Below are 215,943 nucleotides of genomic sequence, written 5' to 3' on the forward strand. Positions count from 1 at the left end.
TCGTGTGTCATCCGCTCTTTCGCGGCCAGGACCTCGATCCAGCCACTCATCGCTACCTCCTCGGGGCTTTTCCTGATCGTCCCGGATAGGCGGAGCCATCCGCTTGTGCCAGTCGCCTTTTCAGCCTTCGGCCCAATGCCCGTACCGCACAGGGCCTTTGGACCCAAGCGGGAAACCGGGCCGAGCAAACAGGATTGCGGCAGATTCACTGAAAGGAAGGTCTTCATGTCCGTTCACGACACCCTGATCAAGACCTTTGAGGTCTCCCCGCGCCAGGCCGCGACCACAGCGGCGGCCACACACGGCGCCGTGATGACCACGACCGCAGGCAAGTGGACAGCCGTGCTGCGAATCGCCACCGGGCTGCTGTTCCTGTGGGCGTTCGCGGACAAGCTCTTCGGCTTCGGGTACGCCACCGGTTCCGCGAACGCGTGGATCAACGGCGGCTCGCCCACCAAGGGCGTCCTCAGCCGCGTCGACGTCGGACCGTACTCCGAGACGCTGCGCGGGTGGGCCGGCGGCTGGCTGACCGACTGGCTGTTCATGCTCGGCCTGTTCGGCATCGGCGTGGCCGTCACCCTCGGCATCGGCCTGCGCATCTCCGCGATCGCGGGCACCATCATGATGCTGATGATGTGGGTCGCCGAGTGGCCGCTCGACCGCTTCAACGAGGCAGGCCAACCGACCATGTCCACGAACCCGATCATCGACTACCACATCATCTACGCCATCGCGCTGATCGTCCTCGCGGTGACGTACGCGGGCAACACGTGGGGTTTCGGCCGCAAATGGGCCGACCTCGGCTTCGTCCGCGGCAACCACTGGCTGATCTGATCCAAGACCAGCACCTGGCGCCCTGCCCGCGGGCAGGGCGCCAATTAACGGACCAGGGTGAAGTAGTCCTCTTCTTCCTGCGCGAAATGCAGCGTCAGGATGGCGTCCAGTCCGTAGAGCGTCGCTCGCAGATCGTCGACCTGGTCGGGGTCGAGCCGGTCGGCAGCTGACAGATGACGGCCGAGGCGGCGGACGTGCCGTTCGATCTCGGCGTGCCCACGGCTCATGGTCTGTGTGGCTTCGGGACCGCCCAGCAGCTTCGCGACAAAGGGATACAGATCCCGGTCTTCCGCTCGTTCGTGGGGCAGCAGAACGTCGGACATCAGTCGATACGCCCGCCGCACGGATTGCTCCGCCTGAGGCGTCAAGCCTGCCGACAGGTCGTCGGCGGCCCGCCGGACCGCTTGGCGAGCCGGGAGCAGATGTTCATGTTCGCCCGCGAACCGGTGCAGGACCTCCGCCACCGCCTTGGATTGACGTCCACGTGCCGGCAACAACGCTCTGAGGGCGTTGAGAATGACGGCGACGTCGATGCCTTCCTGAACGAGCGCGCCCGCGGCGGGCGCGAGCCGGCCGAACGCCGCGACTGCCATGGCTACAAAGGACAATGCGATGCCAATACCGGCGCTCTGCACCGCGATGCGATGTGCCCGAGCGGCCGCTTCAACGGCATCGGCCAGGCGTGCGATCCGCCCGTCCGTGATCACCGCGTCCGCGGCCCGCGCGGCCGCTGTGGCGTCCCGCCCCGCCAGTCCGATACCGACATCGGCGGCAGCCAGGGCCGGAGCGTCGTTGATGCCGTCACCGACCATCAAGGTCACCGCACGCGACCGTTCCTCGCGCACTCGCGAGACCTTGTCCACCGGGCTGCACTGTGCCCGCAGTTCGTCAAGGCCGAGCATGGTTCCGACGTCTTGGGCATTGTCCAGCCGATCTCCGGTCAGCAGCACGATTCGCTCGATCCCAGCCATGCGCAGCCTGCGCAGAGTCCGTGCGGCGTCCGGCCGGATCTCGTCACGGGCCAGCAGAACACCGATCGGCTCGCCGTCCAGGCTGACCCAGATCATGCTGGCCATGTCGAGCTCCGCGCGCCTGACCGCCGCCCGTGCCCACTCTGGGAGCACCTCCGCGGAGGGCTTGCCGACCGTCACCTGTCTGCCGTCGACGAGACCGGCGGCACCCACACCCGGCTGCTCCTCCACTTGTTCAGCAGGAGGCACCGACCCCGCCGCGCGCACCACCGCCGCCGCGAGCACATGCGGTGACAACTGCTCGACCGCAGCGGCCAACTCCAGCACCCGCTGAGTGGTGAAACCCGGCGCGGTCAGCACATCCGTGACTGCCGGCTGGCCAATGGTCACCGTCCCGGTCTTGTCCAGGACCGCCGTTCGCGCTCGCCCCAAGGCCTCCAACGCTCCGCCGTGCTTGACAACGACACCAAGCCTCGAAGCCCGCGACATTCCTGCCGTGATCGCGATAGGCGCTGCCAGCAACAGAGGGCATGGCGTCGCGGTGACCAGCACGGCGACCGCCCGGACCGGATCATCGGTCAACACCCAAGCCGCGGCCGCGATCACGACCGCCACAGGCAGGAACACCGCCGCTGCCCGATCAGCCAACCTGACCACGGGCGCACTTTCCGCGGCCGCTTGCTCGGCCAGCCGAACCACGCCGGCGTAGGCGCTTTCGTCCGCCGGGGCGGTCGCAGTCAGCTCGGTCGCCCTGCCTGCGTTGACCACGCCACTGCATACTGGCTCACCACGCGCTCGTCTGACCGGCAGCGCTTCACCGGTCAACGCCGATTCGTCGAACTCTCCGTCACCGAGCAATCGGCCGTCCACGGGAACGACCTCGCCCGAGGCGACGATGACCGTCTGTCCCACGGTGATCTCGGCGACGGGTACCGTGCACGTCTCGTGTCCAATTCGGACACGGGCCTGCTTCGGAGCACGTTCCAGCAACGCACTCAGGTCGCGCCGGGCACGCCGCTTGGCGTAGTCGTCAAGCACCTGGCCGGTACCCAGCATCACGCCGATCACGACGCCCGCGAGGTACTCCCCGACCAACAGCGTGCCCGCGAGGGCGAACACGGCAAGGAGATCAGCTCCGAACCGTTTATGCAACAGGTCTTTACCTGCCCACACCATCGCGGGCACAAGCGAGACGACAGTTCCGGCCAGCCACAACGCGTCCGCGGCCGCGGGAATCAGCGCACCGGCGGCCAGCGCCACGACAGCGGCGATCAGCAACAGCCTGGACATGTCAGCAATCCGGTCCTACCACCGCCACGGCGCAGGGTGCGTGGTGCAACAGAGCCTGGCTGGTGGAGCCCAGCAGCATGCCGGTCACTCCGCCACGCCCTCGGGTGCCGACCACCACCAGCTGGGCGGTGCGGGCGGCGTCGAGCAGGCTTGCCGCAGGCCGGTCGGGAGTCACCACCGCTTCGACTGCGACGTCCGGGCACTTGTCCCGCCACACCGCCAACCGCTCGTCGAGAAGACGCTTCTGCTCCTCCTCGACACGCAACCACTGCACGCGATAGGGCGGCAATGAGAACTTGATGTACAAGGACATGTCGTTCCACGCGTGCACAGCGACAAGCGGTACGTCCAATCTGGACGCCTCGGCGAACGCGAAACCGACGGCGGCCTCGCTCGACGGGGAACCGTCCACTCCCACCACCACCGGCCCGCTCTGCTTGTCCTGCTCTGCGCGAACGACCACGATCGGGCAATGTCCATGCGCGGCAAGCGCCACAGCGACGGAACCGACCACCAGGCCGGTGAAACCGCCGAGGCCGCGAGAGCCCAGAACGATCAGCTCCGCGTTCTTGGACTCCTCGATCAGCAGCGCCACCGCGGAATCCCGGCACAAGTGCGTCGACACATCGACCCCGGGTTCCGCGTCCCGCACAGCCTGAAGGGCTTCGGCAAGCCAGTCCTGGCCTTCGCGCTCCAGCTCACCGGACACCGGAGCCGACGACAGCACCGGTGGATAGACGGCCAGAATCGTGCAGGCATGGACCAGCCGAAGTGGCAGACCACGATCAACCGCCTCCTGCGCGGCCCATAGCGCCGCGCGCACTGCGGACCTCGAACCGTCGACTCCTACGACAATGGGCTTGTTCATCATGACTCCCTGACGACATCGGCGAACTGCCGACGTGGACTCGGCTTCGGGACACGCGTCGCGCGGCCGAACCGCATCAACGCGTGCGGGAAGCCAGGCAGCTGCAGCTTCTCGCTGAGTCCGGCGCGGACTTCGGGCACCTGTAGCGACTGGGTGATCAGCGAAGCGGCGAGCCCCAGGCGGGTCGCGGTCAGCCACGCCAGCTGGATCACCTTTCCGGCAGCCACGTGATCCCGGCTGGTGTCGTCAACGGTCTCCACGACAAAGACACATTCCCTGGCGATCAAGGACGTCAGTGTCTCGTGTTCGGGTACCGGATCGCCGCTGTGCACAAGCCCGCCGAACAGACCGTGCGCGATCCGGTCGGCCGGTAGACCCAGCCGTGCCTTCCCGCGGTCGATCGTCAACGCCTGCAGTTCGTGTAGGTAACGGTGATCGTGCCGGAGGACTTGGGCGGAGTGCTCGGACAGTGTGGCCACTGCCTCGGCTTCCTGCCGGCCGGTGACGCGGTGATAGCTGACTCGTTCGCCGGCAAGAGAATGCCTGACTGCCCGGATCTCGTCCGCCGACAATGGTTCACCGTCGAACTTGAACCGTTGGCTACGCCGGTACGGGATGGCCAGGTACCGGTCCCGCTCTGTGCTGGTCGGTGTGCGTGGACGGACCGCGGACACACTGGCGACCAGGTCCGGGTGTGCCCGGTCCGGGAAGAGCGTCGTCGTGGTCTCCCACCCGAGATAGCGCATCGCCAGCTCGAGGTTGGCCAGCGCCGCGCCGCAGGACATCAACCTGTCCCGGCCTTTCGGATCGTGCCGGGGGATCGCGTGGTCCCACCGCTCGAACAACAGCACACTGCGCTCGTGCAACTCCAGCACCCACGGCTGGATGTTGTGCACCGACGGGGCTTGGGCCACAGCCTGGAAGATCAGCCGGACCTCGCCGGGAGCCCAGAACGACATGACTGCTCACTCCACCGTTCAGTAAAGCGGACCCATGGTCAGTTGCGTGCTCTGCGCCGGCTCTGTCACCTTGTCGTGCTTGCGGTGCACGTCCGGAATGACCACGACCGGGCACGGCGAGTGGTGCACGCAGTACGAGCTCACGGAGCCCAGTAGGGCTTCGTACAACCGGCTGTAGCCGTGACTGCCCACAACCAGCAGCTCGGCCCGATCGGCCGCGCTGACCAGGACAGGTCCCGGCTGGCCTTCCAGCAACAGCCGGTCGATGTGGATGTCCTTGTCATCGGCCACCTCGGCGACGGCGCCTGCCAGCAACTCCCGCTGCGCGGCCAGGACTTCCTCACGCGGGCGCACCTGGATGAGGTCGAGCCTGTTCAGGCCCGCGGTGGTCGGGTCCGAGTGCCACGCGTTGACGGCCGTGACGGTCGTGTCGCGACGTGCGGCTTCCTCCACGGCCCAACGCAATGCGGCAATGCTGACCGCGGATCCGTCGACACCGACGATGATCGGCTTGCTCATGACGTCCTCCTCGACTCTCTCTGCGCGCCTCAACGTTCCCCGCGCGGGGAGATCCCCGATACCGCCAGGCGCCCCGGCCAACTCAGGTCTTTCGGCCTCTTCCCACGTGGCGGGCGGCCCTATCCGGAATCTGCCCCTCGCGGCGAGGGTGGAGCGGAGCGTGCAGACGTAGTGGAGGAACAATGACCCGCACAGCCCAGCCGGCTCCGATCCCCCGCCAGGCCCACGTCCGGCGGCCGCGCATCGCTGTCGGCACGGACGGAACTGTATGGGGCGACGCGGCTCTGGACTGGGCGCTGCGGCATGCCGCCACCCAGAGCGCGTCGGTCGACGTGTTCGCCGCGGAGACCTCGGACGACCACGCCATCACCAGACGCCTTACCGCGTATCGCTGGCTGTTCACCACAGTCACCGTGTCACCGGACTCGTCTGTTCGTACGTTGCTCGAAGCCAGTACCGACCATGACACGCTGGTCCTCGGCTACCGCGGTCGCAGGCACGGTCCGTTCGGCCTTGGCCGCTCGGTCCTGCCAGTGGTGACCGAATCCCGATGCGACACCGTCGTCGTCCGCGGCGAACCTCGTGCGGTACAAGGCGAACACAGATGGATCACCGCCGCTCTGGGCGGCAAGCACGACGACGCTGTGGTCCGCCGTGCCGTCCAGTTCGCTGTCCGGACCAGGAGCAAGCTCCGGCTCGTGCACGCGGTTCCCTTGCCCGGCGCGCACACCGTGCCCATCTCGACGGAACCAGCCGATGTCCTTGAGCACGCCCACGATCTGGTCCGCGAGATGGCGCCCGACCTGACGCCGAGCTTGCGCCTGGTCCGCAGCCAACCGCACGAAGCCGTTCGATCCAGTGAACGCAGCGACCTGTTGGTCCTCGGCCCGGGCAGCCTGCCAGGCAAGTTGTCCGTGATCACGTCGACCGCACTGCACATGGCCCCGTGCCCGGTGCTGGTCGTCAAACCGTTCTGACCCGGAGGTAACAATGACAGTGCGAGTCGGCATCAACGGTTTCGGCCGGATCGGACGGGACGTGTTGCGGTGCGTGTTCGACCGAGACGACACCGACATCGAAATTGTCGCGATCAACGATGTCACATCCGCCGAGACGCTGGCGCACCTGCTCAAGTACGACTCCACGTACGGCACATGGGCACGCGAAGTCAGTGCGACCTGGAACACGATCTCGATCGACGACAAGACCATCACCGTGTTGAACGAACGCAATCCCAAGGACATCCCGTGGAACGAGTTCGACGTCGAAGTCGTCCTTGAGTCCAGCGGTAAGTTCCGGACCAAGGACGCGGCATCCTGGCACCTGTCGTCGGGCGCGTACAAGGTGGTGATCTCCGCTCCTGGCAAGGACGTCGACGCGACCATCGTGCTCGGAGTGAACTCGGAGCACTACGATCCCGCCACGCACGATGTGATCTCCAATGCCTCGTGCACCACCAACTGCGTCGCGCCGATGGTCGAGGTGCTGCACCGTAACTTCGTAGTCCAACGTGGACTGATGACCACGATCCACAGCTACACCAACGATCAGGCGCTCATCGACAGCCCGCACAAGGACCTTCGCCGCGCCCGGTCGGCCGCCGTCAACATCATCCCCACCACGACCGGCGCCGCCCGAGCCGTCGGCCTCGTCATCCCGGACCTCGCCGGAAAGCTCGACGGCATCGCGGTTCGAGTCCCTGTTGAAGACGGCTCATTGACCGATCTCGCGGTCGAGGTATCCGAACCGGTCACCGCCGAACAGGTGAACCAAGCCTTCAAAGAAGCGTCCGAAAGCTACCTCAAAGGCATTCTCCGCTATACCGAAGCACCCGTGGTGTCCCGCGACATCATCGGCGACCCCTCGTCGTGCGTGTTCGACGCCAGCCTGACCATGGCCGACGAACGGATGGTGAAGGTCTTCGGCTGGTACGACAACGAATGGGGCTACGCCAGCCGCACCGTCGACCTGATGGACCAGATCGGCAAGACCCTTTAGGGAGAGCCATGCCCGAACCCGCGATACTCACCCGTGACGGCCTTCTCCGGTTGATCGAAGTCCTCAAAGGACTCGGCTACCGAGTGGTCGGCCCGACAGTCCGTGACGACGCCATCGTACTGGCGGAGCTGGATTCGTCGGCGGACCTGCCAGCTGGCTGGGGCGTTGACACCGCACCGGGCAGGTACCGGCTGCGCCGCCGGGATGACGACGCGGTGTTCGGGCATTCGGCTGGACCCCAGTCGTGGAAACAGTTCCTGCACCCACCGCGGGAACGGCTGTGGTCGGCCGACCGGACCGAGTACGGTTTCGCTGTCACCGAAGACGAAACTGAACCGCCTCGCTACGCGTTCATCGGCGTGCGGGGCTGTGATCTCGCGGCAATCGCTGTGCTGGACCGAATTTTGGACCGTGGTGAGCACAGCGACGGCCAGTATCACCGGCGTCGTGCGGAGCTCTTCATCGTCGCGGTGAACTGCACCGAACCGGGCGATCTGTGTTTCTGCGCGTCGATGGGCAGTGGGCCGGGCGTGGACAAGGGCTACGACCTGGCCCTGACCGAACGCACCGGCCACGAACACCACTTCCTGGTGGAAGCAGGCAGCAGGAGGGGCGCCGAAGTGCTCGCCGAGCTGCCGACACGGCCGGCCGACGCCACTGAGGCGGCCGCGGCACACCAGGAAGTGATCGCGGCGGCAGGCCGGATGGGCCGGTCGATGCCAGCCACCGACCTGCCCGCCGTGCTGGCGGCCAACCGGGAGTCCAGCCGGTGGAGTGAGATCGCCAGCCGCTGTCTGGCCTGTGCCAACTGCACCATGGTGTGCCCGACCTGTTTCTGCACCACCACCGAGGACGTCACAGATCTGACCGGCGACCACGCGGAACGCTGGCAGCACTGGGCGTCCTGCTTCGAGTTGGACTTCTCCTATATCCATGGCGGTGAGATCCGGTCGAGCGGCGCGAGCCGTTACCGGCAGTGGCTGTCGCACAAGCTCGGCAACTGGCCTGCCCAGTTCGACATGTCCGGATGTGTCGGATGTGGACGGTGTATCGCGTGGTGCCCGGCAGGCATCGACCTGACTGAGGAAGTCGACGCGTTCGTCCTGGCGGCCGAAGGGAGGACCGATGTCAGTACAGACTTCGCCGACGCGGATAGGTCCTGATCCGTGGGTTCCGCACCGCTATTGGGTGGCGGCCAACCAGACGGACACCGCCGACACATCAACGCTGACGATGCGGGCCGAGGACGACGCCATCCCGAGTTTTCTTCCCGGCCAGTTCACGATGCTCTACGTTTTCGGCGTCGGTGAGATCCCGGTCTCCATCAGTGGCGACGCGAGCCACGAGGACGGGCTACTTGTCCAGACCGTGCGCGATGTCGGTGCGGTCAGCCACGCTCTGAGGCACGCCCGGCGGGGAACCATGATCGGTGTACGCGGTCCGTTCGGCACAGGCTGGGACCTTGATGGTGCCGCTGGAACCGATCTCGTGCTTGTGGCAGGCGGAATCGGTCTCGCGCCACTACGCCCAGCTTTGTTGCACACGTTGCGTTATCGCAGGCGATACCGTCGGATCACGCTCATCGCGGGCGCCAAGGCGCCTGCTGAGTTGCTGTACACCCCGGAACTCGCGGCCATCGTCGCCAACACCGGCATCGAGGTGGTGATCACTGTCGACCACGCTGACCAGGACTGGCACGGCCATGTCGGCCTGGTGACGAAGCCGCTCGCCCAGGTGCGGCTCGATCCCGGCCACACCACCGCGATGCTCTGCGGGCCGGAGCCGATGATGCGGTTCTCCGCCGAACTGCTGATGGACCGCGGCGTTGCCGCTGACCGGATCCAGGTCTCGCTCGAGCGGAACATGAAGTGCGGCATCGGTTTGTGCGGCCACTGCCAGCTCGGGCCGCTATTGGTCTGCCGGGACGGGCCGGTGGTCACGTACGAGCAAGCCGCTGCACTGCTTGAAGTCCGGGAGCTGTGATGGCCATTCCCACTCTCGCCGTCTGGAAACTCACCTCGTGTGACGGCTGCCAGCTGACCCTGCTGGACTGCGAGGACGAACTGCTCGCCCTCACCGGTGTCGTGCATATCAGCCACTTCACCGAAGCGTCCAGTGTGGACGAGCCAGGTCCATACGATGTGTCCATAGTGGAAGGTTCGGTCACCACACCCGAGGAGTTCACGCACATCCGCCGGATTCGGGAGATGTCCCGCGTCCTCGTGGTGGTTGGCGCGTGCGCGACCGCAGGCGGAATCCAGGCGCTGCGCAACTTCGCGGACGTGGACGAGTTCCGTTCCGTGGTGTACGCCCAACCCCAGCACATCGCGACGCTGGCAACTAGCACCCCTGTCTCCGCGCACGTCAAGGTCGACTACGAACTGCACGGCTGCCCGATCGACCGAGGCCAGCTGATCGAGGTCCTCACCGCGTTCCTGGCCGGTCGGAAACCGAACCTGCCCAACACGACTGTCTGCACCGAATGCAAACGCCGTGGCCTGACGTGTGTGATGGTCGCCGACGGCAAGCCGTGCCTCGGTCCGGTCACGCACGCTGGGTGTGGCGCGATCTGCCCCGCCTACAAACGCGGTTGCTTCGGCTGCTTCGGCCCGGTCCGTGATCCCAACGTCGCCGCACTGGTTCCGCAGTTGCGGGAACACGGTATGGACGAGGACGACATCACCCGGGTCTTCCGGACGTTCACCGCCGCCGCACCCGAATGGAGGTCGCGATGAGCCACCGCTCCAGCCGTCAGCTCCGAGTCAGTGGCCTGGCCAGGGTCGAAGGCGAAGGCGCGCTGAACGTGTCCGTCCGGGACGGCAAAGTCGAACACGCCGAATTGCGGATCTACGAGCCACCGAGGTTCTTCGAGGCGTTCCTGCGTGGCCGGGCGATCACCGAGCCACCGGACATCACCGCCCGCATCTGTGGAATATGTCCCGTCGCGTATCAGATGAGTGCGTGCCGGGCGATCGAGGATGCGTGTGGAGTCTCGGTCGATGGTCAGATCGCCGCGCTGCGCAGGTTGTTGTACTGCGGCGAGTGGATCTCCAGCCACGCGCTGCACATCTACCTGCTGCACGCCCCGGACTTCCTGGGCTACCCGGACGCCATGACGCTCGCCAAAGACCACCGCGAGACCGTCGAACGCGGCCTGGCGCTGAAGAAGGCGGGAAACACCATCATGACCGTCGTCGGCGGTCGTGCCATCCACCCGGTCAACGTCCGGCTCGGCGGCTTCTACCGGGCTCCCGTACCCGGCGAACTCGCCCCGCTGGCCGAGCAGTTGCGCCGGGCCCTGGATCAGGCCATCGAGACCGTCCGCTGGGTCTCGGGCTTCGAATTTCCGGACCTGCGGCTCGATCACGAATTCCTGGCGCTGCGCGAACCCGATCAGTACGCCATCGACGCGGGCGTGCCGCACACCTCGGGCGTAGCGTCGTGGCCCCTGAACGAGTTCTCCGAGCACGTCGTGGAGGAACAGGTCCCGCATTCCACCGCCTTGCACGCACGGCTCGACGGTCACCCGTTCCTGGTCGGTCCCCTGGCGCGCTATTCCCTCAACTCCGGCACGTTGTCACCCGTCGCCCGGCAAGCAGCCGAGGCCGCAGGCCTGGGCCCGGTGTGCCGCAACCCGTTCCAGGGCATCATCGTGCGTGCGGTCGAGATCGTCTACGCCGTCGAGGAAGCCCTTCGCTTGATCGACTCGTACGACACACCAGAACGATCCTATGTGGACGTCGAGGCGCGGCCGGGAGCCGGACATGGCGCGACTGAGGCGCCACGCGGAACGCTCTACCACCGCTACGAGATCGACCAGGGGCTGGTCACGTCCGCGACGATCGTCCCGCCGACCGCTCAGAACCAGGCCGCGATCGAGGAGGACCTGGTCACCCTGATCAACGCCAACCTCCACCTAGACGACTCCGCGCTCACCGCGCTGTGCGAACAGGCCATCCGCAACTACGACCCGTGCATCTCCTGCGCCGCGCACTTCCTCGACCTGACGGTGGACCGGCGATGACTGTGGTCATCGGGATCGGCAATCCGTACCGCTGTGACGACGGTGTTGGACCAGCGGTCGCGGATCAGCTGAGACGGCTCTCCTTGCCCGACGTCGAGACCGTGATCGCCGATGGCGAGCCTGTGCAGTTGTTGGATGCCTGGACCGGGGCGGAGCTGGCGATCGTCGTCGACGCCGTGCTGTGCGATCCGGCTGAACCTGGCCGCATCCACCGCACGGACATCGAGGGCATTACCAGTTTTCCTGGTGCGACGAGTTCACATGGCTTGGGTGTGCCCGAGGCCGTCCTGCTCGGCTCCGCGCTCGATCGGCTGCCTGCGCGGCTCGTGGTCTACGCCGTGGAAGCCGCCTGCCTGGATTTCGGCACGGACCTCAGCCCACCCGTCACCGCGGCCGTTCCCGACGTGGTCGCCGCCGTGCTCGACGAGATAGCGAAGGAGAAGCCATGTCCACCCGACCCGCGCTCACCCAACTAGGACTCGACACCGGCAAGAAGGCGCGGCTGTACCGGATCCTGCACCAGCACGGCCTGCGCAACGGAACCGCCCTGTTCCTGCCGTACGATCAAGGCCTCGAACACGGTCCACGGGACTTCCGCGACAACCCGATCTCCAGCGATCCCAAGTACATTCTCAAACTGGCAACCGAAGGCGGCTTCAACGGGATCGCCATCCAGATCGGCCTCGCCGAGAAGTTCTACTGGGACTACGCAGGCGAGGTCCCGCTCGTGTTGAAACTCAACGGGAAGACCGACATCCCGCCCGACGCACACGCGCTCTCACCGGTCAACGCGACCGTCGAAGACGCCGTCCGGCTCGGCGCGGACGCTGTCGGCTACACCCTTTACGTCGGTACACCGGCGCAGGAAGCGGACTTCGAGCAGCTGCGCAGGGTCCGGGAGGACGCTCAGCGCTTCGGCATGCCCTTGATCGTCTGGGCCTACCCACGCGGCGCGGCCATCGAAGCCAAAGGCGGCAAGGACTCCTTCTACGCCGTCGACTACGCCGCCCGCACCGCGGCCGAACTCGGCGCCGACATGGTCAAGGTGAACTTCCCGCACCCGGACAAGCGAACGAACGTCCACACGAGCTACGACCGGGAGTTCACCAGCCAGGAAGCGATCGACGCCGTGGTCCGTTCGGCCAGCCGCACGCTGCTGCTGGTGTCCGGCGGCGGAAAGGCGGGCGACGAAGCCATGCTGGACAAGGCTCGTCAGTCGATGGACGCGGGCGCGACCGGTCTGATCTTCGGCCGGAACGTCTGGCAACGCGAGCACTATGAGTCTCTCCGGTTCGTCAGCGAGTTGCGTGAGATCCTCGCCAAATACCCGAGCACGTGACACTCACGAGGAAGCGCGCAGGCGCCGGACAACCTTGGCGCGCTCCAGTTCCTCGAGCTCAAACTCGGTCCGGCAAGCGCCTGCGCGAGACGCGGGATTCAGCAGTGGCGCTACACCCGGACCCATTGCGTGTGTTTAGACCTGGACTGGCTAGGCCGCGGGCTCGACCTCCCAGGCTCGCCGCAACCGGGCGACCGCCCGGCGAACGACCTGGCGCACGCCCTCCTGGCTGACACCCGACTGGTCGCCGATCCGCCGCAGGGTCCACTGGCTGCCGTCTAGCAGACCGAATCGCATCCGGATCGCGGCGGCTTCCTGCCGTGGCAGCGCACCGACCCGTGCCCGTAGATCGGCCGTGAACTCGCGGTGCTCGATGTCCTCGAACGCTGCGATGGCCGCGCTGTCCTCCACGAAGTCGCCGAGCGTGCTGCCCGCACCGTCACCGATCGGGGTGTCGAGGCTGACTGCGTCGTCCCGGCTCCGCAACAAGTCCGCGGCTCGGCGGACCGATACTCCGGTGATGTCGGCCAGTTCGGCGACGGTCAGCTCCTGCCCGTCCCGTGTTCGCGCTGCCCGGTCGAGCATCGCGAGCGTCTCCTCGGCGTGTGAGGGCAGTCTGATGATGCGCCCCTGACTGGCGATACCACGCCGGATCGTTTGCTTGATCCACCACATCGCGTAGGTGGAGAACCGGAATCCACTCTTGTAGTCGAACTTCTCCACCGCGTGGATCAGCCCGAGGTTGCCTTCCTGGATCAGATCGAGCAGCGGCAGCCGTGGTCCGATCCACGCCCGCGCCGCGCGACGACCAGCCGCAGGTTGGCCTCGATCATCCGGATCCGCGCTCGACGTCGAGACTGCATCCGGTGCCCAACGATTCGAACTCCGCGGCCGTTTCCCGGTGTGCGGCCGGGATGACGTATCGCTCGTCGTACTTCGCGATCGCCAGCAGCCGGTACAGCGACTCGACGTCCGTTCCGGACATCCCGGTCGCGGCGAGCAGGTCGTTCGCGACCGGGCCGTCCAGTGTCCTGGCCCGCATGTACCCGCGCATCGCCGACAGCTTCATCAACACGCCCGCGACGATCTCGGTGTCTCCCGCGCGATCTCTGTCGTGGCACCGATATCTGCGTGCTCGCTATGCGCACCTTGCACGTACCAAGCCACCACGAGTGCTGCCACGGCGGCGAGACCGACCCCCAAGGCAACCGGTGACAACGCGGCTGCGACACCACCAGCCAACGCGGTCAATGGAAACGTCCGCGAACCCGCTGGACGAACACGATCCGCAGCAGTGTCGTGCTCCCGTTCGAGCCCGAACAGCAGCCCGATCGCGAGTGCTGTGGCCAGGTGAGCCAACGCTGTCGCGGTGTCCATGGCCGCTACACCAGAACCCGTTCACCGTCACGCGGCACCACTGCGCACCAGCCGTACTCGCTGTGCAGTCGTTCGGCAAGAGATACGGATGCTTCGGGTTCGCCATGTACCAAGTACGTCACTGACGGCTCCGGACTGTTTACCGCCCACTCGACCAGTTCGTCCTTGTCGGCGTGCGCGCTGAAGGCGTCCACCACGACGACCTCGGTCTTGACCGGGACGTACCGGCCGTGGATCTTGATCTCCCGCGCCCCGTCGGCCAGGCTACGTGCCCGGGTCCCCGCCGCGGCGTATCCGACGATCAGCACGGTGTTTTCCCGGTGGGGCAGCATCGATTCCAGGTGGTGCACCACGCGGCCGCCGGTGGCCATCCCGGACGCCGAGATGATGATCGACGGCCTGCCCGGCCGGTTGATCCGCATGGATTCCTCTGCGGTGCGCAGTTCCGCCAGCCTGCCGGGATCGAACGGATCGTCCATCTCGGACAGTTCGGGCCGGATCTCCGGCCATTTCTTGGCCACGGCCTGCCGGTACACCCGCAAGGACTCGAGCCCCATCGGGCTGTCGACGAACACCGGCAAGGCCGGAATGCGTCCCTGGCGGACCAACTCGGCCAACTCGACCAGGATGACCTCAGTACGGTCGACTGCGAACGCGGGGATGAGCACACTGCCGCCCCGCTCGACTGTCCGGCAGATCGTCTCCGCCAGCGCGGCTGACGCCTGCTCGTCGTCATGCGAGCGGTCACCGTAGGTGGACTCCAGCAACAGTACATCGCACGCCGGACGGGGCTGCGGCGGCAACAGAACGCGGTGTACGGGCCGCCCCATGTCCCCGCTGACCACCACGTCGCGGCGAACGTTGCCGGTAGTGAGTGTGAGGCGTGCCCATGCGGATCCGAGGATATGGCCCGCGCGACCGAACTCCAGCTCTATCCCTTCAGCGACCGACCGGCGCACACCATGATCAAGCGGACGGAACAGCTGCACGGTCCGGCCTACGTCATCCGAGTCGTACAACGGCAGCGCGGGGTGGTGCTTCGACCAACCGCCCGCGTTCGCGAGCGCCGCGTCCTCCATCATCAGGTGTGCGCTGTCCGCGAGGACGATCCTGGCCAAATCCACCGTGCCGTGGGTCGCGTAGATCGGGCCGCGCCACCCGTTTCGGACCAGTACAGGCAGGTAGCCGCAGTGGTCGAGGTGCGCGTGCGTCAGCACGACGACGTCAAGCCGGTCCAAATCCAGGGGTGGCGGCCGCCAGTTGCGCCGCCGCAACGGCGCGAGCCCTTGGAACAGGCCGCAATCGACCAGAACGCTCGACACACCGACCTCGACGAGGAACTTGCTGCCGGTCACGGTCGCGGTGCCGCCAAGGAAGGTGATCGCGGGAGGTGATGTCATCTCTGAATCCTGGGTGCCGAGTGATCACCGCGGGCAGGGGCTTTGGACCGGACCATGTAAGGCCGTTGGCCCCCTTGCGGCCACTCGGCGTGCCGACGCGGGACTTCCGCCCCTATGTGCCCGAAAGCAGGGCCACGCATCCTGGCCCGAAGCGGCAACACGTTTCCCGGCTGGAGCAGACGATGGCAGTGCGACGAGAACTCGAGACTTTGAACCGGCAGCAATGCCTGGACCTGCTGCACACTGTGCGTGTTGGGCGCCTGGTGTTCACCGAGGACGCCTTGCCCGCTGTCCAGCCGGTCAACTTCCGTCTGTACCAGGACTACATCGTCATCCGGGTGGCGGGTGGCGGAAAACTGCGCGCCGCCACCGGAAATGCCGTGGTGGCCTTCCAGGCCGACGAACTGGACCCGGACCTGCGCGAAGGGTGGAGTGTGACCGTTGTCGGCCATGCGAACCTGATCCTCGACACGGACGAACTCGTTGAGCTGTCGGGAATCTGGTTGCAGCCGTGGGTGAGCGGCCGACGTGACCACTTCATCCGGATCGAGGCCGAGAAAGTGACTGGACGGCGGCTCTACACCGAAGCCGCCGTCCAGTCACAGACCGCTTGATCACAGGCGCGTGCGCTCGGGCATATCGTTCCACGCGTAGCTCATCCGGTTGCGGACCTCGATCACGCCGGGGATCTTGGGGACCAAGCGACTGGCGATCTCGACCTCGCACCTGCGCTCCAGCCGGCCGAGCATGGTCACCACGCCGTCCTCGACCGTGACCGACATCGACTTCGGATCTGCCCAGAGGGTGCGAACCAGGATCTCCTGCACGATCTCCTGCTGGATGTCCTGGTCCGACCGACGGAAGACACTCAGCAGATCGCGGCGCGACACGACACCGACCAGTTTATGATCGTCCACAACGAACAATCGGCGGACACCACGCCGAGCGAGTTCCCGCGCCGCGACCGCGAGCGTCTCCTCGGGCGAAATGGTGAACACCGGGGCGCTCATCAAGTCCTTCGCCTGCAGAGCGACTGCTTTTCTTTGCCGCACGTGGGTCTGCTTGCTCGTGAACAGGTGGTGCTCCGGCTCTGTGCCGTCACTCTCCTGCTTGTGCAGCAGGTCGGCTTCGGACACGACGCCAAGCGGGAAGCCGTCCTTCGCGAGGACAGCGACCGCGCTGATCTGTTTGCTCGCCAACAGGTTGACGATTTCCTTGAACTCGGTCTCCGGTGTGACGGTGACCGGATCCTTCGTCATCACGCTTGCGACAGTGGGATTGTGCATCGAATCCTCCTCTACGAATGCGATCCCACTGTTGCCTCAGACTTTCCGGTGTCGATAGGGGCCAAAGGCCTGGCACATCAGGGCACCAGGACGGCCGCGCCGTTCACCTTGTCCATGGCGAGGTCAGTCAGCGCTTGGCCAGCCTTGTCCAATGAGTACGGGGTTGTGGTCACCTCGAGGTGGTGTTCGGCGGCGAATCGCAGGAATGCCCGGCCGTCGTCGCGGGTATTGGCGGTGACACTGCGGATCTGCCGCTCCTGGAAGAGGTGTTGCTGGTAGTTCATCCGAGGGATGTCGCTCAGGTGGATACCCGCGATCGCCAGTGTTCCTCCCCTGTCCAGCGCCGCCATCGCGGGCAGCACCAGGTCACCGACCGGGGCGAACAGGATCGCCGCGTCGAGTGGCTCTGGCGGGGCGTCCGCGGCAGCACCTGCCGACGCGGCACCGAGTCGCAGGGCGAGTTCGCGAGCGGCGGCGCTGCGGGTGAGGACGTGCACGACAGCGCCCTCGGCGAGCGCGACCTGGGCGGCGAGATGGGCGCTGGCGCCGAATCCGTAGATACCAAGCCGTCCGCCTGGCGGCAGGTCCGCTCGGCGCAACGCGCGGTAGCCGATGATGCCCGCGCAAAGCATCGGCGCGAGCTCCTCATTGGAGTATCCGTCCGGTAGCCGATAGGCGTAATCGGCGGGAACGGTGGCGTAGTCGGCATATCCCCCGTCGGCGTCCCAGCCGGTGTACCGAGAGTCTGGGCAGAGATTCTCCGCTCCGCGCACGCAATACGTGCAATGGCCACACGTCTGGCGCAGCCAGGCGATGCCGACCCGGTCACCTGGCTGGAAGTCGCCTGCCGCGGTCACGACCTCGCCGACGATTTCGTGTCCAGGCACGACTTGTTGTCGATGCACCGGCAGGTCTCCTTCAGCCACGTGCAGATCCGTCCGGCACACGCCGCAGGCCAGCACGCGCACCAGCAGTTCGCCGTCGCGGGGAACCGGGATCGGTTCCACCCCTTGGCTTGCCGGGCCGTCCGCGATCGGTCCCGGCCGCGTGACACGCCAGACGCGTGAATCCATACAGATCGTCCTTTCGGGTCGGCCAGCACGCGTTCAGTGCTGGGCACGGCGATGAACACCACGTCACCACAAAGTCCAGTGGGTCGCCAACCGTCCCGGTGGGCGATAGCCTCGCCGGAGGCGAGGTATATCCCGGCCCGAACAAGGTGAGGCGGCGAGTGAGCGACGGACCTGGTGATCGGGCGTTGCCCGATCTGAAGCAGCTGCGGCTGGACACGCTGCTGCGGGAGCTGATGGACCGGGCGGCCGAGGTGCTCGAGTCCCAGGACCGGATCCACCGGCTGCTCGACGCGGTGGTCTCGGTGGCCAGCGACCTGTCGTTGCCCGACGTGCTGCGCCGGATCGTCCAGTCGTCCATCGACCTGGTGGGCGCGCGGTACGCGGCGATGGGCGTGCTGGCCCCGGAAGGCACCAGTCTGCAGGAGTTCATCTACATCGGTATCGACGACCAGCAGCGGGAACTGATCGGCGATCTGCCGCACGGCAAGGGAATCCTCGGTCTGCTGATCAACCACCCGGAACCGATCCGGATGCCGGATTTGCACGAGCATCCGCAATCGTACGGTTTTCCGCCCAACCACCCGCCGATGCGGTCCTTCCTCGGCGTGCCGGTACGCGTGCGTGGCGCGGTGTTCGGAAACCTTTACCTGACTGAGAAAAAGGGCAGCCACGAGTTCACCGAACAAGACGAGACCGTGGTCATCGCGCTGGCCGCGGCCGCGGGTATCGCGATCGAGAACGCGCGTCTGTTCGCGCAAAGCCAGCAGCGGGAAGCGTGGCTTCGTGCCTCCAATGAACTCAACAGCGCACTGCTGTCCGGGCAGACCACGTCCGGCGCGCTCAAGCTGGTCGCCGAGCGGGCTGTGGAGGTCTCCGGTGCCCCATTCGCGGCGATCTTGCTGCCGGATGGCGACGGCGAGCAGCTCACGTTCGAAGAAGTGGTCGTCAACGCCGGTGCCGCCGACCTGGCCGGTCAGCACATCGCGATCCGGGGCAGTGAGCTCGGCGAGGTGTACGCCACGGGTGAGCCACGCATCGTGCACAACTTGGCCGCCACGGACTGGGCGGTCGAAGCCACACACGTCTTCAAGTACCTAGGTTCGACAGTTCTCGTGCCACTGGCGGCCGGTCAGAACGTGCTTGGTGTCCTCGTCATCGCCAATGGGCGTGGCCAGACCCCATACCGGGACGGCGACCTGCAGATGGTGCAGACGTTCGCCGGGCACGCGGCGCTGGCCATCGAGTACGTCAGGGCGCAGGAGGACCGCCAGCGGCTGGCGGTGTTCGAGGACCGGGACCGGATCGCCCGTGACCTGCACGACCAGGTCATCCAGCGGCTGTTCGCGATCGGCCTTGGCCTGCAGGGCCTGTCCAAGCTGGTGGTCAAACCCGAGGTCGGCCGCCGGGTGGCCGGTTTCGTGGAGGAGATCGACCAGACCATCCGGGAGATCCGCCGCAGCATCTTCTCCCTGCAGGAAGAACCCGGCGCCGGGCCGGTCAGCCTGCGCGGCGAGCTGCTGCGGGTGATCCAGGACGGCGCCAACGCACTGGGTTTCGAGCCGACGGTGAACATGGACGGCCCGCTCGACAGCCTCGTTCCCGACGACCTGCGTCCCGACGTGCTGGCCACTCTGCGGGAGACGCTGTCCAACGCCGCACGGCACGCCGACGCCAACACGGTCCTGATCACGGTGAATGTCGACCGGCAAGGCAAAGGCCTCAAGCTGGCGGTCCGCGACGACGGCAAAGGCATCCCGAAAGACCTCGAACGGCAGAGCGGACTGGCCAACATTGCCGAACGAGCCAGCCGCTGGCACGGCACGTGTGACATCGAGACCGCGACGGGCAGCGGGACCACCATCACGTGGGAAGTCCCGCTGCCGACGAATGACTAAGAGGCTCCGGCAATTGAGTCTTGGAATAGCGAGTCGGGTCCGAGGTGGATGCATCGGTGTTTGGTGGGGCCTGGACTGGACCGTCCCGGTCCAGTCCCACCGGGCAGCGAGGCGCCGCCTCGGCCCGATCTCGTCCATACGCTCAATTGCCGGAGCCTTTAAGGCCGGACCACCGCGACCGGGCAGGGCGCGTGATGCAGCAACGCCTGGCTGGTCGACCCGAGCAGCAGGCCGGTGAGTCCGCCGCGGCCGCGTGAACCGACCACCACCAGCTGGGCGTCCCCGGCCTGTTCGAGCAGGCTGTGCGCGGGCCGGTCCTGGGCGACGATCCGGTCGACGTTCACATCCGGGTACTTCTCCTGCCAACCGGCCAGCCGCTCGCTGAGCACCTCGAGTTCCCTGGCCTGGATCTCCGGCCACTCGAAGGCGTGCGGCACCATCGCGAAAGCCGACGCCGGCAGCATGTCGCTCCAGGCGTGCACCGCGACCAGCGAAGCACCCAGCCGAGCAGCCTGCTCGTAGGCGAACCCGATGGCGGCCTCGCTGGCGGGCGAGCCGTCGACGCCGACCACGATCGGCTTGCCAGTGCGGTCCGTCTCCTCACCACGGACCACGACGACAGGACACACGCCGCGCTGAGCGACCTTGGTAGCAACGGACCCGACCAGCAGGCCCGTGAACCCGCCCAACCCGCGTGAGCCGAGCACCATCAGCTGCGCTGTCGCGGACTCTTCGAGCAACGCGCTCGCGGCATCGCCATGCTCGAGGATCCGCGACACTTCGACCTCTGGGGCCGTCTCGGTCGCGATCTGGGACGCCGACCGCAACCACTCACGGCCTTCGTCAGCCAGGACGTCGGACACCGACTTCGGCAACGTCACCGGGGTGTACTGCGAGACCACCATGCACGCGTGGACGAGCCGGAGCGGCGCTTTGCGAGAGGCAGCCTCTTCAGCGGCCCAGCGGACCGCGTGCTGCGCGGAGTCGGAGCCGTCGATTCCGACGACAATGGGCTTGGTCATGGAGATTCTCCTTCAGGGACGGACGACGGCCAGCGGCGTCAGGGTGTAGTGCATGAGGGCTTGGCTCGTGGAGCCGAGCAACATTCCGTGATAACCGCCAAGGCCGCGGCTGCCGACGACGATCAGCTGCGCCTGCTCGTCGTAGTCCAGCAGCGCCCGCACCGGCCTGCCCTTCGTGACCACACGGGTCACCGGGACGTCCGGGTACTTCTCCTGCCACCCAGCCAGCCGCTGGGCCAGCAGTTCCCGCTCACGTTCCTCCAGGACCGTCGTGTCGAGCGCGATCCGGTCCACGTTCAGCTCGGGATCGAGGTACACCTCGGTCCACGTGTGCACCGCGATCAACGACGTGCGACGGAGCGAGGCTTCCTCGAAGGCGAACTTGATCGCCGCTTCACTGGCCGGTGATCCGTCGACGCCGACCACAACAGGACCAGCGGTCTCCGACGGCCCCAGCCGTGGTGTGCGGACGAGGGTGACCGGGCAGGTAGCCCCCGCGACCACGGAATTCGCGGTCGAACCCACCAGCATGCCGGTGAACCCGCCGAGACCGCGCGCACCGAGCACGATCATCGCCGCGTCGGCGGACATCTCGACCAGCGCCGCGACAACCTCCGCGTCTCCCAGTTCGATGGACGGATTCTGATCGGGAACTTCCGCGCGAGCCGCGACGAGCGCCTCGTGCAGCCACTTCTCCGCCTGCTCACGCAAGGCCGGGCGCATCGCGGCGGCGACTTTCTCGTCGTGGTAGCGGCTGATCGGGTCTGGTTGCAGGTGCACGAGAGTCAGTGGCAGCTTGCGCGCCGATGCTTCCTGCGCCGCCCAACGAACCGCGGCCAGCGCTGCCGCCGAGCCATCGACGCCGACGATGATCGGCCGGTGGTGCTCGAACAGGGTGGTCATCGATTCCTCCACATCGGACGGTGACGATCTGCTTGGTGAAACCTTCCCTTGTCGCACACCTGTCCCGGCAGTGCTCACCGGCCCGCCCAGGTAGGGCCGATCGGCCCTACCTAGAGGCTCCGGCCATTGAGTCTTGGAATAGCGAGTCTGCCCCGGCCGGAAGCCGGAGATTGGCTACAGCAGCTGGATGCATCGGTGCCCGATCTCGCCCAAACGCTCAATGGCCGGAGCCTCTTAGCAGGAGGACAAGCAGGAAGACCCCCGCTACGCGACGCTCAGCCCGCAGGAGCGCCGCATCCTGGACCTGATCGCCGAAGGCGTGACGAACCTGCAAATCGCCGCACAGCTGTATCTCGCCGAGAAGACGGTGAAGAACTACGTGTCCTCCCTGCTGCACAAGCTGGGGTTCGTACGCCGTACCGAGGCCGCTGTCTACGCGACCCGGCGGCGGGACGAGAACAAGTCATGACAGTGGCCGGAGTGGATTCGACCACTCCGGCCACTTGTCCTACAACGGTGTCTCCTCCTTCCGTGCTTCACTGACATCCCCGGTTACCTGCGGGGCCCGGCAGGTGTTGGTGATGTGGCGGGTTGTCGCCAGTGACCACAACCCGATCGTCGCCCCGAAGAGCACCCCGAGCGCGACTTCGCTGGCGAAGATCAACGCGATCAGTCCGCCGCCCAGCGCGGCGATGCCCAGCGTGGTCGCGATGACCGTGTAGGTCAGCTTTGCTGGGGACTTCGGCGCCTTGTAGAGCTCATCCGCGGCGCCGTAGCCGCAACCGATCACACCGAGCACCAGAATCGCCGCAGCAGCACCGCGAACGCTCGACACCAGCACGACATCCGCCCCGCTGAGGAACAACACGTACACCGCGACAACCAGAGCGGCAATCGCAGTAGTGACACCGTCCTTCCAGGTGAGTTTCATGGTTTGACACCCCTCTCGTTGAACTAGGTGCCGACCTAAGCGTCACTCTGTGTCCCGTCCCGGAGCAGGGCCAGAAGCCCTATGGGACAACGGCATTGGACCTGTCACGCACCCGTACTTCGAGCACACCGGGAACCGCGCCGGAAGGCACGACTCAGGTGATGCCGGGCCTCCTACACGATCGCCTCGTCCTCTCGGGCGATCGTGCGCAGCAAATCCCGGCGAGTGACGATGCCGACCAGCCTGCCCTCGTCGACGATCGGGATCGCACGCAGATGGCCCGCGCCAGCTGGGCGGCGTCGGAGTTTGGTCCCCTGGTGAGCACCTCAGTCGTCGTGACCGCGCCAGCAGTGGATGCGGGCTGTTCAGCTGCGTGCACCGGCCAATCGGAATGGATCAGCGCACGCGGGTCGACACCGATCCGATCGTGCAGCAGGTCCATCTCCGTGCCCACACCGACCATCCGGCCATCCGAGTCGACCACCGGCAACGTCGTGAAACCGTTGTCCACCAGGAGCTTCGCAGCTTGCTTGGCCGATGTGGACGGTTCGACGGTGACCAAATCCGTGGTCATCACGTCACGGGCACGCATGTCACGTTCCTTGCGGCTCGGGGCGCACGACGACCACGGGAACGTCCGAGTGACGCACGCAGGCAGCGCTGACAGACCCCAGCAACGCCTTGCGCAGCCGCTCACCGCGATGCGTCGCGACGACGAGCATCGCAGCGTCCTCAGCCGCCTCGACGAGTGCCTTGGCCGGTCGGCCTTCGATGGCACGCTCGACGATCGTCGGAACGTCAGCACGTCCTTGCACGGCAAGGCGCACTGTGCTGGACAGTTTTTCCTCGGCGATCTTGCGCCGCTGCTCGCTGGGCGTCCAGATGAAGTCTGTCGCGGGGTCGACGGTCCACACCGTCACCGCGTGCACCGGGCAGCGCCGGATGACGGCCTCGTCGATCGCCCAAGCAAAGGCCCGCCGCGCGGCGTCCGAATCGTCGACGCCGACCACGATCGGCGGGCTTCCGTTCTGCTCAACCATTTCCGTCTCACCTCTCCCTGAAGTTCCAGTGCCACTGTGGTGGTTGCGCATCCACGGTCGATAGGGGCCAATGCCGGGCCGGGACGTGCCATTCAGCCCTGTCTGGGCGTTCGGGGTTGGGCGAGTCTGATGCCATGAGCAAACCGATCGTGGTCGGCGTCAACAGCCAGCCGGACAGCGACATCGCACTGGAATGGGCGATCGCGGAGGCCGCGCACCGCAAGGTCCCGTTGCTGATTCTGCACGCAGGCGAGGTGGCACCTTTGCGTGCGGTGGGCAGGGGTCCGCTGCTGGAAAAGACGCGAACGTCCAGCGAGCTCCTGGTCGACAAGGCGATCGCCGTCGTCCAGGCGATGAACAAAGACATCTCTGTCTCATCGGTCATCGCGCCAGGCGAACCGGCCGACGTGCTGATCGGCTGGTCGACCGACGCGCTCATGCTCGTCCTCGGCAACCGCGGACGCTCACCGCTGCTGAGCTCGGTCGGCGCCAAGGTCACGGCACAGGCACGATGCCCAGTGATCATCGTGCGAAGCACGCCCTCGAGGTACGCACCGGTGGTGCTCGGAGTGGACGGTTCACCGGTGTCGAAGGCAGCTGCGGCGTTCGCGTTCGACTACGCCGCGAGGCATTCGACCGGTGTGCGTGCGGTTCACACGTGGCATCGCAGCTCGCTACCCGTGTCTGGTGATCTTCCCGCACAACGGCGAGCTCACCTCCGTGTCGTCACCGAGACGTTGGCCGACGCTCATGACCAGCATCCCAAGGTGCCCGCGTGCGTCGTCTCCACGATCGGCAACGCGCGGGATGTCCTGCGCGACGAATCGATGCAAGCCCAACTGCTGGTGGTCGGCACACACGGGCACGGAGGCAAATCCGGTCTGCTGCTGGGCTCGGTGAGCCAGGCGATGATGCGCACCGCGAGTTGCCCGGTCGCGGTCGTACCATCCATATGACCCTATCCGACAGGGCTTTCGGCCCTATCGGATCCCAGGTGATCACGAGCACCGTTAGCTCGTGGTGGACGGCGCGGGTCTGGAAGTGCTCAACGAGGCTGAGTGCCTCCAACTGTTGGCCGGCGCCCCGGTCGGCCGGATCGTGTTCAGTGATCGAGCACTGCCCGCCGTCCTGCCGGTGAACTTCGCCGTCATCGAGAACGCTGTCATCATCAGGACTGACGCCCGCAGCAGGCTCGCCATCGCGGGCACGAACACCGTGGTCGCCTTCGAGGCGGACGAGTTCAGCTCTCGTCCCAGCCGCAGCGCATGGAGTGTGGTGGCAGTCGGGATGGCCACAGAAGTGAGCGTTCCCGCCGATCTCGACGCCATCCGCCGGCTCGGCCTGCATCCGTGGGCATCTGGAGCCAAGGAGTACTACCTGCGGATGGACATCGAGACCATCACCGGCCGACGGCTGCACGCATCCGGTTAGGACAGCCGTCCCACTGCTGTCCTCTAACCGGACTTGCCAGCTAGTGCCTGCGCCACCGACGCAGCCAGCCGAATCGCTTGCGCGCCTTGGGTGGGGGCTCGTTCTCCGGTTCCGGAGTCCGTGGCGGTTCCTCGGGCTCTTCAGCCTCGTGCTTGCCCCGCATCCGGTTGGTCTCGGCCATGAAGTACCCGGTCAGGCGGTCGAGGTGATCGCCGTGGGTGCTGCGCCGGGCTTCAGCGGAAGCTTGGTATTTCTCGAAATCGGTCATCGCAACCTCCTCAGGTAGGGATCGACGTACGGCACTGGCTCGACCCGGACACGCGCATCGACGACGATCCCTCCATCTCGGCCGACGACCAGCGGATTGATATCCAGTTCCGCGACCTCCGGCAGCAACTCGGCCAGTCGGGCCACCCGCAGCAGGACATCACGGACCATCTCCTTGTCCACATCGGACGTGAACAGGGCGGGGGCCGAACGGATGGAGCGGAGCATCTCGTCCGCGTCCACATCGGTCACCGGGACGAGCCGGGCCGTACGATCATTGAGCATGTCGGTGTCCACGCCGCCCAGCCCGAAGACCACGAGCGGCCCGAACGTGGGATCACTGGTCACCCCGATCAGCAACTCCCGCCCAGGTGGCACCATCAGCTGCACCACGACGCCGTGCAACGCGGTGCCGAACCGGTCCGCGAATTCTTCGAAGGCGGCACGGACGTCGGCCGCTCCGGCCAGCCCCAAACGCACTCCGCCGCCACGGCTCTTGTGCAAGAGTCCAGCCGCCACAGCCTTCATCGCGACCGGAGCATCGAACTGGCTCTGCGCGGCGAGCGCGGTCTCCACGTCCGGCGCGAACACCTCACCGAGCACTGGAAGCCCAAAGGCACGTAGCAGAGTGACGACCTCCTCGGGCTCGAGCCAGCCTCCGTTGGCATCAGCCGCGAGACGATCCCGAATGACCTGCCGTGCGAGATTCGCGTCGATGGCAGGAAGATCGGGCGTGTGCCCAGCGGGGCGGCTCAGCCAAGCAGCTCGTTCGGCGGCGAGTCCCACCGCGATAGCGGCAGCTCCGGGATCTGCGAAGCAAGGCAGGCCGTTCAGCCAGTCCACAGCGTTGCCTTGGTCGAGGCGCACCGCGATCAGCGGCTTGTTCGTCTCGGCGGCGATGGCTCCGGCAGGATCACCCAGTGCGGTGGGGGCGGCGATCGCGATCATCGCGTCGACCTTCTCGTCGGCGAGCATGATCCGCAGAGCCTGGTTGAAAACCTCGTCGGCCACGACCGCGGTCGTGTCCACCGGATTGTGCACACTGGCCAATCCCGGTAGCACCGATTTCAGTTCTCGCTGAGTGCGTTCGGACAAGGCGGCGACTTCCAGTCCATTCTGGGCGCAGGCGTCCGCCGCCAGCACACCGGCCCCACCTGCGTTGCTGATCACGGCGACACGGTTGCCCTTCGGCAACGGCTGGCGTGACAGCACGGCGATCGTCCCGGTCAACTCGGAAAGGTGATCCACCGCGAGTACACCGGCTTGCCGGAACAGCGCCTCACGCAACACCGTTGGCGTTGCCGTGGCAGCGGTGTGGGACGCGGCCGCGCGCTGACCGGCTTCCGTGCTACCCGCACGAATGGCCAGTACCGGTTTGCTCCGTGCCAAATGTCGTGCCAGCCGCGAGAACTTGCGGGGATTGCCGAACGATTCCATGTACAGCACGGCCATTTTGGTCCGCGTGTCGCTTTCCCACCAGTGCAGCAAGTCGTTGCCGCTCACGTCGTACTTGTCCCCAGTAGACACCAAAGTGGACACGCCAAGGTCCAGCCGCCGCAACTGCTCCAGCACCGCGATCGCGATGCCGCCGGATTGGGTGACCACCCCGATATCGCCCACGGTCAGACCACCAGCGGCAAAGCTCGCATCGAGCTGCACCTCGCTGTTCACCACGCCAAGGCAGTTTGGACCGACCATCCGCATGCCGTAGTGTCGGACCGTCTCCAGCAACCTCCTTGCCTGCTCAGGGTCGGTCGACAAGCCCGAACTGATCACCAGCAACGCCTTGACGCCCTCCTGGCCACACTCGGCGGCCACGTCGGCGACCGAGCGCGCCGGCACGCAGATCACCGCCAGTTCAGGCGCGTTCGGTATCGCCGATACCGAGGGGTAGCACGGCACCCCGAGCAGCTCATGAGCGTGGGGGTTGACCGCGGTCACCGTACCGGTGAAGCCGCCCGCCAGGATGTTGGACAGCACGGCGTGCCCGATGGATTCCGGCTTACGACCCGCCCCGATCACCGTGACCGAATCGGGGCAGAACAAGGGTTGTAGGCTCGCAGTGGCCGCGACCCGTTCGCGCACCGCGACCGCGTCGAGATAGCCCTCGCCCGGCACGAGGTCGATGTCCACCTTGATCACGTCGAAATTCGGCCTGGTACTGACAGCCAGCCCCATGTCCGAGAACACCCGGAGCATCCGCCAGTTGCCCGGCAACACGTCCGCTGTGAACCGCTGAACGCCGTGGCTACGCGCGAGCGAGCCGAGATGTTCAAGCAGGAGCGTGCCGATCCCGTGGTGCTGCACCTGATGCGCGACCACCAACGCCACATCGGCCGTGACCGGTGCGCTTCCCTGGATCACCACGTACGCGGCCATACCGAGCAAGACGTGACCGTCGAACGCGCCGACTCCGGCGTTCTCATCGAGCACCTTCGTGACGAAGATGTCGATGGGCGGCACGGACATGCTGAAGAACCGAAGGTAGCGATCCTCGTCCGGCATCGCCTTGTGCAGCGCGACAACCTGGTCGTGATCGGCGGCGGTCAACTGCCGGACCGTCACCATCGCCCCATCCGTGAGCAGGACCTCGCTCATTCTGTCCTCCTCGGCTTCCAGTCGCGGATCTCCGGCAGGTCCTCACCCGTGCGGCGGATGTGGTCGTGGTGCTTGGCCAGGCGCCCGAGAAGTTCTTGACGCAGGTGGCCGATCCGGCCGTCCAGCCGCGGCACACGCTCCAGCGCGGCCAGTGCGAGGTGATAGCGGTCGAGCTCGTTGAGCACGCACATGTCGAACGGGGTCGTGGTGGTGCCGTAGTCGTGGAACCCCCACACGTGCAGGTTGTCGTGACCAGGGCGACGGTAAGCCAGCCGGTGGATCAGCCACGGATAGCCGTGGAACGCGAAGATCACCGGCTTGTCCCGGGTGAAGATCTCGCCGTACTCCCGGTCGCTGATCCCGTGCGGATGCTGCTCTGGCGAGAACAACCTGCCGAGATCGACCACATTCACCACGCGGATCCGCAGATCCGGCACCAGTTCGAGCAGAACGTCCTTGGCAGCAAGGGTTTCCTGGGTCGGCACGTCACCGGCACAAGCCAGCACGACATCAGTGCCACCATCGATATCGGTGCTTGCCCAGCTCCAGACGCCGAGACCCTGCTCGCAGTGCGCGCGTGCCTCATCCGCTGTGAGGTACTGGTGTGCCGGTTGCTTTCCGGCGACGATCACGTTGACCAGGCCGCGTGTCCGCAAGCAGTGGTCGGCCACGGTCAGCAGCGAATTGGCGTCCGGCGGCAGGTAGACCCTGGCGACCTCGGGGCGCTTGCTCAGGACGTGATCGATGAACCCAGGATCCTGATGGGACGCCCCATTGTGGTCCTGTCGCCACACATGCGAGGTCAGCAGGTAGTTCAGACTCGGTACCGGACGACGCCACGGAATGTCCATGGACGTGTGCAGCCACTTGGCGTGCTGCGCGACCATCGAGTCCACGATGTGCGTGAACGCCTCGTAGCTCGACAGCAAGCCATGCCTGCCGGTCAGCAGGTAACCCTCCAGCCAACCCTGGCACAAGTGCTCAGACAGCACCTCGAAAACGCGGCCGTCACGAGCCAGGTGTTCATCGTTCGGTTCGATCGGCAACTGCCACCGGCGCCCCGTCACGTCCAAAACGTCTCCCAGGCGGTTGGACGCGTGCTCATCCGGCGCGAAGTACAGCAGGCTGTCCACATTGAGAACCATCGCATCACGGAGATAGCCCCCAAGAGCGCGGGTCGACTCAGCGGTCTTGCCGACGTCCACCGTGTACCGACGCCAGTCCGGCAAGTTGAGATCACGCTGCACCTGGCCGTGTGCGATCGGATTGGCGCTCATCCGCCTGGCGCCCAACGGGTGCCAGTACCGCACCAGCGGCGCGGGCGCGCCGTCGGTTTCAAACAGCTCGCCAGGTTGGTAGGACCGCAACCAGCTTTCCAGTTGGGCCAGCCGATGCGGGTCGGATCGGATGTCAGTGATCGGAACCTGATGCGACCGCCACGATCCCTCAACCTGGCGCCCGCCCACGGTCCGCGGCCCAGTCCACCCCTTGGGCGTGCGCAGCACGAGCACGGGCCACGCTGTCGCCCGGCTGCGGATGCCGCGGTGCGCGTCGCCTTGGATCTGCCGGATGTCGGCCAGACACTGCGCCAACGCCTCGGCGTACGCCTCGTGCACCTCGAACGGGTCCGATCCGGAAACTTCAACCGCACGCCAGCCGTGGCCGCGCAGCATCGCCGCCAGGTCATCCTTGGGCAGGCGGGAAAGCACGGTCGGGTTGGCGATCTTGTACCCGTTCAGGTGCAGGATCGGCAACACCGCCCCGTCGGTCGCCGGGTTGAGGAAGGCGGGCGCATGCCAACTCGTGGCCAGTGGCCCGGTTTCGGCTTCGCCGTCGCCGATGACGCACGCGACGATCAGCTCCGGGTTGTCGAGCGCGGCTCCCGTCGCATGGGCAAGGGAGTACCCGAGTTCGCCGCCCTCGTGGATCGAGCCAGGCAGGTGCGCCGAGGCGTGGCTGGGCACCCCGCCCGGGAACGAGAACTGACGGAACAACTCCCGCATCCCCGCCTCGTCCTGGCTGACGTGCGGGTACAGCTCGGAGTACGTGCCCTCCAGCCACGCGGCCGCATTGAGGCCCGCGGCACCATGTCCCGGCCCGGTCACAAGTAGCGCGTTGACGTCGTCGCGCATGATCAGGTGGTTAAGGTGTGCGTAGGTCAGGGTGATGCCCGGCACCGTCCCCCAGTGCCCCAGCAGCCGCGGTTTGACATGTTCCGGCTGGAGCGGCACACGCAGCAACGGGTTGTCCATCAAGTAGATCTGGCCGACTGACAGGTAATTGGCCGCTCGCCACCAGGCGTCGATCCGGCGCATCGTGTCGGTCACCGACCGCGTCTCGGTGAGCTGGGGTTGGGCGGTCATCAGGTGCCTTCCGTCAAAAGTTGCTTGCCACCAACGCTGCCCGCACGGCGTAGGGCGCCGATACTGCCGAGCGCCCTGTCCAACTCGGGCCTTTCGGCCTGTTCCAGTGCTCACAAACAAGTGCTGACTTCGTCGACCGGCCGACGACGGGTGTGCGGCGGCAGGTAGCCGTAGCCAAAACGCAGGACCGCCTGCGGATAGCCCTCCTCACCGAGCACGGACGTCAACGCGGAGCGACTCGCCGACCTCTCGACCGCCGCGGACAAAAACGACGTACTGACTTCACCGGCCGTGGCCGTGAGCAGAACCCGTTGCAGGGCCTGGCCGGCGCGCATGTGGTCACGAGCGTCGTCTCGATGGGTCAACAGCACTCCCAGCAACGGCTCCTGCTCGTATTCCCTAGGCCGCTTGTCACCGTCAGAACCATAGTGCCGCAGCAGAACCAACGGCTCGATGAGTGGCGGCGGGCCGCTGGCCAACGGCGGAACCCCATCGAGTCGGTCCGGATCCTCGGCAACCCACGCCAACAGTTCATCCTGGAAGCCGACGTCCTGCCGCTGCGAGTTCTCGGCGAACCGCAAGAGCGTGGACACCGCGTCGTATCGTTGCGGCCGAACCAACAGAACCAGCCGAGCACCTTCATGCAAAGCCGCTTGCCGCAAAGCCATCTGTACGTCGCCGCCCACCGGGTCGTCCCGGAACGGCCGCCTGTTGGTACGCCGCCGCGGGATCGCCTTGTACAGCACCAGTTCGTCAGCCCTTGCCGCGAGATGCCCGCTGACTCGCACCCGCGCCAACAGATCTCGCCGGTCAGCGTCCGGCGTGAGCCAAACGTGTACTGGAAGCCCCTGCGACCGCAGCGCCATCCGCAAGTTGAACAGCGCGGCACCACAGGACATCCGCGCCTCACGACCACCTGGGTCGGCGACCGCCAAGACACGCGATTCGTCCAGCAGAACGTCAACCTGGTCGCCGGTGACCTCGAATCGCCACGGCTGCGTGTTGTGCGGAGACGGCGCCAGAATCGCCGCCTCCAGCGCGTCCTGCCACTGGGGAGATGTCATGCCGCCACTCCCTTCTTGATCCGGGCCACCGCGAACTCGGCCTGCTCGGCCAGTTCCAGCTCTTCCCGATCGGTGATCACGAACACGCGTGGCAACGCACCCAACGGGCTGATCACCCGGTCGCCGTGTGCGGCCAGCAGCTCGTTCACCACAGTGATGCCGAGAACCTCAAGACCTCGGGTGATGTCCCCGACCAGGTTCCTGTTGTGCACGGCAACGCCACCGGTGAACACCACTGCGTCCAACCGGTCGAGCGACGCCGCCATCGCACCGATCTCCCTGCGGATGCGGTGGACGTAGACATCGACCGCCAGTTTCGTGTCCGGTGCGGCGAGTACGTCTCGCAGGTCCCCGCTGGTGCCGCTCATCCCGGCAAGGCCGGACTGGAAGTACAGGACGTCGCTCAGCTCCTCCGCGCTGATGATCTTCTGTTCCAGCATGTACACGAGCAATCCAGGATCGACCGAGCCGGACCGGGTCGCCATCACGGCACCTTCCAGCGGAGTGAATCCCATGCTCGTATCGACGCTGCGGCCGCCCTTGATGGCGGTTATGGACACTCCGGCTCCCATGTGGACACACAACGCCCGCGTATTGCCGGGCTTGTCATGCACCATCTCGGTGATCCGCCGCATCGCGTACTGACAGGACAAGCCATGGAACCCGTACCGGCGTAGTCCGTATCTCTCGGTCAGGTCTTTGGGCAAGCCGTACATTCTGGCGGCTTCGGGCATCGACGTGTGGAACGCGGTGTCGAAGCACGCCACGACCGGAGCTGAACCGAACATCGCGTACTTCGCAGCCATCAACGACCGCGGCTGATGCAGCGGTGCCAGCGGCACGAATTCCCCCAGCTCCGCCAGGATCGCCTCGTCCAGGACCGCCGGGGCGCGCCGGTCGCCGCCGTGCACGAACCGAACGGCCACGACGTCCAGATCGGGCCATTGCTTACGCCGCAAGGGCTCCGAGGTCACGCCGTCCCATCGATCGAACACAGCCCGCTCGACCTCAGTGCCGTCCACGACCAACGACAGCTTGAGGCTCGACGAACCCGGATTCACCGTCATCACACGCATACCGTTACTGTCGCTGGACGACGTCGATCCAGGTCAGTGGCCATCGACTCTCACCGGAGGGCCGAAAGACCCATTCGGCCGCCGCCAGATCAGCTTGTCCATCTCGACCACGACGAACGCGGCCACGCTCGCAGCCAGGATGAGCAGCCACACACCGACGTCCAGCGGCGCGGTGTGGAACAGAGTGTTCAGCACCGGCACGTACGTGATCAAAGCCTGCAACAACACCATCAGCCCGATGCCGGACACCAGCCAGCGGTTCCAGCCGCCCAGGCGGAGCCGGTCTAGCGAACGGCAACTGATCAGGTAGGCGATCTGCACGAACACGAACACGTTGATCGCCGCCGTTCGCGCCTCAGCCACCGACGCGCCGGCGTCCAGCAATCCGTCGAACATCAAAAACGCCGCCGCGACTAGAACAATGGACACCAGGACGATGCGACGCACCAAGTCCCCGGTGAGCAGGTGTTGTTTCGGCGAACGCGGTGGTCGTCGCATGATCCCGGGTTCCTTGGGCTCGAACGCCAACGTGAGACCAAGGAACACCGCCGTGGTCATGTTGATCCACAAGATCTGCACCGGCAGGATCGGCAACACCGCCCCGACAACGATGGCGACCAGGATCACGAGCCCCTCGGCGATGTTGGTCGGCAGGGTCCAGGCGAGGAACTTACGCAGGTTGTCAAAGACCCCACGGCCCTCCTCTACTGCGGCCTCGATGGTCGCGAAGTTGTCGTCCGCGAGCACCATGTCGGCGGCCTCCTTCGCCGCCTCCGTGCCACCACGCCCCATCGCGACGCCGATGTCCGCCTGGCGCAGCGCTGGCGCGTCGTTGACCCCGTCACCGGTCATCGCCACAACATGACCCTTGCGCTGCAACAGCTCCACCAACCGCAGCTTCTGCTCAGGCGCGACACGCGCGAACACGGACTTGCCGGCGAGTTCGTCTTCCGGAGTGGTTTCAATGTCCTTTCCGGACACGACACCGTCGCCCAGCCCGAAGTCCTGCGCGATCGCCTGCGCCGTGGCGGCATGATCACCGGTGATCATCTTGACTTCCACACCGGCCTGTTGGCACGCTGCGACAGCCGTGACCGCCTCCGCACGGGACGGGTCACGCATCACCTGAAACCCAAGCAGTTCAACGTTGCCCGGTAGACTGTCCTCATCTATGCGGGTTGTGCCGGGCGGTGGCGTGAACCTGGCGAACACCAGCACCCGCAGGCCCTGACCAGCCCAGCGCTCGGCGACTGAGTGATCCCTCTCCCCCGCCAAAGCGAGAACCCGTTCGACCGAACCCTTGACGTACCCCACAGGTCCCCGATGCAGGGTGATCATCAACTGCTTGGCCGAGTCGAACGGCACGACATCCAGCCGCGGCCACTCCTTCGTGTCGACACCAGCTTTTCCAGCCGAGACAAGCAATGCCGCTTCGGTCGGATCACCGACCACTTCCCACACACCGTCGACCTGCCGCAGGCTCGAGTCGTTGCACAGCGCCCCAGCCAACAGACACTCACGAGCGGCGTCATCCAGCCCCACCACCTCACCGACCGGGTCATACCCGTTCCCTGTGACCTCGTAGACCTTGTCTCCGACGACCACCGCAGTCACAGTCATCTGGTTGGCTGTCAACGTCCCTGTCTTGTCTGTGCAGACGACCGTGGTCCCACCCAAGGTCTCGACTGCTGGAAGACGCCGGACGATCGCGTTGCGCCGGGACATCCGCACCACGCCGATGGCCAGCACGATCGTCACCGCGGTGGGCAACCCTTCTGGGATCGCGCCCACTGCCAACGCCACCGCAGCGGTGAACATCGCTCCTGCTGGACTTCCCCGGAGCAGCCCGATCACGAACGTCACCGCCGCGAGCCCGACGATAACCAACGCCAACTGTCTGCTGAAGCCGATGAGCTTGCGGGTCAACGGGGTTTGCGTTCCGTCCGCGGCACTGACGAGCTTGTTCACCAACCCCAACTCGGTGTCGGCACCAGTCCGGACGACGATTCCACGCCCGGCACCACGGGTCACCACAGTGCCGGAATATGCCATGTTCCGCCGGTCTGCCAACGCCGTCTCGTCCGCGATCACGTCCGCGTTCTTGGCCACTGGCATGGACTCGCCCGTCAATGCCGACTCGTCAACCTGCAGCGAATCCGCCGAGATCAACCGGAGATCGGCCGCGACCTTGTCGCCTGCCTGCAGCACAAGAACATCACCGGGAACCAGATTCTCGGCAGCCAGCTTGAGTGTTGTGCCGTCCCTGACCACGCTCGCCTCAGCGGGAACCATCCGCGCCAACGCGTCCAAAGCGGACCGGGCACGGGACTCTTGAACGTACCCGATGACCGCATTCAGCAGCACCACGCCGAGAATCACGCCAGCGTCCACGAACTGCGCCATGGCCAGCGTCACGATCGCCGACACGATCAGCACATAGATCAGCGGATCGTGAAACTGCCGGACAAACCGGAGCAATGCACCGCCGTCACCTTCGACCGGCAGCGTGTTCGGCCCGAACTGGGCCTGGCGTTGCTCAACCTGCTCGCTCGACAACCCCCGTTCTTGGTCCGTCTCCAGCAAAGCGACCAAGTCCTGCGTCCTGGTCCGATAAGCGTCGTTACGCGGCAGCGAAGTCGCTATAGGCATACGGCAAGGGTCGTGATCACCGACCTTTGGGACTAGAGGCAACCGGCGCACCGATCAGGGTCTTTGGGCCTTGGTGGGCTCTCGTGCCCGGAGTGCGATGAGGGTGCAGTGGACGTCGCGTTCTTGGCAGCCGAGGACGCGGACCCCAACGTCTCCATGGCGATCGCCTCAGCCGCCGTGCTGGCTGGGCAGGCACCGAGTCAACAGGAGGTCGCGGCTTTCATCCGCAGCCGGCTGCCCCTGTACCGCGCTGGCGCCAGATCATGCGTACCGTTCCGTTCGATCTCGGCAGGCCGTACTGGGTCGACGCGCCCGAGGTCGACCTCGATTTCCACCTGCACCGGACGGTGTTGCCCGCGCCAGGTGGTGATCGGGAACTGAGCGCGCTGATGGGCCAAGTGATGTCGCAGCGCATGGACCGCACCCGGCCGCTGTGAGAGATCTGGCTGGTCGAAGGCCTGGCGGGTGGCCAATGGGCGATCTTGTCCAAAGTGAACCACTGTATGGCCGACGGGATCGGCGGAACACAGCTCTACGGAGCGATATGTGAGGTTCCCCCGGAGTAGTGGACACCGAGTTAGCAGGAACAGAGTCCTGCTGGAAGGATGTCCTCATGCCTCCTCGCAAGCGTCGGTCGTTTACAGCCGAGTACAAGGTCGAGGCTGCGCATCAGGTGATCGATTCCGGTCGCACGGTCGCTGAAGTGGCCCGGGAGTTGGGACTCAACGACGGGCTGTTGAGTATCTGGGTCAAAGACGAGCGGCGCAGGATCGCCGCGGCTGAGGTCCATGGGGACAAACCCTTGGACCCGGCGGAGCGGGCCGAGTTGCTGCGGTTGCGTAAACAGGTGACCGAGCTGGAGAAGGACAACGCGTTCCTGGTAAAAGCTTCGGCGTACTTTGCCGCGATGTAGAAGAATCAACACGGTTCGATCTGATGGTGAAGTACGCCGGCCCTGACGAGATCGCCCGGACCGCCGGCACTGCCTCACCAGAGCGCATGCGGTTCTCGGTGCTGCGGATGGCCCGGTTGCTGGTTGTGTCGAGTTCCGGTTACTACGCGTACGTGAAACGTGCTGTGGCAACGGTATTGACCCCGAGGCAGCAGCGTCGCGCCGATCTGGAGGTGAAGATCACCCAGGCGCACAAGGACTCCAGCGGCACCTACGGATCACCGCGGATCACCGCGGAGCTGCGGGGCCGGGGTGAGGTGGTCACCGAGAAGACCGTCGCCAAGATCATGGCCTCGATCGGGCTCGAAGGCATCAGTCCGCGGAGCTTCAAGGTGAAGACCACAGTGGTCGATCCGACGGCGTCGTTCCCGCCGGATCTGGTCGACCGCCTCTTCGACCAGGGCCGGCTCGACGCGGTCTGGCTCACCGATGTCACGTATCTGACGTGTGGTGCGGGTGAGATGTTCCTGTGCGCGATCCGGGACGGGCATTCCCGGAAAGTGCTGGGCTACAGCGTCGCCGAGCACATCGGCGCTGAGATGGTCACCGCGGCCATCGATGCCGCGGTGGCCGACCGTGGTGGCAGGTGTCGTGGCACGATCCCGCATTCCGATCGTGGCGGCGAGTACACCGCGCGCCTGACAGCGACAGCGTGCTTTCGCTACGGCCTGCGCCGATCAATGGGTGCGACCGGGATGTGCTGGGACAACAGCCCAGCGGAATCGTTCTGGTCGACGTTCAAACACGAGGAATACTACCGGCACGTCTACGCCACGAAGACGGAACTCGTTGCCGCAGTTGACAAGTGGATCGGTTTCTACAATAGACTCCGGCGGCACTCCGCGATCGGGATGCTCAGCCCCGACACCTATGAGCAGTCACTTCGACTGGCTGCCTGAGACGCCCACGTAAGCCCCCTGTCCACGATTCTGGGGGAACCTCACACAGTTGAGAGGCTGCCGTGCACAACGGCTAGCCCGTCGAGGCCATCACGGGCCGGCCAACGTTTCTGTGTGTGTGTGTGTGTGTTCAATCGGGTCGGCTAGTGCTTTGACCGGAATGGTTCGCCGGGGTGTCGCTCGGCGGTGACCTGCTGCAGCCGGTTCGATATGGGGACATCGTCGAGCTGGATGCGTGGAGGTGTTGGTGGCCGAACCGGTGAAAGTGCGCAGGCTGACCGATCAGGAAGGCCGGCGACTGCAGCAGATCGTGCGTCGGGGCAGCACCAGTTCGGTGCGCTACCGGCGGGCGATGATGATTTTGGCCTCGGCCGGTGGCAACCGCGTGCCGGTGATCGCACAACTGGTTGCGGCGGACGAGGACACCGTCCGGGAGGTGCTCCACCGGTTCAACGAGATCGGCTTGGCCTGCCTGGACCCTCAGTGGGCGGGAGGCCGTCCCCGCCTGCTCAGTCCTGACCAGGAAGACCTCGTCGTGGCGACGGCCACCACCCGCCCAACGAACCTCGACCAGCCTTTCACTCGCTGGTCGATCCGCAAACTCGCCGCCTACCTGTGCACCACCGCCGGCGGGGCGATCCGGATCGGCCGTGAGGCATTGCGGTGTCTGTTGGCTCGCCGCGGTATCACCTTCCAGCGCACCAAGACCTGGAAGGAATCCACTGATCCCGACCGTGACGCCAAACTCGACCGCATCGAGCACGTCATCGACAACTTCCCGGATCGCACGTTCGCCTTCGACGAGTTCGGCCCGTTGGGGATCCGTCCGACCGGTGGTGCCTGCTGGGCCGAACGCGGTCGGCCCGACCGGGTGGCGGCGACCTATCACCGCACCCATGGCGTGACCTACTTTCACGGCTGCTACTCGATCGGCGACGACACCCTGTGGGGTGTCAACCGACAGCGGAAAGGCACCACCAACACCCTGGCAGCGTTGAAGTCGATCCGGGCTGCCCGTCCGGATGGCGCTCCGATTTACGTGATCCTGGACAACCTGTCCGCTCACAAGGGACCGGTGATTCGCCGGTGGACCAGGCACAACAAGGTCCGGTTGTGTTTCACTCCGACCAACGCCTCGTGGGCCAACCCGATCGAGGCGCATTTCGGGCCGTTACGGCAGTTCACCCTGGCCAACTCCCAGCATCCGAACCACACCGTGCAGACCCGTGTCCTGCACGCCTATCTACGGTGGCGCAACGCCAATGCCCGCCACCCCGAGGTGCTGGCCGCGCAACGGCCGCGAACGCGCCCGCATCCGCAGTGAGAAAGGCATCCGTTGGGGCGGCCGCCCCAACACCAAAGCGGCCTGACACCCCGGCGAACGTATCCGGTCACAGCACTAGGGTCTGTTTCGAAAGTCATGGGAGCCACTCGTTGATCGCTGCGATGGTGACCGTGGTTTCGTAGCGAACGGCGAGCTTGTCGTATCTGGTGGCGACGGCTCGGTTTCGTTTGAGACGGTTGATCCCGCACTCGACAGCGTGCCGTTGCTTGTAGATCTCCTTGTCGAATGCGGGTGGTCGTCCTCCGTGTGAGCCCTTGTTCTTGCGGTTGCGGACCTGGTCGGCCTTGTCCGGGATGGTGCAGCGGATACCGCGCCTGCGCAGGTAGGCGCGGTTGGCGCGGGACCCGTAGGCTTTGTCGCCGAGCACCCGATTCGGGCGGCAGCGCGGCCGACCGCGATCCCGCCGGGGTACCCGGATACGGTCGAGCACCACCTGAAACTGGGGCGAGTCACCTCGCTGGCCAGCGGTGATCACGATTGATAAGGGCTTTTGTCCCTGCTCGACCGCCAGGTGAGTCTTGGTCGTCAACCCGCCTCGGGAGCGCCCCAGCCCGTGATCGGCCGGTTCGACCTCGACCCCGCCCGGAGACTCCTTCTGGAGATCCCCTTTTGACGCGCACCAGCCGCGTGCTGGTGCGCACGAGCCACCGTGGAGTCCACGCTGACATCCCAGGTGATCAGGCCCGCAGCGTCCGCGTCCGCCTGCAACGCGACCAGAATCCTCTTCCACGTGCCATCCCGTTGCCACCGCCGGAACAAGCCATACACCGTCTCCCACGGGCCGTAACGCTCCGGCAGATCCCGCCACGGCACACCGGTTCGAACCCGAAACCGGATCCCGTCAATAAGCTTCCGCTTCGCATGCTTCGGCGGCCTGCCAGGCTTCTTGCCCCTGGGCAGCAAGGGTTCCAGCTTCGCCCACTGCTCGTTGGTCAGATCACCACGCCCCACGAATCAAGATCATCTCAAACCTTGATCAACTTGTGAAACAGGCCCTAGCCGGGTGCTGATGACCGACGGGAAGCGGCTGTGGTGCGCTGTTGGTCGTCGACTCGAGTGCTGCTAGGCGGCGTGTTGAAGCCGACTCGGATGTCGTTGACCGCCTACTTGAACTTACGGCAGCCCGCGATGGCGTGGCAGTGCGGTCCACGCGCTTTGACAGTCCGACGGCATCTGTCTCTGTCGCGTCCGCGACGGCGTAACCCCTTGTTTACTCGCGGCAATGAGACTTCGGCCGTCGAACCTGCGGAATGGCAGAGCCTCATCGATAGGTGGATGGCTGTTTGCCAGTGCGCCGAGTGATTGGCGGAAGATGCACGAAGGCACTGCACGTTCGGGTCGGCGGAATCGCCTGCGCCGCAACGCGGGTCTTGCCGGTCCGCCCCCGTCTCCGAGGTGAGGGAGACGTGACCGCCACCGCAGGAAACGACGAGGACATGCAGACCGCCGTGGCCGTCATCGGAATGGCTGCTCGGATACCCGGCGTCGCGGACATCGACGAGTTCTGGGCTGCGCTCGTCGCCGGCCGCGATCTGACCACTCGCCTCGACTCCGGACGCACCTACGGGGTGGTCGCCGGCACCGGATGGTTCGACGCCGCGTTCTTCGGGGTCGCGCCGCGGGATGCGCAGGTGCTCGACCCTCAGAATCGGGTGTTCCTCGAGTGTACCTGGGAGGCTCTGGAGCACGCGGGCTACGACCCAAACACCTACCCAGGTGCCATTGGCGTGTACGCCGGGAGTGGCGAAACGGACCATTTCGCCGTCCTTCGTTCGCAGCGGCAGCGGTTCCCGGATATGACGGACGAGCAGCTCCGGCTCGCTGCCAGCCGAGACTTCCTCACTAGCCGGGTGGCGTACACGCTGAACCTGCGAGGCCCAGCCGTCACCGTGTACACCGCCTGCTCCACCTCGCTGGTCGCCGTTCATCTGGCCTGCCAGGCTCTGCTCGCCGGCGACTGCGACATCGCGCTGGCCGGTGGGGTTTCGTTGCGTGGCACCGCAGGGGATACGGAGGATGTCGACCTGGTTTCACCGGGCGGCTGCTGCCGGCCGTTCGACGCGGATGCCGACGGAATGGTCGGCGCCGATGGAGCGGGGATTGTCGTGCTCAAGCGGCTGCCCGACGCGCTCGCCGACGGGGATCACGTCGACGCCGTGCTGCGGGGATCGGCGCTCAGCAACGACGGCTCCGGCAAGGTAGGTTTCACCGCGCCGAGCGTGCCAGGACAAGTGGCTGCGATCAGTTCCGCATACCTCCTCGCCGGAGTTCCCCCGGACACCATCGGGTACGTCGAGGCGCACGGCACCGGCACCACGATCGGCGACGCGATCGAGGTCCGCGCACTGTCGGAGGTGTTCGGACCAGGCTCGCCTCAGCGGTGCGTGCTCGGCTCTGTCAAGTCGAACATCGGCCACTCCGACACGGCGGCAGGCGTGATCGGCCTGATCAAGGTGGTGCTGTCGTTGCGCCACGGCCTCATTCCGGGCACCGCGCACTTCCGCCGCCCCAACCCGCACCTCGATCTCGCGGCAGGTCCGTTCGTGGTGACGCGCGAGGCGACGCCGTGGCCGGTGGGTAACGGTCCCCGCCGAGCCGGGGTCAACGCCACCGGGATCGGCGGGACCAACGCTCACGTCCTCGTGGAGGAGGCGCCCACCGCTCCCCTACCTCCCGACGACGACCGCTACCACCTGCTCCCGCTGTCGGCGCGCACCGCTTCAGCACTCGTCGAGTCGGCGGCGCGGCTGCGCGACCGGCTCCGGCGAGACCCGGTCGTCATCGCGGACGCGGCATGGACCCTGCAGACCGGCCGCGCGGCGTTCGCACACCGGGCCTTTGTGGTGTGCCGCGACCGCGACGAAGCGGTCAGGGGTCTGACCGGCCTGGCCGAACATGCCCAGGCCCCCGTGAACCCTGCGACGGGTACGCCACATGTCGCGTTCCTTTTCCCTGGGGAATGGGGCGGGCACGTGGGCATGGCGCGCGAGCTGTACGTGCAGGAGCCGGTGTTCCGCGCGGTCATTGACGACTGCGCCGCTCGAGCAGCTGCGGACCTCGGCCTGGACCTGCGGCAGGTGCTGTATCCAGAACCAGGTGCCGAGGCCGAGGCGCAAGCGCGGCTGACCACGATGACCGTGTGCCAGCCCGCGCTCTTCGCGGTCCAACACGCCATGGCCGAACTGTGGGGATCTCGTGGGCTAAGCCCGCACTCCGTCCTCGGGTACAGCCTGGGTGGGTATGGTGCCGCTGTCTCGGCCGGAGTGCTCACCATGGACGACGCACTGTCGCTGGTGCTCACACGGGGGCGGCTCTTGGACCGCTTGCCCGAAAGCGCCTTGCTTGCGGTGCCACTGCCCGAGGCCGACCTGCTGCCGATGCTCGCCGACGACATGGCGATCGCTGCGGTCGATGGCCCGCGGCAGTGCGTCGTCAGCGGTCCCACAGCTGGTGTCGAGCAGCTCCTCCAGCGCCTTGCCGGCCTCAGAGAGGACGCCCGCCGGTTGCCGATCGCCTCCGCGGCACACTCGGTCCTGGTCGACGACATCATCGACGAGTACGCCGATGCGGTGGCGTCGGTGCAACTGCGCCCACCACGGCTACCGTGGATTTCCGACCGGACCGGTGCACCGGTCGTAGCGAGCGACGCGTGCGACCCCGCTTACTGGGTCGCTCACCTGCGTCACACCGTCCGCTTCTCCGACGCCCTGGAGACCCTGCTCGCCGGCTCCGCCGGGATCCTGCTGGAGGTCGGCCCCGGCCACGCACTCGGGAACCTGGCACGGCAGCACCCCGGCTGCGGACCCGGCCGCACGATCGTGCGGAGCCTGCCAGACGCAGCCGAACGAGCCGGGGGCGCCGCCGAGTCGCTCCGCGCCACCGGAGTGTTGTGGCAGGCCGGGCGGCCCGTGCGCTGGTCCGCGCTGCACCACGGCCGACCGCCCCAGCGCGTCCCGCTGTCCACGTACCCGTTCCAACGCGAGCGGTTCGCGGTCGACGACCCCGCGCCCGTCGTGGCGGCACACACGCCGCCGAGCGCGGCGGAACCGGTGTCCGGACACGACGCGGACCGGGCGGCGACCGATCCGCGCACACCGGTCGAGAAGGCGATCGCCGAAGTGTGGCGCGCAGTGCTCCGCGTGCAGCATGTGGGCATCGACGACAACTTCTTCGAGCTCGGCGGCCACTCCCTGCACGCGACGCGCGTGCTGGCGCGGCTGGGTCAGGTGCTGGGCGCGGACGCCCCTCGGCTCACGATCATGGACGTCTTCGACCACGCCACGATCCGCGAGCTCGCCGCGCTGGTGAGCGGATCCGATCCGCGGGAAGGGGCCGGCTCAGATGACCTTCGGAGGACGTCCCGTGAGTGACCTGACCGAGCTGCCCTCGACACCGACGACGATCCCCGTCGTGCCCGGCGCGGAACCCGTGATGTCGTTCGCCCAGGAACGCCTGTGGTTCATGGACGCGTACGCGCCCGGCACCACGGCGTACACGATCCCGGAGGCCTGGCGGCTGCGCGGCGCGGTCGATCCAGCAGCGCTCGCTGCGGCGTTGAACCGGGTCGCGGCCCGGCACGAGCCGTTGCGGACCCGTTTTCCCGCGACCGTGGACGGCCGGGCCGTCGTGCTCGTCGACGATGTCGGCGCGATCCCGCTCACCACCGCGGAGGCCGTGTCCGACGACGCCGTGGGGGCCCTCGTCGACGCCTTCATGGCCGAACCGTTCGACCTCACCGCCGGCCCCGTGGCACGGGGGATGCTGATCACGATCACCCCCGGCGAGCATGTGTTCGCGCTCGCGGTACACCACATCGCGGCCGACGGCTGGTCCACTGAACTCCTCCTCGGTGAGGTGCTGGCCTGCTTGGCCGGCGACCCGCTACCGGACCTGCCGGTGCGCTACCGCGACTACGCCGCATGGCAACGCGCCCAGTCCAACACCGAGCACGATGTGTCGTACTGGCGCGAGCAGCTCGCCGGCGTCGCGCCGCTCGAGCTGCCGACCGACCGGCCGCGGCCCCCGGTGCCGACTTACACCGGCGCGGCGCACCAGTTCTCGGTGGCACCGAGTGTGCTCGACGCGGTGCTCCAGCTCGGGCGCAGGCACCGGGCCACGCCGTACATGGTGCTGCTCACGGCGTTCGCGATCCTGCTGGGTCGCCGGGCGCGACAGGACGACGTCACGATTGGGTCGCCGACGGCCGGCCGGCCGGTTCCCGAACTGGACGACCTCGTTGGCTGCTTCATCAATATGGTGACGATGCGGGTCGACTCCTCGGGTGACCCGACGTTCGTCGAGCTGCTGCATCGGGTTCGTGCCACGGTCGGGCACGCGTTCGCCCACCAGGAACTGCCGTTCGAGCGCCTGGTCACCGAACTGAACGTGCCGCGTGAGGTGTCACGTTCGCCGCTGTTCCAGGTCGTCTTCTCCCTGCAGAGCTACGAGGCAGACCTGCCGAGCCGCCCATCGCTCACCGTCACCGCCGACGTCCCCCTGTCGTACTGCGTGACCCGGTTCGACCTCGAGCTGCACACCGCGGGCGACGGCGGCTTCACACTGATCTACAACACCGCTCTGTTCACCGCGGACTCGATTGCTCGCATGGGCGCCCACTTCCGTGTCTTGCTGGAGGGTATTGCCGCCGACCCGCACGCCCCGATCTCAAGCTACGAGCTGATCACAGCCGACGAGCGCGCGCAGCGTGCACGCTGGAACGACACCAGCGCCGATCTCGGTGCCGACCAGTGCCTGCACGGCCCGGTCGAGGCACAGGCGCGCAGGACGCCCGACCACCCGGCTGTGATCCACCCCAGCGGTCAGCTCTCGCATGCCGAGATCGACCGGAGGGCCGAGCACCTCGCGGTGCGGCTGACCGCCGCTGGGGTGACGAGGGGCGACCTCGTGGCGGTCGTGATGGAGCGCGGCTGGGAGCAGGTCGTCGCGGTGCTGGCGATCAACAAGGCCGGCGCCGCCTACCTGCCTGTCGACGCCGATCTGCCCGAGCGGCGCCGCAACGAGCTCATTACGCGCGGCGGCTGCACCGTGGCACTCACCCAGGCGGCGCTGTGTTCGCGCCTGACCTGGCCGGACGGGCTGGCGGCGCTGCCCGTCACCGAGGCGTCGGGCGACTCGGTGACGGCCTGCCCCGCCGAGCCCGACGACCTCGCCTATGTGATCTTCACGTCAGGCTCGACCGGCACGCCGAAAGGCGTGATGATCGAGCACAAGGCCGCGCTCAACACCGTCCGCGACATCACCAGGCGGTTTCGGGTAGGACCCGGCGACCGGGTGCTCGCGCTGTCCGCGCTGAGCTTCGACCTGTCGGTCTACGACGTCTACGGCACGCTGGCCGCGGGTGCCACGCTGGTCATGGGGCGGGCCGCAGAGAACAAGGACCCGGCCGCATGGGCACGGATCGTCGCGGACCAGCGGATCACCGTGTGGAACTCGGTACCCGCGCTGATGGAACTGCTGGTCGAGCACGCCGAGCGAGAAGGGACCGACATCAGCTCGCTGCGGCTCGTGATGATGTCCGGCGACTGGATCCCGCCGACGCTGCCCGACCGCATTCGTGCGCTCGCCCCGAGAGCCGAGCTCGTCAGCCTCGGCGGAGCGACCGAGGGGTCGATCTGGTCGATCTTCTATCTGATCGGGCATGTCGACCCGTCGTGGACCTCGATCCCGTACGGCCGCCCGCTGACCAACCAGCAGTTCCATATCCTCGACCGCGGCATGTGCGACGTCCCGGTTGGTGTGCCCGGCGAGCTGTACATCGGCGGCGCTGGAGTGGCAACCGGTTACTGGAAGGACCCGGAGCGGACCGCGGCGGCGTTCGTGACGCACCCACGCACCGGCGCCCGCCTCTACCGCACTGGCGACCTCGGTCGGTACCGGTCCGACGGCGTGATCGAGTTCCTCGGACGGGCCGACGCCCAGGTCAAGATCCGCGGCTACCGAATCGAACTCGGCGAGATCGAGGCACACCTGACCCGACATCCCGAGGTCGCCGAATGCGTCGTGACCACCCACGGAACGGGCAACGCCGCGCAGCTCGTGGCATATTTCGTGGCAGCACCCGGACACGTACCGGGCCCCGCGCCGCTGCGGTCACACCTCGCAGCCGCGCTACCGGCGTACATGGTCCCCAGCGCGTTCGTCATGCTGCCTCAGCTGCCGCTGACCGCGAACGGCAAGGTGGACCGCGGGCGGCTGCCCGCGCCCGAGGCGCCCGTCGATCGCGCGGCCGAGCGGACGCAACCACGCACCGACTCGGAGCGGGCGATCCACGCGGTGTGGGCGGACGTGCTCGACCGGGCCGACATCGGGATCGACGACGACTTCTTCGCCATGGGCGGTCACTCCCTGCTCGCGATCAAGCTGGTGGAGCGGCTGAGGCGCGCGGCGGCAGGCGGCACCGCGATCGCCGTGATGGACCTGTTCACCCACCCGACGATCCGGCAACTCGCCGCTCTGCTCGACGGGAGCACCACGACGACGCGTGGGCTCCTGCACCGGTTGACGCCGGAGCCGGCCGCCGAGCCCGAGCTCAACTACGTCGCCGTTCCGTACGGCGGGGGCGGCGCGATGGTGTACAAGCCGCTGGCGGACGCACTGCCGGCCACACACGCGCTGTGGTCGGTCGCCATCCCCGGCCACGACATCGGGATCGACGAACAGCGCGCGCCGTTGGAGGAGATCGCCGCGCGGTGCGTGCAGGAGATCCAGGAGGAGGTCGCCGGGCCGATCGCGCTGTACGGGCACTGCGGTGTCGGCTCGGCGCTCGTCGTGGAGATCGCCAGGAAGCTGGAGGCGGTCGGCCGAGTCGTCGAGGCGGTCTACATCGGCGCGATCTTCCCGTTCGCCAGACCGGACCGCGGCCGGCTCGGCGCGCTGGGCCGCCTCACCAATCCCGACGCGTGGCGCAGCGACCGCTCCTATGCCGATGGCCTGACCGCGCTCGGGCTCGACATGAGCGACATCGACCCCGCGCAGGCGCGGCATGTCATCCGCAACACCCGCCGCGACACCGAAGCGGCGGAGGAGTACTTCACACGGCTTTTCGAGAGCTCAGTGGAGCGGCTGCGGGCGCCGGTCATCAGCGTGGCCGGGGAGCATGACCCGGCGACCGAGTACTACCAGGAGCGCTTCCGCGAGTGGCACTTCCTCAGCGACACCACCGCCGTGGTGCTGCTCGACGAGGCAGGCCACTACTTCCAGAAGCACCGCGCTGCCGAGCTCGCCGAGATCGTGACGACCACCCATCCGGCCGTCACCGCTGGTGGGCCGGCGGAAGGCGACGGGTGGCGGCTGCTTGACGTCTCGCGCGCGAGTTCGGACGTACGCGACGCGCCCCGGCCCGCGGTGCGCAGGTTCCTTGCGGTGGCGGCGGGGCAACTTGTCTCGGCCGGCGCCGCGGCGCTGACCGCGTTCGCGATCCCGATCTGGATCTACCTCGCCACCGGCTCGCTCGTGCAGTTCGCTTTGTCCGCCATGGCCGGGCTGGTGCCGGGGCTGCTCATCATGCCGCTGGCAGGCACGGTGGTGAGCCGTTGCGACCGTCGCACGATCATGCTCGCGGGCGCGGTTGGCGCGGGTGCGGTCCAGCTGCTGCTCGGTCTGCTGCTGTGGGCCGGGAACCTGCAGATCTGGCACATCTATCCGCTGCTCGCGCTCCTGGCGGTCGCGCTCGCGTTCCAGCGGCTCGCCTACCGCTCCGCCGTGCCGCAGCTCGTCCCCAAGCGGTACCTCGATCACATCGCCGGTGCCGCCCGGATGCCCGCGGGGGTGAGCCGGTCGATCGTGCCGATCGCGGCCGTCGGACTGATGGCCGTCGTGGGATTGGAGGGCATCCTCGTTCTCGGCGTGGTGGGCTACGTGGTCGCGATTGCCGTCACGCTCCTGGTCCGGTTCCCACGGACCATGGCGGGGCCAACGGAGTCAGTGATGGCTGAGATCAAAGCGGGGTTCCGGTACTTGTGGGACCACGCCCGGTTCCGCCGCGCGCTGATCTTCTTCGCGGTGCTCGACGTGCTGCTGGCGCCGCTGTTCCTGCTGATCCCACCGCTGGTGCTCGCGGTCGGCACGCTCACCGACCTCGGCTGGATCCTGCTCGGCTCGGGGCTGGCAGGTGTGCTGGGCGGCCTCGTCATGACGATGTGGGGCGGCCCGGCGCGGCGACGAATGCGTGGTGTGCTGGTGTGCACGCTCTGCCTGGCCGCGTCCTGCCTGGTGATCGGCCTGCGAACGGATCTGGTGACGATCGGCATCGGCGTGTTCGGCATATCGCTGTCGCTGACGGTGCTCAACGGGATCCGTGCCGCGATCGTGGAAGTCAAGGTGCCGCAACGGTTCCACGGCCAGGTTCGCGTGCTGCACGCGGCGATCGCGTGGTCGGCGTTGCCGATCGGCTTCGGGCTGATCGCGGCATTTGCGTCGGTGCTGTTCGAGCCGCTGCTGTATGTGCTGGGCGCCGGGGCCATCGCGCTGCTGGCAGTGGTGGCGCCCGTCGACGTCCAGGTGGTTACGAGCCCATCTTCTCGATGAGACCTTTCGGGCGCATGTCGGTCCACGACCGGTCGACGTAGGCGAGACAGTCCTCGCGGCCGGCTGGGCCGAAAACGGGTGACCATCCGGCCGGAATGTCGACGAGCTCCGGCCACAGCGAATGCTGGTTTTCGTGGTTCACCACCACGACGTACGTCAGCGGTTCATCGCCGAACGGAATTCTGCTCACCACGCAACTCGTTTCACTGTCGCCGCCGTTTCAAAATGTGACGTTCTCAATGCGCGCAATTCGACTCGGTCTGGTCGTCACCCAGGGCTAAAGCAAAGTCGGTTGATCTTGGGAGTGGTGGGGCGGGGTGAGGTTTTCCCTGGTGGGTAAGGAGATGCGGCCCTTCGATGGGACGATGTGAGTTCTCACGCTCTTGATCGTCTGTCGAAAGGCCGCTGGTGTCAGTGTCGCATGCCGTCTGCGTACCCGTCGATGCGTCGGTCATGATGGGCTCGGCTGAGCTAGCCGACTTGGTCGCGTTGCTGGGCAAGGTCGCCGATCCCCGTAAACGCCGGGGGATTCGGCATCACATCGCCACGGTGCTGGCCGTGACGGTGCTGGCGGTATTGGCGGGGGCGAAGAACTACCGGGAGGCCGGTGACCGGGCCGAGGACTTGCCGCAGGAGTTGCTGGAGCTGGTCGGGGCGCGGCGGAGCGTCCTATCGGGACGGCGTGTGGCGCCGAGCGCGGACACGATCCGCCGGGTGGTCGAGTCGGTGGACGCCGAGGCCGCCGACAGGCTGGTGTGCCACTGGCTGGCTGATCGAGCGATGGCCCTGGCCGGCGACGACGGCTGTGCTGGCTTCGACGGGGTGGCCATCGACGGCAAGGCCGTGCGTAATTCCGGTGGTGTGCGCCTGTTCTCGGCGATGCGTCACGGCCAGGCGGTGGTCATCTCGCAGATCCGGGTCCCCGACGAGACGACCGAGACCACGCAGGTCAAGTCGTTGCTCACGGGTATGGATCTGGCGGGTGCGGTGGTCACGGCCGATGCCGCGCACACCCAGCGCGACACCGCGCGGCACCTGGTGTCCGACAAGCAGGCGGACTACGTGCTTGCTGTCAAAGGCAACCAGCCGACCCTGTTGGCCCAGGTCCAAGCCCTGCTGCCGCCTGCTGCCCCAGGGTCGGAGGACCATGTGGACGACGAGCGCAGCCACGGGCGGATCACCCGCCGGGCCATCTGGGCGACCGTCGCCGAGGGCGTCGATTTCCCTCATGCCGCCCAGGTCTTCCGCATCCGCCGGGACGTGTTCAACCTCGCCGGGCAACGCGTCCACAAAGAGATCGCATACGGCGTGACCAGCCTGAACACCGAGCGAGCGTCCGCTCGGGACATTGGTGGCCTGGTACGGGGTCAGTGGGGCATCGAGAACAAAATCCACTGGGTCCGCGACGTCGTGTTCGCTGAGGACCACCAGCACGCCTACACCGGCAACGGTGCTCACGCCATGGCCATGCTCCGCAATCTGGCCATCGGCCTGATCCGCCTGGCTGGACTCACCGAGATCAAACGCACCCTGGAATGGATCGCCGCCGACCGCATGAGAATCCTCCCGCTCCTGGCCGCATCTACCCCCTGAACAGCAACAACGACTTTGCTATTGCCCTGGGTCGTCACCGCGACACTTCAGCACTCGATCCGAAATCTGTCAAGCAACCGGCGGAAACATGCCAAACAATCGTGGTCGCCAGGGTCTGTCCGGCGACCGTTCACATTCGAGCCTTCTGTTGTTCAGATCGGATTGCCCTGCGGTCATCGACATGGCGGTACAAAAGTGAATATCCGAAGCACGGGAGGAATGTGCGGTGCTGCAGCGAGATTCTGAAGTCGATGCAGGTAGAGCGGGTGGCCCGGGGCAGGTCTGCGGTCACGGAATCCGGCTTGTCATGGATCCCGGAAAAGGTCGTTGCGTCATTTCGGCCACTCGATTCGTGCGGGGGCAGACCGTTGTTGTCGGCGACGTCGAACGGGTCGTGCCCACTCGGACGAACCATTCTTTCCAAGTCGGATGGGATACGCACGTGGATCTGACGTCGCCGGCTCGGGACATCAACCACTCCTGCAATCCGAACACCGGGATCCGTGACAACGACCGGGGTGGATTCGACTTCATCGCACTTCGGGAGATCGTCCCGCCGGAAGAGATCACCTGGGATTACGAAACGAGTGAGTACGTGAGTATCGCCGTTCCCCGGTGTCTCTGCGGCGAGGCCAATTGCCGGTCGGTGATCCGTGGGTTCAAGTACAGGCGCCATGACAAACATTGGCAGCCTACGCACCTGGCCCGCTATCTCGGCGGCAATCAGTTGCCCGGGGGATCCGATGACCGATGACCAGGTCGAGATCGACGGGTACCGAGCCGAACCCGCCCGTGCGCGCGCCGGACACCCCTTGTCACTCCAACAGCAAGAGGTCTGGTTCCTGCATCGGGTCGCTCCGGACAGCATTGCTCACCAGGCGCAGACAACGATCCATGTCGCCGGTGCCTTCGATCTCGACCTGCTCGACCGCGTCATCACGGAGATAAGCCGGCGGCACGAGATTCTCCGCACCACCTACTCGGAGATCGACGGCAGACCGCGGCAGGTGGTGCACCCGCCACAGCCGATCCGGGCGCGGCGGCTGGACATCAGTGACGTCCGCGAAGGACAACGCGAACTGCTGGACGAAATCGTAGCCAGGGAACTTCGCAGGCCCACGCGCATCACACACCTGCCGCTGATCGACTGGACCGCGGTCCGGCTGTCCGGCGACGAGCACGAACTCATCCTGGTGAAGAGCCACCTGCTGCACGACGGGTGGTCCTTCGCGCTGCTGATGCGCGAGTTCAAGACGCTTTACAACGCGTTCGCCGAAGGCGTCGAGCCGCCGTTGGCCGAACTGCCCATCCAGTACCGGGATTTCGCGTGCCGGCAACGCTCGGCGTTGGCGACCGCGCCCATGCTCGCGCAGCTCGCTTACTGGCAGAACCAGCTCGGCGACCTCCCGTCCCCGATCGAGCTGCCGTTGGACTACCCACGGCCCGCGACTCAGAGCTTCCGCGCGGAGACTCTGCGGGTGGAGCTGCCACCTGGGCTGCCGGCCGCGCTGCGCTCGTTCTGCCACGCTCACCGGGTGACGCTGTCCAGCGTCATGCTCGGGGCGTTCTACGCCCTGCTGTCCCGCTACACCGGGCAGCGGGACATCTGCGTCGGCTCTTCGTTCGCTGCCCGGCAGGCACCCGGGACCGAGGACCTGATCGGCGTGGTCGCCAATACGGTGCCGTTGCGGTGCGACGTCGACCCCACTCTGGGCTTCGAAGATCTGGTCGAGAAGGTGCACAGCGTCGTGCTGGACGCGACGGCGAACGAGCTGCTGCCGTTCCTTGAGCTGGTCCGGGTGGTCAACCCCACCCGGCAGCCGGGTCGCCATCCACTGACCGACGTTCTCTTCAGCGTCGACGACTCCCCGATCCCGGACGTCGAGCTCGTCGGAGCGACCGGGACGATCTTCGAGCACGGGAACGGCGCGGCGAAGACGGACCTGAACGTCGTGGTGATCCCGGGCGCGGAAAGGGCGGAAAGGCAGGGCGCCGACGCCGGACACATCGACGGCCGGGTCACCATGCGCTGGGAGTACGCCGCCGATCTGTTCGACCGCGCGACTGTTCGACGGATGGCCGACAGTTACCTGCGGCTGCTGGCTGACGCGATCGCCAGGCCGAAGGCACCCCTGTTCGGGCTGGCCCTGCTCAGCCCACGCGACCGCGACATGGTGCTGACCGACTGGAATCCCGAACGCCATCCCCCTGCCGGCGACAGCCCGCTCGTTCATCATGCGGTTCGGGCACAGGCTCGCAGCACACCGGACGCTCCGGCCATCCGCGACGGCGCCCGCGAGGTCAGCTACGCCGAGCTGATCCAGCAGGCGGACTCGCTGGCAGGCATCCTCCGCGCACGCGGCGTCCTGCCTCGGACGGTGGTGGGGGTGTGCCTGCCACGTGGCGCGGACCTGGTGATCGCCGAACTCGCCGTGCTCTGCGTCGGGGCCGCCTACTTCCCCCTGGATCCGGAGAATCCGCCGGCCCGCCTGGCTGATCAGTACGCCGCCGCCGGTGCCGTCCTCATCGTCACCGACAGCGTGACAGCTGAGCGCGTCCCCGGTGATCTCGCACAGCTGTCCATGGACCGGCTGCCCGACGCAGCCGACGTGGTCGACGCCGGTCCGCCGAATACGACGCACGACGACCTCGCCTACCTGATAGCGACATCCGGCTCAACCGGCCGGCCGAAGATCGTGATGGTCGACCAGCGGTCGCTCGCCAACGCGGTCACCTGGCGTTGCCGGCGCTGCGACCTCAGGCAGACCGACCGGATCGCCCAGGTCGCCTCTCCTGGGTTCGACACCTCCGTGATGGACATCTGGCCGACCCTGGTCTCCGGCGCGACCCTGTACGTGCCCGACCAGGACACCCGGCTCGATCCGGAGCGCCTGCGCTCGTGGCTGGTCACCGAGGGGATCACCGTCACCGAGTTGCCGACGGCGCTGGCCGAGCGCGTCCTAAAGTTGACCTGGCCGGCCGCCTTTGCCCTTCGGGAGCTGATCACCGGGGGCGACCGGCTCCGAGTCCGGCCCGCCGCAGGCCTGCCGTTCCGGGTGCTCAACGAGTACGGCCCGACGGAGACCACTGCGACCGCGACGGCCGGGCACATCGAACCCGCCGGAACCGTGCATGGGCCTCCCGACATCGGACGCCCTATCACCGGTGTCAGCGCCTACATCCTGGACGCGTGGCGGCAACTGGTACCGCCCGGAGCGACCGGTGAACTCTGGATCGGTGGCGTCGGTGTCGCCCGCGGCTACCACGGTTCGCCAGGGATGACCGCGGACCGCTTCGTTCCCGACCCGTTCTCCGAGGTCCCCGGGAGCCGGATGTACCGCACCGGCGACCTCGTCAGACATCTGCCGGATGGGCGCATCGCCTTCCTCGGTCGCCGGGACCGCCAGGTCAAGCTGCGTGGCTACCGGATCGAACCGGCCGAGATCGTCGAGGCACTGCGCGCACACCCCGCAGTGGCCGACGCGGTAGTGCTGGCTACGACCGACGAGGACGGGAAAGGCGAGAAACGTCTCGTCGCCTACATTGAGGCGGAAGACCAACCGGCGCTGCGGCAGCAGCTGCGTGAGCACCTCGCCGACCGCCTCCCGCGATACATGATCCCCACCGATTTCGTGGTGCTGGACTCGTTGCCGCTCAACCGGAACGGGAAGGTGGACGAGCGCGCTCTGCCGGCCCCCGGGCCGCCTGAGCCCGATCCCGGCTTCCGGGCTCCCCGCACCGGTACGCAACAGTGGCTCGCTGACACCTGGTGTTCAGTGCTGCGGCTGGAACGAGTCGGTCTCGACGACAACTTCTTCGACATCGGCGGGCATTCGCTGCTGTTGGCCGAGGTGCAGCGGGAGCTTGCCGGACGGGGTCACGAAGTGTCGGTCGTGACGCTCTTCGAGTACACGACGATCCACCAGCTGGCGAGGTATCTGGACGATCGCGACGTGATCGACGGCAAGGATGCCGACGAGTCCGGTCGAGCGGCACGGCGGGACGCCGGGCGCGCTCGTCTGAGCCGCCGCCGGGCAGCCCTGCGCTCAGCTGGGCTGACGAATGCCGCCGAGGAGGGCGCGTGACCTAATCGACCGGTGTTTCTGCGGCTGGTTCATGGTGGGAGACGACGTCGCGGAGCTTGGGGATCGCGGACAGCAACGGCGGCAGGACGGCCAGGGCGCCGAGTCCGGCGGCTATCCAGAAGACTCCCGTCAGTCCGAGGTGATCGACCAGCAGTCCGCCGCCGGCCGCGCCCAGCGGCATGACGCCCCACGTCGCGAACCGGAAGACCGAGTTCATCCGCCCCAACAGGTGCGGTGGTGTCACGGCCTGGCACAGGCTGACCTGCAGGACGTTGAAGATGAACGCGCCGAGGTACGCGACGAACATTCCGGACGCGAAGGTCACCGGCCCGATGGACATCGGCAGGATCGCCGAACCCACGGCGAACAGCACGATCGATACCACGAAGGCGGTTCCGGTGCCGAAACGGCGTGCGAACGGCTCCGCCACGAGTGCCCCGAGCACACCGCCGCCGTTTCCGGCAGCCAACGCGACACCGATCACCGCGGGGCTCATGAACAGCACGTCGGTGGCGTAGACGACCTGCAGGGCGAGGATGATCGCGGACGCGAGTTCGGCAAGCGTGGCGCACAACAACAGCGGGCGCACCAGCGGGTGGCGGAACACGAAGCGCACGCCTTCGCGGATGTCCTGGCTGAGGCTGTTGCGTGCAGCCGGCCGGTCCACCGGTGGCGGTTTGCGGATGCGCAGGACGAAGTACGCCGACGACAGGTACGTGACCGCGTCGACGAGCACCGCGAGCGGGGCAGTGAGCAGCTGCACCATCAGACCGCCGACGGCCGGGCTGCCGATCTGCGAGACCGAGCGGGACAGTTCGAGCTTCCCGTTGGCATCGACGAGGCGGTCCTCGGCGACCAGCGCGGGCAGGATCGACAGCTGCGCGACGTCGTAGAACAGCGTGCCCAGGCCGATGAGGAACGCCACGACGTACAGCACCGGCATGGTGAGGACATCCATGACCAGCGCGGCGGGCACGGCGAGCAGGGCCACCGCACGCATCGCGTCGGCCCCGGCCATCACCGCGCGCAACGGCAACCGTTCCACCCAGACGCCTACGGGCAGACCGATCAGCAGGATCGGAAGGTACTCGACGGCCCAGAGCACGCCGACCTCGAACGGCGACGCGTCGAGGAGGAACAGGGCGACCAGCGGTAGCGCCAGCAGGGTGATGCTGGTACCGAACAGGCTGGTGGTCTGCGACATCCAGAGGTTGCGGTAGTCCGGGACACCCCACAGGCTCCGGCGCGGGCCCGATCGCCACTTGATCGTCATTCGGGGCGCCGGTCGACGGTCGTCTCGGGCATGGATGTCCTTCGGGGGAGGTGGTGGTCGGGGCTGTGCGGGCTCAGGGTGCGGCTGACGGGAGAGTCGTCGTGCACGGGGCGGCCGGGCGCCGGACTTCCACCGTCAGCGTCAGCTCTGTCCTGATCGTGCCTCGCGGGAAATGTGGGACAGATTGCCGACTCGACGTTCCGAGCACGTCGACGGGTCGGCGTCCCAATTTCGTGCACAATGACCTGAATGACAATTCGGATGAGTTTGCGAGCCTCAGTGAACCCAGTGGGAACCTAATTTGTCAAGCCATGCCGTGGTGGCGAGTTTGAGCCACATGGGATCGCCCTTACGGGCCTTGTGTAGGTCTCGAAAAATGTCCACCAACCAGGTGTTCGATGAAATCATCAGCGTCTTTGGAAATTTGCCGTATGTTCACCTGCTCCACCTCTGTGATCGTGTGTGCGTGTCGTTAGCCTTCCAGCACCGAATGCCCGCGAATGCCCGCACAGTTCGCGGATGTTCGCAGGTAAATGTTCGCGGTTAACTGCCTGTTAAGCGTCAATTTCGTTTGATTCTGACCGGAGAACAAGATATGTGGACCGAAGACGTTGACGACAGCGGTTTCGTCGCCGTCACGGCCATGGCGGGCCGGTGGCCGGGAGCTTCGGACGTCGAGACCTTCTGGGAAAACCTCTGCGACGGCCGGGAGTCGGTGTCGGTGTTGCCCGACCAACTGGCGGCGGCGGAAGACGGGTACGTGCCGGCGTACGGCCTGCTGAGCGATCCGGAGTTCTTCGACGCCGACTATTTCGGCTACTCACCCGAGGACGCACTGATCATGGATCCGCAGCACCGGCTGCTGCTGGAGTGCGCCCACGAGGCCATCGAGCGCGCCGGGTACGGCGGCCCGGAACGCCTGTCGACTGGCGTGTTCGTCGGGGGATCGGTCACCGACCACGGAGCCCTTGTCCGGGCATGGGGGCACACCCGGGGTGTCCCGTTGCCGGACTCCCGTGTCCAGCAGGCGAACGACGTCGACTTCCTCGCCACCCGGATCGCCTACAAGCTGGGCCTGACCGGGCCTGCCATGGCGGTGCAGTCGGCCTGCTCCTCGTCATTGGTCGCGGTGCACGTCGCCATCGGTTCGCTGCTCGCGGGTGACTGCGCGATGGCGGTTGCCGGCGGCGCCTCGGTGCTGGCCGCGATCCCGACGCTGCGGCACGACCCGGACGACATCTTCGCCGACGACGGGCGGTGCCGTCCGTTCGACGCGCACGGCCGCGGCACCGTGCGGGCGAGCGCGGTGGGATTGGTGGTGCTCCGTCCGCTCGCCGAGGCGCTGGACGACGGTGACCACGTGCACGCGGTCATCCGCGGCACTGCGGTGAACAACGACGGCCGGCGCAAGATGGGTTTCCACGCACCGAGCGTGGCCGGGGCGGCCGGGGCCGTCCGCGCCGCTCAGTTGGTGGCCGGTGTCGGTGCGGACGAGATCGGCTACGTCGAGGCGCACGGTACTGGCACCGCGCTTGGTGACCCGGTCGAGGTCGCTGGGTTGACCAAGGCGTTCCGCCAAAGCACGGACCGGACAGGGTACTGCCGGATCGGATCGGTCAAGGCGAACATCGGCCACGCCGACGCGGCCGCCGGCATCGTGGGACTGATCAAGACGGTGCTCTGCGTGGAGCACGGTGTACTCCCCGCCAGCCTGAACTTCACCGAGCCGAACCCGGCGATCGACTTCGCGTCATCCCCGTTCGTCGTCAACGACCGGACCGTTTCGTGGGAGTCAGGGGGACGGACCAGGGTCGGCGCCACGAACGTGCTCGCGTTCGGCGGTACCAACGCCCACGCCGTGGTGGCCGAGCCGCCGCCCGCGCTCCCGACGAGCCCTGGGCGACCGGACCACCTGCTCGTCATCTCGGCGCGGACCGGGCCCGCGCTCCACAACGTCGCCCGCAGACTGGCCGACCACCTCGAACGGTGCCCGGACGCCGATCTCGCCGATGTCGCGTGGACGTTGCAGACGGGTCGGGCGACGCATTCCGAACGCCACTTCGTGGTCGCCGCGGACGTGCCCGAGGCTGTCGCGGCCCTCCGCGTGAGCACGCCGGGCGGGGAAGACCTTGGTCGCACACACCAACCGCGCATCGTCTTCCTGTTCGCCGAGCCCGAGGGGCGACGCACGGGCTCCGTCGCCGCGATCCACGACACGGACGAGGTGTTCCGCGCCTGCTTGGACGAGATCGCCGAAGCCGCGTACCCGAATCTCGGCCACGACCTGCGCCGGGCGCTGCTCGCGGCCCCCGGCCCGCAGAGCGCGCCCGCGGTTCCCGCGGCGCACCTCGCTGTGCAGTACGCGACGGCGAGGCTGCTGATGTCCTGGGGTCTGCGCCCCGACGCCGTGGCCGGGCAGGGGCTCGGCGCCCGCTGCGCGGCGGCCATCGCCGCGGAGTCGAGCCCCGCCGATGCCGCCCGCCTGCTCGTCACGCACACCGAAGCCGGCATTCAGGCGGCCGCCCCGGCCCGGTCCGGCCAACCGCTGCTCTGCGACGTTTCGGCGGCGTTGGACGGCGCACCGGGGCAGATCGTCGTGCACATCGGGGCGGAGCGATCGGCGGCGCCCGCCACCGGCGTCGTCGAACTGGTGTCCGTCGACGTCCTGGACGAGCCCGGCCGCTCACCGACCGGTGTCCGGACGGCGCTCGCCGCGGTCGGCCGGCTCTGGGCGGCCGGGGCGACGGTCGACTTCGCAGCCCTGCACGCGGGCGAGCGACGGCGTCGCGTACGCCTGCCCACCTATCCGTTCGAGCGGCGTCCCTACCTGGTGCCCCATCAGGTGTCCGCTCTCGTCCACCACCCGGCTTCCCCGGCCCACAGAGAGTGACTTTCATGAACGACATCGAGCGATCCATCGGATCCATGCTGGTCACCGACCTGTTCGTCGAGATTCCGGAGGACAGGATGACCCCCGACGACCGGCTGCGCGGTGACCTCGGGCTGGACTCCCTCGGCTTCGTCGAGTTGCGGGTCCAGTGCGAGAACACCTTCGGCATCACCATCTCCGACGCCGAGTTCACCCCGGAGAACTTCACCAGCATCCGCACCGTCGCCGACCTCGTTCGCACCCTGCGGGGCAGCTCCCCGGTGGCCGGCGATTGACGTCCGGACGTCCAGGACTCCAGGCTCCGCCGAGAGGACACACCCATGTCAGCCGACGTGATCGGGCTTGCCGGGCGCGAACCCACCAGGCCCTGGTTCGACCGCGACGTCCAGTTCGACCACTACGGAGCGGAGCCACTGCCGTTCGGGTGCACCGGGGCGCGCGGGATCGTCCAGCACTTCGTCGAGCTGAAGGGCAGCGAGGCGGGACGCGCCTTCGAGGTGCTGGACGCCAGCGGCGGGTACGGCTCCGCCTGCCTGGGGGCGGGTTCGGACGTGATCGCCGAGGCCATGGCGGCTGCCGTCCACGATGTCGGCTACGTGACCGACGAAATCGCCTCGGCGGAGCGCTCCCGGCTCCTGGAACAGCTGTTCGGCGCCGGTGGGCTGTTCGCGGACCGGTTCGCGGCGGCGGACTACCGGGTCAGCGGGCGCAACTCGGGCTCGGAGGGCATGGAGCTCGCCCTGCGCCTTGTCCTCGAGTCGCGCTTCGACCGTCGCCGGCTGCGGGCCGTGCCAGGGGCCGAGCAGCGTGACATCGTGCTCGGGTTCGAGGGCGCGTGGCACGGCTGGTCGGGCGGACTGCTCCCACTGCTCAACCGCCGCCACTACCGGGTCGGCCTGCCCACGATCGCCCCGGAGCAGTTCGGCTTCCGCACCGACCACATCCCGTTCGGCGACCTCGACGCGGCCAGGGAGTGGTTCGACCGCAACGGGGAACAAGTGCTGGCGGTCGTGGTCGAACCGGTCCAGGGCGACGCCGGCATCCTGGTGCCCGAGCACGGCTACCTGCGCGAGCTGGCCGCGCTCGCGACGCGCAGCGGCGCGTTGCTGGTGGCGGACGAGGTCCTGACCTTCGCCAAGACCGGCCGGTTCTTCGCGATGACCGATGAGGCGGGCCCGATCCCCACCGACATCACGGTGATCGGCAAGAACCTCGGCATGGGGGCGCTGTCCACCTCGATGGTGATCGCACGCCGCGACCTGGGCGTGCGTCCCACCGGCGCCGTGTCCACGTCCGACCTGCGCCCACTCACGTGCGCGGTGATCCGGGCCGGTCTCGAGCACATTGTCGCCGAGGGCCTGGTCGAGCGCTCCGGGCAGGTGGGAGCCCAGCTGGGCCGGCTGCTGCGCGACCGGGTGGTGGCGGAGTTCCCCGACCTGTACCGGGAGGCCCGCGGCGTGGGTCTGCTGCACGGCGTCGAGCTGACCGACTTCGCCGCCGCCCGCATCGGCGAGCTGCGCACCTGCATGATCCGCAACGGCGTGTACGTGGAGTTCATGTCCGGGGCCGGCCGCCGTTCGCGCGGCCTGCGGTACGTGAACGCGACGATGCGGGTGGCGCCGCCGCTCGTGGTGACCGCGGACGACGTCGAGACGATCGCCGTGCGGCTGGCGGCCGGGTCGCGCGCCCTGACGGAGCTCGCGCCGTGACGGCCGCACCGTCCACGCGGGTGGGTGCGCGGCTGCAGGCGGTCCGCCGTCGTGTCGAGCACGCCGACACGGACGCGTCCGGCGTCGTGCACTTCGCCCGGTACGCCGTCCTGCAGGAGACCGCCCTGCTGGAGAACCTCGAACGGCTCGGCGTCGGCCTCGGGGTGCTCGCGAGCGGAGGGCTCGACCTCGTCGTCGTGGAGGCCACGACGAGGTACCGCTTCCCGGCGCGCTACCCCGAGGAGCTGAGCCTCGAACCCGTCGTCGGGCACCTCGGTGCCGCGCGGGCCCGGATCGACACGACGATCCGGCGGCTCGCGGACAGCGTCGAACTCGCCACCGGCTCCCTCGTCGTGGCGCTGACGGACCGCGTGACCGGTGCGCCGTGCGCACTGCTCCCAGCCCTGCACGCCGTCCTCGAGGAGGCCCGCTCCGATGTTCCCCGCTGAACCCGCTGCCGCGACCGACCCAAGTCGGACGATGGGCTTCACCGAGATCAAAAGCTGGTTGCGGCACCGGCACCCAATGCTCTACCTCGACCGCGTGCTCGACTACGAGCCGGGTGTGCGGCTGGTCAGCAGGCTCGCGGTGTCGGCGCAGATGGACGCGATCGCGGGGCACTTCCCGGAGCGCGCGATCTTCCCCGCGAGCCACCTGAGCCAGGCGTTCGCCCAGTCCGGGATCATCCTCTTCCAGCTCAGCACCTCGCCGCTCGCCGACGACGAGCTCACGCTGGTCGGTGCGATGAACTCGCGGTTCTTCCGGATCGTCACCCCCGGCGACACCGTCACCATCGCCGTCACGGCCGACCGACTGGTTGGCGGCACGACCTTCTTCTTCTCCGGCCGTGCGGTCGTGGACTCGACGACGGTTGCGGCGTTTCGCGCGAACCTGGTGCGGCGCAAGGCCGCCGACATGGGGCACCAGTGGTGGTGAGCGACCAGGGCGGCGGCACCGGAGCTCTGGTCACCGGGATGGCCTGGTCCACGGCGCTGGGCTCGGACCTGGACGAGGTGTGGCAGGCGTTGCTCTCGGGGGCGACCGGGGTGGCGCCGGTACCGAGCGCGCACCCGCTGCGCAACGACCAGGCGGCGGCCCTGCCGGACCTGCCGATGGACCTCGACCCCGAGCGGCGCCAGTACGAGCTCGGTTCGCGGACCCTGCGGGCGGCGGTGGCGGACGCCGGGCTCGACGTCACCGACCCACGGCTGCGGCTGGTGGTCGGCACGAGCTACGGATCGCACCTGGACGTCCCGCCCGTCGGGCTGGACCGGTGGGGCGAGGTGCTCGCGACGGGGCTGGGGATGACCCGCCGTCCGCTGATGGTGAGCACCGCCTGCTCGGCGGCCTCGGACGCCATCCTGGTCGGCGCCGCGCTGATCGCCGAGGGCGAGGAGGACGTCTGCGTTGTCGGCGGCGTAGATGTGCTGACCCAGGCCAAACGACTCGGGCACTCCGCACTCGGCACCATGTCGCCCACCGCGCTACGGGCCTTCGACGAGAGCCACGACGGCACGATCCTCGGCGAGGGCGCGGCCTTCCTCGTGCTAGAGCGCGCTCGTTCGGCGCAGGCGCGCGGGGCTCGCGTGCGGGGTCGGCTGTCCGGCACCGGCTCGGCGAACGACGCCGCCGGTCCGACGGCCCCGGACCCGAGCGGCGACACCGTCGTGCGAGCGGTGACCGCCGCGCTCGCCGCAGCCGACCGCGGCACCGGCGAGGTGGGTGTGCTCCACGCGCACGGCTCAGGCACCCCGGTCAACGACGACGTCGAGAGCCGCGGCTTCGCTCGTACGTTCACGAATGGGGCGGCACCGGTCGTGTTCGCGACCAAAGGCGCCTTCGGCCACACACTGGGCGCGACCGGAGCGCTGGGGGCCGTCGCCTTGCTGCTGGCCCTGCGGGACAAGCGAGTGCCGCCGGTGCCCGGGCTGAGCACGGTTATGCCGGGATTCCCGCTGCCCCTCCCGGCTGGTGCCGCGCCACTGCCGTTCACCGGCGACGTCGGGCTCAGTGTCACGCTCGGGTTCGGCGGGTTCACCACCTGCCTCGCGCTGGAGGTTCCCGCATGACGGCCCGCCGTGAGCCCACGCCGGTCAAGGACATCGCGGTGCCGGAGGGCGCCGGGCTGGTCCCGCTGGCCACCGTTCGGACCAGCCACGCCGCGAACGCCACACCGCACCGGCGGATCCCCTCCCTGTACGCCGACCCGGCCTCGTGGGCGGTCCTCGAAGCCGTCGACGAACTGTGGGCCGGGTGCCCGGACGAAGTGCGGGCACCGGGGACCACGGCGATGGTCCTGGTCAGCACCTACAGCACCCTGGACACGATGTCGGCGATTGCCCGCGCGGTACCGGGTGGGCGTCTCTCGCCGCTGCGCTTCGCCGGGGCGAGCGCCGGTGGGCCGATCAGTCTCGTATGCCTGGTGCACGGCCTGCGAGGACCGACCCTCACGATCACCACCGATCCGGCGGGCGGGTTGCCGGCGGCCCTGACGATGACCAGGCACTGGCTGCGGACCGGTGCGGCGAGCCACGGGGTGGTCGCCGTGCACCACCACGATCCACTGCGCGGGCACGAGGTGCAGTGTGTTCTGGTCGGGGCCGCACCCCGCCTGCGTCTGTCCGGAGCGCCGCGGTGAGTGCGAGCGTGACAGGCGGCGTGGAGCGTGCCGCGGTGCTCGCCTTCCTGGCTGTGTGCGTGGACGCCGGATCAGGTCCCGGCAGCCCGTCCGGCCTCGGGCCCGACGAGCCCGAGGCCGTCGTCGACGCGGTCGCAGGCCTGGAGTTGCCGCCCGGCTCCCCGGTGCTGATCGCGATGCCGAACGGCCGGGGCGCGCTTGCCGCGTTCTTCGGGGCGCTGCTCGCCGGCGCGGTTCCGGTGCTGCTCCCGCCAGCGGCGGGAGCAGCGCGGATCGCCGAGATCGCTCGGCAGCTGGGTGGCGCAGCGCTGATCGCTCCCCGGATCGACCCAGCGCGGTACGGGGCGGTGGCGGTGCACCCGCTGGACGGCCGGTGCGAGGCGGCGCTGCTGGAGGCCCAGGCGCACCAGCGGTATCAGCCGGGCGAGGTCGTGCTGATGACGTCGGGCACCTCCGGGATCGCGACCGGCTGCCTGCACGGCATCGACGCACTGCTGCGCAACGCCGACCGCCACGCCACCGCCGTCGGCCAGTGCGCGGACGACACGGTCCTGGTGTCCCTGCCCCTGTACTACTCCTACGGCCTGGTCGCGCAGGCGCTGGCCGCGTTCGTGCGGGGCTCGCGGCTGGTCGTCTCCGGACCGCCGTTCACCTCCCGGTCCTTCGCTGAGACCATCCGCGCTCACGACGTCACGGTGTCCTCGCTGACGCCCAGCACAGCGGTCCGGCTGGCCGCGGAACCGCCTGCCGGGCGAGCCGCGCTACGCGTGCTCACCGTCGGCGGCGACGCGCTGGACCCAGGGCACGTCGGCTCCCTGCTGGCAGGCGGTTGGCTGGAGGAGCTCTACCTCACCTACGGCCTCACCGAGGCCGGCCCGCGCGTGACCACGCTCGCAGCGCACCGCGAGCCCGAGCACCGCTGGAGCTCGGTCGGCGTCCCGCTGCCGGGGGTGCGGACGTACCTGTGCGACTCCGCGGGCGACGGGCCTGGTGCGGAGCTCGTCGTCGAATCCGACACGGTGCTGCGCCAACGACTCCCCGGCGGCGCCCCGACCGTCGCGGGCATCGTCACCACCGGCGACCGCTTCGACATCGACGCGGACGGCTACCACTTCTTCCGCGGCCGGTCCGGCGACTCGGTCGTCGTCGGCGGGGAAAAGGTCTGGCTGCCCTCGGTGCGGCGGATCGCCGCCGGGGTGCCCGGCGTCCGGCGCGTGGCCACCACCGTCTACCGGGACGACCGCGACGAGCTGCGCTACGGACTGGACGTTGCCGTGGACGATCCCGGGCCGCGGCAGGCGGCGGAGATCGAGAACGCGCTCAACCTCGTCCTGCTGCGCGCCGAGCGACCGCATCGGATCACGTTGAGCCAGGCGACGACCGAGGAGTGGAGCAAATGACCACCGATTCCGGCACCGCGGAGACCACGGAGACCACTGTCCCGGCGCTGCGTGCGGTCGCCGACCGCGTTCGGAGGACGCCGGACGCCGAGGCGGTCCGCTCGGCCCGCGAGGCTGTCGACTACCGCACCCTGTGGGAGCGCTCCGCGCGGATCGCGGCGCGGGTCGGGCAGCTCGGCGCCGCTCCCGGCACGGCCGTCGGCGTATGCCTCGAACGGTCGGTGGACCTGGTCGTGACGCTGATCGGGCTGCTGCGGTCCGGTTACGTCGCGGTGCCACTGGACGTCCGGTACCCGGCCGAGCGGCTGCGGTTCATGTGCGCCGACGCCGGCGTCGAGCTGGTCGTCGGCCACCAGGGCGCCCTCGACCGGCTGGGCGGCTTCACCACCGTCATGACTGACCGGGAGGTCGGCTACGCCACCGCGCGCCCGGCGCGGCCCGCGCCGGGCGCCGTCCCGGCGTTCGAGGCACCCGAGGTCGCGGGCGACGACACCGCCTACATCGTCTACACCTCCGGGTCGACCGGCCGTCCGAAGGGCGTGCGCTACGCGCATCGCAACCTCGCCAATCTCGTGGCTTGGCAGGCCGGTGCCAGCGAGTGCGGGCCGGGCGACCGGACGCTGCAGTTCTCGCCCGCGTCCTTCGACGTGATCTACCAGGAGGTGCTTCCCACGCTCGGCGAGGGCGGCATCGTGATCTGCTGTGACGAGGACGAGCGGCTGGATCCGCAGCTGCTCTGGGACCTCGTCGAACGCGAACGGGTCAACCGCCTGTTCGTGCCCTTCGTGATGATCCAGTCGCTCGCCCTGTTCGCCAACGAGGCCACCCCGCAGCGGCACCCGCTGCGCGAGATCCTCACGTCGGGGGAGCAGGTGCAAAGCACGGCAGCGATCCGGGCGATGTTCACCCGGCTGCCGGACTGCCGGCTGGTGAACCAGTGGGGCACGACCGAGACCCACGTCGCCACCTGGTACGAGCTGCCCGCGGACGTGACCACCTGGGCCGACCTGCCGTCGATCGGCAGGCCGATCACCGGCACCGGCATCCGGGTCTGCGATCCTGATGGCCGGCCGGTGCCGGACGGCGAGGTGGGGGAGCTGTGGATCACCGGTGCGGCCGTCGGGCCCGGCTATCTCAACCTCCCCGAGCGCACGGCGCGCAGCTACCGCACCGACCCTCTGGACCCGGCCGTGCCGGCCTACCGCAGCGGCGACCTCGGCCGGGTTACCCCGGACGGTCTCCTCGAGTTCCTCGGCCGGGAGGACACACAGGTCAAGGTGCGGGGGTTTCGGATCGAGCTCGGGGAGATCGAGAGCGTGCTGGCCGCCGACCCGTCCGTCGCGCAGGCGGTGGTGGTGGTCGCGGGCTCTGCGGCCGAGGACCGGAACCTCCGTGGGTTCCTTGTGCCGAAGTCGGCTCCGGAGGACACATCGGCCTGGACGGCGGGTCTGCTCGCGGACCTGCGCGACCGGTTGCCCGCCTACATGGTGCCGGTCCGGGTCGATGTCGTCGAGTCGTTGCCGCGCACACCCAGCGGGAAGGTAGACCGGCTCGCCCTGGCTGCCAGGGACACGGTGCTGGCGGCGAACGAGGGAGCAGCATGATGGAGAGGGTCACCGTGGCGACGCCGGACCACATCCCGGTGCTGGACCGGATGGCGGGACCGCTGCCGGTGTCAGGTGCCCAGCGAGCGCTGTACCTGGTCGAACTGCTCCATCCGGGTACGCCGATGTACAACATCACGGTGGCGGTCCGCCTGGAGGGCCCGCTCGACGTGCCGCGGCTGCGGAGCGCCGTGGCGCGCGTCGTCGCGCGGCACGATGCGCTGCGTACGACCTTCACGCCCGGCACCGCGCCGCCGTTCGAACCTGCCCAGCGGATCGGCGACCCGGACGCGGAGCTGCCCGTCGTCGACCTGGACGCCGACGGGACCGAGGACGTGGACGCCGCGGCGTTCCGAGTGGCCCAGGCGTGGGCCGACGAGCCGTTCGACTTGGAGCGCGGGCCGCTGCTGCGGACGCGGTTGCTCAGGCTGGGGCCCGGCAGGCACCTGCTCGTCGTCACGATGCACCAGCTGGTTTCGGACGGTCCGTCGCTGCAGGTGTTCTTCGACGAGCTGGCGGAGGGGTACGCCGGTGGGCCCGAGCGCGCCGCGCCGGCCCTGCAGTTCGCCGACTATGCGGCATGGCAGCGGGCCCGCCCCGTCGACGCCGAGCAGCTCGGCTGGTGGCGGGACCGCCTCGCCGGGGTCCCAACGGTGCTGCGGCTGCCGGCCGACCGACCCCGGCCGGCGGTCGCCGGCCCGCACGGGGGCAGCCACCGGCACAGGCTGCGCGCGGCGGTGATGAGACCGGCGTTGCGGCTGGCGCAGGATCTGCGGGTGACACCGTTCGTGCTGGTGCTGACCGCCTACGCCACTTTCCTCTCCCGCCTCGCCGGCACTCGGGATGTGCTCGTCGGCGTGCCGGTGAGTGCCCGCGACCGCGTCGAGCTCGAGAGCGTGATCGGGTTCTTCGCCACGACGCTACCGGTGCTCGTCGAGGCCGGCCGCGACCGGAACTTTGCCGACCTCTGTCGGTCGGTCCAGTCGGAGCTGCTGGACGTCCTGACCCACCGGGACGTGACGATGGAGCAGCTCGCGGAGGAGCTCGCGCCCAGGCGCGATCCCGGGCACGCCCCCCTGGTCCAGGCGTTCTTCTCCCTCGAGCAGGAGCCGATCGTGAGCCCGCACCTGCCGGGCCTGCGCGCCACCGCGTTCGATCTCCCGCCCACCGGGGCGAAGGTCGACCTCGACATGATGGTCTTCCGGGCGGCCGGGGCGGGTGACGACTTCGACCTGACGCTCACGTACCGGACCGACCTGTTCGAGGCCGCCACGATCGCCCGGATGGCCGAGCAGTTCGAGCTGCTGCTCGTCGCGGCCGTCTCGGACCCTACGGCCCCAATCCGGTCGTTGCCCGGCCCGGTCGAGGATGTTCCTGCGACCTCGCGTCCCGCGGCGGCGACGGTGGCGCCTCGCCTCGATCTCCCGATGTCGGCCTGCACCGGCATGGAGCAGAACCTCATCCAGATCTGGCGGGAGGTGCTGAGCCGTGACGACATCGGCCTCGACGACAACTTCTTCGACCTCGGGGGCACGTCCTTCGCTCTCGCCACCGTGCACACTCTGATCGGTGCCCGCACCGGAGCGAAGACGTCGCTGGTGTCGCTGCTGGAGTTCCCGACGATCGCCGCGCTTGCGCGGCACCTGGCAGACGGCCCCCGGACAGGACCTGCGCCAGTCGAGCCGGCTGATCAGGCGCGTGCGGCCCGGCTGCGCGACCGCCGGAACCGGCTGCAGCAACGACGGTCCGCGCGGGGGGCCGGCGAGTGAGCGCGGACGACGAGAAGGTCGAGGCCTCCACCGCCGAGGACGAGTTCAACGGCGTCCGAACCGGGACAGCCGCCGTCGTCGCCGCGGTCTGGTGTGAGCTCTTCGGGGTGCCGCGGGTCGATCCCGACGACGACTTCTTCGCCATGGGCGGGCATTCGATGCTCGCGGTCCGGATGTCGTCCCGGTTGCGGACCGAGCTGGGACTGCGTGTACCGGTGCGCACGATCCTGGAGAACCCGACAGTCGACGGCCTCTCCCAGTTGCTGGCCGAGGCCGTCGAGTCCGCCACCGATCCGGCCGGCGACTGAACTCGCGCCCTTCACCGGATGCAGCCACTGCCTCATCCGAGAAGGCCGGCGTGGTGATCGGGCTGGGAGGCTGTTATCGGGCTGGGCGATGGCACGGCAGCCTGATCACCTCTGGGAGGGCCAACGGACTGTCATAACCACCGAGTCCTCGACGGCTTCCCGCGAGTGATTGATCCCAGATCCCAGGTCCCCAACTTGCACGCGCCCCGACGCTCAGCTAGCCCTTCAGTAAGCGTGTCGAGGTGGTAGAGCCACCCGGAGATAGGTCAAGGGTCTTATCCTGACCGGGTTTGCGACTCCAACGCAGCCCGACCAAGAAAGACCCTTGTGGTGAAGAAGCTATCGCATGAGCAGAGCCGGCAAAACTCGGCACGCCGTCGTCGCAAGGTCGAGGCGCGGCATCGGCAGGCAGGGCGGTGGGGTGAGCGGTCCGAGCCGATGCTCACCTCGGGTAAGATCAACTACGAGGTCGGTGGCAACGTCGAGGCGACTGCGTTCGGTGGGCTGTTCGCGATGCACCGCCTGGTGACGCGGCTGGGATTGGTGAAGGCGATCGACGACGGCCTGGAGCTGTTGCAGATCCATCTGCCCTACCACGAATCCGATCACGTGTTCACCCTGGCCTACAGCGTGCTGTGCGGTGGGACCCGTCTGCAGGACGTCGACCGGTTGCGCAACGACGTGCCGTTGATGAACGGGCTGGGCGCCAGGCTGTTGCCGGATCCGGCCACGATCGGGGACTTCCTGCGCCGCTTCTCCGAGGCCGACATCGTGGGGTTGATGGAGGCGATCAACTCGGTACGGCCGCAGGTGTGGCGCGGCCGGGGCGCCGACCTGCTCGGCGAGGTGGCCTACCTGGACGTGGACGGCACGAATGTGCCCACCATCGGCCGGCTCAAACAGGGCATGGACATCGGCTACAAGGGCATCTGGGGCTACGCGCCGCTGGTGGTGACGCTGGCCAACACCCGGGAGGTGCTCTATCTGGTCAACCGGCCGGGTAACGCACCCAGCCACCAAGACGCGCCGGCCTGGATCGACAAGGCCATCGGCCTCGTCGCGCCGTACGCGAAGCGGGTGTGCCTGCGCGGGGACACCGACTTCGCGCTGACCGCGCAGTTCGACCGGTGGGCGCAGCAGGCCGACTTCGTGCTCGGCACGGACAACATCGCCGCCCTGCGCACCCGAGCCGAAGCCCTGGAGGCCTCGGCGTGGACACGGCTGCACCGCCGGGCACTGTCGGCGATCATGAAATTCCCCACCAAAGCTGGGTTTGCGATCACGTAATTCCCCACCTGTGGCGTCACGTAATTCCCCACCCGATTGGGTGACGGCGTGTACGTCGTGGATCTGGCCATGACGTTGCAGACTGCTCTGTTACCCGCGTGTGGCGAGGGAGCCCATGGCGAGAAGGACGTTTGACCTGGATTCACCGAAGATCTTGGTGGGTTGGTCGTGTCGTGGACGGGCAGATGCCCTCTGACTTGGGATGATTGTTCTTACGAGAGAAACATATCGGACCGAGTGAGAGGGCATCGGTTAGGTGAGAGCATCGCATACGCGTGGCGCGGTGTCGGTGAGGTTCGACGATCCGGGATTGGTGTCGCACGCGGGTGTGGTGGCGGTGATGCGGCTGGCCGAGGACGCGGGGTTGTCGGAGCTGGCCGGTGAGCTGGTGCGGCTGGGTGGTTCGGTGGGGGCGAACGCGGGCGCGAAGATCAGCTCGATCGTGGCGGGGATGGCCGCGGGCGCGGACTCGATCAGTGATCTGGACCTGGTGCGGCATGGTGGGATGGCGGGGTTGTTCAGCGGGATCCGCGCATCGTCTACTGTGGGCACGTTTCTGCGCTGGTTCAGCATGGGTCATGTCGCTCAGCTGGAGAAACTCTCCGCCCGGCTGCTGGCCCGCTTGGCGGAGCTGACGCCGCTGCTGGCGGGGGCCGACCGGTTGGGGTTGCTGGATCTGGACTCGAAAATCAGCCAGGTCTACGGGCGGGGCAAAGACGGGGCCGCGTTCGGCTATACCGGGGTGTTGGGGTTGAACACGCTGGCCGCGACCCTGACCACAGCGGCGGGCAGGCCGGTGATCGTGGCGACCCGGTTACGGGGCGGCAACGCCGATACCCGCCGCGCGGTGAGCTCGCTGGCCCGCCGCGCGCTGGGCACCGCCCGCGCCGCGGGCGCCACCGGGCCGCTGCTGGTACGCGGCGATTCCGGGTTCTATGTCGGGGAATTGATCACGATGCTGGCGCGGGAAGGGGCCTGGTTCTCCATCACCGCCCCACAACATTCCGCGATCCGGGAGGCGATCGACGCGATCACCGAGCACGCCTGGCAGCAGCACACCTACCGCGACCCGGTCCTCGACCCGCACACCGGGCAACTGATCCACACCGCCCAGATCGCCGAGACCAGCCATACCGCGTTCACCAACCCGACCGTCAATCCCGGCCAGAAAACCACCGCCCGGCTACTGGTCCGCCGGACCCGGATCACCACCCGCGACGAGCAGGGCGAGTTGTTCCCAGCCTGGCGCTACCACGCGGTGTTCACCAACCTCCCACCCACCACCACCAGGCCCGCCACCACCGAGCCCGACACCACCGAGCCCGACACGGCCGGCTTCGACACGGCCACCGCCTGGCGTCTGCACGACCAACGCAGTGGCGCGATCGAACACGTCTTCGCCGAACTCGCGGCCGGCCCGCTGGCCCACTTCCCGTCCGGACTGTTCGCCGCCAACGCCGCCTGGCTGTCCCTGGCCGCCCTGACCCACAACCTCCTGCGCGCCACCGCCTGCCTGGCCGGCCCTGCCCACGCCCGAACACGGCTGACCACCCTGCGCCGCCGGTTGATCACCATCGCCGCCCGCGTCACCCGCACCGCCCGCCACATCACCCTGCGACTACCACAAGACTGGCCCTGGGCCACCGACTTCACCCACCTGTTCACCACCATCCACGCCCCACCCCACCCCGCCTGAACCCCTAACCACCCGCCTGACCAGGCCCAACCCGAAAGACCACAGTGGAAAAGCTGGGCAGACCAGCAACTCCCACACGACCACACCACACACCACCAGCCCACCACCACAACCACCCACCACCACAACCACAACCCAAGATCAACGGTGAATCCAGGTTCGACCCCTCGACGCTGGTGTACTGGCGCAAACGACTGGCCACCTCGGGGCGGCCGCATCGGATCAACGACGCGGTGCGCACGGTCGTCGAGGAGACCGGGATCCTGCGTGGCCGCCGCAAGCGGGCGGTGGATTCCACGATCCTGGCCGACGCGGTCGCCACCCAGGACACCATCACCCAGCTGATCTCGGCGATCCGGCGGGTGGATCGGCAGGTGCCCGGCGCGGCGGAGCAGATCGCGAAGGTGTGTACCGGCCATGACTACAGTCGGCCGGACAAGCCGAGGATCGACTGGGACGACCCGGCCGCCAGGGACGCGCTGGTCTCCGCGCTGGTCAACGATGCGAACGCGCTGGTGGCGGCGCTGGCCGATACCGAACTGGAAGGCGACGCGGAGTTCGCGTTGGCGTTGCTGGCGTTGGTCGCCGGTCAGGATGCCGAGCCCGCCGAGGGCAGTGACGGCACTGATGGGCGGTGGCGGATCGCCCGCAAGGTCGCCCCGGACCGGGTGGTGTCCACAGTGGATCCGGATGCGCGGCATACCCGCAAGTCCCCGGAGAACCGGCGGGACGGGTATCGGGCGCACGTGGCGGCCGAGCCCGAGACCGGGATCGTCACCGACGAGAAGGTGACCACGGCCGCCGGCACGGAGAACTCCGACCCCGCTGTGGCCGAGGAGTTCCTCGACGCCGAGGACGGCAAGCGCGCGTGGCACGGCGATTCCGCCTATGGCACAGGGGATCTACGCGGTGGGATCGACGATGCCGGGCATGAGGCGGTGATCAAGCCCAAGCCGCTGCGGGCTCCGGTCGAGGGCGACTTCACCGTGGACGACTTCACCGTGGACGACTTCACCGTGGACGAGCAAGCGGGCACGGTCACCTGCCCCAACGACATCACCCGCCCGATCAGCCGGACCCGGGTCGCCACCTTTGGCGCTCTCTGTCGTGCCTGCTCACTGCGTGCACAGTGCACCACGTCCAAGACCGGCCGTAAAATCGTTCTGCACCCACGAGATGACCTGCTGCGCCAAGCCCGACGCGACTGGGCGGACAAGCCCGAACTGCGCGAGAGCTACAGGACGTTCCGCCCCAACGTGGAACGGGTCATCTCCCAGATCGCCAGCCGCGGTGGCCGACGTCTCAAACTCCGATATCTAGGCACCGGCAAGAACAACGCCTGGCTCAAACGCCGCACCGCAGCCTTGAACCTCCGCAACCTCATCGGTCGCGGCCTGACCCATACGGCGGGCGCTTGGACCCTGGCTACCTGAGGGAAACCACGGCCCAACCCCCAGTCTTGGGGATTGTGAACCTCGTCGAGCAACCGCCCTGGGCTCCCTGAACGCCCAGCATCGCCCATGAATCAGCAAGGCCCAGGTCCTCGCCTGCCATCACTCGGTGACAACCAACCCGCAAACCACCCTAATTCAGCGGCCTCCTAGGGACTTTGGACTCTGCCATGGTCCCTGCCCTGCTGGCGGAGAATGACGCGTCAGCTGGAAGGTGATCATTATGTCGGCGATGATGCCAATGCCAATGCCGAAGCCAGAGCGGTCCACGCACAAGAGCAAGAAGACCAAGGGGAAGAAGGGCCAGAGCAAGGAAGGGCGGGGCGAGACAGGCCAGGCGAGCGGCAAGGACGAGGTTCTCATCTGGAGCACGGACGAACCTGCGGAAACCCTTGTCTGGCAACCAGGGCCTCCCGAAGCCGCGAGCGGTGGCGCGGTGCCGATCGATCCGGTTGCCCACGGTGGCGGCGGCGTCCGAGGTGAGCAGCGGAATCTGGCCACTCTCATGAACGACATCCTCGGTGGCGCCAGACAGCAGCCTTTGGCCGAAACCGGAGACGCGACGCAGCGCTTCGCCGCCGCCATCGGTGGCGCGGCGAACCCAGACGTCCTCTTGGCGGGCATGTACTGGTGGTCGGTGTTGAACGGGCCCGCATCCCAGCGAGAGCCGCAGATGATCGACGGCGCGGACCGTCTGCTCGTGACGCACGCTGACGGGACCCGGCACAGCTTGCTCGTACTCACGCAGGACGACTCGGTGACCGAACCGGCCAAGCTTGACTTCGATGTCTCGGCCGACGAGATCCTGCTTCCGCTGGTGTCCCGCGAAAGCACGGTCGTTGATTTGATCACCGACCGGTTCGCCAAACTCCAAGGGCGGCAGGCGATCGAGGCCGTAGTGGAGATCGCGGAGAACGTGAACTTCGGCGCTGTCCTCGGCCCGATGCCGGACATGGAGCACACCTGCCTGCCTCAGGACGCGGTTGCCGTGGGCATCAATGAGACCCTGAAAGCGTCGGTCGGGTTGGTGTTTCGTGACGGCGAAACCATATACGCGACAACAGCTTTACATGCGGTGGAACAGTCGCCAAGCGAGATCATTGTCCGCGGCGCGTACGGACGGATCGTTGCCAAGGGCATCGTCACCGACAGCTGCTTGCTCCAGTTCGACGAGACGCCATCGATCACCATCGCGGACACCTTCGCTGGGATCTACGAAGGACGGATCCCCAACCCGTATCAGAAGGTGTTGTTCCACCGGATCAACGGGGACTGCGTCCGCACCAAGGTTCTCTCCACCGACATGGACGCCTACGACCCTGACCCGGCTGGACGGATCCGGTCGTACACCGACCCTGTGACAATACCGAGCGACTCCGGTGTGGCGTTGCTGGACGAGGACGGCACGGTAGTCGGCTTTGCGTACAAGCGGACCAAGCGCGACGCGTACGTGCAGTTTTCCAGTTGGATCTGGGCGCAACAGGTCGCCAACGAACTCGGCATCAAGGAGAGGTGTCATGGGCTGGTGGACTAAGGCGACGCGGGAACCTGCGGAAAGTTGGTTCTTCACAAGGATTGGCGCCGCAACGACAGCAGCTGTCGAACCGGATGTGGCCTACGTCAGCGCTTTTCTGCGTTCGATGCGACTGGCCGACAGGCGCGTCGGCACCACCACCTACCGGGGCTCAGTCACCAGCTCCATCTCGCTGCCGACCAGGACTGGCGGCAACGCTGAACTGATCGTGGTCGCTGCCCCCAAGCTGCTGGCCAAGCTCGACGCCAGCAACCAGGACAGGGTCGTCACCGTCAACATCCGCCTGCTCGGGCCGATTCCTTACCGGGGCGGCGATATCGAGGTTGAGCTCGGCCTGTTCTCGATCCCGCAGTCCGATTTGGTCGAGCCCTATCTCGCGGTGCTCGACGAACTGTCCACATTGGCTGGTGTCAGCCTGGCCGCACCGGCGCTGCCGTTGGTCAAAACGGTCAAGTCCGCGCTCAATCTCCTTGTCGGCGCCCAGAACGAAACCGAGCTTGAGATCGGCGTGCTCACCACGTTCGAGGAGTTACTGCCAGGTGACTATTGCGTGGTCCGTGCTCCGCGGGACTTCGCTCAAGCCAGCGATCTGACGATCGCCACGGATGGCAGATTGCTTGGCCCCGACGGCAAAGAGATCACCAAGCCGTATCTTGTCTTCACTGTGTCCACAACGGAACAACGGGCCGATTGGTTCAAGATCCCCGAAATTCGGGTCGCGTACGAGGAAATCCGGGAAGCAGCGAGAAGGGGCGATCTGCAGCGCGCCCAAGAAGGCGAACGGGCCTTCCGGCGGATCGCGACCACCTGCGACGACCTGCTGCGCCACGACGGAGTCCGCTTGGCAGACCTGGTCGACAAGGAGATCGACGCCGCGTTCGGGGAAAGCGTGCTCACCTCTGCCCCCGTTCAGCTCTACGAGATGCCCGACCTCAAACATATGCCGCTTTACAGCGAATAAGAACAAGCGCCACGATTTCCCCGCGCCCTCTTGGTTTCGCTCGACGAGGACGTCCGAGCACGCGGGGTTCACCCGGCCAGGCTGCGGAATCCGGACGCGTTCCTCGGCTTGCTCATGGGCATCGGCCTGTCCCCGATCGACGCCTACCAAGTACATGCCGAGTTCGGCGTGAAGCTGTTCGGGTTCGCCCTGCTGGTGGACTACCGCACACCTGGCGAATCACCCGTGCCCGCGGACTGGCTGGGCTCCCAAGCAGACCTGAACGTCCCGCACCTCCCTCGCCGAAGCCGTCGGGGTCACCAAGCCGACGCCCGACGAGTTCTTCGACCACCTCGTGGACACCTTGATCCTCGCGATCAAGGCCTGTGGACCACAAACTGGCTGAGGACACCGGGAACGGCCTCGTCGGCGAAGCGTATCCCGGTGGTCATGATGATGTCCTTGACCTGATACGCACCGCGGCCGCCCGCGGTGATCGCGGTCAGCTTGCACAGCCCGGATTTGCGGTGGAACGCCCATTGGTTGACCTTCCAGCCGATCAAGCCGTCCCGGCGTAGGGCGATCGTGCGGCGCTTGAACGTGCCGTGGCGCGTCACCAGATATCGCCCGGTCAGGCCGTGCCCGAGGTTGCGGTACGCGTCCAGAGCGAACAAAACCGCAACCGGATACAGCACGACCCCGGAGATCCATGCGATGTGCAGCACCACAATTGTGGTCAAAGCACCAAGCACTACCAACTGCCCATCGCAACCGCCGTGACCGCGCGAGTTTGGTGTGCGGCACCAGTCGTACAGACTGGGTTGGCGCCTGAGATTCGCGCAACACGTTGGCCGCAACCCGATGCGCCTCACCAAGAGGAGCAGGCGGAAGCAACGCACTCGTGTTGTAGATGCTGTTTTCTTCCTCAGCTGTGCCTGTTCCTGTTGCTACCGCGTATGTGTACGCACCGCCACCCCAGCGCAGCAGCAACGGTTCCGCTACTTCCACGCCACGCAACCGTTCCTCTTCCAGCGTCACCGATCTGGTCACGACCAGACCGCGAGCGGCGCGCAGCGAGCCGTTGGGCTCACGGACAAGCCTGAAGTTCCACCACATTTCCACGTACAGACCCAGCGCGCCGATCACGCCGACCAGCAACGTGGCCAGCACGATCATGGTTATCACCGGTGCGAGCGGAACCGTGGACAACCAGCGGATCACCGCGGGAATGACTTCCTTGTCCGGGTTGGCGCCGATGATGTCGAGTCCTTTGTAGACTAAGCCAACCGCGCCCGCGCCGAGCGCGAGCACCCAGATCGACAGCAGTGCGTACTTGATCCACTTCCAGTCGATCCGGGCGATAGTCGTCTCGTCGTCGATTCCGGTGGGCTGGATCAGGTCGTGACGCATCCAGTCGGCGTCGGGTTTCGCCAGCGCGTCAAGGGAAAGCACGGCATTCGTGGTCGAGCTGACCCGATGTCCGGTGCCGATCTTGACCCGCGCGATGCCAAGCATCCGGGAGATCGGCTCGGCCATCACGTCGACGCTCCGGATGCGTTGCCGTGGAATGGATCGGTGCGCCCGGAACAGGATGCCGGACATCAGCTCGATACGTTCATCGGTGAGCCGGTAGCGGGTTTTCAGCCACCGAACAGCTTCGTAGGCAACGACAATCACGACCGCGCCGGTCACCGACAGATGCAGCCACCAAGGCGCTTCCCGCCACCACATCACCGCGATCGCGGCGATCAGGAACAACGCGGCCCATATCGCGGTCGCCACGACCACGCGGCCGTCGAGCCGTCGCCAGGTGTTCATGTCGCGTCCCCTGGCACCGCCTGCGTGACCTTCGTCAGCTGTTCGACCAGGTCGCGGGCGAATTCGTGGTCCAGGCCGTCGATCTTGACGGGCCCAGCGGCCGATGCGGTCGTGACGGTCACTGTGGACAGTCGGAACGCTTGCTGCAGCGGGCCACGGACGGTGTCGACGGTCTGGATACGCGACAGCGGCGCCACCCGCCAGGTCTGCATGACCCAGCCAGACCTGGTGTATACCGCGTCATCAGTGGTTTCCCAGCGGTGCACGCGATAGCGCCACTGCGGCATGATCAGGATGACGGCCACACCAACGATGCCGATGATCCCGGCTGGCAACAGAAGCCACAGTCTCGCTGGCGCGACGAGCAGAGCGAGCAGGCCAAGGATCAGGATCGGCGCAAGCATCGCCAACAATGCTTGCGTTGCCCACCAACCCATCGCACGCCGTTCCACTTGGTGGCCCGGGGGCCTCAGCTCGATCTGCGTCATCGCCCCTCCCCATCGACTGCCTATCATAGTGATATCAGTTTTTGGGAGAGGGCGCCAGCGTCAAATCTCAGCGTGCTCCAAAGCGGTCGCCGTTGCTTGCTTGCTGGCGGGAAGCAGTGGAAGGCGGACGTTGGGCGTGGGAATCTTGCCCTGCGCAGCGAGAACCGCCTTGATCACAGTGGGATTCGGCTCGGCGAACAACGCGCTGGCCAGTGGGACGAGCTGGTTGTGCAAGCGTCGCCCGTCCTCGACTTTGCCGTCACGCCAAGCCGCGATCAGGTCGACATAGGCACGAGCGGCCACGTTGGCGCACGCCAGAATCGCCCCACTGGCACCAAGTGCGAGCAGCGCGCCGGTGTAAAGATCATCGCCGGACAGCACCGAGACATCGCTCGGCACGCGGCTCAAGAACCCCACAGTGGCATCGTCGATCCCGCCGGTCGCGTGCTTGAACCCGATGATGTTCGGGATTTCAGCCAGCCGAACCAGAGTGTCGGCGCTCAACGCCCGGCCAGTGCGTGCCGGGACGTTGTATACGATCACCGGCACCGGGCTCGTGGCCGCGAGTCTGCGGAAATGTTCGACGACACCGTCTTCGGACGGTCGGGTGTAGTAGGGCACGACGGTCAGCGTTGCGGCGACTCGGGAATCGAGATCGGCGAATGCGTCGACCGACCCCTCGGTCGAGTTCGACCCGGCACCGATGATCAACCGCGCGCCGCGTTGTTCGCATACACCTGCGCAGATGTCGACGACTTTGCGGCGTTCCGCAGCTGTCAGGGTCGCCGGTTCGCCAGTCGTGCCCAGTGCGACGATGCCGCTCGCGCCGTCGTCGAGCACGCCGTGGGCAAGCGCCTCCAGCTCTTCGGCGGCGAGTTCGTCGGCATCGGTGAACGGTGTGACGAGCGGAACGAAAAGACCCGTAAGCGACATACTTCGACCATCGCGCAGTCCACTGTTCAGGTCCAGTTCGCATTTCTGTCGCCGAGCGTAAGGTGTGCTTATGCTCGACGTTCGCAAGCTCCGGCTCCTGCGCGAGTTGTCCCGCCGCGGCACGATCGCGGCCGTCGCCGAAGCGCTTGCTTACACGCCGTCGGCGGTGTCGCAGCAGCTCACCGCACTCGAACGGGAGACCGGCGTGCCGTTGCTGGAACGGACCGGCCGACGCGTGACGCTGACTCCCGCGGCTCTTCGGCTCGTCGACCACACCGAGTCGATCCTCGCGACGCTTCAGCAGGCGGAGGCCGAACTGGCCGCGGCCGAGCTCACCGGAACTTTGCGGATCGGGGTTTTCCCCACGGCCGTGGCAACGATCCTGACGCCAGCCCTCGTGGAGCTGAGCACGCACCATCCGGGGCTTGATCTGATGGTCGCCGAACTGGACCCGGCATCAGTGCCCGACGCGCTGCGCGACGAAAGCCTGGATGTGGCTCTGCTTCAGGAGTACGACCACGTGCCTGCCGTGTCCGATCCGGGATTGCAGACCGAACCGTTGATGGAAGAGACCGTGCACCTTGCCGCGCTCACCGACGAACCGTTGGCTGCGCGGCGTGATTCCTCGTGGATCGCCGGTACGCCAGGCACTCTCTGCCACATCCTCACGATCAGAGCCTGCGAGGCCGCCGGTTTCACGCCGCGCATCCGCCACAATGCTGACGATTTCGGGACCGTGCTCGCGTTGGTGGCGGCCGGTCAAGGCGTTGCGTTCGTTCCCGATCTTGGCGCTGCCGCGCCGCCCGCCTCTGTCGTGTTGACCGCGTTGCCCATCAGGCGCAGGACGCATTTGGCTTACCGCAAGGGAACCGGCGAACATCCCGCCATCGCGGCCGCCCGATCCGCGCTGCGCGCCGCGGCTCACTGATCCTTCACGACACCGCCTTATTGATCAGCTCGGTGATCAGCGCGCGTAGATGTCCCGGTAGTCGTCTGCTTCATCGAAGCGATGACCTTCTCGTTTCCTGATCACTTCGGGTTACGCGTCCGCCCCGCACCGGAAGCCGATGTGGTGGTGGCCAGCGAAGGGGTCACGCGAGTATCCGTCACGGTCGGTCGGGCGCATGTTCGCCGCCCGCTCGTCGTGCGCGCCGCCGCGGGTGATGCGCAGGTCCCGTGACAGCAGATCTTCACGACCGTCGTTGGCAACGTACGGGTATGGACGGTCGAGGGAACTGGTCCACTCGTACAGGTTTCCGACGAGGTCGTACACACCCTGCGGCGTGGCTCCCGCAGGGTGTGCCGTCACCGGGCTGGTCTCGCCATAGCGCTTGCCGAACTGGGCGCGTGAGTCGTTCGGCGCCTCGTTGCCCCAGGGGTACGTGCGTCCTTCCGTGCCCCTGGCCGCGGCTTCCCACCCCGCTTCGGTGAGCAACCGCGCGCCACGCGCTTGGCAGTACAGGTGCGCGCCCCACCAGTAGACCTCGGTCACTGGGTGATCAGCGAAACCTTGCTCGACGGCGAACCGACCGTCACGGCGTAGGACGCGCGAGTCGTCGTCGCTGTCGTCGGTCGTGAAGATCTCGCGTCCGTTCTGGTCACGGACCGCGTCGCTCTCCGCCGGGTGCAGCGGACCGTCCCAGCGACGGCGGTCGCCACCGCGTGCGTTGACCAGGTTTGTGTGGGTGTTCGCCCAGTCGACGTACTGCTGGGTCGTCACCGGGTAGGCGTCGATGTAGTACGGCCTGATGGCGACCTGGTGCGCTGGCCGCTCTTCGGCCGGACCGTCGTCGCGTCCCAGTGGGTAGTTGCCCGCAGGTATGAGGACCATGCCTGGCCTCGGCTGCCCTTGCCCCGACGGAGACGGCGCGGCGTTTGTGGTCGCAGGCGGCTGGACGGGCGTTGTGGATGCCGTGTCCTGGCTGGCGCTTTGCGTCGTGCATCCCGCCGTGACGATGGCGGCCATGGCGATCAGGGTCTTTACCTGCGACCTACGATTCATAGGTCGCAGCATACAGGTATGTGCATACCTATTCTCGGCGCACCCTTGAAGTTCCCGGTGGCGCCATCGTGGCGCCACCGGTTCAGCCGGTCGCCCGCTGGATGACGATGTCGTTGAGCCGCGTGCGGGCGTAGACCTCGACCTTGTTGTCGAACTCGTCCAGGGCGTCCTGCGCCGGGAGAGAGCTGCGCACGGTCCCCTTCGTGCTCTTGGCGTCTACCCAGGCCGCGGTGCCCTCGCTGATGCCGACCTCGATGCCCCCGGCGGCGTTCATCAACACCGCCTGACCCTGGGTGATCCGGCCGACCCTGATCGGGCAGTCGGCCGCCTTGGCGATCACGTTGCCGTCGGCGCGGTCGATGTCGAAGCTGCCGCCCGAGCCGCTGAGATCGATGTCGGACATGCCGTGGCCGATCCAGACCTTCCCGGTCGAGCCCTGGTACTTCACGACGCCTTCAGCCGCGCCGATCCGCACCCCGGCCGCGCCGCCCTCGATGCTGACGGTCCCGGCGACGTGCGCGACCTCGACCTCACCGGTCGAAAGGTGTCCATGCAGGTTGGCCACGTGGTCCAGCTTGACCTGCCCTGACGCCAGGTCCACCGCGCAGTCGCCGAGCGCGCCACTGGCTTGGATGTCCGACCAGGCCGTTTCCAGAACCAGCTTGGATCCGACCGGCAACTCGATCGTGATGGCCACCGAACCGTTCTTGTCCCCGGCCTTGACCGTCTCGATCTTCAGCTCGCCCTCGGCGAACTCGACCTTGGTTTTCTCGGCGACCTTCAGGTCCGTCTTGTTCTCGCTGTCGATGGGTTCGACCAGCACCACCGTGTCCGGCCGCTCGCTCGCTGCGAGGCGCACCTTGGCGCCACCGGTGGACAACGTGGCCGTGATCGGGCCAGGCGTTGCGAAAGTAGGCATGACAAATCTCCCCATGTGTTGGTGTGGGTCTTAACCGACCCAGCCGGTGAAGTGGCCGTCTTTGCGCCCGCGCCGGGTCCGCTTGTCGGCGGCGAGCGCCGCGCTGGCGACTCGGACCAACCAGGCGTTGGTCGATAGTCCCTCTTGGTTCGCGGCCGCCTCGATGCGCTGTTTTAGCTGCTCAGGCGGCCGGAAGTTGATCCGCGAAACCGCACCGTCCGTTGGCACGGGTTCGGGAGCGGGCGCGACCTCTTCTTCCTCGATGTCCCGCTCCCCCGGGACGACCACGAAGAACGGGTCACGACCGCGCAGCCGGACCTCGACCGAACCAGGCGCCATCTCCCTGGTGATCTCGTCCGCGGCGGCCGACAGGACGTCGAGCATGGTCAGCCTGGTGGCCGACGTGACCGCCGCGGCGAGGCGCTGCGCCAGTGCGGCAGCTTCGCCCGGTTCGGCTGCCGCCAGGAGCTCCTGGCGAAGGCTTTCGACGTACGGCGTGAGGTCCATGCGCCAACTATGGCGCCATCATGGCGCCATGTCAAGTTTGATGACGCCAACGAAAAGAGGTCTTCCTGCCCTTCCGGACAAGAAGACCTCTTTTGTTCTCTATAAGTCAGCGAAGCGCGGATTCCAGTTCTGCCATGCGGGCTTTCTCCTTGCCCATCCGCAGTATCACCACGACGAAGATCGCGGCGACGAGCCAGACGTACGCGTTGTGCCAGATGACGCCAAGGCCGTTCCACGACGGGATGTCCATGATCGTGGGCACGGGAGCATCGAATAGCCCGAGCACGCCGCCCATGGTGACCACCCACGTCACCCCGAGCGCGAACCGTTCGAAGACAGCGCCCGGCTGCAGCGACAGGTGGAACAAGTACACGAGCAGCAACCCGAGCCAGACCCAGTGATGTGGCCAGCTGAACGGCGACACCACCGTCGACACCAGACCGCACAGCAGCACGGCGGGCAGCTCGCGGCCGCTGAGCGACAGCCGTCGAGCGAGCATCAGACCGACGAGAGCGACAACACCAGCGAGCGCGACCCACAGCAACTGCTGTCCCGTCCCTACGCCGAGGGAGCGGGAAATCATGCCCTTCAACGTCTCGTTCGCCGGATGATCCGGGACTCCGACACGCGCCGGGTCAAGGAAGGCGCCTGCCCAGAACGTCATCGAATCCTTGGGCAGCACCAGGAAGCCGAGCACCACCGTGCCGACGAAGGTGGCTCCAGCGACCGCTGCCGCGCGGAAACGCTTCGTGAAAAGCAGGTACAGCACGAAAAACGCGGGGATGAGCTTGATCCCCGCGGCGATCCCGATCAGTACACCCTTCCAGCGCGAGCGGTCCGGCAGCGCGAAATCCACCAGCACGAGCGCCATCAGCACCAGGTTGACCTGGCCGAAGATCACGGTCTGCCTGATCGGCTCGCACCACAGCAGCACCCCGGCGATCGCCACGCTGATCGTGGCGAGCCGGACGTTGCGCACGTACCCGAGCCAGCTCAGCGCCAGCCACACCACACCGGCCAGGAGGCCGAAGTTGATCAGCGAGCCGATCACGGTGAACCACGTGCCCGAGAGCACGACGACCGGGATGAACGTCAGCGCCGAGAACGGCGTGTAGACGAACTCGAAGACGCCCTTCGTATCGCCGATCAGTGGGGTGTCGTAGAGCGAGACGCCATTCAAGACGCGCGAGCCGCCGACCCGGTACGCGAAAAGGTCGATCTGGTGTGCCCGGATGACGGGCTCCTCGAAGACCTGGATCACGTAGTAGCCGATGGCGATGACGCCGAGCACGAGGACGGTCCAGAAAACCGGAGAGGGGATCACGCGACCTCGGGGCACCCGTGGCGCGGAGCCGCGCTCCTCAACCGCCCATAGTGACACGCTCACTCAGCCTATTTTCTGGTACGCCGTCATCACCGCTTGACCCGGGGCCCCAAAGCGCGGCAAACCCGCAGCTGAGAGGCGTCTCCTCCACCGATCGGTTGGTTTGGTCCGTCGGTCGGCTGAGCCTGGTTCCGGTCGCCTGGTGAATGTTGCCCGTGGGCTTTCATCGCCAGGCTTGCGGGCATGTCAGCAGTGATCGAGGTACGCAACCTTCATAAACGGTACGGCTCGAAGGTCGCCGTGGATGACGTTTCGTTGACCGTGCGTGAGGGCGAGATTCTGGGGGTTCTCGGACCGAATGGCGCGGGCAAGTCCACGACCGTCGAGTCGATCGCGGGTCTGCGCACGCCGGACCGAGGCTCGATCCGCGTGCTGGGCCTCGACCCGCTTCGTGATCGCGCTTCGCTCACCCGGCAACTTGGGGTCCAATTACAGGACGGCCAGCTGCCTGCGCGGTTGAAGGTCGCGGAGACTTTGGAGCTTTACAGCTCGTTCTATCCCAACCCCGCTGACTGGCGGGAGTTGATGTCCAGCCTTGGACTCACGGCGAAGGTGCCATACGGGAAGTTGTCGGGTGGTCAGAAGCAGCGGTTGTCGATCGCTTTGGCATTGGTGGGCAATCCGCGTATCGCGATCTTGGACGAGCTGACGACCGGCTTGGACCCGCAGGCTCGTCGGGACACGTGGGAGTTGATCGAGGGGGTGCGTGCCCGCGGGGTGACGATCGTGCTGGTCACGCACTTCATGGAGGAGGCCGAGCGGTTGTGCGACCGGGTCGCTTTGATCGACGCCGGCCGGGTGGTCACCGTGGATACGCCGGTGGGTCTCACTGAGCAGGCTCGGATCGAGCAACGGGTGCAGTTCCGGCCTACACGGCCGGTCGATGAGGCGTTGTTTCGTGGCTTGCCTGAGGTTTCCAGCGTGGTTCGGCGGGGTGAGCTCGTGATTGTCACGGGTGACGCGAATGTGCTGAACGCCGTGACGGCGGTTTTGGCTCGGAATCAGATCGTGGCTGAGCGGCTCAGGGTCGAGCAGGCGAGCTTGGAAGACGCCTATGTGGAGTTGACGGGTAAGCGTGGCAAGTAAAGGAGTTCCTCTCATGTCCCCCACTTGGCAGCTGGTCAAGGCCGAGTCCGTCCTCACCTTGCGCGACAAGACCGGCCCGCTGTGGGGCGTCGGTTTTCCGCTGCTCCTGCTGATCATCCTCGGCAGCGTTCCCGTTCTGAACGAGCCGACATCAGCGGGCCCGACCACGTTCGAGCTCTACGTCCCCGTTCTGATCCTGTTCAACCTCGCCATCCTCGGGCTGTCCGCGATGCCGACGATGCTCGTGGGCTACCGGGAGAACGGCGTACTGCGACGTATGCAGACCACACCCGTCAACCCGGCTCGTGTCCTTGGCGCGCAGGTTGCCGTCAATACCGCTATCGCCATCGCCGCCTTGGTGGTTTTTCTCGCCACGGCCAAACTGGGTTTTGGCGTCCGGCTTCCGCAGAACCCTGCGGGCTTCATCGTCGGATGGCTGCTTGCCACCGCTGCTTTGGTCTCGATCGGTTTGCTGATCACGGCTTTGGCGCCTGGGCGTGGTCCGGCCACCGCGATTGGCACGGTTCTGTTCTTCCCGATGATGTTCTTCGCCGGACTCTGGGTTCAGTACCACGAAATGCCGCCGCTCCTGCAGGACATCAGCGGTTACACGCCATTGGGCGCCGGGGCGATCGCCCTGCAAGCAGCGTCTTTGGGCGACTTTCCCGGTGTACAACCCCTGCTTGTCCTCGCCGCTTACACCGTCGTGTGCACAGCGGCGGCCATTCGCTGGTTCCGCTGGCAATAGACTCAGCGCCGTGACCAGGGAGGACGAGCCGCCACGGCTGTTGGTGACCGTGGTCCCGTACGCGTTGCTGGCGTTTCTGACCGTGTTCACGGTCGTCAACGAGGAGCATTTGCCGCTGGCCGATCTCGTGTTGTGCGCGGCGACTGCGGCGTGGATGTACGGGATGTTCACTCGACGCCGTGACTGGTGGGACCGGCCCGTGATCATGGGCGTGTTCTTCACCGGTCTGCTGATTCTGACCGCGATCCTGGTGATCCGGCACCCGGCTTTCGGGTTTTTCACTCCGGCCCCGTACATCTATGCCTTCGCTATCCTGCCGTGGCCGTGGCGGTTGCCAGCTGCCGCCGGGGTCGCGGCTGTCGCGGGGATGGCCCAAGCATCCACTGTGGACAGTCCAGCGATTTACGCGATCATCGTGGTTGTCAACGTGATCATCATGGTTGGCTTGGGGTGGATCCTCCGGCTCGAGGAGACCGAACGGGACGAGCTCAACCGTACGAACAAGCTTCTGGCGACGACGCTTGCCGAGAATGCGGGCCTGCACGACCAATTGCTTGCTCAAGCCCGGGAAGCAGGCGTCCTGGATGAGCGCCAGCGGATGGCCCGCGAAATCCACGACACTCTTGCACAGGGGCTGACCGGGATCATCACCCAGCTGCAGGCGGCTGAGCAGCGTCACGACGTGCCCGACGAGTGGCGCAAACCCTTCGATGCCATCAAGAAACTCGCTAGGGAAAGCCTGACCGAGGCCCGGCGCTCGGTCGACGCACTCCGCCCGGAACCCTTGGAAACCGGCCGTTTGAGCGACGCGTTGGCGGAAGTCGCCACCCAGTGGTCGAAGTTGCATGGGACCGCCGTGCAGGTCACCACCACTGGTATGGCGCGCCCTATGTCTCCGGAAGCGGAGTTTGCGCTTTTGCGTACGGCCCAGGAGGCTTTGGCGAACGTGGCAAAGCACGCACATGCTCGCCGGGTTGGCGTGACACTGTCCTATCTGGACAATTCGGTCGCTTTGGATGTCCGGGACGACGGCACCGGCTTTTCACCCGCCGGGGTCAACGGCGGGTTCGGTCTTACGATCATGCGGCAGCGGGTGGAAAAGCTTTTCGGCACCCTGCAGATCGAATCCGAACCTGGAGCGGGGACAGGGATCTCGGCGTGCATCCCGATCGGAGGAACTCATGACTGACCGGCCGGTACGGCTGCTGATTGCCGACGACCATCCGGTTGTCCGGGATGGTTTGAGCAGCATGTTCGCTTCCGCGCCTGGTTTCTCGGTTGTCGGCGAGGCTGGGGATGGGGCTGAGGCTGTCCGGCTCGCCATTGAGCTTGAGCCTGACGTCATTTTGTTGGATCTTCGGATGCCTGGGATGGATGGGCTTACCGCGATCAAGGAACTGGATCGGCAAGGGATTGCTGCTCGAGTGCTGGTTCTGACGACTTATGACACCGACAGTCACGTACTGCCTGCGATCGAGGCGGGTGCTACTGGATATTTGCTCAAGGACTCGCCGCGGGAGGATCTTCTTCGCGGGGCGCGGGCTGCGGCTAAAGGGGAAACCGTGCTTTCTCCTTCGGTTGCGGCTTGGTTGATGAACCGGGTCAAGGCTCCGGCTCCGCAGGTGCTCAGTCAGCGGGAGCTTGAGGTGCTTACCCTGGTCGCGGCTGGGAATACCAACCGGGAGGCGGCTGCTCGGTTGTTTATTACCGAGGCTACGGTTAAGAGCCATCTTTTGAATATCTATGGCAAGTTGGGGGTTAGCGATCGGGCTGCGGCGGTGGCTGAGGCTTATAACCAGCGACTGCTGACTCCTCCGGGGTGAGTCAGCCGGTTTGGCCTTGGTTTCCAGAGGTGCGCTTTTCTGGTTTGACTCGGTTTCCAGCTGGGTTGCTTTGCTTTGTTCCTGTTCCGGCGTGGTTGTTGTGGCTTTGTTCCGGTTCCAGCGTTTCGGTGGTCACCGCGGCTCGATTTGACATGAGAACCCCGCGCGGCAATGCCACTGACTTGAGAGAGTCCTCGCACTTCAGAGGTGGTCTGCAGGTGTGGGGCGCGAGGTTGATCTTTAGAGGTGCGAAACGCGAGTGGCCCGGCCCGCAAGCAAGGCGTACCCGCGCCACCGATGGACGAGACTGTCCACAGTGGCCCTCATTCAGGCCCGCCATGGTCCGTGAGGGGAACTTGTGGTGCGTTGGATGCCGCGAAGGTGGCCTTCACGGCACCAGCCGGGGTAACAGGAGTAACGCGCGGGGTAAGTGAGACTAATGTGACGATCAATCGTCCATTATGGACATCAACGCCACCGCCAATCGACCCTGCGCCGCTTGCCACCAGCCAGAATGCTTAAGTCAGTGGCATTGCCGCGCGGGGTTCCCATGTCAAATCGAGCCGCGGTGACCACCGAAACGCTGGAACAGGAACAAAGCCACAACAACCACACCGAAAACCGAAGCCGAGCCACAAAAACCCAGCTGGAAACCGAGCCAAACCACAACCAACCAAGCTGGAAGCAGAGTCGAGCCAAGCAACCAAGCTGAAAACCGAAGCCAACCGACCAGACCGAGCCTCACCAACCGGCAATAAGCGAACCCGGCGCCCACGTGGAATGCGTACCACTGCTGACCCGCTCAGGCAACCGAATCCGAGCCACCGGCCCCGCACTGACATCACTGGCATGGAAGATCAAGCACTCGGACAAATCCCGATTCATATCCGAGGTGATCGTGACCAGATAGCCATCATCCTCCGAAGTCGACCCAACCCGAGGAGCCATAGCAGTCTCGCTGCCGAACACGCCTTCACCAAACTCATACCGTTCCGCCGACCCGGTAAGCGAATCGTGCTTGACCAACCCGTCGAAAAGGAACCACCCGGCCGGAGAAGTCGCAGCGTAGCTATACCTGTGCCGCCTGCCCGCGTACTGCTGGTTGATCATGCCGAACTCGCTGGTCACGTCGGTCAGCCGCTCCTCCTTGCACAACCCGGTGGTCATGTTGAGCCGCCACCGATGCAAATGGGTACCAAGCTGGTTGCTGTCCAAGAACCGGAACATGCGCTGGTAAAGCGAGCCACCACCGGACGGAGGCACCGGGTTGGTCTGGAAGAAACCTTCCAACACAACCTCGTCGCCTTCCTCGTACGCATTGGTCCAGTGCAGCACATACGTCGGGTCCGCCTCGAACCACTTGATATCCGCAGTCTTACCCCTACGCGGGATCACCGCCAACCGGGTCGGAATATCCGGATAGAACCGCGATGCATACTTTCCCTTCGCCAACGCTTCCGGAGCCCAAAACAATGGAAGATCGTTCAGAATCGCATAGTTCTCGGTAAACGCCATATCGTGCGGCAATCGAGGCCCGGGCAGCGGCACGTCAATGTACGTAACCAGGTTGTCGTCAGCATCCACCACCCCGTAATGCATGTACGGCGCCTCGGTGCTGTAGTTGAAGAACAGCAGCTCGCCCGTGCGCTCGTCATACTTCGGGTGCGCGGAAACCCCTACATCACTAGTACGGCAGCAGCCATTCGTTAGCTGACCTGGGTGATCTTGATGTCGCGGGCGAGTCTGGCGCGTTTGTGGAACCAGCGTGATCGTGCTTGATGCCTGCGGCGCCAGTTCACCCAGTGGGTTGCGTGTCCAGGTGGTCGGGGTGTGGTGGTGCCGGCGATCAGATGCTTGATTTCGGGGATGGTGAGCGGGATCAGGCCGGGATCAGCGGGTGGGAGCTGGTCGGGGTGTAGGGGTTCGGGGGCTTGACTGTCGGTGCGGTCGCGGAGCAGTGCGGCGGTGACCGCGCAGACCGCAAGAGCGGCGCATACAAGCACGGCGTGTCGGGCGATCGCGGTGTAGAGCCTGACCTGAGCCTGGTCCAGGCCGAAACAGTCTTTGCCGAACTCGAATCCTTCCTCGACAGGCCAACGCAGCCCGGCGGCGCGGATCAGCCGGGTCTTGGTGAGCAGTGCGCTTTCGGGCACGTAGCAGTAGTGGAAGGCCAACTCGCCGGTGCGCAGGTGTTTGCGGATGAGGAGGTAGTGGCGGGCCGAGTTGGTGGCGATCCAGGCCCAGGCATACCACCGGTCGCCTTTGGAGCCCTTGCCGGCCGAGCGGATTTCCCACTGTCGCTCGCGTTTCAGCAATGTCTTCGTGGCCTGGTCGCAGGACAGCTCCATGCCGCTGGACAGGATGATCCGGAAGTTCTTCTGAACCCGCAGCACATAGGCTTGCTTGTCGGCCTCGAAGTGGGCCCGCAACTCGGTGCAGCTGCCGTAAACCTCGTCCCCGCAGTAGAAATCAGGCCGGAACCCGTCCGCGGCCACCGTCGTGCAGATGTCGATGGCCAACTGTCCTTTGGTGCGGAACGTCAGATCCAGGGGAAGCGCCGAGCGCAGCGACGTCACCGGGTCGCTGATGTGCTCTTCGGGAATCCACTGTTGGAACCCGATCAACGCATGCCCGACACCTTCGCGCACATAGGACAGGTGCACCGTGTTGATCCCGTTCTCCACCCGACCCGCGCAGCCCAGATGCTGCCGTTTGACACCCGCGGTGGCTTCACCTTTCTTCTGCTGCCCCGTCTCATCCAGCGCCCCGATCACCAACTTCCCGCGCCGGCGCCCGCCCTTGCGGGCCGCTTCCTCCAACCCGGACACCGCGAACCGCCGGATCTGCGCCATCGCCTCGGCCTCGTCCCACACCGCCCGGTTCAGCAGCCGCTGCGTCCGATCCGGTGTCCGGTCCCCGACATACTCAGCGATGGTCCAGCCGTTCCGTTTCGGCAGCTCGCTTGTCACCGCCCGCACGTACTTACGCGCCTGCACGAACGGCTCGATCCGCCGAAAACACGAACGCAGCCGTTCGGACAGCTCACCCAGTTTCCGCCCAGCCAACCGAGCACCTATCCTGGCAGCCGCAGCCGCCTGCGATCCTGTAGTTCTCACAAACACATGATCAACAGGCGGCTGCCCCATGTCGCCACCGGCCCCAGCTACACATCCCCACAGGTCACAACCCGAATGGCTGCTGCCGTACTAGGGAATCCACCGTTCCAGGTTGCCTTGCCGAGAGTCTCCAGTGTGGTCGGACTCAGCCGATACAAGTCACCACACTGGTAAAAGCTGGTCAGCGCAACACCGTTGTGCATAACCACATCCGTGCTCGACGCGTCCTTCATCCGTCCGCGCGCGCCCCAACCGGTCTGCTGGGGTGAGCGCGCCGGGTCTTCGGCCAGGCCTGCCCACAACGCACGCCCGGCCTCCTGCTCGGCAACGAAGCCATCCGTACGAATGAATTTGTTGCGATAAAAGGCTTTTCCGCCACGGAAGCCGACCGCGTGCACCATCCCGTCGCCGTCGAAAGGGTGGTAGATCTCGACGGCCGGGTGCACCGGGTTCTCCGTGTTACGCAGGTACACGCCCTCAAGGTCGGCCGGGATCTCGCCGGTCACCTCAAGGGAGACGGCGGCGCGCTCCACATGCTGCGGGCGCCAAGGCCCGGTGCGATACGGGTGGTCGTCGTCCTGTGGCAGCGTCGTCAACGCGCGGCCCAGCACCTCGATGTCCATCGATTCCCCTTACGCAGTGACCACGAAACTGGCGCACGTCGCCGTGCTGCCGCCGATGTTGAGCGTGGCCGCGGTCCGCGCACCGGCCACCTGGTAGTCCCCGGCCGTCCCGGTGACCTGCTTGTACGCGTCGAGCACCATCCGCACCCCAGTCGCGCCGACCGGGTGCCCACCGCCGATCAAGCCGCCGCTCGGGTTGACGGGAATCCGCCCGCCGATCTCCAGATCCCCATTTTCCACGGCTTTCCAGCTATCGCCAGGAGCCGTGATGCCAAAGTGGTCGATGGCCGCGTACTCGCTCATCGAGAAGCAGTCATGCGTCTCGATGAGCGAAACCTCGGAAACCTTGGCCCGGTTGAAAGCATCGAGAATCGTCTGACGGACATGCGGCAGCACATACGGTTCGTCCGCGGAACGCGCCAGCTTCTGCGCCATCGGCAGACCAACAGTGCGATGCCCCCACCCAGCAAGCACAGCGCTAGGCGTGTTGGCCACGTAACGCGAGCTGACCAACACGACACCAGCCGCACCATCAGTCATGGCACTGCAGTCGGTACGCCGGATCCGGCCCTCGACAAGCGGATTAGCCGTGTCATCAGCGGCGAAACTGCCAGGAGTGAACGTCCAGTCCCGGGTTTGGGCATTCGGGTTGTTACGGGCATTGCGCACATTGAGCTCAGCTATAGCGCGCAAATGCTTGTCGTCGAGCCCATAGCGACGGTCGTACTCATCGGCAAGCAGGTCAAACATGTGCGGCCACATGAAAGTCGCTGTCTCGCCCTCATGTCCGACCCACGCGGCGGCTCCGAGGTGTTTGGCCCCAAGCTCGCCGTGGACGGTCTTCTCTATCTCCGCGCCAAGCACCAAAGCGACGTCGTAGCGGCCCGATTCGAGGTCGGCCATCGCGCCCAGCACAGCCATCGAACCAGAAGCACACGCCGCCTCGTGACGCACAGCGGGCACGCCCCACAGGCCGGGTTCGACTGTCGCGGGCATGGCCCCCAGGTGGCCCTGGCCGGTGAAAAGTTGCCCGAAGGCGTTGCCGACATGGATCACCCCGATGTCGGTTGGCCGGACGCGCGCCTGGTCGAGCGTGTGCTGGACGGTCTCGGCGAACAGGTCGGCGATGTCCAGCCCTTCCCGCACGGTGTTACGGGCGAAGTCGGTCTGGTAACCGCCAACGATTCTGGTGGTTGCCACTCTCCATTACTACAACAAACAGAGTTGATGCGCTACAACTAACAGAGTGATCACGCGACTCGACGCTGGCGGGCCGAACGCGATCGCCGTCAGCAACGGCATCGTCGGCGACGAGTGGACGCTGTGGATCGTCGAACTCGCCCTCACCGAAGGCCTGAGCAAGTACAACGAGTGGCTCAACGCTGGCCCGATCTCCACCGCCGTGCTGACAACGCGGCTCAACCGGTTGGTTGAGGCCGACATTCTGCGGCGGACAGCCGGTCAGTATCTGTTGACCAAGCGCGGCAGGCAGATGTGGCCGATCTTGCTGTCGATGTGGGCGTGGGAGCAGCGCTGGGTCGACGCAGCCAACCTACCGGAGATGCGGCACGGCAAGTGCGGCCGGATTTTCAGCCCGCTGCTGGCGTGCGAGGCGTGCGACGAAGTCACCGCCGCCCGGGATGTGCTGGGCAAGTTCGGGCCGAGCGGTGGCTGGGAGCGCAGCATTCCCACTGGCGTCACCCGTCGCCGTGCCCACTCCGGCAACCGGCCGACCGAACTGATCACGCAGACCATGGCGCTGATCGGCAACCGCTGGTCCACAGCATTGGTTGGCGCGGCGTTCCTTGGGGCGACGCGGTTCGGCGAGTTCGAGCAGCGCATGGGCGCGCCGCCCACGATCGTCGCGGACCGGCTGCGGACGTTCTGCGATATCGGTGTGCTTGTCGCGACGCCGAATCCACAACGCGCGGACTGGGTGATGTACCACCTGACCGACAAGGGCAGGGCCTTCTTTCCTGTGGTGGCAACCGTGATCGAGTGGGGACACCGCTGGTTCCAGGCGCCGGAAGGCCCTGCCCTGCGGTTGACGCACACGAAATGCGGGCGCGCCTTCCATCCGCGACTGCAGTGCGGTGAGTGCGGCGAGCGGCTGCGCGGCGCCTCGGTTCAGGTCGAACGGTCGCGCCGGTCGGTAGCAACCTGATCCATGGCGCGCAACCGCCTTCGTTGATCGTGACAAACGTCGCACGAGCCCTCGTCCTGGACCGGCCATGATCATCGATTACCCACCCTGACCTGCAGGTTTCAGCCACAGCTGACAATTGATCCGAGTTCGGAAAATCGGGTGAGAAGAGAGACTGGATACGGAAGACTCGGCAGAGTCGATGAGTTTCACCATGCATGCCGGTCTGTACCGGTGACCACACCTCGAGGACCCAGCTAGGAGCGAACCATGCCAAGTGCGCCCCGGGAACGTCCAGCCGATTCGGTAGGCCGGACGCCGACCGTGGTCCGGCTGCTCGTGCTGGCCACGTTCGTGGTGATCCTCAACGAGACCATCATGATCAACGCCATTCCCCGGCTGATGGAGTCGTTGCAGGTCACCGAGCAGTCGGCGCAGTGGGTGTCCACCGTCTTCATGCTGACCATGGCCGCGGTCATCCCGATGACCGGCTGGTTCCTGGTGCGCGTGACCACCCGTCAGGCGTACACGATCGCGATGGGTGTGTTCATCTCAGGCACCCTGCTCTCGGCCGTCGCGCCGTCGTTCGGCGTGCTGCTGATCGGCCGGGTCGTGCAGGCAGCGGGCACGGCCGTGATGATGCCCTTGCTGACGACCACGTTGATGAACGTGGTCCCCGAAGAGGCTCGCGGTCGGGTGATGGGAAACGTCATCCTGGCGATATCCGTGGCGCCCGCGCTGGGGCCCGCTGTGTCCGGGCTGATCCTGCAGCTCGGATCGTGGCGGCTGCTGTTCGTGGTGGTCCTGCCGATCGCGGCCCTGGTGACGGTGTTCGGGCTGCGCAAGTTGGAGAACATCGGTGAGCCGGAAATCAGCTCCATCGACTGGCTCAGCATCATCGTGGCGACGGTGGGCTTCGGTGGTCTGGTGTACGGGCTGAGCCTGTTCGGCGAGGGCGCCGGTCACGTCGGACTCGGTATCGGCATCGTCGCAGGCGGGATCGTGACCATCGGGATTTTCGTGCTCCGCCAGCTCAAGCTGCAGCGTTCCGGCGGGCCGCTGTTGGACCTGCGTGTCCTGCGGTACCGCACGTACGGGCTGTCGTTGGCGCTGTTGTCCATTGGATTCCTGGCAATGCTCGGCGCGATGATCCTGCTGCCGCTGTACCTGCAGAACCTGCGTGGGCTGAGCCCGTTGCAGACCGGTCTGCTCGTCATGCCGGGTGGTCTGGCAATGGGTCTGCTCGGACCGACTGTTGGCAAGGTGTTCGACAAGTTCGGCAGCCGGGTGCTGGTGATCCCCGGTGCGATCGGCACGGTGCTCGGCCTCGCCGGGCTCACCCAGGTGTCCGAGACCATGCCCTACTGGCTGATCCTCGCGCTGCACACGCTGCTGATGGTGTCGCTTGCGGCAACGTTCACCCCCGCGTTCACGCTGGGCCTTGGCGCGCTGCCGAGGAATTTGTACTCGCACGGCAGCTCGATGCTCGGGACGTTGCAGCAGGTCGCCGCGGCCTTCGGCACCGCGCTTGTGGTGACTGTGCTGTCCGCGCGGTCGGCGTCCCTCGTCGCTGATGGCGTTGCCATGCCTGCCGCGCAGTTGAGCGGGATGCGGCTGGCGTTCATCGTCGCGGCCGCGCTTTCGCTGCTGACCGTCGTCGTCGCGTTGATGATGCCGAACCGGGCTGACGCGTCCCACGACGACGATGACGAAAAAGAAGCCGTCGGATTCGCGCACTGATCGCTAACCTTCGCCGGTGAATCCACCCTCGATAATGGGGCTGGCCGATATGGCCACCCCGATGGCGATCCGAGTAGCCGCGACACTGGACCTGGTCGAACACGCCGGAACCAACGGTGCGACGACCGAGCAGCTCGCGGCCAGGAGCGGGACTTCGGTGCACGCCCTGCGGCTCCTGCTCGATCACCTCGTCACCATCGGCGTCTTCGAACTCGACAACGACCGTTATCACCCGACGAAGCTCGGCGGCCAAATGCACGTGGACGCCCCGGAAGCCTGCTGGACATCAACAGCGCGGGCGGGCGCGGCGAACTCGCGTTCGTCGAACTGCTGGAAACAATCACCACCGGTGAGTCTGCCTACGTACGCCGATACGGGCAGAATTTCTGGGCGGATATCGACGCCGAACCGGAACTGCGGCGCTCGTTCGACGCTCAGATGCAGTGGCGGCACCAAAACCACGCGCCGCAGATCGCCACCGGCTACGACTGGAGCCGTTTCCCCGAGATCGTCGACGTCGGCGGTGGCAACGGGAACCTGCTCACGATGATTCTGCAGGCCCATCAGGGTGTTCGTGGCCGAGTCGTGGACCTGCCGCCATCGGCTGCGGCGGCGGCCGAGCGATTCGCGGCCGCTGGCCTGGCGGATCGTGCCAGCGCTGTTGCTGGCAGCTTCTTCGATCCCGTACCAGCGGGCGCCGACGCGTACATCCTCTCGGACATCCTGCACGACTGGGATGACGAGCACTGCCGCAAGATCCTGGCGCAGTGTGCCGAGGCAGCTGGGCCGGGCGGCACGCTCGTCGTGATCGAGCCGGTCTACGGCCACGGTTCCAGCACCGGGATCAACCTGTTCATGCTGATGTGCTTCGGTGGCAAGGAAAGGCTCGTCGAGGAGCTCGCCGAACTGGCCGCCGAGTCCGGATTCGTGCTGCGGAACTCGGCTGCCATCACCGACGGCCGGTACGCACTGGAGTTCACGGTCAAGTGATCTCGGTGAACGAGCCCGTGTACCGGCGAAAGTGCAGACCACCGCCACGGTGAAGGGTGCCGGAGGGCACCTTCCTTACCTTCCAGTGATGTCCGCGAGGATGTCGATCAGCTCAGGATGATCCACAGCGAGGTCACGAGGCGTCGCACTGATCTCGGGCTCCATCGACGACGGCGTGCCGGGACGGCCGATCGGACCGATGTCCGCCTCGAACGCCGGGCGAATGGTGCCGTCCGGAGCCTGCAGGCTCACTCGATAGTGTGCCTCGGCCAGCAGAACCGGCTCGCCGGGAACACGCGGATGGCTGGTCACCTCCACCGACACGACCACACGGCAGCCCTGCGCCTGCGCGATCGTGTGCAACTCCCTGATCGCCCGTTCGATACTGCTGTTCTGCAGTTTCAGGTTCACGTCACGGTGGGCCATCATGATTCCGTCGGCCAGCTCGTCACCGAAGCCCGGACCCCACATGTGCGCACGCTGGTAGTCCGGCAGGCCGACCTGTGAGCCAGGTTCGGTGTAGTTCTCGTAACCCGGCGCGTCCGCGCGGGCAATGGCGTCTTCGATCTCGCCCGTCGCCCGAACCGTGACCGAGTTGTCCTCGTTGGGCCGTGCCTCCGGACGACCTGCCGCCTGCGGGGTCGACGGGAAATGCGTGGGCACATCCCCTTGTGGCGCGCCCATACTGGACATCCAGTTGTGGTACTCGTCCATGGTCGCGAACCGGTATTCGATCCGGATGCCGTCGCCTGCCGGGATTTCCACCCAGAACGGCTCGGGGTGCCCCGGATCGACACCGAACGTGGTGGTCTGCGGCCCGTCCGCCGTCGTGTAGTGGATCTCCGACGAGCGCGGGCCGTTGGCACGGAACGCTTCGCCGTAGAGCACGCCCATGTCGCCGTTGCCGCCACTTGGCCACATGTTCACGTCGTCGACGACGTTCGTGGCGGGGTTGCTGGGATGGCTGTGCGCCATCAGTTCCCACGAACCGACGTCCTGTCCGTCGAGGATTTCCTTCCACCGCTGGGGATTCCCGCCCGGCGCGGGCCCTTCGCCCGGTGCAACCTGGACGCTCGTACTGTCGCCCTGGACCACGATGTACTCGCCCGTCTCGGTGTTGCGGTAGATCGCCGCCTCACGCAGCGGGTCCTCGGCGATCGTGTTGCGGTACATCGTCTCGGCGTCCGCCCGGTTGCGCGGGTCGGCCGGTTGCATGACGGTTTCGACAGGCATTTCGATGGCGCCACGCTGGCTCCACCACTCCATGATCGCGCCGCGCTGGCTCCACGCCTCGGCACCCGCGCCGACCGCGGCACCCGTACCGAAGCCCGTCGCTGCGGCGGTGCCGCCAGCGCGCAGAATGGTCCCGAGCGGGTCGCCGCTGCGCCAGGTGCTCTCGTTGAGGATCGCGCCCGCCATACCGGACGGCAGGCCGCCGATCGCGCCTTCGATACCGCCTTCCAGGCCTTTCAGCCCGATCGTGCCCCAAGTCCCGGCGCGAGCGGCACCCGCCAGCGACGCGAACGCTGGCGTGTTCATCAACGCCTCCAACGCCCTCGCGCCCATACCGGCCGTCGCGCCAGCAACAATGGCGTCGACGAGGCCCTGCGCGAGGTCGACGGCCAAGTCCTCTCCGCCGTACGCGGCGCCCCGACCACCCGCCTTCACGGCGATGCTGGCTGCCGTCGCCGCGATCCCGCCCGCCACGGCAGCGACGACGGTCGCGCTCGTGCCCAAGTACGCGGCGGCAGCGGCAACGGCCGGACCGGCCGCACCAGCGGTAAGCACTGTGACAGCGATACCCGCGGCGACTGCGGCGGCCATGGCCATGGCATCGGTAGCGCTGTCCACCGCGGCACGGTGTTCCTCGACGTCCTTGTCGCCGTAGCCAAACCAGCGTTCCATCCGCTGCCGTGCGGCGGCGATCTCCTCCGGCGACGCGCCCTCAGCGACTAGGCGCTGGTACTCGTCGTACGCCCGGCGCGCTTCGTCGGTCGTCGCGTTGAGGACGTCTTCTTCCTCGTTGTCGAACGCCTCCGACAGGATGCCAGTGCCTTCGTTGACCTCCCAGTCGCGCCGCGCCTGCATGTACGCCATCTGCTCTTCGGGCGTTTTCGTACCGTTGAGCAGGGCCGCTGTGTCCGCCCAGTCGCGGCCGGACAGGTCGCCTTCGAGATCTTCGGTGAGGTCTCCGCCGGTCAGCTCGCGGTACTGGGCCGCCAGCGCCTCGATCTCCTCGCGCGACTTGCCCCGCAAGGTCTGCCGGATCATCGCCTCGTTCGTGCCGCCACCGGCGACGGCGTAATGCATCTCCTGTACGTCGGTGAGATGCCCGCCCTGCCTGATCAGGTCGTTGGCCTCGTCCTGCGAGTAGCCCGACACCTCGAAGGCGATCACCGCACGGAACGCGCCAGGGCCCCACATCGGGTTGTTGGCGTCGTACTGGGCCTCCAGGTCCCGCATGTTCTGCATGGCCCGCTCGTCCACAGTGGACTGAGCTTCGGCCCGCAAGGCTTCGAGCCGTTCCACGCGTTGTGCCGGCGTCAGCAACTGGTTGGCCGGATCGGCCATAAAGGACACTTCGAGGTCACGCATGACATCGCGGCGCGCGCGACCGTATTGGTTACGCAGCACGGCATTCACGGCTTCGTCGTCGGTGTAGAACGACTCGTGCTCGATCTGGATCCTGGCCGCGTCCATCCCGGTCAGGTCGTATGCCTGCTCCGCCTGTGCCAGCCGCAGTTCGCCACCGGACAGCTCGTCCTCGACGTCCGCGTCGAACCCTTCACCGTAGGCCGCACGCACCGCTTCGGTCCGGCGCCTGACCTCGGCGGCGATCTGTTCGGTCGTCAAGCCTCTCGCTGCGGCGTCGGCTTCCACCTCGGCCTGGATCTGCGAGTACACACCGTGAATCGCGGCTTCGTCCGTGCCGAGACCGTCCATCGCTTCACGCAATGCGGCAGCGTCCGCCGCTGCCGTGTCGCCGCTGAGCAACGCGGTCGCTTGGGCGAGTTCGTTGTCCCCCAACTCACTCGACAATTCCGAGGTCAGATCCACGCCGTAGCGCTCGCGATAACCGCTCACGATCGCTTCGCGCTCGGCGGGCGTGCGGTTGCGGAGGGTCTGCATGATCGTGGCTTCGCTGGTGCCCGCACCGGCCATGGCCTCGTTCAGCGTCGCGATGGCACCAGCCACCGGGTCGCCGCTCATCAGCGCCTGCGCGCGTTCGAGGCTTTCGTCGCTCAGGTCGTCGGCGATGTCCTCGTCCATGTCGCGACCGTCATACGTTGCGGCGTAAGCCTTTCGCATCGCCGCGATCTGGATCGGGGTCCGCCCGGTCAACGCGGTGAAGAGCCGGTCCTCATCGGTGCCCATGCCCCGCACCGCGCCACGAACGTCACGAACCAGCACGCCCGCGTCAAAGCCCGGGGACTGGCTCGCCCCGATCTGGTTGAGGTCCTCCCAGCCGAATTCCGCGATCACCCGCCGCTCAATGGCCGCGGAGATGTCCGGCACACGGCGTTCACGCAGCCCGTTGACGACGTTGCCCGCGACCGCCGCGATCGGGTCCTGGCCGCCCGATTGCAGGAACTGCAGGACAAGCGTCCGTTGCTGGGCTGACAGCGTCGCCATTTGCTCGGCCAGCGCCGCCCGGTTGCCCGCAGCGGCCTGTTCCCGGACTCGCGCGAGCAACTCCAGGTCGGAGCTGATGGTGTCGCGGGTCTGGGCGTTGCGCATGGTCCGCCACTGGTCGAGCACGCCGCCGAACAGGTCGGAGAAGCTGAACGACGCCTCCTCGGTGGCCTGAATGTCCTGGTCACCGCGTGCCGTGACCTGGTCGGCCGCCACGCTCGCCTGTGCGTCGAGGTCGATGATCGCCGCGTCAGCCTGAGCGTTCGCCGCGGCGGCGAGTTCTTCGACCTTGGCGGCCATTTGCTCGGCCGTCACGCCAGCAGCCGCCGCCACACCGTCGATCTCGGCGTTCAGCCCGGCTTCCTCGGGTTCGGCGTACTCGTCCCGCAGCGCTGACAGGGCAGCGACGCTCCCGCCGGGATCGAGCCTGGCCAGCGCGGCGTCCGCGAACTCACGGGCGTAGCGCGGCACCTCGAATTTCACCTGGGCGAGGACGTCGCCGATCTCTTCCGCTTGCGGCACAGGCGGTTGCTGTGGTGCTTGGGTCACCGCTACGGGCGCTGGAGCGGGCGGACGGACCGCGGTCCCGCTGTCCGCGACCGCCCTGGCCTCGGTCGCCGGGTCGCTCGTTTCCTGCCGACGCTGCGTATCCAGTGTGCGAGCCTGCAACGAGAGCTCCCGTGGCGCCTCGCAGAGCGGCCTCGGATCAAGCGGCGGGATTGTGTCGATCGACTGTGCGGCCGACGACTGCCACCGTGTCACATCGGGATTCAGCAGGGAGGTGACCGCTTGGTTGCCGCCGAGTTGCTGCAGGCCAAGCAGGGTCGCCGGAGTCATCGGCGCGGTCGTGCCATGCGGGGTGAACAGGGCAGGCGCGGCATCCCTCGCGACGGTCGGCGAACTCGTGGACGCGGGCACAGGATCTTGCGCTGGCACCCGCTCGTCGCCCACCGGTCTCCCTCAACTAGGCATGGTAAGTACCAGTGGTACAACGGCCGGTGTCCGTGCACAAGATCGTCACGTCATCGTTGCCCTTTGAGGAAGCCAAATGGTCGGCGCAAGAAGGCCGTCATCAGGCGGCGTACTCGAACAGTTCGACGAAGTTGCCTGACGGGTCCTGCAAGAGGATCTGCTTTCCGCCGGGACCGCTGACAATGTCGTTACGGAACGTCAGCCCGGCAGATCGCAGCTGCTCGACTTCGGCGGCGAGGTCGTCGAAAACGAGCTGGATCCGGTTCCAGCCACCGGGTTGCGGTGCGACGCCGTCGGGCATCGGCCGTCCCGCCGAGCTCTTGGGACCGGACAGCAGCAGCCGCAACGGTCCACGGCTGACCGAGGCGAACGCGGGGCTGGCATCCATGTCGACGGTGAAGCCGAGGTGTTTGGTGTAGAACTCGACGGCCGCGGCCACATCGTCGATGAGGTAACGGAAATTGGCCTGTAACATGGTCGACGCTCCTTTGCGGTTTAGGTCACCAGGCTCAACAAGAACTGGTTGCGGGTATCGATTTCCGCGGCAACCTTGCGGAATTCGGGATAGCTGTCGTGATCATTCGCCGCGGCGGCAGGCGGATCGGGCAGGCTCCAGTGCATGGCAGTGGCCGCGCCATGATCGCGCGGAACTTCACGAACCTTGTCGCACAACGTGATCACGTAATCAAACCGGCGATCAGCCAAAGTGGACAGTGCGGTCGTGCGCTGCGCACTGAGGTCGATGCCGTACTCCTCCCCCATCACACGCACAGTGTTCGGGTGCAGCACGGGTTTCGGATGGCTGCCCGCGCTGGCCACCTCCACCTGGCCACCACTGCGGTGCCGCAGCAAGGCCTCGGCGATCGGCGAACGAGCGCTGTTTCCCGTACACAGAAACAAAACCGAGCCGCTCACCGACACGGTCGGCTTGGGCGGCGCAAGCGCTGGATGAAGCGCGGTCGCAGCTTCGGCAAAAGCCTCGCCACAACGGGAAAGGTCGAGATGGTAGTACGTGTCGCGGCCGTCGAAGTTGCTGCGCCGCGAGGTGACAAGCCCAGCCGAACGCAGCAACCGCAGGTGATACGAGACCAGGTTCTGCGGTTCGCCCACCGCTGCGACGAGTTCCCGCACCCGGCGGTCGCTGGCGGCGAGCTCGGCCATCAGCTCCCACCTCAACGGGTGTGACGCCATCTGCATCAGCAGCGGTACGGCCATGACGCTAAAGTACATCAAACAGGTTTGATGCATCAACCTGATGTGATGCATTGTCGGCTGGAGGGACCATGGCAGAACTGCGTCGTCAGCTGGGCGTACTGGACGCTGTCACGATCGGGCTCGGGTCGATGATCGGCGCGGGCATCTTCGCCGCACTGGCCCCGGCCGCCCGAGCAGCGGGATCCGGCCTGCTCATCGGGCTCGCGGTGGCAGCGGTCGTCGCCTACTGCAACGCCACGTCCTCCGCGCGCTTGGCGGCCCGCTACCCCGCCTCCGGCGGCACATATGTGTACGGCCGCGAGCGGCTCGGCGAGTTCTGGGGTTACCTCGCGGGCTGGAGTTTCGTGGTCGGCAAGACCGCGTCCTGCGCGGCGATGGCGTTGACCGTCGGCTTGTACGTCTGGCCATCGCACGCTCACGCCGTCGCGGTTGCCGCCGTGGTCGTGCTGACCGCAGTGAACTACGGCGGCATCCAGAAGTCGGCCTGGATGACACGCGGGATCATCGCGGTGGTGCTCGCTGTCTTGGCGGTGTTTGTCGTGACCGCGTTCGAGCATGTCTCTGGCGGCCATTTCGCCCTTGACAGCGATGTCACGCCGTTCGGGGTGCTACAGGCGGCCGGTTTGTTGTTCTTCGCCTTCGCTGGGTACGCCCGTATCGCCACCCTTGGCGAGGAAGTGCGCGATCCTGCCCGCACAATCCCCCGCGCGATCCCGATAGCCCTTGGAATCACGCTTGTCGTGTACGCGCTGGTCGCCGTGGCAACGCTCGGCGTGCTCGGGCCGCAGCAACTCGCGCAAGCGACCGCGCCGCTGTCACAAGCGGCTCCGTCATGGTTGGAACCAGTCATACGAGTCGGCGCCGCCTGTGCCGCGCTCGGTTCGTTGCTCGCGTTGATCCTGGGCGTGTCGCGGACAACTCTTGCCATGGCACGGGATCGACGGCTTCCGTTCGCGCTTTCTGCCGTGCATCCGCGTTTTGGCGTGCCGCATCGCGCCGAGGTTACAGTCGGCGTGATCGTTGCGGTGGTTGCGGCTGTGGCGGACGTGCGCGAGGCGATCGGGTTCTCATCGTTCGGTGTCCTGTTGTACTACGCAATCGCCAACGCGTCCGCGTGGACGCTTACGCGCGCGGAGAACCGGCCGCCACGCTGGATTCCCGTGCTCGGCTTGGTTGGCTGCTTGGTGCTCGCGTTCACGCTGCCGTGGACGTCGGTCGTTTCCGGCGGCGCGGTCGTTGCCCTCGGCGCCCTTATTTGGGTTGGTCGTGGGTTGAGCAGTGGATCCCGCCGCCTCCGGAGGCAATCGTCGGGATCTTGACGGGCACCACGTCGCGGCCGGGAAAGTGGTCGCGCAGGATCTGCTGCGCGCGGTCGTCGGCCGCCGTATCGCCAAACTGCGGCACGAAGACCGCGCGGTTGGCGACGTAAAAGTTGGCGTATGAGATCACGCTGTCCTCGCCGTATTCGGTGATGTTCTCTGGATCCGGCTGGGGCAACTCGACGACCTCGATCTTCTTGCCCTTGGCGTCGGTCGCGTCGGCAAGCACCGTCTTGGCCTGCGCCGCCGCCCTGGACCAGACATCCTCCGGCGCGCCGGGAGCTGGCTTGTCCAGCAGGACCACCCCTGGTGCGGTGAAGCGTGCCAGGCAGTCGACGTGGGCGTCCGTGATGTCCTCGCCGCGGACTCCGGCGAACCAGATCACCTTCCGCACACCGAGGACCCTCTTGAGCTCGTCCTCGATCTGCTGGCGGGTTTTGCCCGGGTTGCGGTTGTCGTTGACCAGCGAACTCTCGGTCGCCATCAGCGTTCCCACGCCGTCGGTCTCGAACGAGCCGCCTTCGGCGACGATGAACGTCTCCGTGCGCGCCAGCCCGTACTTGCTCAGGACCGCACGGGCGACGGCCGCGTCCTTGTCGTGCGGTTTCTGCTTGTTGCCCCAACCGTTGAAGTTGAAGTCGACACCGTTGACCGCGCCACCTTCCTCGACGAACACAGGCACGGTGTCGCGCTCCCACAGGTCGTCCACCGGAATGGGTACGACCTCCACCGCGTCTCCGCAGGCAGCGTGCGCGTCCTCGGCGTGTTCAGGCCTGGTCAGCAGCACGACTGGCTCGTAGCCCGCGATCGCGCGCGCCAAGGTCGCGATGTCGTCACGCGCGCCGGGAAGGTCGCCTTCCCAGATCGACCTTGACGCTGGCCAGGACATGAATGTGCGCGCGTGGTTCTCCCACTCCGCGCCCAGCCTGCGCGTGCTGACCGTCGGCGCTGGCGCTGGGCTCGCGTCGGGCTGCGAGCAGGCCGCGGCCGCGACACCTACGAGGGCGGACAGGGCGGTTCGACGAGAGAAATCAGGCACAGGAACACGGTAACATCCTGACCGAATTTTTAGTCAGGAACCGACCACCGCTAAGGTGACGACCCGTGCCCGAACGTCAGCAGCAGATCCTGGAAGCCGCGGTCCGCGTGATCGCCCGCAACGGTGTGCGTGGATTGCGGGTCGAGAAGATCTCGGCCGAGGCCGGTATCTCGACCGCGCTGATCTACTACCACTTCGGCAACCGTGCCGGTCTGCTGCGGCACACGCTCGAATTCATCAACGACCGGGCGGCGGTTTACACCCAGCAGGTGTCGGCCGAGACTCCCCGCGCCGAGCTGGAACTGCTGCTGTCGCGAGAACTTCAGGACTCGGAAACCGTGCGGGAGAACAGCACCGCGTGGGGAGAACTGCGGGCGAGCGCTGTGTTCGACGCGGCCCTGCGGGAGCCGTTAGCCGAGTCGACCCGCATCTGGGTTGGCGAGGTCGCCGAGGTGATCGAGCGCACCAAGGCCAAAGTGGACGCTGTGGCCGTGGCGGAGCGACTGACCACATTGGTCGAAGGCTTGAGCGAAAGGTGGCTCAGCGGTTCGATGACGCTGGATCGCGCCCAAGAGTTGCTCAAGGGCGCGATCGCGAGGGAGATCGGCTAGGCGCCTTCCCTTGCCGCGGACCGGCCAGCTTGCCGTCCCGAGAACAAGCATCCACCCAGGAACGTGCCTTCCGACGCGCGGTAGCCATGCACGCCACCGCCACCGAAACCGGCCACTTCCCCTGCGGCGTAGAGCCCAGGGATCGGGCTGCCGTTGGCACCGAGGACGCGTCCCGACAGATCCGTCTGCAAGCCGCCCAACGTCTTTCGCGTCACAATGTTCATCCGGATGGCGATCAGCGGACCGGCCGCCGAGTCGAGAATCTTGTGCAGAGCGACCGTGCGCGCGAGGCTGTCTCCGCTGTAGGCCAATGAGTTGCGGATACCCATGATCTGGGTGTCCTTTGTGAACGGATTGTCGACCTGACTGTCCCGCAAGGCGATCTGCCGGTGCAGGTCGTCGGCATTGATCAGGTTGGCGCCGGTGAGCCGGTTCATGCCAGCAACGAGAGTGGGCAGCGAGCTGGCGATGACGAAGTCCGGACCGCGGTCCATGAACGCCTTGACCGGCGGCGGCGTGCTGTTGAACAGGCGGCTGGCCAGGTAGCCGATCAGGTCCTTGCGGGTCAGCTCGGGATTCTGTTCCGAGCCGGACAGCATGAACTCCTTGTCGATGATCCGCTTGTTCAGCACGAACCACGAATAATCGTGGCCGGTACGCATAATCAGCTCAAGAGTACCCAGGGTGTCATAGCTCGGCACGCCAGGATTGGCAAGACGGCGCCCGTTGGCGTCGAACCACATCGAGGAAGGTGCTGCCAGAACCCGGATTCCATGGTCAGGCCATATTGGACTATGGTTGATCATGCCCTCGGTGTAGTGCCACATCCGGTCCCGGTTGACCAGCCGCGCGCCCGCAGCCTCACTGATGGCAAGCATACGACCGTCCACATGCGCCGGAACACCAGTGATCATGCGGCTCGGCGGGCTACCGAGGCGCGCAGGCCAGTTGCGCCGCACCGGTTCCTGGTTGCCGCCGATACCACCGTTCCTGGTCGAGCAGCAGCACGCGGCGGCGCGCGGCGGCGAGTTCGGAGGTCGCGACAAGCCCGGCCAGCCCACCGCCGACGACGATGGCGTCGGCATCCACTTTCGGCGCGGCCACGGCTTCACCCGCGCCCAGCATGCTCAGCGCGGCGGCACCTCCGGTCGCGGCGAGCAGGTTACGGCGACTCGTCATTGAGACCTCCGGAAGTCGTTGGGCCACAAGCAGAAAACCAGGATCAACCGGACAACTGATAGGACTCGATCACCAACTGCCGGCGCCAACGTTGTGCGCCCGACACAACCGTAACCATGATCACAGTGAAAGTTAGGCAAGCCTTCCCTTACTTTGGTCGTAACGAGTGAGGAGAGGGTGTTCGTGAGTCGTTCCCTGCGGGTGGCGATCGTCGGTGCAGGTCCAGCCGGTATCTACGCGGCCGACTTCCTGTGCAAGTCCGACGTGGACGTCGATGTCGATATCTTCGAACGGATGCCCGCGCCGTTCGGGCTGATCCGCTACGGCGTAGCCCCCGACCATCCCCGGATCAAAGGAATCGTCGACGCCCTGCACCGAGTGCTGGACAAACCCGGCGTGCGACTGTTCGGAAACGTCGACTACGGAACAGACCTGAAGCTCGACGACCTCCGCGAGTTCTACGACGCGGTGATCTTCGCGACCGGCGCGACCAAAGACCGCCCACTGGACATCCCAGGCATCGACCTGGACGGAAGCTACGGCGCGGCGGACTTCGTGTCCTGGTACGACGGCCACCCCAGCGTGCCACGAACCTGGCCCCTGCACGCATCCAGCGTGGCAGTGCTCGGAGTAGGCAACGTCGCCCTCGACATCGCCCGCGTACTGGCAAAGTCAGCAGAAGAACTGCTGTCCACGGAGATCCCGGACAACGTCTTCGAAGGACTGCACGGCAGCGCGGTGACGGATGTGCATGTCTTTGGCAGGCGCGGGCCCGCGCAGGCCAAGTTCACGCCACTGGAGTTGCGGGAACTGGACCACTCCCCGTACTTCGAGGTCGTGGTAGACCCCGAGGACATCGAATTCGACGACGGGTCGATGACCGCGATCCGCGGGTCCAAACAGGTCGACATGGTCGTGAAAACGTTGCAGGAGTGGGCAATTCGGGATCGCCGCCCGCATACGCGGCGGTTGCATCTGCACTTCTTCCACTCCCCTGTCTCAGTGCTGGGGGCCGATGGCAAGGTGACTGGCCTTCGGACCGAACGGACCGAGCTGACCGGGGATGGGAACGTCCGGGGTACTGGACGGTTCCATGACTGGGATGTTCAAGGGGTTTACCGGGCGGTTGGATACCTGCCGTCCCATCTGGCCGATCTGCCTTTCGACCACGATTCTGGGACCGTGCCGCATGCGGCTGGCCGGGTGTTGGACATTGATGAGAACCAGCTTGAGGGGGTTTATGTCACCGGATGGATCAAGCGGGGGCCGGTGGGGTTGATTGGGCATACGAAGGGGGATGCTTCCGAGACTGTGGCCAGCTTGCTGACCGATACGCCCAATATGGCTGTGGCTCCGCAGCGTCATCCTGGGGCTGTTACGGAATTCCTTGCGGCGCGCGGGGTTTCGTATACGACTTGGGATGGGTGGTTGCGGTTGGACGCTCATGAGCGGGCTCTTGGCGCTGAGCGGGGTCGGGAACGGATCAAGGTGGTTGAGCACGAGGAGATGGTTCGGGTTTCTCGGGGCGGGGACAGCTGATTCGCGGCTTTTCCTCGGTTGGGCTTCCTTCCAGCTTGGTTGCTTGCGCGGTTGAGCTTTGCACCCAGCTTGGTTGCTATTGTCTGGCTTCGGCTTCGGTGTGGTTGTTGTGGCTTTGTTCCTGTTCCAGTGTTTCGGTGGTCGCCGTGGCTCGATTTGACATGGGAACCCCGCGCGACAATGCCACTGACTTAAGCATTCCAGCTGGTCGCAAGCGGCGGCAGGTCGACGGTCGGCGACATTTCATGTCCACAATGGACGGTCTGCTGTCACATAAGTCCCACTCGCCACGCGCGTCACACCTGTTACCCGGGTTGACGCCGTGAAGGCCACCCTCGCGGCATCTAACGCCAATGCCAGGAACTTAGGGTTCGGGGTTTGGTCGGATGCCTGGGGCGTGCGCGAGCCGTCGACCTGCGAAGATTTGTGGCTGACACGGCTGGGTTGCTGCTGAGACTGGGGTGCCGCGGCGAGGGCGCCGGGCATGTGCGTCACCTTGAGGGGTATGAGGGCCGAGTTCGCTGCGTTGAGCGCAGTCAAGGTGGCCTTCACGGCATCAGGTTCCGTCGCAGGTGGGACTGATGTTACACGTGTGACTAACGAGGCGAATTTCCGTCCTTAATAGACCTTGAGATGCTCGAAAGCGCCAGGCCACGGACTTGGTTAAGTTCCTGGCATTGGCACCCAACGCCCCAAAAGTTCCCCTCACGGACCGTCGCGGGCCTGAATGAAGGCCACTGTGGACAGTGAGCCGACCATCAGTGGCGCGGCCACACCTTGCTTGCGGGCTGGGTCACCCGCGTTCCGCACCTCTGGAGATCAACCTCGAGCCCCACTCCTGCAGGTCACCTCTGAAGTGCGAGAACTCTCTCAAGTCAGTGGCATTGCCGCGCCGGGTTCCGATGTCAAATCGAGCCACGGCGACCACCGAAACGCTGGAACAGGAACAAAGCCACAACAACCACACCGAAATCCAAAGCCAAAAATAGCAACCAAGCTGGGAACCGAAGTCAAACCACACAAGCAACCACGCTGGAAGCAAAACCCAAACTCCAACCGGCCACGCTGGAAGCAAACCGAACCAGCAACCGACAATCCCAAAAGCGGCTACTTCTTCAACCGGCGACTCCCGCCATGCCAATCCTCCTGAACCCCAACCTCACCAGCAGGAACCCCAAAAGCAGGCAACTGAGGCTGTTCCCGCAAGCTCCGCTTCAACTCAGCGAAACCAGGGAACCGCGCCAAAGCAACCACGTGCTCCCAAAGCTCAAGGGCCTCGGCCTCCCCCGGCAGCCGACTGATCACGGGCCCGAACAGAGCCTTCCCCTCAGGCGGCGCGAAGTGCAAGATCGGCGTCCCGACATCCTTGCCGGTCAAGCCCAATGCCTCATCAGTCTCAGCCCGAATCACGGTATCCCAAGAAGCATCGTCCAAAGCGGACCCATACTCCGTCGGCAACCCATTGCGCGCCAACACTTCAGCAGCCAAACCCTCAATTCCGCGATACGCCGCAGCCGCCGAACCTCCAGGCACCGGGTCGCGCTCGAAAGTCTCCTGACCAAGCACCTCATAGAAGCCGCCAACCGCGTCCGCGCCTTCGGAGGAGCGAATCCGCGCCGCCACGCGCAGCAGCTTCAGGCCAGCAGTGTGCGATTCTTCGTACTCCGGCGGGAAGTGGGCCGCGTAGTCAACCCCGCTGTTGACCATCCGAAGCGAAATAAACCGCCATTCGACGGCATAGGAACGTTGCCGCTGAACGATCCGGACCCACTTGCTCGTCATCCACGCGAACGGGCACACCGGGTCGAAGTAGAAGTGCAGGTCGGCCATCATCCGAGGCTAGCTAGTCCGGAGCCCGCTGCGCCACCAGGCGATCCGGTGACACCACGCCGCCATCAGCGGCCACGAAAGCAAGCCGAGCCTCCGAGGACGAGTCCTCAAAGAACCGCGGCGAAGTCCCTCCGGGCCGGGGCCGGAACTCACGCCCCCAGGCCCCCAAAGCCGCGATCACCAAGCTCAGGCTCCACCCTGCCTCGGTGAGAACGTATTCGTCACGCATCCGGGCCCCGGCATCCTGGTAGCTACGCCGGACCATCAAACCCTCGTCGACCAGGAAAGCCAGGCGTTTGGCCAGGATGTTCGGCGCCACGCCGAGGCCGTCGCGAAACTCCTGGAACCGCGTCGACCCCAGCACCAAGGCGTCACGCACGATCAGCAGCGTCCAACTATCCCCGAGCACTTCAAGACTTCGGGCGATGGAGCAGGTCGAGTCCTTGCCGAGTGCCTTCGACATGCCACCAGCATACGGGATGAGTTGCGCAACGCTACTCAGCCCAGCTAGATTGCGCGGAGCAACTCAGCTGAAGGAGTCCTCCCGTGTTCAGCAATCGCGGCAGTTTCTGGACCGCGGGCGCCGTGGTCGCGCTCGCGCTGTGGACCAGCGCGTGCCCGACCATGACCTACCCGCTCTACCAGGCCGAATGGCACGTCTCGACCGCCACCGTGACCTGGATCTTCGCCGCTTATCCGATCGCGCTGATCCCGGTTTTGATCATCTTCGGCGACCTGTCGGATCACATCGGGCGACGAGCCGCGATGGCCCTCGGATTGCTCGCTGAGCTCATCGGCGTGCTGCTGTTCGCGGTCGCCACGGACGTGACCTGGCTGCTGGTAGGCCGCGCGTTCATGGGCCTGGGCGTCGGGTTGTCGCTCAGTCCAGCCAACGTGGCGATGGTCGAGTTCAGCGCGCCCGGCCAGGAGAAACGAGCCGGGGCGATCGGCACCGCGATCTCCGCGATGGGCATCGCGCTGGCGATGATCGTCGGCGGAGCGTTGACGGAGTACGCGCCCTACCCGCTGCGCCTGAACTTCGTCGTCCTGGCCATCGTGATCGCCGCCGTGATTTTGTTCGTGCTGCGCATGCCGCGCCACACCCGAGACGAGACAACCGAAAGGTGGCGCGTACGCCCGATCATCATCCCGCGTGGCAGTCGCGGGATCTTCGCGGCAGGTTCGCTCATCTTCGCTTCGTCGTTCCTGCTCGGCTCGATCGTCCTGCCGCTCGGTGCCAAGATCGCCCAGCAGCTCGCAGGCTCGACGAACGCGCTGGTCACGGGCGCGCTGCTGTCTATTTTCGCAGGCTGCGTCACGCTCAACGCCTTGCTCGCACGCCGCCTGGAAGTCTGGACCATGCTGACGCTTGGCGCGGTCGGTTCGATCATGGCGGTGTGGCTGTTCGTGCTCACCGGCACGTCGCACTCTTTGGTTGTTTTCTTCCTCGCGTCAGCCACCGCGGGCGTGGCGTACGCCTTCGACTTCGCCGGTGGCCTGACTGTTCTCAGCAAGTACGCAGCACCGCATCACCGCGCGAGCATGGTCTCCGGCGGTTACCTGATCGGCTATCTCGCCCAAGGGATAGGCGCCCCTGTCCTTGGCATGATTGTCACAGGACAGGGGCTGATGTCCGGACTGCTTGACGGCGCGGGCGCTTACACCGTCTTCTTCGGTGTTGCTCTGGTCACGGGCGTTGTTGTACTGCGGTCAATCCATCGCCGGACGGCTAGTTCAGCCCTTCTTCCCACAACCTGAATCGCGGGCAGCCATCCACATCGACTTCGGCGGTCAGCATCTTGTCGTCGAGATACCGTGCCGCTGTCTGGTCGAGATACACCCGCGCGCCCTTCTGCGCGAGAACTTGATCACCGTCGAACGGGCAGTCGACAAGTTCTGCCGACAGGTTCGCTCCCTCTGGGGAGGTTTTCACCGCCGCGATACGGACACCCGCGGCGTTCGGCAGATTACTCGCCGAAGTGATCGCACTGACAACCTCAACTGCTATCGGGGTAAGCACCAGCATGGAAATCACCCTTTCGCAGAGGCAATTCGCTTAAGTCTACCTGTTTCGGCACGTCCGTAGCGTGGTAGCCGATGAACGACACGCCGGCCATTGGAGTCACTGATGTCCACAGTAGAGCGTCCCGTGATCGTCGCTGGCTACGACGGTTCCGCCGCGGCCCACCAAGCGGTCATGTGGGCGGCCGGGGAAGCCGCGAGCCGGCGGATCGGGCTCGTCGTCATCCAGGCCGTCGGCATGCCCGCATTGCCGGAAGTCTCGCCGACACCGGCACTCTGGGTCGCGCCACAGTTCAATGTGGACCAACAGAAGGCGCTACTCGATCATGCCGCGAGCGAGTTGGAAAGCATCGCCGACGCCTGCCGCAAGGCACACCCCGGGCTTGCGGTCACGCCACACGCGGTGTCCGGTCGTGGTCCGGAAACCCTTGCCGAAACAGCGTCCGAAGCCGAGCTACTGGTCATCGGTCCATCTGGCCGGACCGCGTTGCCACGAGTGCTGCTCGGCTCGACAGCCTCCGAACTCATGTACACCTACCAGCGCCCGATCGTGATCGTGCGACAGGACTCCCCCGGCAAGGGGGTTGTCGTGGGCATCGATGGGTCGAACACAAGCGCCGTCGACTTCGCGTTCGATTTCGCCGACCGGCATGGGCACGAACTGCTGGCCGTGCACGCGTGGTCCGATCTTCCACTCGACGCGTTGGCGCCCGTGCGCACATGGGATTACGCCTGGCAGGACATCCACGACAAAGCAGAGCAGATGTTCGTCGAGTCGCTCGCTGGCCACCGGAAACGTCATCCCGATGTCGACGTCCGTCAGGTGATCTCGCCCGACCGGCCCGCCCACGCCCTGATCGAACATGCCCAGGATGCCGCGTTGCTCGTTGTAGGTAGTCACGGGCGAGGCGCGTTGAAACGCGCGCTGCTCGGCTCGGTCAGCCATTCAGTCGCCAATCACGCGCCGTGCCCCGTGGCGATCGTGCGCTCGCCTGACGCGTGAGGTCGGGCTGTTCGGGATCCAGTTCGCTTCAAGCATTCTGCTGTCACCGGAGACCAACCGATGGGTCACCATCGGGCTTTCGGTTGTCTACATTGGCCTCGCGGTTCTCCGGTTCGCGTTGCGCTATCGGGACGTGCGCAAGCTCAGCCGTGACGGCTTGTGCGCCGCATGATCAGCACGGCGGTGTCGTCCTCCGGCGGATGCGTCCTGGTCAACGCCGACATGACGGCCGCACTCACCGCTTCGGCCGGTTGCGGTTCGACCGCGCCGCACAACCTGTCCAGACCGGCGTCCAATGTCCACTCGCGTCGCTCGACGAGCCCGTCGGTGTAGAAACAGGCGACCGCGCCTTCGGCGATGTCGATCTCGGTGGTCCGGCGCTTCTCCTCGTACCGCACGCCGATCGGCGGATCCGCGGGTATTTCGAGCAGCCGCGTCGGCTGGCCAGGGGTTGCCAGCACGGGCGGTGGATGTCCGGCGAGCGACACCCGAATCCGCTCTAACGAAGGCTCCACGACCGCGTACAGCACGGTCGCCATGGCACCTGGCTCGAAATGTGTCGCTTTACGGTTGAGTTTGTCCAAAACGTCCGCGGGATCGTCAACTTCGAGCAAGGCGTACGACCGCAGGGCGCTGCGCAACCGGCCCATCACCACCGCGGCAGGCAGGCCGTGACCGACCACGTCACCCATCACGATGCCCCACCAACCGCCGGGCAGCGGGAAAACGTCGTACCAATCCCCACCAACCCGCAGGTCAGCGCCGGGAACGTAGCGTGCGGCGAACTCCATGCCGGCTAGCTGAGGCAACCGGCCCGGCAGCAGACTGCGCTGCAACGCCGCAGCCGTGGCCCGCTCGGTCCGCGAGACCTGCATCTGGGTGGCCAGCGCGATCCGGTCAGCCGCCAATTGCAGCAGTTGCACGTCGTGGTCGGTGAACTGACGATGCGCGAACGTGCCCACGTGCACGACGCCGACGAGATGACCCGCGGCCACCATCGGCACGCCCAGCAGCGCGTGCAGGCCCTTTTCCCAGAGCAGCGGGTTCACCACGGTCGAGGCGTCCACGTGCTGGATGCGCACGGCTTCACGCCGGGCCGCCACCTGCCCAGCGAACCCCGCACCCAGCGGAATCCGGACGCCTTGGCGGACCTCTTCCTCGAACCCGGAGGAAGCGGTCGCCACCAGCTCACGGGACGCGGGGTTGTACAGCAGGACGGTCGCGGTGTCCGCGGCTAGCAGCTCGCGCACCCGCTCCAGCAGCTCCTGCAGGAGTTTCTCCAGGTCGAGGTGCGACAGCGCCGAATCGGTCACGCTCTCGATTCGCTGCAGCTGATCCTCAGCACCAGGCCCCTCCACCACCGGCTCAGGTTAATGCACCCAAGGCAGGCAGCAAATCCAGCCAGGCCGAAGTGGAGTTTCGGCCAGGCCTGCCACGGCAATTCCTGGGTATGACGCACAGGCAGCTCGGCACGGTCACCACCGACGTGCCCGCCCGGATGGACCGTTTGCCATGGGCCCGTTGGCACTGGCTTGTCCTCGCTGGGCTTGGGACGGTCTGGATTCTCGACGGGCTCGAAGTCACCATCGTCGGCGCGCTGGCCGAACGTCTTACCGAGCCAGACAGTGGCCTCGCCCTCACGGATTCCCAGGTCGGCTTGGCCGCCGCGCTGTACGTGGCAGGCGCGGTGACCGGTTCGCTGGTCTTCGGCTATCTCACCGATCGGCTTGGCCGCAAGAAGCTGTTCTTGATCACGCTCGGGCTCTATCTCGCGGCGACCACGGCCACCGCGTTCTCGTTCGATGTCTGGTTTTTCGTCCTGATGCGGTTCCTGACCGGTGCGGGTATCGGTGGCGAGTATGCCGCGATCAACTCGGCTATCGACGAACTCGTCCCGGCCCGGCTGCGCGCCACGGTGTCGCTGGCGGTCAACGGTTCCTACTGGGGCGGGGCCGCTGTCGGAGCCGCGCTCACCCTGCTGCTGCTCGATCCGGCGCTGTTCTCCGCCGATGTCGGCTGGCGGGTGGCGTTTGGACTCGGCGCCGTGCTCGGGTTGGTCATCCTGCTTGTGCGCCGCCATTTGCCGGAAAGTCCTCGATGGCTCTACACGCACGGCCACAACGACGCGGCCGAGGAGCTCGTTGGCTCGATCGAGAAGAAGATCGAGCAGGACACCGGGACCACGCTGGACCCGGTTGACGACACGTTGGAGGTCAAGCAACGCGCAAGCACGGGATTCGGTGAGATCGCCCGGACCGTCCTGCGCACATATCCGCGGCGTACTTTGCTTGGGCTTGCGCTGTTCGTCGGTCAGGCTTTCCTGTACAACGCCGTGTATTTCACGTTCGCTCTCGTGCTGGCGACGTTCTTCGGCGTGCCGAGCGCTCAGTCCGGGTTGTACCTCATTCCGTTGGCAGTGGGCAGTTTGATCGGCCCGCTCGTGCTCGGTCGGTTGTTCGACAGCATCGGTCGGCGCACGATGATCAGCGCGAGTTACCTGGGTTCCAGCGGGTTGCTGATCGTCACCGCTTGGCTGTTCTCCGCCGGGTTGCTGTCAGCGTGGACGTTGGCCTTGGCGTGGGCCGTGATCTTCTTCTTCGCCTCGTCCGGTGCGAGCGCGGCCTACCTGACGGTGTCCGAGATCTTCCCGATGGAGATCCGGGCGATGTGCATCGCGTTGTTCTACGCCGTCGGCACCGGCCTTGGCGGGATCATCGGGCCGATCCTGTTCGGCAGCCTGGTGGAAAGCGGTGATCCTGGCAATGTCGCGATGGGCTACATCCTTGGCGCCGGGGTGATGATCCTTGGCGGTGTCGCCGAACTCGTGCTGGGCGTGGAGGCTGCCCGGCGTTCGTTGGAGGACGTGGCGACACCGCTTTCGGCTCAGACCAGCGGCGTCCCGGCCTAGGATTCCTTGTCTGGTGGGAGGAATCCGTGCTCGGACAGGTCGAACCAGTTGCCTTCCGGGTCGATGGCCCGGTACTCGGCGAACGGCCGGTCGGTCGGCCTGGTCACCGGCCGTGGCACGCCCGCGGCCACCATGTCCTGCGAGATCGTGGCGACGTCGTCGACCTTGAACCCGAAGTGGTTGAAGCCGACCGGTGTCTCGCTGTCGAGCTGGTGCTGGATCAACGCCAGGTTGATGTAGCCGTCGGTGAGGAAGTGGCTGCCGTCCGGGTCGACGTGGAAAACCTCCATCTGCAGCTGCTCGCGGTAGAAATCCGCGATCGTGGCCGCGTCCCGTACGACGAACGCGACATGCCGCAGCTTTGGCCTGCTCACCGGCTACCTCCAGGGATCATGTTGTGGAACGCGACAATCGACCAGCCGGCGTGGCCGCCGCGCCGGACGATCGCTTGTGCATGAGTGGTGATTCCGGCCGGGTACACCGTGGTGACGGCGTGTACGAGGTAGATCCCCTCGGCGAGCGCCCGGACCAAGCGGACTTCGGGTTTGAGCAGGGTGCCTGCGTACACCGAGGTGAACAGGGCGGCGTGGGATGCTGCGACTGCCTCCCTGCCATGGTGTTCATCGCCCCGCACGGTGACGAATTCGACGTCCGGGTCGAAGACGCTCGCGAACGCCTGCGCGTCACCCGCCGCCCAGCCTTCGGACATTCTGTCCCAGAGGGCGCTGATCTGTTGCTCTGTCACGCGGACTCCTTGTGGGAAAGGGAAAGCACACGCACCGGGATCTGGACGCAGTCGGGTTGCCAGGCGGCGAGGGTGTGATAGAGCCTGCCGTGCAGGCGTTCGACGTAACACACCACGTTGACCGGCCAGCCGCTCGCGCTGAACATGTACTCGTCCATCGGCGTCGGCTCTTCGCAGAGGGGATGCGCGCGGGCCGCCTCGGGGCCGAGCCGGTGCCAGTCCGGGTGCATATGAATGGACCCGAGGATTTCCTGACCCATGGCGTCTGCCGTTCTCGAGATGCGCAGCAGGTCTCCCGGGTCGAACCACCAGGCGCGCACGGGGTTCTCGTACGCGGCGCCGAAGGTCGGGACAACGACCAGGTCGAATTCCTCTCGCGCGGCCGGGTTTGTTGTCCGAGCGTTGCGGCCGAACTCGACACGCTCGACGATGTGCGCGCCGTCGACCGTATGGCCGAGCAACACCGCGAAGCACGGTCTCGGTTCATCCGGCGTGATGGCCTCGTACTGCCTGGCCGCGGCGTTGAGGAACGGCCGCAGCACCCGGTCGGACAGCAGCACCACAGGTGCCCTGTTCGGCATGGAAATCCTCATCTGTGCAGGGGGGTTTCGGACACACAACCACAGACCGCCGATCACAGCGGGATTCGGGCATATGACAATGGGTGATAACACTTGGACCGAGAGGACCCGTATGCGTCTCGACTTTCGTCATCTGGAGTTGATCGTCGCCATCGGGAACACCGGCAGCCTGCGGCGGGCAGCCGCCGAACTGCACCTCACCCAGCCCGCGGTGACGACCCAGCTGCGAAGGATCGAGCAGCACCTCGGCGGCGCGTTGTTCATCCGCGACCGGGAAGGCGCGCAGCCGACCCATCTGGGCACGCAGGTGCTGCAACATGCCAAGCAAGTACTTGGCCAGTTGGGCGAGTTGGAGCGGACCGCGTGGCGGACTTCGACTCCCGTGCGGGTCGCGGGCGTGCCTGCGCAGCAGTACGCGTTGCTTGTCAAGACCCTCAAGGCTTTGTTGCCCAACGATGTCGTCAGCTGTACCCATCGCTCTACCCGGCAACTGCTTTCCTTGCTGGCGACGGGCGAGGTCGATGTGGCTGTGCTGCGGGAGTTCCCGGGTTTTCCGTTACGGCTGCCGCCGCTGGTCGAGCACAGGCTGATGCTGGTTGAGCCGATCTTCGTCGGGGTTCACGAAGGTCATCGACTAGCGTTCAACGAAGAGGTGTCGCTGTCCTCGTTGGCTTCGGAGAGCTGGGTGATGCCGAACCACGATGACAGCGGGATGAACGAGTTCTTCGCGGCGGCGTGCCGAGAGGCTGGCTTCGAGCAGCGGATCACCGATTTCACCACTGAGTCGCATGTGGCGTTCACGTTGACCGCTTCGGGGCGGGTCATCTGCCCGCTGTATCCGATCGGCACTAACCGGGACGGCCTGGCGACCTTGCCGCTCACCGGGAATCCGTTGACCCGCAAGCTCTTCCTCGCTTGGCGCACGGACTGGCCGGAGGCGTCGCTTGTGGACGAAATATGCGCGGACATCGACTCGGGCTATCGTGAATTGGTGGCGAACACTCCCGTTTACGCGCGGTGGTGGGCGCGAAGCAGAAAGGGTGAGACCGTTGGCGATCCGGGGTATGAACCACGCGGTGCTGTGGGTGCGCGACGCGAAGGTGAGCACTGATTTCTATGTTGACGTACTGGGTTTCCGGATCGTGCACCGGACCCCGAAGGCGGCGTTCCTGCAGGCGCCGGACTCCGTCAACGATCACGACCTCGGCCTGTTCGAGATCGGCCCTGAGGCGGAACTGAGCACCGCGGGCACCGGCCAGGTCGGCCTGTACCACGTGGCTTGGGAGGTCGCGACTCTCGCTGACCTGCAGGATTACGCCTCCCGTTTGGAGGCCGCCGGGGCTCTTGTCGGGTCTGCGGACCATGGGACCACGAAGGGTCTGTACGCCAAGGACCCCGATGGCCTTGAGTTCGAGGTCTGCTGGCTCGTGCCGCTTGAGCTGGTCGACGATTCCACCCGTAACCACCGTGGCGACCTCGACCTTAAGGCCGACATCGCCCGGTATGGCGCTGCCACGGTGGGCGCCGGTTCCCGATAACCGGGACCATCACTCTCAAACGCCTGGTCAGCGGCCGTTGTACTGTATGCTACAGGCGTGACCGAGGATGTAACGGATGCGACACGAAACCCCGCCCTTGTGGAGCTGAGGGCCCGGATTCGGGCGGGATGGGACGACTTCTCTCCCGCCGTTCGTGGCGTGTGCCGGTCCCTGTCCGCGATCACTCCTGAGCGGTTGCTTTACATGTCCGCTCAGGAGCTTGGGGCTGAGGCGAAGACCAGCAATGCCACCGTCATTCGGACGTTGCAGGGGCTCGGGTACTCGGGGCTCGCCGAGCTCAAGGGGATGGTCGCGGCGCCCTTCACCAGTCACATTCCGCCGGAGGAACGAGCGCGGCAGCGGGTTGAGTCCACTGGTGGGGATCTGGCGAAGGTCTGGAACACCGTCGTGACTGAGTCGGTTGACCGGATCGAGCTTCTTCGCAGCAAGTTCGCGCCTGAGGGGTATGAGCTTGCGGTGCGGCTTCTCGTTGAGGCGCGGCGAATTTGGGCCTACGGGTGGGGTGCGTCCTATGTGGCCGCTGAACAGCTCGCGTTGAAGTTGCGGCGGATGGGTCGGCATGCTCGATCCATTCAGAGCACTGGCTTCCGGCTCGCCGATGATCTCATCGATCTTGAGGCTGGTGAGGTTGTCGTCGTGTTCGTGCCGGGGCGGCTGCCGAATGAGGTTGAGGTGCTGCTTGAGCGGGCGCGGACGGTTGGGGCGAAATGTGTGTTGGTGAGCGATGAACTCGTTGATGAGATTGGGGACGACGTCACGGTTGCGTTGTACGCGCCGAATACGCCGACGGGGATGACTGCTGAGCCGTTGACTGCGATTGTGCTTGCCGATGCGCTTGCGCAGGCAGTGGCGGCCAATGATCGGGAGCGGACTGTTGAGGCGTCGCATCAGTTGACTGCGTTGCGGGAGCAGCTTGGGTTTCGGGGAAAGTCCAAACGGAACGGTCACTGACGGTCGTGTTCTGACAGGTGTTCGAAGGTCTGGCCTGTCGCGGTGATTGTTCTGGTTACGTGCAGGCCGCCGTAGATCCAGAAGATGCGCATGAGGCCGTTACCGCGGTTGACAAAGCGATGTGGGACGCCCGCGGGTACCCAGGTGTTCACGCCAGCGTCCACATCGAACTCTGAGTCTCCGATTATGACCGTTGCTTCGCCTTCCAGTACAAGCACACACTCGTCTACGTTGTGGGAGTGCAGCGGAATTCCTGTCCCAGGCGCGAAACTGGTGACGCCGGTGGTCACTGAGGACTGCGTCGAGTTCCATTTGCCGACCATGGGCAGCGTGGCTATGCCTTGGCCTCGGTCGAATGGTTCTACTTCGGATGGACGGATCAGCAGGCTTGGCTCTTGTGGAATCACGTCAACGCTCCAATCACCGCTTCGGTCACCGCTCGGGTCCGGGTTGTCCCATCAGGATTCAGCTGGATTGATCCGTTACTGAGGGCCTGCCGCACTGCTGCGCGGATTCTGTCTCCAGCGGACGGCGCGCCGAGGTGGTCGAGCATCATGGCGGTCGCGAGGATCTGGCTGAGCGGGTTTGCTTTGTCCTGACCCGCGATGCTTGGGGCGCTGCCGTGGATGGGTTCGAAGTATGCCTGCGACGCACCGATGTTGCCGCCTGGGCACAGCGCCACTCCCCCGATTGTGCCGCCGCCGAGGTCGCTGAGGATGTCGCCGAACATGCTCTCGGTGACGATCACGTCGAAATGCCGCGGGGACATCACCAGAGCCTGCGCGGCAGCGTCCACATAGACGCACTCGGCCTCGATGCCCGGGTATTCGGCGGCTACCTCCAGGAACACGCTGCGGAAGAAAAACATGCTGCGCAACACGTTCGCTTTGTCCACACAGGTCACTCGGCGCACGCCGTCTTCAGGCGCGCCCTGACGTGTGGACGCCAACTCGAAAGCATAGCGGGCGATGCGCTCGCTACCGGCTCGCGTGACGAGCAAAGTGTCGGCCATAGCTTGGGAATTACCGACGCCCTTGCCACGCGAGGCGTACAGGCCTTCGGTGTTCTCGCGCACGATCACATAGTCGATACCGTCATCCACCCGCAGGGCTGAACGCACGCCGGGCAGCAGGGTGATCGGCCGGACATTGGCATACAGGTCCAGGCCGTTACGCAGGATGCCGCCGAGCAAGCCAGCTTCCGTGCCGTCCGGCAGACGTACATCCGGGAGTCCTACCGGGCCTTTCAGCGTCGCGTCAGCGGTGAGGATCACCTCAAGATCCGCCTCGGCCAGGGCGGTTCCCTGGTCCAAATAGGCCGCCGCGCCACCGCGGACCTCGACGATTTCGACATCCGCCACAGCCTCAAGCACGGCTAACGCGGAGTCGACGAGTTCCGGGCCGATGCCGTCGCCTCTGATGACCGCGACACGATAGGACATCTACCTGCCAATCAGTGAGCCGAAGAACCTTTGCACCGCAGGAAGTACCGCTGAGCCACTATGCGCGACGCCGTCCACGACGTCGAAGGTCACGTCGATACCCCGAGATTCGAAATTGCGCCGCAAGGTCCGCAGGCGCTCGACGCGTGTGCGGCCAGTTCTCTCGCAGCCGTCCATCCAGTTCGACTCGCCCGGGTTGTTGATCTCGAATTCGTCCAGGTCCTCACTGCCGACCACCATGTGCACCGGCACCTGGCGGACCGCGTCGAGGTCGATCGACTGGCCGAATCGGTCCTCGAAACCCTTGGTGCCCAACCACCACGGCAGCGAGTCGTCCAGCTGGGTGATCCGGCCGGGCGCGCCGATCGACGCCCCAGCAAGGCGCGATGGGTGCAGGAAAAGGAACCGGTGGGTGAACTGGCCGCCGCCAGAAAATCCGTGCAGGTAAAACCGTTCTGTGGCAACGGGATACCGTGCCGCGACCTCGTCGATGATCGCGAGCAGCATGTGGTCGAATCGGATCCCGTGGTACTCGATGAACTTGAAGTTGTGTACGTCGTCCGGGTCAATCAGGCCCGCCGGAAACAGTGGCGCGAGGATCACCACTCGACGTTCCTCAGCGAACTCGCGCATCGCGGTGCGATACTTCTGCGCTGTACGGCCGGTTCCATGTTGGATCACGACGAGCGGTGCTTGCGGCGGCAATTCCTGCGGCACATATAGGCAATAGTGCAACCGTGGGTCCACTTGGGACGCGATGAGCGGCGTGGACCCACGTGTGTAGAGAATGCTCGTCATGTCAGCCTCCCCACGAACGCGGCGCGTAGTTCGGCGACCCGCTCAGGATGCCAGTCCGGTCCAGGCGCCGAGGACAGCAGCATCTCGGTGTACGCATGTTGTGGCCTACGCAGGACTTCGGCGGTAGCACCCTGCTCGACCGCTTTCCCCAAGTACATCACCAGGATGCTGTCGGTAACCTCGCCGACAACCGCTAGGTCGTGCGATACGAAGACCAAACTGATGCCGGTCGTCACACGGATTTCGTTCAGCAGAGCCAAGATTTGTGCCTGTACGGACACGTCGAGTGCCGATGTGGCCTCGTCGAGGACGAGTACGGATGGGTTCACGGCGAGTGCCTTGGCGATCGCGACGCGCTGGCGTTGCCCGCCGCTGAGCTGGTGTGGGCGGGATTCGAGCAGCCGGGATGCCAGTCCCACCCGGTCCATCAGACCAGCCGTGGACTGGTCGGATCCGTGCCTGCGCACCACGTCGAGGAGGGCTGAGCCTACGGTCAGCCTGCGGTCCAGTGAGCCGTAAGGGTCTTGGAACACCATCTGGACTTCCCTGGCTCGGCGCAACCGCGCTGACCTGCCAGTTTCCCGCCAAGCGCGGACGCGGCCGTCGATCTCGACCGTACCCGCGTCCGGACGGGTCAGACCGACGAGCATGCGCGCGAGGGTGCTCTTGCCCGAACCGGACTCGCCGACCAGGCCGATGGCTTTTCCCTTGCCCAGCGAGAAACTCACGTCGTCAACCGCGACGATCCCGCGCGAGTGCCGCGTCGCACCGAATGCCTTGACCAGTCCGGTGGCACGGACGATGTCAGTCATGCTCGAACCGTCGAATCGCGTTCCGGCAGCAGCGGCACGGCGTCTGCCAGTGCTTTCGTATATTGCTGCGTTGGATTCACGAAGATCGCATCGCCTTTCTGATGGTCCACAATGGAACCTTCTTTCATCACGTACACCCGGTCGCAATACGCGGCGGCCAAACGCAGGTCGTGGGTGATGAACAGGACGCCCATCTCGCGCTCTCGTTGTAGACGACGCAACAACGCCAGAACCTCTGCCTGTGTCGTCACGTCCAGTGCCGAAGTTGCTTCGTCAGCCAACAGTAGCCGAGGAGTGATGCTCAAAGCAGCCGCGATCACGACCCGCTGCAGCATGCCCCCGGACAGCTGGTGTGGATAGCACCGCAACAGCCGGTCGACATCCTTCAGTCCAACTTCGACAAAAAGCTCCGATATGCGTTGCCGTGCCTCTGATTTGGGCATCCCGTGAACGTAGACAAGCCGTTCAGCCGCAGAATCGCCGATCCGCCGAACCGGGTTGAGCACGGACCGAGGTTCCTGGAAGATCATCGCGGCCAGAGTGCGCCGCACTTCACGCACCGCAACGGAATTGGTCGCGTCATGGCCGCAAACCGTGACATTTCCGGACACTTCCGCGCCATCGGGCAGGATTCGCAGTGCCGCCCTGGCAGTTGTGGACTTGCCCGAGCCGGACTCGCCGACCAAGCCGACCGTTTCACCTTCGGCGACCTCGACCGAGACGCCACGCAGGATCTGGTGGTCCCGCACGGACATAGTCAAGTTCTCAATGGACAGCATGTCATGTCCTCACCGAGAGCTTGTCCGACATTCTGACGCCGACGACATTGGTCGCCACGACGACGATCGCGATGGCCAGACCGGGAATGAGCGCAGGCCCGACGAATCCCTGTATCACGCCAGAGCGTCCTTCTTGGACCATCAGTCCCCATTCCGAACTGGGCGGCTGCGCGCCGAAACCGAGGAAGTTCAACGCAGCCAGGCTGAGCAACCCTTCTCCGAACAGCACCACGAGGTAACCGAGCAAGGTCGGCATCAGGTTGGGCAACACATACCGCGTGCACAGCTGAATCGGACCGACGCCCTGCAGCCGATACGCGTCCACGTAAGGCCGGGACAGTTCCTCCAACGCGACAGCCCTGGTGAACTTGGCAATGATCGGCGCGAACGCCAACCCCATCCCGATCACCGCGGTCGCCGGGCCTCGGTCGAACACCGCGATCACCAGCACCACGAACAGCAGCCCAGGGAATGCGAACATCACGTCGGTCAGGCGGGCCAATACCGTGTCGACCCAGCCACGGCGCCACGCTGCGACAACGCCGATCAGCACACCGACCACAGTGGCGAATGCCAGCAGCGCGATCGCCCCGAGCAGGCTCGGCCTGGCGCCGTGGATCACGCGTGACAGCAGGTCACGGCCAAGTTGATCAGTGCCGAACCAGTGCTCGGCGGTCGGCTGCTGGTACAACGCGGAGAAGTCCGTTGCCGATGGGTCGTAGGGCGCGACCCAGTCGGCAAAGATCGCGACGGCCACCGCGAGGGCCAAGATGCCGATGCAGACATAAAACACCCAGGGCTTGGCATTGCGGCCAGAAGCGACCGGTCCGCGCATCTGGAGCGTCATGATCGGTCACTCCTCGCGGTCGAGCGCGGATCAAGCAGCGGATAGGCCAGGTCGACCAGGATCGTCACGACCATGTAGCCGATCACCATGTACAGCAGAATCGCCTGCACCACAGGGAAATCGTGGGTGTTGATGGCCTCGACGAGCAGGCCGCCGAGACCGTTCAGCCCGAACACGCTCTCGATCACCACGGTCCCAGCCAGCATGCCGGCAACCACAAGCCCGCACATGGTCACGACCGGTCCAAGCGAGTTACGCAGCACATGCCGAAGCACGATTTGACGCGTGCTGAGGCCGTAACTTCGGGCCGCTTCGACGTGGTCCAGGCTTTGCTGCTCGACCATGGTTTGCCTGGTCACCCGGCTGATCAGCGCGATCGACCCGAGAGCGAGCGAGATCGCGGGCAACGTCAGGTGATACAGCCGATCACCGAAACCCTCGCCGTCGCCGGCCACCGGGAACCAGCGCAGTTGTACGGCGAAGACCGCCACCAGCACCAAGCCGATCACGAAGTTAGGCACCGAGTTGATGAAGGTCGTGAACCCGGTGACGGCTGAGTCCACCGCGGTTCCCCTGCGTAGCACGGAAAGCACGCCGAGCCCGACTCCAATCAGGATGAACAGCACCGACGCCATCGCGACCAGCGTGAGCGTCATCGGCAGCCGTGACGACAGCAGGTCGGACACCGGCTGCTGGTAGAACATCGAAGTTCCGAGGTCGCCGCGCAGCACGCCCGTGGTCCACAAGGCGTACTGCGCCAGAAACGGCTGGTCGAGATGGTATTCGGCACGCACCGCGGCGATCCGGTCCGGCGTGAGGTTCTCGGGGTTGCCGATCAGGAACGTCACCGGGTCGCCCGGTGCCGCATACATGCCCGCGAAGATCACGAACGAGCTGATGACCAGGGTCAATACCAGGCCACCGAACCGCCGCAGGAGTACCGTTGCCATCTACGCCCCCTTCGCCCCGAGATCGGCGGCCCACGGGTAGTACCGGTAGCAGCCCGACGCGGGCACGCCGGTGACCTTGTTGCTCAGCGCGACCGTCGATGGGCTCTGCACGACCGAGATCCACGGCATCGCATCGGCCCACTTGCTGGCGAGCTCAATCGACAGCTTCGCCCGTTCGGCGTCGTCCAGTGCGGCACGTGCCTTGGCGACCAGCGAGTCGTACTGCGGGTCTTTCAGTACCCATTGGACGGTCGATTTGGACGATCCGTTCTTGTAGAACCCGACGGGGTCGTTCTTGGAGATGAAGTAGTCATCGGTGAACAGATCCGCCTGAGCGCGGAATTCCTTGCTGCTGTAGTAATCGGTGTATTGCTGGGGCGGGATCTGGATGATGCTGGCTTCGAGGCCGATCTTCTTTGCCGCGTCGACAAGGGCGTTCGCGATCACGCTACGGCCATCGGTCGTATCGCTGGCGACGATGATCGGCTTGCGGTCAGGGACTTCGGCAACGAGCTTCTTCGCCGCTTCAATGTCCTGTTCGGACGGTATGGCCGGTGATCCGCCCAGTTGGTCGTACGCGGCCTGGAATGCCGTTGCCTGGTAACCCCAAGCGCCGGGCCCGACGGGTTCCTTCGCTGGCGCGCCGAATCCGGCGAGCGCGGCGCGGGACACACCGTCACGGTCGATCGCGAGGGACAAAGCCTTGCGCAGCCGGACATCGGTCAGCGCACCGCGTTCAGTCACCATCAGGCTCCAGACTCGGGTGTCCGGGCCTTGGCTGACGCTTGTAGTGCCGCCGGTCGCGAGCCTGGTGGCCGAGGAGATGTTCTCCAGGTACGTTCCGTCGCCCGCGCCTGTGACCAGGGAATTCACCAGGGCGTCGTCGTCAGCCCAGCGGAAGGTGATCTTCTCGGTCTTTGCCGCCCTTGCGCTGTCCCAGTACTGGGCGAACTTGCTGATCACGATGTTCTGGCCGGAGTTCCAGGCTTGCAGGGTGAACGGCCCGGAACACGCGTCCTTGCCGCGTGGTGTGCCGTAAGCAGCGCCCTGCTGCTCGACCCCCTTGCGCTCCAGCACAGCACCGCCGTCACCGGCCATGGCCTGCAAGAACACGGCATCAGGTGCCTTGAGGGTGACTGTGACCTGGTTGTCCGCGGTCTTCGCGATCGAGGTGACGCTGGTGAACTCGTCCGACTCGTTGGCGCCGTCGGCGGCGTGCCGCTGCAGGCTCCAGACCACGTCGTCGGCGGTCAGTTTCGCTCCACTGTGGAATGTCACGCCGGAGCGAATGGTGAACGTCAGCGTGTTGGGGCTGGTCCACTCGTACTTCTCCGCGATGCCTGGCTTGATCGTCAGGTCTGGCTGCAGCTGGACGAGCCGTTCGCACACATTGGACAGAATCAGGTCGCTGTTCGCACCGGCGCCGTCGTTGTCAAGGTCCAGAGTGGATGGTTCCTTGGCCATGAACCAGGTCGCTTGGGCGAGCGGGCCTGCCGCCGGGGTCGCGTCGACCAGTTTGACGTTCTGCTTGGCTTCCGATGGCGAGGCCGGTGGATTGCCGCATGCGGCGATCAAAGCCACGGCGGCACAGGGCAAAGCGATGAGCCTGCGTGGTAAACCGGGTCCAGGCATGGCGTTTCCTACTCGTAGAGGTTGAAAGGCATGAGTTCGTACGGGTGCTCGCACGGCGTGCCAGGCGCGACATAGTAGTCGCCTGTGGTCAGATCGACGCAGCTGGACACCAGCGTCGACCACCAGGTGACCGCGGGAGTGCGCTCGTCGGGGTGCTCACACAGCGAGTTGGGGTGTCCAAGATGGTCGGACATGGCGATGTGGATGGCGGATCGGACGTCATCGGACTTCTCCGCCTGAGCCGCAGCCGCCAGCCCCTGCTTGGCGCGGGGCACGCGCAGCAGCGAGTCCGGGGACATCGGCCGATGGGTCGCCGCGAGTTGCGCGGGAACGAATGCCTGGTAATGGTTTCCATGTACGAGCAGACCGTCGGACGGATATTCCCAGCCGATCGGGCCGGGTGTCGTCTCCAGATCGATGGAGTATCCCTCGCGATGCGTGAGCAGCGCGTTGCTTGCGATGTGCGCCTTGGTGTTGACCAGCACGTTCAGCGCGTCGGAGATGGTCGGCGAGTCGAGCACGAGCCTGCGGATCACGGTCTGCGGAACGCCGACGGATTCGTCGAACCGGCCGCCCAACCCGTTGGCGTTGAGCGCGAGGCCCTCGGAATTGGCGCCGTGCCTGCCGACCTGACCGGCCTCGACCTGCATGACAACGGTCGGCTTCGGCGGCTGGACGATCCGTACGATTACGACCGTGTCGCGGACCTGGTGCCGCCAATCCCAGTTCTGTCCACAGTAAACGTGCCCGTCTCCCGCGGCCGGGCCGGTTAGCGAGAACGAGGTGCAACCGTCCACTTCGTCCGGTACGCCCGCGCGGCCGAAACCGCGGTCGTAGACGATCTCGCCTCGGCAGTTGAGCGTGACGATCTCGGCGAGGGAAACGCCTGCGCCGCTTGCGATTCCGGTCATCTCGTCGAACAGTTCAGGGAACTGGTCCTCGATGAGCCGTTGCCATGGCCGAGACCGGTCAAGCACCTCGTGCCACGGTAACCCGCTCTGGTGCTCGAAGGCGCGGGCGTAGTACTCGATGGCGTCCGCGATCAGATCGGCCGCGGCCTGCCCGTACTGCGTGCCGCGATCAAGCGCTGATGTTCCGGAGATCTCGATCGTCCTGAGACTGGCCACGAACGCCCCTGTTCGTATGGATGGTTACATGTGAACCGTCTTCGGTAGTTCCGACTACAGGACCGTAACCTACGGTACAGAGATTGCTCAAGATGTAACGACTGGAACAGGATATCCGGACCGTTACAGCGACTGTCCGTAACGGCGCATCATCAGCCGCAAGATGCCGCCAGCCTGGTAGACCTCACGTTCCCTGGCCGTGTCCAGGCGGACGATCACCTCGAACTCCCGCTTGCCCGCTCGTACGGTAACCGTCTTATCCATAGTGGACAGATCAAAGACCTCATGGCCGGTCAGGCCGAGCGTTGTGGCGTTCTCACCAGGGCGGTACTGCAAAGGGAGAATGCCCGTGCCGATCAAGTTCGAGCGGTGGATCCGTTCGTACGACTCCGCGATCACGGCCCGGACGCCGAGCAGCGCGGTGCCTTTGGCTGCCCAGTCCCGGGAGGATCCCGTGCCATATTGCGCGCCGCCGAGGATGATCAGCGGTACGCCTTCTTCGCGGTAGGCCATGGCGGCGTCGTAGATCGTCTGGACCTCGTTGTCTTTGACCGTCCAGCCACCTTCTCGCTCGACAAGTCGGTTACGTAGCTGGACGTTGGCGAACGCACCTCGGACCATCACCTCATGGTTGCCGCGGCGCGAGGCGTAGGTGTTGAACGCGAACCGCTTCACGCCATGGTCCGCAGGCGAAGACATTGGCCCTGGCTGGCCCAGGACTGTCGGTTCATGAGGCCGACATCGTGCTGGTTCCGCAACACCCACGCACCGGTTTGGCATGGCGACCACGGTGTACTTCGGCGAAAATCGTGCCATTGGCCGCCAAAGTGTGGGCGCAGCTCGCCTTCTACCGCGTACAGCCGCCTTTCCCCGTCCGGGGCAGGTTGTCCGACGACGTCATTCGCGGAGACGACCCGTTGCCATCAGTACCGAAGCGACTGTTCGTACCCGACCACGAAGTGTTCGTGTACACACTCGCCCGTCTGCCCACTGTCCGCGAACCGTGGCTACGCAAGATCTACGATCAAGTGAAAAATGGCTTTTCCCCGTTCTAGCCCAGGTGTTTCATGTGATCCCGGGATGATCTTGTGTTGAGTCTGGTTGATCTCGCGGCGAGCGATTCGAGAGATAGGCGCGAGCATGCCGCCGACCTGCTGTCGTGTCGGCCGCTCCGGGGTCTTTCGGGTCGTCGGGACAGGGTGGACGGGTCAGGTGAACGCGGCACGGATCCTCAACCACGCCTCGGCGATGGCATCGGCGTATTTCCAGGTCCGGTCGATACGGAGGCGGACCTGCCGGGCGCTGCGGGTGATGCGGGCGGCCACGTGCAACACCAGATTGCGGAAGGTGGCGATCTCGGCATGCGCCAACTCCGGTGTGCCGGTGAACCCGAGCAGTTTGGCCCAGCACACCAGATCCGTGGCTGCCAGCAGGGTTTCCAGCCAGGCGACGTTCTCATCCCACCCCCGGCAGGGAAGGTTACGCAGCCCGGCGGCTTTGCCTTCCCGGATGCGGTCTTCGACCCGGGCGTGCTGGCGGTGGTCAAGCTCCAGCCCGGCGTTCTGACCGGGGATCACCCGCTCGGGAATGTCGGTGATGAACGCGGTGATCCGGTGCCCGTCGACGTCGGTGAACCGCAACTGCGCACCGGGATGGGGACGTTCGGCGCGCAGCAGCACCCGGGAGCCTTCCGGCCAGGCTGTCAGGTCCAGCAGGCCGGTGACCTCGGCGACCCAGGCGCCGTCCCGGATCCCGCCATCCGACTCGATCGCGGATTGCCAGCACTGGTCGGGCACCTCATCCACGATGGCCTGGATGCGGGCGTCCACGGGGAACCCGAAGGAGAACCACACCCCACGATCCCGGCACGCCGTCGCGAAGGCGTGGGTGGCGCCGGCGGAGTCCGAGCGGGCCACCACCCGCACCGTGTCCGGGTCACCCGGCCGAGGCCGGGCGTGCTCGGGCAGGGCGGCCAACGCCTGCTCCAGCACGGTGACATGATCGGCGGCGGTGTTGCTGCCCGCGTTGCCCGGACGCAGCAACCCGGCCAGGGCCTCGCCGCCGGAGACCTCCGGGCGGTCCAGAAACGCCAGCAACGGGTGAAACCCGAACGTGCGTTTCCAGGTTTTCGCCGCGTTTTGCTTGGTCTCCGCGTGCGAGATCGTGACTGTGGCGTCGAAATCGATCCGCAGCAGCTGTGTCAGGTCCGGGGTGGCGCCGGCGGCCCAGGCCCGTTCCCGTGCCGCTGCCCGCGCGGCACGCACCCTGGACAGATGGGCCGGGTCAACGCGGTCCAGCATCCGCCAGGTGGTCGGCATCGACGCGACCGGCCCGCATACCTCGTGCCGGTCGCCGAACACCTCGATGTGGGAGACACAGTCGCCGCCATCTGCGATCGCGACCGCCAGGTCGGTGAACACCCGGCCTGGCGCGTGCTGCCACCGTCCGGCATAGGTGTCGGCCAGCGCAGTGCTGATCCCGCTCACCAGCCCGGTATCCCAGGCCAGTTCCCGCAGCATTCCGACCCCGGCATGCGACACGACACCCGTACCGTCCGCGCTGACCTTGACCCGGCGGGACCGTTCGATACGCTTCATCCGCGAAGTGCCTTCCCGTTCGAGAACCTGGACCCTAGACAAGTCCCAGTTTCCCTTACAGGGCAGGCACTTCGTTCTATCTACGGCTCGTGTCGCGGCTATCCGCGTGAAACACCTGGGCTAGACTGCGCGCCACGTTCCGTCTGCACCGAGGGCGAGTCCTCTTCGGCCCGTTCACCGAAATCGACCCCGCCGAACTCAACGCACTCGAAACCGAGATCGGTCATCCGCTGCCAAGCGAGTATCGAGCGTTCATTCAAGAGGCCAACGGCGGCACCATGGCGTACGACGTCCTCGTGCCACCGGACAAAGGTGAGATCATCGGGTTCACCGAACTGTTCCACATCGGCCGGAACGAGCAAGGCGAGTACGGTTACGGCACCCTCATTGGCGAGTACCGCAGGCGAAACAGCCTGTGGTTGAGCGAACACGTCTCGATGGAGCGGCTGTTGCCGATCGCGCGCGACGGTGGCAACGACATTTTGTTCCTCGATCTGGACGCGGCGAACGTGGTCGCCTTCGTCCATGGACTGCCCGAGTGGACAGGCCGCACCCAGCAGAACATCCTTGCCATTGTCGGGGACACGTTCGACGCCTACCTCGACAGCCTCTTCATCAGCGACGAAACCACCGAGTTGAACTGGGAAGATGCGCAGGACGCGGGACCTGACGACCCCTGGCGTCAGGCGGTCGAATACTGACTCGACGAGGGCGTGCCGGATTGGCGGACCCGCTCATGGGGGCCTCAGGACGGTTGAAACAACACCGAACGGTGGTAGAAATAGAACGCGTTCTACTTCCGTGGAGGTGCGTGGATGGATGTCCCAACGGTCACCGATCTGCTGCTGGCCCGCGCCGAGGATCATGAGCAGGGCTTGCGGTTCGAGGACGAGACGTACACCTGGGCTGAGCACGCCCACCTTTCGAGAAGCTATGCGGCGACACTCAAGGCGGACCTGAATTGGGACATACCGCCGCACGTGGGCATTCTGGCCGACAACGTGCCCGCGTTCTCCTTCCTGCTCGGGGCTTGCGCGTTCTCCGGGGCCGTGTTGGTCGGGTTGAATTCGACCAGGCGCGGTGCGGCGCTGAAGCGGGATATCGAGCTTGCGGATTGTCAGTTCGTCCTCGCCGAGCCGACCTACCAGCCGTTGTTGGCGGGGCTCGGCATAGAAGTATGCGACCTGGACGGCCTCGACAAAGGCAAGCCGGTCGATCCAGTCCCCGCGAAGTTCGACGACCTGCTGATGCTGATCTTCACCTCGGGGACGAGCGGGGATCCAAAGGCGGTCCGGTGCACACACGGCAAAGTCGCGTACCCCGGCCGGATGCTTGCCGAGCGGTTCGGACTGTCCACCAAAGACACTGTTTACGTCTCGATGCCGATGTTCCACTCGAACGCCATCATGGCTGGTTGGGGTGTCGGGCTCGCCGCAGGTGCGAACATCGCGCTGCGGCGCAGGTTCTCCGCTTCGGGATTCCTGCCCGATGTCCGGAAGTTCCAAGTGACCTATGCCAACTACGTCGGCAAGCCATTGTCCTATGTGGTCGCTACCCCGGCGGAACCTGACGACGCGGACAACCCACTAAAGATTGTTTACGGCAACGAAGGCGCCACCGGCGACCTGAACGCGTTCGCGGAACGCTTCGGCTGCAAGGTGATTGACGCGTTCGGGTCCACTGAGGGCGGCATAGGTTTCTCACGTACCGACGACGCGCCACCCGGTTCCCTTGGCAGGCCGACCGAGGACGTAGCCATCCTTCATCCGGACACCGGCCGCCAATGCCCGCCTGCCGAGTTCGACGGAGAAGGCCGTGTGACCAACGGAGAAGAAGCGATCGGCGAGTTGGTCAACACGACAGGCGCGGGCTTTTTTGCCGGGTACTACCGGGATCCCGATGCTGACGCTGATCGTCTGAGGGGCGGGCAGTACCACACCGGTGACCTCGCATACGCCGACAAAGACGGGTACTACTACTTCGTCGGACGACTCGGCGACTGGCTTCGGGTCGACGGCGAGAACCTTGGCACCGCGCCGATCGAGCGGATCCTGTTGCGCCACCCCAAGATCAGTGAAGTCGCCGTCTACGCCATCCCTGATCCGAAGGTCGGGGACCAGGTGATGGCGGCCATTGTCACCACGCTTGACGAACCTGCCGAGTTCGGCAGCTTCCTCGCCGAACAGCCCGACCTTGGGCCAAAACAGGTGCCCAGCTACGTCCGAATCATGCGGGAACTGCCGCAGACCGCCACGTTCAAGGTCATCAAGCGGCACCTGGCCGCCGAAGGCCTTGATTGCGATGACGTGATCTGGACGCGCAACGAATATGCAGGTTCCTGAACGACCGCTCCGAGAAGGCTTCCGGTCTACGTAAACTGCCAACCGTTTCGGTCAATGAAAAACCAACCACTCCTGCAAGGTTGTCACTACCGAACGGGGCAGCGATGGAATGCGATATCGGCAGACGGACCTTCGTGTTAGGCCTAGTCGCCGTGGCCTCCACGATCGGGACCACGGCACACGCGCAACCGACCTTCACCAGGTCCGCTGGTGTCGCCGAGCTCGGCCAGTCACCGAAGGCGTTATGCCTGCTCGGCAGCAGCTGGGTTCTGGTCGACGAAGACGGCACCACCTATCCGACAACCGGACTCGAAGGCGCCACCGTCCTGGACGTGGCGACGGACGCCCGGGGCGTCCTCGCGGTGGGTTCGCGCCCGGCGCCGCCATTCACCGAGGCTACAGTCTGGCAGTCCGCTGACGGCCTGACCTGGCACGAGACGATGCGACTCACCGGCACGAACACCGAATTCACCGGCGTCGGGTTCGGCCCCGGCACCGCGATGGCGTTGGGCTCCGGGCTCACGGAAGAACGCGCGCCCACGCGAACGATCGCCGCACGTAGAACACCGCAAGGCTGGTCCGAAGTCCCCGTCACAGGCCTCGAACAGACCGCCGAACACGCCATCACCACGTTGTCCGGCAACCGTTCCGGATGGATCGCCGCCGCGGTCACCCAGGATGGCACGACGCTGTACCGATCCCCCGACGGTTCGGCGTGGAGCACGGTCGACGCAGGTCAGCTGGACGACACGGCCGTGCAAGGAATCCTGTTGGAAGACAACGCGATTCGCTGGGTCGCCAACGCGATCGGCGGGTCCGCGGCGATCACGGGCACAGTCGGCGCTGGTCGTCGACCGGTCGCCGTGCCGGAGAACGCGCAGCTTGTGGGTGCGGCGAGGAGCAGGCGCGGTCCGCTGTCCTATTGGCTTGTCGACGGCCGGCCCGTGACGGCAGGGATCTGAGCGATGATCACATTCAGCAAGATCGACGGCACATCCGTGTACTACTGGCGGTCGAACCGACCGAACACAACTGCCCGCAACTGGCAATGCACGCAAGAATTCTACGACCGCCTGGTGCTGTGGATCCGCGATCTACGGTCGCTATCCAGCGCGTACGGCACCATTTCCTACGTCGTGTCCGCCGGTTTCTACGTGAACAAACCGGGTGAACACGGCGCCGGGACGGCTGCGGACATCGACCACATCCAGTGGAGCAGTGGCACGGTCTGCACGCCGCTCGACCGGCACCACGCATCGACCAATATAGCCCTGCGCAGGCGCTATCTGGCACTCGACGCTGTTACCCGACGCAGGTTCCGATACGTGCTGAACGGTTGGTACAACGCCGATCACGCAGACCACATCCATGCCGACTTCGGCGGTCTGCCAATCCGCCTCCTCACCGGCTCAGAAAGCGACACGAAGTTCATTCAGGCGGCCTGCAACAACTTCCGTAATGCCGGTCTCGCAATCGACGGCGCCTGGGGACCATTGACGCAATCCGCCTACAACTCGATGAAGTCCGCCCTAGGCGTGTCCGGCGACCCAACAAGCGGCGCGGCACCATATCAGCAACTGCTATCCGGAATAGCCCAGCACGGATTCGCCAACACCGCGATCTAGCCACACCCCCGCGTGTCCACCGGCTCCCACTCGCGTGTCCACCGGCTCCGTCATGGTGAGTTGAACCCGCGAGCGGCGCACAGCGAGTACCAGCCGCGCTGGAAGCGAGTCGAGCAGTTTGACACACCGTGACGGAACGGTGGACACGCGTCAAGGGCGGAGCAATGAAAGACGCCCTGAAGTGCAAGCCCCGAAGCGCAAAGAACCCCGCTGGAACAAGACACGCCCGCAAGCAACGTGCAACACGGTGTGCCGCAACGGTGGACACACCCTTCAGGAACGGTGGACACGGTGTGCCGGAACGGTGGACACGCCGCGTTCATTATTCAACGAGCTTGCCTACTGTGGATACTTCCCTCATCAATGAGGCGATCTCGGGCGGGACGGGCGGGATCGCCTCCCGCTCAATCCACCCCGGACCCGACCACACCAGGTTGACCTGCAACTCGGGATCCATGTCCGGGTAGTCCGAACGGTTGTGGCATCTGTGCTTCCCCTCGTAGCGTGGAGACCTGAACCAAGAGAGATGATCAGGTCGTGGGAGATAAGAGGCGCCGGTTTGATCCGGAGTTTCGGGCGGGTGCGGTGCGCATCGTGTCCGAGACCGGCAAGTCGGTGGCGCAGGTCGCACGGGATCTGGGGATCAGCGCGTACACCCTGCACAACTGGGTACAGGCCGACCGGCGCCAGACCGGGCAGCCCGCAGACGGGTTGAACGAGGCCGAGCGTGCGGAGTTGGCCCGGCTGCGGGCCGAACGAGCACAGTGGGCGAAGGAGAAGGCCGAGTTGGAGATGGAGCGTGATGTGCTCAAGCGCTCCGTGGTCCTGTGGGTGAAGGACGCGATGAACCAGTGATCGTGGCGGAGTTCATCGCGTCCCAGAGGACCAAGCACGGTGTCCCGCATGCGATCGCCTGCCGGGCCTTGGAGGTCTCGCAGTCCTGGTTCTACAAGTGGATCAACCGCAAGCCCACTGCCCGTGATCAGCGGCGGGAGCAGTTGGATGAGCAGATCAGGAGGTTGTTCACTGTTTCGGGTGAGACCTATGGCAGTCCCCGGATCACCCGTGACCTGCGGGAGGCCGGCTGGAAGGTCTCGGAGAACACCGTGGCGGCGCGGATGGTCGAGCTCGGTCTGGCCGGACGACCGCCGAAACGCCGGCGGTCGCTGACCCGGCCGGGGAAACGGCCAGTGGCTCGCGATCTGGTTCGGCGGAACTTCACCGCGGTGGCACCGGATGTGTTGTGGTGCGGGGATGTCACGCAGATCGACACCGATGAGGGGCCGCTGTATCTCGCGACCACTGAGGATCTGTTCTCCCGCCGGATGCTGGGTTACGCGATGTCCGCCCACCATGACGCGGCTGTGGTGGTGGCGTCGCTGCGGATGGCCGCGACCACCCGGGGCGGGGACGTGGACGGGGTGATCTTCCATACCGACCGCGGATCGGAATACACCGCCGCAGCGACCGCGGCGGCCTGCCGGACGCTGGGTGTGGTGCAGTCGATGGGCCGGGTCGGGTCCGCATTGGACAACGCCGCGGCCGAGGCGTTCAACAGCACACTCAAGGTCGAATTCGTACACCGACACCGGTTCACTACCCGAGCTGAGGCGCGGATCAAGGTCGCGACCTGGATCGCGGACTTCTACAACACCACCCGCCGGCACAGCGCCAACGACGGCCTGGCCCCGATCCCGTTCGAGCATCAGATGGCACACGCACGAGCAGTATCAGCGACGCAGGTCAGAACCGAAGTGGCATAAACCGTCTCCACGATCTGAGGGGATTGACAATCCCCTGGTTTCACGACGTTCGAGCGCGGCCTCCAAGGTCGCACGGGCCGCGAGCGCCGATGACTTCAGGTCGAAGGCATGCGCGAGGTCCTGGAAACCTGCGAGGTCCGGGTGCACGCCGACGTTGTTCATCCGTTCCTCGATCTCGTCGAGTTCGGACAGTCCTTTGAGGAGACCCGCTTCATCTCGGACCACCCCCGCGTGCTCGGTCATCGTGTTGCGCAAGGCCCGCTGCAGTGCGCGAACGTTTTCCTGGCCGTCAGCCGCGAGCAGGGCGTCTACTTCGGCCCGGGCTTCGCCGAGCACGACCCGCGACCGGCGCTGGGCTGCCAGTTCCGCTGAGTAGCGGGCGGCGATCTCGCCGACGATCCTGCCGTACACCAGCAGCTCGATCAGGGAGTTGCCACCAAGCCGGTTGGCGCCGTGCAATCCGCTGGCGGCCTCACCGATCGCGTACAGCCCATCGACGCCGGTCGAGTGATCCTCCGGCTGTACCCACACTCCGCCCATCGAGTAGTGGGCCGTCGGCGCTACTTCCATTGGCTCACGGGTGATACCGCGCATCTGCAACTCGAGCAGTGTCTGGTACACCCGCGGCAACCGTCGCATGATCGTCTCGCGCGGCAGGTGCGACACATCCAGCCAGACGCCGCCATCAGGCGTGCCGCGTCCTTCCTTGATCTCGGTATAAGCGGCCAGCGCAACCCTGTCGCGGGTGGACAATTCCATGCGTGCCGGGTCGTAATTGGACATGAACCGCTCGCCCAAACCGTTACGCAGGATGCCGCCTTCGCCGCGCGCGGCCTCGGAGACGAGTGTCCCGGCGGCGTCTTCCGGTGCGATCAGGCCAGACGGGTGGAACTGTACGAGTTCGGGATCACGGATTCGGCCACCGGCCATCACCGCGAGCCGGAAGGAGTCTCCCGTGTTCTCGTCACGGCGGGAGGACGTGCGCCGCCAGATCCGGGTATGCCCGCCAGCGGCGAGAATCACCACGTCGGCGTGGAACACGTATCGCGTGCCGTTTTCCAGGTCGAAGCCGTACGCACCGAAGACAACATTGTCACGCACCAGGATTTGGGTGATGTAGCACGTGTCGTGCATGGGAACATTCAGCTGTGTTGCCCGGTTCACCAGTGTCCGCTGGATTTCCAGACCCGTGTAGTCACCGGCGAACGACGTCCGCCGGAACGTGTGCGCACCGAAGAACCGCTGCGATATCCGGCCGTCTTCCTCACGTGCGAACGGCATTCCCCATCGCTCAAGGTCAGCGATGCCACGCGGGGCGTTCTCGGCCACGATCCGGACGGTATCCGGATTCGCGAGCAGGTAGCTCTCTTTGATGGTGTCGGCGGCGTGCTGCTGCCAGGTATCCTCCTCGTCCATTGTGGCCAGTGCGGCGTTGATCCCGCCAGCGGCCAACGTTGTGTGCGCATCAGCCTTCGCCCGCTTGCCAACCACACGAACGTCCACACCACGCTCGGCCAGCTCGATGGCGGCCCGCAAACCCGCGCCGCCGCTGCCGATCACCAGGACGGAGGTCGCGATCTGGTGCTCTGTATTGTTCATGACCGCACCTGCGCATCGAATGCGAGCCAATCCCCGAGACTGATCACCCCGAATTGGGCGCCTTGACGCGGAAGTAGCGTGTCGTAGTGCATGTGCGCACCGAAGTAGCGTGCATCGGAATCCTGCACGACCGCACGGGAGTCATTGCGAGCAACCAACACCTTGCGGACCCATTCGTCCAATCCGAACTTGTCCGGACCGGCGATCTCCAGCCGCCCGCCAAGCGGCTTGCCCACGGCCGCACGCCCGACGGCCGCAGCGACATCGTCAGCCGCCATCGGCTGCACACCCGCACCGGGCAACCGGACCACGCCATCCTTTGTGGACATGTCGGCGATCCCGACGGCGAATTCGAAGAACTGGGTGGCGTGCACGATGGAGTAGTGCAGGCCGGATGCCATGATCAGGTCTTCCTGCGCCGCCTTCGCCCTGAAGTACCCGATCTCCGGATGCCGGCTGGAGCCGACGACCGACAGCGCGACGTAGTGGCCGATGCCTTCTTCCTGCGCGGCGTCGATCAGGTTCCCTGTGGACGTCCGGAAGAACGTCATCACGTCGTCGTCGGCGAACGACGGCGAGTTCGAGACGTCGACCAGCACGTCGGCGCCCCGCAGTGCCGCTTTGAGGCCTTCGCCGGTGAGGGTGTCCACACCGGTCGCCGGTGCGGCCGCGACGGCGTTGTGGCCGTGGTCACCCAGCCGGCCGACCAGTTTGGAGCCGATCAGGCCGGTGCCACCGATGACAACTATCTTCATGGAGCTGCCCTCCGTGTCTTGTCTCAGTCACTGACTAAGACACCGCAGCTCGCCGAAATGTGACAACTAAGGGGATACGGCGATTCTTGTGTCGATACCGGCATCTGGATCCAGGATGTAGTGCTCGGTGGCGGTTGCACGGTAGAGGCGCAGCCGTGCGTCGCCCGTCACACTGTCGAGGCCGAACTCCTTGAGACCGCTTTCCACTGACACTCGGGAGTACAGCGCAAGCGCTGCTTCCAGATCCTCGGAGGCCACCTGCGCTGCCGTAGCCACCATGTAGACGGCCTGAGCGTTGCCTGGAAGAACGGTCGTGTCGTAGATGACGATCGACAGCTCCGGGCGTACGGCGAGGTTCTTGGAATGGCGGGTCTCTGGCGAGGACAGCCAGTAGAACTCGCGACAGTTCTCGGTGGCGAACCACACCGGCGACGCCCACGGCAGACCAGATTCGTCTGCTGTGGCCAGTGTCATGAACGAGTTCGCGTCCAGCACGGCGCGTGCGATGGCATCCCCAGACATGGGGCGCACCCTACTGGCGGATGTCGCCGGGATCCAGTGACTGGTCGATCCGTTAGTCCAGCTGTGGCAGGATTTCCTGGGCGAAGTACTCGATGTGGTCCACATCGAACTGTTGCGGAGTCTGGACGTAAAGCCGGGTGATGCCCTCCTCCGCCAGCTTGCCGATCCCGTCGACGATCTGTGCGGGCGAACCGACAAGGCCATTTTTCAGCATCTCGGGGAAGCCACCCACAGACCGCTTGGCCACTTCGGCATCGTCACGCCCGCACGCGAGCGATCACCGACAACCGCACCGAGGCCGGGTCCCGGCCAATCGCTTGGCAGGCCGCCGCCACTCGCTCACGCTGGGGAGCGATGTCCACCAAGGCCGGGAAGTCGTAGTTGTACTCGTCTGCCCATTGCGCGACCCGCCGAGGTGTGCGGCGCGGGCCGCGTCCGCCCATCACGATCGGCGGCCGCGGACTCTGCACCGGCTTGGGCAACGCGGGCGAGTCGGTGAGCTGGTAGTGCTTTCCCTGATAGGAAAACCGTTCGCCCACTGGGGTTTGCCACAAGCCTGTGATGATCTCCAGCTGTTCCTCGAACCGGTCGATTCGCTCACCCGTGTCCGGAAACGGCACGCCGTACGAGGCGTGTTCGGGTTCGTACCAGCCTGGTGCGAACCCGAAGTCGACGCGGCCGCCACTCATCTGGTCCACTTGGGCCACCGCGATCGCCAATGGCCCTGGCTGGCGGAACGTCGCCGCCGTCATCAACGTGCCGAGGCGGATCGAGCGGGTTTCCCTTGCAAGGGCCGCCAAGGTCAGCCAGGCATCCGTCGAACCGGGAAAACCGGACTCCCCCGATCGCTTCGAGGTGATCGGAGCGGAAAAACCCGGCAAACCCGAGATATTCCGCCGCTTTCGCGGCTTCGGCGATGTCGTCGTACGTCGCGCCCTGCTCTGGATTGGTGAACAGATGCAGTTCCACACGTCCATAGCACCACACCCCGGGCATCGCGGCGACGCCCCGGACCGCAACTTCGCGCCGGTGTACGGGCTGACTCAGGGCGCGAGGATGTCCAGTAGCGCGTTCTTCATCGGCGCGCGGCTGCCGGTCACCATGGTGAAGAGTGCTTCTCTGACAAGGCGTTCACCTTGGCCGCCGGCGAGCATCGAGTCTGCGCCCTCGGCGACGAAGACCGCACCGGCGGCGCGGTACGCAAGACTCGCTGCCGCCGCACGGGCGTCGAACAGTGCCTGCGGGTCCGCCATTCCTTCATCCAATGTGGACCGGACTGAGCTGACCTCCGCGTCGATCGCTTCCGCCGACGCGGTACGGCCAAGGGATTCGAGTATCCGGGCGCATCGGACGGCGAGACCTGTTGGCACGGCGCCGTTCAGCCGGTAACCGAGTTGCTGGACTTCTCGGAACTGCTCGGCCGGGGTCTCCGACATGATCACCGCGTCGGAGATGAACACGTTGTCGAACGTCAGCCGGACGGTCTCTGACGCGTCGACCGCGATCAGGTTGTACCTGGTCGCGGGGATGTCCTTGGCCTCGATCAACGCCGACACCACCGTCTCACCGGCGTTGGCGACGACCTGCATGAGATCGACGATCCCCCAGCCGCTGACGAACGGCGCGTCACCGTCGAAGATCCAGCCACCGTCGGCCTTGGTGGCACGCAGGCGAGGCGGGTCGGCCAATGCTCCCGCGGACGCGACACCGCTCGTCTTCCGGCCTGCCACCAGGTCCTCGTAGTGCCGCGCCCGCAGGGATTCATTCGTGGTCTTGGCCACGCCGAGAACTGCGGCGTGATGCTGCAGCCAGGTGAACGTCGTCGGCAGGCAGCCACCAGCGAGCGTCTCGATCACCGTCACGATGCCTTCGAACCCCACGCCGGCATCAGGCGCCGCGATGCCGTAGAACCCCTCACGTGCCAGTACGCGGAAATGGCTTGGCGGAATCACTCCGCGGACGTCGACTTCCTTCGCGTCCGGCAGGAATACGTTCTCCGCGATCCACTGTGCCCGCTCGACGAGGTCCGTCACCTGGTCATTCTACCGTTCCGCCAACGTCACCCCGCCCGAACTCCACAACGAGGGCGAAACCTCGGTCAGCAACACCCGGATGCTCTCGTCACGCACTCCGAGGCTGTCACGGACCGCGTCGTGCACGGCCTTCAAACACGCGCGCAGCGTCTCCGGATCACGGCCCTCAGCAACGGAAATCTGGACAAGCGGCACATCAGCCTCCAACCACGACACGGCCAAGCGAACTGAACGATGCCGACACGGTGGACTCCTTGACCACCGGCACGGCGTCGGTCATGCCGCCAGTCAACACGATCCAACCGGCCCGCATCCGGCGGCCACGGCGGCCGAGGTCGTTCGCGGCCAGTGCGATTGCCTCGGCTGGGTGTCCTTGCACGGCCGCGCCGGTCGCGGTGTCGACGACATTGCTGTCCACTTCGAGCGAGCATGCCTCCGCCGCCAAGTCGAAGCCTTCGACCTCGCGCGCGATCGGGCCCGTCACGAAAGCGCCCGACGAGGCGTTGTCTGCCACGACATCGGGCAGCGTGAAACGGAAATCGGCGTAGCGGCTGTCGATGATCTCTATACCCGAGAACACGTATTCGATCGCACCGAGCGCGGTCGCCGCCGTGACACCGGGTCCTTCGAGGTCACGCTTGAGGGTGACGGCGATCTCCGGCTCGGCGCGTGGGTGGATCAGCTTGTCCATCGGGACCGGCACGCCGGTCGGCAGGAGCATCGCGTCGGTCAGCCATGCGGTGAGCGGGCTGTCCACGTTCATCCGTTGCTGCTTGGCACGGGAGGTCAGGCCCAGTTTGACGCCGATCAGCGTCTCACCCCTGGCCAGCCGCAGCCGCAGGGTCTCGTCCTGGATCCGGTACGCGGTCTCCAAGTCCAAATCGGACCACGTGTCGGTCAACGGTGGCCCGTCGGTCCTGTCGTCCTCGCGGGCGAGTAAAAGCCGGGCAGCCTCTTCGACTGTCATTACGCCACTTCCTATGTTCTTACGCCGCAACCAACGTACGGGCGAACAGGTCGCCAGCACGGGCCGCGGCCGCTGTCATGATGTCCAGATTCCCGGCCCAGTCCGGGAAATAGTCTCCGCTGCCGCGGATTTCGAGAAACACAGCCACCCGGTCGTCAACGAACTGCGGCTCAGCTTTCAAGGTGTAGCCGGGCATGTACTCGGCCACCTTGGCAATCATCTGGTGCAACGACTCGGTGATCGCAGTCCTATCTGGACGGGATGTGATCCGGCAGAACACCGTGTCCCGCATAATTGTTGGCGGTTCAGCCTGAGCAGGAATCAGAATTGCGCGTCCCTCAGCCGCACCACCGATCTGTTCAAGAGCCACCGCGGTACGGCTGGCCAATCCACCGATGTTGCCTGTGGCCGCCGCGCGTGACGAGACCGAGGCGATGACTTCCGCGTACGTCACGGGAACAACCGAACTGATCGCACGAACGATCGGGACAGTCGCCTGCCCGGCAGGCGTGATCATGTTGATGTTCAAGGCATTCCGATAGTCCTCGAAATTCACCGCCGGGCACACCAAGGGGCCAACGGCCGAGGGCGTCAGGTCGATGACCCTGATCCCGGCTTCTGCGTACCGTGGCGCGTTGAGGGGGTGTGCCGCGGCCGAGCTCGCGTCGAACGCCAAGTCGACGTCGTCTCGAGCCAGCAGCCAGTCGACACCACCATCGGACGCTTCGACACCGAGCTTCTGCGCGCGCGACAACCCGTCTGTCGCCGCGTCGACACCGACCATGTAGCGCAGGTCGATGTGCTTGCTGCGGCGCAGTTTCAGCATCAGGTCGATGCCGATGTGCCCGGCGCCGACGATCGCCGCTCTGGTCACTGCCGTGGTCATGACAGCCCGTGCATCTGCGGTTCAACGGTGACCGGGATCTGAGTCATGGTGCCGGGGCGCTTGGTCGTGCCGCACCACATGTCGATGGCGTCCGGCTCGGCCGGGTCGAAGTAGCGCGGCTTCCAGTCCGGGTCGGTGATCTTGCGGACGCCGTAGGAGTATTCGTACGTCAGACCCTCAGGGCCCTTGAAGTACAGGAAGATCGCGGTGGACTGCGGGTGACGGCCGGGCCCCATCTCGATCTCGACACCGCGGTCTTTGAGGAAATGCCAGCTGCGCATCACGTCGTCGATCGACTCGACCTGGAAGTTCATGTGGCACAGGCCAGGGCCGTCGCCCTTGAACACGGCGAGCTTGTGGTGCACCGGGTCGAACCGCATCAGGCACGCCAGCTCGCCGATCCAGTCCGAGACCTTGACGTTGAACATGGTCGACCAGAACCTGTAGGCCTCACGCACGTCCGGCGCGTCGAGGCAGAGGTGCCCGAACTCGGTGATTCCGGCGGTCCGGCCCCACCGGACCGGCCTCGGCAGCTGGGTCTGGTCGATGACTAAGTCGACGACGTTGCCGAAGGGGTCCTCGAAGGCCAGGTAGTCCCGGACGTGCCGGACCGCGGCACCAGCGCGGTCGCCACGGCCGACCTTGACACCCGCGGCTTCGAGCTCGGATTCCGCCGCGGCCAGCGCGTCTTCGTCGGACAGGGTGAACGCTGTCGACAGCACGCCGGACTCGCCTTCGACGAACGCGAGACAGTGATGGCGGTTGTCGGATCGTAGATACGAATGCCCGTTGACCTGCTCAACCAGTTCAAGGCCGACGATGTCGACCGCGAAGTCGACGGCTGTCTTCACGTCGGCGGTACCCGAGCGTACGTAGGCGATGTCTTGCAGCTCGATCACGGCAGAGCTCCGCTTCGTCGGGGGATCAGTCAGGGAGAAGATCGATGGTTAGAACCATACCGGTATCTGTATATCTGTCAAGAATAGATTGACATGTATACAGATACAGGTAAGTATGTGAGCCATGCCCATCGCGTAGCTCTCCCCCGAGTTGACCGCCGCCGGACGCGCCTTGCACCGCGCCGGCCTCGTCAATGCGTTTGGCCACGTCAGCGCCCGCATAGACGACAAAACGCTGCTCATGACGCCACCCCGCCCGCTCGGTGAATTGACCGACGATCAATTCACCGAGATCGATATCAATGTCGGTGAATTGCCTACCGGTTGCCCCCGCGAGGCATGGATTCACGTCGCAATTGCCAAAGCCCGCCCGGACGTCAGCGCCATCTGCCGCGCGCAGCCGCCGTCGACCTCCGCCGTGGCCGCCGCGCTGTCCGCGATCGTCCCGCTGCACGGCCAGGGCGCGCTGCTCGGCCCGGTCGTGCCGGTCTTCCAGAACGCGCGGCTGATCCGCGAGTCGAAGCTCGGCAAAGAGCTCGCGACGACCCTCGGCGACGGATACGCCTGTGTTCTCAAGGGAAATGGCGCGATCACGGTCGGCAGGAATGTCGGCGAGGCGGTCGCGCGGATGTGGATTCTCGAAGAGGCCTGCCGGATCACCCTGGCCGCGTCGGCAGCCGGGCTGATGCCCGTCGCACTGACTGAAGACGAACAAAACGCTTGGTTCGCGACGGGAGCAGAGCTCCTTGACCGGATCTGGAACTACCTCAACGGATGAAAGGGCTTCCACCATGGCCGCTGGAACACCCAACAAGACACTGTGGACAGTCGTAGCGTTATGCGGTCTGTCCGTCGCGTTCGACGGGTACGACTTGGTGGTGTTCGGTACCACTGTTCCGTCGTTGCTCGCCGAATGGCAGATCGGCCCGGCCGAGGCAGGACGGATCGGCAGCTACGCGCTGATCGGCATGCTGATCGGCGCACTGCTGATCGGCACGGTCACCGACTGGCTCGGCAGGCGCTGGACCATGATCGCGTGCGTCACCTGGTTCTCGGCACTCACCGCGTTGTGTGCCTTCGCGCCGTCGCCTGAAGTGTTCGGCCTGTTGCGTTTCCTCAGCGGTATCGGGCTCGGCGGACTGATGCCGACAGCCGCGGCGCTCGTGGTCGAGTACGCCCCCAGAGGCAAGGAGAACATCACCTACACGATCATGCAGTCAGGCTACGCGGTCGGCGGCATCCTGGCGGCGTCGCTGGCGATTCCGCTGATCCCCGCGGTGGGCTGGCAGACGATGTACCTGATCGGCGCCGCCCCCGTCCTGGTCATCGTCCCGCTGGCGCTGCGTTACCTGCCCGAGTCACTGGAGTACTTGGTGCTGCGCGGGGAAACGGCCAAGGCCGAGGCACTCGCCGCGAAGCTCGGCGTCCCGGTTCCCGAGGTCACCCGACCGGAGAAGCGTTCGTGGTACAGCAGCATCCGTGAGCTGGCCAAGCCCGGTTTCCGTGCGGGCACCGTGCTGCTGTGGCTGGCGAGCCTGTGCGCGTTGCTGATGGTGTACGGGATGAACACCTGGCTGCCGCAGATCATGCGCCAGGCCAACTTCCCGCTCGGCTCGGCACTGAGCTTCCTGCTGGTGTTCAACGTCGGCTCGATCGTCGGCTCGATCATCGGTGGCCGCGCGGCCGACCGGATCGGTTCCAAGCCGGTGCTGGTGATCTCGTTCCTGCTGGCCGCGGTGAGCATCGCGACCTTGGCGGCGCGCCCGAACATCGCCGCGATCTACATCCTTGTCGCCATCGCCGGTTACGGCACGATCGGCACCCAGAACCTGATCAACGCGTTCGTCACCCGCTACTACCCCGTGACCGCCCGCTCGACCGGCATCGGCTGGTCGCTGGGTGTCGGCCGGTTCGGCGCGATCCTCGGCCCGGTCGTCGGCGGCCTGGTGATCGCTTCCGGAGCCGGTTTCCAATGGAACTTCTACCTGTTTGCCACGGTCGCCGTCATCGGTCTGCTCGCCGCCGCGCTGGTTCCGCTGTCCCCCGCGCTGGCCGATGACCGCCTCCGCGACGCGATCAAAACCGAATTGAAGGAGCGCACTGCATGAAAATCCGACACGTAATCGGTGGCGAAGAGGTCGACTCGGTCGACGGAGCCACGTACGACAACATCGATCCGTACACGCGCCAGAGCTACGCCACGGTCGCCCGTGGCGGCGTGGGCGACATCGACGCCGCGATCACGGCTGCGAGGCGTGCGTTCGACGAAGGTCCATGGCCCCGGCTCGGGTTCACCGAACGCGGGCGGCTGCTGCACAAATTCGCCGACCTGGTCGAGCAGCACGCGGATGAGCTGGCCGAGGCCGAGAGCCGCGACATGGGCAAGCCGAAGTCCGTGGTCGCCGGGCACGACGCGCCACGCTCGGCGCAGAACATCCGGTTCTTCGCCGATCACGCCCGGCTCAGCCTGGCCGAGACCTTTCCGAGCGACACCGGGCACCACACGTACACGCGTTACGAATCCGCCGGGGTGGTAGCCGCGATCTCGCCGTGGAACTTCCCGATGATGCTCGCGACCTGGAAGATCGCCCCGGCGCTTGCCTGGGGAAACACGGTCGTGCTCAAGCCTGCCGAGGACACGCCGCACTCCGCGGCCATCCTGGGCAGGCTCGCCCTTGAGGCAGGCATTCCCGAGGGCGTGCTCAACGTGGTCCTCGGCTTCGGTGACGCGGGCGCGGCGCTGGTCAAGGACCCGCGCATCGACCGGATCACGTTCACCGGCTCGTCGCTGACCGGCCGTTCCATCGCCGCGGCCGCGGCCGCGAACCTCACGCCGTACAGCTTCGAACTCGGTGGCAAGGGCGCCAACCTGGTGTTCGACGACGCCGACCTGGACAACGCGACCGATTGGGCGATTCGTGCCGCTTTCGGCAACACCGGCCAGGTGTGTCTCGCGGGTTCGCGGTTGTTCGTGCAGCGTGGCGTGTACGACGAGTTCCTGACACGCTTCACGGCCGCGGCGGACGCGATGGTCCTGGGAGACCCGTCGCAGAAGCAGACCGGCCTTGGGCCACTGGCCAGCGAGAAGCACTTCGCCAAGGTCAGCGGGTACTTGCAGGAGGACGCATTGGCCGGTGCCACGGTCGTGACCGGCGGGCACGACCACGACTGGTTCATCCGGCCGACCGTGCTCACCGATGTCCCGGCGGACGCTCCCGTGCAGAAGGACGAGATCTTCGGTCCGATCGTCACGGTCACGCCGTTCGAGAACGAGCAGGAAGGAGTCGCGCTGGCCAACTCGACTCCGTACGGTCTGTCGGCGATGGTCTTCAGCGAGAACCTGCACCGGGCGCACCGGGTCTCCGCCGCTTTGTGCAGCGGAAACGTGTGGGTCAACTGCTTCTTCATCAGGGATCTGCGCGCACCGTTCGGCGGTGTGGGCGATTCGGGGGTCGGCAGGGAAGGCGGCTCGTTCAGCCGCGAGTTCTTCACCGAGCCGAAGACCGTAACCATGAACATCACAGGCTGAGCACCACTAGCTGGTTAGGATCTCCACATGTCGCTGCAGCACGCGCTCTTGGGAGTGTTGGAGGCACGCCCGATGAGCGGATACGACTTGGTCCAGTTCTTCGACAGTTCCACGGGCTGGATCTGGGCCGCACCGCAGAGCCAGATCTACCCGACTCTGCGGAGAATGGAGCGAGCCGGGCTGATCTCTGGCGACGACGAACCACGCGGGCCCAAGCTGACCAGGACCGTTTACAGCGTGACGCCGCAGGGCCGGACGGAACTCGAGCAGTGGCTGTCCACTCCGCACGACCCCGCGCCGCCACGCGATCCGTTCCTTGTGCAGGCGTTGAACTTCGACGAGATCGACGTGGAGAAGGCGCACGCCGTGCTCGAACAGTTCATCGCCGAGCAGGAGAAGTCGGCTGACGAGGCCGAAGCACACCGGGATCGGTTGCTCGCCAAGGACACCATGCTGCTCAAGGAACGGCTGACCCGGCGTGATCCGGCCGACCACGACCGGATCGCCCGGCTGAAAGCCCACGTGTTCGCCGGAGTCGCGGCAGTCGCGCGGACCCGTGCCGAATGGGCACGGGAAGGACAGCGACTGCTCACAGAGGACTGAAAGAAAACCGCAAGATTTCCCGCTGCGACCGCAAGCCGGTTTTCCTACGATCCGGCGCATGCGGGGTAATCGAGTGGTGTTGGGTGCTTTGCTGATCACAGCCGTGCTGAGCGGCTGTGGCAGCGAAGACAGCGCCCAAACAGGACAGTCCACACCGAACAACACACCGGCGGTTCTGCCAGCGTCGCCGGTCAAACCGCCGCGTCAGGCGTTCGATCCGCCGAAGGTCTTCGAGCCGACCTCAGCCGAGTTCCCGTCGGGCACGTGGGGCGGCAACAACAAACCACGGGCGACGCTGTACGACGGCAACATCTACAGCGCCAACAACGAACAACTGCTCGCTCTCGACGGGGTCACCGCGGAACTGCTGTGGTCAGTACCGGCGAAGGTGAAAGCCGTGACGAGCGGGACAAGCGCGCCACCGGTGGCCTACAAAGATCACATGTACGTGGCGTTCAGCGGTTTCCAGCCTTCGCAAGGCACAACGAAGCCGCACCCGCAGATCGAAGTGGTCTCGGTGGACGTCAAGACCGGCAAACCGGACTTCTCGACCACGATCGACGTGGACCTCGACAGCACGATCTCCTCGGGCGACGGGGATGTCGCGATCGCGGGCGTGAGTGACACGTCCATTGTGGTCACGTACTTCAACGACTCCGCGAGCCTCGGCCTGACGTACGCCGTCGACGCGGCAACTCACAACGTGCGGTGGCAGAAGGACAAGTTCCTGGCGAGCGAAGTGGACAGTGGGATGGTCGTCGGCAACGGCGGCAAACCGATGATCAGCTCGCCACGAACCCTGACCGGCGTCGCGGAGGCGGATGGCGCCGAGAAGTGGTCGACAGCTCTCGGTGGCTTCGGTACAACCCTGATGCCGATCTCGCCGAAGCTCGTCGCCAGCAGCCGAAAGCTCTACGACAGCCTTGACCACCAGTTCGACATCGTCGACGTGACCACCGGCAAGGCCGTGTACAGCAAGTTCACCGATATCCCGACCACGTCCGGGTTCGACATCGAGTGCTTCTACGACCAAAGGTCGATCATCGCGTGTTCCGCCGGTGTCACGGTCGCGTTCGCCTTCGAAGCCGACAGCGTTGGCCCAAACCCGTTGTGGGAGATCAAAGACGAGGGTTCTCGGGCGGTTCCGTCGTTCACCGCCGCCTACCACGACCTGCTTTACGGCACCGCCAACGGAAACCCGGTCGCGATCGACGCCAAGACCGGTAAGGACGCACCGGACAACCCAGGCGTCGCGCCAGCCCAGCTCGACAAATACCTGGCCACAGCCAGCGGCAAAACCTATAAGCCCACGAAATGACTCGTGAGTGGTTATCAGGGTTCTAACCCTGATAACCACTCACGAGGGCTGATCAGGTGACTTTGAATTCCTCGTCGTGGTATTCGATGCCCAGGGAAGGCACGGACACCGAACGGTCGCCTGCGACGACCTCACCTGCGACGATGGCGTCATATCCGGCGGCGCGGGCGATCTCGACGGTCTTGTCGGCGTCGTCGGCCGGGACGACCGCGACATAGCCGAAGCCCATGTTCAGGGTGGCGTACGACTCCGCGGCCGACATGCCTGCCTGCTTGGCGAGGAACTCGAGCACCTCAGGCACCTCGGGGACGCTGTCCAGCACGTACCGGACGTTCGTCGACGACCGCATCATCTTCAGCAGGCCGTGCCCGGTGATCGGGTTCAGGAAGTTCGGCCGCACGTCCGAAGCCAGCAACGCCCGGACGAACGCCGGGTAGAGCACGGACGGGTCGAGCAGCGCGGCGCCGAGATCGCGGCCACTCGGCAACGACGTCCGCAGCCCATTGGGAAGCTGGGAAGCGATCCGGCGGGCCAGTGACGAGCCGTTGGTGTGCAGGCCGGAGCTGGGCAGCACGACAATTCGGTCGCCGGGCGTGACCGCGTCACCGAAAACCGCCTCGCGGCCTTCGGGCACCACAGCCAGCGCGCTGCCGGCGAGTTCGATTCCGGCGCCGGTGAGCATTCCGGGCAGTGCGGGTGATTCGCCGCCGCCCCAGGTCGCTCCGGAGAGCTCGCAGGCTTTCTGCCAGCCAGCCAACAGTTCCAGCGACTTGCGTTCGTCGGAGTACCAAGCCGCGTCGCCGGTCGCGAAGTACGCGGTGACCACCATTGGGTTGGCGCCGACCGAGATCACGTCGTTCACGATCGCGGCAACCGCGTCGATCGCCACGTCCGCGAACCGGCTCTCGCCGGTGAGTGCCAGGTAATCCTCGGCGATGACCGATTTGGTGCCGAGGCCCTCGGTCACCGTGGCCAGGGTGAGACCGCCGACCTTCAGCACGTACGCGGTCGAACCGCGCGAGCCGCTGACTTCCTCTGCGCCGTGCCCGGCGAGCAGGCCGCTCGTGGCTGCGGCGCGGCGCACCGCGTCCCGCTTGACCTTGTCCAGAATGGAATAGTCGACGCCCGCGCGCTGGTACTCACCCAGGTTGGACACTTCTTGTCACACCTCGTCGAAAAAATCGGCTCCGGCCCGCCGGGATTTCCGCCGGGGCACTAGTACCTTAGTGCCCCCGATGGGGTGATCGCCCCGCTGCCACCAGGCGATTTGTCACCGATACCCGAACCAGTGACCGGAGTCACCCGTCTCCTGTCTTGATTTCGTGTCTCCGTAATGCGTGCTTCGTCCATTCTGCCTGGTCAGCGAGGCGTACATTCGAGCCAGTGTCGGCTAGTCGAAATCTCGTCAAACTCGCTGTCGGTTGTGCCGCAGGCGGCGCACTGGTCGCTGGAATTCTGGCTCCGGTGACGATTAGCGCCGGTGTCGTCGCCGCTGACGTGAGCGATTCCGTCATCCAGATCACGCCAGCGTCGATATCCACGGCGCTGCCCGGCGTGACCACGATCACCGACCGGAACGGCTCGCCGATCGCCACGATTTTCGACCAGTACCGGATCACTGTGCCCGGCGACAAGATCTCCGCGGCGATGAAGAACGCCGTGGTGTCCATTGAGGACCGCCGGTTCTACCAGGAGCACGGGATCGACCCGCAAGGCGTCGCGCGGGCCGCGATCTCCGACGCGACCGGCGGCGACCACCAGGGCGGCTCGACCATCACCCAGCAGCTGGTCAAGAACTACCTGATCAACGTGGTCGACAAGGACAACCCGGCGGCGCAGGCAGCCGACCGCGCCGACAAGATCACCCGCAAGTTGAAAGAGGCCCGCTCGGCCATTGAGCTGGACAAGCACATGTCCAAGGACGAGATCCTGACCGACTACCTCAACGTCGTGGAGTTCACCGGGAAGATCTACGGCGTCGAAGCCGCGGCCAGGGCCTATTTCGGCACCACAGCGGACAAACTGACCGTGGCACAGGCTGCGTTGCTCGCCGGGATGGTCAACAACCCCACCACGTTCAACCCGTACACCAAGGCTGTCAACGCGCAGCGCAGGCGTGACATCGTGATCGACTCGATGCTCGCCAACAAGGCCATCGATCCGCAGACCGCCGCGCAGGCCAAGGCCGAACCGCTCGGCGTGACCGGGCCGAACGTGCCGCCGAGCACGTGCTTCAGCGCGCAACCGGACGCCGGGTTCTTCTGCCAGTACGCGCTGACCTACCTCCAGCAAGCCGGGATCACGCAGGAACAGCTGACCAACGGCGGGCTGACCATCAAGACCACAATGGACGCCCACGTCAGCGAGGCGGCCAAGTCCGCTGTGGAAGGCAACGTGCCGACCAAGCAGCCCGGTATCGCCAACACGATGGCGATCATCTCCCCCGGCAGCACGTCCCACGAGATCCTCGCCCTGGTGGCCAACCGCAACCTCGGTACCGACCAGAGCCAGGGCCAGACCACACGCAACCTGGTCACCGAGGTCAGCGATCCGTTCGGCGGCGGCTCGACGTTCAAGATCTTCACGGCGGCCGCGGCACTGGAATCCGGCAAGGCCACCCTCGACACCCCGCTGCCGAACCCGCCGAGCCAGTGTTTCCAGATGCCTGGCAACCAGAAGTGCTACACCGTGCGCAACGACGGCAACTACTCGGACCCGATCTCGCTGACCACCGGCCTCGCCACGTCGCCGAACACCGCGTTCGTCGGGCTGGAGCTGCAGGTCGGCGTGCCGGAAGTGGTGAAGATGGCGTCCCGGCTTGGTTTGCGTACGACCATGCAGACCAACGACGCGGGGGCCAAGCCCGACCCCAATTCCAAGGACCCGCAGCGCAGCCAGACACAGACCGACTATTTCCAGGACAAGCCGTCATTCACCCTCGGCAACAGCCCGATCAGCCCACTCGAGATGGCCAACGTGCCCGCGACGCTGATGAGCGGCGGTGTCTGGTGCGCGCCGACGCCGATCCTGTCGGTGACCGACGCGGCCGGAAACCCCGTCAACTACCAAACTCCCGCGTGCGAGCAGGCCATTTCCAGCGATGTGGCCAGCACTTTGATGACCGGCCTCAGCCAGGACACGGTCAGCGGCACGACCGCGGCCGCCGCTCACGCCGCTGGCTGGACACGTCCGGACGTCGGCAAGACCGGTACCACGCAGACCAACGAGTCGGTCGTGTTCGTTGGTGGCGTTGAGAACTACGCGGTGTCGTCGCTGGTCTTCGCGGACGGCAACAAGCCAGGGACTATCTGCCCAGGAAACCCCGTGCGCATCGGCAACTGCGGACATGGCGCGTTCGGCGGTACGGTAGCCGCACCGCCCTACTTCAAGGCGATGCAGGCGATTCTGGGGAGATGACATGCATTTACGCCCGGTCACCGAGGCAGATCTGGCCATGTTCCAGCGATACCTCACCGAACCGGGCCTGATCGGCCCGGACTGGCGTGGGTTCCGGGACGCGCAGGAACCCGCTAGGCGGTTCGCGCGCGACGGGTTCCTCGGCGAGGACGGCGGCCGATTGATCGTCGACGTCGACGGGCAGGCGGCCGGGAACGTTGGCTGGCGCAAGGGTTCGTACGTGCCACCGGCGTTCTATTGGGAAATCGGCATTGTGCTGCTGCCGGAGTGGCGCGGCAAGGGCTTCGGCTGGCGGGCGCAGGCGATGCTGTGTGGCTACCTGTTCGAACACACTCCGGTGCAACGGATCCAGGCAGGCACCCATCCCGAGAACACCGCTGAGCAGCGGGCGTTGGAGAAGGCCGGGTTCCAGCTGGAAGGCGTGATCAGGGCGTGTGAGTTTCGTGCCGGTCAGTGGCAGGACGGTCTGCTGTATAGCCGTCTTCGCGGTGACGCTCCCGTGAATCCACAATAGACAACCTAGCGAGCACACCGGACAGTCCTCGGTGCGAGCGTGGCCACACGAGCACGAAAGCGCCTGCCGCCAAGACGAAAGCGACGAACCCGAGCACGGGGATCTGCGGGATCAGTCCCATGCAAATGAAGTAGCCCGTGCCGCCGGTCAGCAGGGCGATCACGATCCTCGCGCCCGCTGGGCGGCCGTCCGGGCGGACCCTGGCCAGCCGGACAGCGCGCTGTCCGATCGTGCCCGCGTCTTTGCCAAGGGACGGCAGCACCAAGAGCAGGAACACGGGCACCCACTGGATGAACACCGAGGTGATCCACAGATCCTGGATCATCGGTCCGTTGAAGACATACCGGCTCACCACGTTGATCGTTCCGAAGAGGAACGTGCCGAACAGGTAGACCGACACCAGGTCCAGCATCATGCCGAGCAACCGGCGCCACGCGGTCACCGGCCGGGCCGCGGTCGGCGGCGCTGTCGGCTTGCGACCGGCCAGTGGCCTGAGGATCGGCGCGATCGCGACACCGACCGCGGTACCCAGGGTGTTGGTGATCAGATCGTCCACGTCGAACAGACGATATGGGCACGGGAACAGGAACCAGTTTCCGGTCAGCTGCGTGAACTCCACGAGCAGCGAGACGCCGAACCCGATCACGATCGTACTGGCGGCGCTACGGCCGAAGAACTGCTTCAGGAACGCACCAAGGGGCACGAACAGGAAGATGTTGAAGACCGTCTGCTGCACCGCGGGGTTGTGGAGGTAGGCCATGACACCCGTGCCGCGCTGTTCGTGCCGGATGTCGGTCAGGAACTGCATCACGTTGAGCTGTGGCGAGGTCAACGCCTGGTGCTGCAGGCACCACGTCTCGTTGATCTGCGGCAGCGGGAGCAAGGTGTAAGTCATGATCGCCAGTGCGTAGATCACGAAACCGACCGCGAGCAGGATCCGGCCGAACCCGAGCTCGCCCCGGCGCCGGTAGCTCACCACGACGAACGGCAGGGACAACAGGACAGCAAGGAAACACCCGCCGACAATCGCGATCACCGCAGACATCACGCGGTAGGTAATACCGGTATGCGCCGCACCCGGCAACTCGGGGCGCCGCTAACTTTGGTGGATGGCCTTCAGCGGATTCGACCACCGGCTGCTCGCCGAGCTTCGGCGACGCGAAGCTGGCTGGAGCCAGGCGTACCTGGTGCAGCGGATTCTGCGGGCGATCAGCAAGACTTCGCTGTTCAGCCAGCATGTCGCCAGCCTCGCGGGGATGTCGGTCGAACTACCGCGAACCCAAGCCGTCCTGACCAGTTTCGCCGCCACCGGCCAGCCGGCACGCGCCCTGGTCCGGGCACACTGCGAGGCCGCGGCTCATGCTGTGGCGCGCTGGGACGTCTGTCCGGAGCTTCGCCAGTCACTGGTGGATACGGCGTCGATGATTGCCGTTCAGTCCAATGTGCTCGACGACCTGAAGGCGCGTGCGCTGGGCACGGCCGCGGCTATCGGCACCCAGCTGCCCTTGATCCAGGACGTTGTGGACGACGCGCTCGCCAAGGCGTGGCATTCGGATGTCGATGTGTCGTATGTGGACATGGTCGCCGACGAGTACGCTTGCCTTGTCGCCACGGCCGATCGTGATCCGGCGGCGTTGACCCAGGATCTGGTTCGCGCGTTCCGGTCCAAGGACACTGTGGACGCTCATACCTTGCGAAGCTTGCTGCTTCCGAACGCTTCTGGCTATCGAGTGGCCGTCGTAGTCCATGGCGCCGCTGAGCTGACGCGGCTGCAGGCCCTCCACGAGACCGCAGTGAGTTCCGGTGTGCGGGAACCCGAGCGGCTGGGGTTCGGGGCCGCGCTTGGGCGCCTCCGCAGGTTCACGCGGCAAATCCCCGTTAACGGCGCCGCATGTCTGGTCGCGTGCCAGGTCGATGCGGTCGACGCGCCAAGTGCTGGCCGAATCGCCCGGCGCGAGGTCGCCGAACTGCTGGATCAGTACATGGCCGGTCACCGGCTGGTGGCACTGTCCCTCGGCGACGATGTCTTCGTGTCCCGGGTGGACAGTGGCGAGTCGAGGCATATCCAGTCCCACACTCCGACAGTCGATCGCGCCGTTCCGCTTGTGTCCCACTGGCCGGGAACCTTGCGAAACGGGTTGCGGATGGCGCACGTGGCCCGCGTGACCGAGGCTCCCTTGCCAGCCGCCGCTTTGGCATGGGCCGCCCTGGAAGCGTGCGGCCTGAACAAACGTGAGGATATCGCCGCCGCGCTCGCATTACAGGCCATGCGGCAGCAGATTGTCGAGGCACACCAACAGTTATGCCAAGGAGCACGGACAGCACCGGTAGAGCTCCAGTTGATCGACAGCCATGCCGTCACGAACGACTTCAACCGGCTGCGTGATCTGAATACCTGGGTCGATCTCCTTCTGCCGCAGCGAGATTCGGACAGTTCGACGGCGATTGCCGCTCGCAAGGCACTGACCGCGGTGGCCGCGCAGACGTCCCCCTTGGCGGCACAACAGGTACGGGACTGGTCGGCGCGACTGTCCAACCCGGTCGCTTGTGCACAGTGGCTCGAAGACCGGCAGCAGCGGATCGGCACGTTCCTGCACGCGCTCAACGCCACCCGGAACATGTCGTTGCACACTGGGCAATTCCGCGCCTTCGGCGACGTCACGCTCGGGATCGGCGGGTCGCTCGTTGTCGACTTCACGTTGGAGATTTTGGGTAACTGGTACCGCAACACCGATCAGCAACTGCCGCCGGCGAAGGTCATCGCCCTGTTGGCAAGACGTCAGCGCGACCTTGTCGCGCGCCTACAAGCACATGACGGTCCATTGTTCGACCTGAACATCGCCTGGCTGACAAGCCCGGCGTCTGCCGGTATGCGGACACCGTCAGACGGGTGAGGCCGCCGTCCGCCACCGGTACGGGGTTCAGAAACCGCCCGCGCACACCACGTTCCACCGTTCAGCAGTCAGCAACCCCTGCCATTCGGCGTCCCCTAGGTAACTGCCAACGCGGACCTCGGTGACGTCCAATGGCCCAAACGTTCACCAGGCGTACTGGAACAGGTTACAGAAATGGCGTTTCTACAGGGACTTCCCGGTTCCGTTGCCACTACCGGAGTCGAGAGCGAGACACAAGTTACTTGCTAGTAACTAGTGACTTCGTCGTTCGTCGTCCGTATAACTTGTTCTAATCCCCTCAACGGTGAGGAAGCTCACATGAGTGATAACGCCATGTGTGGCAAGGGTTTTCCCGGAGTATCCCGCCGCACCTTCATAACCGGAACTGGTTCTATCTTGGGGTTCGCGGCCCTGACTGGCCGAGCCACCGCGGCCCCCGTCCCCGCCCCAATTCCACCCGGTGCCCATGTGCCAGTTCTCATCATCGGCACCGGATATGGCGGCTCGGTCGCCGCCCTTCGACTAGCCCAAGCGGGTGTCGACGTGCACATGCTCGAACTGGGCATGGCCTGGGACACCCCAGGCAGCGACGGCAAGATCTTCGCCAACACCACCACACCGGACTACCGGTCCTACTGGCTGCGTACCAAGACCAAGCAGCCGGTGAGCAACTTCCTCGGTTTCCCACTGGACAAGGACGTCCCGAAGTACACCGGGATCCTCGACGCGGAGGAGTTCAGCGGGATCACGGTCTACCAAGGCCGGGGAGTCGGTGGCGGCTCGCTGGTCAACGGCGGGATGGCGGTCACGCCACCACGCCCGAGGTTCAGCGCGATCCTGCCGAGCGTGAACGTCGACGAGATGTACAACACCTACTACCCCAGGGCGAACGCGGGCCTCGGGGTGACACATGTGGACCAGACGTGGTGGAACACGGTCGATTGCTACCAGTACGCCCGAGTGGGCCGCAAACACGCCCAACGGTCGAACTTCCCGTTCGTTTTCGTGTCCAATGTGTACGACTGGGAGTACATGAAACAGGAGGCCGCCGGCACCGTGCCCAAGTCCGCGGTCGCCGGTGAACTGCTGTACGGCAACAACTACGGCAAGAAAACTCTGCAGAAGACGTACCTGGCCCAGGCGAAAGCCACCGGCCGGGTGGCCATTTCACCCCTGCACCGGGTCACTTCGGTTGCCCCGGTGAACGGCCGCTACGCCGTCGTCGTCGAACAGCTCGATACCAGCGGGACCGTCACCGCGACCAAGACCGTCACTGCCGACAAGGTGTTCTTCGCCGCTGGCAGTGTCGGCACGAGCAAGCTCTTGACCAAGCTGAAGGCGACCGGCACGCTTCCCGGCCTGAACAACGAGATCGGCCAGGGCTGGGGCGACAACGGCAACGTGATGTGCGGGCGCGCCAACCATTTGTGGGACCCGACGGGTTCGGTTCAGGCGTCCATCCCCACGGCCGGGATCGACAACTGGGACGCTGGAGGCGCTTTCGCCGAAGTCGCGCCGCTGCCGACCGGGATCGAGACGTGGGCGTCGTTCTACCTGTCCATCACCAAGAACCCCAACCGTGCCCAGTTCACCTGGAACTCCACGGCCAACCGGGTGGACCTGAGCTGGCAGACGGCGTGGAAGCAGCCGTCGATCGATATGGCCAAGTCCATTTTCGACAAGATCAACGCGAAGGAAGGGACCATCTATCGCACGGATCTGTTCGGTGCGAACAAGATCTGGGGCGATCATCTGACCTACCACCCGCTCGGCGGCGCGATCCTGAACAAGGCGACTGACAACTACGGCCGCCTGCATGGCTATTCCGGTCTGTACGTGATCGACGGCGCGCTGATTCCCGGCAATACAGCCGTGAATCCGTTCGTCACGATCACGGCGCTGGCAGAGCGGAACATCGAGGCGATCATCGCCAGCGAACTGTGAGTTACAGGGTCTGTCGTGAGTGTTTTCGCCGGTTCTAACCGGTCTGGTGTTTTAACGTTGTGAGGGCATGGTGGGCAGGGCCGTCGCGGAGCGGCGGCCCTGCTTTCGTTGCTGGGTTTAGGTTTTTGTCACTGGACGGACGATGCGATGCCGCGTCGCGGGGATGGATGTATGCCCTGTCGGGCGGCCCGGACCGGGCCGTGAAGGTTTTCGCGGTTTCGCCGGAGATCCCAGGCGCGGGTGAAGCCCACGAAACCCGCGTTTGACCCGTAGCGGGCTGAGCGGTCCCCGGCGTCGTTCCCAGGACAGTCGCTGATCGGCGATGAGCCCACGCGCCAGGACCAGGTGAACATAAGCCACAGCCACCAGCCAACTCCACCGCTCGGCTTGCTCGGGGCCACGCACTCGAGGGCGGGTCCAAGCCAGGTATTGCTTGAGGAACCGGAAGAGGTGCTCGATGCCGTAACGGCGCAGATACGCCCGCCACACCCGGTCAAGATCGAACGAGCCCTCAGGCCCGGTCCAGAACAACCACATCGGCGGGTACGCCGGGTCGGCCGAACACACCCAGACCACACTGCCCCGGGTCACCGGGCGGGAGTACCCGGGCCGGTAGCCAGGTTCCCGCAGTGCCGCCGATTCCGAGGCACGCGGGTGCATCCCATGCCACACCGACACACTCACCGCGGCCCGCCCAGGCTCGGCGGGCACCGCGAGGTATTCGTCCGGGTCACGCCAGCTACGGCGATCGGACAGTTTCATCTTTGGCCCGTGCACTCGCGGCCGCCCGATCGTGCCTGGTTCCCGCGGCGGCGGATCGGCCATCACCACCGCGTCCTTACGCAACCGGACCACGATCTGCACCCGCTCGCCGGTCAACCGGCCACCCAGATACACCGGGCTGTAGTCCCCGTCAGCACACACAATCGGAACCAGACCACCACCATCATCACCACCGTCCGGGTCCCGGTCGGCAGCCACCTGCTTCAGCAACGCCTCGATCTGCCCGACAGCAACCACATTGTGGTTCTCACCCACCGCGATACGCGCCACCGCCACCGGCGACGCCCACGACGAACCGCTCGTCCCGGTCGCGGCCAGCCACTGAAACCACCAGCCCGGAGTCACCACCCCGCTGCCACCGCCAACATCCTTGCCCGCGTCGTAGTTCAACGTCCGGTCCGGGCTGGTCGGCGCATCCGGACGCGGCCACTGCGAACAATCCAACGCGAACACCAGCCCCGAGGACCGATCCACCACACCCGCCAACACACCCGCCAACACCGCGGCGTCGATCCGGCCCCGATCCAACGCGGCATACACACTGCCATGCCCACGCCGCAACACCGGCTCCAAGCTTAGATACGGCAACGACTCCAACCGGCCCGGATGACACAACAACGCGTCCACCATCTCGAACAACACATCCGGCCACCTCGTGAACGACTCATACACCGCCCGGCGGAACCGCCGCAGCCGCCGGAGTTGGCCTACAAGGGATCCATCAGGCACACTGCCAGACACGGCCACCGCTTTCGTGATCAAAGTTCTGTGGAAGGAACCAAGATCATCGAGCGGTGGCCGCCTCCATGTCAAAGATCAACCACCCGGAACGTTAAAACACCAGACCGGCCAAAACACTCACGAGGTCTGAGCTGGGAGGACGCACATCACGTCGAGGCCGAGGACGTGATTGAGCCTGCCGAATGCCAGCCACGAGCCGATGCTCATACTGAGTTCGACGATCTCGGCCTGGGTGTAGTGCTTGGTCATCCGGCCCCAGAACTCCTCGTCGAGGCCGTGGTGGTCCAGCGCGTACCGCTCGGCGTACTCGGCGGCCAGCCGGGTCCGGTCGTCGAACGCTTCCGTTGTGCGCCAATTGGTCACGTGGTCAGGGAACTCGTCCTCGACTTTGACGCCCTCGCGTTCGGTACGCCAGTCGAGGCAGAACATGCAGCCGTTGATCTGCGCGGTCCGCAGCCTGGCGGCCTCGAATTCGCGCAGCCCAAGGGTTGTGTTGGCGTACACGGACAACGAGAAGTTCGCGGCCGCGGTCCCGATGCCCGGCACCATCTCGCCCCACACGTACGCGATCGGGTCCTTGCCCTCGGGAATGTCGATGTTCATGCCAGCTCCTTTCCCCAAGGACAATCAGCGCAGGCCCATCGTATTAGAACAGGTTCTAGTTTGTCACGTCCCTCAGCCGCCGAACTTACCGAAGGCAGGGCGAAGCGGCACGTCGATCGCGTCGTACAGCCCAGGTTCCGCCTCGACAAGCCAGTCGATCGCGCCGACGAGCCTGCCAGCAGCCGTGGCGTTTCCGCCCGCGGACCTGTTCCCGTTTTCGTCGACTGCTTCGACCGAAACCTCGATCCGCGGGTTGCCCTCGATGATCACCCGGTGGGCTCCGTCGCCGGTCGGTGGCATCGGCCAGTCCGGCGCGCAGGACGGATGGATGCGCGTGACGTGCTCGATCACGATCCGCGGCTCGCCGGAGATGATGCCCTGGACCTCGAACCGCAGCGCGCCCTGCGTGCCTTTCTCGAAGTCGCCCATCAGCTTGGTCGTCACGGTTTCTTCGAGCTCGCGGCGGGCGACGGTCTCCCGGATTTCCTCGATCTCAGCACCGAGCGCACGAGCCATCAGCCGGATCTGCCCGCCCCACACCATGGTCGGAATTCCCGGCGCCACCATCGGCGGCGAATAGTCCATCGGCTGGCCCATTCCGACCAGCCAGCGCACGGAATCAGGCTGGTCGTACGTGGTGTAGTCGAAGATCTCCTGGCAGCGCAGCACGTCGATGTCCGTGGCAACCCCGCTGACCAGCAACGGCAGGATGTCGTTGCCCCAACCAGGGTCCACCCCGGACACGAACAGCGACCCGCCACCCTCCTTGACCGCGGCCAGCAACGGATCCCGCAGCTCAGCGGGCGCGTTGCGCTGGTCGTAGAGTGGATAGACCGACGGTGTCACAACGACTGCGCCAACCTGGACGGCTTTGATGATGTCGTCGACTGCCTCGTTCGGCCGGACCTCACCGGATGCCGCGTAGACAACGGCCTTGGGCCGCGCGGCCAGCACCGCGTCGATGTCGGCGGACGCCGTGACGCCCAACTGCCGGTCCATTCCAGCCAGATCACCGGCATCCCGGCCGACCTTGTCCGGACTGTGCACGATCACGCCAGAAAGTCGCAAGGCCGGATGAGCTTCCACGGCACGGATCGCCGCACGGCCAACGTTGCCTGTGCCCCAGACAACTGTGTCAATCAAGGGGGCGGTCATGGGCAATGAGGCTAACCACAAAGCTGGCGATCACGCCAGATCGCTTGTGATCCGTTCAGCCGCCTGGCGCAACGCGGGCACCATCCGGCGTAGATCGGCTGTCGAGGGCGCCCGCACTCCGATGGCAGCCTGAATGTTCGGGATGGACACCGCGACGGCGAACCATCCCAGGCGCAACTCCTCCCGCTCGAATGCCATCCCGGTTCGCTTCACCTCCGCGACGACTCGTGACAGCCGCATGTGTTCGGTGATGGTGTACGGCGTACATCGGCTCAACTCTCCGGGCTCGACGCCTTGCGCGAGCAGAACCTTGCCAACTGCCGTGGCATGTAAGGGAAACCGTTCGCCCTTCAGCAGCATCGCACTGGATGCCACGGCTGTCGCGATCTCCGCACCCGTGAGCCGCGCGATGTGTCTTGCTGCCGTCTCACGGATCCTTCGGTGGCAAGGGACCTGCACGCCGAGTGTCCACAGTCGCTGCCCGAGCCGGTAGGAACCGTCTCGCGCGCGCTCCAAGCCTCCCCATGCGACCAGGTCGCGAACCATCCGCAGGGCAGTCGGCATCGGCAGGCCGGTCCGTTCCGAGATCTCCCTCAATCGCAAGGAAGGCGTTGCGGTGTCGAACGCGTCGAGGACCGCGAAGATCCGGCCAGCGACGCCAGGGTGATCCGTCACACTGACTTTCAACGAATGAAACTGTTCATTTCTGCCCCTCGGGCCAACTCCGCAAGGATGGCACGCATGGAACTGACCCCTGACCAGTTGCTCAGCACCACCCGCGCGGTCCGCAAACGGCTCGACCTGACCCGTCCGGTCCCGCGCCACCTCATCGAGGAATGCGTCGATCTCGCAGTTCAGGCGCCGACTGGGCGCAACCGGCAACGCTGGCACTTCGTGGTCGTGACCGACACACAGCGACGGGCCGCGCTCGCCGCCGAGTTCCGGCTGGCTCTCGCCCGGCCGGCGCCCCCGATGTCCGAGCTCGACCAGCGTCGGGCGTACGTCAAACCCGAGGCGATGGAACGGATGTGGGCAGGCGCGGATCACTTGTACCGGATCATGGACCAGGTGCCCGCGATCGTGATTCCGTACGTCGAAGGCCGCACGGACAACGCGGACGTGGCTCAGCAAGCAAGCACTTGGGGATCGATCTTGCCCGCGGTATGGAGTTTCATGCTCGCCGCACGCGCCCGTGGCCTTGGCACCTGCTGGACCACCGGGCACGCGGGCCGCGAACGCCAGATCGCCGAGATCCTCGGCGCCCCCGACGACGTCATGGCGGCCGCGTTCATCCCAGTCGCATACACCATCGGCACAAGTTTCCAGCCTGCCAAGCGAATCCCGAGGGGCGAGGTGCTGCATTGGGACAGCTGGTGATTCAACCGCTTGCTTTGTCATATGACACGTTCACTCGAACAAAATTCGGCTTTGCTGGTGGTGTCGTACGGGTCACGCCATGTTGGGAGCGCAGCGCCGATGTCAGGTAACGCGAAAATCCTGTCCGCACCACTGCTCTTCGCAGTACTGCAAGCGACATTCAGTGACGTACATCCGTTCTGCGATCACCTTCTGCAGGGTGATCGGCCCGCCATGGACAAAGGCAAGCCAGGCTGGGTCGGCCGCAAAGCGTGCGCCCGGCACGTGCTCGTCTACACGGCCGGGCAACTCGGCGCGGCGACCTTGGTGACCAAGGCGCTGGGTCTGCGAACCTCGTGGCGCGGATTGTTGGCGGGCACGGCGGTCAACGCGGTGACGCACTACGTGATCGACCGACGGGAACCGTTGAAGAGTTTGATGCGCAGCAAGGTGTTCAGCAAGGGCAACTACCTCGACCACTGCACTGTCCAGCGCCGCCCCGGCGTCGTCGATCAAGCTGGTCCTGGGACCGCTCTGATGGAATGCGACCAGGCTGTGCACCGCCTAGTCAGCGTGCTCGCGTCGCTGACAACGGCGTTGGTCGTCACCCGCGGCGCACGAGGCTGGTCAGATCGGTGAGGGCCGCGCCAAGTGGCAGGTCGACGCGGAGGTCCGCGTATGCGTCTCCCCTGGTCTGACCTTGGTTGACGATCACGACCGGCTTTCCGGCTTTTGCCGCGTGCCGGACGAACCGCAACCCTGACATGACCGTCAACGATGAACCGAGAACCACCAAGGCCCGTGCCGAGTCGACCAGCCGGTAGCACTCTTCGACACGGGTCTTTGGCACGTTCTCCCCGAAGAACACCACGTCCGGTTTGAGCACGCCCGAGTCGCATGAGACGCACGCGACCAGCTGAAACTCGCGTACCACCTCGTCGGCGAGCTCCACGTCGCCGTCCGGGTTGATACGGATCGCCGTGCCGCTGAATGACGGGTTCGCGGCCTGCAGCCGCTGGTCAAGCTCCTCGCGTTGGCTGATCCGGCGGCAATCCAAGCAGACCACGCGGTCCAGGCTGCCGTGCAGTTCGACCACGCTGGGTGTGCCCGCGGCTTGATGCAGGCCGTCGACGTTTTGGGTGATCACGCCGGTCACGTAGCCCTCGGCGCACAACGTCGCCACGGCGTGATGCCCGTCGTTCGGATTGGCCCGCGCGATCGTCCGCCAGCCGACGTGACTGCGGGCCCAATACCGCTGACGGCCCGCGACACTGCCGACGAACTCGTCATACGTCATCGGGGTATGTCGCCGCAGGCTCCCCGACGCCCCTCGGTAATCGGGAATGCCGGACTCCGTGGAGAGTCCAGCACCGCTCAGCACCACCACGTCACCGTCAGCGACCACTTCGGCAAGGCCGGTGAGGTCGGTCGTCCTCGGCAACGGCTCCCCGACCGGGGTGTAATCCAATGTCGGCCGCGTCCGCACGCACCAAGCCTACGTGGAAAATCCGATGCGGACTTGTAGCCGACATTGCTACCGTGCCGCGACACGCATCCCAAGGAGGTCCCATGCGCCGAGTGACGACACGCCCCATCCGTTGTCGCTCGTACGCAGCTGAAGGACCACACGGATGCTCAATCTCGGCATTGTCGCCCACGTCGACGCCGGAAAAACCAGTCTGACCGAACGGCTCCTGTTCGATTCCGGAGCCATCACCCGCCTCGGGTCCGTCGACGGTGGTGACACCAGGACCGACGCGATGGCCATCGAACGCCGCCGGGGTATCACGATCCGCTCAGCGGTGGCGACCTTCTCCATCGCCGGGCGCACGGTGCACCTGATCGACACTCCTGGCCACACCGATTTCGTGGCCGAGGTCGAACGGGCGCTCGGCGTCCTCGACGGCGCAATTCTCGTGCTGTCCGCTGTGGAGGGTGTGCAGCCGCATACCCGGGTCCTGATGCGGACCCTGCAATCGCTTGGCGTGCCTACCATTTTGTTCGTCAACAAGATCGATCGTCGTGGTGCCCGGTACATCGATCTGCTTGACGACATCCGCCGGATGCTCAGCCCGTCGGTGATCCCGCTCAACAGTCCCAGTGAACTCGCCATGACACGCCTCGGCAGCCAAGCCGCCGAAGTCCTCGCTGAGCACAGTGATGCGGTGCTGCAGTCCTATGTGGATGGTCTTGACCCACGATTGTTGCATCGGGAACTCGTCAGGCAGACGGGCGAGGCGCTCGTCCATCCGGTCCTGTTCGGTTCAGCCATCACCGGCGCGGGCACGGAGGCGTTGGGTCAGGCCATTGTGGACCTGTTGCCTACCGTCGATCCCGCGGCGACCGGCGAACTCGACGGCACGGTGTTCGCCGTCGAGCATGCTGGCGGCAGGCGGTTCGCCATCGCCCGGTTGTTCTCCGGCGAGCTAAAGGTTCGTGACCAGGTCACATTCGTCCGGCAGGACGCGTCGGGCACAACCGTCCACTCCAGCCGCGCCACCGAAGTTCTGGACGCGGACCGTGCCCAGACGACGATACGGGCCGGTGGCATCGCCCGGATCGGCGGTATACCGGGACTTCGGGTTGGGGACCGGCTGGGTTCGACCGCGTCCAAGCGAAAGCAGGCCCGGTTCCGGCCACCGACTTTCCAGACCATGGTCACGTCAAGCGACCAGAACCTGTACGCCGGGTTGAGCCATCTGGCCGATGAGGATCCGCTGATCGACATGAAGCCAGGACCGACGCCCGGCAGTCTGCTCGTCTCGCTGTACGGTGAGGTCCAACGTGAGGTCATCGCCGCGCGGTTGGCTGAGGAATTCGGGGTCACAGCTGAGTTCTCGCCAAGCACGGTGGTCTGCGTCGAGCGGCTCAAAGGTACAGGTCACGCGGTCAAGCGGATGGGCGAGACGCTGTTCGTCGGGACCGTTGGGCTGCGCATCGAGCCTGGTGAAGCCGATTCCGGTATCCAGTATCAATTGGAGGCTGAACGAGGATCGTTGCCTGCCGCGTTCATGACGGCGATCGAGGACACCGTCCGCGCGACACTCGCAACCGGTCGGCACGGCTGGCAGGTCGTGGATTGCCTCGTGACGCTCACCCACACCGGCTACAGCAGTCCCGTCACCGTGGCCGCGGACTTCCGCAACCTCACTCCCCTGGTTGTCATGCAGGCATTGGCGAACGCGGGAACGGTCGTGTGCGAGCCGATCGAACAAGCCGACATCGACATACCAGCGGACGCCGTCAGCACGGTCCTGAACCTACTCGTCCGATGTGGGGGCACACCAGAAATGCCGGTAGTTCGTGGAGATTCCGCAACCGTCCGTGCGGTTGTGCCGTCACGACAGCTTCGCGCCGTCGAACAGTCACTTCCTGGGCTGACCAACGGGTACGGCACGCTCATCGCGCGCTTCGCGGGCTATCGGCCGATCGCACCTTTGGGCAGACTTCGGTCAATGGGGCCGTAACCGGACCGATCGCCGTGATACTTTCCCGGCCGCCGTACTCCCATGATCATTGCTGCGTACGGCGTTATCGAGGGGACGTCGTGAAGTATCCACTGTGGTTTGTCGTCGGCGGGATTCTCGCGGTGATCTGCTTGATCGTCGCGGGCAACCTGATGGTGTCCGGTCCGACGGTGGCGACTTTCATCGAGCGGGAGTTCGAAAAGGACGTCTCGCCGGACGACGACATCGCCGCGTACAAATCCCAGTACGTGCCGACGTCGGTCTCCGCGCGGATCGCCAGGACGTGGACGCCGTTGTCGCAGACCGCTGACAGTTCTGGGATCTATCTGCGCTATTCACGTGATGCCGTGGTGATCCGGCCGATCCCGACCGGATCGTCCATTCACGTGTTGGAGGTCGAGCGGGCACATCGGACTTACAGCGGGCATACCGGCGGGTCGTGGGGCTGGACGTCGACCTACGGCAGTGACTTCCGTGGCCGTGGACCGGGAGCGGGCAAATGAGCCGCAAGCGTCGCAGCAAAGCCGCTGCCGCAGCACATGCCCGCCGCAACGGCATCGAGCAGGCACCGAAACCGAAGCCGAGCAAGTGGCAGCAGTTCTGGGTGGCGATCGGGATCACGATCGGAATCCTGATCGGGTGGGTCCTTCTCGCCACATCACTGTTCGACAAAGCCCCACGCACCACAGGTGGTTTCTTCAGCACCACCGAAGGCGAAAACTTCGGCTACTACAACTCGTCGACCGTCTACGACGGCGAAATCGTTCCCCAGTTCACCACCGAGGCCGCGCTCGAACTGACCGCCGGGCTGGCTGAAATGGAGAAGGCACACGGGATCTGCTTCGGCTGGAGCCTGACCGACGGCAAGACAAAGAAGACGCAGGCCGGATCGAGCAAAGGCCGCGATGTCCCGGCCAAACAGTGCCAGCGATGGCTTGAGACCGTTGTCACGGTCGGGTACACCAGTGACAACAGCACCAGCCCCGACGGCGCGAGCGTCTACGTGCAGGGCTCGTCGGAGTTCCGGAGCCTGCCTGTCGCTGACGATTTCGCGCGGCTCGGCGTGAACATCCCCGCGCTGGTTGAGGATCCGATCGCGGGGACCGGCCATGCCGCGCTTGGCCTGCCGCTGCTGATGATCGAGGCAGGCACCCTGCCGATGGTCGAGCAAACCAATCGGCAAGTCACGCCGAAACCGCTGGACGTGGTGAGCGGTTCGGACATCTCAGGAAGTACGTGGTTCGCGTTGTACGGCATCGGCGGCGCGGCCGTGCTGTGCGTCGTGTTGGGTTTCTGGCTGCGCAGCCGGGCAAAGAAGGCCGCGTGAATAACACAGGGAAAGGAAGTCCAGTGTCTGAACTCGTCAGCGGCTTGCTGGCCACCCTCGCGTACGGGGTCATCGGCACCGTGCTGATGGCGCTGGGTTTCCTGCTCGTCGACCTGGCCACCCCCGGCAAGCTGCGTGAGCTGATCTGGGTGCAGGGCAACCGCAACGCCTCGATCCTGCTCGCCTCCGGGTTGCTCGGCGTCGGCGCGATCGTCACGACCGCGATCATCACCAGCGACAGCGACATGTCGGTCGGTCTGATGTCCACTGTGGTCTTCGGGCTGGCCGGGCTTGCCCTGATGTCGGTTGCCTTCGTACTGCTGGACATCGCCACGCCGGGCAAGCTCGGCGAGATCCTCGCCAGTCCGGAGCCACACCCAGCGGTGTGGGTGTCCGCGAGCGTGCACATCGCGGTCGGCGCGATCATCGCCGCGTCGATCACGTGAGCCAACGCCTTGCCCGGATCGCGGTCCTCGCCGCGGTCTTCGTTTGTGCTGCCTGTGGGTTGGTCTACGAACTCGCCTTGGTCGCGCTGGGCAGCTACCTGATCGGTGACACGGTCGGCCAGGCGTCGATTGTCCTGTCGGTCATGGTCTTCGCGATGGGCATCGGTGCGCTGCTGGCGAAACCGTTGCAGCGCCGGGCCGAAGCCGCGTTCGCCGGGATCGAGATCGCACTGGCACTATTGGGCGGGCTCAGCGTTTTGTTGCTGTACGCGGCATTCGCGTGGCTGAGCCTGTACATCCCTGTGCTCGTAGTGATCGCGCTGACGCTCGGACTGCTGATCGGCGCGGAAATCCCACTGCTGATGGTTCTACTGCAAAGGATTCGGCGTCAGGACGCCGGAAGCGCGGTCGCGGATCTGTTCGCCGCGGACTACGTCGGCGCACTCCTTGGTGGTCTTGCTTTTCCGTTCATTCTGCTGCCTGTGTTCGGACAGATCCGTGGCGCGTTGCTGGTCGGCGCGCTCAATGCCGTTGTCGGCCTTGGACTCGTGCTGACGGTGTTCGGCAAGAAGCTGGCACGGCACACTCGGACGATCCTGTCGGTCGGCGCGATCGCGGTCACCGTCGTACTGGTCACGACGTTCGCGTTAGCTGGCCGGTTCGAGCTGTCCGCGCGTCAGGCGCTGTACGCCGATCCCGTTGTGCACGCGGAAAGGACGCCGTATCAGGAGATCGTCATCACGGAGTCGTTCGATTCGGACGTCCGGTTCTATCTCAACGGCGATCTTCAGTTCAGCTCGGTCGACGAGTACCGCTATCACGAGGCCCTGGTTCACCCAGTGCTCGCTGGGCCGCACGATCGCGTGCTGATCCTCGGCGGCGGTGACGGGCTCGGGTTACGGGAAGTCCTGAGTTATCAGGACGTTCACGCGGTCACACTGGTCGAATTGGACCCGAGGGTGATCGACCTCGCTCGTACCGAACCGTCCCTTGTAGAGCTCAACGGCAACGCCTTCGCCGACCCGCGCGTCGAGGTGGTCAACGCGGACGCGTTCACCTGGTTACGCCACAACGCCTCCCGCTACGACGCCGTGATCGTCGACATGCCGGATCCAGACTCCACCGCGACCGCGAAGCTGTACTCGGTCGAGTTCTACGCCCTAGTCAAACGCGTGCTCACCGACGACGGCCGAATGGTTGTCCAATCAGGATCGCCATACTTCGCACCGAAGACCTATTGGTGCGTCGAAAGGTCGATCCAGGAAGCCGGGTTGGTCAGCGTCCCGTACTCCACGTCGGTGCCCAGCTTCGGCGACTGGGGTTTCCACCTCGCATCGGCGAAGCTCCCGCAACTCCGCCTGCCGGACAACGCGCCAGCGTTGCGATCCCTCGACGCCGACTCACTGCGCGCGGCCGCTGTGTTCCCAGTCGATCGCCGACGGCTCCCCGGGATCGAAGCGTCCACCCTGATGCGGCCCTTGGTGCTGGAGTACGCCAAGCAGGAATGGCAGAACTACTAGACCTTGGGCAGCCGGACAACCATTCGCTCGGCGAGTTTAGTTGCCTTGGCGCACAACGCGTCCGGCGATATCTTCTCCTCGGTCTCCAGTGTCAGCGACGCGATCTCCTGCCACGTCTTGTTGAAGGCGGTGTCCTTTTCGTACTGGCGGTGTACGACATCGACAACGCAGGTGTCGTGCTCGTCGTCACCGGACTGATTGACTTCAAGGAAGGCGTCCTTGCCCGCCACCTTGATCGGCCTGCCGTCCTCTTCGTCCAATGGGTACTCGCGCTTGAACTCTAGGTCGACCTCGACGGGATCCTCGCCCCACCAACAGGTCCAGTCGCCAACGTCGGGTTCGGGCCGGAATTCCGACGCTGGCAGCCCGGTCGCGGTGTCCTCGGCGACTTCTTCCGGCGTCAGCATCTTGCACGCCTCCGCGGTGCCCAATGCGCCTGGCGCGAAAGCCTCTTTTCGGCGGGGAACCGGGCCGGTACTCAGCACGGCGAGCGCGTCGGTCATCATCGCTTCGGCGATGCTGCACAGTGGCGCGTGCATGTCTTGCTTGTGGCTCGCGGCAACCGTCAACAGGTTCTCGTCGGCGAGCGCGACCTTCCGCTCACAGTAGTTCTTCTTCTCCGCAGGACGTTCGACCTGACCGAGCTGTCCCCTGATCCTCGGCTGGGCCGGATATTCCTCCGGCAGGCTGATCTGCACCCGGGCATCGACGAGATCCTGGTCGTTGTGCGTCTGTTTGATCAGCATCCCGCACCGCGTGTAACCGCCGTACTCGGCGTCCAATGTGGAAAGAACACCGAACTTGCTGCCAGTGTTGAGGTTGATCAGCCCACAGGGATCCGCGGTCCGCGCGTCACCCAGACTGCCGGTGATGACCGGGGGCCTCGGCTCCGAGTCGCCGAACACGTACACCGAACCCACTGCGATCAGCGCGACAGCCAGGACCGCCGCACCAGCCCCAATCGCGGTTTTCCGCCTGCGGGAACGACGCATCGGCAGCCAGGTCAGCGGCACGGACTGGCCTGCGAGCTCATCGAGCATCTCCTTGGCCGTGCGGGCATTCGGCCGGTCGGCGGGGTCCTTTGCCAGCAGCGCACGCAGAACCGGTTCGAGCGGTCCCGCTTTCTTCATCGGCTCAAGGTTTCCCGCTGCCGCGCGGCGCATTTGGACGTACGGACCCTGGTCGCCGCTTCCGGTCGGCGACGTGCCCTCCACGGCCGCGAAGAGCGTGGCGCCCAACGAATAGATGTCCGCGGGTGCGCTGGCTTCGTGTCCATCCGCGACTTCCGGCGCGATGTACGCCGGTGTGCCCACCATCTGGCCGCTGCCGGTCGCGGTCACGTCGGCCCAGCGTGCGATGCCGAGATCGGTCAGTTTCGCGACGCCGTTGTCACCAATGAGGACGTTGCCCGGCTTGATGTCCCTGTGCACCATCTCCAGGTCGTGCATCGCCGCAACGGCGTTGGCCAGCTGCGTACCGATCCGGGCGACCTCGACCGGTGGCAACGAACCCTGCTCGTCGATCAGTGCGCCGAGCGTGCGTGACGGCAGGTATTCCATGACCAGCCAGCGGTCCTCGCCATCAAGCACCGAGTCGAAGACGGTGACGACGTTCGGGTGATGCAGACCCGCGCCGACCCGGGCTTCCCTGCGGATCTGCCCGTGATCGCCGACCCGCGACTGCTTGATCGCGACGACCCGGCCGAGCTCGGTATCGGTCGCCCGCCAGACGACCCCCATCGCACCGGCACCGATCTGCGCGTCGAGCCGGTAACGCCCGGCAATCATCAGGTCACTCGGCACTCGTGGAATCGTACTCTGCCCGGACCAACCCGATGCTCGGTTCAGCCGTACGGATATCGACAGGTTCGCCCGCCCATTCCGACGGCGAGTCCCACGCGGTGAGACGCAACGAGCTGGTAAAGAGCCGATGCTCGCCGGTCAACGGATCATCGAACTCGACCGTCTTGGCCAGAAGCTGCAGCGGCCTGGTGAAGTCGTCGAGGGCCTTCTCCCGCACCTGCGGGTAGAAGTCGTCACCGAGGATCGGCACGCCCAAGCCGCTCATGTGCACCCTGAGCTGGTGCGTACGCCCGGTCGCGGGCACCAACCGATAACGCCCCAAGCCATCCCGGTGCTCGGCCAGCTCAACGTACGTCTCAGCATTCGGATCGCCCGCAACCTCCTGTGCGACAATGACTCCACGTTCTTTGACGATCCGGCTGCGGATCGTCCTCGGCAGCTCCAGATCCCGCCGGTACGCCGCGATCGCCTCGTATTCCTTGTGCACCTTGCGATGCCGGAACATCTCCTGGTACTTGCCGCGCACGCCAGGCGTGATCACGAACATCATCAGCCCGGCCGTGACGCGGTCGAGCCGGTGTGCTGGCGAGAGTTCCGGAAGGTCCAGTTCGCGGCGCAGCCGTACCAACGCGGTTTGCTGGATGTGCTGACCACGCGGAATCGCTGCGAGAAAGTGTGGTTTGTCCACGACCAACAGGTGCTCGTCCCGGTGGACCACAGCGACTTCGAACGGCACGGTGACTTCGTCGGGAAGGTCACGGTGGAACCAGATGAACGATCCAGGAACGAACGGTGTGTCGACCCCCAGCGGGCCGTCGACGCCGAAAATCCGGTCCTCACGCAGCATCTCTTCGATGCGTTCCTGGGCAACCCTGGGTAACCGCTCGACGAGGTGTTCGAGCAGCGAACCCCATTCGCCTTCTTCCGGCATCCGGAGCCGGGCAGCGTCCAGCCCATGCCGTGGCGGAATGGGTGATCGCAGCCGTCGTCGCACGGAACAGACTGTAATCGCCGGACGATTGTCCTGTTTGACCGCCCAGCTCCGACGTTAGTCCGATTTGCCCATTCAAGACGGGCGTTCGTTTTGGAAACCCTTGTGAGACAAAGCACTTGCGCGGATGCGGAACTAGTGTATGCAATATACGGTCGGTTAAAGTAAGACTGACCCCTGGCACCGTGCCGCAGAGAACGGAGGCTCACGCCCCCATGTACTCAGTCACCAACCCGGCCACGGGCGAACTGATCGAAGAGATCCCTAACTCGACCGAAGCGGAGGTGCAGGCGGCGATCGACAAGGTCAGCCGCGGGTACACCTCCTGGCGGCGCAGGTCGGTCGAGGAACGCGCGAAGATCGTGTTGCGTGCGGCGGAACTGTTCGCCGAGCGGTCCGACGACCTGGCCGCGATCATGACGCTGGAGATGGGCAAACGGATCAACGAAGGCCGCGGCGAAGTGGGCATCGTCGTGGACATCTTCAACTACTACGGGAACAACGGACCGGCACTGCTCGCCGACGAGCCGCTGAAGATCAAGGGCGGCGACGCGGTCATCCGCAAGGAACCGATCGGCGCACTGCTCGGCGTGATGCCGTGGAACTTCCCCGCCTACCAGGTCGCCCGGTTCGTGGCGCCGAATCTGGTGCTCGGCAACACGATCCTGCTCAAGCACGCGTCGATCTGCCCGCGCTCGGGCGCGGCGATCGAGGAGATCCTGCACGAGGCAGGCGTTCCTGAGGACGCGTACGTCAACATCTTCGCCTCGAGCAGGCAGATCCCGGCCATCCTCGCCGACCCGCGGATCCAGGGCGTGTCCCTGACCGGCAGCGAGGCGGCGGGTATCTCGGTCGCCGCCGAGGCTGGCAAGAACCTCAAGCGCTGTGTCCTGGAACTCGGCGGGTCGGACCCGCTGATCGTGCTGGACACCAACGACATGGACGAGACGGTCAAGGCCACGTCGACCGCGCGGATGCGTAACTGCGGGCAGTCCTGCAACGCGCCGAAGCGGATGATCGTGCTCTCGGAGATCTACGACGAGTTCGTCGACAAGTTCACCAAGCGCGTCGGGGACTACTTCCAGCCAGGCGACCCCGCCGATCCGAAGACCCCATTCGGTCCGCTGGCGTCGATCTCCGCCGCCGACGAGGTCGCCGGGCAGGTCGAGAAGGCCGTCGAGCAGGGCGCGACGCTGCGCACTGGCGGCAAGCGGATCGGTCCGGGCGCGTTCCTCGAAGCGACCGTGCTGACCGACGTCACACCTGAGATGAACGCGTACTACGAGGAGATCTTCGGCCCGGTCGCGCTGATCTTCAAGGCGGGCACCGAGGAGGAGGCGATCGCGATCGCCAACGACTCACCGTTCGGCCTTGGCGCGGCGGTGTTCGGCACCGACCCGGAGCGCAACCGCCGGGTGGCCGACCAGATCGAGTCGGGCATGGTCTACCTGAACAAGTCCGGCGGCTCGCAGGCCGATCTGCCGTTCGGCGGGATCAAGCGATCCGGGATGGGCAAGGAACTCGGTACCGCGGGTATCGAGGAGTTCATGAACAAGAAGTCCATCCGCCTTTAGAAAGCTCGTGAGTGGTTATCAGGGTTCTAGCCCTGATAACCACTCACGAGGCTTTTTCAGAGGGTGAGCGTCCAGGTGTCGATGGTGCCGGTGTCGATCCTGGCCACGTCCTGCACGCGCAGCTGCCAGGTGCCGTTGCGGGCTTCGCCTGACAGGTTCACGGTGTAGGTCTGGTCCACGTTGTCCGCGCTGTCGCTGCCGGAGGAGTTCTTCAGGCGGTACGCGGAGCCGTCCGGTGCGACCAGGTCGATCACCAGGTCACCACGGTAGGTGTGCCTGATGTGCACCTCGGCCGTGCTCGTGGCCGACGCGTTGCCGGTGCAGCCTGCGAACGTCACCGCACTGGTCACAGTGGACAGGTCCGGAATGGCCACATCGGTGCCGTTGGTCTGCGGAGCACACGTCTGGACCGTGCCGACGGTCCACGTGAACGACGTCGAGCCCGAGCCGCCAGCCGTGGCCGTCGCGGTGACGATCACGTTGTACGTGCCAGCAGTCGTCGGGGCGCCCGTGATCAAGCCGTTGGACGCGCCCAGCGACAGCCCGGCCGGAAGCCCAGTCGCCGACCAGGTGTACGGAGCCGTGCCGCCGGAAGCTGACAGCTGCAGGTTGACCGACGAACCAACCGTCGTGTTCTGCGTACCCGGGTTGGTCACTGACACGGTCGGCGACGGCGTGGTGTTGACGCGCAGCAGCAGGTTCGGCGTGTTGGCGCCAGGGTTGGTCACCTTGTTCGGGGTGGCCGCCGCGAGGATCGCGCTGTGCACCTCGGCCGGGGTCTTGGTCGGGTTGTCAGCGAGGTACAGCGCCACCGCGCCAGCAACGTGCGGCGAGGCCATCGAGGTACCGCTCATCGTGGCAGAGCCCGTGTTGTTCGCGGACGCCGCCGAGATGATCGACTCGCCCGGGGCGAACATGTCGGTGCACGTGCCGAAGCTGGAGAACGACGCGCGGGCGTCGGTCCGGTTGGTCGCGGCGACGTTGATCGTCTCCCGCACGCGCTGCGGCGAGTACTGGCACGAGTCGTCGTTGAAGTTACCGGCGGCGACAACGTACGAGATGCCCTTGCCGATGGACGCGCGCACGGAGTCGTCGAGCACGCGGCTCGGCTCGTTGCGCACACCGGTGTAGAGGCTCATGTTTGCCACGGCAGGCAAACAGCGTTTGCGGTCACCCAGTCGACGCCAGCGGCCTCAGTGGAGATCGAGCCGCCACCCTGGCAGTTGAGCACACGCACGGCCTTCAGCTTGACCGACTTGGCCGGCCCGAAGGTTGTGCCGCCGACGGTACCGGCGACGTGCGTACCGTGGCCGTGGCAGTCCTTGCCCTGCTGGCCGTCGTTGAAAGCGTCGAAGCCGAAGGTCGCGCGGCTGCCGAAGTCCTGGTGGGTGTAGTTGATGCCAGTGTCGATGACGTACGCGGTGACGTTCGAGGCCTCGGTGGAGTAGCTGTAGCGCTGGTTGAGCGGCAGGTCGTTCTGGTCGACCCGGTCAATGCCCCCACGACGGCGGGTTCAGCTGGTCGGTCAGCACACTGACCGTCCTGTCCTGTTCCACATAGGACACGGCCGGGTCGGCGGCCAGCTTGCGCGCCTGCGTGGCGGACATCGTGACCGAGAAACCCTTGAGCGCGGCCTTGTACACGAACCCGACCTTGCCGCCGTACTTCGAGGCGAGCCCTCAGCCATTGTCCTTCAGGACAACGACATAGCTGTCCTGGATCTTGTTGGGCGCGTTCTCGGCGATGATCTGCTGAGCCGCGGCGGCGTTCGTCGGTAAGACAACGGCCGCGAGCACGCTTGCTGCGGCTGCGGCCGTACCGAGAATCCTTGTGGGCATGGGTCTTAAGCGCATGAAAGCTCCTAGTCGCGCGCAGGGGGAACGCCAGGAACTGCCAGCCCTCGATGGCGTTGTCCCGGCGGTCGGAGTGAGCTCTGCCGGAGAATTATTTGATCCGTGTTCGTACGGTTCTGCGGCTTTGCGCCGAATGGCGCATTCGAGCCCCAATCAGCGGCGACGGCGCTAATGGGGACTTTTTTCGCGCCTTACATGAACCCTTGTCGGTGACTTACGATCGGCGAACGCCGCCGTAACCGGTTCCACCCGAAAGAGGAGTTCATGACCTCTCAGACACGCTGGAGGCGTTCCTCGGCCGTCGCTGCGACGATCGCCGCGCTCGCCCTGGTCGCGCCGTCGGCCGGGGCGACCGACGAGAGCGGGTTCGGCTCGTTCGTGACCGGGACGTACTCCGCTGGCAGCGACAACACCTGGCGCCAGTTACCCCCGGTCAGAGTCGGCCGCGACACCGGTGCGCCAGCCGACGCGACCGTGGTGATCGACCCGAGCCAGCTGCGCCAGCGCTACACCGGCATCGGGTTCTCCATCGACGAGACGAGCGTGTCCAACCTCTGGAAACTCACCCCGGAGAACCGGGAAAAGGCGATCCGGCTGCTCGCCGACCCGAAATCCGGCGCGGGCTTCGACCGGTTCCGGCTGACCATCGGCAGCCCCGACCTGATTGAGCACCTGCCGTTCTGGTCGTACGACGAGCTGCCACCCGGCGAGACCGCGGACTGGGACCTCAAGCACTTCTCCATCCAGCGGGACATCGACCTGCACATGGTCGAGGCCGTGAAGATGATCCAGCGCTACAACCCGCGCGCGACCTTCATCGCCTCGGCGTGGAGCGCGCCCGCGTGGATGAAGACGAACAACAAGTTCATCGGCGAGGTCCAGCTCAAGCCGGGCAGCACGAACAGCTACTACCAGTTCGGCAAGCTGCGTGACGACGCCATCGACGTGTTCGCGCGGTACTACGTGAAGTACATCCAGGCGTATGCCAAGCAGGGCATCAAGGTTGACGCGATCACGCTACTGAACGAGCCGGGCATGGACGTGGTCTATCCGGCGATGGACATCGACATCCTCCAGCAGCAGAAGCTGGCGCTGGCGATCAAGCGTGAGTTCCGCAAGGCCGGTTTGGACACCGGGTTGTACATGCACGACTTCAACTTCTGGGACTGGCGCGACCCGAACAGCACGCAGACCAAGAACTACCACCGGATCTACCAGGACTCGCCGGACGGCACGATCAAGGGCAAGGACGTCCTCGACGCGACGGACGGGCTGGCGTTCCACCCGTACTGGGGCGACCCGAAGGTGATGCGGGACGCCAACGCCGAGACCGGCAAGTCCGTGCACATGACGGAAACGAGCGACCTGAGCCCGGCGACGGTGCTGAACTTCTTCCGTCTCAACGCGGGTTCGTACATCACGTGGGCGCAGGCGACCGACCAGGAAGGCGGAACGCTGCACTGGACTCCGGCGCGCAACAACAACATCGACTGGGCCGAGGTCGGCAGGACCACGAAGTGGCCGAACCGTCTGGTGAAAGTGGACACTACGGCAAAGAGCTTCACTGTCCGGAACGAGCTGTACCAAATTGGACAGTTCGCCAAATACCTTGGGCCGGAGCACACTCGTGTCGAGTCGAGCACGACCGACAACGGTGTGAGCAATGTGGTGTTCAAGGACCGCTCGGACGACTTCGTCGCGATCATCCGTAACAGCAACGCGGCCCAGTCCACTGTGCGCGTGAAGCTGGCCGACCAGTCCTTTGTGGTCAGGGTGCCCGCGAACGCCGTGGCGACTTACCGTTGGCACGGCAAGGTTCCGTCCGACCACCGCAACAACGCGCCGTCGATCGACGCCGTTGGGGACGTGACGGTCGACCAGTTCAGCACTTCCGAGGTCCAGCTTCGCGCAACGGATCGTGACCGCCCCGACAAGCTTTCCTTCTACGCCACGGAACTTCCGGATGGTGTCAGCCTGGACGCGGCAACCGGCAAGGTCACGCTGAAGCCGGTTGCGACCGGCCAGCAGGAGATCAGCGCCTACGTCACCGACAGCAAGGACCGCACCGAGGTCACGTTCAAGGTCAACGTCCGCCCGAAACCCGCGCCAGTGGGCCAGAAGGTGGAAGCGGAGTCCTATTCGGCACAGAACGGCTGGACCGAGGGCGGAGCCAACTTCGTCGAGAACAACGCGACAGCCAGTGGAGGCAAGAACATCGGCTGGACGGCGGCGGGCAACTGGCTGAGGTTCAGGATCAACGTCGCCCAGGCGGGCACGTACGACCTGGAACTCAGGTACGCGAACGGCAGCGGGTCCACCGCCGCGGATGCGCTGTCGTTCCGTAATGCCGCGGGCGACAAGCTGGCCACGTTCTCGTTGCCGGACAGCGGAGGCTGGGGCAACTGGACCTTGGCCACAGCCAAGGTGAGCCTGCCCGCGGGCGAGCAGGAGGTCACCTTGTACTGCGAGGCCGGTGGCTACAACCTCGACTACTTCCGTTTGGCCTGATCAAAGCTCGTGAGTGGTTAGCCGTGTTAGAACACGGCTAACCACTCACGAGGGTCTTTAGAAGACGTCGTCCATGCGGGGCGGGCCGAGGGTGAGCGCGCCCGCGGGGCTCAGATCCGCCCGCAGGCGCCGCTCACCTTCGACCAGGCGGGATCGAGCCACACCACGCACCCGTACCTCCACAATGGACCCTGGAGTCACGTCTACCGTGGCCGATTCGGCGATCCCGACCGAGTAGTTCGTTGCGACACCGCGGCAACGCCAGGCTTCGCGCCCGTCGACGACGATCACAACCTCGTCGCCAGCGAACCCGTCACCCAGCTCGACCGTCAGCGTCATGACGCGATTATCCCTCCAATGACTGGATCACGGACGGCGGTTCGTTGTTCTGCTGCGCGAGGTCGCGGATGTCCGCACGCAGCTGCTGGGCACCTTCGGTATCCCCTGCCTTGGCGTGACTGTCCGCCAAATAGGCCGCTGCTTGGTACACGGTCTTGTTGTCCAGTCCTCCTTCCCCACGTGATTCGTCGATCGCGCCGCGCAGGAAGTAGTCCGCGCGACGAAGATCCGGTTCCCGCACGATCACGTCGCCGTCCGGCTGAACGGCGGCGAACGGCCGGGCCTGGTTCATGCCAAGCGCCAGCCGGGCGTAGATGGCGCTCGGGTGCTGGCTGTATTCCTCTGCCACGGTTTCCAGCGCGTCCATGCCGTTGGACAGGTACGGCGAGTCCGTGCCGAGCAACGTCAACGCCATCCCGGTCTGGTCGCCGAGCATCAGGTCGGCCACGATGTCGCCCTCGACCGAGTGCGGCGCGCCGACCCGGACCGTCGCCAGGTTCGAGATGATCAGGTTGCCGTCCGGTGCCGCGTAGGTCGCCCTGATCTTGTACACGCCCGGGTCCTCGAAGATCTGCCCGACGGCGGCGTCGTAACCGACGTACGCGCTGATCGGCAACGATTCCCCGCTGCGCGGCAACACCAGCTCCGGTGTCGCGCAATGGGTCACCGGTGGCCGGTGCACGATCACGTCACCGCGAGGCCTGGAAATCACGACCTGGACAAAGCCGTACTTCGGGTGCAGCTGCTCGCGGGCGTTGACCCGCTGGCTGCGGTCGGTGGTCAGGCTGATGTCCAGCACGATCGGCATGCCGAGGATCGGCCGTTCGTGCGCGGCCTTGACTTGCAACCGAAGGCCGGTCGTGTCAGCGATGTAGTTGGCGTAGTCGTCAGCCGCTTCGAACGCCGCGCCGATGCCGAACGGGTTGCCACCCATGATGACCGCGTTACGGAAGCCGTGCCGCAGGTGCGTCAGTTCCAGGTCGTCGAACTGGAACGGGAACGCCGCCCAGAACGCGGGCTCGCCGGTCGGGCCACCACCCAACGGCACATAGAAGCGTGGATAGTTCATCCACGACAGGCTGTGCACCCGGTTGGGCATCGGCGGGTTCATGAACTGCTTGTGGAACGAGTGGAACAGGTTGAAGCAGTGCCCGAGCTCGTGCACGCACGTGTACAGCTGGGTACGCGGGTTGGTCGCGATCCGCTCGTAGAACGTCGCGCAGCCCTGCCGCTGCAGGCCCTGCTGGTCGAACATGATGCCGAGCAGTGTCGATGTCGGCGTGGTCAGCTCGTGCCGCTGGGCGTGCAGCAGCCACACCTTCCACTGCGGTGCCTCTTGCCACTGCGAGAAATGCGCCTGCATCGCGTTGTGCAGGCTCGCGTTGTTCCAGACGTGGTTGGCTGCGGTGTTGATGATGTTGCCGCCGCCGGTGTCCAGCATCTGCAGCCCGGCTTCGCCGTACGCACCGGCGGTGCTCAGTGTGCGCGTGGGCCCGCCGCTAGGTTGTGATCCGGTGTTGTAGCTGGCGAGTGGCGTCACGCCGGATTCGCAGTCCTGTTCGAGTTCGACGGTCCGGAACGCGCCCGCGGCCCACGCGCAGATATAGGTCGCGCCGATCGCGCCCGTCGGCGTGGACCAACGGATTGAGGCTGGTGGCGCGGGCTGGAAGATCCGGGCGCGCGGGATGGTCACCGTGGCCACGGTGAAGGTCGTCGGCCACGTCGTGCGCGCGGTGCCGACGATGGTGAGTGTCGTCGCGGTCGCGGCGACCGTGACGGCATCGACGGTCCATGACCCGAAATAGCTGACTGTGGCGCCGGAAACGGCGTAGTAGTCGCCGCTCAGCTTGCCGAGCGGGCGGCGTCCGTCGATGTCGACGCGCAGTTCGAGCTGGAAACCGATGGGCTGCGACCGGTAGCGACCGCTGGCGGTACGGAACGGCAGCGGGATCGGCACAGGCGGCACGATCGGTGCAGCCACGTCGAGTTCGGAGAGATCCTGCTGGCCGTCACCGTGAAAGAGTTCTTCGCCGGTGAGCACCTGTGCGGCCGCCGCGTACGGGCCGCTGGGATCGGTGGTCAGCCCGGCCGGGTTCACGGGGACCCGAAATGCGATCTGCTCGACGTTCTCTTCCACGCCGTCAAGCTCGCGGAAACCGGGGACATGGGTCGTTGCATTCGGTTCGATTGCTGTCATGAATAATTCGCTCCTCGACAAACTCGCGCCTCGCGGCGAGGAGAGCATGCGACATTTCCAAGTCTCGTTCCGCACCGCCTCACGAGACTCGCGACCTGGGACAGTCTGCTCTGCGTGCGCAGGTCACACAAGGCCTGGTGCCGCTATTACCACAGAAAAGTTGTTCGCAAAGAAACGTAGATACCCAGTTCGCCAACGACAATTCACCACATTAAGGACCACTCGGGAAAGATCGTTCCACAATATCCGTCACGGCCGAAGCAGATAACCGATCATTCGCCGTCTTGCGACCTTGTTATCGGAGTTCGGATTGAACAGCGCGTCGAGCATCGTGACCACTTCGTCGCGTGCGGCCTTGGTGCGCATCACCCGTTGCCACAGCCGGAGGTTCAGCCAGTGCCGCCATTTCGGCGTACGGGCAAGGGCAACAACATTGCGCACATTGTGGTGAACCTTCACCGGAAACTTCGCGCCGCTCACCCCGAGCAGCCGGTCGGGCAGGATGTCGAGGCCGTACTCGGTCATGAAGTCGAAGTCGGTCCGCCACGCGGCCGCCCAGAGATAGTCGACCATCCGGCACCACCCCTGGAGGAACTCCAGCTCGGCGGGCGCGAGCGGAGCGGGATCGATGTGCGCGATGTTCGTGGCAACGATGTCAAGGGATGTCTTGTGCGCCTTCCACAGCACGAACCGGACCGTCTCGTTGTCGGTGTCCCCCATGACGGTCTCGAAATAAGAGCGCCAATCTGCGATCGCTGCGGCAAAGTCCGCCGCCTGGTAGCCGAAGCGCGCGGGCGTGGCCGGTGGCGCAATCGTTATCTTCGGCACGACACCCGCGGCGGTCGCGCCGAGCCACGGGATCACGCACAGTGCGTAGTTGCCGTAGCCCCAAGGCGAATCCGGGTCTATCCGCCCGTCGCGCCAGCCGAGCCGCCCGCTACTGAACTGCCACTGATGCTGGAACATCAAGCCCCACATCGGGTTGCGCCGGTTGTCCGGTCCGAACTGACCGTCCGCGTTGGTGGCGTGGATCATCTGGCGGTACGCGGCCATCCGGTGCTCGAAGCGAAACGGGTCGAACACTTCGTTCAGCGGTTGCGCCGAAGTCCACACCGTGTACAGGTCCAGACCGGCCAGTTCGATCGGATGCGTGACCACTTCACCTCTCCTGATTTCGCTCCGTAACGCAAAAGTACGCCCGACTGGCCGAAACTTGTGTCTGCTAGATGCGAAAGTCTTCATTTGTCCGTCATAAGTGGCTAACATCCGTTGACTGCTTGACGGAGGAGGCCGACCGCCTCCGTCGTCAGACGACCGGTCGTTGTCTGGAGCCCGCCGCCATGGGTGTCGTCAGCCGCCCGAAGTATGCGCACGCCCGGTTTGAGAAAGGCGCTATTCGCCATGGAAGAAAAGCAGGACAGACGGTTCACCCGCCGTGACGTGTTCACCGCGTCCGCCGGAGCCGCAGCCGTGCTCGGCGCGGCCGGCTTACCGATACTCGCCACGGCAACGCCCGCACTCGCTGACAGCGATCATGATCGAGACCACGACAGGGGTCACGGTCTGCGGGTCGACCCGCTGATCCCGTCGCGCAACCGCGGGATCATCCTGTACAGCGTCCGTGACCGCATCAACGCGGCACCGGACAACAGTGGAGTTCCGTACGGATTCGAACGCGTGCTCGCTCGCCTTGCCGAGATCGGCTACAAGGAGATCGAGTTCGCCGGCTACAACCAGAGCACGGAGATCCTCGGCCGCCAGATCACGCCGAAGGAGATCCGCAAGATCCTCGACGACAACGGCCTGGTCGCCAACGGGACGCACACCTCGATCAACGCGGCCACGTTCGAACAGCAGATGGACATCGCCCAGGAACTGGGCGTGAAGAACATCGGTACCGGTGGCGACCCGACCAACACGTCGTTCAAGTCCGACTGGGACGCCGCCGCCGATCTGTGGAACGACCTGGGGCGCCGCGCGAGGGCACGCGGCCTGCGGCTGTACACCCACAACCACGACGCCGCCTACAGCTTCCTGCTCGACACCGGCCCGCTGGACGCCAACGGCAAGCCGACGCGCTCGTCCGGCAAACGGCGTCTCGAGTACTTCTTCGACAAGACCGACCCTCGATACGTCTTCTTCGAGCTGGACATCTTCTGGGCGTACGTGGCGCGCTACAAGCACAAGACGTACACCGACCGGTGGGGCCGCGAGCAGACCTCGCTGTTCGACCCGATTCTGACCGTCGCGCCGAGGCCGCTGCGGTTCCCGCTGTTCCACGCCAAGGACGGCAACCGCAACACCGCCGTGCCCAACGGCCACGACATGGTCCCGTTCGGCGAGGGTGACATCAACTTCCAGCAGTTCTTCCAGACGATCGGTGAGTACGACTTCCACCACGCCAACTGGGAGCAGGACACCGCGCCAGGCGGTGCCACCGCGCCCGCGCAGTCGCTCGACTTCGCCGCGCTGAGCTACACCAACATGTCCGAGCTGACCATCTACCGCCGCCGCTGAGGAGACGCTCACCGATGCTTCGCTCGTCCGGGCGACGCTGGCTGGCCGCTGCGGCCAGCTTTGCCGTCGCCTCATCTCTCGTGCTCGTGGGCTCTTCGCCCGCGAGCGCCGCACCTCCCCCTGGGGACAACGGGGAGCAGCTGGTCGCCGAACAGAACGGACCGGCAGCGCTGCGGTCCGACGTTCGCCGTCCGGCGAGCTTCAAGGTCCTGGTGTTCACCAAGACCGACGGGCCACGCCGTCCGTCCATTCAGGATGGTGTGCAGACCATCCGCAACCTGGCCAACAGCAACGGTTTCACCGTCACGGTGACGCAGGACGCGGCCGCGTTCACGGCCGAGAACCTGGCCAACTTCCGTGCCGTGGTGTTCCTCAACACGGTCGGCAACGTGCTCAACCCGGCGCAGGAAGCCGCCTTCGAGTCCTACATCAGGGCTGGTGGCGGCTGGGTCGGCGTGCACGCGGCCGCCGAGACCGAGCCTGACTGGGCGTTCTACCGTGAACTGGTCGGCTCCAAGGTCGCCGGTGTGACCGGTGTCAGCACGGGCAACGTGCAGGTCCCTGACCGCGCGCACCCGTCGACCGAGACCATGCCGCGGACGCTGCAGTTGACCGAGGAGTGGTACAACTTCGCGACCAACGTGCGCGGTTCCGAGCACGTTCTGGCCACTGTGGACGAGCGGTCGTTCGCCGGTGGCACGATGGGCTTCGACCACCCGGTGTCCTGGTGCCAGGACCACGTCGGCGGACGCTCGTGGTACACGGGATTGGGCCACTCGATCGAGACCTACCGGCAGGCTGCGTTCCGCAAGCACTTGCTTGGTGGCATCGAGTGGGCATCGGGTGTCGTCGAGGGTGACTGCGGCGCGACCGTGCTCGGCAACTACGAGAAGGTCACGCTGAACGACGAGCCCGGCGAGCCGATGTCGCTCGCGGTGCTGCCGGACGGCCGCGTGCTGCACAACACGCGTAACGGCCAGGTCCGCCTGTACGACCCGAAGACCAAGGCCAGCCCGGTGATCAGCACGATCCCGGTGTACTCGCACGACGAGGACGGCCTGCAGACGGTCGCGATCGACCCGGACTTCGCCAACAACAAGTGGGTCTACCTCTTCTACGCGCCACCGTTGAACACCCCGCTGGACAACCCGGCGACGCCGGGCGTCAACGAGGGTGACGCGCCAGCAACGAGCACCGACCCGAAGGCGTGGGACGCGTTCAAGGGCTACAACCAGCTGTCGCGTGTGAAGCTGGTCGACGGCCCGACGCCGAGCCTGGACATGTCCACCGAGCAGCAGATCCTGCGGGTGGACGTGGACCGTGGCATCTGCTGCCACGTGGCAGGAAAGGTCAAGTTCGACGGCAAGGGCAACCTGTACCTGGTGACCGGTGACGACACCAACGCGAGTGGTTCGGACGGCTTCACGCCGATCAACGACTCGCCGACCCAGGGCCCGGGCTACGACGCGCAGCGTTCGGCGGCGAACACGAACGACCTGCGCGGCAAGCTGTTGCGGATCAAGGTCCGTCCAAACGGGACGTACACGATCCCGGAAGGCAACCTCTTCCCGGAGGCTGAGGACTTCGACAACAAGACCCGTCCGGAGATCTTCCTGATGGGTCTGCGCAACCCCTTCCGGTTCGATGTGGACAAGTCCGGAATGGTCTATCTGGCGGACTACTCGCCGGACTCCCGTACCTCCTCGCCAACGCGTGGCCCGGAGGGAACCGGAAAGTGGTTCGCGACGAAGACAGCGGGCAACTACGGCTGGCCATTCTGTACACAGCCAGGATCGCCCTATGTGGACTTCGATTTCACAACGAGGACACCAGGACAGCCATTCAACTGTGGCGCACCGGTAAACCCCTCGCCGAAGAACACCGGACGTTCGGTGCTTCCGGCAGTCCAGCCGTCGCAGTTCTGGTACACCTACGAGGCACGCACCCCGTGCCCCGGCTCGTACATGCAGAACCCGCCGACCCCGTGTGACTTCAAGTGGCCGGTGATCGGTACGGGTGGCGTGGGTCCGCACGGCGGCCCGATCTACAAGTACGACAAGAACTCGACGTCGGAAACGAAGTTCCCCGAGTACTACAACAACTCGGTGGTGTTCGGCGAGTTCACCCGAGACAAACTGTTCATGATGAGGACGGACGGCAAGGGCAACCTGACGGGGGTGGAGCAGTTCCTGCCAGGGGTGGTCTTCGACAACCCGATGGAAATGGAATTCGGCCCAGACGGTTCCCTGTACGTGCTGGAATACGGAGACGGCTTCTTCCGCCCGAACCCAGACGCCCAGCTCTCGGTGATCCGTTACGTCAAGGGCAAGCGCTCGCCGGTAGTGAACCTCGACGCGACGCCAACCTCCGGCCAAGCGCCGTTGACAGTGAAGTTCTCCAGTGCAGGAACGCACGACCCCGACCCGGGCGAGTCGATCTCGTACGCATGGGACTTCACCAACGACGGCACAGTGGACAGTGCCGACCCGAACGCGACGTACACGTACACAACGAATGGCGTGTACTACGCGAAGCTGACGGTGACCGACTCCAGCGGTAAAGCAACATCGCTGACGCGAACCATCACGGTCGGCAACACAGCCCCGACGGTCACGGTCACAACCCCGGTGGCAGGCTCATTCTTCAACTGGGGCGACCAAATCCCGTTCACAGTGAATGTGACGGACCCCGAAGACGGCCAGATCGACTGCAACCGTGTGACGGTGTCCTTCGTGCTCGGCCACGACGAACACGGTCACGGACAAGCCGAAACCTCCGGCTGTTCCGGCACATTGCCGTCACCGCCCGACGGCGCTGACCACGCTGGCGGGTACCTGTGGGGCGCGATCAGCGCCAAGTACACGGACCTAGGCGCCAACGGCCAGCCAGCACTGGAAACAATCAGCCAAGCCAAGATCCAGCTGCACAGGCAGGAAGCGGAGTTCGCGCCAATCAAGCAAGGTGTTGACTTCACGATCACCCCGGACACCGGGGCCGGTCTGCACGTCAACGCGATCGACGTCGGAGACCACATCGCCTTCGACCCGATCAACCTAGGCGGAACGAACACGGTAACGTTCCGATACTCCGGCGGTTCAGCAACAACCGTGGGTCAACCACGCGCGAACATTGAACTGCGCCTCGACTCGCCGACAGGTCCGCTCGTGGCCACGGCAACGTTGGCCGCGACCAACGGGAACAACGGGTTCGCCAGCCAGAGCGTACCGGTCAGTCAGCCGGTGGGTACGCACAAGTTGTATCTGGTGTTCACCGGTGTCCCGAACGGACCGACAACAGGTCTAATCAACCTGAACTGGGTCGAATTCTCGTAAGGTAACCAAGCAAAACCCGATGCCCACTGCGCCCCGCGCAGTGGGCATCGGCCTGAAAACCCAACCTGAGCGCGTACTCGCGTGGACACACGCGTCCTCGCGTGTCCACCGGCTGCCGCTCGCGTGTCCACCGGCTCCGTCATGGTGAGTTGAACCCGCGAGCGGCGCACAACGGCACCGAGCCACAACGAAAGCGAGTAGAGCAGTTTGACTCACCGTGACGGAACGGTGGACACGCGCCAGGGCGGCGCAATGAAAGACCCCCTGAAATGCAAGCCCCGAAGCGCAAAAACACCGCTGGAACAAGACAAGCCCGCAAGCAACGTGCAACACGGTATGCCGCAAAGGTGGACACACTCTTCAGCAACGGTGGACACACCGTTCAGGAAAGGAGGACACACCCGCAAGCAACGGTGGACACGCGTCCAACTCTCCTAGCGGAAGTCGTCGACCCTGTCCCGCGCCCATTGTGCGAAGGTTCGTGGCGGGTGGCCGGTCACGGCCTCGGCCGTAGGCATCGGGCCCAATTGGCTTGGGTCGAAGTCGGCCCACAGCTCCGCGATCTTGTCCGGGTCAGCCGGGTTGCCGTTGTAGTCGACGAACCCGAGCAAGAAGTCCGCGTTCTCGGCCGCGAAACCGCCGAGTTCCCGGTAGATCTCCCGCGCCCGTACCGCACTCACGGCCTCGAAGCGCACCTCTTCACCCAGCGCGTCGCCGATTGCCTTCACTTGGTCACGCAGACTCAGCAGCTCAGGTCCGTTGATGTCGTATGCCTTGCCGTGATGCCCGTCCTCCAAAAGGACTTTCAGCGCAACGTCGGCGACATCCTGTTCATGCACGGGCAGCCACGCCGAATCGGGGTTGAAGTCCCGCACCACCCGCTCCGCGCGGATCGACCCGCCCCACACCGCGATCTTGTTCGCCGCGAACTCGCCCGGCCGGACGTGTGTCCACTCCAGACCAGACTGTTCGACGGCCTGTTCCACCGGCGGATGGAAAGTCGAGTCGATTCCCGCGGTCACCGCGCCCGATGAGAGCACGACGATCCGCAGAACGCCCGCTTGCTTGGCGCGGTCCACCACCGCCGCAGCCGTTGAGGGCTCCGGGAACAGGAACACTCTGTCCACGCCGTCGAACGGGACAGTCTCCGGCTTCTCAAGGTCTCCCCGCACCACCTCCGCGCCGGGCAAAGAAGCCCGCGCCGGGTCCCTGGTCATGGCTCTGACCTGCACTCCAGCTTTCACCAGACCTGCTGCTACGTGCCGCCCCACGTTCCCGGTCGCGCCGGTCACCAGCACTCGCACTACGTCCTCCTTATTTTCCGTACGGACTACGGTTAATCAATACCGTAGCATGTACGGAAAAAGGGGAGGCTGGATGGAACGCAGCGGTGGCGGCGACGCCCAGGAGACTCTTCGCTTGCTCTGGCGCTCGGAGCAGCCGCGATCCGGGCGTGGCAGGCCGCCCAAGGTCTCGCTGGACAAGATCGTCGCCGCTGCCATGACGCTCGCCGATCAGGACGGCCTCGACGCCATGACCATGGACAAGGTCGCCGCGTCACTCGGCGTCGGCACGATGACGCTGTACACGCACGTACCTGGCAAGGCCGAACTGCTTGACCTGATGCTCGATTCCGCCTGGCAGGAGCTGTACCTTGAGTCCACATCGGACAATTGGCGAAAGCAGGTGGAACGCTACGCCTACCGGACAGTGGACCTGCACACGCGCCATCCGTGGCTACGCATGGTCTCCACCACCCGACCACCCCTCGGCCCCGGCCTGCTCGCCAGGGACAACTACCTGATCGCCGCCTTGTCCACGGCCGGACTCGCCGCGATCGAGGTGTCAGCAGCCTGCGACGCCATTGTCACGTTCGTTGAAAGCGCAGCCGCCGTGCTGGCCGAACACACGCACGCCGAGCGGTTCAGCGGCCAATCCGACGCCGACTGGTGGGCCGCCCGCCAGGTGTTCTGGGAAACGACGTTCGACCCCGAGCGCTACTCGGCAATCCAGGAGACCTGGAAGAAAGGCGGCTTCAACCGTACGGCGGGAGAAGCCGCGGCGAACGCGTTCGACCTGGGCCTCAAAGCGATTCTCGACGGGCTCGCCGCAAGAGCTCAGCCTCGCTGATACAAAGCCGTCTTCTCCGCGATGTCCGTGGACATCCGATGGAAACCCGCCTTTTCCAGAACCCGGATGGACGCCGGATTCGACAACTCCACGTTCGCCCAAACCGTGTGCACGTCCGGCGACGTCAAACCGAACTCGGTCAACGCCAACGCCGCCTCCGAGGCAAAACCAAGCCCACGCCTCGACGCCACGATCCCGTAGCCGATCTCCACAGTGCCGTCGTCAGGCGGCCAGAACAGACCAATCGACCCGACAACCAAACCGCTGGCCCGCTCAACCACATGCCGGTGGCCATACTCCCCCAGCCACAACGGGTTCTCGTCGAGCAACTCGGCGATGACCTGATCACCCTCCGCCGGGAAGTCGTCGGCCCAGTCGGCCAGTCGAACGCCGTTCACCACCGCGGCCGCCTCGGGCACAGTCCACGAGCGCAGCTCGAGCCGATCGGTGAACACGGCCACCTCCTGCCCCTGAACGCCAAGTTCAGGGTCGGGTCCGGGGTCTTCACCGATGTTTCGGTGAATCGGACTCAGGCAACATTACTGACATGGCAACCATGACTTTGACCCGATCACGACATAACAAGGTGATCGCGGGCGTCTGCGCGGGGCTGGCCGAGCGGATCGGCTGGAAACCGAAGACGATGCGGCTGGTGTTCCTGCTGTCGTGCCTTCTGCCAGGCCCGCAGTTCCTGCTCTACATCGTGCTGTGGATCGTCATGCCACAGCGGGCCTACTGATCGATCTTGTCCACGTTCCGTTCATCTGGTGGTCTTAGCGTCGCCGCACGCTTCAGCTCCACCTGATAGATCGGATCGTGATGAGAAAACCCCTGGCCATCGGCTTGTCCGTGCTGGTAACCGCGGTTGTGGTGGCACCAGCCGCGCCCGCACACGAGTCGAGGCGGCCAACGCTGCTGCAGTTCGCCTCCCTGCCAGCGGAGACGTTCGTGCCTGCCAGCGAGCCGTCCGGTGCCGCGTTGGGCACCGCGCCGATCAACGGTGTCACGCCGCCGTTCGCCGACCAGCCGATTCAGGGCTTCAGCGGCGTTGTACGCAACCAGGACGGCACATTCCACGTGCTGACCGACAACGGTTACGGCAACAAGGCCAACAGCGCCGATTTCGCGCTGCGGATCAACCACATCGGACCTGATTTCACCCGAGGCCGCGTCGACGTGCTCGGTGGAATCACTTTGACGGACCCGGACCGGCACGTTCCGTTCCCGCTGACCAGGCCGGACCGGGTTCTCACCGGCGCGGACCTCGACCCGGAGTCGATCGTCCGCGCCGGTGACGGCACGTTCTGGCTCGGCGACGAATTCGGTCCCTACCTGCTGCATTTCGACCGCGCTGGCCGCCTGTTGGCAGCTCCCGTCCCGCTTCCCCGGGTTTTCGCGCCGGAGAACCCCAACGGCACGCCGAACATCAACAGCAGCAAGGGCTTCGAGGGCCTGACGATCTCACCGGACGGCCGCACGCTCAACGCGCTGCTCGAAGGCACTGTTCAGGGTGACGAGCCGGGCACGCTGCGACTCAACGAGTTCGACATCGCCACGAACAAGTACACCGGCAAGCGGTGGATCTACCAGCTGGGCACGCCTGACCTCGCGATCGGTGACGCCATCACGGTTGACCGCAACCGGCTCCTGATCATCGAGCGGGACGGTGGCCAGGGCGAGACCGCCAAGATCAAGCGGGTCTACATCGCCGACAAGCGCGACCGGGACCGGGACGGCAAGCTGGACAAGACCTTGCTCGTCGACCTGATGAACATCGCCAACCCACGCAAGGTCGGCGGTTTCGGCGAGACGTTTACCTTCCCGTTCCAGACCATCGAGGACCTTGTGCTGCTTGACGACCGGACGCTCGGGGTGTTGAACGACAACAACTTCCCGTTCTCCTCCGGCCGGACGGCTGGCAAGCCGGACAACAACGAGTTCATTGTCGTGCGCTTGCCGGAGGACCTGCGCTAGCTTCTCCGGTATGGACTCCGCCGCGCTGGCCAAGCTGCTGTTCGAGAACACCACTGCCACACTGCGGATGTACGCGGTGTACCTCGGCGAGCGTCTCGGTTATTACCGGGCGCTCGCCGATGGCGGTCCGATGACGTCAGCCGAATTGGCCGCGCGGACCCAGACTCACGAGCGCTACACCCGGGAATGGCTGGAACACCAGGCGTCAAGCGGTCTGCTCACTGTGGACGCCGACGGGCTGTTCGGCCTGCCTGCTGAGCACGTTCCCGTGCTGGCCGACCCTGATCACGTGTTGTACGCGACCCAGCCGAGTATCGATCTGGCCCGAGTCGCCCGCCGGTTGCCGGAACTCGTTGAGGTTTACCGGACTGGCGCGGCACCGAGCCCGATCCCGTGGGAGCCGGAAGGGCGCGCGAATCCCAACCGTGCCCAGTATCTCAATCTGCTTGGCAAGCAATGGATTCCCGCGATTCCGGACGTCCACAAGCGACTGTCCGATGGCGCCAGGGTCGCTGATATCGCGTGCGGTCTTGGTTGGACGAGTATCGCGATGGCGCAGGCCTATCCGAACATCACTGTGGACGGTCTCGATCTTGATGCCAGGGCGATCGAGATCGCGCGACGCAACGCCGCCGAGGCCGGTGTCGCTGACCGGGTCACGTTCTCCGCGAAGGACGCGAGCGAGCTCACCTCGGCCGAGCCGTTCGACGTCGTGTTCGTCATCGAAGCCTTGCACGACATGAAATATCCGGTCGACGCGTTGACAACCGCCCGGAACCTGTTGGCGCCTGGCGGATCCGTGCTGGTGTTCGACGTCAAACCGGATGAGGAGTTCAAAGCTCCCGGCCCGGCGCTCGAACAGTACGAGTACGGCTGGAGCCTCGTCGCCTGTCTGCCCGCGACCATGGGTGATCCGGACTCGGCGATGACCGGGACCGTGATGCGCCCCGCCACCCTCCGCAAGTACGCGGAGGCGGCGGGGTTCACCGACGTCACGATCCTGCCCGTAGAAGCCGACACCTGGCGCTTCTACCAGCTCAAATGACCTCGTGAGTGGTTATGCGTGCTCTAACACGGCTAACCACTCACGAGGGCTGAGCTGGGCTAACAGGAGAGGAGGGCGGTTCGGTAGGTGGCGGTGTAGGTCGTTGGGGTGGCTGGGGCCACGATGGTGTGGCTCTGCGCCCCGCCGTCGGACCATGACCGGAAGCAGTACCGGATCAGTCCGCTCCCTTGTGGACTTGGCGCGCTGATCGAGTTCACCGAACCCACGATCACGGTCCGCGAGAACGGCGCCGTTGCGGCTTGACTGAAGTGCGTCAGCGTCCGTCCCGATGGGCTGCTGGCGAACGTCAGCTGGACGGTCCGCGGATCAAGCCGGACCGACGTGGATCCGGTGCGGCCACTGGAATCCCGCGCGGTCAGCACGAGCTCCAGATAGGACGGATACTCGTGGTCAGGCGCCGAGAAACTCCCATTTGCCGTGGCATTGAAGTTCTGCACGGTATGTGAATGGCAGTTGCTCGGGCAGTGCTGCAACAGCAGCTGCCACGACAACGCACTCGCCGGGAGCGAGCCGTCTTGCGCGTCGATCGCGTGACCGGCGAACGTGATCGGATCGCCGACCTTCCAGCGCAACGACGTATCCGGACTGTCGATCACCGGGACTGGGTCTGGGTTGGCGGGATTGCCAGCGGTCACGACCACTGTCGTGGTATCGCTCAACCCGCCAGGATCGGTCACCCGCAGGCGCGCCGACACGATCCCATCCACTGTGTACGTCCACGTTGGATTAACCGCGGTCGAGTCGTCGAAGGCGCCGTCGCCGTCAAGATCCCACGCGTACGCCAAGAGTTGCGCATCGGGATCGCTTGATCCCGAGCCGGAGAACTGCACGTTCAACGGCACCGCACCGCTGGTCGGGTTCGCCGTGGCAACAGCCGTCGGCGGACGGTTGCCAGTCGGATAGCTGACACGCCGCAGTTGTCCACCATTGAGCGTCACATAGAAAATGTCGCCGCCAGGACCAGACAAGACGTGCACAGGAACGTTGGCGCCGGTCACGAACGGCGTGATCAGCGACGGGTCGGGTGTACCGGATGCGTTGCGGCGCATGGCCCAAATGCATCCGCGGGTCGCGTCACCGAAGAACAACGCGCCACGGTATTCCGCGGGATAGTTGCTGTTGTTCTCGAACGCGATGCCGCCGACGGCCGAACTTCCGGTCGGGCACCCATCCCCCGCGACCACGTTGTTGTCGTGGTTGTACGCGAAGTGTGGCGCGTTTTGCCCTGTTCCGTAGAGGTTTTCACACGAGGTCAGGTTGGCGTTGTCGTAGCCCGACTGCCGTGGAGTGCCCTCGTAGCACGGCCAGCCAAAGTTCTCCGCCACGCCGTCACCGATGGTGGTGATCCGGTTGACCTCTTCCCACGTGCCCCAGCCGACGTCGCCAACCCACAATTCGTTGGTACCAGGCCGGATTCCCATCCGGAACGGGTTACGCAGGCCGTAGGCGATGACGCGCTTGGCGTTGGCGTCTGCACTCGACGCGAACGGATTGCCGGGCATGCCCGCACCGGTGTTCCGGTCAATGCGGATGACGGTTCCGTCCAATGTGCGCGGTTGAGTGGACGGGCGACGAACGGATTGGGAACGCAGCGCACCGCCTTGTGCCGATGGCGGGCTGAGGTTGGTGCCCGCAGCGCTCGGTGGGTCGGCGCATGGATTGCCGACTTGGCCCCAGTCGGCGAAGTTGAAGCTCGCGCCGTCGCCGCCGCTGACGTACAGGGCGTCGTCCGGTCCAAATGCGAGCGAGCCGATGGAGTGGCTCGGATACTGCTGGCACCAGTCGGTCAGCACGACCTGTTCGGCGGACGCCGTATTGCCGTTGGCGATCAGCCGCGACAGCCTGCCTTGGACAAGGCAGCCTTGGTTGGTCGCGCCGGGCGGGTCGGGACAGACATCGTCCCACCCAAGGTAATCGTAGGTGTACAGCACGTAGACATGCGGTGTGGCCGGAAATTGCGGGTCGAGCGCGAGGCCGAGCAAGCCGCGGTCCCAGAAGTCGTGCACTTGCGGCCTGAGGTCGGCGAACACGGTCGGCGTCGTGTCGCCGAGTCCATCGTAGACCTTGATGATCCCGCTCTTCTCGGCGATGAACACGCGCCCGTCGTTGGCAAAGGCAGCCTGCGTCGGCGCGGACAGGCCGGAAATCACCGCTGTGTCAGTGAAACCAGCGGGCACAGCGGCGGAAGCCACCAGCCCGCCAGGTAATGCGACCAGCCCGCCGGCCATCATGGCCAGCACAGTCAGAAGTCGTTTCATGCGACGGTCCCCTCGGCGAATCGACACGGCATGGGGTTCGTCGCGGACATCGCGAATCGGACAGACGGCGGTACCAGGTTCGGCCAACTGGTGCACATCGCACATCAGACATGGGACCGATAAGCGCAAGTCACCGTGCCAAGTGGACCAACGCGGTCGCTATCCGCAACCGAGCGCGGCCAGATATGTGTCGAGCGCTTTGACGGCCTGTTCTGGCGTCAGATACCCGGCCAGGATGCGCACGGCCATCCCGTCCACTGTGGCCAGCAGGATTTCGGTGTGCTGCTCCGCATCGGGCACTCCCGCGGCGGTCAGCTGGCTGGTGATGTATGCACGAAACGCTCCGGCGTCGACGTTCGCCGCTTCGGCGAAAGCAGGCGACACCGCGGCCCGCGTCATGAACGCCACAACCGCGTGTGCTTCCTCGCGCCGTTCGTCATCGAGCGGAAGCATCTCCAGAAACAGGGTTTTGAGCGTCGGCTGGTACCCAGAACCAGCCAGCAGGCGGTTCTCGATGCGCACGCTGAGGGTCGCGTAGGCGAACAGCAGCATCTCGTCCTTGCTCCTGAAGTAGTGCTGGACGAGCCCCATCGAAATCCCGGCCTCGGCCGCGACGTTGCGCAGGCTGACGCCCTCGAGCCCCTGTGTGCTCACGATCCGCCAGAGGGCCTCGGCGATCGCCTGGCGCCGCTGCTCATGATCGACCTGCCGTGGCATGCCTACCCCTCCCGTTGCCATGCGACCGCATTGTCGCATATGGTTGCAATGCAGGCGCATTGTAAAGGGGGAATGATGACAGCCACAAAGCAGCAGCGCTTCTGTGGGACGTGGCCAGCAGGGGATTCAGGGCTGGTGAGAAGCTCGGCGAGTCGCACCGCCATCTCAGCGTGCAGGCGCTCGGGCTGACCGAGGGCGAATCGGTGCTCGACGTCGGGTGCGGCGCGGGCGCCGAGTTCAGGCTGGTCCGCCAGGCCATCGGCGACACAGGCAGGCTTTCCGCCTTCGATTTCAGCATCCCGTTGGTCGAGCGCGCGCAACACCGGATCGACGAAGCCGGTTGGTCGAACGTGGAAGTACACCGCCTTGACGCGACGACAGCAGTACTGGGTGAAGCGGATTTCGACGCGGCGATCCGACCGGTGCCGTGGCGAACACCCGCACCGTGGTACTTGATGTTGCTGGCACACAAGAGTGCGTCAAAGTGACACATTCGGGTGGTACAAACGGCGGTACTGTACTGAGCCATGCCGGATGTCGACTTCTACGCCATTCTTGGCGTACCCCAGTCGGTCTCGGACGCTGAACTCAGGTCCGCGTACCGCAGGCTCGTCCGCCGCGCGCATCCGGACAACGGCGGCAATGTCGACACGTTTCAGCTGATTCAGCACGCCTACCGGAACGTCCGGGCGACCCGCACGGTCATCAAACCGACTGTGCGTGAAAGCACCACGACCAAGACGCGTCGCAGACCAGACCGATGGAAGCGGATGGTCTGCTGGTCGTGTGGGATGCGTACCGCCAGACGGCCGCTGGTGGTCGTGCTGACCAAGCTCGACGCCCCTGACCAGCAGGTCGACCTGCCCTACTGCGACTGGTGCTGGTCACAGCGGGTCAACGTGCGCGACAGGCGAATGGTGTCGGCATTACAGACGGCCACAGCGTCCTCCCGAGTCGGATTCGCGGTGCTGGTGGCGGCGTTGCTCGGCTTGGTCGGGATGATCGGCTATCTGTGGCTGTTCTTCGAGCCGTCACATTCCCTGTTCGTGCTGCTGCTGACATGGGCCGTGATCATCACGCTGCTGGTCGCGGGCTTATGGCCGATCAGCAAGCGCGCCATCGAGATCCGCCAGCAGGCCGACGACTTTCACCAGCGTCTCGTTGACCATCCGACGGTGGCCAAGCTGCTGGATCACGGCTACCGCCTCTGACTATTCGCCACGTAGCTGCCTGCGGATCTCCTCAAGCTTGTCGCGACCGGCCTTGTCCCGCTCCGCCATCTGCTCGTCGATCGTTTTGGCCTGCGGCGTGCCCTCGGCGAGCTCGTTGGCGCCGATCGAGGTGGCGACCCGGTTCTCGATCCGGTCGCGGACGTAGTCGAACGTGGGCACGCCACCCTCGGTGTAGTCGAACTCGGGCGCCTTGACCGGCGGCGGCGTTGTCTCGACGATCTCCGCGTCGATGATGTTCGGATCCTGCTGCTCGGTCATCGGCTACTCCATTTCCCCTGGTGGCGTCCCCGCCACTACGAGAGTATCGCGTCGACGGCCTTCTTCAGCGCGCTCGGCTGGGTCGGCTTGCGCGGCGCCTTCTCGCGCAGTTCGATCATCTTGGCGCCGATCTCCTGCAGCTGTTTGCGGCCGAGTCCCTCCCTGACCTTCGGGAACCACTCGGCTTCCTCTTCCTCCATGTGGTGCTTGACGTTCTCGATCAGCACGGTCGTCTTCGCGTCGAACCGTTCGTCCTCCGGTTTCATCATCGCGAGCTCGACGGACAGCACGTCGGCCACATGATGCTCCTCATAGGACTCGAGCACGTCGTCTTCCAGTTCCGGCAGTAGCTTGCGGACTTCCGGATACATGCACTCGTTCTCGATGTACGTGTGCACGGTGAGCAGTTCGAGGATCTTGTCGACCAGCTTGCCCTTCGTCGCGGTCGCGTTCTCCCCCGCGTTCTCGAACTCGGTGAACAGCCTGCGGATCTCCTTGTGGTCTTCCTTCAGCAGCACGATCGCGTCGGTGGACATGGGTTCCTCCAAAAGTCAGTACGGGTACCGCGGGATTACCCAGCGATTCCGCCGTTTAATACCGCTGTTGCCGGGAATGCCAGCGGCGTGGGAATGCCCGTGCTGACCAAGCTCGATCAGCTGATCGAGCTCATGGCCATGGATCTGCCGCTGTTCCTGCGTTACTCTCCCGGCCCCGAGGCCGACGCGGCACATCCCAGTGTGGACCATGAAAGTGGCCTGCGGATGCCGGGTCACTCCGCCAATCCCTTGCGTCCGCCGTCATGTGGACACTGCCCACAGAGGACTGGATGGCGCGCCGGATCTGCCAGTATCTCCGTAAACTCGACGAAGGCGCCCGTCCTTGGGTGTTGACGGGTGACGTGACCAGTCATGGTCCGGACAACGAGCCTTTGCTCGTGAACGTCAAACCGGTCGCATGGTTGGGCGACGAACTGTTGGCCGAGGCGCATCAGCGCTACACGGAACGGATGAATGCAGGAAAGTCCAGTGCGTGACAACCGTTTGGCAGGTCGCGCACCGGGAACAGATGTCCTATGTGGCTGCTTCGACCTCCTGGCGTGTACCGCCCGCAAGAAGACACTTGGTTGCTGGCCGAGGCGTTGCGAACCGCGCCGCTTCCGCCAGGAGCAAGCGTTTTGGACGTATGTACGGGCACTGGCGCACTCGCCGTGACCGCAGGTCAGCTAGGGGCTGGTGCGGTGACCGCGGTCGACGTGTCCCGTCGAGCCGCTGCGGCCGCGTGGATGAACGGGCGGCTCAATGGCGTGCCGATTCGCGCGCTGCGCGGTCATTTCGGCGATCTTGTCGGGAGCGAACGGTTTGACGTGGTGCTAGCGAATCCGCCCTACGTCCCTGCGCTATACGTTCCGGAACGCGGCAAGGCGAGAGCGTGGGACGCAGGAATGCAAGGGCGGGCCATCCTTGACCGGCTGTGCGCGGTGATTCCTTTGCTGTTGCACGACAAAGGAATGGCCATGATCATCCACTCAGAACTGTGCGATCCGGACGTGACAGTGAACCAGTTGCGTGGCGCGAACTTGAAGGCGGCCGTGATCGCACGCGAGATCATCCCGTTTGGACCGGTCATGCGGTCACGGGCGGAATGGCTGGAGTCGGCCGGTCTGATCGAACCTGGTCAGCGACACGAGGAACTGGTGGTGATCCGGGCCGATGTCACGAGCCTCTGAACCGCGACGTGTGGTCGTGGTCCCTAATGGACCGATTCTGATCGACGGCCCGGTCGAAATCACGATGGAAGATGGAACCGTCGTCCGATCCGACCGATTCGTCGTCGCGATGTGCGCTTGCCGCCGTAGCAAACGGTATCCGTTCTGCGACACCAGTCACCGAACCCGAGTCAAGTCCTCCGGTGAAGCGAAGACCGCCCATCCCGCCACGAACTGAGCACGCGCTCACCGAACCGTCCCTCAAGCAATTCCGTTGCCTGGACACCGAAAACAACCGACTCGGTCAATTCTGGCTCACGGTCGAGCAGATCGCCGATGACGTCCCTGCGCATGACTTGCTCGTGGACCGCGTCCGCTTCCATATGCTCGGTGTAGAAGTGCACGCAGGCTTCGTCCGCGTCGAACCGGCTGAGCGCCTTGACCATGCGCTGCGAACTGGGTGCGGTGGTGATTTCCGCAGCAGCGAAGTGACCGACCAGCGCGCCGCGCAATGCCCGGTGCAGCCCGAACATCGACATCAAGTTCACCACGGCCAGCATCTGCGCCGGAACTTCGTTGAGGTAGTGCAGATATCCGGTCTCCAGACCTGCGCCTGCCAACAGGTCGACGTACAACTGCGAGTGCAGCCGCTCGGCACGCCCACCGCCGAACTCGTCGAACTCGACCGCGACGAGTGCGGCCTTCGCGCGGCCTTGCAGCCGGGGAACGACCCAGATGTGCGGATCGGCCTCTTTGTGGTGGTAGATCGAGCGGTGCACGAAGTACTCCCGCACGTGCCACCACTCCCCTTGGTCCTTCAGGAAATGGCTGATCCCTCCGCCATCGACCGGCTCGACAAGCAACTGTGCGAGCACCTCATCGATGTCCGCGCCGCCGGGCACGTCCTCCTTGAGTGCCTTGAGGAACAGGCGTTCCATCTCTCGGCGGGTTCTCAGCAGGTCAGGATCCCATTCCCACTCGGGATCCACTTTATGGAAACCGCGGTAGTGCAGCTCATAGGCAGTGTGCAGCGCCAGTTGCAGGTCTTCGCCGTAGGGATCGTGGTCGACCTCCGGCAGGACTTTGCTGGTCCCGGCGAGTAGGTCGACCACGGCTGCGGACAGCTCGCCGCGCGGCTCGGGCAGCTTCACAAGTCCTCCATGAGAGCGTCGACGACCTCGGCCGGATCACCCGTGACACGTGGCCTGACCTTCACTTCAGGCAGTCCTAGGAGGTCCGTCAACTCGGCAAGCATGGCCAGGGCTGGCACTGGACGTCCCGATCTCAGGTCGATGGCAGGGCCGGTCATGCCGTGCCGCGCGGCTGCCCAGATTGCCGCTTTGGCTTGCTGATCAGGGATCGGCTTCGCCTCACGCCCCGCATCGAGCTCGGCTTGGGCGTATCGCACCAAGCCCTCGGTCAGCACGGCTTGCTGGACGGCTTCATCCACGGTCGCCGCGGCGTCCGCCACCCTCACCTCGATCGTCGGGTATCGCGGCGACGGCCGTGCCAGCCAGAAGGTCATGGCGTGATCGACCAGGACTCCGCAGTCCACCAGATGGTCCACGAAGTGGTCGTACTCCGCGGCCGAACCGAACCACGGTGTCAGCCCGCTGCCTGGAAACCGCCCCTGCTGAACGGTCCGCCAGCTCGCGTACCCGGTATCCCGCCCGTTCTCAAAGGGCGAATTGGCCGACAACGCCAGCAATGTCGGCAGCCAGTAGGACATGTGGTTGATCACGGCGACCGCCGTGTCCCGGTCCGGAATGCCAACGTGCACGTGACAGCCGGAAACCTGATAGTCCTCGACCACTCCCTGGTAGATGTCCCTGATCCGCTCGAACCGGGCGCCAGCGGTCACCGGCACGTGCACCCCGCTCAGCACGGCCGTGCCCGACGAGATCAGCCCCAGCTTCTCCCTCCGCGCAGCCGCCCTCAGCTCCGCACGACCCGACACCAGCTGTTTCCGCAGCTCATCGGCGGTGTCACAGACCCCTGACGCGAATTCGACCTGGGTGCTGAGCAGCTCCGGATGCACTCGCGCACCCTCCGGCAACCGCCCTACCTGCTTGAGTACGGCGTCCGCGTGGGGCGCGGTCCGGCGCGTGGCCGGATCCACGACCAGGAACTCCTCTTCCACTCCGATCGTCACTTCGACGGTGTACCCCGAGTCCACCTGAGAAACTCAGGCCTGTGACGACTTCCGCATGGGACGAGATAACCGAGACCACCGCTGCGGCGCCCTATCCGGTGACTGTACTGCCTGAGCACCCGCAAGCCGAGGAATGCCTGAACCGCCTGGGAATCACGACGAACTCATGGCTGGGCGCGGTGGTCCGGTATTCGGGCGGGATGTTGATCGACCATGGGTGGCTGCGCGTGATCGGCTCGGGCGCGGAGCACCTGCCCGGCATCCTCACCGACATCAACCCGGCGTCCGGTGTTCTCCACGTCGCCAACGACGTGCTCGGCGGGCAGTTCGCTTGGATCGCCACCGAAAAGGGCCCGACCATCCACTACTTCGCACCGGACACCTTGGAGTGGGAAGACTTGGAGCAGGGCTATACCGACTGGTTGTACGCGGTCCTGTCCGGTTCGCTGACCAAGTTCTACGAATCGTTGCGGTGGCCTGGTTGGGCAGAGGAAGTCGCCGAGACCCGGCCGGACCAGGGCATTCACACGTGGCCACCACCATCGACCGAGGAAGGAAAGGACTTGGCCACTGTGTCCCGGAAGGTCGTTCCGCTCGCCGAGCTGGTCTCGTTCCACCACGGATAGACCCGGGAACCAATCGGCGTTCTGATCCGACTCGTTGTCCGACACCCTGCGAAATCCGAGGACGACGATGACGACCGACGAACTGACTGAGCCGGACACCGCCACGCCCACCAAGACCGCAAGACGTGGCTCCTTACGCCCACTGCTGCTACGGCTGCATTTCTACCTGGGTGTTTTCGTTGGGCCGTTTCTGTTCGTCGCTGCGTTGAGTGGCTTGCTGTACATCTTCACGCCGCAGTTGGAGCGGGCGATCTACTCCCATGAGCTGACTGTGCCAGTAGGACAGGCCAAGCAACCGCTGCAGGAGCAAGTGGACGCCGCGCAGCGGGCATTGCCGGACGCGACCTTTGTACGGGTGCGGCCAGGGGATGCTGACGACGCGTCCACGCAGGTGATCTTCAGCCGTGCCGATCTGGCTGAAAGTCATTGGCTGACGGCCTATGTGGACCCGTACACCAGTGAAGTCCGTGGCACTCTCGAAACCTATGGCTCCAGCCAGGCCGGGCCGGTTCGCACGTGGATCGACGAACTGCACCGGGGCCTGCACCTCGGCGACTTCGGACGGCTTTACAGTGAACTCGCGGCGAGCTGGTTGTGGGTGGTCGTGCTTGGCGGTTTGATCCTGTGGTGGGGTCGTCGCCGACCGGCCAAGGGCAAAGGCCGCCGGAAACTTCTGTCCTGGCATGCGACAACCGGAACTTGGGTCGCGATCGTCCTGCTTTTCCTGTCCGCCACGGGTTTGACGTGGTCGCAGTATGCGAGTGAGACGGTTGCGGATATCCGGTCGGCGCTGTCGTGGGAGACGCCGACGCTTCCGGCGAGCGTGCCTCTTCACGGCGGTCACGGCGAGCACCAAGGTGGCGGTCAAGTGACGGGGACGACCGTCGATCAGGTGTTGAACATCGCTCGCGGGTCTGGATTGGACGGTCCGGTTGAGATCGCGGTGCCGTCCGGATCGGGTAAGGCTTATGTGGTCAAGCAGATCCAGACTGGATGGCCGACCAAACAGGACTCGGTCGCGGTCGATCCGAACACCGGTGAGGTGCTGGCCAAGCTCAAGTTCGACGACTTCCCGTTGGGCGCCAAGCTGACTCGATGGGGTATCGACGCACATATGGGCGTCCTGTTCGGACTGGTGAACCAGCTTGTACTTGCCGCCGTATGCGTGTCGCTGCTTGCGATGATCGTGTGGGGTTATCGGATGTGGTGGCATCGTCGGCCCACAAAGGACCGTTTCGGGTTTGGCCGCCCATTCCCAAGGGGCGCTTGGCGTAGCTTGCCCAAGCCGGTCCTTGTCGGACTCATCGTGGTGACGGCCGTGCTTGCTTGGTATCTGCCGGTTCTCGGCGTTTCACTCATTGGATTCCTGGTGATCGACGCGATCATTGGGAGGGTCCGCGGCGGTACTTCCCGGGAGACAAGCCGAACTGACGCTTGAACGCAGTCGAGAAGGCGAACTCCGAGGCATAGCCGACCTTTTCCGCGATGACAGCGAGGGAATCTGTTGTTTCGCGGAGCAGTTGGGCGGCGATCGTCATCCGCCACCAGGTCAGGTACGTCAATGGCGGCTGCCCGACCTTCGATGCGAACCGGCGAGCGAAAGGAGCACGCGAAAGTCCCGCAACAGATGCGAGTGTCGCGACGGTCCATGGACGAGCAGGGTCTGAGTGCATGGCGTGTAGGGCTGATGCGATGACCGGGTCGCGTAGGGCGTGAGCCCAGCCCGGCGGCGAGTCCTCTGTGGAGAACCAAGTACGCAGAATGTAGACGAGCAAGGACTCCAGCAGGGCCGGGACGAGCGCATCCGTGCCAAGGCGGGGTTCGGTCAGCTCCGAGCTCAGCAGTTCGACGGCTAGCCGCAGGTCAATGCCTAGCCGGGTCGGCAGATGGATAGTTTCGGGCAAAGTCAGCAAAAGTGGGTGGGCTCCGGCGGGGTCGAGTTCGTAGGCTCCGCACAGCGTCACCGTCTGGCTTCCGGTGGCGTGCGACTCCGGCATCGAGCACAAGGTGTGCCCTTGGCCGTGGGCCATGAAGATGACGTCGCCTTCCCGCAGCTCAAGGGGTTGCTCGTCCGGTCTGATCAGCCAGCAGCTGCCGTGCAAGATCACTTGGAAGCCCGCCGCGCCCGGCACCGGGTCGAACGTGTGGCTCCACGGCGCGTGCCACGCGATCTTCGCCGAGCGGGGCTCGCCGGTCCGCGTCACCGCGATGACGTCACTGAGCAGGTCCACAGAACGAGACGATCTCATATAAATCAGAGACCTGAAACCATGGTTCGTCTCATTTCGCCGACCTAGGGTCCTCTTTTGTGAAGGCTGCGCGAATCCATCAGTACGGCGGTCCCGAGGTCATCCGGATCGACCACGTCGACATCCCGGCCCCAGGCGACGCCGAAGTCCTCATCGCCACCGAAGCGACCTCGTTCAACCCGACCGAACTCGCTGTGCGACAAGGAATCTTCGACATCGACCTGCCGCACACCCTCGGCTGGGACCTGGCGGGGTACCACGACGGCCGACCGGTCATCGGCTTCGTGGACAGCGGCGCGGCGGCCGAGTTCACCGTCGCCGACAAAGACAGGATTGTCCCCGCGCCCCAAAGCATTCCGTTACGCCACGCGGCCGCGATCCCGCTCGCCGGGCTGACGGCCTGGCAGGTGACCAACGAGATCGCGAAAGGCCAGAAGGTGCTGATCAACGGCGCTGGCGGCGGGATCGGGAGCTTCGCGGTGCAACTGGCCAAGCGAAAAGGCGCTTATGTCATCGCAACCGCCAGTCCCCGCAGCACGGAAGCCGTCTACCGGCATGGCGCGGACGAGGTGATCGACTACACCAAGCAGGTCCCGGACACGCCGGTCGACGTGATGATCCACCTCGTCGGCACTCCCCCGCCATGGCCGCCGCCAGCAAGGGAACGGGTCATCTCGGCCGCGGCGCCGGTCGAAGCCGACGTGCCCAGCGAACACGTGGTGATGCGCTACGACCGGGACATGTTGGCGGCACTGGTCGAAATGGTCGACGCCGGACTGGTCACAGTGGACGTCACGGCGACGTACCCGATCGATGCGATGGCTGATGTGCGCAGGAAAGCGGGAACGTTCCGGGGAAAGGTGATCTTGACTAGTTAACCCTCAACGCCTTTTCCAACACGTCCAGCACCGTCGCCCGAACCCCGTCCACGTCGTAGTACCCGTGCCGCAAAACCTGCGGAAGCAACAGCCCGTCGAGGATGCCGACCAGGAACGTCACCATGTTCTCGACGTTGTCGACCTTGAAAACCCCAAGCGCGACCCCGCGGCCGATGGCATCAGCGAACGGACGGCTCCAGGCGAACTGCAGCTTCTCGCTCTGTTGCCGGAGTTCCTCGTCATGCATCGAGGCGTACCAGAACTCGAACAACACCCGCCACATGTTCATGTCGCACGTGTCGAGCGAGTGGTTGATCAACGCCACGAGCCGTTCCCACGGCGGCGCGTCCGGCTCAATAGCCGCCAGCCGCACAACTTCCCGTTCGCACGAAAAGTGCAACGCCTCGACAAGCATGTCGTCACGTGAGCCGAAGTAGAACTGCAGCGTGCTGACGGCCACCCCGGCCACTTTCGCCACGTCAGTGAAGCGGGTGCGGTCGTAGCCTCGCTCGATCAGGACCTCGACGACATGGTTGAGGACTTCCGCGCGTTTCTCGCCGCCAGCTCGCCGTGGACTCATAGCCCTAGCGTACTCACGGCGATACTGTATGGTCATACGGTATGGACGTACGAGACAATCAGTGGCTCGTTCTGGGGTTGATGTGCAGCGGGCTGCTCCTCGTGGCGATGGACAACACGATCCTGAACGTCGCGTTACCCGCGATCGCGGCCGCGTTGCACCCGAGCGCGACCGGCATGCTCTGGATCGTCGACCTGTATTCGCTGGTCGTGGCCGGTCTGCTGGTCACGGCAGGCACCGCGAGTGACCGCTTGGGGCGTAAGCGGTTCTTCATCGCGGGCATGGTGCTCTTCGGCGTCGCGTCCGTGGTCGCGGCGGTCGCGGACACGACGGCGATCTTGCTGCTGTCCCGCGTGCTGCGCGGGATCGGTGGGGCGATGATCATGCCAGCCACCCTGTCGATCATCCGGACGGTGTTCACCGACGAGAAAGAACGCGCCTTCGCGATCGGCATCTGGACGTCCACCGCGGCGGCCGGTGCGGCGATCGGGCCGATCGTGGCAGGGGCGATGCTGGAACGGTTCTGGTGGGGCTCGGTGTTCCTGACCAGCCTGCCGATCGTCGTTGTCGCCGTGGCGTTGACGATCGTGCACGTCCCAGAGTCGCGAGACCCGAACCCAGGGCGTTTCGACCCGCTGAGCGTGCTGCTGTCCATGGGGTCGATCGTCGGAATCGTCTACGGCATCAAGGAACTGGCCAGTCACGGTTCGGCGACCGCCGCCGTGATCCTGGTCGCCGGGCTGGCCCTTGCCACCGTCTTCATCCGCAGGCAGAGCACATTGGACAGCCCACTGCTTGACCTGTCGCTGTTCAAAGCCAAACGGTTCACGGCGGCGACGCTGTCAGTGTTGTTGTCGTTCTTCGGGTTCTTCGGCGTCGTGTTCTTCCTGACACAGTATTTCCAGGTGTTCGAAGGCTTCAGCCCGTTGACGACCGGCCTCTGGCTGCTGCCGCTCGCGCTGGCGAGCTTGCTGGTGTCCCCGCTGACCGGAGCGATCGTCCGCAAGCTGGGCATGCGGATCGCGCTGGCGGGCTCGTTCAGCCTGATCGCGGTGTCACTGAGTCTGTTCGCGCTGATGGGCGGCAGCGCGGATCGGCTGATAATCGTGCTGGGCTTCGTGGGGCTCGGTATCGGTGCCAGCATCGCGGCCACCGCAGGCGCGCAGGGCATCATGACGAGCGCGCCGCCGGAACGGGCTGGTGGTGCGGCGGCGATTCAGGAGACGTCGTTCGAGCTCGGGGCTGGTCTCGGGGTCGCGATCCTGGGCAGCGTGATGGCCGCGGAACTCGGCGGGCGCACGATCGCGGAGGCAGGGAAGGCCGCGTTCTTCGACGGACTGGCCACGACGGCGTTGGTGAGCGCGGGCGTGATGCTCGTGACGGCCGTACTCGCGATGTTGAGGTTGCCCACGCGCGACGCGGAATTCGTTTAGTCGTCACTCGGCCGGGTACATCTGAGTCCAGGATGGACTTTCCGGATGCGAAGATCACTAAGCTCGCACCATGCGAAAGACCTGGATCGCCGCAATGGTGGCTGTCCTGACGGCGATTGTGGTCATCACCCCGGCAAGCGCGGGTGAACAGCTGCTTCTTCCGGACCTGCGCCAAGCGCCGCCCGGCTGTCCCGGCGGATACACCGGTGACCCGTCGGAGTGCGACGAGTGGGACGTCTGCATGGTCACGGACCCGGACGCACCAAGCGGTGACTGTGTCACCGCTGGCGCGATCCGGGCCGTGCGCCTGCGGTTCACCACAGCCGAGGACAACGTGGGTGACGGCCCGTTGCTGCTCTTCGGCCGCCGCGACGCCCGATCGGCCACAATGCAGGTGCGGCAGGCGTTCCAGCAAGGCAAACACGGCCAGATCCCGGCGTCCTACACCGAGGCACGCCAGCAGACGTCGAACACCATGTACTACGAGCCTGCGCGGATGCACCAGCACTGGCACCTGATGGGCTTCGAGCAGATGCAGCTGCGCACGCCGGACGGCCGGACCGTGGTGCGCGACCGCAAGAACGGCTTCTGCCTAGGTGACCGCTATATCAACGGCGACTTCGGATCCCTGCCGAACGCGGCACGAGACAGCAACACCCCCGAGTACCGGCTGTCGGAGTACTTGCAGGGCAACCAATGCGCGTTCAAGGACCCGTCGGTGACCGACGTGAAGGTCGGGATCTCGGTCGGCAGCGGCGATGACTACCGCTACGACGTCGACTTCCAGTGGTTGGACATCACGCGCGTGCCGTCGGGCACGTATGACGTGGTCAACACGGTGAACGCGAGCGGCGCGCTGCTGGAGACCAGGTACGACAACAACACCTCCTCGATGGCTTTCTCCATCCAGTGGCCGGATCGCGCGCAGCAGGCGCCTGCCGTGATCACGAAGGCGCCCAGGGTCACCCTGTTGCGCGGCTGCCCTGGTCAGGACCACTGCGCAACAGGGAAAGAGTTGCGTCCCAGGGTGTCGAGCGATCAGATCCACCACCCGAAGGAACACCGGCGGCGGCACCACTAAGCAGCCAGAATCTCCTGCGTCACGCGCTCACCTGACTCGATGGCGCCATTCATCCACGCGATCCACAACGACGTGTGCTCGCCCGCGAAGTGCACGCGGCCCGCGGGCCGCATCATCGCCGGGCGCATCCAGGTCAGCTCGCCCGGACGCACCCAGCCCCAGCCGCCGCCTGCCCACGGATCTTCCTGCCACACCTTTTCCGCGCAGCCCAGAAGTTGCCCGCCTGGCAGCAGGGTTCCGATCAGGGTGCGCATCCGGGAGACGCGGCGATGACCGTGTCCGGCGTACGCCAACGCATCCGTGTCGAACATGTAGCTCTGTATCATGCCGAACCGCGGATCGGCCTGCTGTGAGCTGGTGTTCCAGATCCGGCCGGCCATCGTGTCGGTGCCGATCAGGTTCACGCCGCCGAGCGGGCCGAGCGGATCTTTCTCCCAGAACCGGCCCCGGGTCTGAAAGTAGCAGCGTGCGGCCGGGAAGTAGCGCAACTTGGCGATCGCGTCGGCCTTGGCGCCGGTGAAGTCGGTCGATACGTGGCGCAGCGGCGCGAACGGTAGCGCGCACACGCAGCGATCGGCGCGGATCTCGTGGCGCCCGGTGCGGTCCCAGTATCCAATGCGGACCGAACGTTCGTCTTGGGATATCCGGACGACCTGGGTGTTGTACTTGATCCGCTTGCCCAGCGCGGCCGCGAAAGCGTACGGCAGCTTGTCGTTGCCGCCCTTGATGCTCTGCGGCGTGTTGCCGAAACTGACGGCCTCCATCGCGAGGACGGCCGCCGCGTTCCACTCCCCGCATCGGCCTTCCTGGGCGTAGAACATTTCCAGCAGCGTGTTCGACGCGCCGGCCGAGCGTCCGAACGAAGCAAGCGTGTGCTTGTCCAACTCGACCGCCGAGGGCACGCTGCCAGGCCAGCCGGGATCGAAAACGTTGCCCAGTGTGCCGATCCCGGCGCCGAGGATCTCGAAGATTCGCCTGCCTGGATCGGGCTGCTCCCCTGGCCCGAAACCGTCCAGCGGCCACGCGGTTCCCTGCGGCGGGTGCAGAAAGCGCTTGTCCTGGACGAAATACGCCCGCTGACCAGTGTCGTATGGAGTCAGCTGCAGGCCGAATTCGTTGACGTACTTGAGGGTGTACTCGTGCGTCTCGAAAATCCGGATCGCGCCGAGCTCCGCGTGCCCACCGTGCGCGAACCCCTCGCGTGCGGTCTGCACGCGACCGCCGGGCCGGTTCTGTGCTTCCAGGACGATCACGTCATATCCGTGCCGCATCAAGTTGTACGCGGCTGTCAGACCCGCCAAGCCCGCGCCCAGCACCACAACGCGGTTTCCGGTCGCCGATGCTGACGACGCGCCAACAGCGGATGCCACCGGAACGGCCGCGGCTCCGCGTAACAGAGTTCTTCGATCCATGCCAGGCAGAGTCACGACCCGATCGGATGGTTCCACCGGTTCTGCGGAGTGACTCACGTCCTGGAAGCGGCAACGACCGTCTAGGGTGTCTGCCCGGGGAGGTGTGCTTGACACGATGAACGGTCAAGTTCCATCGGGGGAACCCGGCCGGGCCAAAGTGATCAACGCCGCGCTCATCGCGGTCGGGACCGTCACCGTCGCCGTCGTGACGGATCCGCCGGACGGTGTGCTCGGCTGGATGGCGTTCACGTTCGGTGCGTTGTTGCTGGCTGTGGTCGGCGCGGGGATGGTCGAGCTCGCTGTGCGCTGGCTGCGCAGGCTGCCGTACTGGCGGATCGGCGCCGTGGTTCTTGTTGGCGTGCTGGCAAGTGGCGTGATGTGGGTGGCGAAACCCTGGATCGCGCAGGCGATCGACACGGTGTTCGTCCCATGTGCGCCGCCTGCCCAGATCCGGGCGTTGACCACACCGGAGCTGCTGGAGGCGTACCGCGACCTGGCCAACCAGTTCGAGAACGCGATGGCCGAGCGGGACGGGGAGTGCCGCCCGGCGGAAGTCCACGTCGCCGCGATGCCCGCGCCGAGGGCGACCGCGGGGATCAGCGCCGAATGGAGCGAAGAGTACCTGCGTGAGGCGCCCCGCCCGGATATCTGGTTGCCAGAAACCAAGATGCACGTCGACGAGGTCGACACTCGCAGCCAGATCATCAGATTCGGCCCGCGGCTGGACGTCACGGACTCGATCGGCTCGACCCCGATCGTGCTCGCGGTGCCCGCGGCCAGCGGGATCGACCCGAAACAGCCGGAGTGGACGGGACAGACGTGGGCCGCGCTGGTGCGACAGTTGCAGGCGGCGGGCATCGGCCTTGTCCGGCCAGCCAAATCGACTGTGAGCGAGTTCGCGACCGTGGCGATCTACGGTAGCGAGGGCGCGATGGTCCACATGCGAAACAATCCTGATCGGGCGCACGCGGTCGAGTCCTGGTTGGACAGTTCGATGGCGGCCGGGCAGTATCCGCCAAGTGGTTCCGTCGCTGCTTTGCTGCGCAGGCAACATGAGCTGGGTACCGCGGGTTCCGCGATGGTCATCTCCGAGCAGGACTTGATCCGGTACAACCAGGAAGTCCGGCGCGGCGCCCGTGGCCGAGGGTGCGATGCCCACAATGGACCTTCCGCATGCATGTTCGCGGTGTATCCAGTGGACACGCACACGCTCGACCTCCCGTTGGTGCTGATGCACTGGACAGGCGTCGAACGCAGTGCCGCGCAACAGAAGGCGGCAACGGACTTCAAGGCCTGGCTCGACAGCGCCGATGGTCGTACGGCAATGGTGTCGCAACGGCTGCGCCCGCCATCAGGGACTCCGCTGCAGGCTCCATTGTCCGAGGAAAACGGTGTGCTGCAAGGCGGACCAGTGGCCAATGCCAAGGACAAGCTGACCAGTCCCGCGGCCACGACCCGGGCGGAGATACTCTCCATGCAGCAAGGAGTCCGCAAGACCGGGCGTGTGCTGATCTCATTGGACGCTTCCGGGTCGATGCGCGAGCGCGTCGGCGGGCAGACCCGCTACGAACTTGCCGTTCAGGCGATCACCCAGATGCCCAAGAGACCTTTGTCGTACAACGTGTTCTCGTCGACAATGGGCGTGCGCCAGGTCGATCTGGCTTCCTTGAGGCACATCCAGCCTTCTGGGAACACTCCGCAGCACCGCGCGCTTCTCGACGGGATGCATGCCGTCGGCCAAGGCGGCGTGCTTGTTTTGATGAATGATGGCAACAACAACGTCAATGACGTGTCGCCGCAACAGTTAGCGGCGCTGACCGGTGTGCGGGTGCTTGTGTTGGCGTTTGGCGAGGCCAATTGCGGGACACAGGTGTTGATGGACGTGACGAGCAGGACCGGCGGCGGATGCCGTCAGGCCAGTGTGGACACGTTGTCCGGCGATCTGGCCAGCTTGCTGGGAGGGGTTTAGGTGAAGTGGTCGTCGTTCGGATTTGGCGCGGTCGCGGGTGTCGTGGCCACCGGTTTGGTCTGGGCTTGGGTGACGTTGCCGTCGGACGAAAGCGCTCTGGAACCGGGCGAACTGGTGATCATGTCCGGAAAGGACCAGAGCAACGGCGGCCAGCGCAAGGAACTGGTGAACCAGTGGAACCAGATGCACCCGAACAACCAGGCGAAGATCAAGGAGCTTCCGCTCGGCGCGGACGAGCAATACAGCGAGATGGTCGCGCATGCCCAGGCGTCCGGTGAGAAGGTCGACGTCTACAACATCGACGTGGCATGGACAGCGGTATTCGCCGAACGTGGCTACCTCCAGTCCCTCGACGAGGTGAATACCGACGACTTCCTGGCCAAGCCGCTGCAAACCGCCCGCTACGAAGGAAAACTCTGGGCGCTGCCGTTCAACGCCGACGCGGGCCTGATGTACTACCGCAATCCGGGCGTGAAGAAACCGTCCACATGGGACGACATCGTCGACGAAACCCGGCGCTTGTTCGCCGAACCCCGTGACGCCCACCTGAAAGCCGGGTACACAGCGCAACTCGCCGACTACGAAGGACTCGTGGTCAACGCCCTTGAAGCGATCTGGGACGAGGGCGGCGAGGTCGTGGACGAGGACGGCGTGGTACGCATCGACTCGCCAGAAGCACGTGCGGGATTGCGCAGGCTCGCCGACGGTCTGCGTTTGACCAGCAACCTCATTCTGCCGGAAGCGCAGGACCACGACGAGACCTCAAGCATGACAGCGTTCGGCGAGGGCAAGGTCGCGTTCATGCGCAACTGGCCGGTGGCGTTCCGCAATCTGCAGAGCCTGGCCTCGGATGACGCCAACCAGCCTGCCTTCTTCGCCGTCGTCCCGCTGCCCGGCCCGAGCGTCCTAGGTGGACAGAACCTCGGTGTGTCGAGCAAATCCACCAAGCCACGAGCGGCTCGCGCACTGATCGAGTTTCTGACCAGCCCACGCAGCCAGCAGATCCTGTTCGAACGCGGCGGGTTCGCTGCCACGCGCGAGGTCGTCTACCGGGACGCCGAAGTCCAACGCCAGCGTCCGTACGCGGGAGAGCTCTTGGACGCCATCAACAATGCCAAACTCCGCCCGGTAACCCCGTGCTACACAAGGTTTGCCGAGACGTTCCGGAACATCGTGCGGCCGGTGCTGCTGAGTGGCGGCGGCCTGCCACCGGACGCCACTCAGCGACTCACCGATGCCAAGAGCCGGGCACAAGGCTGTCAAGAACTCGCCGCCCTGGTCAAAGCTCGTGAGTGGTTATCCGCGTTAGAACACGCATAACCACTCACGAAGACCCTGCTATGGAAGTTTCTCCAGAGTGAACGTCCCAGACCCGTTCTCCTGCCCAGCGGCGTACTGGGCCAGCCGGACCTCGACCCCGGGTTCGCCGTTCACCGGCGCGATCATCGACATCGAGTGCATGTTCTGGATTCCGACCGCGTTGGACGGCGCCATGTCCTTATAGACGTAGAACCGGTGGTGCTTGTCGTTGGCTGTGCCCTTGCACCCGTCCACAAGCAGCACAGCACCGTCGGCTGTCTGCCTGTTCGGCACCTCGAGGCATCTGTCCGATTTCCTCGCAAGGAAGGCGTATTCCGGGAACTCGGCCGTCAATGGGCTGTGGCACACCCGCCAGTGCTGATGCGTTCCGTTGGTCCACGGCAACAGCATGACTTCCCGATTCGAACCGCTGAGCGCATCCTGGTTGCCTGTGCCGATTCGGTAGTAGCCCGGTTCGCAGACGAATCCCGGCGGCAGGGCTTGCACTCCAACGTTTCGACCGGACATTGCGGTTCTGGCTGGATCGCGGCTTCGCGGGTGTCCGGATCGATGTCGCGGGTGGACTGGCCAAGCACCCGGACTATGCCGATGTGGACTCGCAGACGATCCACCCGCATTGGGACCGCCCGGAAACCGAGGCGATCCACCGGCGCTGGCGCGCGGTGCTCGACTCTTATGGCGACCGCGTGGCAATCGGGGAGCTCTGGGGTTCACCGGAGCGGATCGCCTCGCGGGTCAGTCCTGGCCGGTTGCACCAGGTCTTCCGGTTCGACTGGGCCGTAGCGCCCTGGGAGTTCCTGCAGGACACGGCGGCTCAGGCGATCGAAGCGCTCGGCAAAGTCGGCGCCTTGCCGACGTGGCTGCTGGGCAGCCATGACCTGCCGCGCGTCGCCAGCCGCTACGGACCGCGCCTAGCGATGGCGAAAGCCCTGGTCACGTTCGCGCTGCCGGGTTCGGCGTGGATCTATCAAGGCGAGGAACTGGGCATGGAGAACTCGGCGGTCGACAACGGCGACCCGGGCGGGCGGGACAGCTTCCGGGCGCCGATGCCGTGGGACGCCATGCCGAACGCGCCGTTGACTGTGTACCGCAAGGCGATCGCGCTGCGTAAGCGGTTCATCGTCGGCCAGCCCTTCGAATGGTTGCCCGAAAAGCCGGATGTACTGGCATTTCGCCGCAGCGATGTGGCATGCGTGCTCAACACCGGCAAACGCGCGGTCACGTTTCCCGGTTACCCACTGCATCAAAGTGGGCCGCTTGCGGGAGACCTGCTGCCGCCGGACACCGCGGTGTGGACTGGCTTAGGTACTAGGGTCTGTTTCGAAAGTCATGGGAGCCACTCGTTGATCGCTGCGATGGTGACCGTGGTTTCGTAGCGAACGGCGAGCTTGTCGTATCTGGTGGCGACGGCTCGGTTTCGTTTGAGACGGTTGATCCCGCACTCGACAGCGTGCCGTTGCTTGTAGATCTCCTTGTCGAATGCGGGTGGTCGTCCTCCGTGTGAGCCCTTGTTCTTGCGGTTGCGGACCTGGTCGGCCTTGTCCGGGATGGTGCAGCGGATACCGCGCCTGCGCAGGTAGGCGCGGTTGGCGCGGGACCCGTAGGCTTTGTCGCCGAGCACCCGATTCGGGCGGCAGCGCGGCCGACCGCGATCCCGCCGGGGTACCCGGATACGGTCGAGCACCACCTGAAACTGGGGCGAGTCACCTCGCTGGCCAGCGGTGATCACGATTGATAAGGGCTTTTGTCCCTGCTCGACCGCCAGGTGAGTCTTGGTCGTCAACCCGCCTCGGGAGCGCCCCAGCCCGTGATCGGCCGGTTCGACCTCGACCCCGCCCGGAGACTCCTTCTGGAGATCCCCTTTTGACGCGCACCAGCCGCGTGCTGGTGCGCACGAGCCACCGTGGAGTCCACGCTGACATCCCAGGTGATCAGGCCCGCAGCGTCCGCGTCCGCCTGCAACGCGACCAGAATCCTCTTCCACGTGCCATCCCGTTGCCACCGCCGGAACAAGCCATACACCGTCTCCCACGGGCCGTAACGCTCCGGCAGATCCCGCCACGGCACACCGGTTCGAACCCGAAACCGGATCCCGTCAATAAGCTTCCGCTTCGCATGCTTCGGCGGCCTGCCAGGCTTCTTGCCCCTGGGCAGCAAGGGTTCCAGCTTCGCCCACTGCTCGTTGGTCAGATCACCACGCCCCACGAATCAAGATCATCTCAAACCTTGATCAACTTGTGAAACAGGCCCTAGTACCTCTGCCGCTTCCCTGTAGGAGGACCGCTTGCCAGAGTGACCGGGTGCGAGTTCTTCCTTCATCCCGCCGCGCCCGCAGGTGGGTGATCATCGGTGTGGTCACGGTGTTGGTGCTGGTCGGCGGCACGTTCGGGCTGCAGCAGGTGAGCAGTGCGCGGTCGTGGCAATTCTTCGGCGGACTCACCGACCGGGTGGACACCACGCAGAAGGTCGTGGCGCTGACGTTCGACGACGGCCCAGATCCCGCAGGCACTCAGCAGTTGCTGGACGAGCTCGCGCGGGCTCAGGTGCCCGCGACGTTCTACCTGATCGGCCGGGACATGGAGAAGCATCCGGACCTGGCGCGATCGATCGTCGCGGCCGGGCACGAACTGGGCAATCACACGTACTCGCACGAGCGGATGGTGTTGGTGACACCGGGTTTCGTGGCCGAGGAGGTCGAGCGGACCGACAAGTTGATCAGGGACGCCGGGTTCCATGGCGAGATCACGTTCCGCCCGCCGAACGGCAAGAAGCTGCTGGCACTGCCGTACTACCTGGACGAACACAACCGCAAGACGATCATGTGGGACGTCGAGCCGAACACCTACCCGGATGTCGACGCCAGCGCGGCACGGACCGCGCAGTACACGGTGGACCATGTGCGTCCGGGGTCGATCATCCTGCTGCACGGCATGTACGCGAGTCGTGAAGAGACTCGGCGTGCGGTCGGCCCGATTCTTGATCGGCTGAAGGCGGACGGCTACCGGTTCATCACTGTCCGCGAACTGCTGACGTATCAGGGAAAGTAGACCCGCACCACCCAGTGTAGGCCTCTACGGCCATAGACCAGCCGCGATCCGAAGTGACGCTCCAAACTGGACAGTCCATATCCGGCGCCGCGCCGTGTTGAAAGACCACGGATCCGGTTGCGGACTTCGAGGTAGACATCGTTGACAACAACGGTTGCCTTGCCGGGTCCGGCGTGCCGCAGGGCATTGGTCAACGCCTCGGCGACCACTCGGTGCGCCCATTTCGGAATCTCGGGCAGATCGTCGAGCACGAGTCCGGCCAGCCGCAAGCGTTCGACAAGTTCAGACAGGTCAGTTCCCCGGTCCGGCACCACATCGTCCCGCAGATCCTGCAACGTATGCCGGACCTCGGTCATCGCTTCCCTGCCAGCGGCAAGGATCGCGTCCACCCTGTGGCGTTCCGCCGGAGCGCAACGCCTCTGCCTGCACCAACATCACAGTGGTTGTGTGGCCCAAGGTATCGTGCAGGCGCATCGCCATCCGCTCACGGCGATGCGCGGCCGCCAGTTCCGCACGGTCGTTCAGGTGTTTCTGCCGCTCAACGCCGAGAATCCAGGCCACAACGGCAATCGCGAACGCCAGCAGGCCACCGTTGACCGGGCCCTTCACTGTGGACATGATCGTCGCGACTGCCAGAGCGGCGCTGGAACACAGCCACAGCTTGGTCGATGCGCTATAAATGCCCAGAAGCACCGGAACGTAGCCAATATTCACCCACAGACCGAGCGACACGTGGGCGACCGTCGCCGCCGTGACGATCAGCAGAACTGTTGCCGGCGCACGCCTGCGCGCCAGCAGCGGCGCGATCTGTGCTGTACCAAGCACAATGGCCAACGGTGTGGACCAAACACCGCTGCCTGAGAACAATATGGCCACCATGAACGGAATTCCGGCGTCGGCCGCCCACCTTGATCGCACGCCTTAGGTTAGAGTGGACCGATGATCCGCGTTGCGGTGGTCGACGATCACACTCTGGTCCGCGAAGGACTGGGCTTCGTCCTCAACACACACGCGGACATCACGGTCGTCGCGCAGTGTGCCTCCGGCGAGGAACTGCTTGCGCTGGCATTGGACGAGATCGACGTGATCCTGCTCGATCTCTACATGCCCGGCATGGACGGCCTCGAGACGTTACGCCAGATAGGACCGACGCCGAAGACGCTGATCCTGACCACAGTCGGCAAGGACAGGGACATCCGCCAGGCGTTGAGCCTCGGCGCGGGCGGCTTCGTACTGAAGGACTCAACCGGTTCAGAGCTCGCGACGGCCGTCCGCACAGTCCATTGCGGAATGACGGTGATCAGCCCGGCCGCGGCCACCAGCCTCTCGATTCACCAGCAGGCGCTCACGCCGAGAGAACGGGACGTTCTTTCCATGCTCGGCCGTGGACTGTCCAATCGGGACATCGCGGACGAGCTGGGACTGGCCGAGCGAACGGTGAAAGTGCACGTTGGCAACGTACTGGCGAAACTCGGCGTGCCCAGCCGGACCCAGGCGGCGCTGAAAGCCGAGACGGTACTGAACCAGGGGACGCCCGCGGGCGCCCCCTGATCAACTCAGTAAGCGGCGTCCTGCAGGACGACGCCTGTGCCGGCGACCTGCGTACCCGCGTAGTTACGCTGGACGCTGGCCTTCTCGCTGGCGTTCGGGTTGGGGTTGGTGCAGCTCACGCCGCCCGTAGAGCCGGACATCAGCGACGAGCACGGGCCGGGCTTGATGTCCGGCAGGCCGAGGCTGTGGCCCATTTCGTGGGACGCGATCCGGGTGATGTTGTAACCCTCGTCGATGGCCTGCCTGCCCATCCAGATCGTCAGGGTCTGGTTGGTGCGGACCGGGCCGAGTTGCGCCCGTGGCCAGCCAGGATCCGCGACGAACCGGATGTTCACGCGCTGGCCCGCGGTGGCCTTGCGGATCTGGACATTGGTGACGCTCGAGTTCCAGACCTGGACAGCCGCGGCGATCTGGCTCGAGTACTGCGTTGCCTGGCTGTCGCTGTAGGTCAGCTGCGTCGCCAGGATCGCCGGAGCCGCGGCGGCCGGAGCTGCGGTGAGTGGCACGGCCAGCGCGGCTGCGGCCATCACACCTGTGAGTGTGCGTCGTAGCACGACTTACTCCTCGTTTTGCAGGGGTTGGGAGTAACCACGGCGCCGGGGGTTCATACCGACGCCATAGCCCGATGTTATGACCGTGCTCAGCGCCTGCGAAACCGCCGATCGTTGCCTGGCACGATCGTGCGCATGGACAGTGCCGAAGTTTCGTTGCGAGGTTTGGCGTTGGGTGACGCGTTCGGTGAGACGTGGTTCCGCACTACCCGTACGCCGCGTGACCTCGCACCAGGCCAGTGGCACTGGACCGACGACACCGCGATGGCGTTGGGCGTGTTTCGGGTGCTCAAGCGCTGTGGCTCGATCAACCAGGACGCTCTGGCAGTGGAGTTCGCGGCCGAGTACACCCGTGATCCTCACCGGAATTATGGCGCCGCGATGCATGACGTCCTGCAGGCGATCCACAACGGCGCATCTTGGCGCTCAGTCGCTCCCCGGCAGTTCAACGGCTTGGGCTCGTGGGGCAATGGCGCTGCGATGCGCGTCGCCCCGATTGGTGCTTATTTCCCGCTTGATCAGGTGGCTGAGCAGGCCTCCCGGTCAGCGGTCGTGACGCACGCACACCCGGAGGCTGCCGCGGGAGCTGTGGCCGTCGCTGTGGCGACAGCGTTGTCAATCAGCGGCGTGACGGGCGCGGACATGCTGCCCGAAGTGATCTCGCGGGTGCCGAACGGCCTGGTCCGCGAGGGTCTGCGGCGAGCTGAGCGCATCGGGTTCGAGGTCGATCCACGCAACGCGGCAGGCTCGCTCGGCAACGGCAGCAAACTGTCCGCGCCTGACACCGTGCCGTTCGTGGTGTGGAGCGCGGCAAGACACCTCGACGACCTGGTCGAGGCCCTGTGGGACACGGTTGTCGCAGGCGGGGACACAGACACGAACGCCGCGATGGTCGCCGGAATCATCGCGCCTCGAACAGGCCTGAACAGCGTGCCAAAAGAATGGTGGCACGCCGCCGAGCCTCTCCCCCTCTAATCCCCGTGTCCACCGTTCCAGCACACCGTGTCCACCGTTCCAGCACACCGTGTCCACCGTTCCAGCACACCGTGTCCACCGTTCCAGCACACCGTGTCCACCGTTCCAGCACTCCGTGTCCACCGTTCCAGCACACCGTGTCCACCGATCCAG

At 65.6% G+C, this 215,943-nt stretch carries 199 protein-coding genes and 7 pseudogenes (1 of these 206 only partly in view); 104 read left to right on the top strand and 102 right to left on the bottom strand.

Going from position 1 to position 215,943, the window contains the following annotated elements:
• Window positions 1-50 carry the 5' end (the start) of a hypothetical protein gene (locus tag LWC34_RS17740; protein WP_233726146.1) on the bottom strand. 274 nt of this gene lie to the left of the window's left edge, so the window shows 50 of its 324 coding nt (coding positions 1-50); its start codon is at window positions 48-50; the stop codon falls past the left edge of the window.
• 262 nt (window positions 51-312) lie between these two features.
• Between LWC34_RS17740 and LWC34_RS17745 the strand changes: the two genes are divergently transcribed.
• The gene (locus tag LWC34_RS17745; RefSeq protein WP_233726467.1) at window positions 313-834 is read left to right on the top strand and encodes a DoxX family protein; all 522 of its coding nucleotides are present in this window, start codon (window positions 313-315) and stop codon (window positions 832-834) included.
• A 44-nt stretch (window positions 835-878) separates the two neighbouring features.
• Here LWC34_RS17745 and LWC34_RS17750 read toward each other — a convergent pair whose 3' ends face one another.
• The 4 genes from LWC34_RS17750 to LWC34_RS17765 are packed head-to-tail and all read right to left on the bottom strand — an operon-like array spanning window position 879 to window position 5,441.
• Window positions 879-3,095, bottom strand: a complete 2,217-nt coding sequence (locus LWC34_RS17750) for a heavy metal translocating P-type ATPase (RefSeq protein ID WP_233726147.1) — start codon at window positions 3,093-3,095, stop codon at window positions 879-881.
• A gap of 1 nt (window position 3,096) precedes the next feature.
• Entirely contained in the window at window positions 3,097-3,963 is an 867-nt protein-coding gene (locus LWC34_RS17755) for a universal stress protein (RefSeq protein ID WP_233726148.1), read from the bottom strand.
• Window positions 3,963-4,922, bottom strand: a complete 960-nt coding sequence (locus tag LWC34_RS17760; RefSeq protein ID WP_233726149.1) for an Acg family FMN-binding oxidoreductase — start codon at window positions 4,920-4,922, stop codon at window positions 3,963-3,965. Before LWC34_RS17760 ends, LWC34_RS17755 begins: the two co-directional genes overlap by 1 nt.
• A gap of 18 nt (window positions 4,923-4,940) precedes the next feature.
• Window positions 4,941-5,441, bottom strand: coding sequence for a universal stress protein (locus tag LWC34_RS17765; protein ID WP_233726150.1), 501 nt, complete (start codon window positions 5,439-5,441; stop codon window positions 4,941-4,943).
• A 182-nt stretch (window positions 5,442-5,623) separates the two neighbouring features.
• On the opposite strand from LWC34_RS17765, the gene LWC34_RS17770 reads away from it, so the two are divergent.
• The 8 genes from LWC34_RS17770 to LWC34_RS17805 are packed head-to-tail and all read left to right on the top strand — an operon-like array spanning window position 5,624 to window position 12,802.
• Window positions 5,624-6,418 carry a putative universal stress family protein gene (locus LWC34_RS17770; RefSeq protein ID WP_233726151.1) on the top strand — a complete coding sequence of 265 codons (795 nt, stop codon included), beginning with the start codon at window positions 5,624-5,626 and terminating at the stop codon, window positions 6,416-6,418.
• 13 nt (window positions 6,419-6,431) lie between these two features.
• Window positions 6,432-7,439, top strand: coding sequence for a type I glyceraldehyde-3-phosphate dehydrogenase (gene gap / locus LWC34_RS17775; RefSeq protein WP_233726152.1), 1,008 nt, complete (start codon window positions 6,432-6,434; stop codon window positions 7,437-7,439).
• Between the two features lie 8 nt (window positions 7,440-7,447).
• On the top strand, window positions 7,448-8,602 hold the full coding sequence (locus LWC34_RS17780; protein WP_233726153.1) for a 4Fe-4S dicluster domain-containing protein: 1,155 nt from the start codon (window positions 7,448-7,450) through the stop codon (window positions 8,600-8,602).
• Window positions 8,565-9,422 carry an FAD/NAD(P)-binding protein gene (locus LWC34_RS17785; RefSeq protein ID WP_233726154.1) on the top strand — a complete coding sequence of 286 codons (858 nt, stop codon included), beginning with the start codon at window positions 8,565-8,567 and terminating at the stop codon, window positions 9,420-9,422. The genes LWC34_RS17780 and LWC34_RS17785 overlap by 38 nt, the downstream gene beginning before the upstream one ends.
• On the top strand, window positions 9,422-10,174 hold the full coding sequence (locus LWC34_RS17790; protein ID WP_233726155.1) for an NADH-quinone oxidoreductase subunit B family protein: 753 nt from the start codon (window positions 9,422-9,424) through the stop codon (window positions 10,172-10,174). The genes LWC34_RS17785 and LWC34_RS17790 overlap by 1 nt, the downstream gene beginning before the upstream one ends.
• Window positions 10,171-11,463: a Ni/Fe hydrogenase subunit alpha gene (locus tag LWC34_RS17795; RefSeq protein ID WP_233726156.1), complete on the top strand. Its 1,293-nt coding sequence runs from the start codon at window positions 10,171-10,173 to the stop codon at window positions 11,461-11,463. The genes LWC34_RS17790 and LWC34_RS17795 overlap by 4 nt, the downstream gene beginning before the upstream one ends.
• Entirely contained in the window at window positions 11,460-11,939 is a 480-nt protein-coding gene (locus LWC34_RS17800; protein ID WP_233726157.1) for a hydrogenase maturation protease, read from the top strand. Before LWC34_RS17795 ends, LWC34_RS17800 begins: the two co-directional genes overlap by 4 nt.
• Window positions 11,909-12,802: a class I fructose-bisphosphate aldolase gene (locus tag LWC34_RS17805; protein ID WP_233726158.1), complete on the top strand. Its 894-nt coding sequence runs from the start codon at window positions 11,909-11,911 to the stop codon at window positions 12,800-12,802. The genes LWC34_RS17800 and LWC34_RS17805 overlap by 31 nt, the downstream gene beginning before the upstream one ends.
• A gap of 150 nt (window positions 12,803-12,952) precedes the next feature.
• On the opposite strand, the pseudogene LWC34_RS17810 reads toward LWC34_RS17805, so the two are convergent.
• From LWC34_RS17810 to LWC34_RS17825, 4 genes and pseudogenes are all read right to left on the bottom strand, one after another.
• Window positions 12,953-13,594: pseudogene (locus LWC34_RS17810) on the bottom strand (sigma-70 family RNA polymerase sigma factor); the annotation flags it as partial.
• A gap of 37 nt (window positions 13,595-13,631) precedes the next feature.
• Complete coding sequence (locus LWC34_RS17815; protein ID WP_372496546.1) at window positions 13,632-13,871, bottom strand: hypothetical protein; 240 nt, start codon at window positions 13,869-13,871, stop codon at window positions 13,632-13,634.
• Entirely contained in the window at window positions 13,871-14,179 is a 309-nt protein-coding gene (locus tag LWC34_RS17820; RefSeq protein ID WP_233726160.1) for an MgtC/SapB family protein, read from the bottom strand. The genes LWC34_RS17815 and LWC34_RS17820 overlap by 1 nt, the downstream gene beginning before the upstream one ends.
• A gap of 5 nt (window positions 14,180-14,184) precedes the next feature.
• A complete protein-coding gene (locus LWC34_RS17825; RefSeq protein WP_233726161.1) occupies window positions 14,185-15,579 on the bottom strand; it encodes an MBL fold metallo-hydrolase RNA specificity domain-containing protein in 1,395 nt (464 codons plus the stop codon).
• Window positions 15,580-15,761: 182 nt separating this feature from the next.
• Between LWC34_RS17825 and LWC34_RS17830 the strand changes: the two genes are divergently transcribed.
• Window positions 15,762-16,193: a pyridoxamine 5'-phosphate oxidase family protein gene (locus LWC34_RS17830; protein ID WP_233726162.1), complete on the top strand. Its 432-nt coding sequence runs from the start codon at window positions 15,762-15,764 to the stop codon at window positions 16,191-16,193.
• Here the strand turns inward: LWC34_RS17830 and LWC34_RS17835 are convergent, their stop codons facing one another.
• The gene (locus LWC34_RS17835) at window positions 16,194-16,865 is read right to left on the bottom strand and encodes a CBS domain-containing protein (protein WP_233726163.1); all 672 of its coding nucleotides are present in this window, start codon (window positions 16,863-16,865) and stop codon (window positions 16,194-16,196) included.
• A 77-nt stretch (window positions 16,866-16,942) separates the two neighbouring features.
• Complete coding sequence (locus tag LWC34_RS17840; RefSeq protein ID WP_233726164.1) at window positions 16,943-17,938, bottom strand: zinc-binding alcohol dehydrogenase family protein; 996 nt, start codon at window positions 17,936-17,938, stop codon at window positions 16,943-16,945.
• Window positions 17,939-18,096: 158 nt separating this feature from the next.
• Here LWC34_RS17840 and LWC34_RS17845 point away from each other — a divergent pair, with 158 nt between their 5' ends.
• Complete coding sequence (locus tag LWC34_RS17845) at window positions 18,097-19,833, top strand: GAF domain-containing sensor histidine kinase (RefSeq protein WP_233726165.1); 1,737 nt, start codon at window positions 18,097-18,099, stop codon at window positions 19,831-19,833.
• 158 nt (window positions 19,834-19,991) lie between these two features.
• Here LWC34_RS17845 and LWC34_RS17850 read toward each other — a convergent pair whose 3' ends face one another.
• On the bottom strand, window positions 19,992-20,855 hold the full coding sequence (locus LWC34_RS17850) for a universal stress protein (protein WP_233726166.1): 864 nt from the start codon (window positions 20,853-20,855) through the stop codon (window positions 19,992-19,994).
• Window positions 20,856-20,867: 12 nt separating this feature from the next.
• The gene (locus tag LWC34_RS17855; protein ID WP_233726167.1) at window positions 20,868-21,758 is read right to left on the bottom strand and encodes a universal stress protein; all 891 of its coding nucleotides are present in this window, start codon (window positions 21,756-21,758) and stop codon (window positions 20,868-20,870) included.
• A gap of 250 nt (window positions 21,759-22,008) precedes the next feature.
• Here LWC34_RS17855 and LWC34_RS17860 point away from each other — a divergent pair.
• A pseudogene (locus tag LWC34_RS17860) lies at window positions 22,009-22,227 on the top strand (response regulator transcription factor); the annotation flags it as partial.
• Between the two features lie 39 nt (window positions 22,228-22,266).
• On the opposite strand, the gene LWC34_RS17865 reads toward LWC34_RS17860, so the two are convergent.
• The 3 genes from LWC34_RS17865 to LWC34_RS17880 form a co-directional block, all read right to left on the bottom strand.
• Window positions 22,267-22,689 carry a hypothetical protein gene (locus LWC34_RS17865; RefSeq protein WP_233726168.1) on the bottom strand — a complete coding sequence of 141 codons (423 nt, stop codon included), beginning with the start codon at window positions 22,687-22,689 and terminating at the stop codon, window positions 22,267-22,269.
• Between the two features lie 154 nt (window positions 22,690-22,843).
• Window positions 22,844-23,281 carry a CBS domain-containing protein gene (locus tag LWC34_RS59300; protein ID WP_443667749.1) on the bottom strand — a complete coding sequence of 146 codons (438 nt, stop codon included), beginning with the start codon at window positions 23,279-23,281 and terminating at the stop codon, window positions 22,844-22,846.
• A 1-nt stretch (window position 23,282) separates the two neighbouring features.
• A complete protein-coding gene (locus LWC34_RS17880) occupies window positions 23,283-23,729 on the bottom strand; it encodes a universal stress protein (RefSeq protein WP_233726169.1) in 447 nt (148 codons plus the stop codon).
• A 134-nt stretch (window positions 23,730-23,863) separates the two neighbouring features.
• Here LWC34_RS17880 and LWC34_RS17885 point away from each other — a divergent pair, with 134 nt between their 5' ends.
• On the top strand, window positions 23,864-24,685 hold the full coding sequence (locus LWC34_RS17885; RefSeq protein ID WP_233726170.1) for a universal stress protein: 822 nt from the start codon (window positions 23,864-23,866) through the stop codon (window positions 24,683-24,685).
• A 61-nt stretch (window positions 24,686-24,746) separates the two neighbouring features.
• Window positions 24,747-25,160, top strand: coding sequence for a pyridoxamine 5'-phosphate oxidase family protein (locus LWC34_RS17890; protein ID WP_233726171.1), 414 nt, complete (start codon window positions 24,747-24,749; stop codon window positions 25,158-25,160).
• A gap of 40 nt (window positions 25,161-25,200) precedes the next feature.
• Here LWC34_RS17890 and LWC34_RS17895 read toward each other — a convergent pair whose 3' ends face one another.
• From LWC34_RS17895 to LWC34_RS17920, 6 genes are all read right to left on the bottom strand, one after another.
• Complete coding sequence (locus LWC34_RS17895; protein WP_233726172.1) at window positions 25,201-25,428, bottom strand: hypothetical protein; 228 nt, start codon at window positions 25,426-25,428, stop codon at window positions 25,201-25,203.
• Complete coding sequence (locus LWC34_RS17900) at window positions 25,425-28,025, bottom strand: bifunctional acetate--CoA ligase family protein/GNAT family N-acetyltransferase (RefSeq protein WP_233726173.1); 2,601 nt, start codon at window positions 28,023-28,025, stop codon at window positions 25,425-25,427. Before LWC34_RS17900 ends, LWC34_RS17895 begins: the two co-directional genes overlap by 4 nt.
• The gene (locus LWC34_RS17905) at window positions 28,022-30,388 is read right to left on the bottom strand and encodes a phosphoketolase family protein (protein WP_233726174.1); all 2,367 of its coding nucleotides are present in this window, start codon (window positions 30,386-30,388) and stop codon (window positions 28,022-28,024) included. The genes LWC34_RS17900 and LWC34_RS17905 overlap by 4 nt, the downstream gene beginning before the upstream one ends.
• A gap of 110 nt (window positions 30,389-30,498) precedes the next feature.
• The gene (locus tag LWC34_RS17910; RefSeq protein ID WP_233723114.1) at window positions 30,499-31,452 is read right to left on the bottom strand and encodes an Acg family FMN-binding oxidoreductase; all 954 of its coding nucleotides are present in this window, start codon (window positions 31,450-31,452) and stop codon (window positions 30,499-30,501) included.
• Entirely contained in the window at window positions 31,449-32,528 is a 1,080-nt protein-coding gene (locus tag LWC34_RS17915) for an acetate/propionate family kinase (RefSeq protein ID WP_233726175.1), read from the bottom strand. Before LWC34_RS17915 ends, LWC34_RS17910 begins: the two co-directional genes overlap by 4 nt.
• 33 nt (window positions 32,529-32,561) lie before the next feature.
• Complete coding sequence (locus LWC34_RS17920; protein ID WP_233726176.1) at window positions 32,562-35,177, bottom strand: HAD-IC family P-type ATPase; 2,616 nt, start codon at window positions 35,175-35,177, stop codon at window positions 32,562-32,564.
• Window positions 35,178-35,425: 248 nt separating this feature from the next.
• Between LWC34_RS17920 and LWC34_RS17925 the strand changes: the two are divergent.
• From LWC34_RS17925 to LWC34_RS17940, 4 genes and pseudogenes are all read left to right on the top strand, one after another.
• Window positions 35,426-35,743: pseudogene (locus LWC34_RS17925) on the top strand (wax ester/triacylglycerol synthase domain-containing protein); the annotation flags it as partial.
• 47 nt (window positions 35,744-35,790) lie between these two features.
• Entirely contained in the window at window positions 35,791-36,090 is a 300-nt protein-coding gene (locus tag LWC34_RS17930) for a transposase (RefSeq protein ID WP_233726177.1), read from the top strand.
• A 23-nt stretch (window positions 36,091-36,113) separates the two neighbouring features.
• Entirely contained in the window at window positions 36,114-37,028 is a 915-nt protein-coding gene (locus LWC34_RS17935) for an IS3 family transposase (protein WP_233726178.1), read from the top strand.
• 247 nt (window positions 37,029-37,275) lie between these two features.
• On the top strand, window positions 37,276-38,352 hold the full coding sequence (locus LWC34_RS17940; RefSeq protein WP_233726179.1) for an IS630 family transposase: 1,077 nt from the start codon (window positions 37,276-37,278) through the stop codon (window positions 38,350-38,352).
• 94 nt (window positions 38,353-38,446) lie between these two features.
• Here the strand turns inward: LWC34_RS17940 and LWC34_RS17945 are convergent.
• Window positions 38,447-39,324 (bottom strand): IS5 family transposase gene (locus tag LWC34_RS17945; RefSeq protein ID WP_233723324.1). Its coding sequence is split into 2 segments (ribosomal slippage): window positions 38,447-38,983 and window positions 38,986-39,324, totalling 876 coding nucleotides; the frame shifts between segments, so codons are not numbered across the junction.
• Window positions 39,325-39,779: 455 nt separating this feature from the next.
• Here LWC34_RS17945 and LWC34_RS17950 point away from each other — a divergent pair.
• A complete protein-coding gene (locus LWC34_RS17950) occupies window positions 39,780-42,743 on the top strand; it encodes a type I polyketide synthase (protein ID WP_233726180.1) in 2,964 nt (987 codons plus the stop codon).
• Entirely contained in the window at window positions 42,736-47,919 is a 5,184-nt protein-coding gene (locus LWC34_RS17955) for a non-ribosomal peptide synthetase/MFS transporter (protein ID WP_233726181.1), read from the top strand. Before LWC34_RS17950 ends, LWC34_RS17955 begins: the two co-directional genes overlap by 8 nt.
• Here LWC34_RS17955 and LWC34_RS17960 read toward each other — a convergent pair.
• Entirely contained in the window at window positions 47,897-48,109 is a 213-nt protein-coding gene (locus LWC34_RS17960) for an MbtH family protein (protein ID WP_233726182.1), read from the bottom strand. The genes LWC34_RS17955 and LWC34_RS17960 overlap by 23 nt on opposite strands.
• Window positions 48,110-48,327: 218 nt before the next feature.
• On the opposite strand from LWC34_RS17960, the gene LWC34_RS17965 reads away from it, so the two are divergent.
• From LWC34_RS17965 to LWC34_RS17975, 3 genes are all read left to right on the top strand, one after another.
• The gene (locus LWC34_RS17965; RefSeq protein WP_233722717.1) at window positions 48,328-49,512 is read left to right on the top strand and encodes an ISAs1 family transposase; all 1,185 of its coding nucleotides are present in this window, start codon (window positions 48,328-48,330) and stop codon (window positions 49,510-49,512) included.
• 442 nt (window positions 49,513-49,954) lie between these two features.
• A complete protein-coding gene (locus LWC34_RS17970) occupies window positions 49,955-50,266 on the top strand; it encodes an SET domain-containing protein-lysine N-methyltransferase (RefSeq protein WP_233726183.1) in 312 nt (103 codons plus the stop codon).
• The gene (locus LWC34_RS17975) at window positions 50,256-53,597 is read left to right on the top strand and encodes a non-ribosomal peptide synthetase (protein ID WP_233726184.1); all 3,342 of its coding nucleotides are present in this window, start codon (window positions 50,256-50,258) and stop codon (window positions 53,595-53,597) included. The genes LWC34_RS17970 and LWC34_RS17975 overlap by 11 nt, the downstream gene beginning before the upstream one ends.
• A gap of 1 nt (window position 53,598) precedes the next feature.
• On the opposite strand, the gene LWC34_RS17980 is transcribed toward LWC34_RS17975, so the two are convergent.
• The gene (locus LWC34_RS17980; RefSeq protein ID WP_233726185.1) at window positions 53,599-54,870 is read right to left on the bottom strand and encodes an MFS transporter; all 1,272 of its coding nucleotides are present in this window, start codon (window positions 54,868-54,870) and stop codon (window positions 53,599-53,601) included.
• A 595-nt stretch (window positions 54,871-55,465) separates the two neighbouring features.
• On the opposite strand from LWC34_RS17980, the gene LWC34_RS17985 reads away from it, so the two are divergent.
• The 16 genes from LWC34_RS17985 (at window position 55,466) to LWC34_RS18060 (ending at window position 74,117) form a co-directional block, all read left to right on the top strand.
• Window positions 55,466-57,760, top strand: coding sequence for a type I polyketide synthase (locus tag LWC34_RS17985; RefSeq protein WP_233726186.1), 2,295 nt, complete (start codon window positions 55,466-55,468; stop codon window positions 57,758-57,760).
• 5 nt (window positions 57,761-57,765) lie between these two features.
• Window positions 57,766-58,035 carry a cispentacin biosynthesis acyl carrier protein AmcB gene (amcB, locus tag LWC34_RS17990; RefSeq protein WP_233726187.1) on the top strand — a complete coding sequence of 90 codons (270 nt, stop codon included), beginning with the start codon at window positions 57,766-57,768 and terminating at the stop codon, window positions 58,033-58,035.
• 45 nt (window positions 58,036-58,080) lie between these two features.
• Complete coding sequence (gene amcC, locus LWC34_RS17995; RefSeq protein WP_233726188.1) at window positions 58,081-59,469, top strand: amipurimycin biosynthesis protein AmcC; 1,389 nt, start codon at window positions 58,081-58,083, stop codon at window positions 59,467-59,469.
• Window positions 59,466-59,918, top strand: a complete 453-nt coding sequence (locus tag LWC34_RS18000; RefSeq protein ID WP_233726189.1) for an acyl-CoA thioesterase — start codon at window positions 59,466-59,468, stop codon at window positions 59,916-59,918. The genes amcC and LWC34_RS18000 overlap by 4 nt, the downstream gene beginning before the upstream one ends.
• On the top strand, window positions 59,905-60,405 hold the full coding sequence (gene amcE, locus LWC34_RS18005) for a cispentacin biosynthesis cyclizing decarboxylase AmcE (protein ID WP_233726190.1): 501 nt from the start codon (window positions 59,905-59,907) through the stop codon (window positions 60,403-60,405). Before LWC34_RS18000 ends, amcE begins: the two co-directional genes overlap by 14 nt.
• Window positions 60,396-61,538 carry a cispentacin biosynthesis acyltransferase subunit AmcF gene (gene amcF / locus LWC34_RS18010; protein WP_233726191.1) on the top strand — a complete coding sequence of 381 codons (1,143 nt, stop codon included), beginning with the start codon at window positions 60,396-60,398 and terminating at the stop codon, window positions 61,536-61,538. Before amcE ends, amcF begins: the two co-directional genes overlap by 10 nt.
• Window positions 61,535-62,107 carry a cispentacin moiety biosynthesis protein AmcG gene (gene amcG / locus LWC34_RS18015; protein WP_233726192.1) on the top strand — a complete coding sequence of 191 codons (573 nt, stop codon included), beginning with the start codon at window positions 61,535-61,537 and terminating at the stop codon, window positions 62,105-62,107. Before amcF ends, amcG begins: the two co-directional genes overlap by 4 nt.
• Complete coding sequence (amcH, locus tag LWC34_RS18020; protein WP_233726193.1) at window positions 62,104-63,507, top strand: adenylate-forming 2-oxoglutaryl-ACP ligase AmcH; 1,404 nt, start codon at window positions 62,104-62,106, stop codon at window positions 63,505-63,507. The genes amcG and amcH overlap by 4 nt, the downstream gene beginning before the upstream one ends.
• Window positions 63,504-65,111, top strand: a complete 1,608-nt coding sequence (locus tag LWC34_RS18025; RefSeq protein WP_233726194.1) for an amino acid adenylation domain-containing protein — start codon at window positions 63,504-63,506, stop codon at window positions 65,109-65,111. Before amcH ends, LWC34_RS18025 begins: the two co-directional genes overlap by 4 nt.
• Complete coding sequence (locus LWC34_RS18030; RefSeq protein ID WP_233726195.1) at window positions 65,108-66,880, top strand: condensation domain-containing protein; 1,773 nt, start codon at window positions 65,108-65,110, stop codon at window positions 66,878-66,880. Before LWC34_RS18025 ends, LWC34_RS18030 begins: the two co-directional genes overlap by 4 nt.
• Entirely contained in the window at window positions 66,877-67,188 is a 312-nt protein-coding gene (locus LWC34_RS18035; RefSeq protein WP_233726196.1) for a phosphopantetheine-binding protein, read from the top strand. Before LWC34_RS18030 ends, LWC34_RS18035 begins: the two co-directional genes overlap by 4 nt.
• Before the next feature lie 330 nt (window positions 67,189-67,518).
• On the top strand, window positions 67,519-68,475 hold the full coding sequence (locus LWC34_RS18040; RefSeq protein WP_233726197.1) for a transposase: 957 nt from the start codon (window positions 67,519-67,521) through the stop codon (window positions 68,473-68,475).
• 256 nt (window positions 68,476-68,731) lie between these two features.
• Entirely contained in the window at window positions 68,732-70,171 is a 1,440-nt protein-coding gene (locus tag LWC34_RS18045; protein WP_233726198.1) for an IS1380 family transposase, read from the top strand.
• Between the two features lie 176 nt (window positions 70,172-70,347).
• On the top strand, window positions 70,348-71,604 hold the full coding sequence (locus LWC34_RS18050) for a transposase (RefSeq protein ID WP_233726199.1): 1,257 nt from the start codon (window positions 70,348-70,350) through the stop codon (window positions 71,602-71,604).
• 241 nt (window positions 71,605-71,845) lie between these two features.
• Complete coding sequence (locus LWC34_RS18055) at window positions 71,846-73,156, top strand: hypothetical protein (protein WP_233726200.1); 1,311 nt, start codon at window positions 71,846-71,848, stop codon at window positions 73,154-73,156.
• Complete coding sequence (locus LWC34_RS18060; RefSeq protein ID WP_233726201.1) at window positions 73,140-74,117, top strand: hypothetical protein; 978 nt, start codon at window positions 73,140-73,142, stop codon at window positions 74,115-74,117. Before LWC34_RS18055 ends, LWC34_RS18060 begins: the two co-directional genes overlap by 17 nt.
• A 356-nt stretch (window positions 74,118-74,473) precedes the next feature.
• Here LWC34_RS18060 and LWC34_RS58830 read toward each other — a convergent pair whose 3' ends face one another.
• From LWC34_RS58830 to dapA, 4 genes and pseudogenes are all read right to left on the bottom strand, one after another.
• Window positions 74,474-74,995: a PH domain-containing protein gene (locus LWC34_RS58830; protein WP_372496547.1), complete on the bottom strand. Its 522-nt coding sequence runs from the start codon at window positions 74,993-74,995 to the stop codon at window positions 74,474-74,476.
• Between the two features lie 517 nt (window positions 74,996-75,512).
• Window positions 75,513-75,914 (bottom strand): annotated as a pseudogene (locus tag LWC34_RS58835) (PH domain-containing protein); the annotation flags it as partial.
• Window positions 75,911-76,402: a PH domain-containing protein gene (locus tag LWC34_RS18070; protein ID WP_233726203.1), complete on the bottom strand. Its 492-nt coding sequence runs from the start codon at window positions 76,400-76,402 to the stop codon at window positions 75,911-75,913. The gene LWC34_RS18070 and the pseudogene LWC34_RS58835, both read right to left, overlap by 4 nt.
• A gap of 60 nt (window positions 76,403-76,462) precedes the next feature.
• Window positions 76,463-77,335, bottom strand: a complete 873-nt coding sequence (gene dapA / locus LWC34_RS18075) for a 4-hydroxy-tetrahydrodipicolinate synthase (protein ID WP_233726204.1) — start codon at window positions 77,333-77,335, stop codon at window positions 76,463-76,465.
• A 70-nt stretch (window positions 77,336-77,405) separates the two neighbouring features.
• On the opposite strand from dapA, the gene LWC34_RS18080 reads away from it, so the two are divergent.
• The gene (locus LWC34_RS18080; RefSeq protein ID WP_233726205.1) at window positions 77,406-78,263 is read left to right on the top strand and encodes a LysR family transcriptional regulator; all 858 of its coding nucleotides are present in this window, start codon (window positions 77,406-77,408) and stop codon (window positions 78,261-78,263) included.
• Between the two features lie 111 nt (window positions 78,264-78,374).
• Here the strand turns inward: LWC34_RS18080 and LWC34_RS18085 are convergent, their stop codons facing one another.
• The 4 genes from LWC34_RS18085 to LWC34_RS18100 form a co-directional block, all read right to left on the bottom strand.
• Window positions 78,375-79,337 (bottom strand): formylglycine-generating enzyme family protein, encoded by a 963-nt coding sequence (locus tag LWC34_RS18085; RefSeq protein ID WP_233726206.1) that lies wholly within the window; start codon window positions 79,335-79,337, stop codon window positions 78,375-78,377.
• Window positions 79,338-79,419: 82 nt separating this feature from the next.
• Window positions 79,420-80,256 (bottom strand): DUF4097 family beta strand repeat-containing protein, encoded by an 837-nt coding sequence (locus LWC34_RS18090; protein WP_233726207.1) that lies wholly within the window; start codon window positions 80,254-80,256, stop codon window positions 79,420-79,422.
• Window positions 80,257-80,286: 30 nt separating this feature from the next.
• The gene (locus LWC34_RS18095) at window positions 80,287-80,763 is read right to left on the bottom strand and encodes a hypothetical protein (protein WP_233726208.1); all 477 of its coding nucleotides are present in this window, start codon (window positions 80,761-80,763) and stop codon (window positions 80,287-80,289) included.
• A gap of 106 nt (window positions 80,764-80,869) precedes the next feature.
• Window positions 80,870-82,150, bottom strand: coding sequence for a glycosyltransferase 87 family protein (locus tag LWC34_RS18100; RefSeq protein WP_233726209.1), 1,281 nt, complete (start codon window positions 82,148-82,150; stop codon window positions 80,870-80,872).
• Window positions 82,151-82,330: 180 nt separating this feature from the next.
• Here LWC34_RS18100 and LWC34_RS18105 point away from each other — a divergent pair, with 180 nt between their 5' ends.
• The 4 genes from LWC34_RS18105 to LWC34_RS18120 are packed head-to-tail and all read left to right on the top strand — an operon-like array spanning window position 82,331 to window position 85,804.
• Window positions 82,331-83,233 carry an ABC transporter ATP-binding protein gene (locus tag LWC34_RS18105; RefSeq protein WP_233726210.1) on the top strand — a complete coding sequence of 301 codons (903 nt, stop codon included), beginning with the start codon at window positions 82,331-82,333 and terminating at the stop codon, window positions 83,231-83,233.
• 13 nt (window positions 83,234-83,246) lie between these two features.
• The gene (locus tag LWC34_RS18110) at window positions 83,247-83,981 is read left to right on the top strand and encodes an ABC transporter permease (RefSeq protein WP_233726211.1); all 735 of its coding nucleotides are present in this window, start codon (window positions 83,247-83,249) and stop codon (window positions 83,979-83,981) included.
• A gap of 10 nt (window positions 83,982-83,991) precedes the next feature.
• Entirely contained in the window at window positions 83,992-85,170 is a 1,179-nt protein-coding gene (locus LWC34_RS18115) for a sensor histidine kinase (RefSeq protein ID WP_233726212.1), read from the top strand.
• On the top strand, window positions 85,163-85,804 hold the full coding sequence (locus tag LWC34_RS18120) for a response regulator (RefSeq protein ID WP_233726213.1): 642 nt from the start codon (window positions 85,163-85,165) through the stop codon (window positions 85,802-85,804). Before LWC34_RS18115 ends, LWC34_RS18120 begins: the two co-directional genes overlap by 8 nt.
• A 741-nt stretch (window positions 85,805-86,545) precedes the next feature.
• Here the strand turns inward: LWC34_RS18120 and LWC34_RS18125 are convergent.
• The 4 genes from LWC34_RS18125 to LWC34_RS18140 form a co-directional block, all read right to left on the bottom strand.
• Window positions 86,546-87,607, bottom strand: a complete 1,062-nt coding sequence (locus tag LWC34_RS18125; RefSeq protein ID WP_308200093.1) for a carotenoid oxygenase family protein — start codon at window positions 87,605-87,607, stop codon at window positions 86,546-86,548.
• Window positions 87,511-88,854, bottom strand: coding sequence for an IS701 family transposase (locus LWC34_RS18130; RefSeq protein ID WP_443667751.1), 1,344 nt, complete (start codon window positions 88,852-88,854; stop codon window positions 87,511-87,513). Before LWC34_RS18130 ends, LWC34_RS18125 begins: the two co-directional genes overlap by 97 nt.
• 113 nt (window positions 88,855-88,967) lie before the next feature.
• Entirely contained in the window at window positions 88,968-89,543 is a 576-nt protein-coding gene (locus LWC34_RS18135; protein ID WP_233726214.1) for a carotenoid oxygenase family protein, read from the bottom strand.
• Window positions 89,544-89,552: 9 nt separating this feature from the next.
• Window positions 89,553-90,743 (bottom strand): acetyl-CoA acetyltransferase, encoded by a 1,191-nt coding sequence (locus LWC34_RS18140; RefSeq protein ID WP_233726215.1) that lies wholly within the window; start codon window positions 90,741-90,743, stop codon window positions 89,553-89,555.
• Window positions 90,744-90,789: 46 nt separating this feature from the next.
• On the opposite strand from LWC34_RS18140, the gene LWC34_RS58100 reads away from it, so the two are divergent.
• The 4 genes and pseudogenes from LWC34_RS58100 to LWC34_RS18155 all read left to right on the top strand — a co-directional run bounded on the left by LWC34_RS58100 (window position 90,790) and on the right by LWC34_RS18155 (window position 94,416).
• Window positions 90,790-91,707 (top strand): winged helix-turn-helix transcriptional regulator, encoded by a 918-nt coding sequence (locus tag LWC34_RS58100; protein ID WP_233726216.1) that lies wholly within the window; start codon window positions 90,790-90,792, stop codon window positions 91,705-91,707.
• 249 nt (window positions 91,708-91,956) lie between these two features.
• Window positions 91,957-93,426: an MDR family MFS transporter gene (locus tag LWC34_RS18150; RefSeq protein ID WP_233726217.1), complete on the top strand. Its 1,470-nt coding sequence runs from the start codon at window positions 91,957-91,959 to the stop codon at window positions 93,424-93,426.
• Between the two features lie 61 nt (window positions 93,427-93,487).
• Window positions 93,488-93,613: pseudogene (locus LWC34_RS59305) on the top strand (methyltransferase); the annotation flags it as partial.
• 152 nt (window positions 93,614-93,765) lie between these two features.
• On the top strand, window positions 93,766-94,416 hold the full coding sequence (locus tag LWC34_RS18155; RefSeq protein ID WP_308200094.1) for a methyltransferase: 651 nt from the start codon (window positions 93,766-93,768) through the stop codon (window positions 94,414-94,416).
• A 75-nt stretch (window positions 94,417-94,491) separates the two neighbouring features.
• Here LWC34_RS18155 and LWC34_RS18160 read toward each other — a convergent pair whose 3' ends face one another.
• The 3 genes from LWC34_RS18160 to LWC34_RS56990 form a co-directional block, all read right to left on the bottom strand.
• Complete coding sequence (locus LWC34_RS18160; RefSeq protein WP_233726218.1) at window positions 94,492-99,000, bottom strand: polymorphic toxin type 4 domain-containing protein; 4,509 nt, start codon at window positions 98,998-99,000, stop codon at window positions 94,492-94,494.
• 121 nt (window positions 99,001-99,121) lie between these two features.
• Entirely contained in the window at window positions 99,122-99,496 is a 375-nt protein-coding gene (locus LWC34_RS18165) for a VOC family protein (RefSeq protein ID WP_233726219.1), read from the bottom strand.
• 20 nt (window positions 99,497-99,516) lie between these two features.
• On the bottom strand, window positions 99,517-100,236 hold the full coding sequence (locus tag LWC34_RS56990; protein ID WP_284051455.1) for an arsenate reductase/protein-tyrosine-phosphatase family protein: 720 nt from the start codon (window positions 100,234-100,236) through the stop codon (window positions 99,517-99,519).
• A 68-nt stretch (window positions 100,237-100,304) separates the two neighbouring features.
• Here LWC34_RS56990 and LWC34_RS18180 point away from each other — a divergent pair, with 68 nt between their 5' ends.
• Entirely contained in the window at window positions 100,305-101,555 is a 1,251-nt protein-coding gene (locus tag LWC34_RS18180) for an APC family permease (protein ID WP_233726220.1), read from the top strand.
• Here LWC34_RS18180 and LWC34_RS18185 read toward each other — a convergent pair.
• Window positions 101,488-102,594 carry an agmatine deiminase family protein gene (locus tag LWC34_RS18185; RefSeq protein ID WP_233726221.1) on the bottom strand — a complete coding sequence of 369 codons (1,107 nt, stop codon included), beginning with the start codon at window positions 102,592-102,594 and terminating at the stop codon, window positions 101,488-101,490. The two genes, LWC34_RS18180 and LWC34_RS18185, sit on opposite strands and share 68 nt — an antisense overlap.
• A gap of 65 nt (window positions 102,595-102,659) precedes the next feature.
• Here LWC34_RS18185 and LWC34_RS18190 point away from each other — a divergent pair, with 65 nt between their 5' ends.
• Complete coding sequence (locus LWC34_RS18190; RefSeq protein ID WP_233726222.1) at window positions 102,660-103,205, top strand: TetR/AcrR family transcriptional regulator; 546 nt, start codon at window positions 102,660-102,662, stop codon at window positions 103,203-103,205.
• Here LWC34_RS18190 and LWC34_RS18195 read toward each other — a convergent pair.
• Window positions 103,202-104,164, bottom strand: coding sequence for an FAD-binding dehydrogenase (locus tag LWC34_RS18195; protein WP_233726223.1), 963 nt, complete (start codon window positions 104,162-104,164; stop codon window positions 103,202-103,204). The genes LWC34_RS18190 and LWC34_RS18195 overlap by 4 nt on opposite strands.
• Window positions 104,133-104,384, bottom strand: coding sequence for an NAD(P)-binding protein (locus LWC34_RS18200; protein WP_233726224.1), 252 nt, complete (start codon window positions 104,382-104,384; stop codon window positions 104,133-104,135). The genes LWC34_RS18195 and LWC34_RS18200 overlap by 32 nt, the downstream gene beginning before the upstream one ends.
• A gap of 183 nt (window positions 104,385-104,567) precedes the next feature.
• Here LWC34_RS18200 and LWC34_RS18205 point away from each other — a divergent pair, with 183 nt between their 5' ends.
• Window positions 104,568-105,923, top strand: coding sequence for an FAD-dependent oxidoreductase (locus LWC34_RS18205; RefSeq protein ID WP_233726225.1), 1,356 nt, complete (start codon window positions 104,568-104,570; stop codon window positions 105,921-105,923).
• Window positions 105,924-107,030: 1,107 nt separating this feature from the next.
• On the opposite strand, the gene LWC34_RS18210 is transcribed toward LWC34_RS18205, so the two are convergent.
• Window positions 107,031-107,753, bottom strand: coding sequence for a DsbA family protein (locus tag LWC34_RS18210; protein ID WP_233726226.1), 723 nt, complete (start codon window positions 107,751-107,753; stop codon window positions 107,031-107,033).
• 13 nt (window positions 107,754-107,766) lie between these two features.
• The gene (locus LWC34_RS18215) at window positions 107,767-108,216 is read right to left on the bottom strand and encodes a winged helix-turn-helix transcriptional regulator (protein ID WP_233726227.1); all 450 of its coding nucleotides are present in this window, start codon (window positions 108,214-108,216) and stop codon (window positions 107,767-107,769) included.
• An 83-nt stretch (window positions 108,217-108,299) separates the two neighbouring features.
• On the opposite strand from LWC34_RS18215, the gene LWC34_RS18220 reads away from it, so the two are divergent.
• Complete coding sequence (locus LWC34_RS18220) at window positions 108,300-109,511, top strand: MFS transporter (RefSeq protein ID WP_233726228.1); 1,212 nt, start codon at window positions 108,300-108,302, stop codon at window positions 109,509-109,511.
• Here the strand turns inward: LWC34_RS18220 and LWC34_RS18225 are convergent.
• Window positions 109,483-109,779: an iron-sulfur cluster biosynthesis protein gene (locus tag LWC34_RS18225; protein WP_233726229.1), complete on the bottom strand. Its 297-nt coding sequence runs from the start codon at window positions 109,777-109,779 to the stop codon at window positions 109,483-109,485. The two genes, LWC34_RS18220 and LWC34_RS18225, sit on opposite strands and share 29 nt — an antisense overlap.
• A 102-nt stretch (window positions 109,780-109,881) precedes the next feature.
• On the opposite strand from LWC34_RS18225, the gene LWC34_RS18230 reads away from it, so the two are divergent.
• The gene (locus LWC34_RS18230) at window positions 109,882-110,778 is read left to right on the top strand and encodes a universal stress protein (protein ID WP_233726230.1); all 897 of its coding nucleotides are present in this window, start codon (window positions 109,882-109,884) and stop codon (window positions 110,776-110,778) included.
• 143 nt (window positions 110,779-110,921) lie between these two features.
• Here LWC34_RS18230 and LWC34_RS18235 read toward each other — a convergent pair whose 3' ends face one another.
• Window positions 110,922-112,139: a PP2C family protein-serine/threonine phosphatase gene (locus LWC34_RS18235; RefSeq protein ID WP_233726231.1), complete on the bottom strand. Its 1,218-nt coding sequence runs from the start codon at window positions 112,137-112,139 to the stop codon at window positions 110,922-110,924.
• An 89-nt stretch (window positions 112,140-112,228) separates the two neighbouring features.
• On the opposite strand from LWC34_RS18235, the gene LWC34_RS18240 reads away from it, so the two are divergent.
• Window positions 112,229-113,686: an MFS transporter gene (locus LWC34_RS18240; RefSeq protein WP_233726232.1), complete on the top strand. Its 1,458-nt coding sequence runs from the start codon at window positions 112,229-112,231 to the stop codon at window positions 113,684-113,686.
• On the opposite strand, the gene LWC34_RS18245 is transcribed toward LWC34_RS18240, so the two are convergent.
• Genes LWC34_RS18245 through LWC34_RS18255 form a run of 3 tightly spaced genes read right to left on the bottom strand, consistent with a single transcriptional unit; the run spans window position 113,683 to window position 115,012 of the window.
• Complete coding sequence (locus tag LWC34_RS18245; protein WP_233726233.1) at window positions 113,683-114,060, bottom strand: VOC family protein; 378 nt, start codon at window positions 114,058-114,060, stop codon at window positions 113,683-113,685. The genes LWC34_RS18240 and LWC34_RS18245 overlap by 4 nt on opposite strands.
• Window positions 114,057-114,431, bottom strand: a complete 375-nt coding sequence (locus LWC34_RS18250) for an SgcJ/EcaC family oxidoreductase (RefSeq protein WP_233726234.1) — start codon at window positions 114,429-114,431, stop codon at window positions 114,057-114,059. Before LWC34_RS18250 ends, LWC34_RS18245 begins: the two co-directional genes overlap by 4 nt.
• Window positions 114,428-115,012, bottom strand: coding sequence for an MPN domain-containing protein (locus LWC34_RS18255; RefSeq protein WP_233726235.1), 585 nt, complete (start codon window positions 115,010-115,012; stop codon window positions 114,428-114,430). The genes LWC34_RS18250 and LWC34_RS18255 overlap by 4 nt, the downstream gene beginning before the upstream one ends.
• A gap of 112 nt (window positions 115,013-115,124) precedes the next feature.
• Here LWC34_RS18255 and LWC34_RS18260 point away from each other — a divergent pair, with 112 nt between their 5' ends.
• From LWC34_RS18260 to LWC34_RS18270, 3 genes are read left to right on the top strand one after another with little or no spacing between them, the layout of a single operon-like run.
• Window positions 115,125-116,123, top strand: a complete 999-nt coding sequence (locus tag LWC34_RS18260) for a LysR family transcriptional regulator (protein WP_233726236.1) — start codon at window positions 115,125-115,127, stop codon at window positions 116,121-116,123.
• Window positions 116,098-116,550 carry a VOC family protein gene (locus LWC34_RS18265; protein ID WP_308200071.1) on the top strand — a complete coding sequence of 151 codons (453 nt, stop codon included), beginning with the start codon at window positions 116,098-116,100 and terminating at the stop codon, window positions 116,548-116,550. The genes LWC34_RS18260 and LWC34_RS18265 overlap by 26 nt, the downstream gene beginning before the upstream one ends.
• Before the next feature lie 57 nt (window positions 116,551-116,607).
• On the top strand, window positions 116,608-117,522 hold the full coding sequence (locus LWC34_RS18270; RefSeq protein WP_233726238.1) for a MurR/RpiR family transcriptional regulator: 915 nt from the start codon (window positions 116,608-116,610) through the stop codon (window positions 117,520-117,522).
• On the opposite strand, the gene LWC34_RS18275 is transcribed toward LWC34_RS18270, so the two are convergent.
• From LWC34_RS18275 to LWC34_RS18320, 10 genes are all read right to left on the bottom strand, one after another.
• Window positions 117,516-117,929: a cupin domain-containing protein gene (locus LWC34_RS18275; RefSeq protein WP_233726239.1), complete on the bottom strand. Its 414-nt coding sequence runs from the start codon at window positions 117,927-117,929 to the stop codon at window positions 117,516-117,518. The two genes, LWC34_RS18270 and LWC34_RS18275, sit on opposite strands and share 7 nt — an antisense overlap.
• Window positions 117,926-118,963 carry an isocitrate/isopropylmalate dehydrogenase family protein gene (locus LWC34_RS18280; RefSeq protein WP_233726240.1) on the bottom strand — a complete coding sequence of 346 codons (1,038 nt, stop codon included), beginning with the start codon at window positions 118,961-118,963 and terminating at the stop codon, window positions 117,926-117,928. Before LWC34_RS18280 ends, LWC34_RS18275 begins: the two co-directional genes overlap by 4 nt.
• Window positions 118,964-119,761: an alpha/beta hydrolase family protein gene (locus LWC34_RS18285; RefSeq protein WP_233726241.1), complete on the bottom strand. Its 798-nt coding sequence runs from the start codon at window positions 119,759-119,761 to the stop codon at window positions 118,964-118,966.
• Window positions 119,758-120,573 (bottom strand): ABC transporter ATP-binding protein, encoded by an 816-nt coding sequence (locus LWC34_RS18290; protein ID WP_233726242.1) that lies wholly within the window; start codon window positions 120,571-120,573, stop codon window positions 119,758-119,760. The genes LWC34_RS18285 and LWC34_RS18290 overlap by 4 nt, the downstream gene beginning before the upstream one ends.
• Complete coding sequence (locus tag LWC34_RS18295; RefSeq protein WP_233726243.1) at window positions 120,570-121,352, bottom strand: ABC transporter ATP-binding protein; 783 nt, start codon at window positions 121,350-121,352, stop codon at window positions 120,570-120,572. The genes LWC34_RS18290 and LWC34_RS18295 overlap by 4 nt, the downstream gene beginning before the upstream one ends.
• Before the next feature lies 1 nt (window position 121,353).
• Window positions 121,354-122,199 (bottom strand): ABC transporter permease, encoded by an 846-nt coding sequence (locus LWC34_RS18300; RefSeq protein ID WP_233726244.1) that lies wholly within the window; start codon window positions 122,197-122,199, stop codon window positions 121,354-121,356.
• Window positions 122,196-123,149, bottom strand: a complete 954-nt coding sequence (locus LWC34_RS18305; RefSeq protein WP_233726245.1) for an ABC transporter permease — start codon at window positions 123,147-123,149, stop codon at window positions 122,196-122,198. The genes LWC34_RS18300 and LWC34_RS18305 overlap by 4 nt, the downstream gene beginning before the upstream one ends.
• Window positions 123,150-124,781, bottom strand: a complete 1,632-nt coding sequence (locus LWC34_RS18310) for an ABC transporter substrate-binding protein (RefSeq protein ID WP_233726246.1) — start codon at window positions 124,779-124,781, stop codon at window positions 123,150-123,152. It abuts the gene before it with no gap.
• An 8-nt stretch (window positions 124,782-124,789) separates the two neighbouring features.
• A complete protein-coding gene (locus tag LWC34_RS18315) occupies window positions 124,790-125,908 on the bottom strand; it encodes a C45 family autoproteolytic acyltransferase/hydrolase (protein ID WP_233726247.1) in 1,119 nt (372 codons plus the stop codon).
• A gap of 123 nt (window positions 125,909-126,031) precedes the next feature.
• The gene (locus LWC34_RS18320; protein WP_233726248.1) at window positions 126,032-126,583 is read right to left on the bottom strand and encodes a hypothetical protein; all 552 of its coding nucleotides are present in this window, start codon (window positions 126,581-126,583) and stop codon (window positions 126,032-126,034) included.
• Between the two features lie 140 nt (window positions 126,584-126,723).
• Here LWC34_RS18320 and LWC34_RS18325 point away from each other — a divergent pair, with 140 nt between their 5' ends.
• On the top strand, window positions 126,724-126,963 hold the full coding sequence (locus LWC34_RS18325; RefSeq protein ID WP_233726249.1) for a hypothetical protein: 240 nt from the start codon (window positions 126,724-126,726) through the stop codon (window positions 126,961-126,963).
• 153 nt (window positions 126,964-127,116) lie between these two features.
• On the opposite strand, the gene LWC34_RS18330 is transcribed toward LWC34_RS18325, so the two are convergent.
• Window positions 127,117-128,505, bottom strand: coding sequence for an IS1380 family transposase (locus tag LWC34_RS18330; RefSeq protein ID WP_233723285.1), 1,389 nt, complete (start codon window positions 128,503-128,505; stop codon window positions 127,117-127,119).
• 182 nt (window positions 128,506-128,687) lie between these two features.
• On the opposite strand from LWC34_RS18330, the gene LWC34_RS18335 reads away from it, so the two are divergent.
• The 6 genes from LWC34_RS18335 (at window position 128,688) to LWC34_RS18360 (ending at window position 134,235) form a co-directional block, all read left to right on the top strand.
• Window positions 128,688-129,206, top strand: a complete 519-nt coding sequence (locus LWC34_RS18335; RefSeq protein WP_308200095.1) for an SMI1/KNR4 family protein — start codon at window positions 128,688-128,690, stop codon at window positions 129,204-129,206.
• Window positions 129,207-129,320: 114 nt separating this feature from the next.
• Window positions 129,321-130,847 (top strand): long-chain-fatty-acid--CoA ligase, encoded by a 1,527-nt coding sequence (locus tag LWC34_RS18340; RefSeq protein WP_233726250.1) that lies wholly within the window; start codon window positions 129,321-129,323, stop codon window positions 130,845-130,847.
• Window positions 130,848-130,999: 152 nt separating this feature from the next.
• On the top strand, window positions 131,000-131,809 hold the full coding sequence (locus tag LWC34_RS18345) for a hypothetical protein (protein WP_233726251.1): 810 nt from the start codon (window positions 131,000-131,002) through the stop codon (window positions 131,807-131,809).
• Window positions 131,810-131,812: 3 nt separating this feature from the next.
• Entirely contained in the window at window positions 131,813-132,472 is a 660-nt protein-coding gene (locus tag LWC34_RS18350; RefSeq protein ID WP_233726252.1) for an extensin family protein, read from the top strand.
• A gap of 537 nt (window positions 132,473-133,009) precedes the next feature.
• Window positions 133,010-133,327, top strand: coding sequence for a transposase (locus LWC34_RS18355; protein WP_233722568.1), 318 nt, complete (start codon window positions 133,010-133,012; stop codon window positions 133,325-133,327).
• Window positions 133,324-134,235, top strand: coding sequence for an IS3 family transposase (locus LWC34_RS18360; protein ID WP_233722569.1), 912 nt, complete (start codon window positions 133,324-133,326; stop codon window positions 134,233-134,235). The genes LWC34_RS18355 and LWC34_RS18360 overlap by 4 nt, the downstream gene beginning before the upstream one ends.
• Here LWC34_RS18360 and LWC34_RS18365 read toward each other — a convergent pair.
• The 9 genes and pseudogenes from LWC34_RS18365 to LWC34_RS18405 form a co-directional block, all read right to left on the bottom strand.
• Window positions 134,203-135,834, bottom strand: a complete 1,632-nt coding sequence (locus LWC34_RS18365; RefSeq protein WP_233726253.1) for an FAD-dependent oxidoreductase — start codon at window positions 135,832-135,834, stop codon at window positions 134,203-134,205. The two genes, LWC34_RS18360 and LWC34_RS18365, sit on opposite strands and share 33 nt — an antisense overlap.
• Window positions 135,831-136,589: an SDR family oxidoreductase gene (locus LWC34_RS18370; RefSeq protein ID WP_233726254.1), complete on the bottom strand. Its 759-nt coding sequence runs from the start codon at window positions 136,587-136,589 to the stop codon at window positions 135,831-135,833. The genes LWC34_RS18365 and LWC34_RS18370 overlap by 4 nt, the downstream gene beginning before the upstream one ends.
• 66 nt (window positions 136,590-136,655) lie before the next feature.
• On the bottom strand, window positions 136,656-137,111 hold the full coding sequence (locus tag LWC34_RS18375) for a pyridoxamine 5'-phosphate oxidase family protein (RefSeq protein ID WP_233726255.1): 456 nt from the start codon (window positions 137,109-137,111) through the stop codon (window positions 136,656-136,658).
• A 52-nt stretch (window positions 137,112-137,163) separates the two neighbouring features.
• A pseudogene (locus LWC34_RS18380) lies at window positions 137,164-138,080 on the bottom strand (TIGR03560 family F420-dependent LLM class oxidoreductase).
• Window positions 138,081-138,154: 74 nt separating this feature from the next.
• Complete coding sequence (locus LWC34_RS18385) at window positions 138,155-139,144, bottom strand: acyl-CoA dehydrogenase family protein (protein WP_233726256.1); 990 nt, start codon at window positions 139,142-139,144, stop codon at window positions 138,155-138,157.
• Between the two features lie 9 nt (window positions 139,145-139,153).
• Complete coding sequence (locus LWC34_RS18390; protein WP_233726257.1) at window positions 139,154-139,339, bottom strand: tautomerase family protein; 186 nt, start codon at window positions 139,337-139,339, stop codon at window positions 139,154-139,156.
• 1 nt (window position 139,340) lies between these two features.
• Window positions 139,341-140,111, bottom strand: a complete 771-nt coding sequence (locus LWC34_RS18395) for a 2-keto-4-pentenoate hydratase (RefSeq protein WP_233726258.1) — start codon at window positions 140,109-140,111, stop codon at window positions 139,341-139,343.
• A 19-nt stretch (window positions 140,112-140,130) separates the two neighbouring features.
• Entirely contained in the window at window positions 140,131-140,997 is an 867-nt protein-coding gene (locus LWC34_RS18400; protein ID WP_233726259.1) for an acetaldehyde dehydrogenase (acetylating), read from the bottom strand.
• Window positions 140,994-141,896, bottom strand: coding sequence for a VOC family protein (locus tag LWC34_RS18405; RefSeq protein WP_233726260.1), 903 nt, complete (start codon window positions 141,894-141,896; stop codon window positions 140,994-140,996). Before LWC34_RS18405 ends, LWC34_RS18400 begins: the two co-directional genes overlap by 4 nt.
• Before the next feature lie 151 nt (window positions 141,897-142,047).
• Between LWC34_RS18405 and LWC34_RS18410 the strand changes: the two genes are divergently transcribed.
• From LWC34_RS18410 to LWC34_RS18430, 5 genes are read left to right on the top strand one after another with little or no spacing between them, the layout of a single operon-like run.
• Window positions 142,048-142,674, top strand: a complete 627-nt coding sequence (locus tag LWC34_RS18410; protein WP_233726261.1) for a class II aldolase/adducin family protein — start codon at window positions 142,048-142,050, stop codon at window positions 142,672-142,674.
• A 13-nt stretch (window positions 142,675-142,687) separates the two neighbouring features.
• Window positions 142,688-144,004: an MFS transporter gene (locus LWC34_RS18415; RefSeq protein WP_233726262.1), complete on the top strand. Its 1,317-nt coding sequence runs from the start codon at window positions 142,688-142,690 to the stop codon at window positions 144,002-144,004.
• On the top strand, window positions 144,001-145,425 hold the full coding sequence (locus LWC34_RS18420; RefSeq protein WP_233726263.1) for an aldehyde dehydrogenase: 1,425 nt from the start codon (window positions 144,001-144,003) through the stop codon (window positions 145,423-145,425). The genes LWC34_RS18415 and LWC34_RS18420 overlap by 4 nt, the downstream gene beginning before the upstream one ends.
• A gap of 27 nt (window positions 145,426-145,452) precedes the next feature.
• Entirely contained in the window at window positions 145,453-146,028 is a 576-nt protein-coding gene (locus LWC34_RS18425; protein WP_233726264.1) for a PadR family transcriptional regulator, read from the top strand.
• 58 nt (window positions 146,029-146,086) lie between these two features.
• Complete coding sequence (locus LWC34_RS18430; protein WP_233726265.1) at window positions 146,087-147,346, top strand: outer membrane protein assembly factor BamB family protein; 1,260 nt, start codon at window positions 146,087-146,089, stop codon at window positions 147,344-147,346.
• Between the two features lie 52 nt (window positions 147,347-147,398).
• Here LWC34_RS18430 and LWC34_RS18435 read toward each other — a convergent pair whose 3' ends face one another.
• The gene (locus LWC34_RS18435) at window positions 147,399-148,502 is read right to left on the bottom strand and encodes an AIR synthase-related protein (protein WP_233726266.1); all 1,104 of its coding nucleotides are present in this window, start codon (window positions 148,500-148,502) and stop codon (window positions 147,399-147,401) included.
• A 227-nt stretch (window positions 148,503-148,729) separates the two neighbouring features.
• Between LWC34_RS18435 and LWC34_RS18440 the strand changes: the two genes are divergently transcribed.
• A complete protein-coding gene (locus LWC34_RS18440) occupies window positions 148,730-150,763 on the top strand; it encodes a transglycosylase domain-containing protein (RefSeq protein WP_233726267.1) in 2,034 nt (677 codons plus the stop codon).
• Between the two features lies 1 nt (window position 150,764).
• Complete coding sequence (locus LWC34_RS18445; protein WP_233726268.1) at window positions 150,765-151,277, top strand: GNAT family N-acetyltransferase; 513 nt, start codon at window positions 150,765-150,767, stop codon at window positions 151,275-151,277.
• Here LWC34_RS18445 and LWC34_RS18450 read toward each other — a convergent pair.
• Window positions 151,189-152,322 (bottom strand): VanZ family protein, encoded by a 1,134-nt coding sequence (locus tag LWC34_RS18450; protein ID WP_233726269.1) that lies wholly within the window; start codon window positions 152,320-152,322, stop codon window positions 151,189-151,191. The genes LWC34_RS18445 and LWC34_RS18450 overlap by 89 nt on opposite strands.
• Before the next feature lie 64 nt (window positions 152,323-152,386).
• On the opposite strand from LWC34_RS18450, the gene LWC34_RS18455 reads away from it, so the two are divergent.
• Window positions 152,387-154,171 (top strand): hypothetical protein, encoded by a 1,785-nt coding sequence (locus LWC34_RS18455; RefSeq protein ID WP_233726270.1) that lies wholly within the window; start codon window positions 152,387-152,389, stop codon window positions 154,169-154,171.
• A gap of 468 nt (window positions 154,172-154,639) precedes the next feature.
• On the top strand, window positions 154,640-156,115 hold the full coding sequence (locus tag LWC34_RS18460; protein ID WP_233726271.1) for a GMC oxidoreductase: 1,476 nt from the start codon (window positions 154,640-154,642) through the stop codon (window positions 156,113-156,115).
• 117 nt (window positions 156,116-156,232) lie between these two features.
• Here LWC34_RS18460 and LWC34_RS18465 read toward each other — a convergent pair whose 3' ends face one another.
• The 4 genes from LWC34_RS18465 to LWC34_RS18480 form a co-directional block, all read right to left on the bottom strand.
• Complete coding sequence (locus LWC34_RS18465; RefSeq protein ID WP_372496548.1) at window positions 156,233-157,645, bottom strand: transposase; 1,413 nt, start codon at window positions 157,643-157,645, stop codon at window positions 156,233-156,235.
• A gap of 111 nt (window positions 157,646-157,756) precedes the next feature.
• On the bottom strand, window positions 157,757-158,242 hold the full coding sequence (locus tag LWC34_RS18470; RefSeq protein ID WP_233726273.1) for a carboxymuconolactone decarboxylase family protein: 486 nt from the start codon (window positions 158,240-158,242) through the stop codon (window positions 157,757-157,759).
• A gap of 72 nt (window positions 158,243-158,314) precedes the next feature.
• On the bottom strand, window positions 158,315-159,397 hold the full coding sequence (locus LWC34_RS18475; RefSeq protein WP_233726274.1) for an NAD(P)H-dependent amine dehydrogenase family protein: 1,083 nt from the start codon (window positions 159,395-159,397) through the stop codon (window positions 158,315-158,317).
• Between the two features lie 30 nt (window positions 159,398-159,427).
• Window positions 159,428-160,084: an IclR family transcriptional regulator gene (locus LWC34_RS18480; RefSeq protein WP_233726275.1), complete on the bottom strand. Its 657-nt coding sequence runs from the start codon at window positions 160,082-160,084 to the stop codon at window positions 159,428-159,430.
• A gap of 54 nt (window positions 160,085-160,138) precedes the next feature.
• On the opposite strand from LWC34_RS18480, the gene LWC34_RS18485 reads away from it, so the two are divergent.
• Together LWC34_RS18485 and LWC34_RS18490 are read left to right on the top strand one after the other, a co-directional pair.
• Complete coding sequence (locus LWC34_RS18485; protein ID WP_233726276.1) at window positions 160,139-160,774, top strand: nitroreductase family protein; 636 nt, start codon at window positions 160,139-160,141, stop codon at window positions 160,772-160,774.
• Window positions 160,775-160,873: 99 nt separating this feature from the next.
• Entirely contained in the window at window positions 160,874-161,392 is a 519-nt protein-coding gene (locus LWC34_RS18490) for a hypothetical protein (RefSeq protein ID WP_233726277.1), read from the top strand.
• On the opposite strand, the gene LWC34_RS18495 is transcribed toward LWC34_RS18490, so the two are convergent.
• Entirely contained in the window at window positions 161,358-162,239 is an 882-nt protein-coding gene (locus LWC34_RS18495; protein ID WP_233726278.1) for an NAD-dependent protein deacetylase, read from the bottom strand. The genes LWC34_RS18490 and LWC34_RS18495 overlap by 35 nt on opposite strands.
• Window positions 162,240-162,384: 145 nt before the next feature.
• Between LWC34_RS18495 and LWC34_RS18500 the strand changes: the two genes are divergently transcribed.
• From LWC34_RS18500 to LWC34_RS18520, 5 genes are all read left to right on the top strand, one after another.
• Entirely contained in the window at window positions 162,385-164,220 is a 1,836-nt protein-coding gene (locus LWC34_RS18500; protein WP_233726279.1) for an elongation factor G, read from the top strand.
• Between the two features lie 80 nt (window positions 164,221-164,300).
• The gene (locus LWC34_RS18505; RefSeq protein WP_233726280.1) at window positions 164,301-164,723 is read left to right on the top strand and encodes a DUF4247 domain-containing protein; all 423 of its coding nucleotides are present in this window, start codon (window positions 164,301-164,303) and stop codon (window positions 164,721-164,723) included.
• Complete coding sequence (locus LWC34_RS18510) at window positions 164,720-165,547, top strand: hypothetical protein (protein WP_233726281.1); 828 nt, start codon at window positions 164,720-164,722, stop codon at window positions 165,545-165,547. The genes LWC34_RS18505 and LWC34_RS18510 overlap by 4 nt, the downstream gene beginning before the upstream one ends.
• A 23-nt stretch (window positions 165,548-165,570) precedes the next feature.
• Complete coding sequence (locus tag LWC34_RS18515; RefSeq protein WP_233726282.1) at window positions 165,571-165,993, top strand: DUF350 domain-containing protein; 423 nt, start codon at window positions 165,571-165,573, stop codon at window positions 165,991-165,993.
• Window positions 165,990-167,513 (top strand): polyamine aminopropyltransferase, encoded by a 1,524-nt coding sequence (locus LWC34_RS18520; RefSeq protein WP_233726283.1) that lies wholly within the window; start codon window positions 165,990-165,992, stop codon window positions 167,511-167,513. The genes LWC34_RS18515 and LWC34_RS18520 overlap by 4 nt, the downstream gene beginning before the upstream one ends.
• Here the strand turns inward: LWC34_RS18520 and LWC34_RS18525 are convergent.
• Together LWC34_RS18525 and LWC34_RS18530 are read right to left on the bottom strand one after the other, a co-directional pair.
• A complete protein-coding gene (locus LWC34_RS18525) occupies window positions 167,510-169,315 on the bottom strand; it encodes a serine/threonine-protein kinase (RefSeq protein ID WP_233726284.1) in 1,806 nt (601 codons plus the stop codon). The two genes, LWC34_RS18520 and LWC34_RS18525, sit on opposite strands and share 4 nt — an antisense overlap.
• Window positions 169,305-170,309 (bottom strand): RluA family pseudouridine synthase, encoded by a 1,005-nt coding sequence (locus LWC34_RS18530; protein ID WP_233726285.1) that lies wholly within the window; start codon window positions 170,307-170,309, stop codon window positions 169,305-169,307. Before LWC34_RS18530 ends, LWC34_RS18525 begins: the two co-directional genes overlap by 11 nt.
• Before the next feature lie 212 nt (window positions 170,310-170,521).
• Here LWC34_RS18530 and LWC34_RS18535 point away from each other — a divergent pair, with 212 nt between their 5' ends.
• Entirely contained in the window at window positions 170,522-171,880 is a 1,359-nt protein-coding gene (locus LWC34_RS18535) for an NAD-dependent succinate-semialdehyde dehydrogenase (RefSeq protein ID WP_233726286.1), read from the top strand.
• A 56-nt stretch (window positions 171,881-171,936) separates the two neighbouring features.
• Here the strand turns inward: LWC34_RS18535 and LWC34_RS18540 are convergent, their stop codons facing one another.
• From LWC34_RS18540 to LWC34_RS18555, 4 genes are read right to left on the bottom strand one after another with little or no spacing between them, the layout of a single operon-like run.
• Entirely contained in the window at window positions 171,937-173,019 is a 1,083-nt protein-coding gene (locus tag LWC34_RS18540; protein ID WP_284051457.1) for a proprotein convertase P-domain-containing protein, read from the bottom strand.
• The gene (locus tag LWC34_RS56995; RefSeq protein ID WP_308200096.1) at window positions 173,016-173,375 is read right to left on the bottom strand and encodes a S8 family serine peptidase; all 360 of its coding nucleotides are present in this window, start codon (window positions 173,373-173,375) and stop codon (window positions 173,016-173,018) included. The genes LWC34_RS18540 and LWC34_RS56995 overlap by 4 nt, the downstream gene beginning before the upstream one ends.
• Window positions 173,371-173,523, bottom strand: a complete 153-nt coding sequence (locus LWC34_RS18550) for a protease inhibitor I9 family protein (protein ID WP_233726287.1) — start codon at window positions 173,521-173,523, stop codon at window positions 173,371-173,373. The genes LWC34_RS56995 and LWC34_RS18550 overlap by 5 nt, the downstream gene beginning before the upstream one ends.
• A 36-nt stretch (window positions 173,524-173,559) precedes the next feature.
• The gene (locus LWC34_RS18555) at window positions 173,560-173,733 is read right to left on the bottom strand and encodes a hypothetical protein (protein WP_233726288.1); all 174 of its coding nucleotides are present in this window, start codon (window positions 173,731-173,733) and stop codon (window positions 173,560-173,562) included.
• A 264-nt stretch (window positions 173,734-173,997) separates the two neighbouring features.
• On the opposite strand from LWC34_RS18555, the gene LWC34_RS18560 reads away from it, so the two are divergent.
• Window positions 173,998-176,241 (top strand): carbohydrate-binding protein, encoded by a 2,244-nt coding sequence (locus LWC34_RS18560; RefSeq protein ID WP_233726289.1) that lies wholly within the window; start codon window positions 173,998-174,000, stop codon window positions 176,239-176,241.
• 57 nt (window positions 176,242-176,298) lie between these two features.
• On the opposite strand, the gene LWC34_RS18565 is transcribed toward LWC34_RS18560, so the two are convergent.
• The 3 genes from LWC34_RS18565 to LWC34_RS18575 all read right to left on the bottom strand — a co-directional run bounded on the left by LWC34_RS18565 (window position 176,299) and on the right by LWC34_RS18575 (window position 179,935).
• A complete protein-coding gene (locus LWC34_RS18565; protein WP_233726290.1) occupies window positions 176,299-176,580 on the bottom strand; it encodes a hypothetical protein in 282 nt (93 codons plus the stop codon).
• 7 nt (window positions 176,581-176,587) lie between these two features.
• Window positions 176,588-178,777 (bottom strand): hypothetical protein, encoded by a 2,190-nt coding sequence (locus LWC34_RS18570; protein ID WP_233726291.1) that lies wholly within the window; start codon window positions 178,775-178,777, stop codon window positions 176,588-176,590.
• Window positions 178,778-179,026: 249 nt separating this feature from the next.
• Entirely contained in the window at window positions 179,027-179,935 is a 909-nt protein-coding gene (locus LWC34_RS18575; protein WP_233726292.1) for a Leg1-related protein, read from the bottom strand.
• Between the two features lie 243 nt (window positions 179,936-180,178).
• Here LWC34_RS18575 and LWC34_RS18580 point away from each other — a divergent pair, with 243 nt between their 5' ends.
• Window positions 180,179-181,294 (top strand): sugar phosphate isomerase/epimerase family protein, encoded by a 1,116-nt coding sequence (locus tag LWC34_RS18580; RefSeq protein WP_233726293.1) that lies wholly within the window; start codon window positions 180,179-180,181, stop codon window positions 181,292-181,294.
• 14 nt (window positions 181,295-181,308) lie between these two features.
• Window positions 181,309-184,626: a ThuA domain-containing protein gene (locus tag LWC34_RS18585; protein WP_233726294.1), complete on the top strand. Its 3,318-nt coding sequence runs from the start codon at window positions 181,309-181,311 to the stop codon at window positions 184,624-184,626.
• Between the two features lie 434 nt (window positions 184,627-185,060).
• Here the strand turns inward: LWC34_RS18585 and LWC34_RS18590 are convergent, their stop codons facing one another.
• Window positions 185,061-185,930 (bottom strand): SDR family oxidoreductase, encoded by an 870-nt coding sequence (locus LWC34_RS18590; protein WP_233726295.1) that lies wholly within the window; start codon window positions 185,928-185,930, stop codon window positions 185,061-185,063.
• 73 nt (window positions 185,931-186,003) lie between these two features.
• On the opposite strand from LWC34_RS18590, the gene LWC34_RS18595 reads away from it, so the two are divergent.
• Window positions 186,004-186,756, top strand: coding sequence for a TetR/AcrR family transcriptional regulator (locus LWC34_RS18595; protein ID WP_233726296.1), 753 nt, complete (start codon window positions 186,004-186,006; stop codon window positions 186,754-186,756).
• On the opposite strand, the gene LWC34_RS18600 is transcribed toward LWC34_RS18595, so the two are convergent.
• On the bottom strand, window positions 186,744-187,211 hold the full coding sequence (locus LWC34_RS18600) for a GNAT family N-acetyltransferase (protein WP_233726297.1): 468 nt from the start codon (window positions 187,209-187,211) through the stop codon (window positions 186,744-186,746). The two genes, LWC34_RS18595 and LWC34_RS18600, sit on opposite strands and share 13 nt — an antisense overlap.
• A gap of 92 nt (window positions 187,212-187,303) precedes the next feature.
• On the opposite strand from LWC34_RS18600, the gene LWC34_RS18605 reads away from it, so the two are divergent.
• The 3 genes from LWC34_RS18605 to LWC34_RS18615 all read left to right on the top strand — a co-directional run bounded on the left by LWC34_RS18605 (window position 187,304) and on the right by LWC34_RS18615 (window position 189,775).
• On the top strand, window positions 187,304-187,495 hold the full coding sequence (locus LWC34_RS18605) for a PspC domain-containing protein (RefSeq protein WP_233726298.1): 192 nt from the start codon (window positions 187,304-187,306) through the stop codon (window positions 187,493-187,495).
• 80 nt (window positions 187,496-187,575) lie between these two features.
• Window positions 187,576-188,730: an esterase-like activity of phytase family protein gene (locus LWC34_RS18610; protein ID WP_233726299.1), complete on the top strand. Its 1,155-nt coding sequence runs from the start codon at window positions 187,576-187,578 to the stop codon at window positions 188,728-188,730.
• A gap of 10 nt (window positions 188,731-188,740) precedes the next feature.
• The gene (locus tag LWC34_RS18615; RefSeq protein ID WP_233726300.1) at window positions 188,741-189,775 is read left to right on the top strand and encodes an SAM-dependent methyltransferase; all 1,035 of its coding nucleotides are present in this window, start codon (window positions 188,741-188,743) and stop codon (window positions 189,773-189,775) included.
• A gap of 59 nt (window positions 189,776-189,834) precedes the next feature.
• Here LWC34_RS18615 and LWC34_RS18620 read toward each other — a convergent pair whose 3' ends face one another.
• Together LWC34_RS18620 and LWC34_RS18625 are read right to left on the bottom strand one after the other, a co-directional pair.
• Entirely contained in the window at window positions 189,835-192,054 is a 2,220-nt protein-coding gene (locus LWC34_RS18620) for a PQQ-dependent sugar dehydrogenase (protein WP_233726301.1), read from the bottom strand.
• A gap of 159 nt (window positions 192,055-192,213) precedes the next feature.
• The gene (locus tag LWC34_RS18625) at window positions 192,214-192,771 is read right to left on the bottom strand and encodes a TetR/AcrR family transcriptional regulator (protein ID WP_233726302.1); all 558 of its coding nucleotides are present in this window, start codon (window positions 192,769-192,771) and stop codon (window positions 192,214-192,216) included.
• A 110-nt stretch (window positions 192,772-192,881) separates the two neighbouring features.
• On the opposite strand from LWC34_RS18625, the gene LWC34_RS18630 reads away from it, so the two are divergent.
• Together LWC34_RS18630 and LWC34_RS18635 are read left to right on the top strand one after the other, a co-directional pair.
• Window positions 192,882-193,259 carry a methyltransferase domain-containing protein gene (locus LWC34_RS18630; RefSeq protein ID WP_233726303.1) on the top strand — a complete coding sequence of 126 codons (378 nt, stop codon included), beginning with the start codon at window positions 192,882-192,884 and terminating at the stop codon, window positions 193,257-193,259.
• Between the two features lie 39 nt (window positions 193,260-193,298).
• A complete protein-coding gene (locus LWC34_RS18635) occupies window positions 193,299-193,982 on the top strand; it encodes a J domain-containing protein (RefSeq protein WP_233726304.1) in 684 nt (227 codons plus the stop codon).
• On the opposite strand, the gene LWC34_RS18640 is transcribed toward LWC34_RS18635, so the two are convergent.
• Together LWC34_RS18640 and LWC34_RS18645 are read right to left on the bottom strand one after the other, a co-directional pair.
• Complete coding sequence (locus tag LWC34_RS18640) at window positions 193,983-194,261, bottom strand: hypothetical protein (protein WP_233726305.1); 279 nt, start codon at window positions 194,259-194,261, stop codon at window positions 193,983-193,985. It abuts the gene before it with no gap.
• Between the two features lie 35 nt (window positions 194,262-194,296).
• The gene (locus LWC34_RS18645; RefSeq protein ID WP_233726306.1) at window positions 194,297-194,797 is read right to left on the bottom strand and encodes a hemerythrin domain-containing protein; all 501 of its coding nucleotides are present in this window, start codon (window positions 194,795-194,797) and stop codon (window positions 194,297-194,299) included.
• A gap of 138 nt (window positions 194,798-194,935) precedes the next feature.
• Between LWC34_RS18645 and LWC34_RS18650 the strand changes: the two are divergent.
• The 3 genes and pseudogenes from LWC34_RS18650 (at window position 194,936) to LWC34_RS18660 (ending at window position 196,204) form a co-directional block, all read left to right on the top strand.
• Window positions 194,936-195,294, top strand: a pseudogene (locus LWC34_RS18650) (DUF6098 family protein).
• A 39-nt stretch (window positions 195,295-195,333) separates the two neighbouring features.
• Complete coding sequence (locus LWC34_RS18655; RefSeq protein ID WP_233726307.1) at window positions 195,334-195,987, top strand: HemK2/MTQ2 family protein methyltransferase; 654 nt, start codon at window positions 195,334-195,336, stop codon at window positions 195,985-195,987.
• Window positions 195,971-196,204 (top strand): CDGSH iron-sulfur domain-containing protein, encoded by a 234-nt coding sequence (locus LWC34_RS18660; RefSeq protein WP_233726308.1) that lies wholly within the window; start codon window positions 195,971-195,973, stop codon window positions 196,202-196,204. Before LWC34_RS18655 ends, LWC34_RS18660 begins: the two co-directional genes overlap by 17 nt.
• Here LWC34_RS18660 and LWC34_RS18665 read toward each other — a convergent pair.
• Complete coding sequence (locus tag LWC34_RS18665) at window positions 196,158-197,117, bottom strand: iron-containing redox enzyme family protein (protein ID WP_233726309.1); 960 nt, start codon at window positions 197,115-197,117, stop codon at window positions 196,158-196,160. The two genes, LWC34_RS18660 and LWC34_RS18665, sit on opposite strands and share 47 nt — an antisense overlap.
• On the bottom strand, window positions 197,114-198,118 hold the full coding sequence (locus tag LWC34_RS18670; RefSeq protein ID WP_233726310.1) for a carboxylate-amine ligase: 1,005 nt from the start codon (window positions 198,116-198,118) through the stop codon (window positions 197,114-197,116). Before LWC34_RS18670 ends, LWC34_RS18665 begins: the two co-directional genes overlap by 4 nt.
• 41 nt (window positions 198,119-198,159) lie before the next feature.
• Between LWC34_RS18670 and LWC34_RS18675 the strand changes: the two genes are divergently transcribed.
• Window positions 198,160-198,744: a DUF2625 family protein gene (locus LWC34_RS18675; RefSeq protein ID WP_233726311.1), complete on the top strand. Its 585-nt coding sequence runs from the start codon at window positions 198,160-198,162 to the stop codon at window positions 198,742-198,744.
• Between the two features lie 67 nt (window positions 198,745-198,811).
• The gene (locus LWC34_RS18680) at window positions 198,812-200,182 is read left to right on the top strand and encodes a PepSY-associated TM helix domain-containing protein (protein WP_233726312.1); all 1,371 of its coding nucleotides are present in this window, start codon (window positions 198,812-198,814) and stop codon (window positions 200,180-200,182) included.
• Here LWC34_RS18680 and LWC34_RS18685 read toward each other — a convergent pair.
• Window positions 200,127-200,975 (bottom strand): AraC family transcriptional regulator, encoded by an 849-nt coding sequence (locus LWC34_RS18685; RefSeq protein ID WP_233726313.1) that lies wholly within the window; start codon window positions 200,973-200,975, stop codon window positions 200,127-200,129. The two genes, LWC34_RS18680 and LWC34_RS18685, sit on opposite strands and share 56 nt — an antisense overlap.
• Window positions 200,976-201,052: 77 nt before the next feature.
• Here LWC34_RS18685 and LWC34_RS18690 point away from each other — a divergent pair, with 77 nt between their 5' ends.
• Window positions 201,053-201,871, top strand: a complete 819-nt coding sequence (locus LWC34_RS18690) for an NADP-dependent oxidoreductase (RefSeq protein WP_233726314.1) — start codon at window positions 201,053-201,055, stop codon at window positions 201,869-201,871.
• Here LWC34_RS18690 and LWC34_RS18695 read toward each other — a convergent pair.
• Complete coding sequence (locus LWC34_RS18695; protein WP_233726315.1) at window positions 201,864-202,451, bottom strand: TetR/AcrR family transcriptional regulator; 588 nt, start codon at window positions 202,449-202,451, stop codon at window positions 201,864-201,866. The genes LWC34_RS18690 and LWC34_RS18695 overlap by 8 nt on opposite strands.
• Window positions 202,452-202,492: 41 nt before the next feature.
• On the opposite strand from LWC34_RS18695, the gene LWC34_RS18700 reads away from it, so the two are divergent.
• Both LWC34_RS18700 and LWC34_RS18705 read left to right on the top strand, forming a co-directional pair.
• Window positions 202,493-203,884, top strand: coding sequence for an MFS transporter (locus tag LWC34_RS18700; RefSeq protein WP_233726316.1), 1,392 nt, complete (start codon window positions 202,493-202,495; stop codon window positions 203,882-203,884).
• A 70-nt stretch (window positions 203,885-203,954) separates the two neighbouring features.
• Window positions 203,955-204,965, top strand: coding sequence for a lysyl oxidase family protein (locus LWC34_RS18705; protein ID WP_233726317.1), 1,011 nt, complete (start codon window positions 203,955-203,957; stop codon window positions 204,963-204,965).
• On the opposite strand, the gene LWC34_RS18710 is transcribed toward LWC34_RS18705, so the two are convergent.
• Window positions 204,962-206,377 carry a flavin monoamine oxidase family protein gene (locus LWC34_RS18710; RefSeq protein WP_233726318.1) on the bottom strand — a complete coding sequence of 472 codons (1,416 nt, stop codon included), beginning with the start codon at window positions 206,375-206,377 and terminating at the stop codon, window positions 204,962-204,964. The two genes, LWC34_RS18705 and LWC34_RS18710, sit on opposite strands and share 4 nt — an antisense overlap.
• A 115-nt stretch (window positions 206,378-206,492) precedes the next feature.
• Between LWC34_RS18710 and LWC34_RS18715 the strand changes: the two genes are divergently transcribed.
• Both LWC34_RS18715 and LWC34_RS18720 read left to right on the top strand, forming a co-directional pair.
• Window positions 206,493-208,346 carry a substrate-binding domain-containing protein gene (locus LWC34_RS18715; RefSeq protein WP_233726319.1) on the top strand — a complete coding sequence of 618 codons (1,854 nt, stop codon included), beginning with the start codon at window positions 206,493-206,495 and terminating at the stop codon, window positions 208,344-208,346.
• Window positions 208,347-209,666 (top strand): extracellular solute-binding protein, encoded by a 1,320-nt coding sequence (locus LWC34_RS18720; RefSeq protein ID WP_233726320.1) that lies wholly within the window; start codon window positions 208,347-208,349, stop codon window positions 209,664-209,666.
• 18 nt (window positions 209,667-209,684) lie between these two features.
• On the opposite strand, the gene LWC34_RS18725 is transcribed toward LWC34_RS18720, so the two are convergent.
• Window positions 209,685-210,173 (bottom strand): RICIN domain-containing protein, encoded by a 489-nt coding sequence (locus LWC34_RS18725; protein WP_233726321.1) that lies wholly within the window; start codon window positions 210,171-210,173, stop codon window positions 209,685-209,687.
• Between LWC34_RS18725 and LWC34_RS18730 the strand changes: the two genes are divergently transcribed.
• A complete protein-coding gene (locus LWC34_RS18730) occupies window positions 210,173-211,042 on the top strand; it encodes an alpha-amylase family glycosyl hydrolase (RefSeq protein ID WP_233726322.1) in 870 nt (289 codons plus the stop codon). The genes LWC34_RS18725 and LWC34_RS18730 overlap by 1 nt on opposite strands.
• On the opposite strand, the gene LWC34_RS18735 is transcribed toward LWC34_RS18730, so the two are convergent.
• A protein-coding gene (locus LWC34_RS18735) for an IS5 family transposase (RefSeq protein ID WP_233723324.1) occupies window positions 210,994-211,871 on the bottom strand; the annotation gives its coding sequence in 2 pieces (ribosomal slippage) (window positions 210,994-211,530 and window positions 211,533-211,871; 876 coding nt in all). The genes LWC34_RS18730 and LWC34_RS18735 overlap by 49 nt on opposite strands.
• A 95-nt stretch (window positions 211,872-211,966) precedes the next feature.
• On the opposite strand from LWC34_RS18735, the gene LWC34_RS18740 reads away from it, so the two are divergent.
• Complete coding sequence (locus LWC34_RS18740) at window positions 211,967-212,713, top strand: polysaccharide deacetylase family protein (RefSeq protein WP_233726323.1); 747 nt, start codon at window positions 211,967-211,969, stop codon at window positions 212,711-212,713.
• Here LWC34_RS18740 and LWC34_RS18745 read toward each other — a convergent pair.
• Together LWC34_RS18745 and LWC34_RS58105 are read right to left on the bottom strand one after the other, a co-directional pair.
• On the bottom strand, window positions 212,701-213,024 hold the full coding sequence (locus LWC34_RS18745) for a sensor histidine kinase (RefSeq protein WP_233726324.1): 324 nt from the start codon (window positions 213,022-213,024) through the stop codon (window positions 212,701-212,703). The two genes, LWC34_RS18740 and LWC34_RS18745, sit on opposite strands and share 13 nt — an antisense overlap.
• Entirely contained in the window at window positions 213,005-213,631 is a 627-nt protein-coding gene (locus LWC34_RS58105) for a sensor histidine kinase (protein ID WP_233726325.1), read from the bottom strand. The genes LWC34_RS18745 and LWC34_RS58105 overlap by 20 nt, the downstream gene beginning before the upstream one ends.
• A 21-nt stretch (window positions 213,632-213,652) precedes the next feature.
• Here LWC34_RS58105 and LWC34_RS18755 point away from each other — a divergent pair, with 21 nt between their 5' ends.
• Window positions 213,653-214,264, top strand: a complete 612-nt coding sequence (locus tag LWC34_RS18755) for a response regulator (protein ID WP_233726326.1) — start codon at window positions 213,653-213,655, stop codon at window positions 214,262-214,264.
• Window positions 214,265-214,269: 5 nt separating this feature from the next.
• Here LWC34_RS18755 and LWC34_RS18760 read toward each other — a convergent pair whose 3' ends face one another.
• The gene (locus LWC34_RS18760; protein WP_233726327.1) at window positions 214,270-214,818 is read right to left on the bottom strand and encodes a snapalysin family zinc-dependent metalloprotease; all 549 of its coding nucleotides are present in this window, start codon (window positions 214,816-214,818) and stop codon (window positions 214,270-214,272) included.
• A 132-nt stretch (window positions 214,819-214,950) separates the two neighbouring features.
• Between LWC34_RS18760 and LWC34_RS18765 the strand changes: the two genes are divergently transcribed.
• Window positions 214,951-215,790, top strand: coding sequence for an ADP-ribosylglycohydrolase family protein (locus LWC34_RS18765; RefSeq protein ID WP_233726328.1), 840 nt, complete (start codon window positions 214,951-214,953; stop codon window positions 215,788-215,790).
• The last annotated feature ends 153 nt before the right edge of the window (window positions 215,791-215,943 follow it).

It is taken from the genome of Kibdelosporangium philippinense, from assembly GCF_021390435.2.
GTDB lineage: Bacteria > Actinomycetota > Actinomycetes > Mycobacteriales > Pseudonocardiaceae > Kibdelosporangium > Kibdelosporangium philippinense.

Bases quoted from the DNA above. Each gene is read 5' to 3' on its own strand.
- LWC34_RS17745 (WP_233726467.1), top strand. From the start codon at position 313: ATGACCACGACCGCAGGCAAGTGGACAGCCGTGCTGCGAATCGCCACC.
- LWC34_RS17750 (WP_233726147.1), bottom strand. From the start codon at position 3,095: ATGTCCAGGCTGTTGCTGATCGCCGCTGTCGTGGCGCTGGCCGCCGGT.
- LWC34_RS17755 (WP_233726148.1), bottom strand. From the start codon at position 3,963: ATGAACAAGCCCATTGTCGTAGGAGTCGACGGTTCGAGGTCCGCAGTG.
- LWC34_RS17760 (WP_233726149.1), bottom strand. From the start codon at position 4,922: ATGTCGTTCTGGGCTCCCGGCGAGGTCCGGCTGATCTTCCAGGCTGTG.
- LWC34_RS17765 (WP_233726150.1), bottom strand. From the start codon at position 5,441: ATGAGCAAGCCGATCATCGTCGGTGTCGACGGATCCGCGGTCAGCATT.
- LWC34_RS17770 (WP_233726151.1), top strand. From the start codon at position 5,624: ATGACCCGCACAGCCCAGCCGGCTCCGATCCCCCGCCAGGCCCACGTC.
- gap (WP_233726152.1), top strand. From the start codon at position 6,432: ATGACAGTGCGAGTCGGCATCAACGGTTTCGGCCGGATCGGACGGGAC.
- LWC34_RS17780 (WP_233726153.1), top strand. From the start codon at position 7,448: ATGCCCGAACCCGCGATACTCACCCGTGACGGCCTTCTCCGGTTGATC.
- LWC34_RS17785 (WP_233726154.1), top strand. From the start codon at position 8,565: ATGTCAGTACAGACTTCGCCGACGCGGATAGGTCCTGATCCGTGGGTT.
- LWC34_RS17790 (WP_233726155.1), top strand. From the start codon at position 9,422: ATGGCCATTCCCACTCTCGCCGTCTGGAAACTCACCTCGTGTGACGGC.
- LWC34_RS17795 (WP_233726156.1), top strand. From the start codon at position 10,171: ATGAGCCACCGCTCCAGCCGTCAGCTCCGAGTCAGTGGCCTGGCCAGG.
- LWC34_RS17800 (WP_233726157.1), top strand. From the start codon at position 11,460: ATGACTGTGGTCATCGGGATCGGCAATCCGTACCGCTGTGACGACGGT.
- LWC34_RS17805 (WP_233726158.1), top strand. From the start codon at position 11,909: ATGTCCACCCGACCCGCGCTCACCCAACTAGGACTCGACACCGGCAAG.
- LWC34_RS17815 (WP_372496546.1), bottom strand. From the start codon at position 13,871: ATGAAGCTGTCGGCGATGCGCGGGTACATGCGGGCCAGGACACTGGAC.
- LWC34_RS17820 (WP_233726160.1), bottom strand. From the start codon at position 14,179: ATGGACACCGCGACAGCGTTGGCTCACCTGGCCACAGCACTCGCGATC.
- LWC34_RS17825 (WP_233726161.1), bottom strand. From the start codon at position 15,579: ATGACATCACCTCCCGCGATCACCTTCCTTGGCGGCACCGCGACCGTG.
- LWC34_RS17830 (WP_233726162.1), top strand. From the start codon at position 15,762: ATGGCAGTGCGACGAGAACTCGAGACTTTGAACCGGCAGCAATGCCTG.
- LWC34_RS17835 (WP_233726163.1), bottom strand. From the start codon at position 16,865: ATGCACAATCCCACTGTCGCAAGCGTGATGACGAAGGATCCGGTCACC.
- LWC34_RS17840 (WP_233726164.1), bottom strand. From the start codon at position 17,938: ATGGATTCACGCGTCTGGCGTGTCACGCGGCCGGGACCGATCGCGGAC.
- LWC34_RS17850 (WP_233726166.1), bottom strand. From the start codon at position 20,855: ATGACCAAGCCCATTGTCGTCGGAATCGACGGCTCCGACTCCGCGCAG.
- LWC34_RS17855 (WP_233726167.1), bottom strand. From the start codon at position 21,758: ATGACCACCCTGTTCGAGCACCACCGGCCGATCATCGTCGGCGTCGAT.
- LWC34_RS17865 (WP_233726168.1), bottom strand. From the start codon at position 22,689: ATGAAACTCACCTGGAAGGACGGTGTCACTACTGCGATTGCCGCTCTG.
- LWC34_RS59300 (WP_443667749.1), bottom strand. From the start codon at position 23,281: ATGCGTGCCCGTGACGTGATGACCACGGATTTGGTCACCGTCGAACCG.
- LWC34_RS17880 (WP_233726169.1), bottom strand. From the start codon at position 23,729: ATGGTTGAGCAGAACGGAAGCCCGCCGATCGTGGTCGGCGTCGACGAT.
- LWC34_RS17885 (WP_233726170.1), top strand. From the start codon at position 23,864: ATGAGCAAACCGATCGTGGTCGGCGTCAACAGCCAGCCGGACAGCGAC.
- LWC34_RS17895 (WP_233726172.1), bottom strand. From the start codon at position 25,428: ATGACCGATTTCGAGAAATACCAAGCTTCCGCTGAAGCCCGGCGCAGC.
- LWC34_RS17900 (WP_233726173.1), bottom strand. From the start codon at position 28,025: ATGAGCGAGGTCCTGCTCACGGATGGGGCGATGGTGACGGTCCGGCAG.
- LWC34_RS17905 (WP_233726174.1), bottom strand. From the start codon at position 30,388: ATGACCGCCCAACCCCAGCTCACCGAGACGCGGTCGGTGACCGACACG.
- LWC34_RS17910 (WP_233723114.1), bottom strand. From the start codon at position 31,452: ATGACATCTCCCCAGTGGCAGGACGCGCTGGAGGCGGCGATTCTGGCG.
- LWC34_RS17915 (WP_233726175.1), bottom strand. From the start codon at position 32,528: ATGCGTGTGATGACGGTGAATCCGGGTTCGTCGAGCCTCAAGCTGTCG.
- LWC34_RS17920 (WP_233726176.1), bottom strand. From the start codon at position 35,177: ATGCCTATAGCGACTTCGCTGCCGCGTAACGACGCTTATCGGACCAGG.
- LWC34_RS17930 (WP_233726177.1), top strand. From the start codon at position 35,791: ATGCCTCCTCGCAAGCGTCGGTCGTTTACAGCCGAGTACAAGGTCGAG.
- LWC34_RS17935 (WP_233726178.1), top strand. From the start codon at position 36,114: ATGGTGAAGTACGCCGGCCCTGACGAGATCGCCCGGACCGCCGGCACT.
- LWC34_RS17975 (WP_233726184.1), top strand. From the start codon at position 50,256: ATGACCGATGACCAGGTCGAGATCGACGGGTACCGAGCCGAACCCGCC.
- LWC34_RS17980 (WP_233726185.1), bottom strand. From the start codon at position 54,870: ATGACGATCAAGTGGCGATCGGGCCCGCGCCGGAGCCTGTGGGGTGTC.
- LWC34_RS17985 (WP_233726186.1), top strand. From the start codon at position 55,466: ATGTGGACCGAAGACGTTGACGACAGCGGTTTCGTCGCCGTCACGGCC.
- amcB (WP_233726187.1), top strand. From the start codon at position 57,766: ATGAACGACATCGAGCGATCCATCGGATCCATGCTGGTCACCGACCTG.
- amcC (WP_233726188.1), top strand. From the start codon at position 58,081: ATGTCAGCCGACGTGATCGGGCTTGCCGGGCGCGAACCCACCAGGCCC.
- amcE (WP_233726190.1), top strand. From the start codon at position 59,905: ATGTTCCCCGCTGAACCCGCTGCCGCGACCGACCCAAGTCGGACGATG.
- amcG (WP_233726192.1), top strand. From the start codon at position 61,535: ATGACGGCCCGCCGTGAGCCCACGCCGGTCAAGGACATCGCGGTGCCG.
- LWC34_RS18025 (WP_233726194.1), top strand. From the start codon at position 63,504: ATGACCACCGATTCCGGCACCGCGGAGACCACGGAGACCACTGTCCCG.
- LWC34_RS18030 (WP_233726195.1), top strand. From the start codon at position 65,108: ATGATGGAGAGGGTCACCGTGGCGACGCCGGACCACATCCCGGTGCTG.
- LWC34_RS18055 (WP_233726200.1), top strand. From the start codon at position 71,846: ATGTCGGCGATGATGCCAATGCCAATGCCGAAGCCAGAGCGGTCCACG.
- LWC34_RS18060 (WP_233726201.1), top strand. From the start codon at position 73,140: ATGGGCTGGTGGACTAAGGCGACGCGGGAACCTGCGGAAAGTTGGTTC.
- LWC34_RS18070 (WP_233726203.1), bottom strand. From the start codon at position 76,402: ATGACGCAGATCGAGCTGAGGCCCCCGGGCCACCAAGTGGAACGGCGT.
- dapA (WP_233726204.1), bottom strand. From the start codon at position 77,335: ATGTCGCTTACGGGTCTTTTCGTTCCGCTCGTCACACCGTTCACCGAT.
- LWC34_RS18080 (WP_233726205.1), top strand. From the start codon at position 77,406: ATGCTCGACGTTCGCAAGCTCCGGCTCCTGCGCGAGTTGTCCCGCCGC.
- LWC34_RS18085 (WP_233726206.1), bottom strand. From the start codon at position 79,337: ATGAATCGTAGGTCGCAGGTAAAGACCCTGATCGCCATGGCCGCCATC.
- LWC34_RS18090 (WP_233726207.1), bottom strand. From the start codon at position 80,256: ATGCCTACTTTCGCAACGCCTGGCCCGATCACGGCCACGTTGTCCACC.
- LWC34_RS18095 (WP_233726208.1), bottom strand. From the start codon at position 80,763: ATGGACCTCACGCCGTACGTCGAAAGCCTTCGCCAGGAGCTCCTGGCG.
- LWC34_RS18105 (WP_233726210.1), top strand. From the start codon at position 82,331: ATGTCAGCAGTGATCGAGGTACGCAACCTTCATAAACGGTACGGCTCG.
- LWC34_RS18110 (WP_233726211.1), top strand. From the start codon at position 83,247: ATGTCCCCCACTTGGCAGCTGGTCAAGGCCGAGTCCGTCCTCACCTTG.
- LWC34_RS18120 (WP_233726213.1), top strand. From the start codon at position 85,163: ATGACTGACCGGCCGGTACGGCTGCTGATTGCCGACGACCATCCGGTT.
- LWC34_RS18135 (WP_233726214.1), bottom strand. From the start codon at position 89,543: ATGGACATCGAGGTGCTGGGCCGCGCGTTGACGACGCTGCCACAGGAC.
- LWC34_RS18150 (WP_233726217.1), top strand. From the start codon at position 91,957: ATGCCAAGTGCGCCCCGGGAACGTCCAGCCGATTCGGTAGGCCGGACG.
- LWC34_RS18165 (WP_233726219.1), bottom strand. From the start codon at position 99,496: ATGTTACAGGCCAATTTCCGTTACCTCATCGACGATGTGGCCGCGGCC.
- LWC34_RS56990 (WP_284051455.1), bottom strand. From the start codon at position 100,236: ATGGCCGTACCGCTGCTGATGCAGATGGCGTCACACCCGTTGAGGTGG.
- LWC34_RS18180 (WP_233726220.1), top strand. From the start codon at position 100,305: ATGGCAGAACTGCGTCGTCAGCTGGGCGTACTGGACGCTGTCACGATC.
- LWC34_RS18200 (WP_233726224.1), bottom strand. From the start codon at position 104,384: ATGACGAGTCGCCGTAACCTGCTCGCCGCGACCGGAGGTGCCGCCGCG.
- LWC34_RS18210 (WP_233726226.1), bottom strand. From the start codon at position 107,753: ATGGCCGACCTGCACTTCTACTTCGACCCGGTGTGCCCGTTCGCGTGG.
- LWC34_RS18215 (WP_233726227.1), bottom strand. From the start codon at position 108,216: ATGTCGAAGGCACTCGGCAAGGACTCGACCTGCTCCATCGCCCGAAGT.
- LWC34_RS18225 (WP_233726229.1), bottom strand. From the start codon at position 109,779: ATGCTGGTGCTTACCCCGATAGCAGTTGAGGTTGTCAGTGCGATCACT.
- LWC34_RS18230 (WP_233726230.1), top strand. From the start codon at position 109,882: ATGTCCACAGTAGAGCGTCCCGTGATCGTCGCTGGCTACGACGGTTCC.
- LWC34_RS18240 (WP_233726232.1), top strand. From the start codon at position 112,229: ATGACGCACAGGCAGCTCGGCACGGTCACCACCGACGTGCCCGCCCGG.
- LWC34_RS18255 (WP_233726235.1), bottom strand. From the start codon at position 115,012: ATGCCGAACAGGGCACCTGTGGTGCTGCTGTCCGACCGGGTGCTGCGG.
- LWC34_RS18260 (WP_233726236.1), top strand. From the start codon at position 115,125: ATGCGTCTCGACTTTCGTCATCTGGAGTTGATCGTCGCCATCGGGAAC.
- LWC34_RS18280 (WP_233726240.1), bottom strand. From the start codon at position 118,963: ATGTCCTATCGTGTCGCGGTCATCAGAGGCGACGGCATCGGCCCGGAA.
- LWC34_RS18285 (WP_233726241.1), bottom strand. From the start codon at position 119,761: ATGACGAGCATTCTCTACACACGTGGGTCCACGCCGCTCATCGCGTCC.
- LWC34_RS18290 (WP_233726242.1), bottom strand. From the start codon at position 120,573: ATGACTGACATCGTCCGTGCCACCGGACTGGTCAAGGCATTCGGTGCG.
- LWC34_RS18295 (WP_233726243.1), bottom strand. From the start codon at position 121,352: ATGCTGTCCATTGAGAACTTGACTATGTCCGTGCGGGACCACCAGATC.
- LWC34_RS18300 (WP_233726244.1), bottom strand. From the start codon at position 122,199: ATGACGCTCCAGATGCGCGGACCGGTCGCTTCTGGCCGCAATGCCAAG.
- LWC34_RS18305 (WP_233726245.1), bottom strand. From the start codon at position 123,149: ATGGCAACGGTACTCCTGCGGCGGTTCGGTGGCCTGGTATTGACCCTG.
- LWC34_RS18310 (WP_233726246.1), bottom strand. From the start codon at position 124,781: ATGCCTGGACCCGGTTTACCACGCAGGCTCATCGCTTTGCCCTGTGCC.
- LWC34_RS18330 (WP_233723285.1), bottom strand. From the start codon at position 128,505: ATGAAGCGTATCGAACGGTCCCGCCGGGTCAAGGTCAGCGCGGACGGT.
- LWC34_RS18340 (WP_233726250.1), top strand. From the start codon at position 129,321: ATGGATGTCCCAACGGTCACCGATCTGCTGCTGGCCCGCGCCGAGGAT.
- LWC34_RS18350 (WP_233726252.1), top strand. From the start codon at position 131,813: ATGATCACATTCAGCAAGATCGACGGCACATCCGTGTACTACTGGCGG.
- LWC34_RS18365 (WP_233726253.1), bottom strand. From the start codon at position 135,834: ATGAACAATACAGAGCACCAGATCGCGACCTCCGTCCTGGTGATCGGC.
- LWC34_RS18370 (WP_233726254.1), bottom strand. From the start codon at position 136,589: ATGAAGATAGTTGTCATCGGTGGCACCGGCCTGATCGGCTCCAAACTG.
- LWC34_RS18375 (WP_233726255.1), bottom strand. From the start codon at position 137,111: ATGTCTGGGGATGCCATCGCACGCGCCGTGCTGGACGCGAACTCGTTC.
- LWC34_RS18395 (WP_233726258.1), bottom strand. From the start codon at position 140,111: ATGACAGTCGAAGAGGCTGCCCGGCTTTTACTCGCCCGCGAGGACGAC.
- LWC34_RS18400 (WP_233726259.1), bottom strand. From the start codon at position 140,997: ATGACCACGGCAGTGACCAGAGCGGCGATCGTCGGCGCCGGGCACATC.
- LWC34_RS18415 (WP_233726262.1), top strand. From the start codon at position 142,688: ATGGCCGCTGGAACACCCAACAAGACACTGTGGACAGTCGTAGCGTTA.
- LWC34_RS18420 (WP_233726263.1), top strand. From the start codon at position 144,001: ATGAAAATCCGACACGTAATCGGTGGCGAAGAGGTCGACTCGGTCGAC.
- LWC34_RS18425 (WP_233726264.1), top strand. From the start codon at position 145,453: ATGTCGCTGCAGCACGCGCTCTTGGGAGTGTTGGAGGCACGCCCGATG.
- LWC34_RS18430 (WP_233726265.1), top strand. From the start codon at position 146,087: ATGCGGGGTAATCGAGTGGTGTTGGGTGCTTTGCTGATCACAGCCGTG.
- LWC34_RS18445 (WP_233726268.1), top strand. From the start codon at position 150,765: ATGCATTTACGCCCGGTCACCGAGGCAGATCTGGCCATGTTCCAGCGA.
- LWC34_RS18450 (WP_233726269.1), bottom strand. From the start codon at position 152,322: ATGTCTGCGGTGATCGCGATTGTCGGCGGGTGTTTCCTTGCTGTCCTG.
- LWC34_RS18455 (WP_233726270.1), top strand. From the start codon at position 152,387: ATGGCCTTCAGCGGATTCGACCACCGGCTGCTCGCCGAGCTTCGGCGA.
- LWC34_RS18470 (WP_233726273.1), bottom strand. From the start codon at position 158,242: ATGAACATCGACATTCCCGAGGGCAAGGACCCGATCGCGTACGTGTGG.
- LWC34_RS18475 (WP_233726274.1), bottom strand. From the start codon at position 159,397: ATGACCGCCCCCTTGATTGACACAGTTGTCTGGGGCACAGGCAACGTT.
- LWC34_RS18485 (WP_233726276.1), top strand. From the start codon at position 160,139: ATGGAACTGACCCCTGACCAGTTGCTCAGCACCACCCGCGCGGTCCGC.
- LWC34_RS18490 (WP_233726277.1), top strand. From the start codon at position 160,874: ATGTCAGGTAACGCGAAAATCCTGTCCGCACCACTGCTCTTCGCAGTA.
- LWC34_RS18500 (WP_233726279.1), top strand. From the start codon at position 162,385: ATGCTCAATCTCGGCATTGTCGCCCACGTCGACGCCGGAAAAACCAGT.
- LWC34_RS18510 (WP_233726281.1), top strand. From the start codon at position 164,720: ATGAGCCGCAAGCGTCGCAGCAAAGCCGCTGCCGCAGCACATGCCCGC.
- LWC34_RS18535 (WP_233726286.1), top strand. From the start codon at position 170,522: ATGTACTCAGTCACCAACCCGGCCACGGGCGAACTGATCGAAGAGATC.
- LWC34_RS18540 (WP_284051457.1), bottom strand. From the start codon at position 173,019: ATGAGCCTCTACACCGGTGTGCGCAACGAGCCGAGCCGCGTGCTCGAC.
- LWC34_RS18555 (WP_233726288.1), bottom strand. From the start codon at position 173,733: ATGCGCTTAAGACCCATGCCCACAAGGATTCTCGGTACGGCCGCAGCC.
- LWC34_RS18560 (WP_233726289.1), top strand. From the start codon at position 173,998: ATGACCTCTCAGACACGCTGGAGGCGTTCCTCGGCCGTCGCTGCGACG.
- LWC34_RS18565 (WP_233726290.1), bottom strand. From the start codon at position 176,580: ATGACGCTGACGGTCGAGCTGGGTGACGGGTTCGCTGGCGACGAGGTT.
- LWC34_RS18570 (WP_233726291.1), bottom strand. From the start codon at position 178,777: ATGACAGCAATCGAACCGAATGCAACGACCCATGTCCCCGGTTTCCGC.
- LWC34_RS18580 (WP_233726293.1), top strand. From the start codon at position 180,179: ATGGAAGAAAAGCAGGACAGACGGTTCACCCGCCGTGACGTGTTCACC.
- LWC34_RS18585 (WP_233726294.1), top strand. From the start codon at position 181,309: ATGCTTCGCTCGTCCGGGCGACGCTGGCTGGCCGCTGCGGCCAGCTTT.
- LWC34_RS18595 (WP_233726296.1), top strand. From the start codon at position 186,004: ATGGAACGCAGCGGTGGCGGCGACGCCCAGGAGACTCTTCGCTTGCTC.
- LWC34_RS18605 (WP_233726298.1), top strand. From the start codon at position 187,304: ATGGCAACCATGACTTTGACCCGATCACGACATAACAAGGTGATCGCG.
- LWC34_RS18610 (WP_233726299.1), top strand. From the start codon at position 187,576: ATGAGAAAACCCCTGGCCATCGGCTTGTCCGTGCTGGTAACCGCGGTT.
- LWC34_RS18615 (WP_233726300.1), top strand. From the start codon at position 188,741: ATGGACTCCGCCGCGCTGGCCAAGCTGCTGTTCGAGAACACCACTGCC.
- LWC34_RS18620 (WP_233726301.1), bottom strand. From the start codon at position 192,054: ATGAAACGACTTCTGACTGTGCTGGCCATGATGGCCGGCGGGCTGGTC.
- LWC34_RS18625 (WP_233726302.1), bottom strand. From the start codon at position 192,771: ATGCCACGGCAGGTCGATCATGAGCAGCGGCGCCAGGCGATCGCCGAG.
- LWC34_RS18635 (WP_233726304.1), top strand. From the start codon at position 193,299: ATGCCGGATGTCGACTTCTACGCCATTCTTGGCGTACCCCAGTCGGTC.
- LWC34_RS18640 (WP_233726305.1), bottom strand. From the start codon at position 194,261: ATGACCGAGCAGCAGGATCCGAACATCATCGACGCGGAGATCGTCGAG.
- LWC34_RS18645 (WP_233726306.1), bottom strand. From the start codon at position 194,797: ATGTCCACCGACGCGATCGTGCTGCTGAAGGAAGACCACAAGGAGATC.
- LWC34_RS18655 (WP_233726307.1), top strand. From the start codon at position 195,334: ATGTGGCTGCTTCGACCTCCTGGCGTGTACCGCCCGCAAGAAGACACT.
- LWC34_RS18660 (WP_233726308.1), top strand. From the start codon at position 195,971: ATGTCACGAGCCTCTGAACCGCGACGTGTGGTCGTGGTCCCTAATGGA.
- LWC34_RS18680 (WP_233726312.1), top strand. From the start codon at position 198,812: ATGACGACCGACGAACTGACTGAGCCGGACACCGCCACGCCCACCAAG.
- LWC34_RS18695 (WP_233726315.1), bottom strand. From the start codon at position 202,451: ATGAGTCCACGGCGAGCTGGCGGCGAGAAACGCGCGGAAGTCCTCAAC.
- LWC34_RS18700 (WP_233726316.1), top strand. From the start codon at position 202,493: ATGGACGTACGAGACAATCAGTGGCTCGTTCTGGGGTTGATGTGCAGC.
- LWC34_RS18705 (WP_233726317.1), top strand. From the start codon at position 203,955: ATGCGAAAGACCTGGATCGCCGCAATGGTGGCTGTCCTGACGGCGATT.
- LWC34_RS18710 (WP_233726318.1), bottom strand. From the start codon at position 206,377: ATGGATCGAAGAACTCTGTTACGCGGAGCCGCGGCCGTTCCGGTGGCA.
- LWC34_RS18715 (WP_233726319.1), top strand. From the start codon at position 206,493: ATGAACGGTCAAGTTCCATCGGGGGAACCCGGCCGGGCCAAAGTGATC.
- LWC34_RS18725 (WP_233726321.1), bottom strand. From the start codon at position 210,173: ATGTCCGGTCGAAACGTTGGAGTGCAAGCCCTGCCGCCGGGATTCGTC.
- LWC34_RS18755 (WP_233726326.1), top strand. From the start codon at position 213,653: ATGATCCGCGTTGCGGTGGTCGACGATCACACTCTGGTCCGCGAAGGA.
- LWC34_RS18765 (WP_233726328.1), top strand. From the start codon at position 214,951: ATGGACAGTGCCGAAGTTTCGTTGCGAGGTTTGGCGTTGGGTGACGCG.